The following is a 230686-nucleotide window of genomic DNA, read 5'->3' on the forward strand; positions in this document are numbered from 1 at the left end:
TCGAGTGCGAACCGGCGGCACCGGTGCCGGCCGGCGTCCCGGTGTTCACCGACCACCGGGCGATGCTCGCCGACGTCACGCCGGACGTGGTGGTCATCTGCACCCCACCGCACACCCACCTGCGGATCGCCCGGGACGCGGTGACCGCCGGAGCGGACGTGCTGCTGGAGAAGCCGCCGGTGCTCTCCACCGCCGAGCACGAGGAACTGTCCGGGGCGGTGGCCACCACCGGCCGGATCGTGCAGGTCGGATTCCAGGCGCTCGGTTCGGCGGCGCTGACCGCGCTGACGGACGCGGTGTCGACCGGGCGGATGGGCGCGGTCAGCGGCATCGCCACGGTGGCCGCCTGGCAACGCCCGGACGCCTACTACGCCCGCGCGCCCTGGGCCGGGCGTCGGCTGCTCGACGGGCGGCCGGTGCTCGACGGTGCGCTGGCCAATCCGCTCGCGCACGCGGTCATGCAGTGCCTTGCCGTCGCCGAGGTGATCGGCGGCGGGCCGGTGGAGCCGGTCAGCATCGAGGTGGAGCGCTACCGGGTGCGGCCGATCGAGGTGGACGACACGGCAGCGCTACGGGTGCGGCAGCGGCACGGTCCGCCGATCGTGGCCGCGGTGACCCTGGCCGGCGAGGACTTCATCGCCGGCGAGGTGATCGTCACCGGCGACGCCGGACGGGCGGTGCTGGAGTACCCGACCGATCGACTGCTGCTGCCCGGGGAACCCACCGCCCGTGCGGTGCCCGGCCGGTGCGGGCTGCTGGAGAACCTGCTGGACCACCGGGCCGATCCACGGGTACCGCTGATCGCGCCGCTGGCCCGGACCGCGCCGTTCACCGCCGTCCTGACCGCCCTGCAGGCGGCACCCGACCCGGCGCTGCTCGATGGTGCGCTGGTGGACACCGTCGGCGCCGGCGCGCAGCGGGTGCTGCGGGTGCGCGGCGTCAACGAGGTGCTACGTCGGGTGGCCGACGAGGGCCGACTACCGTCGGAGCTCGGCGTGCCCTGGGCGATTACGCCTTGGCGAACCGAACCGATCTATCAAGAATAGGAGGCATCACCGCAACAAACTGCAAATCTCCGGTCCAGACAGGATCGAAGACGCAGCGATGAACAGCGGTTTCCCGACCAGCACACGTCGGGACGATGCCACTCGACACAATTAGCTGCAACAAATCTGCACATCATTAATATTGACCCTCGTAAAAACATGAACGTAACCTTCGTCATTGATAAGAAAAAACGACGAAGGAAACGGAACGAGCCGATGCGCAGACTTGCCGCCGCCGCGGCATCGACAATTATCGCCCTGACCGCCCTCCCCGCCGCCGCTTCGGCGCAGCCGTCGAACGACGCGGGGGTCGGCAGCCACCACGAGCGGGACGACCGCACCGCACTCTCACCGTTGGCCCGACAGCTCGGCCGGCAGGCCCTCCCGGCCGGTGACGGCTGGGCCGCCGCCGGTCCCGGCACCACCGGAGGCTCCGCCGCCTCGGCCGATCAGATCCACGTGGTGAGCAGCCGCGCCGAGCTGGTCGCCGCGCTCGGCGGAGACAACGCCACGAACGCAACGAACGCCACCCCCAAGATCGTGTACGTCAAGGGCGGTATCGACGGCTTCGAGGACGCCGACGGTCGGCTGCTCGACTGCGCCGACCTGGCTGATCCCGGGTACTCGCTGGAGGGGTTCCTGGCCGCGTACGACCCGGCGGTGTGGGGCCGGGTGACGCCGAGCGGGCCGCTGGAGGAGGCCCGGCGGCGCTCGGTGACCAACCAGACCCAGCAGACCCAGATCAACGTCGGCCCGAACACCACGATCATCGGGCTGCGGGGAGCACGGCTGACCGGGCTGACCCTGATGATCGACCGCGCGTCGAACGTGATCGTCCGCAACATCACCTTCGACGACGCCCGGGACTGCTTCCCCGCCTGGTCCCCCACCGACGGTGAGACCGGCAACTGGAACTCGCAGTACGACCTGGTCTCGGTGCGCCGCAGCGAGAACGTCTGGATCGACCACAACACCTTCACCGACGGCGACAACCCGGACAGCGCCCAGCCCGTCTACTTCGGACGGCCCTACCAGGTGCACGACGGCGCGTTGGACATCACCCACACCGCCAGCCTGGTCACCGCATCCTGGAACCGCTTCGTGGGACGCGACAAGCTGATGCTGATCGGCTCCTCCAACACCGTCGGCCCGGATGTCGGCCGGCTCAACGTCACCCTGCACCACAACCTGTTCGACGGCGCGCTCCAGCGGTTGCCGCGGGTCCGCTTCGGCCAGGTGGACGTCTACAACAACGCCTACCGGCTCGGCGGTGACGGCTTCCAGTACGCCATCGGCGTCGGTGTCCAGTCCGCCGTGCACGCCGAAAACAACCACTTCACCCTCGATGCCGGCGTCGACGCCGCCGACCTGCTCTACGACTGGGGCGGCACCGCGATCACCACACGGGGCAACTGGGTCAAGTCAGCCGGCGCGCCGTCCCGCCCGGTGGACCTGGTCGCCGCGTACAACGCCGCACACGACCCCGACCTGAGTCCCGACGCCGGCTGGACGCCGACGCTGCGGCACGGACCGGTACTGCCGGCCCCGCTGGTGCCGCTGGTGGTCGGCCCACTCGCCGGCGCCGGACGCCTACCGCTGTAACCCCCCACTCCACCACCACCAACCAGGAAAGGTGAGACGAGGATGAGACGACCAGTCGCACTCCGACTCCTCGCAGGACTGGCCGCCACCGCCACGGGAGCCGCGGTCTGCGTGGCCCTGGCGACGCCGCAGGCGTCAGCCGCGGTCGGCAGCGCCACCGGCTTCGCGACCGGCAACGGTGGCACCACCGGCGGCGCGGGCGGACAGACCGTGCGCGCCACCAGCGGCACGCAGATCCACGCGGCCCTGTGCAATCGGGCCAGCAGCAGCACCCCGATCACCATTCAGGTCGAGGGGACCATCAACCACGGCAACACCACGAAGGTGTCCGGTTCGAGCTGCAACACGGCCGACGACGTGATCGAACTCAAGCAGATCAGCAATGTCACGATCCTCGGGGTCGGCAACGGCGCCGTCTTCGACCAGATCGGCATCCACATCCGCGAGGCCAGCAACATCATCATCCAGAACGTCACCGTCCGGAACGTCAAGAAGTCCGGCTCGCCCACCTCCAACGGCGGCGACGCCATCGGCATGGAGTCCGATGTCCGTAACGTCTGGGTCGACCACGTCACCCTGGAAGCCTCCGGCGGGGAGTCGGAGGGCTTCGACGGGCTGTTCGACATGAAGAACAACACCCAGTACGTGACGCTGTCCTACAGCATCCTGCGCAACTCCGGTCGGGGTGGCCTGATCGGATCCAGCGAGAGCGACCGGTCCAACGGCTACGTCACGTTCCACCACAACCTCTACGAGAACATCGACTCCCGTACGCCGCTGCTGCGCGGCGGCATCGCCCACATCTACAACAACCACTACGTACGCCTCAACGAGTCCGGCATCAACTCCCGGGCCGGGGCACGCGCCAAGGTGGACAACAACTACTTCCAGAACTCCAAGGACGTGCTGGGCACCTTCTACACCGACGAGGCCGGCTACTGGCAGGTCAGTGGCAACATCTTCGACAACGTGACCTGGTCCCCGCGTGGTGGCGACACCAACCCGGCCGGCCCCAACCCGACCTCCAACACAAGCGTCAGCATCCCGTACTCGTACCGGCTCGATGCGGCCAGTTGCGTGCCGAGCATCGTCAGCCAGACCGCCGGCGCGAACAAGGGCATTCGTACCTCCAACGGCAACTGCACGCCGCAGAGCCCGACCGCCGGGCCGACCAGCCCGACGCCCGGTCCGACCACCACCACCCCACCCCCGACCAGCAACCCGACCCCGACGCCGAGCCAGCCCAGCGGCACCAACCTGAGCATCGGCGCCGGCTCCGACGGCTCCAGCAAGGCCAGCGGCACCAGCTACGGCGACGTGCGCGACGGCAACATGAACACCGCCTGGTCGCCGAACGGCACCACCGGCCAGATCTCGATCAAGTGGGGCTCCGCCACCACGGTATCGAAGATCAACATTCGGGAAGCGTCCGGCTCCGCCGGCACCATCCGTAACTGGCGGGTCCTGAACCACGACACCGGCGCGGTGCTGGCCTCCGGAACCGGCGCGGGCGTCATCAGCTTCGGGTCGACGTCACTGCGCAAGATCACCTTCGACATCACCAGCTCGACCGGCACCCCGCGGGTCGCCGAGTTCGAGACGTACGCCAGCTAGCACCTGCACCGACACGGTGGGAGCCGTCGACACCCGACGGCTCCCACCACTGTCCTCCCCGCCCCCTTTGCTCTGCTTCAACCCACGCACAGGTTCCCGGGTGAATCCGTTGCGCCAGTTGAAGCAGAGCAAAGGGGGCACACCAGTAACTCCGGCCCGACGCACGATCTGGCCAGGGGCCGCCGCGCGACGGCCCCGGGCGCCGGTGCGCGGCCGTGGCCACCGACCGGAGCACGACCGTGACCGCGTACGGCAGAATCTGCGGGCGATGCACGCGGCGACCATCCTCACCGCGCTCGCCGACCTGGCCCCGGCCGGTGCCGAGCGGATCCTCGACGTGGCCGGGACCGGCCGGCCGCTGGTCTGGCTGCCGGAACCGCACCGGGGCCCCCGCGGCGCGCGGCTGGACCGGCTCGCCGCGCTGGACGCCCTGCACCGCGACGAACGGATCCTCCGCCTCGGGCTGGCCTTTCTCGTCGGCACCGCCGACCTGGACGGCGCGCGGCGACGAATCCGACTTCCGCTGCTGGCCCAGCCGGTACGCCTGCACCGCGGCCGACGCGACTACCGGGTCGTGCCGGCCGGCGACCTCGAACTGACCCCGCTCATTGAGGACCGGGAACTCGCGGCCCGGCTGGAGGCCGCACCGGGGCTGGCCGGGCCCGGCTGGCTGACGGCCCCCGGCACCACCGCCTGGATCACTGCGGCGGCCGCGGCTGCCGGCGTGAAGGTGACCACGGTCCGGCCGCGACCACCGCGCGGCAACGACGACGACGTCACCGGGGTCGCCGCGGCAGCGCTCTTCGTGACCCGTGACGTGTTCGCCGGTCGCCTCCGCGACACCCTGTTGAGCTGGGCGAGCCGTCCCGGGCTGGCGGACTCCGCCCTGAGCCGGCTCTATCTCGGCACCGACGGCGACGCCGATCCGGTCGCAGACGGCGGCCCCAGCGACGAGGGCGAGGTGCTGTCGCCCCTGCCGCTCAACGAGGCGCAGCGCGACGTGATCCGGCGGACGCGGACGGCAGCCGTGGTGGTGGTCTCCGGCGCGCCGGGCAACGGCAAGAGCCACGCCCTGGTCGCCGCCGCGCTGGACACCGTGGCTCGCGGTGGGTCGGTACTGGTGGCCACCCAGTCGACCCACGCCGCCGAGGTGCTGGGGGAACTGTTGCGCCGGCATCCGGGTCCGCCGCCGGTGCTCTTCGGCGACGCCGAGCGGCGCGGAACCATCGCCACCGAACTCGCCGGTGGCGTCGCCGTCGGCGTGGACGACGCACAACTGCGCCACGACACCAGCGCCGTGTCGGCCGCCCGAGACCGGGCCGACGGGGTCCGCGCCGGCATCGCCGCCGCGCTGGAGCAGGAACGCCTCGCCGCCACCCTGCCCGACTGGCAACCACTGCTGCCCGCCCTGAGCCACGACGCCCCGGCGGTGTTCGAGCCGGACACCGACCTCGACGCGATCCATGCCGCCCTGCACGCCGCGAGCCGGAGTGGCGACGGCTGGTGGTCCCGGTGGCGCCGGTCCCGCGCCGCCCATCGACTCCACCGGCTCACCGGCGCCGGCCCGGCCGTACCCGTGTCCCAGCTGCGGGCGGCCGTGGACGCCGCACACGCCGTACGTGCCGCCGCCCGGCTGTCCGCCAACGGCGGCACCGACCTGGCCGCCGCCTGGCGGGTGTTGGCCGAGGCGGACGTCGCGCTCGCCCAGGCGGTCGGCACGGCGCTGCGGAACCAGACCGCCAGCGCGCGACGCTGGACCGCGGACGCCCGGCGCGCCGCCAGCGGTCTGGGTACCGCCCTGCGGGCCGGACGCAACCGCCGCCGGGAACTGCTCGCCACGCTGGACGCCGAGGCGCTGGTCCGGGCGCTGCCCCTGTGGGTGGGCACGGTGGCCGACGTCGAGGATCTGCTGCCACCGGCAGCCGGCATGTTCGACCTGGTGGTGCTCGACGAGGCCGCGCACATCGATCAACTGCGAGCCGCTCCGGTGCTGGCCCGAGCCCGCCGGGCGCTGGTCGCCGGCGACCCACGGCAGCTACGGTTCGTCTCCTTCGTCGCGGACGCCGACGTGACCGCGACGCTGCACCGGCACGGCCTGGACCGCTACGCCGACCGGCTCGACGTACGCCGGGCCAGCGCCTTCGACGTGGCGGCCGGAGCCGCACCCGTGACCTGGCTCGGTGAACACCACCGCTGCGCGCCGCACCTGATCGGCTTCTCCGCCCGCCGGTTCTACGACGACCGGCTGGAACTGGTCACCCGGCACCCCGGCAACGAACGGGCCGACGCGATCGACGTGGTGCCGGTCGCCGGTGCCGCCGTCGTCGACGGCGTCAACCAGGCCGAGGTGGCGACCGTGCTCGACCTGGTCGCCACCCTCGCGGCCCGCCCCCCGCAGGGCGGCGTCGCGGTGATCAGCCCGTTCCGGGCGCAGGCCGACGCGGTGGAGGCGGCGCTGCTGTCGGCGTACGACGTCGACGAGATCGAACGGTTGGGCCTGCGTACCGGGACGGTGCACGCGTTCCAGGGCAGCGAGGCGGACGTGGTGATCGCCACGCTCGGGCTGGTCGACGACGACCCGCCGGCACGGCACCGGTTCGTCGCCGAACCGAACCTGTTCAATGTCCTGGTCACCCGGGCCAGGAAGCAGCTCACGGTGGTCACGTCGCTCCGAGCCCCGGAGGGCATCATCGGCGACTACCTCCGGTACGCCGAACAACCACTGGACGCCGCCTACCTTGGGCCGCCGGACACGACCCACGCCGGGCCGCCGGGCACGACCGGGGCGGGAGCCGCCGAGCCGGCCCCGTGGATCCGGGCGCTCGCCGTCGAACTCGCCCGGATCGGACTGACCGTACGGCCCGACTACCCCGTCGGCCGCTGGCGGGTCGACCTGTGCGTCGGCGACGACGGCCCGGTCGGTTTGTTGTGCGGCGTGCACCCGGACGGCGTAGCCGCGCACGTGGAGCGGCAACGCACCCTGACCCGGGCTGGCTGGCGACTGTACGACGCTTTCGCCAGCCACTGGACCGACGACCCGATCCGCGCTGCCCTCGATCTCGCCACCCGCATCCACGCCGACGCTCACCGATAGCCGAACCTGACCGGCTCCTTGAGGACGGCCACCGCAGAGTCCACGTCGGCGAGCCGTGCGGCAAGCGTGGCGGTCGCCAGATGCGGTGGCAGGGCGGCACTGAACTTGAGCCCCGCCAGGGCCTTCTCGGTCACCTCCGGCAAACAGACCCGGTTCGACGCGTCGACCGTCGCAGTCCGCCACATGTCGCGCTCCAGATCCGGGCGCAGTCGAATGGCAGCGTCGTCAAAGCGCTGGTTCGGATCGGCGAGGCCGTCAAGAGTTGCGATCAAGGTGGCGTTGGCCCGATAACCCGCCCAGGTCCACCAGCGGATCTCCCCCTCGCGGTCCCGGACGATCGTCGTGCCGCCCGGGTGAACGCGGGATTCCGCTTCCTCCCGCAACTGCACCAACCGGTTATTGGCTCGCTGGGTCAGCCGGACCGAAGGGTCGGCTCCGAGCAGCACGTCTCGCATGGCCCGAACCATGTCGTACGACAGGCCCTGCGGCGGTCCACCGCTCATCCAGAGCGCCTTCCCGCCGCCTTCGGCTGGCTCGACGAAACAGCGGCGCCGTTTCCAGTCGATGTATGTGACCCGCCAGCTGCGGCCGCCCAGTAGAAGCAGCCGAGGGCCCTCGACCCGCGCGGTCAGCAACGCTGGATCGGTACGGCCGATCTCGGTGCGACCGGAGAGCACCGTGAACTGCGGTGGCGCGGTGAAGACCGCCAGCATGTCCATGAAGTGCCGCCGACCGAATCGCAACTCGGCCTGCGGCCCGATGAACAGCATTCCAGAATCTGAATCAAGGTAGCCGTGTTCGACCAGGTGCCGAACGATGAGGTCGGCGCTCTCGTCGAATGGTGCAAGTCCGTTCCACTCCTCAGCCCACAGTTTGTCGCCGATCCGGTGACGTTGCAGGGCCAGCGCGAGAACCTGCTGCGCGATTATGTGTCGCGGTTCGACTGGCGGAACAACCGCTTCCACCCAACCTTGTCGCCAGAGCAGCAACAGCGCGCAGGCGTGCAGGAGCCCCTCGCTGTCCAGGGCCAGAAAAAGACAGTTGCGGGTGCTGCCGGGCCGTCGCCCGGTCCGGCCGATGCGCTGGAGGAAGGCGGCGACACTGCGCGGTGCGCCGATCTGAATGACACGGTCGAGGTCTCCGACATCGATGCCCAGTTCGAGGGTGCTCGTCGCGACGATGACGCAGTCCCGCTCCTGAGCGAACGCCTCCTCCGCCCGCCGCCTCTCCTCAACGGCGAGTGAGGCGTGGGAAAGGAACGTCCTGACTCCCAGGGCACGCAGCCGCTGTCCGAGATCCTCCACCAGCGCCCTGGAGTCGCAAAACACCAACCGCTTCTCACCGCGATGGAGTGCGGCGATGACCCGGGCCGCATTGTGCACCGAGCCGACGTAATCCAGCTCGACGTCATCCGGCACCGCCGCGTTGACCGTGGCAGCGAGGTGCGGAGCGACCACCCGGGCAGGCTGATTATCCCGGCCGGAGCCCTGCAACCAGCGCAGCAGATCATCAGGGTTGCCCACCGTGGCCGAGAGGCCGATCCGCTGAATCGGACGACCGGCAACCCGACCGAGCCGCTCCAGGACGGCCAGTAGGTGCCAACCACGGTCGTCCCCCGCGAAGGCATGCACCTCGTCGACCACGATCGCCCGTACGCCGCGAAAGAACTCTTCGTGGTCCACGGCCCCGCTCACCAGCATCGACTCGATCGACTCAGGGGTGGTGAGCAGGATATCGGGCCGCTCCCGCAGGATCGTACGGCGTCGCCCCATGGTCACGTCGCCATGCCACAACGCCGCCCGTCGCCCCAACCACCCGGCATAACGCTCGACCCGGGGCAGCAAATTGTTGAGCAGTGCCTTCAGTGGGCATACGTAGAGCACACTCGTCCCGGACCAGTTCTCCTGCGCCATCCGGGACAGCAGGGGAAACATCGCCGCCTCAGTCTTGCCGCCAGCGGTCGGCGCAAGCAGCAGCGCGTCGTACCCATCGAGCAGCGGCTGCACGGCAGCCTCCTGTAACGGCCGGAGCGCCGGCCACTGCAGCGAGTTCACCACATGGTGCAGGACGACCGGATGTAGCCGTTCGGCGGTCATCTAGAGGTCCAGGGCGACGGCATCGGCACTGGTGGCGTTGCGTTCCACGTCGGTCATCTCGGCAGCGGTCAGGGTGAGTGCGTAATGCTGCCGAGGGTCGAAATCGGTGAACTGGTCGACTCGGTCGAGCACCTCCCCCACCAGCTTTTTGACGAACAGTCGAGGCGCCACCCCTACCTTGCCGCCGAGCCTGCCGGCGACGGCCTGTGCCAGCTCCCGAAGGTAGTCATCGTCGACGACGGCCCGGACCCGATGCGGTACTGCCGACCCGTCGGCGTACAGGTCCCGTACCCGGCCGCCCAGTTCGACGAGGGAGTCCACGGTGAAGCCGGCGAGCCGGATCTGCACCGCGCGTGGGTTGTCGAACCGCGCGTCGGTGGTGAAGTCCACCGCGAGCCGCTGGGCCAGCGGGGCGAGCCGCTGCGCCCCCTGCGGCCCTTCGTAGAAAGCAGGGGTTCCGGTGATGACCAGGTACAGCCCAGGAAAGCGGCCGGAGTACACCTCGTCGATCAACTGTCGCAGTGCGTTGAGGGCCTTGTCACGGGCGTCGGAGCGAACCCGTTGGAGCGTTTCGACCTCGTCGAGCACCAGCAACAGACCGGGATGACCGCTGTCACGCAACACCGCGAGCAGACCCTGTAGAAAGCTGAGCGCCGCGAAGTGGTCGAGGTCGCCGCGCACGCCGGCCACCCGTCGGGCGGAGGCTGCGACATGTGGCTGGCCGCCGAGCCAGGCCAGCACCGCGTCAGCGGTGGCCGGATCGCCTCCGAGTGCGGCGGCACGATAGCCGCGGAGCGCGGCGGCGAAGGCGGGGGCGCTACGGCTGACCGTGGCCAACCGTTGGTCCAGCAGAGCATCCACGGCCTTGTCGAGGGCGCCAGCGTCCTCCGCCGCGACCGCACCGGCAGCGAGGACATCCTCTTCCAGGGCGTAGAACCACCCGTCGACCACCGCCCGCAACGCACTCGGCGGAAACGTGGCGGTGCTGAGCCGCTCGGTCAACCGTCGGTAGACGGTCTCCAGTTTGTGCAGCGGCGTCTCGTTCTCCGAGATCTGCACCTCGGCGGTGGCCAGGTTGGCCCGTTTCGCCTGCTCCGCGATCCAGCGGGTGAAGAAGGTCTTGCCGGAGCCGTAGTCACCGCGGATCGCCTTGAACACCGAGCCGCCAGCGGCGACAACGCTCAGGTCCTCCCCCACCGCGGTCACGAACCGGTCCAACCCGACCGCCAGGAGGTCAAGGCCGGCTGCGGGAACGGCACCACGACGCAGCGCGTCGATGACCTGCCGCCGCCGTACCGGACTGACGTCGCTCACGCGGCACCTGCCGGAAGGCCGAACTGGGTACGCAACAGCGCGATGTCCAGCCGGACGCTGCGCCCGTCGTCGATCTGCGACAGCACCGGATAGTTGTCCACGTTGAAGATACGCTGCAGGGTGATGACGAAGCCGCCTGCCCGAGCCGGTAGTTCACCGGCCCGCTGCGCCAGGACCGCCGTCGACAGCACACCCTTGGCCTCGACCAGTGCCCGGACCGCCGCCTCGATCTTTCCCGGATCGACGCGGCGTGGGGTCAGCGCATGCTGTGCCTGGAACAGCTCGGTGGCGAGCAACGCCGCAACCAGGTCGACGGCAGCCGGGCTCGCGGTAGAGGCCGGCGTCTGCTGCGGCACGTCGAACAACGCATCACCGACGACGACCGGGGGCTTCCTGCGGGGCCTGGATGCTGGCGGTGGGACCGACACCGCGTCGGCAGGAGTCTCCGGGAGTTGCGCTTCCCACCACTCGGGGGGACGCTCCTGCACCGGTGCCCATCCCCTCGGCACGTCTGCGACGTTCGGCACCAGATAGGCCAGCAGCGGGATGGTGACTTCCGCGAGCGCGGCACCACCGTGGTAGCCGGCCCTGCTGGGCCGGTAGCGCAACGACGGATCCCAGAGAGCGACGATCCGCTGCCCGTCGGCGACCACTCGCGGCCCCCTCAGTTCCACCTCTCCTGACCCGGCCGGGCTCGGGCCGGTGCGGTGCCGGGCCGAGGCCGCGTCGTCCGTCTTCACGTGCTCGCCGCCGTGTTCGAGGACATGCCCGTGGTCGCTGGTGATGAGGACCGCGCGGCCGGATGACCGGGCAAGATCGAGCAGGCTGCGCAGAAAGCCAAGATCGCTGAGTTGCCAGCCGGCCTCGTCACCTTCGCGGCCATTGGCCAGCGACTCGTCCACTGTGTTGATCACGACGGCGACCAGGCGTCCCGGGTCGGCCATCGCCTCGGCGAGCTCACCGGCGAAAACCTCCCCGGCCCCGCCACGGGAGGGTCCCTTGTGGAAGACGCATGCTCCGGGGCCCCACCGTCCCTGCGCGAACATCTGCCGCTCGGTGGCCTGCGTGCCGGCACGCAAGGCTCCGGCGAACAGGGAGGTACGGGACACCGCCGTCAGGGTGGGCAGCGCCGCGACCAGCGCACGGCGTTGCCCGGTGCCCGCGCCGGCGAGCGGGTCGTACTCGACCCAGTGCTGGGACAGCTCCTCGGCCAACTCCACGGCCACGGCGGCGCTCATCCCGTCGAGCACCACGAGCAGTACCGGCCGCTCGGCACGGATCAGCGGGTCGACGACCCGTGGGAGCAGGTTTTCCACGGTCAGCAGGTCACCGTCGTTGCCGGGGCCGGCGGCGGCCCACGCGGCGAGCCGATTGGCGAAAGCACGGTCGAGCTCTCGTCGTCGTTGCTGCGCTCGGTCGAACACCGTCCGGAAGGCGCGCTGAAGCTCCGGGTGCGCATCCTCACCCGCCCAGACGTGGTTCAGTGCCCGGTCGACCCAGCCCCATTGGCCGATCTGCCGCCGCAGCCCGTCGGCGACGCTCGCCGGGGCCTCGACCTCGGTTCCGAGCCACCGGACGAGTCGCTGCGCCATCCTGACCCGGAGTACCCGCTCCGCCTCCACCTGCGCCAAGCGGTGTTCGGCAAGCTCGTCAACGGCCACGTTCAAGGCGGTGCCCGAACGGCCTACTGTCAGTGCCTGTGCCGCCGTTGTGAGCCGCCGGGTGAAGCCGGTCCGCAGGATCGGGCTGTGATCGACGCTACCTGCCGCGTTGAACTGGACGACCAGTTGCTCGGCCCGATCGAGCAGCGCGTGGCCCTGCCGCCGGACCCCGTTGTCCCGGTCGGTCAGCATCGCGCCGACCATTTGCACCGCCGCTTGGGCAAGTCCGCGGATCGCGGCGTCGTCCTGTAGACCGCCGAAGTACTGGTCGACACGCCCCTGTGCCCGTACCGCCTCGGGCATCTGATTGCTCCAGAGCGCTTCGCAGAGCAGGCCCAGTGGCAGCGCGTCGCTGCCACGGCCGGCGTCGACGAGCGCGAAGAGCGCACGGGCCGGCCCGCCGAACCTCTCGACCAGCCAGGACGCGAGGCCGGTGCGCTCCTCCGCCCGGAGCAGAGTAAACGCTTCGACCGCACCCGGCTCGGCGCTCCACCGCAGCAGCGTGGTCACGTCGAGGTCGTCGGGCCCGTGTCCTCGTCGGTCGAGACCGAGACGAACAGCGGCAAGGTGCCGCAGCGCCACCTCGCGGGTGAGGACGGTGGTGGCCAGTCGCGGCCAGCCAGCCGGCGGCATCGCGTCCAGCAGCGCCGGCCCGGCCCACCGTTCCGATTCGAGTGCGGCATCGGGCACCTGCGCGCCGAAGGCGTCAACAACCAGGTCCCATGGTTCGACAGTGATGACACGTTGACGGAAAACGCGACTGCGCACCCCGTGTCCCAGGCTTGTTTCCGGGATGTCCGTGAGTAGCACCAGCACCTCATCACCACGGTCGGCGACGAGGTGATCCCAGATAGCGAGTAGCGAGACGCACGGCACGACCCGAGCTTGTCGTCCATCCGGCAGAGCCAACACCGGATCGTGGGTCCAGGTGGGTTCCGCGGCAACGACCATGGCCGGGTACGCGTCACCGTTGCCGTGCCGGTCGAGTTGCTGCGCCACCTTCTGGCCTAGCGCGACAGGATTGATCCGCAACGCGTGAGTGGGCGCGGATGCCGACGTCACGACACCACTCTCCAGCTCACCTCGATCGTGGCGTCGCCATGGGCCTCGGCGAACCTGCGCAGGTCAGTCACCACCTCGTCGATTCCGTCCACTCCCGTACGCCGGCTACCCCCGGCGGTCCTCGGCGTGCCCACCGTCGAAGTGCCAGAGCCGCCGCCTGTACTGACACCTGCTCCGCTACCCGCGCCGGTGCCTGCCCCGCTACTCGCGACAACGCTGGTGGCCTCGCGGAGCAACGCCGTGGCATCGCTCTGCGCCCGTTTCAGGGCCGGCACCAGCGGTGTGGTCAGTTCGTCGGCCTGCGCGACGCGACGGAGTTCGGTCAGAATCGCCGCACCCCGGGCTGCGAAGGGAACGGGCAGGCTGGCGATGATCTCGAAAGTGTCCCAGGGCGCGGCGGCGAGTGCGGCGGTCACCTGAGCGGCGCTGCTGATGCTCCTGCCGGTACGGTCGGCAGGCCCGGCGAGTTCGGCCTGCGCCAGCCGTTCGACCGTCTCCTTTGCTGAGCGTCCGGTAGTCAGTGCGTCGAGCAGGTCGGCGGCGGCGCGCGCGGTGGCGAGGCGACCGGTTTCCCGGTCGAGCCGCAGTTGGTCGGCGTGCGCGTCGAGCCGGCTGGCGAGTTGGTGGGCGGCGACGCGGTGCCGGTTCGCCTCGCTGACCAGGTCCCGGCCGAAGATCGCGACGAGGCGACCTCGACGCAGGTCCAGTGGCCGGAGACCGAAGATCGCCACGGCGCGAGCGTGGGCGGACTTCCAGTCCTCCTCGCTGGGCAGGCTCTCCTCCCGCAACGTGTACTCGGAGGTGATCCGGCCCGGCTCGGGTGCCGGGGTGACCTGGCTGCCATGCAGGTGGAAGGCCCGGTCGGTCTGCTCGGCGAAGGTCGCCACGACGAGTTGAGCGACGATCGGGTCGAGGCCACGCGGCTTCGGCTCGTCGATCCAGCGCAGCAGGTCGGCGACCCGCAGCTCACCGGTGATGCCCTCGCTGGCCGCCTTCTGCTGAAAGTGCTGGACCCACTCCCCCTCGGCGACGAAGGCCGCCTCGTGCATCGTGCCGAGCCGCAGCGGGTTGGCGATCCGGCGCATCGTGAACCGGTGTGCCCGGTCGACCTCCACCCGCCCTTCGGGCGACTCGACCGCCCGCTGGACGTACCCGAAGACGGTCTTGACGTCCGGCGGTCGCACCGGGTCGCCCTTACGGTCCGGGTCGAAGTCGGGATGGGCCGGATACTGGTGGGTGAGCATCTGGTCGCCGATGCTGCGCAGCGCATCGTTGAAGGTGGCGCCCATCGGCAGTTTCGGCTCCAACGCCCGGGTCAACGACTGCAGGTGATCGTCGAAGCCGAGTTGCACGTCCGTCGGCTGCTTCGCGGCCAGCCCGTACGCCTGGCGCAGCACCCCGTGCATCTTGGCCAGCAACGCGCTGCGCTGATTGGTCAGGGCGGCGTGCGCCCGCCGCCGGTCGTCCGGGTTGAGATGTTCAGCGTGGCTGTCGAAGCGCTGCCCCTCGAGCAGCTTGTCGATGATGACGAGCTTGCCCAACTCGTTCCGGCGTTCCACGGTCAATGCCGCGGGGATCCAGCAGACGGTCTGGGCGTGCATGCGGGAGGTCAGGTCCTGCACCCGTTGCCGGTCATCGGCCGGCCCGTGACTGCCGTCGTCGAACGGGTAGTCGACGATCATCCGCCAGCCGTCCCGGGCACTCGGATGGAACGCCTCGTCGCGGATGTCGTTCGGGTCGCGGACGTTGCCGTAGACCAGCTCGATCGCGCGACGGCTGCCTCGCCAGGTCAACCCGGCCTCGGCAAAGAACGAGTCGGTCCAGGCCACGCCGAGTTGCTGCCACAGCAGCCGTTGGACAAGGTGTTTGCGGGCGCCTTCGTTGTCGTAGTGCTTGGCGGTGGCGAGCACGCTGTCGACATCCACGCCGACCAGTTCCAGCGACACCACCGGATCGTCACCCTCACCGATGCGGATCTCGGCGAACTGGCCGGCCCAGTCGGCGACCTTACGCGCTACCTGAGCCACCTCACCGCCGGGAATAGGGCTGGTGATGGTGCCGTGGTTGAGCGCGGAGAGTCGACGTGCGGTGAGGTTACGCAGCGCCGGCACGCTGGGGGCCAGGGCGGCGAGCAGCAGCGTCTTGATCAGCCGGTCGTCGCCGGTGAAGGCACGAAGCCGCCCGGCCGCGTCGCCGGCCGGTTGATCACCCCGTCGGACCGCGTCGAGGTCGTCCTCGGTGAGCCCGTACCGGCTGAGCAGGTACGGGCGCAGCTTGAGGTCGTACAGCTTCTGCGCCATCTCGAACTCGGCCTTGAGTTTCTCGGTGAAGGGCTGGTCTCCGCCCCCACTGATCACGTCGTAGAGATCCCCGAGCGGGACGAGTTGCCCGAGACGCAAGGTGTCGCGCCGGTCGACCAGGAGCTGTCGCATCAGCTTCAGCGCGGTCCGGGAGCGTTGCAAGGCGCTGGAGACATGCACCAGCGTCGAGAGAAACGCGGGGCTGAACGGGTACGTTGACCGGAAGGCGTCGATGTCGGCACCGCTGCCCGAGTCGGTGCCGAGCAGGGTGTCGAAGACCTCCCGGCGCACCTTCGTGGTGGCGTCGAAGGCCCGCGAAATCGCCTCGCCGGCCTCGGTGGTACGCGGCTTGAGCAGACGGCGGCGGGCGATCTCCGGAAGGTTGCGGTCCTCCAGCTTGATCACGTCGAACCGGCCGCTGGCCAGGTTGAGGGTGTCCTGGTAGCTCAGCTCGTTGGCGCCGACGACCTCCTCGCCGACCAGCTCGCGCAGGTCACGCTGGCGGGCGATGAAGCTGATCACCGGGATGGGACGGCGGGTGTCACCACCCTCGACGAAGTTGGTGATCTTCTGGATCTCTCGGGACACGAACTGCTGATCACCGATGGAGTTGGCCAGCCAGAGAATCAACTCGTCGAGGAAGAGGATCAAGCCGTGGTAGCCGAGTTCCTTGGCGTGCCGACTGATCTCGGTCAGGCCACGGTCGAGCGAGACGAACGCCTCGGCGTCCTCCCGAGCGTTGCTGAAGAAGCCCTTGTTCCAGCTGGTCAACAGGTCGTTGACCAACTTGCGGCGCAGCTCGTCGGAGTACGCACCGGCGAACGCCTCGTCCAACCGTTCCGGCGTCCAGAACCTCTCGCTCTCACCCCACTCGTCCTCGACGTCGCCACCGGGCAGCCCGGCGATGAACTGGCCATCGCCGATCTTCTCGCGCAGTGAGGCAGCCTGCTCCAGCAGCGCGTCGGTGCGGTGCACCGCCGGGATGGGCGCCTCCGGATGCAGCGCGCGCACCCGGTCGACGTAACCACCGAGCACCCGCTGCTCCAGCGAGCGAGCGTCGAGCAGGTGGTACGGAATGAGCAGGAATCGCCGGCCGTCCAGCCAGACGCTGTGCTTGGCGACTAGCGGAGCCAGCTCGTCCCGGCCCCGGGCGGCGGGTTCGCCGCGCAGCAACGCGTGCAGCACCGCCATGAAGTGCGACTTGCCGGAACCGAAGGAACCGTGCAGGTACGCGGCCTTGGAGGCCTGCCCCTCGACCGCGGAGCGGATCAGCCCGAGCGCTTCGTCGAAGTTCCCCAGCAGTCGATCCGTGATGACATAGTCACGCAAGGTCGCATCGGCGTCGGCGACGCTGTCGGCGAGCTTGAGCACGAAGTCGCTTGTGCTCGTGCGTTCAGGAATGTCGATGACGTCGCGAAGCAGCGGAGCGGAGGCGGGCGAGGACATGCCGCTACCGTACCGACGAACGACCGCGGCCTTGCCGCAGGCACGCGACCTTGTGAGGCAGATAGACCCTTGGCTCGCTTGGTTTAACCGAGAAATGGAATCCCGTCGGCCGCAGGAGGACACGGAACGGCCGATCATGGGGTGGACATGCGATTACCTGACACGGTAGGGCATCATGCGACCGCTGGTCGCCGACTTGGACCGCAGCAGGGTGGGCTGCCTTAACGTGGCCGGTTCGGTCGGTTGAGACAGCTACCTGCCAGCCGCACGAGAGCGACGACGATCGTGCCGACAGCGGCAACGGCGGCCGTCGCCGCCGCCTCGCCACCGATCAGGGCGAGCACGACCAAGGCGACGAGCGCAATCACGCCGGTGACAAGCGTACGATTGATGACCGCCTCGGCCAACTCATTCCCCTTGGCCTTATCCACCCTGCCCATCAGCATCTCCCGACCCTCACCGCTACGACCAGAACAGCAGACGAGGGGCACCAGGGGCTCCAGTTCATGCACCAAACGAAAGATGTTTGCGTGAGGCGGTATTCACGGCGGACATTCGACGGTGAGGATGTGGCGGGGGGATGCCATGGGCGGCGAACTCCAGTGGTCGGCGCTTCCAGAGGCCAGACAGGCAGCTGCCGTGGGCGACTTCGGCACACTGCTGCGTGTCGCTCGTACCGCGGCGCGGTTGACCCTGGCTGAGGCCGGTCAGCGGTGTGGCTACTCGGCGGCGACGTTGTCCCGGATCGAGCGGGGCCGGCAGCGGCTGACCGACGTCACAGTCCTGCGACGACTGGCAGCGATCTTCGACATTCCACCCGAACTCTTCGGGCTCACGGACATGAACGGCCCCGCAATCCACCAATCCGCCCCGCCGATCGATAAGGTGCGCGGTAAAGCAGCGCGGCGCGAGGTGGGAGAGGATTCGGTGCGACGGCGTGAGGTGCTCGGCGGACTGGCCGGCCTGGTCGGCTCGACGCTCGCCGGAAGCACGCCTGCCCCGACCCCGCCTGACCGGGTAGTTGCCAGCCTGGAGGACATCCTCCTCGGTCACTGCCCGCCACCGACCCGCCCGATCGACCCTGACTGGCTGCGGACCATGCTCACCCATGCCTGGTCCGATTTCCGCGCATGTCGCTACACCAGGCTCTCAGCTCGGCTGCCACAGTTGGTTTCGGCCGCAACCGCCAGCCACTCGTTGACGACCGAGGGACAACGCCCAAGCGCCGCCGCCACCCTCGCCCGGACGTATCACCTGACCACTCAGGTGCTGATCAAGCTGCACGAGGACGGAATGGCCTGGTCAGCGATGGACCGCGCCAGGCATGCGGCCCGGGAGGCCGACGATCCGCTGCTGTACGCCGAGACGGCGCGCATGACCGCGATCGTGCTGCGACGCACCCGTCACGGGCAACGGGCCCAGCAAACACTTGTCGACGCGGCGCAAGACCTCGACGAATCGACCCGGCTCAGATCTGCTCAACAGGTTGCTGCATACGGCCGGCTGTTGGCGACGGCCGCCTACACGGCCGCGCTCACGGATCGTCGAGATATCGCACGGGAGTTGCTGCAGGAGGCCGACGAGGCGGGGCGTCGCAATGGCGACCGCGGCGAGTTCGCTGACGTCGACGTGATGCTTTACCGGATCAGTGTCGCCCGGGTGCTCAACGACTTCGGAGCAGCTGTGCAGTACGCCCGCGAACTGCGCCCCGGTCAGCTGGGCACCGTCGAGCGACGCGCCCGCTACTGGGAGGACTATGCCCTGGCGTTGCACGGGCGTGGGGCGTACACGGAGTCGTTCCGAGCGCTGCTGGCCGCCGAGCGGATCGCGCCGCAGGAAGTCCGGTACCGCCCATGGGCGCAGCACCTCACCGTGGCCCTGCTCAACGCAGATCGCCGGCAGGTGCTACCCGACCTGAGGAACTTCGCTGTTCGCATCGGCACACCGCTGTAGAGCTCAGCCTTTACGCTCCGCAATTCGGAACGGACGTGATCCGACGACTGTCACTGGTCAAGAGCGGCAGGGAAATCTCACTCTCGGCCGTCGAACAGCGGCTGTAGGCAGTCGAGCAGCATGGCGGTGTCCACGTTTCGCGGCAGGTCCAGGCGAATGTCGATGCCCGGCCCCTTGGCCGTCAACACGACCACTTGCCGCTCGTCGCGCAGCCGCCAGTTTCTGATCGCGGTGACCAGCGCGCCCAACTGCGGCTGCACGGAAGCCAGGGTGGCGAGATTGGCCATCACGGCAACCCCCTCCACTGCCAGCGTGATGACGACGCCTACCCCACGAATGCCCTCGTACGGCAGGTCGACCTCGTCCAGCACGTCGGGTGGCAGTAGCAGTTTGACGACGCTCATAGTTCTCCCTTGACCCGCGAGGCGATCTGTTCCTGCATGTCCCCGTCCAGCGGATGCAGGCTGGCACTGGCCACCGCGCCGCAGAAGTATCCCTGCACGTGGTGAATGCCGAGGTCCCAGATCTGTCGCAGGCTGACCGGTGCCTCGTCGTCGTAGCCCTCAACCACGACGGCACGCGGGTGGGGCGCGTCCCCCTGGTCTCTGGCATAGCGCGCCACCTGCGTCACCAGCCGCAACTCGTCGACAGCCAGCGGGTGGTGCAGCACGGCCCGGTCCACCTTGATCTGGGTGAGCCGCAGCTCGGCCATCCGCGCCAGAGATGCGTGTCCCACTCCGAAGTCGTCGACGGCGAAGTTGATGTGCAGCTTCCTGGCCAGTGCGGTGAGCCTGCGGTGGAAGTAGTCCAGCGGCTTCTGCGGCCAGTCCTCGCCCGGCCCCGGCTCGATGGGATCCTGCTCAGAGATTTCCAGGGTGAGCGTCCCGGGGTTGACGTCCGCTTCGGCGAGCGCCTTGCTCACCTGCTGGAGATAGGCGTCGTACAGCAGCGAGCGGACCGCGACGTTCACCGACAGTGGTTTGATCCCCTGCCAGCCGGCGGCACCGGCGGCTTCGGCGTACGAACGGATGGCGTTCGACACGAGCAGCGCATCACGTTCGATGATGAAACGGTCGCCCCAGTCGTACGCCATGCGCAGCGCCGCCAGCGGTGCGCTGACTTCCCGCTCGTTGCGGCGGGCCAGCGCCTCGAAGCTGTGCACGCCGACCCCGGCGGGTTGCCTGCTCAGCTCCACCACCGGCTGGAACACCATGGTCATGGAGTCGATGAGCTTCTGGTAGATGGTGAACGCGTACTCGTACACCGGTGTGGGCAGGCGCCCGAACGCCGTACGCAGCGCGGTCATCACCGCCATCTCCGACTCGACGGGATCGTCGACCGGGTCGGAGTCCCACACTGCGCGCAGGATCACCGCGAGCGGCTCCCCCATCTCCAGTTGCGCGGGAGCCGGGTCGATCACGGCGAGGGCAACGACCCGCCCGTCCACGTATTTGACGGGCACGCATAGCATGCGTCGCCGAGCGCCGTCGGAGACCACGTGACCCGGCATCGAGGTGCGGTGCTGCGCGGCTTCGTCCGCCGCGAGTTCCAGCATCGGCCGGAACAGATCCCGGTCGAACCGGGCCGTCTTGTCCATCACCCGGAATTCGTCGCCGATGAACTCCACCACCGCCACCGAATCCGCATCAACGGCGTACCGGATGAGTTCCACCCGTTCGGCGGGTCCGCCCTGCTGGGCGTGGTACCGCGGCCGATGCAGGCCACGAAACATCCGGCCGAGCAACTGCATGATCGAGTTGCCGTGGTCCTCGAGCGGGTTCTTGCAGGGGCGGATGATGCCGGGGTTCGCTGGCGTGTTGAGCGCCTGCCGGTCGTGCCGGGACACCGGCGGCTGTGTCAGCGGCGTGGCGGGACCGTAGGTCTTCACCCACTGCGCGGGCGGCGGATCGATCCCCTGTTCCGCCACGAAGGCCGCCATCCGGGCGAAGGACACCCGGCGCCCTTCGTCCGCCGCCTCGCCGCGCAGCGCCCGCAGCACGTGATGGGTCAGCACACCGTGCCCGTACTCCATAGTCTCTCGGGCTACACCCCCGCTGGGGCAGGCGAGCAGGGCGCTGTGCCGGTCGACCTGGGTCCGGTACGTGTGCATCGCCGCGGCGTGTCGCCGGTCGGCGTCGGCGTAGATGCCTGCCTGGCAGCAGTCGAGCACCAGGAACGACGTGCCGGTGAACGCCTCGAACACGTCCTGCTTGAGAAACGACATCCGCAGCCCGTTGTCCGGTTCTCGGGGTAGCACCTCTGGGTCCAGGTCGGCGGTCACCAGGTACGCGTCGAGTTGGTCGTTCCACTCCGGCACCAGTGCGTGGCCGGCGAAGTAGACCAGGAGCACATCCGACGGTCCGGACCCGACAACGATCTCCCGCAGGTACGCCTTGATCTCCCGCCAGGTGGCCTTCGGCCCGATGAACATCTTGACGTCGCCGTCATGAAATGTGCCGTAGTCCTGGTCGAGCAGCACGGCCCGCAGATCCTGCGCGTCACTCTCGGCGAAGCGCAGAGCGGGAAGCTGCACGTCGTAGCCGCAGTGGTTGACTCCGATCAGGACGGCTTGTCGCTTGCTCGGCGCCATCGCACACCCCCGAGGCGAACCGTCGCGCGGTCACAATATGAATCCTTGTCAACGCCGTAGGTGACCTTATCGGGTCTCACCCACGAGACAGCGCAGCGTCGGATTTCCGTCAAATGACCACTGAGGTGTCTCAGCGCCTCGCAGCCGCCCGCCGCGCGATCAGAGGCGAGGATGCGCGTCCTCGATGCGCTCAGCCTTGACGTACGCGAGAAGGTCGGCTTGGTCGGTTGCCGGCAGGACGGCGAACGCCGCGTAGTTCAGGCGGATTGCTCCAGGCAACGACGCCCCTCACGACTCGTTTGTCGGCGCTTCAGCTTCCCAGGTTGTGCCGAGGAGCAAGGCCAGACGACGTCCAAGCAGGTGGTAGCGCCGCTCACACCAGTCGAGGTAGTCGTCGAGGGATATTGGTAGGTCGGGGAGCGCGTTCAACTCCAGATAGTTCTGATAGCCGGCTGCACTGAATGTCGCCTCAGCCCAGGCCCGAGGAAGCTTGTCTTTCTTGGCGATGTTCTCCGGCCCTTCCAGCAACTGCAGGTTGGCCAGGCTGTCCCGGTACCACAAGGCAAGGTCAAGTTGATCTTCGCTGTACTTCCCGTACTTCTTCAACCTCGCTCGGGTCAGCAACGAGCGCGGGAAGACGTGGTCGATATGGTGAAGATTCCGGGTGTTGACATGCGGAAACAGCAAAGCGAGGACCGAGAAGACACCGGCACTGCCGTACGTCCAACCTTCCATCAGATCCTCGACCTCGGCGGGTGCGAAGGTAAGCGTTTTACCTCGAGCTCTCATCCGCTCTTCGATCTGCTCTACCGGGAAGCTCTCCGCACCGTGCTTGTCGATCACCTCGCGTAGCTCACGGAGAAGCGTGTCGAGACCAGAACCCCACACGCCCTGCTTAAGCAGACTGCGGATCACCCAGGATCGGACCGCCGCCCGATCCTCCCGATCAGCCGGCCGGTCACGATAGTGTTCATCAAGGCCACGCCGATGCACGTAGTAGGCGACCGGGATGAGCACGCTGTTGGCGGTCAAGGTTGCCGAGGAGAGTCCGAAGTCTCCGAGCAGTCCGGCTGCAACAGTCAGCGCGTTGGTTACCTCGTCCCACCGCTCTTCCAGCCGCAACATGTTGTTCCGGTTGAAGTTCCGCACCTTGAATCCAACGTCGGCCACTCCGGTAAGCATGAGTCCACTCTTGAGGACGACGTCCTTGCTGAACCAGAAACGCTGGTCGGGTCCGTTCAACGCATCGACCAGTGCCTGGATCTCCTTCCGGGCGTCGCGCTTGCCCCACTGCGCGGTGGCGATGCTGAGCAGCAGGTCACTCTGCGAGAGCACGGTCCCGGCCGAGTTGACCCGGATGAAGATGTCGAGCACCTTGTCGATATCCTGGTCAGCCTCTTCATAAAAGTGCAAGATTGGCTTGCTGTGGAGGAGGTTGAACAACGTGCCAATGAGCTTCGTCGCATAGGGATTGTTACCCAGACCATGGCCAGCGAGCATCGCCATCAACTCGCCGAGATCAGACGTGGCGAAGAGTTCGTATACGGGAAACCAGTAGGCGGTTCCGTCTGTGGGCTGTGTCACCGGCTCGGCCAGCAGACGAAAATCGTGGCGGACGCCCCGATCGTTCTCCGGCGCCTCACCCAACACGTTGAGATACAGCCGCCGCGGCGGATACGACTTGGGCTGGTTCTTGTGACCGTACCGGATCCGGCTCGCATGGTAGCCGCGTAGCGCCACGTTCAGTGAGGTCAACCGTTGCTGTCCATCCAGCACGGCAACAACCGCCTGACCATGTGGAACGTCGAGTTCCTTGCTGTAGCGATTGTCCTTCTCGTGGTACTCCCGCATGAACTCATAGAACTTAAACTGGCCCGAGGTCTCGGAACGAACATGCCACGACAGGAAGGAACCGATGGGGTAACCCCGCAGGATGCTGTCGAACAGCCGGGTGATCTGGTCGTCATTCCATACAAAAGCCCGCTGGATCGCTGGCAGCACCAGCTCCCGTCGCTGGATCTTGGTGATGGCGTCGGCGATGGTGATGGCCGGTTGAAAGCCCACATCAGCTCCTTGCAATGGCGAACGGTGAGGGGTTGGTGATCGGCCGGGAGCAGTTCCGTCGTGGGACTAGACCCTCGCCTTGCGGCCTCGGGTGGTCTTGGGTGGGCGCCACGACGTCAGCGCCTCGTCGGTGAGGTGGAGGCGGTTGGTGGTCTCGGCGAGGAAGCCGGCGTAGATGTCGGCCGGCGAGGCACCCCACTCCGCGTCGAACTCGCCGTGCCACTGGCGTACCCAGGGGAGGATCTCGCGCAGCCCTGCGACCAGTGGCAGCAGCCGGTCGGTGGCCCAGCCGTCCTCCTGCTCACGGGCGACGATCAGGGTGGCCAGGGCCTGGGCCTGCTCGCGGTGGTCCCAGCCGGCCCAGCCGACCAGCAGCGACGGATCACCGTCGCGGCTGGCACCCGGGTACGACACGAAGCGTTCCTTGGGCACGTCGAGCTTGCCCCGATGCTTCCAGTAGCTGGCCTTGACGAAGTCCGCCGACGTGTACTTCGGCGGCACCGGGATCTGCTTGCGGAACTCCCGCTTCGCCGCCTCGTCGGGCAGCGCGTCCTCGGCCCGTTGCAGGTCCCACACCTGCTCCCAGTCGGCGCGCTTGCTCAGGCCGGAGTCCTTGTAGCGCAGCGCCGCCAGGTGCGGCACGTGCTCGTCGGCGACCAGGTCGGCGATCACCTTGCCGAGATCCTGACCGGGCGCGTACAGCTCGGCGACGGCGAGCACATCACGGTCGCGGCGCAGCTCGTCGGCGAGCTGCGCGGTGGTCAGCGGACGCGGCTGCTCCAGGCCGTCAACGTGGTGATACCACAGCTCACGCGCCTCGCACCGGTCCAGCAGCCAGTCCCGCAGCGCCTTGGCCTGCATCTTGTCCCAGCCCTCGGTGGCCCACCGCCGCTTGCACTCCGGCCGCTCGATCAGCCCGATGTTGCGATTGTTCTCGATCAGCTCGATCCGCCGCTGCACGACCGCCTTGTACTCGTCCGACCAGCCCGCCGGCAGCTCCGTGATCGGCGTCGAGCCGTGCCGCGCGAACCACTGCGTCTCCAGCCCCTCGTCGCGCATCTTCCGGGCGAGCACGATCTCGAACGCCCGCTGCCCCAGCGACAACATCGGCGGCCGGATGCTCTCCGGCGCGGTCAGGTCCTCGTCCAGCAGCCCGTAGAGCGAGTAGACCTGCCAGTCCAACTCCTCCTGCAAGCAGATCATCTGCCCCCGGGTGGCGTGCCACTCGTAGGCGGCGGCATCCAGCCGCTCCCGCGTCGGCACCCCAGACCCCGCCACCGCCGCCGGACTCACCGTGGCGAGCCGCTGCGCCAGCCCATCAATTTCCCGAGCAAATTCCAAAGGGTACGCCGAAGGCAGCGGAAACTCCTGCAACTTGGTACCTGTGAACTCGTATCGGTGCTCCCACATCTCATCGGAAATACCGCCACCGATACCACCGTTGCCCTTGCTCTGACAAACCTGCTTGAGCCAGAAGCAGGCGGTCGAACTATTGAGCACCCCGAGCAGCCTCAGATGATCGTCCTCCGACGCCCCCTCCCTCAACTTGATCACTGGCGAGTGTCGATTAAAGATGTTTCCGCCGCGATCCAGCACAAAATGGTTATGGGTTGCGACGAAGGCAAAGGCTATCGACAGATCAGTCGCATAGGCGCTGGAGGTATGCTGCATGAAATCCCACCAGCGGAGGCCGGCATCAGCCATGTTTCCTTGGAAGGTGCGCCGCTCCTGCAGCAACCTTCTCCAAGGCCAGAGCTCAAGAGCGAGTCCAGACGCAGACAACTGGGTGGCATGGGGATACCAAATTCGATCTTCCGCGTAGGAACTCCAATCCCGCCGACTGTCACCAGTCATCAATGGTCGTAACGCGGCGGGATCAGCGATTGTCCTAAGCGCCCGATTCGATGGTCGCATGAATGCTTCATCCGCGCCAACCCGGACAGCGCGTCCAACCGGCGGCTCAATCTCTTGAGTCAGCACCTCACCAGTCGCAGCTTGGATGACTTCTGCTAGGCCTGCAGCCCCGCCGCCACCAAGGCTCCACGGATGTCTAGCGAGACGGAAACGGGTGATGTCGTCGACGCTAACCCAGTCACTCTCAGATCCAGGCTGGTTCACCTGGCCGACAATCGCTTGCCAAACCAAGCCCTGGCTCGGGTCGTTTGGCGCGCCAGGCTCACCTCTAATACCCATGACAACACGAACCGTTTCGGCTCGCTGCCGCGCTCGCCGTCTACCGACCAAGATTAAGGTGGGCGTACCGTGACCGGGGATGTAAGCACCTGATGTATCGACTACCTGGGTCAGATCAACTTCATGTGCAAAGAGCTCTTCAATCAACCTTCTACCGAACTCACGTTTTGCAAAGGAGTTGGCCGTGATTTGGCCTACGTGGCCAGCACCTCTGCCGTCTTCGTCGGCAGCCGTAGCCAGCTCGAAGAAGCGCTGTGCGAATGGTACCGAAAGAGCGTACGTGCCTGTGCAAACGCTATAGATCTCACGGTAAAGCTCGTTGAGGGCCTTGTCCTTGACAGTGATATACGGTGGGTTACCCACGACCACGTGATACCGGCTGTCTTCCAGGATGCCACGGTGCTCCTGCAGGTCCTCAGTGCTGTACTGAAGATCAGCCAACTCGTCGCCGAACAGCAGAAGCTGTCGATCCTTGATAAGCGAATCACCGACCGCAAGGTGCATCGGGAAGGTGTAGCCGGACGAGTCGGCGAGGGTTTTGACGTGGCTGGCGCGGAGGGCGGCTGCCAGGAGGCGGAAGCGGGCGATGGCTACGGCGAAGGGGTTGATGTCGACGCCGTGGACAGCGTCGAGGGCGAGGCGTACTCGCTCGTGGGGGTCGCGGTTGGGGGCGTGACGTTCCCACTCCTTCAGTAACCGCTCGAATGCGCCGAGGACGAAGTGGCCGGAGCCGCAGGTGGGGTCGATCATCTTGACCACGTCGTGGCCGAACTCTTCGATCGCTGGGGTGAGCGTCAGGTCGAGGATGAACTCTTCGACGAACTCCGGAGTCTGGAGCAGGGCGTAGGTCTTACGGGCGGCTTCGGAGAGGTCCTGGTAGAGGTCGCCGAGGAAGCGGGTGTCCCACTCGGGGTCGGTGAAGTCGTGCACCAGGCCGCCAGCTTCGCCGCGTCGACGCCAGAAGGCGATCAGGTTCTTCGCCTCGTCGTGGGAGAGCGGGATCTGGTAGAGCGGGTTGTGTCGCTTGTCGAAGAGTGACCTCCCCGCCTGGGTGCTGGCGATGGCGTCGAAGCCCTGGTGCAGCCAGCCACGCAGAGTCTGGTCGGGGTGGTCGCGGAAGAACTGTGCCTCGGCTTCCTCGGCCAGGACCAGCCTGTCCCCCGGGCCGGCCAGGTAGGGGTCGGGTAGCAGGCCGTTGTCCTCGCAGAAGCGGACGAAGACGGTGCCGAGCACCCAGGCGACCGCGACCTGTGTCACCCGCTCGTCGCGCCAGGCTGTCCAGGTGGCGGCGGTACGCCCGACCTTGAAGGCGTGGTCGTATTCACCACGCAGTCGGGAGCGCACCTCCCCGACCGTCTCGGCCTGCTCCCGCAGGTCTATCTCCAGGTTCTTGACCTGCTTCTGCAGGTCCGACAAGAGCAGCTTCCGGTCGACCACGCGACGACTCTAGTCGTCCCGTTCACGGGACGGAGCACCCGTAAGGCCCGTTTCCGTCGCCGAGCCGCTACCTACGGCTCCCGCATCCAGAGCTTGGGATCGGTCACGAAGACACCCTTGCCCTGGTGCCGCCAGATCACCCGAAGGGCTTCCAGCCGCACATAGACCTGCTTGACCGTTGACGGACTGACCTTGTACTTCGCCGCAAGCTGCGCAATCGAGGGCAGCCTGTCCCCCGGCGTGAGCCGCTTGGCTCTGATATCGGCAACGATCTCGTCGGCGATCCGGATGTAGTCGGCGGTGATCGGCATGACCTTCCCCTTGCGTGGCACGCCAATTCGATCACGCAACGACACTCCACAACAACTCACCGTTTGACTCGGATGACTGGGACAGCTAAGTTGAATCACGCCTCTCCCCTTGCGTGGCAACGAGGAGCAGAGGCGTTCCCCCTGGTCGGGGCGGGTGCGCGTGCCCGTCCCGACCCTGTGAGCTGCTCTGTCGTCGTACCGCCGAATGGGCTGCGGCGGCCGAGCGGGCGGGCCGTGCGGACGCCGGCCACGCACGGCCCGCCCTTCCACGCACCACCGCACCGACCCTCCGCGCTCCCGCCTGCCCCGGAAAGGACCGTCGTGGCCCAGGTGTATCGAGGTGGCCAGCCCTACGGGACCGGCCACCCGGCCCGGTTGACCCCGCACGAGGTACGCACCCGCACGTTCGCCCCGCGCCGCCGTGGCGTCGACCCCGATCAGGTACGCGAGTTCCAGGCCAGGGTCGCCGACGAGTTGGCCGACCTGCACCGGCAGTTCCGTACGGTCGCCCAGGAGAACGAGAGGCTCAAGCGGGCCCTGCGCGACTGGCAGTCGATGCACGCCCGGCACTGCCGACCACCGAACCAGGGCCGCTGGTGACCGCCCGCCCGGCCCCCGGCGACCTGCTCCGGATCGACGGTCGCGCCTCGGTGCAGTTCGCCGGTGGCCGAGCGCTGACCCTGCGGGTCGTCTCGGTCAGCGACCGGCACGCCTACGACGGCTGGATCTGGTTGACCGGGTATGTCATCGACCGGCGCGGCAACGCCACCGCCAAACGCGAGCTCTACGTCCGACTCGCCGGCCTTCGGCCGCCGGTCAACCTGCCCCCGCCTGGACCGGCCGCCCCGGACACGACCAGGGCTGTGACCGGCGTCCGCAGCCGCGGCCTCGCCGCACCGGGTCGTCACTGAGTGGCATCGTGCCTCATCTCGCGGAAGGGATCAGACGACGACACTGGTAGGTACGCCACAGTGGCGAATAGCCCACCTTCGACCAGAACGCCATCGCTGCTGTGTTGTAGTAGCTGTAGTAGAGGTAGATGCCGCGTACGTCGAAGTGGGACAGCGCACGTTCGACGGCGTCGGCGAGGAAGCGGCCCGCCCCGCCGCCCCGCCGCTCCGGCAGCACACCGAAGGTGTTCACGTAGCCGTATAAGCCATCCGGCAGCAGCATGTCCAGTGCGATGTCGTGCCGTCTGACGAAACACTCCGACATGCCGACGATCTGCCCCTGGTCCTCCGCCACCACCACGAGCGGTGCCCCATCGGCCGGTGTCCGGCCGGCCCACATCTCTGCCAGCCGATCATGAAAGCGGGCGCGGACCGCCGGGACCCGTCGAGCGAACGGGCTGTCCGGTATGTGCGCTGCGAGAACAGCCTCCTGGAGGCGGAGCAGCATCGGCTCATCGTCGGGCACCGCGAGCCGGGCGCTCAGCGACCGCCTGCGGCCGGTGGCCTCCGGGCGCGGCTCCGCCATCGGCTTGACGGCGATGCAGGCGTCCTTGGCGAAGCCGTGCGCCGCAAGAGGCTGGTCAATGCTCATCTCGCGACATGGCCAGACCAGATTGGCCCCGGTCGCCCCGGCCGCCCGCCAGTCCTGCTCGATCTGTGTCAGCAGGGCGTTGAGCGCGGCAAGGCACGGGCCGCCGGTCTGCCGGACAGTCAATCCGAAAGTGGTGCCGGTGTCACGCTCGTAGTAGGCGAGTTTGTCGCTGTCCGGGTCGTAGTGCTCGACCGCCGGCCACGCCAGCGCGATCACCCCGTCGGCGTCACAAATGGCGCGGACGGCCGACGTCGTCGGCGTTGCGGCCGACGCCAGCAGGGCGGCCACCTTCGCCCGGTCGAGGCTTGGTAACCGCTCGTCCAGCCTGGACCGACGCCGGTGCTGCTCGACGATCGCATCCAGCACGTCCATGCCGGTCACCCCAACTCGACTGTGATGGGCGTCATTATTCTATGCCCGGTGGCGTCGATCCTGAGTCTCATACCGGACCGCCGTGCACCGGTACGTAGTCTGCGGAGATGTTGCGCCGACTTCACCCCGCACTGCTGGATTCCTGCCACCGGTTGCTCGGGCCCCGACCGGTCTACTTCATCGGTTCGACGCGTCGCGACGGCACGCCCCATCTCTGTGCCGCGACAAATGTCACCGCAATCAGCTCAAGTCCGACGCTGGTGACGGTGGCGCTGTGGCCGGAATGGGAGACGCGCGACAACATCCTTCGGCACCGGCGACTGAGTATCAGCCTCGCCACCAGTGACCAGGTGCCGGCGGTGATGGTGGCCGGTCACCGCTACACCGGCCGCTCGCTGCCACCGCAATCGGACAAGTTCTCCGCAGCCGGGCTCACTCCGTTGTTGACCGAGCCCGACTATCCAGCTGGCGTCGCCGACTGCATCGCCGTGCTGCTCTGCGATGTCCTGAAGGTGCTTGACGACCTGGGTGACCACGACGTGCTGGTGACGCGGGTGAGATCGGCATGGGCGGACAGCACCTGCTTTTCCCAGGACCTCGTCCTGGACGTCAATCGCCGGAACCCTCTCCTACAGATCACCGGGCAGCGATTCGCCGCCGCGCAACCGACAACCTAGGTCGGGTGCACGGCGACCCGCGTCAGGAGATCAGTCAAGGCTGGAGCCGATGACCTTCGGGCGCCGTCGTTGCTCGGCGCAACCCGCTTCGTAGTCGTCCAGCACGCTGCGCCAATCCTCGATCCGATCGACGGTGCCGTCCGGATGGAAGTACGTGATGGAGCCGAGGATGGAGAAGATGACGTCCGCTGGTTCTGTCCCGTGCACAGCCAAGGAATGCACCGTCCCCGCTTCCTCCACCAGATAGTCGCCGACCCCGCACCGGACGTCGAGTTCCGGATAGCCCCACTGGCCGGCAAGGGTCACCGCGCTGACCGACCCGCTGTGCAGATGTTGCGGCACCACCGTCCCCGCAGCGAATCGGCTACGCACCACCCAGAGCCCCGACAGCCGGTCGACGTGCAGCAGCATGAAACTGCCGCCCGTCGCCGGATCCTCCACCCAGGGTTGGGTCCCGCACTGCACTGCTGCGACGGACGAGGATCGACGCCGATCCGAGAGATCGATGCCGTACATCCGCACCTCCACTCGATCAGGGCGGCTCAGGCTCCCAGCGACCGCCGCAGACGGTCGAGGTCGACCTGAACCCGGGTGTCGACCTGGGTTTCCACAAAGGCTTCGAGATCGATCAGGTAGACCTCGGTCAGGTCGAGGCGATAGAAGCGCCACGTGCCGTCGCCATGGAACGCCTCCGGCGGGCGATACCACCAGTCCCGTTCCTCGGGATCGGTGAAGTTCGTCCTGAAATAGTGCTCGGACACGTCCGCCAACTCTGACGCGGCCACCTCGGCGCACCGGGCCACGAACTGCATGCCGTCCACGTCGTCGCCGACCGCCGTGGAGTCGAACACCGCACCGGCGACGGTCGGCATCGCCGCGATGTGACGCGAGTGCCGAGCGGTCGGCGTGGAATAGAAATGCAAGACCGGTCCCGGCCCGAGGACGTAGTTGATCGGAGCTGCCCATGGCACGCCGTCCGCGCAGGTCGCGAGGGTGAAGTATCGGTTGCTCCGCAACAGTTTCACAGCCCGCTGGACCAGCCCGTCATCGGTCACCTGACACTCCCTGCTCTTTGCGTCGAATAATCAGCCCCGGCTGGCCTGGTAAAACCAGCGAGCACACTCCAGGCCACCAGTGCCGATGACCGGTAAAGCACCTGAGAAGCCGTCATGCCGGCGCTGTTCGCGGAGCGCTCCGGAATCGGGCCCGGCAGGAGCATATCGGTGAGGGCGGCCAGATCCAAGTGCGTCGGACACCAGTCCGGCGGTGGCTCCGGATAACCACGCAGCTCACTTTTCAGCAGCGCCACCAGAATCGACCGCGAACCCGTCAGATGCGGTACGGAGCCTGGATAATGGGCAGCCAGCCCGAAGTCGGGCTCCACAAGTCGTTCCAGCAGATCGTCCAGTCGCACCGGGACGATGAATTCGGGGCACGGGCCGGCGCTCGAATCGACGACCGCGGACAGGTCGAGCGCGGCTCCCGCGGTCGCCTGCCCGCATCCGGCGCACTCGGCGACGTCGATCTCCGCACCCGACGCCTCGAAGCGGCACTGCACGCGGGTGCGGACGTGGCATCTCGAACAGACCCGCCAGATGCCTTCCCGCACGAGGTCGGGGCGGGCCAGTGCGATGAAGCTCAGCATCCGCTGGCGTGCCTGCGCCTGGTTGAGCAGCGTCTCAACGCCACTCGCCACCGACACGTCAACCCCGAAGATCTGCCGAATCATCCACGCGTTGTGTTCGGCGAGGGCGTCGGGCAGCCGAGCCCGGCTACCGAGTAGATGCCGCAACGCCGCGAACCCCTCGGCGACCCTGCTGCGACACGTGCGCCGGCCGGTCACCGCCCAACCTTGCCTCGCCAGATGGTGCCGCAGCGCAAGCGCGCTATGGACGGCCTCCTGCTCCACCTCGGCCAAGCGGAACCTCATCGCCCCGGCCGGAATGCTCGCCGCAAGCCGTTTGCCCATCCGACGCCGGTTCAACACCGGCGACATCCGGGTGCTGAGGCCGGGGCGGCAGCGGGGCAACCGTACCCGCAGCAGCTGTTCGTCGTCCGCCCCGTCGTAGTCGACGGACATCCAGGTCACCAGGCACTTCACCGGATCTTGGCGGCGGAGCCCGGTCAGCGCCGCCGCGGCACACGCGGAAAGGACCGCGAGGCTGGCGAGCGCGTTGGGCTGATGGGAGTAACGCACCCGTAGCACCCCACGTCGGGCCGCCAGAAGCGCCTCCAACGCCGGGAGACTGCGGTGCATTCCGGCTGCGTACCGCCCCTGCGGCTCGGTCATCGGTCGCTCCGGCCGCGCCCGGCATACTCTTCGGCGAAGGTGTGCACCGAGGAGCGCCACACCACGTAGATCGCCACGAAGAAGAGCAGGGTGGCGACGACCGTCAGGCCTTCCTGGGCGTAGAGCACCAGCCGGCAGGGGAAGTGTCGACCCACGATCCCGACCACGACAGCGGCCGAGAAGAGTGCGCTGGCGAACGCCAGAGCGTGCAGCCCACGCAGCACCCTTCGGGCAGCGGCGTACTCGGAAAATCCAGGCGCACCCCGCATCCGGATGATGCCGTGGAACGTGGGCAGCACGATGAAGATCGCCACCGAGACGGCCGCGAGGCTGGCTGCGAGCGCAGTGCCATCCTTGATCGGCTCGGCGAGGCCGGGATCCTGATCGAGCAGGCTCGTCAGCAGATTCGAGATCGTCACCAGTGCTCCAGATCGACCTTGTCGAGTTCGGCTCGGAGTTTCACGTCCCGGCCCGCCAGCGCGCGGTACACGGTCAGCGCGGACGCGTTGTCGGTGGCGTCCGCCAACCCCTCCATCAGCTCCAGAAACCGGCGGGTACGGGACCGGACGTCGGGGTCACCGAGGATCGCGGAATGGATCTCGAAGATGGTGTCGTGACCCAACTCTCGGATGTTCGGCCAAATATTGATCATTTGCAGATCGCCTTCGGCCACCCGGAACGCCCCCGGGATCCGTTTGCCGGGCAGTTGTAGTGGCTGGGCGAGGGCTCTGACCGCATCGCTCCAGTTGATGTCGAAGCACTCGGCACCTGTGGTGCCGGTGTGCACCGCGTCCGCCCCAGCCAACCGGCTGAGCTTGGAAATGACCTGCTCATCCACACCGACCCGATGCACTCCGCCGGTCGACGGGCGCGACACCATGCCGGAGCCCATGTTGGTGGCGATCAGGCACGCCCCGAATCGGTGTGAGCTGAGATCCTCCAGCGTGCCCAGCCCTTGGCTGAACCCGTTGACGACGAACCCTTTGGCGCCATTCGCCGCCGCCCACTCGGCCTTACGCATGATCTGGCTCGGCGTCCCCGCGAGACAGGTTACGTACGCCTTCTGCCGGCCACTCTCCTCTGCCGCGCGGCGACAGACCGCGACCAGGTGTGGCAGCCGGTACTGGAGGGCCAGCGTAGGCGACGGAGGATCACCCAGCAGCATGTCGTCGACCAGGAGATCCGCCCCGGCGACGAGCACCTTTCGGTACTGGTCGAGCACGGACTGGTCGAGCGTCTCGATCCGGCACCCGGTCTCCAACGCCAGCAGCGGACGCCGTTGCACACCGAGCATCGAACGAATGCCATCGATGCCCAGTTGTGGCCCCGGAAGTGCGGTGAGGAAGGGCCTGGGAAGATCCACCCGCTGGAGCCACACCCCGTCGGCGTAGCTGTACTCGGCCGCACTTGTCAACAACTGGAACAGGTGAGACAACCCCTCGCTCGGGGCGGCGTGCACGAGCGGCAGCGCCAGGGTCACGTCTGTCCAGGTGGAAACCGGCCCCACGTGAATGACCGCTCCGGTGAACTGTGGATCATGAGAGGAATACCGGAGCCCGAGCCGCTGCGAGCGTTGGGTGAGTATTCGAAGCATCTGGACTGCGGCCTGACGGACATCGGCACCGGCGGGAACGGCGAAACTGTACGTGGCCCTGACGAAGGCGTCGAGATCCAACGAGTCCGGGTCCAGGATCTGGTCCCGCCAATTCATATGATCACAACTTCGGCTCGGTAGAAGGACACGCCTGGGCCGGCGCAGATTCACTGCCGTCAGAAGGTTGCTACGTGAAGGCTGATCGTCTTGCGCGACGTAGTATCACACAGGATCCACGCCACGGAATGAGTCCCATATCTGACAGGAGTCGAGCCGAGTTCTGCAGTTATGGGGTCGCGGCGCCGATGTGCCTACTGCGGTGGGCATTTGTGGTCCATGCGTCTGGCAGAGGAATCCACTCGCTGTCGGCAACGGGGACCACCGCACTGTCCAGCTTGGGCAGCACCCCCGGGTCGTCCATCGGGCAGAGCAACCAGACATCGCCCTCCCCGCTGCGTGCGGCCTCGGCCAGCTCGTGGAGTCGCCCCATCGCCCGGTACCGCGCCAGCACCGCCGCGTCGTGCAGCAGCACCGGCCCGGCGTCGACGCGCAGGTGCGCCCGCAACGAGGGCATCGCCAGCTGCCAAGCCTGCTCGACGTACTCGCCGAGCTTGATGGCTGCCCGGGAGCCCGGTTCGGCGATGTCCGCGCCCAGCACCGTCTCCCACGTGGGCTTCGGGCGGGTGTCGACGAGACCGCGTAGCTCACGCAGGAACACCGCCGCCACGTTGACCGGCCGGGCGTCGAAGCGTCGGGTCAGTTCCTCGCGCGCCAGGGTGTAGCGGTTGAGGCGTACGGTAAGCGCGCGGAAACCCCCGGCGGACCTGGCACCGGTCAGCCGTTCCTCGGCCCGCACCGCCGCAGCAAGTTCCGGTGAATCGGCCTCCCACCGGCTCGGCGCGTTCGTGGCCGACGGGCGACGCTGGACGATCGACATCGAGGACGAGCCGGCGCGCGGTGGTGGGGGAAGGTACCGGTCGCGATCCCAGCGCAGGTCGAAACCGGCCTCGGCCAGCAGCTTGTCGAGCTTCGGGTGTGACGGCAGCGGGGCCGTCAGCTCGGGGAAACGGGCGGCCACCCGCTGGATGACGTGCTCCGGGGTGAGGCCGCGCCGCCCCTCGGGCGTGGTCACCGGCGGCACCACGCCGGCCTGGGCGAGTCGCAGCGCGCGGACCGGGTCGAGGTTGCGCGGATACAGCTCCAGCCGGGCGGTCGCGGCGGCCTGGTCGGAGGCCACGGCGGCGAGCACCACGCGCCGCCGGTCGTCGACAGCGTCGGCAGCACCGCCGGGCGGGGTTACGGCCGCGAGGGTACGCAGCACCGTCGCCGCGCTGGGCAGCACCTCGCTGGCAGCGAGTTCGTCGGCGGCCTTGCCGAGCGCGTCGGCGTAGTCGAGCAGCGCCGGCGCGGCCGGGGCGTCCGGACCGTCGTCCTCCCCCGCCTCAAGAGCCACCAGCAGCCGGTCGCCACGCGGATTCGGTTTGCCGTCGATGTCGCCGCGAGCGTGCCGCCGCAGCAGCAGGCGCGGCTCCTCCTCGATGGCGTCGACCTCGACGGCCGCCCGTACGGCGGCGACCGCCACCGTGAGCCGCAGGTCGTCTCCGGTACGCACCGACCCGCGGCTGATGAGCAGGGCCTCGGCCAACTCGGCGACCCCCATCACCCGTCCACCGTCACGCAGCATCTCGATGATCTGGGTACGCACGCTGCCCACCACCGGCATGCCCTGCCAGCGCTTGCGCTGCTTGCCGAGGATCTGGGCGATCCGGCCGGACGTGACGCCGACAGCGGCGGCGACCTGTGGCTGCTGCGGCCACAGCGGCAGTCCGGGCAGCGTGCCGGTGGCGTCGGGCAGGTTCAACAGCAGCCGGGTGGCTTCGACCTCGGCGGCGTTGCGGCCGTTCTTGGCCGGCACGAGCAGCGCGGCGACGGCGTCGAGACCGACGCGTACCAGATCGGTGTCGCCGCCGGCATTTGTCGTCTCGGTGGCGACCTCGGCGGTGGCCGCCTTACGGGCAGCGGCGGAGGTGGGGATGGTTTCCCGCTCCCCCAGTCGAGTGCGCCACTGCTTCACCCGGCGCTGCAACTCCCTGCGTGTCCGGGCGCCCAGACCGGGCAGCGTGGCGAAGGTGTTGTTACCGACGGCGAGCAGCTCACCGACGGTGGTGGCCTCCACCCGGTGCGCGGCGGACACCGCCCGTGGGGTGAGCCCGGCGGCCTCCAGCGAGGTGGCGCGGGTGGCCTTGGCGGCGGCCTCCTCGCGAGCCTTCTCGGCGGCCTTCTCGTCGGGCTCCTCGGCCTCGATCTCCGGATGCTCGCTACCGACCGGGGCACTCGCGTCGGAGCGGCGGAACACCTGCTGCCAGGCGTCACGCATCTCCTTCAGCGAAGTGAACCGGCGACGGTGGTCGCGGTGCAGGGCCCGCTGGAAGAACTCCACCAGGCCGTCGCGGATCGCCGCGTCGAACGCCTCCGCAGCCAGCACCGGCGGTCCCTCGGTGAGCTGCGGCTCGGTGCCGCCGTCACCCCACAGCGGCAGTTCGCCAGAGGCCATCTCGTGCAGCGTGACACCCAGGGCGTACCACTCTGCGTGCTTGTCGTAGACCTGCCGGGCGGCGGTGCCGAGGAACGGGTCGAGGTAGCGCGGGGTGCCGGCGGCGAGTTCCTTGACCGAGACGCCGGCCAGGGAGAAGTCGAAGAGCACCAGTTGGCGGGTGCGGTTCGGGCGGATGCGGATGGCGATGTTGTCCGGCTTGATGTCGCGGTGGTAGACGCCCTCGCCCTCCAGGTAGTCCAGGGCGCCGAACAGGTAGTCGCTGTAGGTTTCCAGCTCGTCGATGGTGAGCCGGCCGTCGTCACGCAGCTTCCGGGCCAGGGTGTGGTCGCCGGCGTGCTCCAGCACCACGACGGTGCGGGTGCCGAGTTGCAGTGGCTCCGGCCGGGCCAGGCGGATCACCCGGGAGTCGGTGAGCGGGCCGAGCACCCGGGCCTCGTGGGCCAGGCGGGCTGCCTTCTCGTCGGAGAGGGCCACCTTGAGCACCTCGTTGCGGCGGGTGCGCTCGTTGAAGGCCAGGAACGCCCGGCAGGTCGAGCCGGTGCCGAGGCTACGGACGATCTTCCACTCGCCGACCAGGTCGCCACCGCGCGCCTCCAGCGGATCGACCTGCTCCGGTGCGGATTCGGGCGGGTGGGTCGAGGTGGGTGGCGGGGCGGTCAGCTCGTCCTCGACCTCCTGGAGCATCTCGACGAACTCGGCGACCGTGGTGAGTCGCTGGATGGGCACCGGGGCCGTTGCCGCCTGGATCATCTCGTCGGCGAAGGTGCTGATCGCGTCGGCGATCGATGCCGCGCGCAGCCCGTTGTCGCGGGCGAGCCGGGTGAGCAGTTCGGGGCGCTTGGCCGCCGGAGGTTGCCCGGTGAGGATCAGGTACGCCAACGCGCCGAGGCCGAAGACGTCCATCGCGACCGCGTCCGGGTTCGGCGCGCTCAGCTCCGGTGCGAGATACGCCTCCGCCGAACGCTCGATGTGGTCCGTGGCGTGTGAGGAGGGGGTGATCGGCTCGCCGCTGCCGCTGCCGCTGGTGTCGGTGCCACGGGTGGCCGCCTGCCAGTCACTTACCAGCAGTCGGGGCGTCAGCCACGCCTCGTCCTCGCTGCCGCCGCGCCGCCGTGGTCCGGGAGCGACCAACACGCTGCGGGCGGACAGGGCGCGATGGTGCAGCTTACGGCGGTGCGCGTACGCCACCGTCTCGGCGAGCTGGCGGATCATGGCGAGTCGGGTGAGCACGTCGAGGCGCTCGCCGTACTGCGACATGTAATGGTCGAGACGGATCGTCCGTGGGTCATGGCGGAAGATCAGCGCCGGCCCGGCCTCGTGCTGCTCCATCGAGTCGGCCTGGACGATGCCGGGATGGCTGATGCCGTGCAGCACCGACATCTCGCGCCGGGCGGCCCGTTCGATGCTGGCCCGCGTGGCCTGGGCGGCGTTGCGCTCGACCAGGTAGATCCGTACCCGGCGGTGCTCCCGCTCCAGGTCACGGTGCCGGGCCCGGTGGTCCTGCCAGGTCGGCCCGACGTCGAAGGGCCGGGTCTCCAGCTCCCACGCGCCGACCTGGTAGTGCCTCCGGCTACGAGCGATGCCGACATCCGCGAGCAGATCCGGCAGAGCCGCCGACACCTCCCGGGTGACCCTTCGCCGCTCGTCGTCCGGCTGCCGCAGCAGCAGCGAAGTGATCGGATCCAGCTTGCCTTCACGGCCCGCAACGGGCTCGGGGCCGTAGACGCCGTGCAGGTGATGCTCCGACAGCTCGATCGTCAGCCCCGGCTTGGACAGGAAGACCGCCGCCTGGACGAACGGAATCCGCACCGGCTGGCCCCGGCGGCGGCTTGCGGCGACCTGGAGCAGCGACTTGAGCTTCTTGGCCTTCGCATCGGCCAGATGCAACGGGTTGTCGAAGGTGCGGGTGCCGTTGGGGCCGTGCAGCAGCCAGTTCGAACCGCTGGAGGTCAGCCGCCCGGACCAGCTCTTGATCTCGACGAGATAGAGGCCGCCGGGGGCGGCGACGAGCAGATCGACCTCGTACGGATGCCCGGTCTGTGCGGTGAAGGTGAAGTTCGACCAGGCGCGGTAGGGCTCGGTGTCGGGGAGCAGCGTCTGGACGTAGGCCAGTGCCTCCCGCTCGTGCGTGAACTGCGACGGGGTGATCGTCGTCCACCGGCCCTCCTGCATGGGCAGATCCTATGCTCAGCGGGCGACAGCGGCGGGCGTCGCCGGTCCACCGAAAGGTGGGGGTGATCCGATATAAGGGACGGATGGACTTGCCGCCGTATCTGGCCACCATGCCGATGCACGCGATCACCGAGATGCACGGCGAGGCCGGGCTGCGGGAGCGGTTCCGGCTGGAGATCGAGGAGTTCGGCGACGAGGAGCGTGGCCGGCTCGACGAGGCGTTGGAGCTGGCCGGGTGGCTCCATCGCGATGATCGGCGGTCCCGGGAGCCGTACGTCAACCATCTGCTCCGGGTGGCGATCCGGATGCTGCACCACTACCAGGTACGCGACGTCGACGTGATCGTCGCCGGTCTGTTGCACGACGCGGTCGAGGACCATCCGGCCGAGCTGGCCGACGCCGGGGATCCCAGGAGCGGCGGGGAGCCCGGGAGCGGCGGGGAGCCGAACAGCGGCGGGAGGCTGGGCGTCGGTGGGGACGACGTTGGGGATCCGACCGACGCGGCGTTGGCGGTGCTGGCCGAGCGGTTCGGGGCACGGGTGGCGCGGCTGGTCGCGGCGGTGACCAACCCGCCGTGGGAGCCCGGACGCGATCGCTACGAGCAGTACCGGGAGCATGTCGCGGCCAGTCTCGAACGGGAACCGTGGGCGCGGGTCATCAAGGTCTCCGACTTCACGGACAACGGCGTCGGGGTGATCCATTCTGTCGGCCCGAAGGTCGAGTCGTCGGCCCGCAAGTACCGCCCCCTGGTGCCGGTGTACCGCGACCTCGTCACCCGTGCCGACACGCCCCTGTCCGAGCCGGTGAAGCAACACATCCTGGGTCAGCTCGACCTGGCCGAGCAGCGCTTCAGCGCGATCCTCGACCAGCCCGCCCACCCCGCCTGAGCCGGTCGGTCACCGCTCCGCGGGCGCTGCGGGTTGCGGGTCGGTTCGGAGGTTGAGCCTGCTCACCAGCAGTTCGGCCTGGGCCACCGATCCGCCGCCGACCCCGAGCCCACCACGGGCGGCATGGTAGAACGCGTCGCGTGCCTCGTTGGCCCGGTGCAGCAACATGGGCCGGTCGGCGTCGGCCTGCCCGTCGCGCGCCAGCCGCTCGACCTCCCAGACGCTGTCCCGCCAGGCCCGCGCCGCCGTCACCGTCGGCGCGTCGCCGAGCAGCAGCACGTTCTCCCAGGCCAGGGTGTGCCGGAAATCTGCCTCCGCGAGCGCGGCGAGCGCCGTGTCCCGGTCGACGTAACCGCCGGTCAGTCGGCTGGCGATGGTGTGTGTCTCCTTCAACGCCCGGGCGAACTCGACGTACGCGTCGAGCCGGCGCTCGTCCCAGCGCACCGTCTGGTTGCGTCGCCACCGCGACCGGTCTGCCAGCGAGGTGGCGACGATCGTGCCGATGGTGCCGACCAGCACACCGAGTAGTGCCGGTAGCTGCGCAGCGAGACTGTCCATGGCCGCACAGCCTGGCAGCAGCCGGCAACCGCCGTCCATACGTCGAGACTGGATCTGTTCTGGATACGATGGTGATCTAGGCCCTTCCCAGAGGACGACCACTTCGATAGGAGCCCAGCATGGCCAGCCCGGTGGCCCGCGAGGCTCGATCGCCCGTGCCGATGGCGAATCCGCTGACTCAGCTGTCCCTGGCCGAACTGCGACGACGCACCAGCGTCAAGTGGCGCCAGTACGCCGATGACGTGCTGCCCCTCTGGGTGGCCGAGATGGACGTGCCGTTGGCCGCGCCGGTCGCCGAGGCGCTGCACGACGCGGTCGGGCGTGGTGACACCGGATACGCCTACGGCACGGGGTACGCCGAGGCGCTCGCCGACTTCGCGGCCCGCCGGTGGGGGTGGTCCGATCTGGCGGTCGACCGCACCGCCCTGGTCCCGGACGTGATGCTCGGCATCGTCGAGGTGCTCCGACTGCTGACCGCTCCCGGCGACGCGGTGGTGGTCTGCGCACCGGTCTACCCGCCGTTCTACGCCTTCGTCAGCCATGCTGACCGGCGGGTGATCGAGGCGCCGCTCGGTGCGGACCAGCGGATTGACGTGTCGGCGCTGGGCGAGGCGTTCCGCCGGGCCCGTGCGGACGGCCGCCGAGCGGTGTTCCTGCTGTGCAACCCGCACAACCCGACGGGTGTGGTGCACCGCCGGGATGAACTCGAAGCGGTCGCCGACCTTGCCGGTCGGTACGGGGTACGGGTGGTCTCCGACGAGATCCACGCTCCGCTGGTGCTGCCCGGGGCGCGGTTCACGCCGTACCTCACGGTGCCCGGCGCCGAGGACGCGTTCGCCGTGCTGTCCGCCTCCAAGGCGTGGAACCTGGCCGGGCTGAAGTCGGCGCTGGTGGTGGCCGGCCCGCACGCGGTCGCCGACCTGCGGCGGATGCCGGAGGAGGTCGGCCACGGGCCGAGCCACCTCGGCGTCATCGCGCACACCGCCGCCTTCCGCGACGGCGGCGAGTGGCTGGACCGCCTGCTGGCCGGTCTCGACCACAACCGCGAGCTGCTGGGGGTGTTGCTGGCCCGGCATGCGCCGACTCTCCGGTACCACCGCCCCGAGGGCACCTACCTCGCCTGGTTGGACTGCACCGCACTCCGCATCGACAGCGGCCCGGTCGGTGACGAGCCGGGCGTGGTGACCGACATCGCCGGGCCGGCACGGCTGTTCCTCGACCGTGCACGGGTCGCCCTCAGCTCCGGGCATGTCTTCGGCACCGGCGGCGCTGGCTTCGTACGCCTCAACTTCGCCACCTCGCCGGAGATCCTGACCGAGGCGGTGACCCGGATGGGACGCGCCGTCGCCGAGCACCACGCGTCGCACGGCTGACCGACCCCGCGACGGGTCAGGCGAAGAAGCCTTCACGCAGGTTGATGCCGTGTTCCAGCCACGCCTTCATACAGCAGAGCATCTGGGTCCAGCCCTGGCAGTTGCCGTACGAGGCTGCCTGGCCTTCGGGGGTGGGCCGCCACCCGTGTTCGGCGATGGTGACCAGGGTCCGATCGTCACCGAGTGACTCGAACTCCATGGTGACGGTGGTGGAGTAGGACGCGCCGGTGACCGGTGCGTCGTTTGTGGACTGGGCACCATCGGCCGCCTCCCAACGCAGCACGATCCGCCGGTCCTGTTCCACCTCGACCACCTCGACCGGGAAGGCGCCGGGGAAGTCGGCGAAATCCCAGGTGACGGTGGCGCCGGTGACCAGCCGGCCCTTCGCGCCACCGGTGGTGAAGTACCGGGAGAGCTGGTCGGGATCGACCACCGCCTCGAACACCTCGTGAACCGGACGGCTGATCCGCCCGGCGATCTTGAATCGCAGGTCCATGGCGGCCCTCTCTCGCGTCGTCGACATGTTATAGCTTTATAACATGTCGAGTCGTCGTGGCGAGCGCGTCAGCCCGGAACAGGTCGACGAGGACCGGGTTTTCAAGGCGCTGGCGTCGTCGACCCGGCGGCAGCTCCTCGACGCGCTCAAGGACCAGGCCCGGACCACCGGCGACCTCTGCGAACGGTTCCCGCACCTGGACCGCTGCACGGTGATGCAGCACCTGCGGGTGCTGGAGGCGGCCGGGCTGGTCATCGCCCAGCGCAAGGGACGCGAGCGGTGGAACCATCTCGACCCGCTACCGATCAAGCACATCCATGACCGGTGGATCGGCGACTACGCCAGCGCCGCGGTGGGCATGCTGGCCACCCTCAAGAGCGACCTGGAAAGTCGTACGCCGTAGTCGCGGCAGCGGTTGGCGACACGGAGCCGCCGATCCCTCCGGGCAATTCGGCAGCGTGCGGCAAGATGGGTACGGTGACCGTCGTACGTGGCCTTGACTTCGATGTGTCCCGGGCCCTCGGGGCCGTCACGGCGCTCCTGACCGGACCGATACCGTCCGCCGGCAGCCCCACCTCGATCGAATCCGACCCGCACACCGGCGAATGGGTGGCCACCCGCGCCGCCGGCTTCGTGCTCCTGCCGCTGTGGGAGGGACCGGATCTCACCGGCCTGCGCGACCCCGAGTGGACCGAGCAGTTGGAGGCCGGCGACCGGCATCTGGCCACGCTGACCCGAGCGTTGGACGAGCAGTGGGGCCCGCACCGCGTGCGTAGCGTCGATTACCTCCTGCGGAACCCGCAGGCGGACCGTCCGGCGGTCCACGACGCGCTGCTTCGTCAGGATCTCTACGGCGACCTGCGCGTCTGGGCACCCGACGAGGCACCGGCCCGGCAGCTCGCCCTCGTCCTCGGGCACAGCGACGGCGACCAACCCCTCACGCTCGCCGGGCTGGTCACCGCCGGCCCGATCCCCGAACTACCCGACTGAACAGCGTCAGCGGGTCGCCTCAGCGGTCAGCCGGGACTCATGCGAGCCGTCGGCGATGGGTGTGTGGCACCGCTCGACCGGCCACCGTTGGCGATCAGTGGCTCGGCCAACAGGACGGCGAGCGCCGCGACGGCCAGCAGACCGCCGACCAGGGCCGTGCTGCGCACGCCGAACTCGGGCAGGAGAAGGGCACCAAGCAGGGATCCCCCGGCGATGCCGACGTTGAAGGCGGCGGAGTTTCCCGCCGCCGCCAGGTCGGAACGTCCCGGCGCCACTTCGAGTACCCGGTTCTGCAGCGCCGGCGTGAGCGCACCCATGGCGAACCCGGTCAGGGCCAGCAGCACTCCGGTCGCCGGTGTCGAATCGGCGAGGACGAACATCCCGAGCAGGGCGACCGCGAGCAGCAGCACCGACACCAGCATCGCCACGCGCTGGTTGCGGTCGCTCGCGATTCCGCCGACGCTGATGCCGGCGAAGTCCGCGAGCCCTCGGACGAGCAGAAGAAGACCGACGGCCGCGGGAGCGAACCCGGTGACGTCGGTCAGGAACACAGCCGTGTAGGTGAACGCCGTGAACAACCCGCCCACCGACAACGCGGTGGCGAGCACCACGGTGGCGTAGCGGCGGGTGTCCGGGCTGGTGCCGGTGAACGCATGGGTGGCCATCATCGTCGTCGACGGCATCAGCGTCACGATCGCCACGAACGCGGCCAGCGCCAGACCAGCCAGGGCCAGAAACGCCGCACGCCATCCGAGTTGCTGTCCGAGCCAGGTACCGGCCGGCACGCCGAGCATCGGGCCGAGGGAGGCCCCGGCGAACACGACAGCGGTGACCTTTCCGCGTACCCTGAGCGGGAACATGCCTGCGGCGGCGGGCGCCACCACCGCCCAGAACAGCGCCTGGGTGAGCGCTACGACCACGCGCGCCCAGAGCAGCACCTGGTAGTCGCGGGCGGCGGCCGAGACCAGAGTGGCGATGACCAGTACGCCCAGCAGGACGGTCAGCAGGCGACGACGCGGCACCCACTGGGTGACGTACGTCAGCGGAACGGAGACGATCGCGACGGTGACCGCGTACCCGGTGACGAGCAGGCCGGTGTGGGACACCGACACGTTCAGATCGGCGGCGATGAGCGACAGGATCCCGATCGGCAGCGTCTCCATGGCGACGTAACAGAACGCCGAGGTCGAGAGCGCGATCAGTGCCCCGACCGCCCGTGGCGATGCGGCCGTCACCGGCTCCGGTGGCCCCTTCACGACCGTGTCCTGAGGCGGTTCCGGTAGTCGGAGGCCGGTATCCCGCGCCGCGGCGTGATCGATGCGACTGCTGCCGCACCGAGGATCAGGGCCGGAATCACGAAGTAGACGCCGTCGCCGAGGCCGAGAAGCAGCCCCCAGGCCAGCATCACGATCGCCGCCAGCGTCATCGCGACCACCTCGTAGCCCGCCTCGTCGGTTGCGGTCAGCGCCGGGCCGGTGCCCACCACGTCAGATTCGCGGCAACCTGGGCGACCGGCTCGATGATCTCCCACCCTTCGGCGACCAGCCCGTCGTCGATCCGCCAGATGTCGACGACCGCGATCTCTGGTCCCGCGTCCGGAAGCCAGCGTCGCGAGTACACCACGACGTGATCGCCGTCGGCCAGCACCTGATGAATCTCGACCCGCATATCGGCGAGCGACACCAGCGCGGCGCGGACGGCGGCGAGCCACTCCCTCTTGGTCGATGTGATCGAACCCGGCCGGTGGTGCACGAAGTCGTCTTTCAGCAGTTGGGCGAGCGCGTCGACGTCACCTGTCTCGATCAGCCCTGCCAGCGCCCGTTGGACGATCGTCTTGTTCTCCGCGGTCATGGACGCAGTGTTTCCCGCACCCGCGACGCCTGTCGATGACATCGGATGTCATGGCGTCCGGCTCCTCGATGAGTACGCTCCATGACCGTGTACACGGTCGGGGAACTCCTACGACAGTGGCGACACCGCCGAGGGCTCAGCCAACTCGATCTCGCCATCGCCGCGGACGTCTCGGCCCGGCACGTCAGCCTGGTCGAGACGGGCAGATCCAAACCGAGCGCCGACATGATCCTCCGGCTCGCCGCTCAACTTCATGTGCCGCTACGCGATCGCAATCGGCTCCTGCTCGCCGGTGGCTTCGCACCCCGCTACACCGAGCGTCCACTCGACGACGATGCACTGACGGCTGCCCACGACGCGATCCGCCGGGTGCTCCGCGCGCACGAGCCCTATCCTGCGGTGGTCTTCGACCGCCGATGGAACATCGTGATGACCAACCGGGCCGTCGAACCGTTCTTCGCACAGGTGGCTCCCGACCTGCTGCGGCCACCGGTCAACCTGGTACGGCTGGGACTGCACCCACGCGGGCTCGCCCGCCTGGTCGTCAACCTGGCCGACGTACGCGCGGTGTTCCGCACCCGGATCTCACGCCAACTCGCCACCGCTCCCGACCCTTACCTCACCGCGCTCTACGAGGAACTCCTGGCGCCCGGGCAGGACGAGGCGCCAGGTCAACGGCACGACGTCGACGTCGTGATCCCGATGATCCTCAACGTCGACGGGCGGGAACTGCGACTGTTCTCGACCATCACCACGTTCGGCACCCCGATGGACATCACCATCGACGAGATCGCGATCGAGTCCTACTACCCGGCAGACGCGGCGAGTGCCTCCTACTTCACCGAATAACGTGCCTCCGGTCCGGCCACGGACCGCAGCGGTCCGGTCAGGGAACTGAGCCGACACGCGGTCCCGTGCTGTTGCCGGGAGTACGGCTACGCGGTCGCCGAGTCCGTCTTGCGGACCAACATGTAGCCGTACGGTGGCTCGCCTTTCTCGAACGGAGTGCTGCCCTGGAAAACCAGCGCGAGCCCGGCGGCGGCGAAGCGGTCCATCATCTCCCGGGCTGAAAGCCAGTAGCGATCGAAGTCGATGCCGAAACTGGCGATGCGGCTGCCGGGACCGTTACGGTGCGCGGTGCCGTCGCCGTGCTTGAAGGCCGCCACCAGGTAGCCGCCCGGCCGCACGACCCGGGCGAGTTCGGCGAACGCGTGGGCCCGGGCCTCGGGCGGAAGGTAGATCAACGAGAACCAGCACACCACCCCGGCCAGCGACGCATCCTCGAACGGCAGCTCGCGCAGGTCGGCGACCTCGTACGCGAAGCCCGGGTTGTCCCGCCGCGCCACCTCGATCATTCCCGGCGAGAGGTCCACCCCGCGCGGCGACAGACCCCGGTCGGCGAGGTACGGCAGAAGTCGCCCGGTGCCGCAACCCACATCCGCGACCTCCGGCCCCACCGCCAGGGTCAGCTCGGCGAACAGGTCGAGCATCGCCCGCTCGATCGGCATCCGCTCAAGCGCCTCGGCCACGTTCTTCGCGTACCACTCCGCCAGCACGTCGTGCGCGTGTCGCAGCTCCTCGGTCCTGCCGTCCATTCCCGGTTGCCCTTTCGTCGACCGCCGTCGTGGCGGCGAATCTACCGCCGGCCCAGGACAGGCACGGAAGGCGGAGATCGCAGCCGACTGCCTAGCGGAGGCGCAGTCCTTCAGTGAGGAGTCCGACCAGGCGACGCGCGTCGTAGCGGGGGTTGTCATCCGCGCCGATACAGAGATTGCCGACGCCACGCAGCAGTTCGTAGGCATCCATGTCGGGGCGGATCTCGCCCGCTGCGGCAGCTGCGTCGAGGAGTTGGGCACACACGGGGACGAGGCGGTCGATGAAATAGGCGTGCAGAGTCTCGAAGGCAGCATCGTCGGACTGCAATGCCTCGGCAAGGCCGTGCTTGGTGACCAGGAAGTCGACGAAGAGGTCGATCCAACGCACCAGGGCGGCGTGCGGTGTACTGCTGCTCGCCAGCAGTGCCGGACCGGCCTCAGCGCATGCCTCGACCTGGTGCCGGTAGACCGCGACGATGAGATCGGCCCGCGTCGGAAAGTGGCGGTAGATCGTGCCGATGCCGACGCCGGCCCTGGCGGCGATGTCGCGCACGGGCACATCGACGCCGGAGGTGACGAAAGCCGCGGCGGCGGCGTCCAGCAGTGTCTCCTCGTTACGTCGGGCGTCCGCACGCTTTCGCCTGGCTGACGCCCCTGATCCGTTGTCGGTGCTGACCACTGCGCGTTACCTCCGCCACGTCCCTTGCTATGCGGAACCTTGTTCCGTATGTTGGCTAACGGAACACGGTTCCGCTCAGTCAGCATACTGAACCGGCGAGCCAAGACCCAAGCCGCGCTTCGCAAACCACTTCACGTCGCAAAGGAGACAAGTCATGCAGTACCGCACTTTGGGCCGCACCGGTGTGCAGGTCAGCAGCCTCGTGCTCGGCGCGATGAACTTTGGGAAGATCGGCAACACCACGCAGGAGGAAGCGACCGCCATCGTCGATGCGGCCCTCGATGCGGGGATCAACCTCATCGACACCGCTGACGTGTACAGCGGCGGCCAGTCCGAGGAGATGATCGGCAAGGCCATCGCCGGTCGCCGCGACGACGTCGTGCTGGCCACCAAGGCGAGCTTGCCGATGGGCGACGAGCGCAACCATCGGGGCAGTTCGCGCCGATGGTTGGTCACCGCGTTGGACAACAGCCTGCGTCGCCTCGGTGCCGACCACGTGGATCTTTATCAGATCCACAGGTGGGACCCGAGCACCAGCGACGAGGAGACGCTGTCAGTGCTTACCGATCTCCAGCGGGCGGGAAAGATCCGGTACTTCGGCTCGTCGACCTTCCCCGCCTACCGCATCGTTCAGGCGCAGTGGGCCGCCCGGGAGAACCATCTGGGCCGGTATGTCACCGAACAGCCCAACTATTCGATCCTGCAGCGTGGGGTCGAGACCCACGTGCTGCCGGTGACCGAGGAGTACGGCATGGGTGTGCTCGCCTGGAGCCCACTGGCGTCGGGATGGCTGTCTGGTGCGATCCGTGCCGGCCAGGAAATCAGCACCAACCGCTCGGGCTTCATGCAGCAGCGCTACGACATCAGCATCCCCGCCAACCGCGCCAAGCTCGACGCCGTCGAGAAGCTCGCCACGGTTGCCGACGAGGCCGGCCTCAGCATGATCCAGCTCGCGCTCGGATTCGTCACCGCGCACCCCGCCGTGACCAGCGCGATCATCGGCCCTCGCACGATGGACCACCTGCATGCGCAGCTCGCCGCCGCGGACACCGTGCTCTCCGCCGACGTCCTCGACGCGATCGACGCGATCGTCGATCCCGGCGTCGACCTCGCCGCACACGAGAAGAACGACACACCGCCCGCCCTGCTCGACTCGGCGCAGCGACGTCGCTGATCGCTCTCACGTCAGGCACGCACCGAGCAGCAGGCGTACCCCTGCTGCTCGGTGCGTCGCAGGGTGGCCCTTAAGGAAGGACGACCGACCCATGCCGCAGACACCCCTGCCTCGATTCGGGATCATGACCGCCCCGTCGCAGGTCGACTACCACGACGTCCTGCGGGTCTGGCGCGAGGCAGACACCATCCCGGAAATCGAGCACGCGTGGCTGTTCGACCACCTCATGCCGATCGGCGGCGACCCGAACGGGCCGACCTACGAAGGCTGGACACTGCTCTCGGCCCTCGCCGCACAGACCCGACGACTGCGCCTCGGCCTGCTCGTGACCAGCAACCGCATCCGCCCGCCCGCGATGCTGGCCAAGATCGCCGCGACCGTCGACATCGTCTCCGACGGACGGCTCGACTTCGGTATCGGCGCGGGTTCACGACCCAGCCACCCCCTGGCCCGGCGCGAGTACGAAGCACACGGCCTGCCCTTCCACGACACGGCACACGCGGTGGGAAGCCTCGCCGAGGCATGCACCGTCATTCGGCGTCTGTGGACCGAGACCGACCCGTTCGACTTCCACGGGACCTACCACCGGCTCACCGGAGCATTCGGCAACCCCAAACCCGTCCAGCGCCCCCACCCACCGATCCTCGTCGGCGGACGCTCGGCCGCCGTGCTGCGGGTGGCAGCCGAGCACGCCGACCTGTGGAACATCCCCGGCGGCGACATCGACGACGCCGCCCGCCGCAGCGCACTGCTGGACCGCTACTGCACCGAGATCGGGCGCGACCCCGCCTCGATCACCCGATCGATCGTCCTGCAGGTCTCCTACGACCAGCCCAGCATCACCCAGGAGGCAATCGGCAGAGCGATCGACGCCGGCTTCCCGCACATCGTCCTCGGACTGCCCGCGCCCTACCCCGCCAACGTCGCCCAGTGGGTTGCCGACGAACTCATCACCACGCCCGCCCGGTAACCCCAGCCGCAGCGCGAACCTTCGCATCGCGCTTACGCGGCCGTTGCCGTGCGAGTCGTTTCGCGAACGGTCGTGGTGCAGGTGACGGCGGTCAGCTCGGTGCGGCCCGGAGTGTGTCCACGACCGAGCCCCGGGTGGCAACCATTGCGGGGATCGCGGTGAGCGCGGCGATGGCGAGTAGGACTCCGAGTGCCGTGGCGAGCAGCCAGGCGGTGGGCGGGTACTGGGTCCCGGCACGGCTGACGAACGTAAGGAGCCCGATGCCGGACGGGATCCCCGCCACGACGCCGGGTACGGCGGGAAGCAGTTGCGCTACCGCCAGGCCCAGGCCGGCCTGGGCGGGCGTGGCGCCGAGCGTCCGCGCGACGGCCAGTGGCTGCCGGGCGTCGAGGACCGCGGTCCAGGTGCTCACGACGGCGTTGATGAGCGCAAGGATGCAGAGCACGACGATGACGACGAGCAGGGCCTGGTCCATTCGCTCGCTGCGGGGGTTGGCCAGCTCTGTATAGCCGAGGTCGAAGTACTCCACCCGGGTGTTGATTACGAGTACGGCGACGAGTGCGGTCGTGGTGATCAGGGCGTTCACGGTGACCAGCCGGGCACGGCGCGGCCGGCGGGCGTTGATCCGCACCCCGATCAGCAGGGGGGTGGGCAACTGCCGCGACAGCCAGATCCGCCATTGCCGGCGCTGCGGTGGGGTCGCGGCGTCGGCCAGTGCGTGGACGGTGCTGGTGGTGGCGGCGCGTATCACCGGTACCAGGGTGGCCGCCACGGCGATCGTGAGGGCGAGGACCGTGGCGGCGATCACCGTACGCAGCGCGGGCGGCTGGGCGTTGACCGAGCCGATGAGTCCGACGCTGGGGCGGATCAGCACGGGTGCGGCGGACCAGCCCACGGCCACGCCCGTCGCGGCGGCGGTGAGCCCGATGACGAGGTACTCGGCGAAATGGACGGCAGCGATCACGGCCGGTCCGGCACCGACGGCCTTGAGCAGTCCCACCCGGCGACGCTGGCCGATGATCCGGCCCGCGACGATGCCGGCGACGCCGGTCAGCGCGAGGCCGCTGAGCAGCCAGCTACCGACGAGCAGCGCCATCTGCGCGTCCTGGTACAGCCGGCCGTTGAGCTCGCCGATCCACTGCCAGGTGGCCACGTGGGGGCCAACGCCGTAGCTGGCGCTGTCCGCCGGGTCGGTGAGTTTGAGGTTCAGGGTGTACGACAGCGGCTCGCCGCCCGCGAGCGTGGCGATGTCGCCGCGCTCGACCCAGACCAGGCCGCCGCGCTCGACCAGGACGCTGCCGGAGTAGTGCCACCCGGCGTACGGATACGTCGGTCTCGCGGCGGTGACCGCGGTTCCGGTCACGCGTAGCGGATGGCCCTCGATGTCGACGGTGTCGCCGACGCGGATGCCGAGGGCGTCGGCGAAGGCGCTCTCGACGACCACACCGCCCGGGCGTACCCAGGTGCCGTCGGTCATCGCCGGCCGGTTGATCGAGTCCGGTGCGATGTCCCGGCCCTCGACAACGGCGTGGGCGGAACTGCCGGCGGCCGTCATGGTCAGGTAGGCGATCGGGAAGGGACCGCTGTGGCCGGTGACGCCGGGCGCGCTGGTCAGTGGTGCGAGTTCGTCCAACGCGGCCTGACCGGTGGCAAGGGGTGTCATGATCACGTCCGGTCCGGCGGTGGCGGTCCGGGTCTGCTGGTACGGCCGGTCGGCGATCTCGTTGAGGTTGAGGCCGAGGGTCAGCGTGGCGGTGGCGGCGGTGATGGCGACCAGGAGCAGGAGGGTCTCGGTCCGGCGGCGGCGCAGGTCCCGAATCAGCAGCCGGCAGACGAGCAGAAGGCGGCCGGACATGTCAGCGCCGCCCGCCGTAGACGTTTCCCCTGGTAGCAACGGCGAATCGGTTGTCGTCGGCGAATGCCCCGTCACGCATCGAGATCACCCGGTCGGAGACGGCGGCGATGCGGGCGTCGTGGGTAACCACCACGAGGGTCTGCCCGGCGGTGTGCAATTCCTCGAACAGCCGCAGTACCTCCAGGGTGGCCGCACTGTCCAGGTTGCCGGTGGGTTCGTCGGCGAGTACGACCAGCGGCTCGTTACTCAAGGCGCGGGCGATGGCAACCCGCTGGCGCTGCCCGCCGGAGAGCGCCGAGGGCAGGTGGGCGGCGCGGTCGGCCAACCCGACCCGGTCCAGCAGGTACATCGCCCGCCTGCGGGCCCGCCCTGGTGAGCGGCCGGCCAGTAGCGCCGCCAGCTCGACGTTCTCGACCGCGGTGAGCTCGTCCATGAGGTGGAACGACTGGAAGACGAAGCTGACGCGGTCCCGCCGCAGCCGGGCCAGCGCCCGTTCAGTTAGCGTGTCGATCCGGTTCCCGGCCAGCCACACCTGCCCACTGGTCGGGCGTTGCAGCCCGCCGAGCAGGTGCAGCAGCGTGGACTTGCCGCATCCGCTCGGGCCCATTACCGCCAACGTCTGCCCGGCGGGCACGTCCAGGTCGACCTCGTCGACCGCCCGTACAAGCGTGTTGTTCGAGCCGTACCATTTGGTCAACCCACGTGCCCGCAACGCCATCGAACCGGTCACGCCTCCGCCTTCCGCTCCGTCCGATCACGATCGGTCCACATTCGCTCGCATGCCTCCAGCCACTCCAGGTCGGCCCGCAGCCGTAGCACCACACCCTCCAGCAGCAGCCCGGCGACCGGATCCACCGACCTGTCCAATGCGGCGAGCTGCGTGTCGCGCAGCCGGCGCAGTACCTCGCGCCGCTGTGCGTCGACAAGTGCCACGGGATCGGCCAGCCGGCCAGCCGCGGCGGCCACCAGCTTCAAATGGAACTCCGTAAGGTCCGGCTTCGGCCAGCTCACCTCGGCCAGCCAGCCGGCGACCCGTTGTTGTCCGGCCGGGGTCAGCGCGTAGACCCGGCGGTCGGGCCGGTCCGGCAGGCCGTCGGCCCGCTCCGAGGTCACCAGTCCGGCCTTGCCCAGCCGGGCCAGCGTCACGTAGATCTGCCCAGCGTTCATCGCGTCGCCCAGCGGGCCGAGTGCGTCACGCATCCGGCCACGCAGTTCGTACCCGTGCGCTGGCTCCTTTGCCAGCATGGCCAGCACCACGTCCTGCACCCAGGCACATCCCTTCGTTCTGGACCGCCAATAGATAGCCGTTAGCTATGGTGTTGTCAAATCCGGCGGCGGGCGCACGGACCCAGCCGCTACCAACCTGAGCGGCTGTTCTACCTCTGCACGCGCAGGTGTACCGAGACTCCGCGCTGATCCCGATTCGGCGACCACCAAGACGACGCCGCGTCGATCCGCCACATCACGAGCACAGAGTGCCAGTCAGCACGCAGAGAACGCCGCTGTTCCTGCTGGACGAGGAGACGGTGCAGCGCATGGCGCGCATGAACCCCAGTGAGCGCGCCTCGGCACCGGAGGACGCCGCAGAGGTGGTGTCCTTCCTGGCCGGTCCCGGCGCTGGGTCAACGGCCAGATCGGCTACGCCAACAGCGAGGCCGCCTGAGCCCCGGCGAAGACGGCGATCCGCGTGCCGCGGATTCGCTCAGCCCTCGGGCGCGAGGGCGGACAGCCAGTCCTCGGTCGGGGTGAGCGGGACAGGTGCGGGACGTTCGACGGCCGTCGTCAGCTCGATCCGCCGGCCCTCGGCGGCCGACCGGAGCAGGCTGGTCATGATGTCGAGTACGTGCAGCCCGACCTCGCCGCTGGCCCGTGGCGGACGCGTATCGTCGGCCCGGACCAGGTCGATCAGACCGACCCCCCGGGCGGCGGCGACGTACCCGGCCCGCGGTTCGACTGTGCGCCATCCGGGGCCGTCGAGCGCGAGGTGGCGGACCTCGCCGTCGAAGTTGTTCGGATCGGGTACGGCGAGGGTGCCCTCCTCCCCCTGCACCTCGATCGGCACGGCCGTCGTCGCGACACCGTCGAAGGTGGTCGTGAGAGTGCTCAGGGCACCACCCTCGTGTTCCAGCACACCGCTCACGTGGGTCGGCACCTCGACCGGGATCCGCTGCCCGAGCCGGGGGCCCGAGCCGATGACCCGGCTGTCACGCAGGCGGCTGGCCGCTCCGATCACCGCCCGGACCGGCCCGAGCAGGTGGACCAGCGCGGAGATGTAGTACGGCCCCATGTCCATGAGTGGGCCGCCGCCCGGGGCGTAGTAGAAGTCGGGGTTGGGGTGCCAGCGCTCGTGTCCCGGGGTGACCATGACGGCCGATGCGGAGAACGGGCGGCCGATCAGTCCACCGTCGATCGCCGCGCGGGCGGTCTGCGTACCGGTGCCCAGAACGGTGTCCGGCGCGCATCCGACGCGGACGCCGGCCGACGCCGCCCGGCTCATGAGCGACCGGGCCTCCGGGAGCGTGACGGTGAGCGGCTTCTCGACGTAGACGTGCCGGCCGGCGTCGATCGACGCGATCGAGATCTCGGCGTGCGCCGCCGGGATGGTCAGGTTGAGCACCGTTTCCACGTCGGGGTGGTGGAGCAGTCGCTCGACACTGACCGCCTCGGCGCCGGGAATCGTGGCGGCGGCCGCGTCGGCCCGGGCCGCGTCCAGGTCGGCCAGCGCGACGACGCGCACGGTCGGATGGTCGGCCAGCGTGTTCAGGTACGCGCGGGAGATGAACCCGAGACCTACGACGCCGACGCCGTGCGGGTCGCCCACACCATTCCCCTCTCGATGACGGTACGGACACTCGGATGCTCCAGCACGTCAAGGCTGTGCCCCGGAGTCGTCACCACGATCCGCCCGGCGCCCCAGTGTCGGGTCCAGATCGCCGGTGAGGTGACCGGCCGGTGCCACGGGTGCCACTCCCGGGTCGGGTGGGTGGTGGTGGCCAGGACGTCGATCAGGTCGTCGTGCAGGACCCAGTACTGTTCGGTGACCAGGTCGAAGTTCTCGATCCCGGCGGTGATCGGATGCTCCCGGCCGAGGTCGGTGATGGTGACCGAGTGAGGCAGGAAGTTGTCTGCCTCGCCGCCGCTACGGTCGCACGGCTGGACGCCCGGATGGGTGGCGAACTGGCCGCCCACCAGGTGCAGGTAATCCGACGAGGCGCGGAACGAATCGACGATGCCACCGTGCCAGCCGGTGAAACCCGTACCGGCGACGACCGCCGCAGCCAGACCCGCCACCTGCTCCGCGGTGATCTGCGACATCGTCATGCACTGCACGATGAGGTCGGTGTCGGCCAGTTCGGCGGCGTCGGTGTAAACCTCCGTCGACCCCTCCACCCGTACCGCGTATCCGCTGCGTTCGAGGAACGGGATGAACAACTCTGTCGCCTCGACCGGCCGGTGGCCCTCCCACCCGCCTCGGACCACAAGGGCTCTCCGCTGCGTCACACCCACTCCTCCCCCGGTCCCGCCTGGGCCCGCCGTGCGTCGGCCAGGGACTCGACACAGGGCCTAACCGTACCCGGGCCGCCCTCCTGGCTCAGCCCCTCACCCGAGGCGCCGAGATCCGGGCCCGCCTGCCATGCGCAGGAGTAATGGTCGGTGCTGGGCCTCCGGTCGCCAGTTCCGAGCGCTGACAACGCACAGCGTACGGTCTAAGCGGAAACCACGGATATAAGCTGCATGCATGATTGACTCGTGGACCTTGCGGGTGCTCCTGGAGGTCGCCAGCCGGGGTTCGTTCTCCGCCGCAGCCGAGGCGCTGTCCATGACACAACCAGCCGTCTCACGGCAGATCAGCGGATTGGAACGGCGGGTCGGCGTGCCGTTGTTCCGTCGGCTTCCGCGCGGCGTACGGCTCACCCAGGCCGGGCAGACCGCCGTCGAGCTCGCCCGCGACATCCTGGTGCGGACCGACGCCCTGGAAGCCCGGTTGCGCGCCTTCACCAGCCTGACCGGCGGGCAGCTCAACGTGTCGGCCTTCCCGAGCGCCAACGCCCGACTGACTCCGGAAGCCATTCGGTGCTTCGCCGAGTCCCATCCGGGCGTCGCGGTGAACCTTGTCCGACCGGACGAGGCGGGGCCGCTGGCGGCCATCAGGGACGGCCGGATCGACGTGGCCCTGCTGACCTCGTGGCAGTTGTTCGTCGACCCGGCCAGCGCGAAGTACGACCCGTCCGCGTCGCGGGTCACCGACGAAGCGCTGGACGGTCTCGACCTGGTGCCGCTCTGCGACGAACGGCTACACGTCGCCCTGCCGGCCGATCATCCGTTGGCGCAGCGCAATCGAGTGCCGTTGCGGAAACTGAAGGACGAGCGGTGGATCGAGGGCGCCTATCCGGACTGCCTCGGTCCGATCCCGCCGATCGCCGAGGCGTTGGGCGGTCCCCCGCAGATCGCCTTCTTCTGCGACGACTGGAACGGCAAGCAGGCCCTGGTCGCCGCGCGGGCCGGTGTCATGCTCGTGCCGACGCTGACCCAGGCCGCGCTACGGCCGGACATCGTCCTGCGCCCCACCGTTCCGGTCCTGCCGACCCGCCGGTTGTATGCCGCAGCGGCCGCTCCGCCGTTCCGGTCGCCGGCGGCGACCGCGATGATCGAGATCCTCACGGCAATCTGCCGGCAGCCCGTCGAGGCGTGACGACAGTCCGCCGGGGCGCCCGGAGGATCGAGAGGCGCCTCGGCGGAAACCCTGATCAACGTGCGCCGCTGTCCACCGCCGGTCGCCGGTCGTTCCCGCTCGTCGGCGGCTTCCGGGACCAGGCGGGCGCCACCGCCAGCACCACCGCGGTGACCAGGGTCAGCACCCCGGTGCCCTGGAACAACACGTCGTCCGAGATGCGCGCATCGCCGTCAACGGGATAGAGGTCGTTGATGAGGGTCTGAGCGTCCAGCAGCCGCAGCACGACGAACAGGGCGTGATTGAACCCACCCTCGAAAAGGCCGACCGCCGCCACCCAGAAGGCGTAGACCAGGGACCAGAAGATCGGGCGAGCCCACCGCATCGTCGATCCGAGCCGATATGCCAGATACGTGACGGCGAAGACGGCGCTGAACACCCCAGCCAGGATGGTCCGCTGTGGGCTGTCGAACCGGAGCCCCCCGTACACGTGATGGATGAACGTCACCAGGAAGACCACTGTGGTCCAGGCGATGGCGGTTCCGCACCGGTCCGCTGAAGCTCGTTGCATCAATGCTCACATCCTTCGGACGTGGCCGGGATCCGGCCTGTCGCCAGCTCGATCGGGAACGACGGTTTGCTCGTGCACGGTCAGGTCATGCCGCCGAATCGTTTTCAGGAACTCGCCCGCCTCGACGATCTGGTCGATGTGATGCACCCCGGGCGGATAGCGGCGAGCCATCAGGCCGAGGGCGATCTCCGCTGCCACCACGCCTGTCGCATGACCCTCCTGACGGCCCGTCACCGCCGACCACACCTGCCTCCCGCCCCTGTCGGTGGCCGAAGCGTGCACCACGAACCGGTCCCCGCCGAGCCGCAGTCGGCTCGACGCGCCGGTCAGCAGGCGAGCCCCGCCCAGCCGATCCGCCAGCCGGAAGGCACCGACCCCACGCAGCCCGAACAACGCCGCTGTCACCGCACCGGAGTCGAAACAGAGACGAGTGGTCACCGGGACGCCGAGCGTGCGGGTCAACGTGTACTGATCCGAGAAGGGAAACGGGTACGCGGTGCGTACACCGAACCCGGGCAGGTCCACCCGGGCCCGTTCCGGCCGTCGAGCCCGGTCGGGCGGAGCCGTCAGTCCCGCCACCGTCCAGCGGACCGAGTCGGGCCCGTGGTCACCCGCCGTACCCAGCAGGATCGTCACGTCGACGGAGGTCGCGGACGGCAGGCGTTCGGTGCAGCGTCGCGCCAGCACGTTTGTCAGCCCGGGTGCCAGCCCGACGCTGAGCACGGCGGCCGTCCCGGTCCGCTTCGCGGTGGCATCGAGCCGTTCGATGCCGGCCAGCACGTCGGCTGACGCGCTGATGTCGACGACGGCAACGCCACGGTCCAGGCATGCGCGCGCCACCGCCTCGTTGCGATGCTCCACACACATGACCACCACGGCGGCGTCGGCCAACACCCCGTCGAGACCCCGCGGGTCGTCGAGGTCGAACCGGCGCGGGGTCAGCCCGCCCGGGCCGGTCCGGGCCAGGGCCTCAGCACGCGCCAGATCACGACCAGCGACAACGACCTCGTTCGCGGCATCCCGGGCCAGTGTGGTGGCCACCACCCGACCCACTGCGCCGTAGCCGCCGATCACGACGGCCACCCCGTGGCCGGTCATTGCCACCTCGCCGTGACGCCCCAGTGCCTACCGCTGAGGTGGACACCGGCCCCGAGGTCGTACCTGCTGATCACCACGTCGTGCCGGCCGCGGGGGAATGGGTACACCGGCGCATCGCCCTGGTGGAACCGGGCGTTCGTCAGCCCCTCCCGGACCGCGTCGGCCCGGGCCCGGTCGAGCATCGGCGCGGACAGGTCGACTCCGGCCGCCCAACCCCGGGCACATTGTCGTGCCGCTCTCCGGGTGGTGCGCCCCGTGCCGCACCCGATGTCGAGCACCACGTCGGTGGGGCCGATGTCGGCCAACCGGAACAGGCGGTCGAGCAACGCATCGTCGAGGTCCCCCCGCCGATCGTGGTGCTCGACCCAGTGGGCCCCCTCCGGACCATTCCAGGCCATCGCCTGGTCAGCCTTCGCCACCCGCATCTGATCACCTCTTCGGACGCTGTCCACGGAAGTGAGTCTGTACGGGCCCAGCTATGAGCACCACTGCAACTTGTTTGGGTAATCCATGCCGTCAGCGCATGGCACGGATCCGCCCCCGCGCCGTGTCACATTTTCTTGGCGACGGTCAGCAGCACCACGGAGTCCTGCAGCGCCTCGAGACTGTGCCGGGCGTCGGGGACCAGCAACAGGTCGCCGCCGGTGCCGTCGCAGCTGGCCGTGTCGGTGGCGAGTCGGACGAGGCCGTGCAGCACGTGCACGGTCGCCTCTCCCGGGTTCTCGTGTTCGTCCAGCCGTTGACCGGCGACGAGGGCGATGACGGTTTGCCGCAATGTCTTGGTGTGGCCGCCGTGCACGGTCTGGGCGCTACGCCCGCTGGACGCGCCCCGCGCCGCGGTCAGCAGCTGGTCGGTCAGGTCGGTCAGCGACGACTTCTGCATGATCTCCCTCTGCTGGTCGATATCTGTCATCAGATCAGGCATGGATGCTCCGGCGGGGCGCTGTGTCCGCTACGAGGTTTGATTTCTTGTCGACCCGGCTCATCTTGACGGCGGTGTAGACGGCGGCGGCGAGGGCGACGTCGGACAACAGCATCAAACCGATGGTGTACGAGCCTTCGATGCCGTACACCCAGCCCATGATCAGCGGCGGGACGAACCCGCCCAGGCCGCCCGCCGCCCCGACCACGCCGGTCACCGTGCCGACCTTGTCGGCCGGGGCGACCCTGCCGACGAGGGCGAAGACGGCACCGCTGGCGGCACCCAACAGAGCCGCCATGGCGAGGAGAGCGATCGTGGCGACCGGCATCAGGGGCGGCTGGAACGCCTGAACGATGGCGAACACGGCCGTGCCGCCGAAGCACCATACGAGTACCGGCACCGGGTGGAGACGGTCGGAAAGCCAGCCGCCGACTGGGCGGGCGGCCACAGCCAGGACGACGAAGCCGGCGGTTCGCAGCGCCGCGTCGTTGGCGCTCAACTCGTAGGCGGTGCGCAGGTACGCGGGCAGGTAGACGCTGAAGGCGACGAACCCGCCGAAGCCGACCGCGTACAGGAAGCACAGCTGCCAGGTGACGGTCAGCCGGCTTACCTCGGCGGTGCGGGCGAGCGCGGACCCGGCCGGAGCGGTACGGCCGGGTGGATCGCGCAGCAGCAGGAACGCCAGCACGGCATAGCCAGCAAGAATGGCCGCCACCAGCAGGAAGGGCGTGTTCTCGCCGTAGGTGTCGGCAAGGCGCACGGTGGTGAAATTGGCGATGGCGGTACCACCGGTGCCGATGCCGAACACGCCGAGCGCGAACCCTCTTCGGGCGGGTGGGTACCAGCCGGAGATCAGCGGCACGCCGATGGCGAAGGTCGTACCGCCCAGGCCGAGGAAGAAACCCGTGGCGATCAGCGCCGGGTAGCTGTCCACGACGGTCAGGGTCAGCACCGGCACGATGGTGGCGAGGCTGAGCAGGGGAAACATGATGCGCGCGCCGTACCGGTCGGTGAGCGCGCCGACCGGGACACGGCCCAGCGAGCCGACGATCACCGGCACCGCGACCAGCAGCGACTGGGCAGCGAAGCTGAGCCCGAGGCGCTCCTTGACGCCCGGGCCGAGCGGGCCGAGCAGCGCCCAGGCCCAGAAGTTGACGGTGAAGCCGATGGTGGCTACCACCAGGTTGCGCATCGCGCCGGGACGTGGCACGGCACCGGCCGAGTTCGCGCTCGACGCTTTGCCGGTTGTGGTCATCTCGTACCTCGTACCTCGTAGCAGGTCGGTCGACGGCGGTGAGCGCGTCAGCGGCGGGTGCGGCGGGGTTTGTGCTGCGCGCTCGGTGCCGTGGGCGGCCCTTCCCATCCGGGACGCGCCGGCCGTAGGCCGGGTCGGGTGTCGCGGCTGCGGTAGGGCACGTAGGGGCGGGTGAGGTAACCGACCGGCGCGCTGAAGGCGTGCACGAGCCGGGTGAACGGCCAGAACGCGAACAGCGCGAACGCCGAGACGATGTGGATCTGGAAACCGACCGGGACGCCGGCCATGATCTCCGGATCCGGGCTGAGGTAGAACAGCGACCGGAACCAGGGCGAGATGGTCTCGCGGTAGTCGTAGCCGTCGCCGACCACGTTGGCCCGCAGGGTGGACCAAAGGCCGATCACGATGACGGCGGCGAGCACGGCGTACATCGCCTTGTCGTTCTTGGTGGTGGCGGCGAAGACCGGCCCGGTGAGGCGGCGGCGGGCGATGAGGATCGCCATGCCGATCAGCGTGCAGAAGCCGGCGACGGTGCCGATGAACACGGCCATCAGGTGATAGGTGTGCTCGGTGATGCCGACGGCCTCGGTCCACGACTTGGGCACCAGCAGCCCGCCGACGTGCCCGATCAGGACCATCAGGATGCCGAAGTGGAACATCGGGCTGCCCCAGCGCAGCACCGCCGACTCGTACAGCTGCGACGAGCGGGTCGTCCAGCCGAACTTGTCGTAGCGGTAACGCCAGATCAACCCACCCACCATGATCGCGATGGCGAGGTAGGGGTAGACCACCCACAGCAGGACGTTCACCGGCGACCTCCGGTGGTGTCGACGAGTCCGAACGGTTCGAGGCCCACCTGTTCGGTGGGCGGGCCCGTGCGGGCGAGCTGGGCGGCGGCTCTCACCTCCGCCGGTCCGGCGGCGGGCAGCACCGCGCGCACCGCCTCCACCGCATGCCGGTAGACCGACTTCTCCCTGGCCAGCGACTCGGTGAGCAGGTCCAGGCCGACCCGGTTGTCACGCAGCAGCCGCCACCCTGCGCCGTCGACGGCGGCCAGATCGAGCACCGCGGGCAGGTAGTCGGGCAGTTCGCCGTCGATCACCTCCACGCCCGCAGCCTTGTAGGCGGCGGTGAATCCCACCAGGGCCTCACCGCGCTTGCGGGTGTCGCCGCAGGTGTAGTAGGTCAGGTGCAGCGCGCACCGGCGGCGGAAGTCGAACAGTTCCACATACTCCGCGGCGAGCCGGGTGGGGTCACCGTCGCGGCGGTGCACGGCTACCGGACGCAGGTGCCGGGCCACGGTGTCGGGCAGTTCGTCGAGGGCCGCGAGCAGCGTCGGCAGCACGTCGAGGGTGTCGGTGTCGGGATAGCGCAACAGCAGCGAGGCGGCCCGGGCCGCGGCGGCCCGCCAGAGGGGTGTGGTGGTCATCGTGCGCTCCCGTCGGTGTCGATCACACCGGGCTCGTCGATGCCCGCGCCACCGGTCGACGTGTCCCGGCGGGGCGGGAAGAGACCGGCGGGCCGCCCCTTGCCGTCCCAGTTGAGCAGGTTGACCCGGCGCGGTTCGTCGCCCGGGTCGGTGAAGCTGTCCGAGGTCTGGCGTTCCCGCAGCATGTGGAAGGTCTCGACCTGGATCGGCGCGGGGGTGCCGGACGACTCACCGAAGGGGCCTTGCCCGTACGGGCCACCGCCACCCATCCCGGGCCCACCCTCGTAGTCGAGGCTGCACTCGGTGCCGAGCTGTTCCAGACGGTGCGCGTCCTCGGCGTGGGCGGCCGGAATGACGTAACGCTCGTCGTACTTGGCGATGGCCAGTAGACGGTACATGTCGTCCATCTGCGCACCGGTCATGCCGACGGCGGCGGCGATGGACTCGTCGCGCGGCTCCCCGAGGTTGATCCGGCGCTGGTAGGCGCGCATGGCGGCGAGGCGGTTGAGCACCGCCCGCACCGGGGCGGTGTCGCCGGCGGTGAACAGCCCGGCCAGGTACTCCAGCGGGATGCGCAGCGCGTCGACGGCGCCGAACAGGTTACCCATGTCCTCGCCGTCGTGGCCGGTGTCGCGCAGCACGTCGACGACCGGGGACAGCGGCGGGATGTACCAGACCATCGGCATGGTCCGGTACTCCGGGTGCAGCGGCAGGGCCACCTCGTAGCGCATGATCAGATCCCAGATCGGGGATCGTTGCGCCGCCTCGATCCAGTCGTCGGGGATGTCCGCCTGCCGGGCGGCGGCCACGACGGCGGGGTCGTGCGGGTCGAGGAAGACCGAGCGTTGGGCGGCGTACAGGTCGTGTTCGTCCTTGACCGCTGCGGCGGCCGCCACGGCATCGGCGTCGTAGAGCATCAGGCCGAGGTAGCGCAGCCGCCCCACGCACGTCTCGGAGCAGATGGTGGGCTGGCCGATCTCGATACGCGGGAAGCAGAACGTGCACTTCTCCGCCTTGCCGGTGCGGTGGTTGAAGTACACCTTCTTGTAGGGGCAGCCGGTGACGCACATCCGCCAGCCCCGGCACCGGTCCTGGTCGACCAGGACGATGCCGTCCTCGCTGCGTTTGTAGATCGCCCCGGACGGGCAGGACGCGGCGCAGGACGGGTTGAGGCAGTGCTCGCAGATGCGCGGCAGGAAGAACAGGAAGGCGTTCTCGTACTCTTCGCGGACCCGGTCGGACACCTGCCGCAGCACCGGGTCACCTGCGGCGATCTCGTTGCCGCCCGCGAGGGAGTCGTCCCAGTTCGCACTCCACCTGATCTTCGTGTCCGCGCCGGTCAACAGCGACTTCGGTCGGGCCACCGGGATGTCGTCGCCGGCCGGCGCGGTCAGCAGGTGCTCGTAGTCGTACGTCCAGGGCTCGTAGTAGTCCTGCATCGACGGCAGCTTCGGGTTGGCGAAGATGCTGAACAGCTTCTTCACCCGTCCGCCGGATCGGGGCTTGAGCCGCCCGGAGCGGGTCCGCACCCACCCGCCCTGCCACTGCTGCTGATCCTCGTAGGTACGCGGATAGCCCTGCCCGGGCCGGGACTCGACGTTGTTGAACCAGACGTACTCCACCCCCGACCGGTTCGTCCACGCCTGCTTGCACGTCACCGAGCAGGTGTGGCAGCCGATGCACTTGTCGAGGTTCATCACCATCGCCATCTGCGCCATCACCCGCATCAGTACTGCACCTCCTGGGAACGGCGGCGGATCACGGTGACCTCGTCGCGCTGGTTGCCGGTGGGACCGAGGTAGTTGAACGCGAACGACAGCTGGGCGTACCCGCCGATCAGGTGGGTGGGTTTGACAAGCAGTCGGGTCAGCGAGTTGTGAATGCCCCCGCGGCGACCGGTCCGCTCGGTCTTCGGCACGTCGATGACCCGCTCCTGGGCGTGGTACATGTACACCGTGCCCTCGGGCATCTTGTGCGTCACCACGGCGCGGCAGACGACCACACCGTTGCGGTTGACCGCCTCGATCCAGTCGTTGTCGCGTACGCCGATCTTCGCCGCGTCGGCCTCGCTCATCCACATCGTCGGACCGCCCCGCGACAGCGTCAGCATGAGCAGGTTGTCTTGGTACTCGGAGTGGATGGACCACTTCGAGTGCGGGGTCAGGTACCGCAGGGTGATCTCCAGCTCGCCGTGCGGGCCGAGCCGCGGCTCGCCGAACAGCCGGTGCATGTCCAGCGGCGGCCGGAAGATCGGCAGGGACTCACCGGCCTCGTGCATCCAGTCGTGGTCGAGGAAGAAGTGCTGCCGGCCGGTGAGCGTGTGCCACGGCTTGCGCCGCTCGGTGTTGATGGTGAACGGCGAGTACCGCCGACCGCCGTGCTCACTGCCGGACCACTCCGGGCTGGTGATCACCGGCACCGGCCGCGACTGGGTGTCGGCGAAGGTGATCTGCTTGCCCTCGTGCTCGGCGGCCAGGTCGGCCAACACCACGCCGGTGCGCTTCTCCACGTCGCGGAATCCGGCCGTGGCCACCCGGCCGTTCGTAGTGCCGGACAACGCGAGGATCGCCTCGCACGCGTGCACGTCCCGGGCCAGCGACGGACGACCGTCGGCGACACCGCCGCGCACCGTGCCGTTCTTGCGACGCAGGTACTCGATCTCCGGTGTCACGTCGGTGTGCACGCCCTTGCCGGTGGTGCCGAGCGTGTCCAGCAGCGGACCCAGGGCGGCGAGCTTGTCGGCGACGGCGGCGTAGTCGCGTTCGACGACCACGAGCTTCGGCATGCTGCGGCCGGGCACCGGCATCTCACCGGTACGGGCCCAGTCCCGCACCACCCCGTGCGGGGTGGCCATGGCGTCCGGGGTGTCGTGCAGCAGCGGCGCCGCCACGATGTCCTTGCGTACGCCCAGGTGGGGACCGGCCATGGCGGAGAAGGCGCGGGCGATGCCGTGGAAGGCGTCGAAGTCGGTACGGGTCTGCCAGGGCGGGTTGATCGCCGGGGTGAACGCGTGCACGAACGGGTGCATGTCGGTGCTGTTGAGGTCGTGCTTCTCGTACCAGGTCGCCGCCGGCAGGACCACGTCGGAGAAGAGCGTCGTGGACGTCATCCGGAAGTCCAGGCTCAGCAGCAGGTCCAGTTTCCCCTCCGGCGCCTCGTCCGGCCAGACCACGTCCTGCGGCCGCAGGCCCGGCTCGGCCTCGGAGGCGCGCAGGTTGGAGTCGGTGCCGAGCAGGTGGCGCAGGAAGTACTCGTTGCCCTTCGCCGAGGAGCCGAGCAGGTTCGCCCGCCACACCGTCAGCACCCGCGGCCAGTTCTGCGGCGCGTCCGGATCGGTGCAGGCGAACTTGAGCCGCCCCTCGTGCAGGGACCTCGCGACGTACCCGGCCGGGTCGTCGGGTTGCGCGGCCAACGCCTCGTCGGCCAGGTCGAGCGGGCTGCGGTCGAACGTCGGCATCGACGGCATCCAACCCAGCCGCGCCGACTGGGCCAACAGGTCCATCGTGTGCTTGCCGTCGAACAGGCCGGTGCCGGTCGGCGAGGACACCGTGTCGGCGGAGTAGGTGTCGTAACGCCACTGGTCGGTGTGGACGTACCAGAAGGCGGTACCGATCATCTGCCGCGGCGGGCGCACCCAGTCCAGCCCGAACGCCAGGTTGGCCCAGCCGGTCACCGGGCGGCACTTCTCCTGCCCCACGTAGTGCGCCCAGCCACCACCGTTCACCCCCTGACAGCCGGTGAGCGTCACCAGCGCGAGGATCGCCCGGTAGGTGGTGTCCGAGTGGAACCAGTGGTTCGTGCCCGCACCGAGCAGGATCATCGACCGGCCGCCGGAACGCTCGGCGTTGTCGGCGAACTCCCGCGCCACCCGGGCCACCTGCGCCGCCGGCACGCCGGTGATCGGCTCCTGCCACGCCGGGGTGTACGGCACCTCGGCGTCGTCGTAGCCGGCCGGCCACTGCCCCGGCAGACCGTCACGGGCCACCCCGTACTGCGCCAGCAGGAGGTCGTAGACGCTTGTGACGAGCTTGCCCGCCACCGTGCGGGTGGGCACCCCGCGACGCAGCACCTGTGGCGTGTCGGTGTCGAAGCGCGGCAGCGCCACTTCCACCGCGTCGCCCGCCCCCAGGCAGGTCAACGCAGGTTGCAGGTCACCCAGGTCGAGATTCCACTGGCCGGCCTGCTCCTGCCAGCGGTGCCCCAGCGAGCCGCGCGGCACCGCGACCTCGTCGGTCACCGAGTCCCACAGCACCGGCTTGAACGCGTCCTCCGTGCCCTGCCCGCCGAGGTCGGCCGCGGTGAGGAACTTCCCCGGCCGGTACGACCCGTCGGCGGCCTGTTCGAGCGTGATGAGGAACGGCAGGTCGGTGAAGGTGCGGACGTAGTCGACGAAGCGGGGGGTGCGCCGGTCGACGAAGAACTCCTTGAGCATCACGTGGCCCATCGCCATGGCTAGCGCGCCGTCGGTGCCCGGCTGGGCGGGCATCCACTCGTCGGCGAACTTGACGTTGTCGGCGAAGTCCGGGCTGACCACGATCACCTTCTGGCCGCGGTAGCGGGCCTCGGCCATCCAGTGGGCGTCCGGCGTACGGGTGACCGGGACGTTGGAGCCCCACATGACGAAGTAGGAGGCGTCCCACCAGTCGCCGGACTCGGGCACGTCGGTCTGGTCGCCGAACACCTGCGGCGAGGCGACCGGCAGGTCGGCGTACCAGTCGTAGAACGACAGCATGGAACCGCCGAGCAGCGACAGGAACCGCGCGCCGGTCGCGTGGGACACCATCGACATGGCCGGGATCGGCGAGAAACCGGCGACCCGGTCCGGGCCGTACCGCTTGATCGTGTGCACGTGCGCGGCGGCGATCATCTCCTGGGCCTCGTCCCAGGTGACCCGGACCAGGCCACCCTTGCCGCGGGCCCGCTGGTACCGGCGGCGCCGCTCGGGGTCACCCTGGATGTCGGCCCACGCCGCGACCGGGTCACCGAGCCGCTGCTTGGCCTCGCGGTACATCTCCACCAGCACACCGCGCGCGTACGGATAACGCACCCGGGTCGGCGAGTACGTGTACCAGGAGAACGCGGCGCCGCGCGGGCAGCCACGCGGCTCGTACTCCGGCCGGTCCGGCCCCACGCTGGGATAGTCGACCTGCTGTTGCTCCCAGGTGATGATGCCGTCCTTGACGTACACCTTCCAGGAACACGAGCCGGTGCAGTTGACGCCGTGGGTGGAGCGCACCACCTTGTCGTACGACCAGCGGTCGCGGTAGAACGCGTCCGCTTCACGACCGCCGATCTGATACAGGGCTCGGCGGTCCGGCGACACCTCCGCCCGGCGGACCAGCCCTCCGACTGCCAACAGTGCCCGGCTCGCATGCTCCCCAGTGCCCGCCATGCGCCTCATTCCCTCGGTCGTGACCTTGATCCCACGTTCGTGCCTCTGCTGCTTCGCCGCAACCCCGAACCTGGACCGCGGCCCATCACATCGTGATGTCGGCGTCCGCCGCCCGGGCCAAAGGTCCCGATGCGGCAGGGTCGACCGGATTCGCCGCACCGACGCACGGCGAGTGGCGAGGATCGTCCACATTCGACGGTCGCAGCTTGGTGGTGGGCGGCGTCACCAACCCGACCATGTCGTCTTCCACCGCTCGGCTACCTGCCGGTGACGCGGTCCCACGCCGGAATCGGCAGGGCGATGACCGCGGCCGGAAACAGGCCGTGCTCCTCGTTGTCGATGTGCCGACGCAGCCGGTCCAGGGCGGCCAGCACCGTCGGCCAGTCCGGTGCCTTGCGGTCGAGGGCACCGAGAACGCCGTGGATGTCGTCGTGCTCGTCGCACAACCGGTCCACGGCTTCGGTGAGACTGCCCTCGGCGCGCAGCTCGACGAACAGACCGCGCTCCTCGATGTCGGTGTGCGGCATCAGCAGTGCGAGCAGCTCGTCGAGGAGGGCGACGGCGTCAGTCCCACCGGAGGTGATCGCCGTCCGGAGTCGCCCCGCAGCGTTTGCGATCGCCTCGTGCTCGGCGCTCAGTTGACCGATCAGCGGAAACTCCCGGCAACCGCAGTAGTTGCACATGATCGATCTCCTGACGGTGATGTGGTGATACATCCAGCTTGCCCCGGTAGAAACTCGGGCGAGTAGGGCCGTTGGGCCCGTGCCGGGGCGGTACAGTGCCCCACCCCGACGTCGGCCGTCGACACGCTCAGGCCGCGACGGACAACCGGTGCAGGCGGATCTGCCAGACGTCCGGACCGTCCTGCAACCACTCGGCGGTCACCTGCCCGGCGAAGTGGGAATCGATCTCGGTCAGCAGGGGCCGGGGCGCGTGCGGGGCGACCAGAACCAGCGCCGCATCGGCGGGCAGGGCGTCGATGGCGGCGAGAACTCGGGCGTGGCGCTCCCCGTGAGGCAGATCCCGCACGTCGAGCCGGGGATCGATGCTCAGCAGCGGAGCATCCACCTCCGCGCTGGCGGCATCGCCGCCGCAGCCGCAGCCGCCACGACCGCCGCCGCAGCCACCCGCCGAGGAGCCGGTCTCGGCGCCGACGATGTCGTGCATGCCGTCGAGCAGCTCGGCCAGCGACACCGCTTCGGCGTCAACCAGCAGCGGCACGACCAGGTCGTTCTCCTTGGCCAGGTGAGTGGCAAACACCGCCTGCAACGCGCGGGCCGTCGCCGCCGCCGTCGTCGGGGAGGCGGTCGCCGTCAGCTCGGTGACCAGCGCCGTGATGGCGCGATGCTCGCCGAGCATCCCCTGCACCAGCAGCTCACCCGCCGGTAGCTCGGCAGCGGCCGGATACAGGCCCGCCTCCTCGGCGTACGCGTGCGGCAGCAGCTCGCCGTGCAACCAGGCCACCAACTCGTCGCGGCGCAACCACACCTGCTCGGTGACACCGGCATCGACGGCATCGACCAGGCGCGTCACGTGGTTGGTCAGCGCTGCGGACAGCTCGCTGTGGTGACGGACCACCGCACGCGCGGCCCGCTCGTCGGCGACACGATCCAGCTGTGACATGAGACCCTCCGAGGGTTTCTACGTCGTTTGACGTTGTAACGTTATGCATCGTGGAAACTCCGCGTAAAGGCCCCAGCGGGGAGACGATCGACACTCCTCGTCACCGTGCTCTGGGTTCGACCAGCCGGGTGTCGATCCTGCGGCTGGTACGGGCCGCCGAGGGCGGTGTCACCGCCGCCGAGGTGGCCGCCCGCACCGGGCAGCACCTGTCCACCACCCGCGCCCACCTGGACCGGCTCACCAAGGCCGGGCTTCTGGTCAAGGCCCGCGCCAGCGGCGGCCTGCCGGGTCGTCCGGCGTGGCGGTACCGGGCGGCGGCGGCCGATCCCGCCCCGGCCACCTACCGGGACCTGGCGGCTGCCCTGCTGGGACACCTGTCCCGCAGCGGCGGCGACGTCAAGGCCACCGCAGCCCAGGTGGGCCAAGACTGGGGCCGACAGTTGGCCGCCGCGGCACCGCCTGGCGACGACCCGGTGGACACCGTCCTGGCGGTCCTGAACGGCCTGGGTTTCAGCCCGCGACGCCAGCCCACCACCGACGACGGTGCCGGAACGGAAGTGCACCTGCTGACCTGCCCGTTCCTGGAACTGGTGGGCCAGAACCCCGACGCGATGTGCGGCCTGCACCTCGGCGTCGTCCGGGGAGCCCTGCGGCACGACGACGCGCCGGACACACCGGTGGTGCTGGAACCCTTCGGCGCCCCCGCGGCATGCGTCGTGAGACTGCCCACGACGAGGCGAACGGCCGGGTAACGGTCGTGAGCCTCCCCGCCTCGATGCCCGTCCGGTGGCGGCTACCCGCCCTCGCCACCGCCGCCGTCGCGCTGCTGTCCGGCCTGTACGCGGGCCTGCTGCTGCTCGGCACGCCGGTTCCCACCCCGCCGGTCGCGGTGGACCAGGTGCACGGACCGCTGATGGTCCTCGGTTTCGTCGGCACGCTGATCGCGCTGGAACGCGCGGTCGCACTCGGCGCGCGCTGGGCGCTGCTCGCCCCCACCTGTTCCGGGCTCGGCGGTCTCGCGCTGGTCGCCACCGGACCGAGCCTGGCCGGCAAGGCGCTGCTCATGTCCGCGTCGGCGGTCCTGCTCGGGATCTACCGGGCGCTGTGGCGCCGCCAACCCAGCGCCGCTCTGCTCGCCCAGACCACCGGCGCGTTCGCCTGGTACGCGGCCACACTGCTGTGGCTGGCCGGCTACCCGGTCGCCGAGACCGTGCCGTGGCTGGCCACCTTCGTCGTGGCCACCATCGCCGGCGAACGCCTTGAGCTGGCGCACGTCGCACTGCACCACCCGTACGCCGAGCGGTGGTTCCTCACCGCGCTGGCCGCCCTGCTGGCCGGAGCCACGGCGACCACGCTGTGGCCGATGACCGGCCCCCATCTGCTGGGTGCGGGCGTCCTCGCCGTCACGGCCTGGCTCGCCGTCTTCGACGTCGCCCGCCACACCATCCGGGCGCGGGCCCTCCCCCGCTACGTCGCCGTGGGTCTGCTGTCCGGTTACGGGTGGCTGGCCCTGGCCGGCGTGCTGTGGGCCGGTGCCGGACCGGCGACCGACGGCCCCCGGTACGACGCCACGCTGCACGCGGTCTTCCTCGGCTTCGTCATGTCCATGATCTTCGTACACGCGCCGGTGATCCTGCCCGCGGTGCTGCGCCGGCCCCTGCCGTACCACCGGGTGCTCTATCCGCCCCTCGCCGTGCTGCACGCCTCGCTGCTGGTACGCGTCGGCCTCGGCGACGCCGCCGGCATGGCGCAGGTGTGGCGCTGGGCCGGAGTCGCCAACGTGGCCGCCGTGCTCGGCTTCGCCGGCTGCGCCGTCACCCTGTCACTACGACACCGAAGGTTGTCGCCGACGCCGACGCCGGTCCGGCACCGCATCCCGGCGGGTGTGTCGTGAGCACCATCGTGGCCGGCGATCAGGCTCCGCCCAGCGGCAGCGGCCCCACCGGCCGCGCGACCTGGCACCGCCGCGTCGGCATGCTGCCCCTGGCGTACCTGGTCGCACTCGTCGCCGTCGCGCTCACCCACCCGGTCCTGCCTGCCTGGCGGTGGCTCGGCATGCACCTGCTGCTGCTCGGTGTCGCCACCAACGCCATCGTGATCTGGAGCGCCCACTTCACCAGCGCCGTGCTGCGCTGCCCACCACCGGCCAGCCGCCACGGCGACGGCATCCGGCTCACCGTGCTCAACCTCGGCGTGGCCGGGGTGCTCGCCAGCGGTGTCGTCGACCAGCCGTGGATCGGCGTCGTCGGCGCCGGCATGGTGTTCGCCGCGGTCGCGGCACACCTGGTGTGGCTGGTCGCGCGGCTGCGCGCGGCGCTGCCCGCCCGCTTCGCCGTCACGGTGCACCACTACCTGGCCGCCACCGGCGCCCTGCTGGTCGGGATCCCGGTCGGCGCCTGGATGCTCGTCGTCGACGACGTCAGCCGGTCGCGACTGCTGCTGTTCCACGCGCACGTCAACCTGCTGGGCTGGGTAACGTTGACCGTGCTGGGCACCCTGCTCACCCTGTGGCCCACCGTGCTGCGTACCCGCATGGCCGACGGTGCCGCCACCGCGGCCCGGCGAGGGTTGCCGGTCGCGGTCGCCGGACTCACGGCTGTCAGCACCGGCGTGTTGGCCTGGTGGCCGCTGCTGGCCGTCGGTGGGCTGGCGCTGACCGCCACGGCCGTCCTGCTCACCGCGGTGCCGGCCGCACAGGCCGCCCGGCGCAAGACCCCGGCCTCATTCCCGAGTTGGTCCATCACGGCCGCCGCCGGTTGGCTGGTCGTCGCGCTCGGCGTCGACGCCTGGACACTGCTGTCCGCGTCCGACCCGGCCGTGGCGGCGGACCGCTTTTCCGCCGTGCTCGTGCCGTTCCTCATCGGCTTCGTCGGCCAGGTAATCCTCGGTGCCCTGGCGTACCTGCTGCCCGTGGCGCTCGGTGGCGGACCGGCCCTGGTACGCGAGCGCACCGAACGGCTCGACCGTCACTGGCCGCAGCGCGTCGCCACGACCAACGCCGCCCTGGCCGTCTTCGTCCTGGCGGTACCCCCCTACGTACGGATCACCACCTCGCTGCTCCTGCTCGCCGCCCTGCTGCAGTTCCTCGTGCCCGCTGTGCACGTTTTGCTCGCCTCCCGGAGACAACCGTGACACCACCTGTCGCCACACCCCCACCGGCGCGCCCGCTCGGCGGCGTGGCGGTCGGGCTCGCTCTGGTCCTGCTGGCCGTCCTGGTCGGCGTGGCCGCCGAACGCGCCACCGCACCAGCCACCAACACCGCTGCGGCGGCCGGCGTGACCCCCACCGGGCGGACCACCACCGTGGCCGTCACCGCCGACGGCATGCGTTTCCAACCCGACCGCATCACCGTTCCCGCCGGGGACCGGCTGGTCATCGAGCTGACCAACAACGACCAACGCCGCCACGATCTCGTCCTGGCGACCGGCGCCAAGACCGCCATCCTCGCCCGCAACGGCACCACCCGCCTGGATGCCGGCATCATCGGCGCCACCGTCGAGGGATGGTGCTCGCTGCCCGGGCACCGCCGGGCCGGCATGACCCTGACCATCACCACCACGGCGACATCGATCGGGACCGACAGCCACACCGGGCACGCCGCACCGACCACGGAGCCGGCTCCCGCACCGGTCATCGACGCGATGGCGGAGCCCACGGCCGGGTTCACCGCCCACGACGCCACCGCCCCGCCCGTCCCGACCGGCCGGGTCCACCACGTCGAACTGCGCGTGCGGGAGGTCGTGCGGGAGGTCGCACCCGGCGTCCGGCAGCAACTGTGGACGTTCAACGGAACGTCGCCCGGGCCGGTGCTGCGCGGTCGCGTCGGCGACACCTTCGACGTCACCCTCATCAACGACGGCACCATCGACCACGGCGTCGACTTCCACGCCGGTGCCCTCGCCCCCGACCGACCCATGCGGCCGATCGACCCCGGCGAGCGGCTCACCTACCGGTTCACCGCCACCAAGGCCGGCATCTGGATGTACCACTGCTCGACGATGCCGATGCTGCACCACATCGGCAACGGCATGTACGGCGCGGTCATCATCGACCCACCCGACCTGCCCGCCGTCGACCACGAATACGTGCTCGTGCAGTCCGAGTTCCATCTCGGCCCCGACAGCGAACCCGGCGACCTGGCCAAGATGCAGGCCGAACGACCGGACGCGGTGGTCTTCAACGGCTACGTCTCCCAGTACGCGCACCGGCCGTTGACCGCCGGGGCCGGCGACCGGATCCGCATCTGGCTGCTCAACGCCGGCCCGAACCGCTCCAGCGCCCTCCACGTCGTCGGCGCCCAGTTCGACACCGTCTACGCCGAGGGCGGCTGGCGACTGCGGCCGGACGACCCCGGGGCGGCCCAGGTGCTGGACCTCGCGCCCGCCGCCGGCGGCTTCGTCGAGACCGTCCTGCCCGAACCGGGACGGTTTCCCTTCGTCACCCATTCCATGGTCGACGCCGAACGCGGCGCCCGCGGCGTGATCGAGGTGCGGTGACCAGGCCCATGACCACTCCCGTACGCCGCACCGCCAGGTCCACCGCCGTCCGGCCGCGGCCCCGCAGGCTCCGACAGTTCGTTCCGCCTCAGCACGGTGCCTGGGCGATGCTGCTCGTACCGTGGCTCGCCGCGGTCCTCACCGTCGGACTTCACTGGCCGCACCTGCCCCTGCTCGGTGCCTGGCTCACCGGCTACCTGCTCAGCTACTACCTGCTGCAAGCCGTCAAGACGCGCCGGCCCGGCCGGGTACGCGCCCAGCTGTGGACCTACGGCATCCCGACCGCACTGCTGGGCGGCCTCGTCCTGCTGCTCCGCCCGGAACTGCTCTGGTACGCCCCCGCCTACACCGCCCTGCTGGCCGTCAACGTCGTGCAGGCGCGACGGCGGGCCGAACGTGCCCTCGGCAACGACATCGCCTCCGTCGCGCAGAGCTGCCTCATGGTCTTCGTCGTCGCCACCGCCGCCGGTCAGCCTCTCGACACGGTCGTCACCGCGTTCCTCGCCGTCGCCGCCTACTTCACCGGCACCGTGCTGTACGTCAAGACGATGATCCGCGAACGCGGCAACACCACCTACCACCGAGCCTCGGTCGGCTATCACATCGGCGCGGTCGTCCTGGCCGCCTGGCTGAGTCTCCCCCTGCTCGGCGTGTTCCTGCTTCTCCTCGTCCGCGCCGCCGTCCTACCCCGACGCCGGCTCACCCCGAAACACGTCGGCCTCATCGAGATCCTCGCCAGCATCCTCGTGCTGATCGCCAGCACGAGCTGAACCGACGATCATGCCGGCATCCGGCGGTGACTTTCCGCCCGACCGCCGTACCGCCGGCAACCCCGCACACCCGGCGTGACACAGTCGATGCGGAGAGACAGATCCACACCGGATCGCCTACACTGCCGATGCACTGCGAATCGTCGATCGTTGCCAGCGGGTGTGCCGAAAGACATCCCAGGAGCTTGAATGCCAAGCAGCAGTCTTCAGGGACTGACCGGGCCAGGCGGAAACCTCGGCCGACGACCGGCTCTCTCCTCGACCAACGGTGAAAGAATCTTGCGACCACACCTCGGCCGGCCCGCGTCACCGTGGCTGGTCAAGATGACACCCGCTGCCGCGGATCCCCGGGCGAGCCTGGTCATCTACCCGCACGCGGGCGGATCGGCCGCCGCCTACCTCAAGCTCGTCCGGGCGTACCCGTCGTGGCTGGCGACGATGGTCGTCCAGTATCCGGGGCGGGCGCACCGGATCCAGGAGCCTTACGCCCGCTCGATCGGCGAGCTTGCGGCGAACACGGCGGCGGCGATCCTGACCTGTGTCGACGGTCCGGTCGTGCTTCTCGGTCACAGCCTGGGTTCCCTCGTCGCCCTGGAGACCGCCCGCATCCTGGCGGCGGAAGGGCGAGAACCTGTGGCGCTCTACCTGTCGGGGCGGGGTGACCCGTCGGCGCCGCCCAAAGGCGGACAGCACCTGCTGGACGACACACAGTTGATCGAGCACATCTGCGCCCTCGGTGGCACGGACCGCCGGATCTTCGACGACGCGGCGATGCGCGCGCTCGCGTTAGAGGTGATCCGGGCCGACTACCGTGTCCTGTCCGCGTACCGGTACCACCGGGGTCGGCTGCTCCACTGCCCGGTGACCGTGCTCAACGGCGCGGAGGATCCGGCGGTGCCGGTAGGTTCAGCCAAGGCGTGGGCCGAGGTCACCCATGGCGCCTTCGCGCAACACGTGTTCCCAGGTGGACACTTCTTCATCCTGGACCACGTCGAGGCAGTCGCGGATCTGATGTCGTCCGGTCTGCTGTCGCAGCTACCGCCGGACCCAGCCGGCCGGGTCGCTCCGGTCAAGGAAACGGCACTGTGACCTCGCGATCGAAACGGAGGACGCCACCGACGATCCCCCGGGGGCATGTCGATGACACCGCGACGGCGTGGGCCCTTTGGACGGTGTTGCTGTCGGGATAGCGGGAATCGCCTTGCCGAGGCGCACCCGGCGGGACAAGCTGCCGCCATGCTGGAACAGCAGCGCGGCAAGCTGTGGCTGGTGGTGGCAGCCGCCGGCTACGGCAAGACCACCGCGCTGCGCCGGCTGTTCCCCGGCCCGACCGTCCGGTGGCAACGGGAGTGCGACGTCGATGCGTTGCTCCGCGGCGAGCTGGCGGAGCTGGCCACCGGCGCGACGCAGCTCGTCCTCGACGGACTGCCCGCCATGTCGGAACGGACCGAGCAGGCGTTGCTGCACGCGATCGCCGGCCTGCCGGACGGCGTACGGCTGGCCCTGTCGTCGCGATGGCCGGTGGGCTGTGCCGCGTCGTCGTGGTTGACCCGGATGGTGCCCGCGCAGCTCCGCCCGGCCGAGCTGAGCCTGACCACCGATCAGGTCGACGAGGTGCTGCACACCGAGTACGGGCTGACCGCCCCCGCCCTGGCGCAGCGCGTGCACGAGATCACCGCAGGGTGGCCCGCGCTGGTCCGGCTGGTCGCCGAGACCCTGGTCGCCGAGGGCGTACCCGCCGGGCAGCTCCTGCCGGCGGTGACCGAGCCCGGCGGTCTGGTGACGGGCTACCTGGCCGAGGAGGTGCTCGGCCCGCTGCCGGAGGACGCCCGGCGGCTACTGCACGAGGTGGCCGACCTCGCGCCGGTGACGGCGGGCGTCTGCGCGGTCGCCGGACACCCGGCAGCCGGGCCGCACCTCGGCCGGCTGCTGCGCACCGGGCTACTGACCAGGGTCGGCACCGATCCCGACACCGGGCCCCGGGTGGTACCGGTGATCGCCGCAGTCGCCGGCCACGACCGGCCGCCGGTGACGCGCGGGACGCTGCTGCGGGCGGCGACCTGGTACCGCGACCATGGCCCGGCCCGCGCCGCCGCGTTCACCTTCCGGCTCGGCGGCGACGATGCGGCGCTGGCCGCGGTGCTCGACGAGCACGGCGACCGGATGATCGCGGCCGGCCGGCCCGGCGCGATAGCCGAACTGGTCACCACCCTGCCGGCGCCGCTGCGCACCCGCAGGCTACGGCTGCTCGCCGGCGACGCGCTGCGTACCGCTGGCGACGTGGCCGCGGCGGCCCGCGCGTATCAGGAGGTGGCGGCAGCCGAGCCGAGGTGGCAGCCGGGCATCGCCTGGCGGATGGGCTTGATCCACTACCTGCGCGGCGACCAGCCCCGGGCCCTGGCCGACTTCGCCCGGGGCGACGAGGCCCCGGGTTGCCCCACCGATCAGGCGATGCTGCTGGCGTGGACGGCGGCGGCCACCGCTCGCAGCGGTGACGCGGCGGCCGGGGTGGAACACGCCTGGCGGGCCTACCACCGCGCGGCCGAGACCGGCCGGGACAGTGCGCTGGCCACCGCACACGTCAGCCTCGCCCTCTGCCTCGGACTCACCGGTGACCAGGTCGGCGGCGAGGAGCACTACCGGCTGGCGCTGGGCATCGCCGAACGCACCGGCGACCTGGTGCTGCTCGCCCGGATCCTGGTCAACCAGAGCTACCACCTCGTCGAGCAGGCCCGCTATCCGGCAGCGCTGGCCGCCGCCCAACAGGCGGCCGGGCACGCCGAGGCTGCCGGCCACGCCAACCTGTACGCGATGGCCGCCGGGACCGAGGCCGACATGCTGGCGATGCTCGGCCGGTACGACGACGCGGCGGCGCGGTACGCCCAGGTGCTCGCCCGCCATCAGCGGATGGGCTCGCGCCGCTGCGCCGACACGTACCTGGGTCTGGCCGAGCTGCATCTGATGCGCGGCTGGCGGGAACAGGCCCGGGCCGCGTTCGTCGAAGCGGTCCGGTTGGCCGACGACAGTGACAGCCGGAAGCTGGCGGTGCGGGCGCACGCCGGGCTGGCCCGGGTGCTGCTGCCCGACGACACGGTGGCGGCGGCCCGGCACGCCGCCGAGGCAACCCGGCTGGCCAGTGACGACCTCCGGGTTCCGGCACTGCTCGCGCAGGGCTGGGTGGCGCTGGCCGGCGGCGACGCCGCGCACACCGCACGGCTCGCCGGCGAGGCGCTAGACCTGGCCCGGTCCGGTGGGTTGCGGGCCGGCCTGGCCCGGGCGCTGGAGCTGCGGGCCGCCGCGGAGATCGACCCGGGTCGGGCCCGCGCCGCCCTGCGCGAGGCGTACGCGATCTGGGCCGACGCATCGGCGGTCGGCGACGCGGCCCGTACCGCGCTGGCGTTGAGCCGGCTGCCGGGCGCCACCGCCGACGACCGGTTCGCCGCGCTGCTGGCCACCGAGCGCCTCGCCGCCGGGGGCGGCTCGATCGACCAGGAGGAGACGCCGCCGGACCAGCCAGCCGACGGCCAACCGTCACATGGCGTGGGTCGCGTCGGCGTCCTGGTCCGCGCCCTCGGCCGGTTCGAGGTACGGGTGGCCGGGGCTGCGGTACCGCCGTCGGCCTGGCAGTCGCGGCGGGCGCGGGACCTGCTGCGGATCCTGGTGGTACGCCGGGGCCGGCCGGTGCCCCGGGGCGAACTGTGCGAACTGCTCTGGCCCGACGACGATCCGAGCAGGACCGGGCACCGACTGTCGGTGTTGCTGTCGATCGTGCGCGGGGTGCTCGACCCGGACCGGGTCTTCGCCTCGGACCACTACCTGGTGACCGACGCGGCCAGCGTCGCGCTGGACGTCACCCACCTGCGGGTCGACGTGATGGAGTTCCTCGGTGCGGTGACCCACGGTCGTCGGTTGCTCGATCGGGGTGCCCAGGCGGAAGCACGCACCATCCTCACGGCGGCCGTGCGGGACTACCGGGCGGACGTGTTCTCCGACGAGCCGTACGCCGACTGGGCCTCGGCGCTGCGCGAGCAGGCGCGGGCCGCGTACGTCGGGGCGCTGCGGATGCTGGCCGACGCGCACCGGTCGGCGCGAAACAGCGACGCCGCCGTGGACTGCCTGCTCCGACTGCTGGAGAAGGATCCGTACGACGAGCCGGCCCACCGGATGCTGGTGCGCACCCTCGTGGCGGGCGGGCAGCACGGCGAGGCACGGCGGGCGTTCACCCGCTACCGCGCGGCGATGCGCGCGATCGGAGTACGGCCGCCGGACGAGATCATCCTGACGCCACGGGGCGGGGTACGGCCGTCGGTGACGGTCGTACCCCCACCACGGTGAAGGTTCGGGCAGCGCCGGCACGGCATTCGGCGCTCAGTAGATGTCGTGGTCGGTGCTGTACCCCGTGACCATCCACTTCGGATCATCGGTCAGGTACCGGGGAACCGGCCGCAGCTCGTCGTCCGCGGCCGACGGCCCGGCAGGTGTGCCGCCGCGGACGGACCGGCCCGTCTCGGTGCCGGCCCGCTGGACCGCCGCGACGGTCACCCGCGTCCCGTCGTCGTTGGGCATCATCGCGTCGATGAAGAGGTCCGTCCTGGAGATCGGGAACGGATCGGCGGGGTCGGGCAGCACGGTGATCTCACCGCCGACACCGGACATGGACGGGAATTCCCACTCCCACTCGCGCTGCACGGTCACGGTCCTCGGCGAGGACGTACCGACCGGGCTGGTCGTGGTGAACCGCTTGTAGCGCAGTCCGTCCTCCGGCCACGAGGCACGGATGCCTTCCACACAGACCGCGTAGGCGACCGGGCTGGCGCCGATCCGGTGGAAGGCCGTGCGAACGGTCACGCTCGCGCCGTCGGCGTCGGGGACCAGTCCGGCCAGCGGCACGCCGGCGGGCAGGTCGAACCCGGTGCCGCTGAGCACCAGGTCGGCGGGACAACTCGCGGTTTGCGAACCGGCCGGGGAGACCTCGACGACCCGCGCCGTGCCGTCGTCGGACTCGCAGACGGCGGCGGCGATCACCGACCAGGGTTCCGCGTGGTCCGGGTACGCCTCGCCGCGTACCTCGACCGAGGTCGCGCCCGGCACGATCGCGGCCAGGCGGACTCCCCCGTTGCCGTTCCTGATCCGGCCACCGGCGCCGATCAGCACCTCGTCCGCCCCGCACGTCGCGGTCACGCTCTTGGGCGACGTGGTGTCGTAGCCGCTCTCCGCCCGATGCCGGTACGCGGCGTGCGCCGCCCCGGGTAGGACGAGCGTCGCGGCGACCGCGACGACCGCTGCGGCCGCCGCGACAGCGCACCGCGACCGATTGCTTGTGCCGAGTGTCGTGCCCCTGCTCATGACCACTGTCCTTTCCTGCTGACGCTGCCGCGAACGGTTCGCGCGGCGCTGCCCGGAATCATCGGCGAGGCCCGTCACGGTGGCGTCATAGTGGCGCACGGCAGGCTCCGGAAAGCGCCCGCGCCTGGTCACGCCGACCGACGTGACCAGGCGCTGCGCCCGCTGACGGTACGGGCCCACGAGCTGTTACGGGCCCCAGCAGATGACGTGGCTCTCCAGGTCCCACGGGGGCAGGTAGACCCCGTCCTCGACGGCGATCGCCTGGGCGTTGTTCTGGGCGACGTTCGCCATCACCCGGGTGAGCAGGACGTTTCCGGTGGCGGTGGCGGCGACCGTGGCGCCGACGCCGGTGGCGAGCGCGCCGGCCGGGCAACCCGCGGACACCTGACCCTTGGGGCTGACGCTGTTGGCCGCCCCGGTCAGGCTGACCAGCGTGCCGGTGAGGTTCGCCGGCAGGGTGGCGCAGATGGCGTACCCGACGAGTTCCCACGGCCCGGCGAACCCGCCGGCCGCGCCCGCGGTGACCACCCCGGCGGTGAGCGCCGCGTTCGGCTCGATCCGCTGGTAGAACGCTTCCCCGTTGGCGGTGCGCAGCTCCGCGCCGAGCCCGAGCAGGTCGGTGCCGGCCGGGCAGGCGGCCACCTGGTTCTTGATCGGGTCGACGTTGCTGCCGCTCGCCGAGATGACGCGCTGGTAGTTGGCCGGGGGCGCGCCCGGCACGCAGATCGCCTGCGCCACGAGGGTGTACGCCCCCGCCACACCGCCCGGGTTGGTGTGCGCCCAGACCGTCACCGACTGGGTGGCCAGGTTCGGAATGATGTCGGTCAACGTGACGTCGCCGCCACCACCGTCCACCGAGCCACCACCACCGGCGAGAAATTCGCCGGCCGGACAGGTGGCCACGGCGGACTGATTGGGAAAGGCGCCCGCCACACTGACGTTCACCACTGTCGCCTGCGCCGGCCCCGCGCCGGTGGCGACGGCCACGGCGGTGCTGGCCAGCAGCAGGCCCGCAGCGGCCGCGAGCCGGGCGAGCCTGGATCGAGTACGCATCGTGCACTCCACTTCGTACCTGCCGCGAAACGATTACGCCCCGGCGGGGCGACGCGGCAGGTAACCCACGATCCGTGCCGGCCTCACGGCGGCCTCAGTGCCGTGTCAGCGTGGACGCCCCCGGGGCAGCGTCGACGCGGAGGGGCTCCGCGTCGACGCTCGTTCGTGGCTGACGCGGCGCACAATGAGACGATGGAGACGACCCGGGTCATCCTCTACCGTTTCCGGCTTCCGCTGCCACGCGGCGACATGATCGTCCACCGGGTGGGCAGGACGACGAGCATCCGCTGGGACGACGAGCCGGTCGCGGTGTTGACCGTGGTGTGGGTCGAAGACGATTCCCGGCACCGCTACTTCATCGACCGTGATCTGGCCGATCGGTTCGACCTACGCCCCGCCGAGCGGGAGTGGCAGTTCGTGTCGGTGGACCTCGACCCGGCGACGGCCACGCAGTGGCGGGTCGCGGCGGAGAGCTACCTGACCGCGATCCAGGCCGCCGAGCGCGCCCGGCACGCGGCCCGGGATCATCCGCCGTGGTTCCGACGCAAGGCCGCCGCCGAGCGTGCCCGGTCCCGGCACCGCGCGGCGCTCGACGCCGCCGACAACGCCTACGCGCCGGTGCGGGAGGCCGCCTCGCGATTGGTCGACGAGGTGTACGCCCCGATCGCGACACGGGAGAGAGCCATCGCGGCGATCATCGGCAAGCCGCTCTGGAGGTACGTGCGCAGGGGCGACATCGCTCTTGTGCACGCGGCCACCTCTGGCGGGTCGACCGCCGAACAGCTCATCTCGGCCATCAGTCGGCAGAAGGGGATCACCGCGTTCCGGTGGGAGCCCGATGCCGTGGCGAAGGCCGTGGAGTTGCTCGGGGAAGACGGATTCGAGGTGTGGTGGCACCGGTTCGCCGGGAATTGGCAGTACCGGCTTCAACAGAACGAGAGAGCACGGCGGGCCGGCGGCACCGGCCTCGCCGGCACCGGCGGCTTCGGAATCTGAGCGCGGGTGTCGAGTCAGCCCACCCGGGTCTGCCCGCAAGGCCCGCCGTGATCGCAGTACGGCTGCCGTTGGCTCCGCCCGCACCCGCACAGGACCGCCCTGGTCTCCGCGCGCACGCCCTGCGGCGTGTCCACTCTCAACTCACCGCGCACGATCAACTGTCCGGTGGAGTCGCGCCTGATCTGCGTCGGCCGGTCCGGGGACTCCGCACCACCGTCTGCGAATTCGTACCGCAACGCTCCGGAGGGACACCGCCGCACCACCTCGGCCAGGCGCTCAGCCTCGGCGCCGTCGGGCCGGATCCACGGGCGCTGACCCGGGTCGAAGACCGCCGGCAGGCCGCGTACGCACTCGGCGGCGTGCAGGCAACGCCGGGCCTCGAAGGTCACGGTGATCGACCGGCCCTCGTACGCCTTCGTCGCCGTTTCGCTGCTCATGCCGACCTCCGTCGCTGTCCTACCCGGCTGTTCAGTCGCTGACCCTGCTGCGGGACTGGTACACCAGGTCCTGATACTCGGGGTGCCGGGCGATCCAGCCCGCGAAGAACGGACAGGTGGGCAGGACCAGCAGATTCGCGGCGCGGGCCGCGTCGAGGCCGGCGCGGGCCAGGGCGGCGCCCACTCCCTTGCCCTCGTACGCCGGCAAGACCTCGGTGTGCACGAACGCCACGAGTTCCGCAGTGCGGATGTACTGCGCGAAACCCGCGACCGTCGATTCTCCCTCGACCCGAGCCTCGTACCGATTGGCCTCGGGGGCATCGCTCACATTCACTACCATGTGTCCTCCAGCTCGCCGTGCTGCGCATCGAAACCCGATGCCCGTCATGAGCCGGGTACGCGGCCACGCGCACGACGCCCCACCCCGGTTGGTTGATGTGTCACCCAGATTAGCCACCGATAGTTGATGCGTCAACCGGCCCCCGGGCTCGCCAGCCTTGACCGAATCCGCGCAGGAAGTCCGGCAGCCACATGCCGTCGACGTTGTCGTTACGCTCCCCGCATGGACCCAACGCCCCGCTGGCTCACCTCGCAACAGCAGGTCGCCTGGGACAGTTTCATCCGCATGCAGGAGAAGCTCATCGGACGGCTCGCCCGCCGAATCCAGGCCGACTCCGGCATGTCCGCCGCCGACTACATCGTGTTGGTCAAACTCACCGAGACCAGCGGCGGACGGATGCGCCTGACGGACCTGGCTAAGCAGGTGGAGTGGGAAAAAAGCCGCATGTCACACCAGATACGGCGAATGGCCGAGCGCGGACTGGTGGCCAAGGAGGAATGCCCCGACGACGGACGCGGAGCGTTCATCGCGGCCACCCCAGCCGGCTGCAAGGCGATCGAGGACGCGGCACCCCTGCATGTCGAACATGTCCGCCGGCTGTTCATCGACGCACTCAGTCAGGAAGAACTCGACATGCTCGCCAGCATCTCCGATCGCGTCCGTGCCCACCTGGAGAGTCAGCCCGACTGAGGCCGAGCGACACCGAGGAGTCGCCGCGCCTCGCCGCTGACCCCGGGGGAAGCGATCGGAGCCCAGGCAGCGAACAGCGAGCGGAAGTACTCGCCGTACCTGTCCGCGGTAGCAGCATCCTGCTCGACGACATCCAGTTCGTTGACGATGCTGAGATCCACGAACGGTTGCCTCTGCTCGGGTTCCAAGTGCCAGGTTTGGCTGGTGAACCGGTTGACGACCACACCGGTCTCCGCCAGCTGTCGCCAGGTCCGCCTTCGGTCGCAGGCCCCGTACAGGTAGACAAGTGCCTCGGCGTCATCACCGATGAGGTTGCGCAGTGTCGCTCGATCGGCCCAGTCGAGCAGCGTCACATCGAAGCCGTCCGTGCCGTAGACGGCATGCGCGAGACCGGCCAGCTGCGCGTCGACCGCACATCCCAGGTCACCAAGGCGGTCGTGAACCCGGCACAGGTGGGCGTAGAGAGTGCCGCCGGGATGCGGAATGGTCTCGGCTCCACGCTGCCGCAGCCAGTGCCGCACCTCGGAATCCACGCTCATGTGCCCGACCTTACGTAAGCCGCGTCCGACCGGCGGCCCGTCAACGAGGGCGGTTCGTCACACCGGCGTACCGAGCAGCTCGGTCGTTCGCTCCCACAGGCGGGTGGCCAACTTGTCGTCCGTGGCCTGCCGGTGGACCGGCCCGTTCGGTGTGAGGCGGTGGAAGTAGCCGCCGTTCACCGCCTCCGGATCAGGCATCGTGGCCAGGTGAACCAGCGGCTCGGCACCCTCGGCGAGAGTGGACAGACCACCCAGCAGGCGGTACCGGACCAGCGCCGCGACCAGCGGGGCTTCCCGGTTGATGTCGGTGGCGGCGATCACCCCCGGGTGGAACGCCATCGCGGTCAGCCCGCTGCCCCGGGTACGCCGGGCCAACTCGCGGGTGAACAGGATGTTCTGCAGCTTCGTCATCCCGTACCGCAGCAGCTCGGACCGTTTGCCGGCACCTTCGAGATCGTCGAGATCGATGCTGCCGAACCGGTGGCCATTGCTGGAGGTGGTGATGACGCGCGCCCGCCCGACGGTGGTCAACCGGTCCAACAGGAGATTGGTGAGCAGGAACGGGGCCAGGTAGTTGACCTGGAACATCACATCATGACCGTCCTCGGTACGGCTCCGCCTGGTCAGCACGACGCCGGCATTGTTGGCCAGCACGTCGATACAGGGGTAACGAACCAGGAGGGTGTCGGCGAGCCGGCGTACGTCCGACAGCCGGGTGAAGTCGGCCACCAGCGGCTCGCCGCCCACCTGGCGCGCGACGGCTGCGGTCTTCTCGGGCGACCGGCCCACCACCACCACTGACGCGCCCAGACACGCCAGCCGGCGGGCAGCCTCGGCGCCGATACCCGCACTGGCCCCGGTGATCACGACGGTCTTGCCTGCCAAGATCCGGTCACCCATGGCATCCATCTCCCTGAATGGGACGATGGCCCATCGTAGAAAACCAACAGCACGAACGCCACCGCCGGTGGTGGTCGGGCCGAGCAGCCGGTGCAGCCCGGCCGTGATGCCGGCGGTCAGCAACGCATGGTCGGTGCTCAGCGCGGTAGCGATCTGCATGAGCAGCCACATGGTGGCGGAAGCCGCCGACGGTCGAACATGCCCGCCAGCACCACCCCGACGTGGCGGTGCTGGACATTCGCATCGCCGTCGAGGCTGGCCTCGTCGACCATCCGTCCAAGGAATGATCAGGCCGACCCTGTCGAAAGCCAGGGTCGGAACCCTGGTGAATCTCAGGGATGGTGACTGCCTTTCGGGCACGGCGGCGGACCGCTCCCGGCTCATACCGTCGAGACATGATCGACCTGCTGGAAACCGCGATTACCTCGCCCTGGGTTTACCTTGCGTTGTTCGCGATCGCGACCCTCGACGGGTTCTTCCCGGTCGTGCCGTCGGAAACCATGGTGATCACCGCTGGCGTGTTCGCGGCGAGTGGCGAGCCGAACCTGACGCTGGTCGTCGTCGCCGCCGCACTCGGCGCATTCTGCGGTGACCACGTCTCCTACCAGATCGGGCGTACGGCAGGCAGTGGTTTCATCGACCGGCTGCCATCCGCCAGCCGGCGCCGGACGGCATTCCGGTGGGCCGCGGGCACTCTCGCCAGCCGCGGTGGGCTGCTGCTCGTGGTCGCCAGATACATCCCCGGTGGCCGGACGGCTGCGACCATGACCATGGGCGCCGTACGCTACCCAAGGACCAGGTTCGCGCTCTTCGACGCCGTGGCGGCCACATCCTGGGCCGTGTATTCGGCCGCCGTCGGATACATCGGCGGCGAGGCATTCGGAGACAACAAGCTCCACGGTCTCATGCTCGGCCTCGGTATCGCCGCCGGCACCACGATCATCGTCGAGGTGGCCCGGCACATCCGCCACCGTACGAGCGCGCACTCACCGTCGCCTGGCACAGTCGGTGACCCGCCCCGAGGGCCGCTACGTCTCCGGCCGGATCCCCGCCCGACGACAGGGCAGTCCCCGCACCGAGCGGGCAAACCGCGATGACCTCGCCGGGCGCGAGGCTGCCAGTTGATCGATCTTGACGGGCGGTACCGACCACGAGCCGTGTGGTCGGTACCGCCCGGCCCGGTGCGGTCAGCCCCCGCGCACCTCGGCGGCGGCGGCGACCAGGTGCCGCAGGGACGCCTCGACCTCCGGATAGCCGCGCGTCTTGAGGCCGCAGTCCGGATTGACCCACAACCGGCGGGCCGGCACGGCCGCGACCGCCCGGCGCAGTGCCTCGATCACCTCGTCGCGCGGCGGCACCCGGGGGGAATGGATGTCCCACACCCCGGGTCCGACACCCCGGCCGTAGCCGATCGCGGCCAGATCGTCGAGCACCTCCATGTTGGACCGCGATGCCTCGATGCTTGTGACGTCGGCGTCGAGGGCGTCGATGGCGTGGATCACCTCGCCGAACTCCGAGTAGCACAGGTGGGTGTGGATCTGGGTGTCGTCGGCGACGCCGCCGGTGGTCAGCCGAAACGCTCCGACGGCCCAGTCCAGGTACGCCTTCTGGTTGGCCTTGCGCAGCGGCAGCGTCTCGCGTAGTGCCGGTTCGTCGACCTGGATGACCCGGATGCCGGCGGACTCCAGGTCGCGGCACTCGTCGCGCAGCGCCAGCGCGACCTGGTCGGCGGTGTCCGCGAGGGGCTGGTCGGTACGGACGAACGACCAGGCCAGGATGGTGACCGGGCCGGTGAGCATGCCCTTGACCGGTTTGCTGGTGAGCGACTGCGCGTAGGTGGACCACTCGACGGTCATCGGTGCCTTGCGGGACACGTCACCGTAGATGATCGGTGGGCGTACGCAGCGGGAGCCGTACGACTGCACCCAGCCGTGCTGCGTGGCGGCGAAACCGTCGAGCTGCTCGCCGAAGTACTGCACCATGTCGTTGCGTTCCGGTTCCCCGTGCACGAGCACGTCCAGACCCAGCTGTTCCTGCAACCGGATGACCTGCGCCACCTCCGCGCGCATCCGCGCCACGTAGCCGGCGTCGTCAAGGCTGCCGGCCCGGTGCGCGGCGCGGGCCCTGCGCAGTTCGGCGGTCTGCGGGAACGACCCGATCGTGGTGGTCGGCAGCTCCGGCAGGCCCAGTCGTTCCTGCTGGCGGGCGGCCCGGTTGCGGTATTCACCGCGCTGCCGGTCGGTGGGACGCAGCGCGGCCAGGCGGCCGCGGACGTCGTCGTGACGCCAGGCCGCCGGGGTGGGCGGCAGTGGCGCCGGTAGCGCGGTGGTGCCGTCGCGCAGCGCACGGCCGAGCACGACGATCTCGTCGACCTTCTGCCGGGCGAACGCCAACCGCGCGGACAACCGGGGGTCGAGGTGCGTCTCCGCGGACACGTCGACCGGCACGTGCAGCAGCGAGCAGGACGAGGAGACGGCGACGTGATCGGCGAGCCCGGCGACCGTCGCGCCGGCCGTCACGGCGGCCCGCAGGTCGGTACGCCAGATGTTGCGGCCGTCGACCAGGCCGGCGACGATGGTCTTGCCGCCCAGCGGGCCGGCGGCGGCGAGCCGGTGCAGGTTGCCCGGTCCGGCGACCAGGTCCACGCCGACGGCTTCGACCGGGGTGTCCAGCAGGGCCGGAAGCGCGTCCCCAAGGTCACCGAAGTAGGTCGCCACGAAGATCCGCGGTCGGTGTGCGAGTTCACCGAGTCGGGTGTAGGCGCGACGGAGGGCATCGATCTCGGCGGGGCTGCGGTCGGCGGCGTAGGCGGGTTCGTCCAGCTGCACCCAGCCGACACCCGCGTCCGCCAGGGTGGCGAGAATCCGGGCGTACGTCCGGACCAGGTCGTCGAGCCGGGCGAACGGATCGTCTCCCTTGGCCAGCAGCAGGAACGTGGCCGGGCCGACGAACACCGGTCGGGTGGTGACACCCAGGTTGCGGGCCTCGGCGTACTCGTCCAGCGCCTTCGCCGGGTTGGCCGTGAAGACGGTGTCCGGGGCGATCTCCGGCACCAGGTAGTGGTAGTTGGTGTCGAACCACTTCGTCAGCTCCAGCGCCGGCTCGGCGTCGACGCCGCGGGCCATGGCGAAGTAGGTGTCCAGCGCGGACAGACCCAGCCGGGCGAACCGGTTCGGGACCGCGCCGACAGCGACGGCTGTGTCGAGCATCTGGTCGTAGTAGGAGAAGGTGTTCGACGGGATCGCGTCGAGACGGGCATCGCGCAGCGTCCGCCACACCTGCGCTCGGAGACCGGCAGCGGTGTTGGCCAGCGCCTCGGCGTCGATGGTGCCGGCCCAGTACGCCTCGACAGCCTTCTTCAGCTCACGGTTGACGCCGATGCGTGGATAGCCGAGCACGGTGCTCTGCCCGAATGCGGTACTCACCAAGGGGGTCCTTCCCTCGAAGTGTCCGGCGGACACGGAAGGGGAAGACGGGTACACCTCGGGTACCGGCTTCCGCCCTGGCCCTCCCGAGCGGCCGCCGGCGGCGCACACCGGCGGCGTGCGCAGCACTGGCAGGTCTTCGGACTCGCGGGCATGACACCAGGTCGCCTACTGGCCGTCGCTTCCCAGACCTCACGGTCCAGTGCTTTGTTGACGGCGGTCGTTCCCACTCACCGCTGCGGGGCAGTCCCGGATTCACACCGGGTTCCCTCTTACGACGCCCCACCCACCCGGACGGGACGAACCAGCACCACCGCCATCGTACGGGCCACGCCGCCGGCTGGGCCCGTAGTGCCCGACCTACGGGACTACGGGACGACCGCACGCACCACGCACTGGACCGTGCGGTCTGGAAGCTCTCCGCATGGCCTCACCCGGCCCGCTCGTCAGGACTGCTCAATCTCCGAGAACAACCCCTTGAACGCGACCTGCGTCCCCACGAGCGTGCCGAGGACGTCAGCGGCAGCGGGCGTCGTGACTGCGTCGGAGGCGTCTTCGTAGCTGTCGAAGTAGAGGTCGAGGGTCCGGTAGGCGGGGGTAGCGGTCCCGTCCTCCTTCGGCCACACCTTCGCAGACTCAAGTCGTCGCAGCTTCGGCAGCTTCGCCGCGGTCGCCTGCACGTCCGAGTAGGCACGCTCGAAGTCGTCGGGGTCCGCTGGGTTGTCGATGATGAAAGTGATCTTGGTGGACATGGAAGCCTCCATTTGTCGTTCGTTCTGGGGGCAACGGCTCGGGCTCGCGTTGGCGATACCCGAGCCGCTTCGATCCGGCGTGTACCGCTACGGAGGAGCGCTCGGCTCCCCGTCAGCGGCCGTACGTCTCCAGCAGTCGCAACCAGACCTCGCTGACCGTCGGGTACGCCGGCACCGCGTGCCACAGTCGGTCCAGCGGGACCTCTCCGACGATGGCGATCGTCGCAGCGTGGATCAGTTCCGCGACGTCCGGACCGGCGAGGGTGAAGCCGACGACCACCTTTCGGTCCTCGTCGACGACCATGCGGGCATGTCCCTTGTAGCCGTCGGCCTGCAGGCTGGCTCCGGCGACGGTTCCCAGGTCGTAGTCCACGACCCGAATCCGCAGTCCGGCCGTCTCGGCCGCAGCCGCGGTCAGCCCCACCGACGCGATCTCCGGGTCGCTGAACACCACCTGCGGCACCGCACGCTCATCGGCGGTCGCGGCGTGCCGCCCCCACCTGCCGTCCTCGACCTTCTCCCCCTTCGCCCGGGCCACGATCGCGTCGCCCACCGCGCGCGCCTGATACTTGCCCTGATGGGTCAGCAGCACCCGCCGGTTCACATCACCCGCGGCATACAGCCACCCGCCTCCGCCGACCACACGCAGCGTGTCGTCGACCGCCAGCCAGGCACCCGGCACCAGTCCCACGCGGTCGAGGCCGATGTCCTGAGTGTTGGGCGTCCGGCCGATCGCCACCAGCACCTCGTCCGCCTCGACCCGCTCGCCGTCGACAGTTGCGATGTGGACGATTCCGCGGTCGTCGCGGTTTACGGAAGCGGCCTCCACGCCGAGGCGTACCGACACACCGGCCTCGCGCAACGACTCCGTGACCAACTCGCTGGCGAACGGCTCCGCCGACGGCAGCACACCGTCACGGGCAAGCACCTCCACCGACGACCCCAGAGCGGCGAAGGCGGTCGCCATCTCGGTCGCCACCACGCCGCCACCGATGATGGCGAGCCGACGGGGAACCGACCCGGCCGAGGCAGCCTCGCGGCTGGACCACGGCGCCGCCGCGCGCAGACCCGGAATGTCCGGCAACAGCGCGCTGCTGCCGGTCGCGACGACCACCGCATGCCGCGCGGTCAGCCTGGTCGTGACACCGTCCACGCCGGTCACCTCGACAACGCGGGCGGAAGCGATCCGCCCCTGGCCACGGTGCAGGGCGATACCGGCCGACTCCAGCCAGGAAACCTGCCCGTCGTCCCGCCAATGGGATGCGAAGGAGTCGCGCCGGCCGAGCACCGCAGCCGCATCCAGGTTGCCCGTCACAGCCTCCCGAGCACCCGGCAGTTGGCGAGCCGCCCGCAACGCGGACGCGCTGCGCAGCAACGCCTTGGTGGGCATACACGCCCAGTACGAGCACTCCCCACCGACCAGTTCCCGCTCGACGATGGCGGCGGTCAGCCCGCCCCGCACGACCCGGTCGGCAACGTTCTCCCCGACCGGACCGGCACCGATCACGACGACGTCGTACTCAAGTGAGGTCATGTCAGTTTCCCTTCGCGGCACGGCCGAGACGGACGGCCGCGATCAGGAAGAAGACGGCGCCGGGAATGGCGTAGCCAGCCGCGTTGATCAGCGACGGGTGATCCGCGGCGGCTGCGACGATGAAGGAGCCACCAGCCAGCACCGAGATGCCGCCGCTGATGATCATTGGCCACTGGCCGCCCATCCGCCGACGGGTGACACCTACGATCAACTGGACCAGACCGGCGACGATCGCCCAGGCACCCCAGACCCGCAGGACCGCGGGAACGCCGGACGCCCCGGCGACGCCCACTCCTACCGCCGCGACGAGGCTCACCGCGATGTTCACATAGAGCAGGGCCGGCGAGCCGGTGGCCCTTGACGAACGAAGGTCGTAGCTGGCGGCACCGACGTCGAACAACGGATAGAGCACGAACAGCGCCACCGCGAGCGGACCGATCTCCTTGGCGGTGGCGATCGTCACCCCGGCCCACACGATGGCGAACGCGAAGCGGATGAAGTACAGCCGCCGCAGCGCGGAGGCAGCCTCGGAGATACCGGGCGAAGCAGCAATGGTGGTCACGGGTGACCCTTTCAACGGAGAGGTGGTAGACCGAACGTTCTGTCTCTATAAGCATGCCAGGGGCGGCCGGCACCGTCAAGACCGAACGTTCTATCCGCCACCTCGGTATCGCGCGACCACCGCGCGCCACGGCTCTCGCCGGAGGCCCGCCCCCTTCGTCGCCGCATCGGGCCACGCGTCGTCATCGACGTGGCGCTGTTGGCCCCTGAGGTCGCTCGCTTCCCTCAGACCGAACGTTCTGTTCGCTAAGGTTGAGGGCATGACACGTGGCAAACCCGACAATCGGCCCTCCGAGGCGCGCCTCCGGCTGCTCGCCACGGCAACCAGGATCTTCTACTCGGAGGGCATCCACTCCGTCGGTGTCGACCGGATCATCGCCGAGGCGAAGGTGACCCGGGCGACCTTCTACCGGCACTTCCCGAGCAAAGACGACCTCATTCTCGCCTACCTACGCGAAGTCCATGAGATGGAGCGCGGCACGGTCGACGCGGCCATCGCCAACGATTCATCACCCGTCGACCCGCTCCTGGCCATTGCCGATTCCATAGCTCAGAACATCCAGTCCCCCGGCTTCCGTGGCTGCGCCTTCCTGAACGCCGCGGCGGAGTATCCCGACATGGAACACCCCGTGCGCCAGGAGATAATCGCCCACCGGCAATGGTTCCTGGACACGCTCAGCAAGCTGATGGCGCAGGTTCACCCGGAAACGGCGGACCCGGCCGCACGCCGTTTCGTCATGCTCCGCGACGGCGCCATGGCAGCCGGATGCCTCTTCGACCCCGCGTTGGTGTCCGAGACATTCCTGCACGGCGTCGAAGACCTTCTTCAGCCGAGCGCCGATCGACCGTCGACCGAATCCATCGGCTGACCGGGCCGCACCGGGTCCAGACGACGACCGGCGGCGTTGGATCGCCGATTGGCCCTCGCCGCGACACCGCCAACGTTCCCTGGAAATCGCACTAGCGTAGATGCCGGGCGAAGAACTCGGCCGCGCCTTCCCCTGCGTACCAGGGAACACCAGTGTGTCCGCCCATGTTGGCGTGCAGCGTCTTCTCCTTCGAGCCGAAGGCGTCGAACAGCTTGAGGGCCGCCTGTCGGTCGTTCCCCTCGTCGTCCCACTGCAACAGCACGTGCAGCGGAATGGTGACCTTCCGGGCCTGCTCGAACATGATGCGCGGCACAAAACTCCCGGCGAAGAAGCCGGCGGCCACGATGCGCGGCTCCACCGCCGCAAGCCGGATGCCGACGGAGATCACTCCCCCCGAGTACGCGACCGGGCCGCCGATCTCGGGCAGCGACAGGAAGGCATCCAGGGCGGCCTGAAATTCCGGTACCGCCTTGTCGACGAGCGGGAGGATGAGGGCATCGATGATCTCGTCGTTGACCGGCTCGCCGGCCTCCAGCGCCCGGCGCAGGTCGACGCGGGCCTGTTCGATCGCGTCCCAGCGGGGCCGATCACCGCTGCCGGGCAGCTCGATCGCGGCTGCGGCGAACCCATCCGCCACGGTACGCCGAGCCCGCGCCACCAGACGTGGGTACATCCTGCCCAGCCCGAGTGGCGGGTGGCCGAGCAGCACCAGCGGGACCGGCGGCGTCGCGGATGCGGATGTCCACAGGATGCCGGGGATCTCGCCGAGAGTGAACTCGCGTTCGACGACGCCGTCATCGAGGTGTCGTGCAGAGGTGAATCGCATGGTCGTGCCTTTCGGGAGTGCTCGTGGACGGCGCTCCCGGACGACCTATCGCCCGACCGTGACTGCGGGGAGAGCACCCATGTCGAAAACTTTCACGGGTATCACCTCCTCGGTCTCTGGCACGGCCTCCGGCAAAATAGCAGCGGGCCGCTACGGTCCGCCGCGCATTTCTGCGCCGCACCGCGCTCACCGGATGCTGCGGATACCTAGCATCAGCAGCCCGGATGCCACCGCGCACAGGGATCCGAAGACGAACAGCGCCGGATAACCGCCGAACCAGGTGATCAGCGCACCGGCCACCGCTCCGGCCAGCAGCTGGGGCAAGCCGGTGGCCACCTGCAGGATGCCCAGGTCACGGCCCTCGCTGTCGGCATCGGGCAGGACCAGGGACATGACTGCCAGGTCGACCGCGAAGTAGGTGCCGATCGAGGCGCCCAGACAGGCAGCGTAGATCAGCATTCCGGTCCAGGTGGGCATCGCCAGGGGAATGGTCATCGACGCGGCGACGCCGAGGGCGCTCACTCCGACGACCATCTTCCGACGATCCACCTTGTCCGCGATCCAGCCCGTGAGGCCAGCCACGACCACCCACACCAGGATGCTCAGTGTCAGCATGGTGGTCACCGCAGCGGCCACATCGCCGCCGGGCACGTTCTCGGAGCCGATGTAGTCCTGCAAGGTGTAGAAGAGGTAGCCGCTGACCACGTAGTAGGACGCGAAGAGCATGAACCGGCTGGCGAATGCCAACCGGAAGTCGCGGGCGGCGAAGGCGGCGAAGAACGAACGCAGCCGCTCCCCGAGACGCCAGCGCTCACGCACAGGGAGCGGCAGGCCCCGCGCCGACCCTTCCCGGGCCCCGACCAACAGCAGCACGGTGGTGACCAGCAGCACCCCGGCGATGACGGCATAGGCGGTCAGTTGGCTCACCCGGCTGGCGATCTGAACGCCCAGCACGACGCCGGCCGGGGTGCCCATCCCGATGACTCCCGCAGCCAGGCCACGGCGGTCATCGGGAACCCGGTCGGGCAGGATCGCGGTGATCGCGCCGGAGTAGAGGTTCGCCGCGAACCACAACACCATTGTGGTCGCGATCAGCCCCGGCAGGCTGTCGGCCAAGCCCATGAGGATGCAGGCGACAGCCGAGACCACCGCGGCCCCGGCGATCCACGGCGTCCTGCGGCCGAACCGGGAACGCGTGCGGTCAGACAGCGCACCACCGACGGGAATCGCGACCATCGTCGCGACGGCGGCAAGCGTGTTGAGCAAGGCGAGGTTGCCGACCTTCGACGCCGGGTCCACCGCCTCGACCTGCGCCGGGAGGATGACCGCCGAGATGCCGTTGAAAAGCGCGTACATGGCCGCCGTGGCCGGAAAGAGCAGAATCAGCAGGCGGCCGACACGCGGCCGTGACGCCGGTGCGTGCGGGGGGCGGCGCAAGTCAGTCACGAGGTCTCCGACCGGTCGAGCGGAGTAAGGATCATGCCATCAGTCGCGCGTCGGGCTCAGACCGGCGTGGGTGGTATCGTCCGCCCGTGGAAGGAGCTCCGTACCGTTTCGACGGGTTCGAGCTTGACACCTCCCGCTACGAACTCCGGCTCACGGGCAAGCGCGTCCCGCTGGAGCCGAGGGCCTTCGACGTGCTGCTGCACCTGATCCGGCATCGAGACCGAGTCGTCTCCAAGGAAGAGCTCCTCGACTCGGTGTGGGGCGACCGCTTCGTGACCGACGCCGCAGTCACCACCGTGCTCCGCGCCATCCGGCTGGCCATCGGCGACGCCGGCAAGGAACACCGGCTGATCCGTACCGTCTATCGCCGCGGTTACCAGTTCATCGGGCCCGTCACGCAGACACCGGCCGGTACGGAGGCAGGACACGACCGGGCCCTACCCGCTCGGTTGGCGATGTCGTCAGGTCTCGGCTTCACCGGCCGGCAGCACGAACGCGCGACGCTCGCGGACGCGTGGAAGGAGGTGCTCGCCTCGCGGCAGCGTCGGATGGTGCTGGTGAGCGGAGAGGCGGGCATTGGCAAGACGACGCTGTGTTCGGTGTTCGCGACCTCGGTGCAGCACGAGGCGGTGGTGCTTTACGGGCGTTGCGACGAGGAGTTGTCGATTCCCTATCAGCCCTGGCGGGAGGTGCTGACGGATCTCGACCGCGACGCCCACGATGTCGTCGACAGCCGCCGCGACGCGCTCGCACCGCTGCTGGGTGGCGCGAGCGCGGTGAGCCTGGAATCGGATTCGGCCCGGTTCGCGCTCTACAACTCGGTCCTCGACATACTCGATGCCGTCTCGACACGCAGTGGACCGGTGCTCGTCGTGCTCGACGATCTGCACTGGGCGGACATGCAGACACTCGCTCTGCTGCGGCACCTCGCCGAGCGGGCTCTGACGACGCCGGTCCTGGTGATCGCCACTTTCCGCGATTCCGACTTCGACGCCTCGCATCCGCTGAACATGTTGCTGGCCGCCACCCATCGCGAGCCGGGGACGACCCGGCTGGCCCTGCACGGTCTCGACAACAGCGAAATGCTCGGCCTGCTGGAGACGATCGCCGGCCACGAGATGGACCACAACGGGCTCACGCTGCGGGATCTGCTGCGCGCCGAGACCGAGGGCAACCCGTTCTTCGTCACCGAGATTCTGCGTCATCTCGCCGAGACCGGGGCGATCAGCCGCCAGCAGGACGGCCGCTGGGCGACTCCGACCCGGCTGCTGACCCGGGGCCTGCCGGTAAGCGTCCGAGAGGTCGTGGGCCGCCGTGTCCAGCGCCTCGGATCCGAAACGCGTCGAGCGTTGGACACCGCGTCGGTGCTCGGCCGGGACTTCGAGCTCGATCTGCTCTCCGAACTGCTCGGCGAAGCTCCGCTGCAGACGTTCGAACGGCTGGCGCCGGCGGTCGACAACGCTCTCGTCACCGACGCCGTCGGGCGATTCGCGTTCACCCACGCCATCGTCGCCCACACGCTGTACGCGGAGTTGAAACCCACCGCGCGGGCGTTCATCCATCAGGCGGTCGCGATGGCGATGGAGCGTCGGGTCGGCGATGACGCGGGCGAGCAGGCGGCCGAGATCGCCCACCACTGGATCCATGCCGTCGCACCTACGAACCGCGCCAAGGCAGCGGAATACTCGCAGCAGGCGGGTGCCTACGCGCTGACTCACGTGGCACCCGACGAGGCGGTCGTCTGGTATCGCCACGCCCTTGAGCTGATGCCCGCCGGTCCCACGGTGCGACGCTGTGAATGCCTCGTCGGTCTCGGCACCGCGCAGCGTCAATCCGGTGACCCCGCGCACCGTGAGACGCTGCTCGAAGCCGGTCGCCTCGCGATCGAACTCCACCACGACGAGCTTCTCGTCCGTGCCGCACTCGCCAACAACCGTGGCGACGTCAGCGGATTCGGGACGACAGACGACGAACGGGTCCAGATCCTGCGCCGTGCGATCGCCGCGCAGCCCAACCCGGCAGACGGTGCGCTGCTCCACGCGATTCTCGCCATCGAGATCCATGCCACCGCCGCCGAGGACCTGGAAGAGGCCGCCGCCCGTGCGGTGTCGCTCGCCCACGAGGCCGGCGACGACCACGTCCTCGCGCACGTCGTACGGCTCACCGAAAGCGCCCTGCGCACGCTGGACGCCCTTGATCGTCGTGAGCAGTTGTTGCAGGCGGGCATCACGGCCGCGGAGCGAACCGGTGACGCGCGGTTGCGCGGCATCCTCTCGATGTCCCACCACGAGATCGCGCTTGAGCGCGGCGACCGTGAGGTGATGAACCGGGAGAAGGACATCCGCAACGCGTTCGCCCAGCGCAGTCCGGAACCCTTCGTCCGCTGGACCAACGCGCAGACGTCGTCGATGCATCATTTCCTGGACGGTGACCTGGCGGAGGCCGAAGCCGCCGCGAACGCCGCCCTCGAACTCGGCGTGGCAACCGGCCAGCCCGAGGCGTTCTTCGGTTACGCGGGCCAGCTCTTCCAGATCCGCCGGGCCCAGGACCGACTGGCAGACGTGGCCGAGGCCATGGGGCAGGTCGTCGACCAGAACCCGACGCTGCAGGTCTTCCGGGCGGGCATGGCCTACGTGTGGTGCGAGCTCGGCCGGGCAGCCGACGCCCGGGCACTCACCGACTCCCTCGACGTCTCCGCCGGCGGCGCACCCCAGTTCTGGTCGACCTCCCTGATGCTGTGGGCCGAGGTCTGCCACCGGCTCGTCCTTCCCATCCCCGCCTCCCGGCTCGTGCCACTGCTCGACGGCTGGCGCGACCGGGTCGCCAGCACCGGCGCGACCACCGAGGGTTCGATCGCCTACGGGCTCGGCCTCGCACTGGCCACCGTCGGCCACCGCGAGGAGGCGGCGGCCGCCTACGACCTCGCCCTGACCGTGAACCGGCGGCTGCGCTCCCCGCTGCTCGTCGCCCGAACCCAGATCGCCTATGCCGATCTGCTCGCCGGGACCGAACCCGACCGGGCGCGATCTCTCGTCACCGACGCGCAAGCAGCCGCCAGGCGCTTCGGTCTCGCATTTGTCGACCGTCGTGCCCGGCAACTGCTCGATCGTCTCCGCTGAGATTCACACCCCCAACCGGAACGCCTCGACATGCCGCTGGCGGGCCGGGACCCGCAGCGCGCGGAGGCTGCGCTGCACGGTGGTGGCCATCGCCGCGGGACCGCACAGGTAGACGTCCCGTTCGGCGATGTCGGGAACCAGGCCGCGCAGGCTCTCCGGGCTGAACGGCTGGCTGCCGTCGGCGGTGCGACCGGTCAGCAGATGCAGGCGGGCACCCCGGGCCTGTACAAGATTGCGCAGCTCACCGATCAGCACCGCGTCGGCGGGGGTGCGGGCCCGGTAGAGCACCACGACGTCTCCGGTCAGCTCCGGGTCCTCCAGCAGCGCCCGGATCGGGGTGATGCCGATGCCGCCGGCGATCAGCAGGGTGTTCTCCCGGGTACGGCCGGCGGTGGTGAGGGCGCCGTACGGTCCCTCGGCGTAGACCCGGGTGCCCACCGGCAACTGCCGCAGCCCGGCGCTGGTGGAGCCGATCGCCTTCGCGGTCAGCCGCAGCGTGCGGCCGTCGGGTGCCGCGGACAGCGACCACGGGTTGACCTGCCACCAGGAGTTGTGCCCAGGGAAGCGCCACCAGAAGAACTGGCCGGGACGGGCGCGCAGCCGGTCCAGGCGGTTGCCGGCAATGTAGACGGAGACGGCGTTGTCGGTCTCCGGCACCACCGCGACGACCCGCAGCCGGTGCCGGACGTTGCGCACCAGCGGCACGAACAGGCGGTTGGTCAGCAACGAACCGACCGCGAAGGCCCACAACCCCCACCAGTACGCCTTGGTGACGTCGCTGTTGGCGAACGAGGCGCCCTCGTAGATCTGGTGGATCACCGAGAGCACGATCACCACGTACACCACCAGGTGGATGGCGTGCCAGGTCTCGTACGACATGCGGCGGCGGGCCATCCGTACCGAGGTGAACGCCATGACGCCGATCAGGACTGCGGCGATCATGCCGAGTAGTACCGGCATCTGCTTGGCCAGGTTCGGAATCTCGGCGAAGAACGAGATCCGGTCGAGCTGTGCGTAGCCGAGCATCACGAAGGTCGGATGCAGCACGACCAGCCAGAAGATCGCGAACCCGGTCCAGCGGTGCCAGTTTGTGAGTTTGTCCATGCCGATCCGCCGTTCCAGGAACGGCACCCGGCCGATCAGCAGCAGTTGCAGTGCCATCACGAAACCCAGATGCAGGCCGAGGAAACGGCCGATCCCGGTCAGGGTGTTGGGCACCGGCCGGCTCGGATGGGCGAACATGGCCTGGAGGATCACCAGGTTGACCAGGAGAAAGGCCCAGAGCAGCAGGTACGCGACCCGGGCCTGGCCGAGGCGGCGCACCGGTGCTGCCGGGGCGGCGGTGAATGTGGTCGTGGACATCGCGAGCCTTCCTGAAGCGGTCCTGTTCGGACCGGCGTGAGATTCCGTCGACGGCCTAGCGGGACGGCGCGGTCGCCGTCACACCGATCTCCGGCAGGCGGACCTTTCCGTCCGCCTCAGCGTGCCAGCGCCAGCGTGCGCCCGGAAGATCGCCGAGCACGATCGCGACCTGCCCGGTGCCGGGCCCGCAGGCGGCGAGCAGATGCGCCGCCTCGTCGGCCGAGGGCGTCTCGGCGATCACCGCCAGGGCGGTGAGCGAACGACGGCGGGCGGCGAGGCGCACCATCCCGTCGTCGGTCTCCGGCCCAGAGTCGTTTATCCGCAGCTCAGTGACGGATCCCAGGCGTAGCGCGGACTGTGGCAGGCCGGGTGGCTGGCCGCCGAGTCCCGGCACCGACAGCACCGGCAGATCCGGACGGAAGCGGCTCAGGTCGGCCATGAGGTTGGCCAGGACGTCGATGGCGACCCCGGCCGATCCGCCGATCGCCAGCACGCCGTCGAGCCAGGTGAGATCCACGAACAGGGTTCCGTTGTCGTCTCCGCCGACCCGCACCAGGCACGGCGTGACCGCGTCACCCCGGGTGGGCCGTCCGGCGGCGTCGGCGGGGCGCGTCCACACACCATCGGCCTCGGCCAGCCAGGGCGGTCGGGGGGTGTGGTCGGCGGTCACCCAGGCGGTCACCGCCCGAATGTCCACGCGCAGAGCGTACGCCTCGACCTGATCGGCGGTCAGTTCGGCGGACGCCTGCCAGGCCAGCGCGGGACGTTTCTGGTCGGCGGCGAACTCGGCGGACAACTGCGCGCGCGTACGCATCCGTTCCTGGATCTGGCGGTGCCAGCGGGCGTTGTCGGCGTAGGCGCGGCGACGTCGGCGAAGCCGGGCGACGAGCCGGCGGCGGAAGATCACCAGGAGGCTGAGCAGGGCCAGGATCACCGCGCCGAGCAGCGCGGCGGCGACCTTCCAGGTGAGCAACGGCGTACTGTCGGCGGCCGCGGTGGAGCCGATCCGGCCGAGCCGGACGTCAGGCCCCGTCGCATCGGCCGGCAGCAGCAGAACCCATCCAGGGCGTACCTCACCGGAGTCGGTGAGGGCACCGCCGTCGCTCTGCGGGCGGGACCGGTTCAGGTCGAGAATCTCGGCGGCGCGGGCCGGGTCGCCGAGCGTTCGCTGGGCGATCTGTGCCAGGGAGTCGGTGCGCCCGCCGTTCTGTTCGGGGCTTCGCACCACGGCGACCTTGACCACCTTGTCGGGAGCGGCCGAGACGGCCGCCGGTGCGGCCAGGACGGCGGTGAGCGCCGCGAGCAGCAGCAGGACGGCACGGCGGATCATCGGGCCGCCGTCCAGCCCTGGGTGGCGGCGCTGGTGATGATCGTGTCGGTGCTCTTGTCGGCGACGTTGCGGTAGAGCGGCGATCCGTCCAACGTCACCTGTTTGGTCCCATCCTTGCGGCTCAGCCACCAGACCCGGTCGCCGTCGATGCCCTTGAGCTTGACCCTGCCGCCGTTCCTGGCGACCACGGGCTGCCACAGTGCGGCGCACGCGTCCGTGCAGTTGCTGGCCGGCGGGTCGGTGTCGTCCCCGTCGAAGCGGTAGATCGTCGCGCCGTCGTCGTCGACGACGATCGGGCCGTCCTTGCCGTCCTTCGCGGTCAGCGTGCTGGTGCGATCCGGCTTCGCGGCCTTCAGCTCCGCCGTGGTGATCAGTGCGTCGAGGGCCTTTCCATCGGGCCCGAACGCGAACCACACGTTGTCGACGCCCTGTCCATTAAGGTCGCCAGGCACCGTGTCGCCGCCGAACCGGTAGGCCGGCCGGCCAGCGATGGTGACCTGCACGCCACCATCGGGCCGCCGGATCGCACCGATGTCGTCCGTCTGCAATCCGTCGACGAATACCCGGCCCCCGGCCTGGATCAGTACCGGTGGCCAGCTCTCGGCGCACGTGCCGGTGCAGGCCGAGGCGGGCGGCTCGGCCGGGTCCCGGGCGAAGCTGTAGAGGGTGAACCCGGTTACGTCCGTCACCGTTTCCCCGATGGTGGCCTTGTTGGTGGAGAGTTGGACCCACTTGGCCGGGGCCTGCGGGCTGGGCGCCGTCGGGTCGGGCGCCGGAGGCGTCGTGCTGGCCGCCGCCGGAGATGCTGGGCTGGCTGCAACGGCATTGTCGCCGCGACCGTCGCCGGTCAGGCCGGCGCTGGACGCCGGTGCGTCCACCAGCTTGATCTCACCACCGGCGAGAACGGGCGCCGCCGCCGGATCGGCGGCTTCGTTCCCGGCGCAGCCCGCCAGGAGCAGGGCCGCGGCAAGTGGGGCGGCCAGAGCGCGGACCGGGGTGCGGGACACGATGACACCTCCGTTTCGATCGGGCTCGACAGGTGCGGTCTTCACGACCGGGCCACCGATCCGGTTCGAGGCTTGTGTTCCAGGTCACATTCGCCGAACCGTTGCGGGATGTCCGACGTGACGGGCTCATGGCCAGATCAGACATCGTCATCCCGGGCGAAGATCTTCAACAGGCAGCCGACGCGATGCGGCAGGTGCTGCGGACCATCAGCGTCAAGCGCAGCTCGGCGGACTTCAACCGGACCGTCGGACCTCCGGTTCGGGACGCGGCGGAGAACTTCGAGGACCGTTGGGACGCCGGCCGCAAGCAGCTGCGCAACGAGTGCGACGACATCGTCGAGGCGATCGACGTGATTCTCAACGCCTTCACCGCCGTCGATGACCACAGTGGCGACAGCCTCGGCGGTGGCCGGTGAGCGCCCCCGTACCGACCTCTGGATCATTTACCTTCGAGGTGCCGGAGGGTTGGCTCGACTACGACCTGGCGGGGCAGGACTTCAGCCGGCAACAACGCGAGCTACGGGCTGCGGTGTCCACCGCCGAACAGCGCAGCGCGGTCGACGACGCGCTGCGCCAGGCACGCCGCCTGCTGCGGGCGGCTCGTCAGCAGGGCGCCGCGGCCGCGGCCGGCATGATCGCTCGCGACGACGACGGCGGGCTGCTGATGGCGTTCGTGGCGGCCTTCGGGATCACCGTCCCGGACGGTACGCAACCATCGGTGGCCGACATCGCCCAGCAACTGACTCGCCCCGCCGGAATCAACGGCCACGGGGATCGCACCGTCACCTCGGCCACCCTCCCCACGATCGGCACCGTCGCCCGGATCACCGGAACCGAGGTCGTCGAGCTGACCGAGAGCACGTCCGCGGTGATGGTCGCCATGCACACGATCATTCCCGTGCCGGGACAGCCCGGCTCGTACCTCGTGGTCACCGGAATGAGTCCGAACCTGCCGCTCGCCGACGCTCTGTACGACGTCTTCGACGCGATCACCGGCACGCTGCGCTTCACCTGACCGGCCGTCCGGGCACCACGGGATCCGGCGACGCCGAGCCGGCGTCACCGGATCCCATGCTTTCAGTCCGCCTTCGGCACCTGCACCGCCGTCAGCACCCCGTCGCCCAGATGCAGGTAGGCACGCCCTGGCCGGGCGGCCTGCCCGACGATCCCCCGTGGGATCCGCATCCCGATCAGCTCCCCGTCGGTGATGCTCTGCGGTGCGATCAACAGTCCAGCCCGGTTGCGTTTGAGCTGGGTCAGCCAGCCGGCCAGGCCGAGACTGAGCGCCTCGGCATTGCCCGCGACCACCAGGCCCCACCCATTGCCTGCCGCACCCCGGGCCAGGGTGTTGAGGTCTCCGTCGACGTCCGACTGGGCGAGCAGTTCGGCGTCGTCGATGACCACTGTCCCGGTGTCCTCCGGAATGCTCTTGAGCAGGTCCCGGAAGTCCATCGCGGCGATGCCCGCGTCGGTCACCACCGCGGCCACCCCGGGCTGCCCGGCCAGGTCACGCAGTGGCGAGCGCCGCGGCGCCACCACGAGCAGCCCGGTGCCGTTGGCCAGCAGAGTCCGCGCCACCGACAGCAGCGCGGTGCTCCGGCCGGAACGCGGTGGCCCGCCGATCGCAAAGGTCGGAATGTCGGCGAGGTCCGGGCCGAGCGGGACTACCTCGTCGCCGCCGACCCCGACGATCGCCGTCAGGGCGCGGCCCGGCTCCGACAGCATCCGGCGCACCTCGGCGTACCCGATCAGGTCGGGCAACGCCGCGAACCGGCGCGGCCGGGCGGTCCCCGGGACCGTGGCGTCCCGCACGGTGAGCTGTCTGGCGATGTCGGTCAGTGCTGCTGCCTGTCCCTGCCCACTGAGGTCCGGACCGAGGACCGCGATCTGCGCCTCCGCGTGGTCGGCCAGCCGGATCGCCCGGCCCGGTGCCTGCTCCGGGGGTACGTCGCGCAGGTTGAGACCCAGCAGGGAGTAGTCGCTGCGGTCGTTCAGGCGCAACACCAACTTCTCCTCGGTGGCGCCGGCGAACCGGCCCGAACCGAGCACCTTGTCGCCGGCCAGCACGACGTGGACACCGACGCCGGCACCGTCACGCAGCAGCCGGGTCAGCCGTTCCAGATAGCTGCCGTTGTCGTACGTCGCGAAGTCCCGCTCGAACACCTCGAAACGATCGACGAGCAGCACCACGTGTGGCAGTCGCCGATCGGCGGCGGCGTTGCGCCGCTGCTCCGCCAGATCCGCGACGCCCTGTTCACCGAACCAGGCCTGCCGTCTGGTCAACTCACTGTTCAACCAGGTCAGCAGGCGATCGAGGCGCTCGGTCTGTAGCCGGTCCACCACCGCGCCGCAGTGCGGCAACCCGACCAGCGGCAGCAGCGCACCGTTGCCGCAGTCGACGGCGTACAGGTGCAGGTCGGCGCTGGAGTGCCGGGCGGTCAGCGCGACCGCCAGGGTACGCAGCGCCTGCGAACGGCCGCTGCGGCCGGATCCGATGAAGAACACGTGCCCGGTACGGTCGGTGTCGAACAGCAACGGCTCGCGGCTCTGCGAAGCGGGCAGATCGACGATGCCGTAGGCGACCGCGCCCAGGTCGCCCGGGATCGTGGCCGGGGGCGGCTGAGGGAGATCCGCCCACTGTGCCACCTCGGTGAGCGCCGGCAGCCACGGGCTCGGCTGCCGCGGCACCCCGAGCCTGTCGGTCGCCGCGACGACAGCCGCGACGAGTTCCCGCAGGTCGGTGTCGGCCGGGCCACCAGACGTGGCAGTCGACGAGCGGCGGGCCGGAACCGGGTCGCCCAGCCGTGACCAGTTCACGTGGGTGACCTCGACGCGCACCTCGTCGGCCCGGTCCCCCAGCACCGGTCGTCTGCCGCCGATGCGGCCAGCCTGGAACGGCAGCAGCGCGGCGTACCCCAGCCGGGCGTACGCCCGACCAGGCGTGCGCGGCGACAGTTCACCCGCGTCGGGTGCGTCGATGATGTCCCGGCTCTCGCCCTGGTCGGTGGTGCGCAGGGCGATCCGCAGGTTCGTGTTCGCCCGGATGTCCGGGGTCACCGCTCCGGACGGCCGCTGGGTGGCCAGGACCAGGTGAATCCCCAGAGATCTGCCGCGCTGCGCGATGTTGACCAGCCCGGTGACGAAGTCCGGCAGCTCGCGCACCATCGACGCGAACTCGTCGATCACCAGCACCAACCGCGGCATCGCGGGCATGCTCGCGTCCCGGGCTCGGCGTTCCTGGTAGCGGATGATGTCGGAGGCGCCGGCCGCGGCCAGCACGTGCTCGCGACGGCGCAATTCCGCGCCGAGCGAGGTGAGCGCCCGCTCGACCAGGTGGGTGTCCAGGTCGGTCACCATGCCGACGGTGTGCGGCAGCTGTTCACACTCGGCGAAGGCACTACCGCCCTTGTAGTCGACCAGCACGAAGGTCATCTCGTCCGGCCGGTTCGCCACCGCCAGCGTGGCCACCAGGGTCTGCAACAACTCCGACTTGCCGGCTCCGGTGGTCCCCGCGATCAGGGCGTGCGGGCCGTCGCGTACCAGGTCGATCGCGAACCGGCCGTCCAACCCGACGCCGAGCACCGCCTCGGTGCTGGCCGGCCGGACCGCCCAACCCGCCGCGATCCTGTCCGGCGTCGGCGGCTCCAGGTCGAGGACGTCGAGCAGCCGTGCCGACGGCGGCAGCACCGCCTCGTCGCCGTCGCCGGACACCCCCAACGGCGCCATCCGCCGGGCCGCCCGCTCGTACCATCCGGCGTCCGGTTCGTCGGCGCGGATGCCGGCGACCAGCGCCGTCTTGGCGGTCCGCAGCGACGCGCCGTCCGCGCCGGACACCACCACCGCCCGGCACTCCTCGGGCAGCAGCCGTTCCTCCGGCTCCAGGCACATCACGTAGACGCCGACCGCGGGACCGTCCCGCAACAGCGGGACCGCGCCGGGCATCGACCGCAACCGCCGCGCACCGTCGAACACCACCAGGATGTCCGGATCGCCGGCTGCACCGCCCCGTTCCGGCCCGCTCGCCTGGTCACCGGCCGACCGCGCCGCGATCACCCGGTTGAGCTCGGCGATGCGCCGCGACACCGACTCGGCGCTGGTGCCGATCCGGACGTACGCCTCTTCGCCGTCGGCCCGGGTATGGGGAAGCCAGCGCAGCCACGACCAGCGCTGCTCACCGGCGGCGTCGGTGAGCACACAGATACGCAGATCGTCGGGGCTGTGCAGCACGGCCGCCTGCGCCACCAGCCAGGGAGCCAGCCGGGCCAGGCGGTCCCCGGCCACCCCGACCACACCGCTGTCGCGAACGTCCACGGCCACCGGCACCTGGCCCAGCTCGGGCGCGGTGATTCGGCGGTGCTCGTCCAGCGCCGGATCCTCCACCCGCACCCCCGACGGCATCGAACAGGTACCGACCCGCAGGGCGAGGAAATCGTCGTCACGCCAGCGCCGCTCCCACAGTCGTTCACCCGGCAGGGTCGCGATCCGGCCGGTCAACGCCGGGTCCGGGTAGGCGTACCGGCGGGCCCGCTGCTCCTCCAGCACCGCCTCGTCGATGTCGGCACGGACCCGGAGAAGTTTCTCCTCGTACTCCTGCATCCGCTCGGCGTGGCTCTGCCTACCGCGCCGCTTGGCACCGAACTGGGTCAGCAGCGCAGCGAGCGGAGAGACCAGCGCGAGGAAGATGAACCGCCAGTTGCCCGTCGCGAGAATGCCCACCAGCGCGCCGATCGCCGGGGCCAGCAGCAACGTCACCAGGCCGATCGGGCTCTTGTCGGATTCGGTCGGTGCGGCGGGCAGCCGGAACTGTCCGCCCATGATCTTCGGGAAGAACCGCGGCGGACGGTTGAACTCCCAGGTGAAGCCGTCCGCCGTACGGGTCAGCGGGGCGCGTACCGGCACGCCGGTGGCCAGTTCCAGCAGGACGCCGCCGACCGCCAGTTGACGGCCAGCCGGCCACTCGGCGGTGCCGTCCAGGGCAACGCCATCCAACTCGACAGCCGTTACCGCGGTCACCGCCACCGTACGGTCCACGGTGACCAGCAGCCGAGCGGCGACCGGCGGCACATCACCGGCAAGGCGTACCCGGCACGTGGGCGCGCTGCCCACCTCGTACTCCCCGGGGGGAAGGAGCACGATCCCACCGGCTCCCGGGCCGCCCACCAGGCGCACCTCCACCGCACCCGCCCGACCGGCCGTTGGCCGGGCCGGACGATTCAGGCCCAACTCGGCACCGGCGCCCAGCCGCGCTGCGGCAAGCGAGAGTCCCGGGTCCAGGGGTTGGGCACCGTGGAACAGCGTGCCGGGACGGCCGCCGACGGCGTCGGCCAGCTCCGCGGCGAACGTCCCCACCGAGGTCCCCGGCTCCGCCTCTACGACCAGCGGCTCCGCCGCAGGTGAGGCGTCGGAGACCAGACTGACGTTGAGCCGCATCTCGACCCTCCTCCTTTCCTCTCAAGCGGACACGCCCAGCGCTTGCGCACGCCGGGCGTGTCCGATTCGTTTGAAACGGCGGTCAGCCGAGACGCGAGCCGAGGTCCTGGTCGGTGGAGGCGAATGCCTCACCGACCGAACGGACGTAGTTGCCGATGCCCTGTAGGCCCTGGTTCACCTGGTCGAATCCCTTGGCGAACTCGTCGAAGAACGGCTGGAACTTCTGCTGGGCGGCCGGGGTGCGGTAGCCCTGCGCGAGCAGGTTCTGCACCTTTCCGCGTACCTCGACCAGCTTGTCCTGTAGCTGGGAGAAGTCGTTCAGCAGCGCCGCCGAGGTCTGGGCGGTCTCTTCACTGTTGACCGCGAAATCGGGCATGGTGACACTCCTTGATCTCTTGAACAGCCACCGGCAGGCCGCCGGCCGGTTCTTACCTGCGGAACTTCCTGGTGATGCCGGTGTCGTGCTCGGACGTTGACGCGCCCGTGGCGGCGTCAGCTGCGCCCAACACGAATCCCGCCTGCACAGCCGCCTCGACCACCGCGTCGGTCGGCGGATCCTCGGCTTCCTCGTTCTCGATGGCGGCCGATGCCGCGTCGCTTGCACCGCTGGAGACGATCCCCGTCACCGCCTCGCCCGCACGCTCCTCGACGGACTTCTCACCGGCCGGCTCCTCGTCGACCTTGCGGGCGTCCGGTGCGTCCTCGCCGTTCGGGGGCGCGTCCGGCTGCACCGGGCGGGCGCCTACCGGCTCAGCCGCCGGTTCAGCCGCAGGTTTGGCCGCCGGCTCGGCCGCCGGTTCAGCCGCCGGTTTGGCCGCCGGCTCAGCCGCCGGTTTGGCCGCCGGTTCGGTGACCGCCGCGGGCTGATCCGATCCTGGCGGTCGCGTCGGCGCAGGAGCAGCGGTGGCCGGATCGGCACCGCCCGTCCCACCGCCGGCAGCGGGTGCGCCGCTGGTCACCGGTGCTGGAGCCGGCTGCGGTGGCGCAGCAGCAGTCGGTGCCGAGACGTTGCCGGCAGAGCCGTCGCCGCCGGAAGCAGACGACGGTGCCGGGCTACTGGCCGGCGGGTCGATGGAGGTGGATGCACCCGGCGGCCCGCCACCCGCGGAGTCGGGTTCGGTGGCCGATGCGCGGTCCCCGCTGGGAATGTCACCGGCGGGCGCACCGTCACCGCCACGTGCGGTGTTCGCCCCCGACAAGCCCTCGGTGCCACCACCAGGAGGGAGATCGAAATCCGGATCGCCGGTGAAGCCCTTCCGGAAGCCGTCGGCGAGACCTCCGGCGGCGGCACCCGCCGCCGCACCGCCGAAAATCGAGGCGGCGTTGAAGTCTGCGTCGTTGGCCTTCCCGAGCTTGTTGAGGCCGATGGTCGCGGCCTCCTCCACCACGCCCTTACCGAAATCGGTCACCACCTGGTTGCCGAAGCCACCACCGCGGCCACCGAACCGGAGCAGGCCACTGATGACGGTGTTGTTCCGGCCGAACTGGCCGAATGCCGCGGCTCCGCTGCCGGCCGTCTTCACCAGGCCAGGCGCTACCGCTTTCGCACCTCGCACGAACGGACCGAAAAGCTTCGCTCCGGGCACGAGAGCCACCAGGCCCACCACGAGCGTGCCCAACTCGAAGTTTCCGTTCGCAGCCTGAACCGCCACCGTCACCACGAGGGCTACCGCGGCGAGCACGATGCCGACCACCGGCAGCAGCACCCCGACGACGGCGATCGCGACATCGATGATCAAGCGGAGGATTGGGTTGTTCCGGAAGAAGTCGCCGATGCGCTGGAAGAAGTTGCGCCGCGGCGGTGGCTTGATGGCCTTCGAGGCGGCGTCGTCGAGCGCCCGATTGCATCGCGCGGACGCGGCCTCCCGCAGTCGGCGGGCGTCGGCGGCCAGTCGTTGCGCGGCCGAGAGCTGGTCCCGTGCGCCGTCGATCTCGTTGGCCGCCGACCGCGCCGCCGCCTCCTGCCCCGGTGTGGCGTCGACGGCCACTCGCGGCACGGCGAGCCGTACCACCTGCACGGCCTCGGTCGCCTGATCCATCGCGGTGTCGATGCGGGTCTGCTGCTCGCGCAGCGCCCGGCTGTAGATGCGGTACGCCTGTGCCGCCGTGTCGAAGGAGTCGACCGCCTGCTGCAGCTTGCGTGGCAGGCTGTCGAGCATGTCCCGCAGCTTCTCCATCGATTCGCCGCGCGCTCTCGACAATGATCCGCCCCGCCCGAGGACCCGCACACCGGTCTGGGCGTCGTCCCGGATCTCCTCGTAGAAGCGGGCCAGCTGATCGATCTGATCCGGGTCCCCGGGGGTCGGATCCCGGTCCATGCCGAGGATGCTGAATCCGGAGGTGTGCCGCCGGCTCATGAAGGGCTGCCCGGACCGGACGAAGCCGCGGACGCCAGCTCGGCCCGCAATGCCCGGACGGCATAGTGAGCCCGGGATTTGACGGTTCCCGGCGGTATGCCGATGGATCTCGCGGCCTCGGTCACCGTACTGCGGCGGTAGTAGAGCTCGAAGATCACGTCACGGTGCTCCGCGGTCAGCCGGCGTAGGGCCGGCATGAGGGCGGCACTGGCCACGACCGCATCGGCATGGTCCGGAACGGGCTGCTGGATGCTGTCCCAGACCTCACTCCCCACCGGTTGCGACCGTCGTCCACGCAGCTGGTCCACGGCGGCGTTGTGCGCGACCGTGTACAGCCAACTCCTGATCGAGCCCTCCCGGCCGACCAGCCTCTGCCGGTGACGCCACGCCCGCAGCAGGGTCTCCTGATAGACGTCCTCGGCGATGCTCTGGTTGCGGGTCAGACGGAGCAGGTACGCGCGAACGGAGGCGCCATTCTGTGCCACCAGGTCGGAATAGAACTGCTCGGCCGTCGCTGACTGGGCCGGGGCACGCATCACACCAGGTGACCGTCGTCCGACCCGGCCCGCCGTGTCACAGCTGTTCCGGATGGTCTCTCCGGATCTCTTTTTCCAGGCTCGCCGGCCCTGTCCCTGCAGACCGCCCTGACCCATGCCAACGGCATCGGCGGTGCTATGACCCGTGGTCACCGCGGAAGCTCTCCCTCTGCTCCGGGGCCGCCGGTGCGGACCCGGTTCAGAGCCTGCGGGAACAGCCGGGCCAAACCTTTTCGATTGTCTGAGGACTTTCTGAGGACACCGGAAGGATGCCCCGACGGGTCCGCGAGGTCGCCCCAGCGCCAACAGGTCGCCCACGTGCCGCGGCAGGGGTCACCACACGAGCCGTGGCGGTTCTTCACGGGTTTCGCTCGACCTGCGGGGCCGGGGAACGCGCAGGGGCATGGTCAACGGAGCCGCCGATTGCGAAACTGCTTCAATCTGTGTCAGCACGACCATCAGGGCTCCCGACGGATCAGGTAACCATGCGTGCCGGCCAGGCGACAACACGTGCCCGGCTGGTGGGCCGGACCACTACCCGAGGCAGGCTCGACATCGGCACGACCCGGACGGAGGACGGATTGTCCAGCACACCGCTGTCCCTGCCGAAGCCGTCCGCGCGGGCGCCCGAGTTCGGCCGGGACGCGCTCATCGTCTGCGAGAACCTGGTGCGGATCTACCAGACCGGTTCGATTGAGGTGCAGGCACTACAGGGACTGGACCTGACCGTGGAGAGCGGCGAGCTGGTCGCCGTCGTCGGTGCCTCCGGGTCGGGCAAGTCGACGCTGCTCTCCATCCTGGCCGGCGTCGACGCTCCCACCGCCGGGCGGGTCCGGGTCGACAGGTGGAATCTGCTGGCGATGTCCCGAGCGGACCGGGTGAACTACCGGCGGCACACCGTCGGGTTCGTCCGGCAGCAGACGGCGAGCAATCTGATCCCCTACCTGACCGCGCGGGAGATGGTGGACCTGCCGATGACGGCGGCGCGTACCGCGAAGGAGGAGCGCCGGGAGCGCGCCGCCGAGCTGCTGGACAGCCTCGGTGTCGCCGACTGCGCCGATCGGCGTCCCGGGCAACTCTCCGGAGGGCAGCAGATGCGGGTCGCGATCGCCGTGGCGCTGGCCAACCAGCCGCGGGTTCTGCTCGCCGACGAGCCGACCGGCGAGCTGGACGCCGCCACGTCCGCGGAGGTCTTCGCTGTGCTGCGGGAGGTCAACCGGCGCTACGGCGTCACCGTTGTCGTGGTCACCCACGATCCGGAGGTCAGCGGCCAGGTCGAACGGACCGTCGCGATCCGGGACGGGCGCACCAGCAGCGAGGTGCTGCGCCGCACCACCACCGACGCGCGCGGCGACACGCACACGATCGCCGAGGAGTACGCGGTGATGGACCGGGCCGGGCGGGTGCAGGTGCCCCGCGACTTCCGCCAGGCGCTGGCGCTGACCCGACGGGTCCGGCTGGCCCTGGAACCGGACCACATCACGATCCGCCCCGACGCGGGGAACGGCGAATGAGACACCCTTTGTCAACCTCCGGGTCAAGCAGCGAGTTTCGAGGGCTGGTTGACCCGGCCGAGTGCGCGGTTGCGGTTGGCGACGTGGACGTTCTCGTCGTAGGGGGTGTTCTTGGTCAGGCAGTGCCACAGGACCTCCAGCCAGCGGTTGCCCAGCGCTCGCAGTGCGGCGTGGTGCTTTCTTCCTCGACTACGTTGCGTGTCGTAGAACTCCCGGGCCCAGCCGGAGGTGCGCAGGCTGGTGAAGGCCCACTGCTGTACGGCGTCGGCGAGGTAGCGGTTGCAGGCCAGCCGGGACGCGACGACGAGCTCGCTCTTGCCGGAGCGGCGGGTGACCGGGGCCTTGCCGGCGTAGCATTGCAGCGCGTTCGGTGTGTCGAACTGTCCGATCGCGTCGCCGATTTCACCGGCGATCCTGGTGGCGAGTCGATCTCCGAGCCCTGGAAAGCTGAGGTAGATCTCGCCGCCAGGAACCGCCGGCCCCCGGTTATCACCGGGCTGTTTGGCGCGTCCTCGACGCCGGTCGCCCAGCAGCAGTTCGCCCATGCGTCGGTGCCAGCTGCGGCGTTGCTCGCGCAGCAGCAACAACTGGGCGCAGGCCAGCCGGATGGTGTCGGCCTTGGCGCGGATGAGGTAGTCGCGGGGCTGGAAGTGATCACCGGTCAGGGCCTGGGTGACCCGGTCGGCGAGCCGGTGCGGCCAACCATGCTTGGCCGCCCGGGCGAGGGCCTCGACCTCGTCGTGGCTGGCGGCGGCCAACTCGTCGGCGGTGGGCCAGCGTTGCAGCAGCTTGAGCACCACCGGGCTCCCCAGATCGTCACCGGCGATGGCCAGCGCGGCCGGAAACACCGCGGCCAGGTCGGCGCGCAGCCGGTTGAGCAACCTGCGTTCGTCACGGCAGGCCCGGATGTCGTCGCGGGCGATAGCGCGCAGTTCTCCGGCCAGTTCCCCGTGCGGGATCAAGGCCCGCAGATCGCTGTACTGGTCCAACGCGAGCAGGCAGGCGATCCGCGCATCCTCGGCGTCGTCCTTCTTACGCGCCGGCCCACGCCGGCGGGCCACCAGGTCCGGGTTGACCGGCAACACCGTGTACCCGGCGTCGACCAGGGCCTCGACCAGCAGCCCATGCCGGGTCTCGATGACCACCCGCACCTCGGCCGGGTCCGGCTCCAACCCGGCGATCCGCGCCACCAGCGCCGCCACCGCAGCCGGAGTGTGTTCCACCCGGGCCACCTCGACCACACCCTCACCCGGACGGCCCACCGCGACCAGATGGAACTCCTCCGCCCAGTCGATACCGACCCCCAGCATCGCACCACCCCTTCACATCGTGACTGTGCGTACAGACCGAAGGCGCGGCGCCGTGCTGATGGACCAGTCCTCGCGGGACGACACCCTTGTGGGCGTCGGGCCTCCAAGGCCACCCTCCCGGGACGCCGTCTCATATCAGTCCTCAAGGGACAAGCGGCCAAAGCGTTCCCGGAAGGGGACCTCTGATGAACGAAGGTAATGCCATCAGCGGCGAGCCGCTGCTGCGTGTGCGTGGCGTGCACCGGCGCTTCCGTACCGGGCCGACCGTCGTACACGCCCTGCGCGGCGTGTCGTTCGACGTGGCCGCCGGTTCCATGGTGGCGCTCGTCGGGCGGTCCGGGTCGGGCAAGACCACCCTGCTCAACACCATCGGTGGCCTGGATCGCCCGGACGCCGGCACCGTGCACGTCGACGGCACCGACGTGACCGCGCTCGACGAGGACGGCCTGTCGCGGCTGCGGCGCGAGAAGGTGTCGTACGTCTTCCAGAGCTTCGGGTTGATCCCGGTGCTGTCGGCTGCGGAGAACGTCGCCGCCCCGTTGCGGCTGGCCCGCGTCGCCCCGGCCGAGCGCGAGCGGCGGGTCGAGTTGCTGCTGGAACTGGTCGGCCTGGCCGACCACTCCCGGCAGCGGCCGGCCGAGCTGTCCGGTGGCCAGCAGCAGCGGGTGGCGATCGCCCGCGCGCTGGCCGCCTCGCCCCGGCTCCTGATCGCCGACGAGCCCACCGGGCAACTGGACGCTGAGACCGGGCTGTCGGTGATGGCTCTGCTGCGCGGGGTGGTCGAGTCCGAAGGCGTCACCGCACTCGTGTCCACCCACGATCCGGTGATGATGGCACTGGCCGACCGGGTTATCCGCATCCACGACGGGCACCTCGACGAGGGGACAGCCGGGCGACCTGACGAGCCCGTGTCGGATGCCAGGTGACGCGACGATGCTGAGGCTGGTCACCCGGCGCGCCCGCGTGCAGTGGCCGTTGCTGGCGGCCCTTATCGGGGTCGTCACGGTCGGCGCGACCCTGCTGGGCACCTGCACCCTGCTGAGCACCCGCACCGCCGAGCGGGCGCTGGAGGTCGCCATGGCCCGTGCCGCTCCCGCCGCCGTCGACGTGACCGTCTACACCGGCACCGTCGAGGGCCCCGACGCGCTCTCCGTCGCCGCCGACACCCGCACCGTGGTGGCTGCCGCGCTGGCACCGTTCCCGGTGACCACAACCGCGCGGGCGTCGACAGTGCTGCGGGCGCTGCCGCCCACGATCGCCCCGGGCACCACCGTCCCGCCCCAGGCGTACCTGTCGGGACTGGACGACCTGTCGACCCGAGCCGAGCTGGTCACCGGGGGCTGGCCGCACGAGCGTGGTGAGGCTGTGGTGTTGGAGTCCACCGCCCAGTTGCTCGGCCTCGCTCCCGGTAGCCGGGTACGCCTCGGCGCCGAGCTGGCCCACGCACCCGTCCCGGCCATCGACCTGACCGTCGTCGGTGTGGTCCGCCCGTTGCCGGGGCGCGGCTGGGACCGCGACCCGCTGGCCGCGACCGGCTCCGCCATCGGGCACCAGGACGGCCGCTTCCGGCAGCCGGTCAACGCCTACGGCCCGTTCCTCGTCGACCTCGCCGATCTGGTCGCCACCGGTGCCACAGTCGACCGGATGGAGGTCACCGCTCATCCGGACCTGTCCCAAGCCAACCGTCGCGACCTGGCGGCCGTGGCCAGGGCCGTCCGCAGTGCCGACCGCCGGCTGGCCGCCACCCTCGGCGACCGCGTCCGGCTCGCCCGGGTCGCCTCCGACCTGCCGCTGACCCTGCGGTCCGCCGACGACCAACGGCACGTCACCGCCGCCGTCGTGTTCGCCATCGCCGTTCTCGGCGGTGTCCTGGCCGGGACGGCACTCGTCCTCGCGGGCCGGCTGACCGCACGGGTACGCGCCGACGAGACCGCCCTGCGGTCCGCCATCGGCACCAGTAGCCGCCAACTCGCCGCCACCGCGATGCTCGAAGCCGGGCTCGTCGCCGCCGTCGCCGCCGCGCTCGCGATACCAGCCTCGTCGGCCCTGCACGCCGGCCTGACCCGGCTGCCGCCGCTGGACGGTGCCGGCCTGACCGTCCGGCCGGACATCACCGGTACCCAGGTCCTCGCGGTGACTGGCGGCGCGCTGGTACTCGCCGCCGTACTCACCGTCCTGGCGGTCCGGCCCGGTCCGGCAGCCGGCGACCGACGCACCCGCCGTGAGCTGCTGGCCCGGTCCGGCGCCGATCTGATGCTCACGGTGTTCGCCGCCGCCGCCTGGTGGCAGCTGTACGCGCAGCCCACCGCCGCCGACCCACGCGTCGACGCGGTCCGGGTACTCGCGCCGGCGCTGCTGCTCACCGCAGGCGCCGCCCTGGCGTTGCGGGTGGTACTGCCCGCCCTGCGCGGTGCCGACCGGCTGGCATACCGCGTCCGTGGGCTGGCGCTTCCGCTGGCGGTCGCCGAGGCCGCCCGTCGACAGCAGGCGGTCGCCGTCGGACTGCTCGTCGGGCTGGCCTGCGCGGCCGGAACCTTCGGCCTCGCCTTCGACGCCACGTGGCACCAGTCGCAGCGTGATCAGGCCGCGCTTTCCGTCGGCACCGACCTGGCACTCACCCTTGGTACGGCGCCGGTGGCCGGAGAGGGCGCGGTCGTCGGCGCGGCCACCGAAGGGACGGTCAGTCCGGCCCTCGACCGTGGTACCGCCGTCGGTCAGTGGCTCGGCACCGCCGGCGATGCGCCGCGCCTGGTCGCCGTCGACACCACCCGCGCCGACGCGCTGCTGCGCGGACGGCTCGACCGCGACCGTACGTGGTCGGACGTGGCGGCGAGGCTCGCCCCACCGACCCGGGTCACCGGCGTCCCCGTTCCGGTTGATGCCCCGCTCGTGATGAGCGGAACCGCGACCGGCGAGACCTCGCTCGTCGTGACGCCACGGCTGCTGCTGCAGGACGCCACCGGCCTGCGTACACCCTGCACCGGTCCCCCCGTGCCGCTCGACGGCCGGAAGCACCGGCTGCCCGGGTGCGCGAGCGCCGACGGACTGCGCCTCGTCGCGGTGTCCCTGCCGGTCGAGGCCGGGCCGGATGCCGGGTTCCCGGTCGGCGGTCGCACCACCATCGACGTCACCCTGACCGTGCCGCGACTCGGATCGGCTGACGGATCGGACTGGACCGCCACGTCCGTGCAGACGGTCCCGAGCACGTTGCGCGACCCGACCGTGGGACTTTCCGCCACGCCGACGGGAGCGGCGCTCCGGATGGCGGCCTCCGTCGACCTCGGGAGCATCGCCTACACCGCGCCAAACCTCGTCGCCACCGCCTTCCCGGACCCCGGACCGGTGCCGGTCGCCGTCTCCGCCCGCTTCGCCAGCGAGGTCGGTGCCAGCAGCGGCAGCCGGCTCAGCGTCACGGTCGGCACCACGCCCGTGCCGATCGTCGTCGCCGAGATCGTGCCGACCGTGCCGTCCGCTCCCGGCGCCGTCGCCGTCCTGGCCGACCTGGACATGCTCTCCAGGGCCCGCGCCGTCGCCGGCGACCTGACGTTCCCGGTCGACGCCTGGTGGGTCGGCCACCCAGCCGGTCCCGGTGCCGCCGAGCGGGCCACCGCCCTGCACCTGGGCACCGTCACGACCCGCGAGGCGGAGACCGCCCGGCTCACCGGCGGTCCGCTGCACGCGGGGCTGCCGGCCGCGCTCCGGCTCGTCGTCCCGGCTGCGGCCCTGCTGCTGCTCGCCGGCATCGTCCTGCACGTCACCTGTGATCTCCAGGTCCGCGCCGTCGAGGTGGCGCGGCTGCGCGGTCTCGGAATGTCCCGGCGCGACATCCGGGCCGTGCTGCTCGGCCAGCATGCCGGAGTGCTGCTGCCGCTGCTCGCAGCGGGCGCGGCCGTCGGCGCGCTCGCCACCCGCGTCGTCGCTCCCCTGCTCGTACGCTCCGACACCGGCGCCGCGCCAGTCCCGGCCGTCCAGCCACACTGGCCATGGCCGGCCGAGGCCGCGCTGCTCGCCGCACTGCTGGCCGGATGCCTGCTGGCGGTCGCCACCGTGGTCGTCGTCCAGGTCCGCCGGGCCGACGCCGCGCACCTGCGGGTGACGCCGTGAACGGTTGGTTGACCCGGCGGTGGCCGGCGCCGCACTGGCCCAGCGTCCGTGGGCGTGGCCGTGCCGACGCCGGACCGCTGCTGCTCACCGCCGCGGTCATCGCGGCCGTCGCGCTGCTCGCCGGGGCCGTGCCGGCGCTGCTGCGTGCCGCCGCCGACGACGCCGTCCAGGACACGGTCCGCCGCGCCAGCCACGCCTCGAACGTGCTCGTGCACGCCAATTGGGAACGCGACGACGGCCCGACCGGCGGGCGGATCCGGATATCCCGCCTCGCCGAGGACGTCGACGACTTCCGCGCCCGGGCAGCGTACGCCCTCGGGCCCGACCTGGACGCCGCGCTGCTCCCGCCGACCGCCGTTGTCAGCGGCCCGATCCTGCGCATCACCGGTGGCAGCGTGCCGCGTACCTTCCAACTCACCTACCTGGCCGACGACGTCGGCGGCCCGGAGGTGACCTGGATCGCCGGCAGCGCGCCCGGCCCCGCCATCCCCGAACCGTCCATCGAGGTTCCCTACAACGGACCGCCCTGGCCGGTGCAGGTCGGCCTCTCCGAGGCCGACGCCGCCGCCCTCGACCTCGGCCCCGGCGATCGAATTTCGGTGCAGGACGGACAGGGGCGCGACAAGGACGTCCGGATCAGTGGGATCTACCGACCCGCGGACGGCAGCGACCCCGCCTGGCGACTCGCCCCGGCGCTTCTGCGCCCCGTGCCCGGCGCCGACGGCGTGGGCACGACCCGGTTCGCAGGTCTGCTGTCGCGTGAGTCGCTGCCGGACGCCCGGCTCGCCTTCGACGAGGACGAACTGCGGCGCAGCGTCCACTTCGCCCCCGAACCCGACGCGCTCACCTGGGACGCCTCCGCGGCGCTGGCCAGCCAGATGGTCAGGCTCAAGGCGGCGTCGGGCTCATCAGGCGTCCGTGACCAGTCCCTGAAGTGGGAATCACAGCTCGACACCGTCCTGCGCGACGCCCGCACCCAGATCAGCGCCGCTTACGCACAGGCCGCCGTCCTGCTCGCCGGAGTCCTGACCGCCACGGTGCTGGTCCTGCTGCTCGCCGCCGATCTGCTGGTCCGCCGCCGTACTCCGGCGCTGACCGCCGCCCGGCAGCGTGGGGCGGCGCTGCCCGACCTCGGTGCGGAACTGATCATCGAGTCCACCGTGGTGTCCCTGTCGGCCGCCGCCGTCGGGCTCGCGCTCGCCCGTGTGGCCGCTCCGGGCGTCTCCTGGACCTGGACCGTTCCCGTGGTGCTGGCCGGTGCCGTCGCCGGGCCGACGTTCGGCACCCTCGCCGCCGCCCGCGCCAGCCGCGACCGGCGCCAACCCGCCAACCCGGCCGCCCGGCGCTGGATCCTGGCCACCGGTCAGCTGCGCCGCGCCGCCGTGGAGGCCGCCGTGCTGATCGCCGCGGTCGCCGCCTTCGTCACCCTGCACCAGCGCGGGCTGCGGCCTGTCGCCGCCGACGGCGACTCCGGCGAGCTGACCGGCGACCTGGTCCTACCGGTCAGCGCCGTCGCTCTGGGCGTGCTCACCGGCGCGCTCGTCCTGCTACGGCTGCTGCCTGTCGGAGCACGGCTCGTGCTCCGACAGGCCCTGCGCTCGCGCCGCCCGCTGGCTGTGTTCGGTGCCGCCCGGGCGGCCACGACGGCCGGACGCGCGCTACCGCTGCTGGTTCTGGTCAGCGCCACGGCGCTCGCCTCGTTCGCGCTTGTCGTCGGCGGGACCGTCGCCCGCGGCCTGGCCGACGGCGCGTGGAACACCGTCGGCGCCGACGCCCGCCTCGACGTCGACGCTGAGGCCGCGGCGCCCACCGTCGCCGAGCGCATCGCCGCCGCACCCGACGTGGGACAGGTCGTCGTCGCACAGGTGACCGATTCGGCGCGCATCTTCACCGAGTCGACACTGCTCACCCCGCGCCTGGTAATCGTGGACGCCGCCGCGTTCCAGCGTTTGCTGGCCACCACCCCGCTGCCCGACGCGCCGGCGCTCGCCCGGCTCACGGCACCCGGTCCTGGCCCCGAAGACGTCCCGGCGCTGGTCCTGTCGAGCGACGGCGAGCTGCCGACCGGCACGCGGCTGCAGCTGACCCGGGAGGACGCCCCGGCGATCCGGCTCGCGGTGGTCGGTACCGCTCCCTCCGTCGGCGGTGCCAGCGACGTCGTCATCGTGGACGCCACTGCCCTGGCCGAGGCGGGGTTGCCCGCCGTTCCCAACACCGTCTGGGTCACCGGCCCCGGCGCGGCGCAGGCCGTGTCGAACAGCGATACCGCCGCCGACGTCGTGCTGCGCGCGGACGTCCAGCGGGCGCAGCTAGTGGCTCCGCTGACCGCAGGGATACTGCGGCTGGCGTGGACGGCCGCCGCGGTGTTGCTGGCGCTGGGGTTGCTCGGCCTCACGCTCGCCGCCGCCGCGGGTGCGTCGGAGCGGTGGCAGACCCTGACCCGGCTGCGAACCCTCGGGCTACGGCCACGCGACGCCCGCTGGGTCGCCGCCGGAGAGCTGCTACCGCCGGTCGTGGTCACCGCGATCTGCGGCCCGCTGTTCGGCGCCCTGCTCGCCCGCCTGACGCTCGGTCCGCTTGAGCTGCGGCTGCTCACCGGTCAAGCCACCGACCCGGCTGCGGTGTTGCCGTGGTGGCTGCTCGGTCTGATGAGCGTGACGCTGCTGGCGGCGGTCGCGGCGGTCGTACCTGTCGAGTCGGCGCTGCGGCGACGCGACCGGCTGAGCGAGGTACTCCGCGCCGGCGAGTAACCGGCACAGCCGGAGCGGAACCGCGGCTATGTAGCGTGGCGATCGGAAGAGTGGCATGCGTTGAGCGACAGCCCGGCCGGCGGTCAGCCGTTGAGGAACTGCTCCAGCCCGTCAAGCATGCGGTCGAGCCCGAACCGGAACGTTCGCTCCGGATCGTCGATCGCGTTGTACTCCTCGCCGGCCACCCGCCCGACCCGGCCGGAGATCGGATAGGCGTCGGCGGGCATCACCCGCTCGAGAACCGGCGCGTTGATCTCCCACCATTCGGCGTCGGAGATGCCGGACCGCTCCGCCGTACGCCGTGCGTCCACCGATGCCCGCGCCATCCCGGCGGTGAACCCGCTCAGCAGCGTGACCACCTGGTCCATCTGGAGATCGGTGAAACCGGCACCTTCGATGGCCGCGAGCTGCCACTCGTACCGGTCGGAGACGTTCGGACCGATCCACGGCCGGCTGTTCTCCACCTGAAGCAGCCAGGGATGCCGGTGGAACTCGTCCCACAGCTGCTCGGCGATCCGGGTCATCCGCTGCCGCAGCGGGCCCTCGTGCGGCGGGAGTTTCTGCTCGCCCGCGACCTCGTCCACCATCAGGCCGATCAGCTCGGAGCGGCCGGGGACGTAGGTGTAGATGGACATCAGCTTCAGCCCGAGCCGATCGGCGACCTTGCGCATCGAGAAGGCGGGCAGGCCCTCCTCGTCGGCCACCGCGATCGCGGCCCGGACCACCTCGTCGATGGTGGCCCGCTGCTTCGGTCCCCGTGAGCCCTGCGGCGTGCCGAGGGTGCGCCGCCACAGCAGTTCGAGCGTGCGGTCGACGTCCTGACTTTCCATGTGCGGAGATTACCCCGTGAGGTGTACGGTGTACCACGCACCATTTCCGTAAGGCATACGGAGTTAGGAGCGGCGTTGACGAACCACACCCTGACCGCCGACGGACTACGCAAGAGGTACGGCGACGTGCACGCGCTGGACGGCTTCGACCTGAGCGTGCCCCCCGGTGTCATCCACGGGCTGCTCGGCCCCAACGGCGCCGGCAAGACCACCGCGGTCAGGGCGCTGGCCACCCTGATCGACGTGGACGGCGGCAGCGCCAGCGTCGCCGGGTTCGACGTGCGCACCCAGGCCCGCCAGGTCCGGCGCAGCATCGGACTGGTCGGGCAGAACGCCGCCGTCGACGAGATCCTCGGCGGCCGGCAGAACCTGGTGATGTTCGGCCGACTCTACGGCCTGAACTCCGCCGACGCCCGGGTGCGCGCCGACCAGTTGCTCGACACCTTCGACCTGACGGACGCGGCGACCCGGGCCGTCTCGACCTACAGCGGCGGGATGCGCCGCCGGCTCGACATCGCCGCCGGCCTCATCCTGACCCCGGCGGTGCTGTTTCTCGACGAACCGACCACCGGCCTCGATCCCCGCGCCCGCAACGAGGTATGGGCCGCCGTGCGCGAGATCGCCGTCCGCGGCACCACGGTCCTGCTGACCACGCAGTACCTCGATGAGGCCGACCAGTTGGCCGACCGGATCTCCGTCATGAACCACGGCAGGATCATTGCCAGTGGTACGCCGGACGCCCTCAAACGTCAGGTCGGCGGAGACCGCGTGAGCGTCACGGTGCCGCTGCGCGAGCCACTGGCATCCATCGCGCAGCGGATGGCGGCTGCCGTCGGGGCACCGCCCGCGATCGACACCGACACCCGCACCATCACCTTCGAAGTCGGCACCGGCGTGGTCGCGATCGCCGAGATCGTCCGCGCCCTGGACGAACTAGGCGTCACCCCGGAGGACCTGATGCTGCGCCGCCCCACCCTCGACGAGGTGTTCCTGACCCTGACCGACAAGGAGGTCGCGCGATGACCACCCTGCGCGCCGGCTGGGTCATCACCCAGCGGGATCTGGCCCACTGGGTACGCCAGCCGTGGGCACCCGTATTCGGCCTGCTCTTCTCGATCATGCTGCTGCTGGTCTTCGGCTTCCTGTTCGGCGGGGCGATCAGCGTCCCGGGCGGCGGCGACTACATCAGCTTCCTGCTGCCCGGCATGCTGGCGTTGAGCATGATGTTCGGGGTGGAGGCCACTGCGACCGCGATGGCCAACGACGCCCGCAGGGGCATCACCGACCGGTTCCGCTCGATGCCGATCGGCAGTGCGTCGGTGGCGCTGGGCCGCGTCGGCGCCGACATGGCCAACTCGGCTGTCGAACTGCTGGTCCTGATCATCGGTGGCCTGCTCATCGGTTGGCGGATCTCGTCGGATCCAGCGTCGGCGATCCTGGCTGTGCTGCTCCTGCTCCTGCTGCGGTTCGCCGTCCTGTGGATCGGCATCTTCCTGGGGCTGACCTTCCGCGGCGAGGGCGCGACGATGGCGGTACAGGTGCTGGTCTGGCCCATCGGCTTCCTCTCCACCGCGATCGTGTCCGCCGAGACGATGCCCGGCTGGCTCGGCGACCTCGCGGCCTGGAACCCGTTGTCCGCGACCGCGACCGCCGCCCGTCAGCTGTTCGGCAACCCGACCGGCATCACCGAGGGGCCGCTGGTCGGCGGGGCGGTGTGGCTGGCGGTCGGCTGGCCGCTCCTGCTGACCGCCGTCTTCGTACCGCTGTCGGCGCGGGCGTACCGCAGACTGCGCCACTGAATCCGGCCGGACCGCAGCTCGAGCGCTTTCGCCCATGGTCCGTGTACCACAACCCACCAGGAGAGCAGATGAGCTTGATCGACCAACTACACCGCCTGCTCGACGCCGGACTCGCCGACGTCACCGGCAGCAGCCCGGCAGAACTCGCCGCCTGCGTCGCCGCGCTGCCAGACGAACCCCAGTGCGTGCTGGCCGTGCACCCCGAGCTGGCCACCGCGCGTCAACTGGCACCGCTGCTGCGCCGTGACGACAAGCCCGGCTTCGTCGTCGACGACATGGTCGACCTCGAGCAGTTCGTACCCATTGAGGGCCTCGCCCTACCCGACCGCCCGCTCTATCTCGTCCGCGAACCCGACCGCGGCGACGACATGCGCAACTGGAGTCCCAACGAAGCGCTACCGGCCATCCTCGAACGCGGACGAACACCGCTCACCATCCACGAGGGGATCAGCTGGCTGCTACAGGAACCGAAGGTGCTCGAACCCAATCACTGCTTCATGACCATCGGCTCCCGCAAGCCCACCGGCGACACCCTCGACGCCCGGACCCCTGCAATTTGGATCAGCGGCGGAACCGGACGCGACGGCACCGCCCGACGCAGAGCGCCGAAGATCGGATGGTGCTGGGCGGGCAACCGGCATACCTGGCTCGGTTTCGCCTCCGCGCGCCACCGCAGTCCTGTCAATTGATCACGGCAGCGTCGCGGAAACGGAAAGGGCAGTTGGCTCCAGCCTGACCAGCTCCATCCCGTTGTGCACAGGCGGCGATCCGCCTTGCCGGATCGCCGCCTGAACCTAGCCGCGCCACCGCCAACGCTCCTGGACACCGCACTAGGATCGTCGGCCATGACTCGCACCACGCCGCCGCGGCCGCTGGACGTCACGGAGCTCTTCCCTGAGTTGAGGAACCACCCGGCGAGCCTGAGGAATCCGCACGGCAGTCGGCAAACTGCGAGAACACGCTCGATGTCGGGTCGCCGAGAATTCAGCCATGACTGCCACGGAGCGCACCGGCCTGGATACTGTCCCGTCGACATCGCCGACCCGACGGGGTCGCGTGATCCTGATCGCCGTCGGAGTCGGTGTACTGCTGTCGGTGCTGTGGTCGTACGAGTTCGTCGACCACACCATCGGCGATTCGATGGCCAACGCCATCCTCGGCCGGGACGCGAAGGCGACCGCGATCGGCGGTACCGTCGCCGCCCTGGTCTTCGCGTTCGTCTCTGGTCTGGCCGGTACCTTCACCGCCTGCAACATCGCCATGGCCGCGTCGATCGGACCGATGAGCCAGGCGAACGCGGGTGCGGCGGCCCGTGCCGGGCTGCGTAGCCTGGTGCGGCCGGTCGGCTGGCTGACCCTCGGAATGGTGGCGGTCTCCGCCAGCTACGGGTTCATCGGCGTGCTGCTCGGTGAGCGGCTGCCGCAACTGTCCACCGCCACCGTCGGGACGCTCCCGGTCCGCCTGATCCAGTCGATGATCGTGTTCGGGGTGATCGGGCTCGCTTTCGTCTACCTCGGCCTGGCTTCGCTCGGCGTGGTGCGGGATCCCTTCGCGCACCGGCCGGTGGCTCGTGTGGTGGTGCTCGGCGCGCTGGTCGGTGGCTTCCTGATCGGCCGGCCGTACCCGCTTTTCAACAAGCTGTTCCACTGGGCGGTGGAGAACGGTAACCCGTGGTACGGCGCAGGGGCCTTTGTCCTCCAGTCACTCGGCAACATCGCCATCGTCACGGTGCTGTTCGTCCTGCTCGTGCTGGTGACGCGGGGCGGCTTCATTCGCTTTCTGGCGGCCAGCCCGGCCCGCACCGCCGCGTTGACCGGCGGGATGCTGATCGCGTTGGGCGTGTTCATGGTCGTCTACTGGAACGTGCGACTGCCGGCGATGTTCGACTACGGCTGGTTCCCCACGATGCCCTACAACCAGTGAAAGTCGACGGATGATCCGCGCCTGAGCATCTGCTGATGCCCGGGCCGCCACCTGCCCGGAACTATCGGCCGATCACCGTGCCGACGGCACAGGAAGGAAGGTCTGCTCGTGTCGGCTGCCTACCACGGCGCAGATCCAGCGGACGGCGATGTCGCCGGGACGGGAAAGGACGACATCGCGAATCGACCCCTCGGGCCGAACCGCACGGCGGGGCGACAATCGGCGCGGCATCCGGTGGTCGGGCAGCGGTCGACAGCGGACAGCCACTTCTGGTGGCGCTGGGGCTACGAGGCCGCCGAGGCTGGTCCCGTGCCGACAATCGGCGAGGAGTTGTCGGGCGGACCGGGCCCGATGCCGTGACATCACGTGGGGTGAACAGCACGTTGCGGAATGTCACCTTACCGGCACCTTTTCGGTATTCAGTATGGTATCTTTACGCTCCTCTTTCGAATAGCACACTGCCGTGACGAACGTGATGTCGACATGCGCCCACCGAGAAGGCCCTACGTAGCGGCGACCTCGCTACCGTGCTCCGCCTACGTGGCCCCCACCGACCGTCGGCACCACCTGCGGTCGTACGCCAGTCGCGGCCCGATCCCCCCGGTTGATATGACCTTCGGTGAACTGCACGGGCTACCCCTGAAAGCCCTGGCGACGCGGCCGGTCACAGAGCAGTTCCCGGATCTCAACTCAGGTGTCGTCCATCTCGATGCGCCCGCCGGAACGCTGGCCCACGCCGCCGTCCTCGACGTACTCGAAAACTATCGGAAAAATAGCGTGGGCGTCCCCTGGCACCGCTCCCAGGTGGCGCTCAACTGGGCCGCCAACCGATTCCGGGCGCTTATCGGCGCACCCGGCGGCGCCGTCTCGTTCGGGCCCGACATGACGAGCCTGACCCAGGCCTTCGTCCGCTCGATCGAGCCGGCTCTCCTGCCGGGCGACGAGGTCGTCTGCACCACGTTGGATCATCGTTCCAATGTGGATCCCTGGCGGCAGGCCGCCCACCGCCGCGGGGCCGCGGTACGGATGGCAGAGGTGTCCCCGGACGGCCGGTTGACGGTGGACGCCGTCGCCACCCAACTCGGCCCGCGTACCCGTTGGATCGCGGTGACCGCCGGATCCAACGCGCTGGGCACCGCGCCCGACCTCGTCGGTATCTGCGCCGCCGCTCGGCTTGCGGGTGCCCAGGTCTTCGTTGACGGCGCACAGGCGCCGGCGCACCTGCCGGTCGACGTCGCCGCCTGGGGCTGCGACGTCTTCGTCACCTCGGCCGCCACGTGGTACGGCCCCGGATGCGGCATCCTGTGGCGGCGCGGCGGTAGAATCTCCGCCACGCTGCTGCGCGGTGCCGCGCCGACCGGCGGGCCAGGCATCGAAGCGATCCTGGCCACCGGTGTCGCTGCCGAGGTGCTGATGCACTGGGACCGCGCATCGGTCTTCCGGCACGGCGAGCGGCTGGCGAACCTGCTGGCCCGAAGTCTCCGCATGATCGATGGGGTACGCGTGCTCGGTCGGTCGGGCGACGCGGCACGCCTGCCGATTGTCGCGTTCCAGGTCGCCGACCGTCCGGCCGCCGAGGTCGCGGCTCAGCTCGCCGACGGTGGCGTCGTCGTCGGACACGGCACGTTCGGGTCGGAGCCGGCGCTGCGGGCCGTGACACCGGAGACCCCGGAGGCGCTGCGCGCCGGCATGGCCCGTTACACCTCCCGGGCCGACGTGCGTGCCCTCATCGCCATGCTCGCGGGGATCGCGGCGACCCGCGACTGACCGGCCACTCTCAGCTTGCGCGGTCCCCACCAATCGACCGCGAGGTCTCGAACGCCCGGCGTCGGCGTGCCACGATGGGCTCGACGTGCAGGCGCAGGCCCAACCCGACAAGGAGGGCCGGTGGAACGACCCGGGGCACCAGACGGCCGGCCACTGCTCCTCGACGGCGCGCTCGGCACCGAGTTGCAGCGGCACGGTCGTTCCGTCAGCGCTCCCTGGTGGACCGCGGACTGTCTGCTCGACGCCGCCGGCCGACGGCTGGTCACCCAGGTGCACGCCGCATACGTCGCCGCTGGTGTGGACGTACTCACCGCGGACACCTTCCGCACCACCCCGCGTACCGCCCACCGGGCCGGCACCGGCCCCGACACCGCCGCTCGCCTGGCGCACGTCGCGGTGTCGCTGGCCCGCGAGGCAGCCGCCACCGTGGCCCGCCCCGTCGCCGTCGCCGGATCGATCGCGCCGATCGAGGACTGTTACCGGCCCGAGCTGGTGCCCGACGAAGCGGTGTTGCGCAACGAGCATGCCTGGCTGGCCGACCAGCTCGCCCGCGCCGGCGTCGACCTGGTCCTGGTGGAGACGATGAACACGATCCGCGAGGCGGTCGCCGCCGTACGCGCCGCCCGCGCGCACGGGCTCACCACCTGGGCCAGCTTCGTGTGCGCGCCGGGTGGTGACCTGCTCAGCGGCGAGGACGTGGTGGCAGCCGCCACTGCGGTACGCGCCGCCGGGGCGAGCGCGGTGCTGGTCAACTGCACCGATCCGGCCGGTACGGAACGGGCGCTGGCCCGGCTGGGACGGGCCGGCGCCGGGCGGCTCGGCGCGTATCCGAATCTGGAGGACCGCACCGGTCTGCCGCCCGCGACACCTGTCGACCGGTACCTGCCGCCGGCAGTGTCGCCGGCCGCGTTCGCCGGTCTTCCGGACACGGATCCATGGCGCGGCCTCGACATCGTCGGGGGCTGCTGCGGGGCCGGCCCGGAGCACATCGGCGCGTTGCGGGCACGCTGGCCGCGGGACGCCGACGAGGGTCAGCCGGCAGCGGCCACGGACCGCGTCACCCCGGGCGGGTAGGTCGGGACGATGCCCAGCTCGGCCAGGTCCGCCCGTACGCCCTCACGAAGCCTCATCCGCGCGGAGTCGGGCAGCAGCGCGGCCTCGACGGCGGTCATGGTCATCCCGGCGAGCTCGGCCACCGTGAAACCGTGCCAGCGCGCCGCGAGCCGGTGCTCGGCGACCAGGTCGGTGTGGAACATCGACGGATCGTCGGTGTTGAGGGTGATCTGGACGCCGGCCTCCCAGAGCCGTCGCAGCGGGTGCGCCTGCAGCGTCGACACCACGCCGGTCCGCAGGTTGCTGGTGAGGCAGACGTCGAGGACGACTCCCCGGTCCCGGAGCACCTTCATCAGCGCCGGGTCCTCGACCGCGCGGATGCCGTGCGCGATCCGGGGTGGGTGGAATGTCAGACAGTCCCAGACGCCCTCCGGTCCCACCGCCTCACCCGCGTGCGGCACGAACGGCACACCACGTGCCGCCGCCCACCGGATCGGCTCGGCGAACAGCGAGGCCGGCCGTCCCGGCTCGAAGCCACCGAGCCCGAGCCCCACCACCCCGCCGGGTCCACCCGCCACGGCCCACTCCGCGATCTGCTGGCACTCCTCGACCGACTCGCCACGGACATGGTCCACGACGAACCGCATGCTCACCCCGAACCGCCGCCACGCCTGCTCAGCGCCCCTGCGCACCGCGTCGAGCTGCTCGTCGAACGGAATGCCGCGCCCGCGCCAGTGCGTGCCGGGGCTGAACGTCACCTCCAGGTGCCGGACGTTCTGCCGGTGCGTCGACTCGGCCAGTTCCTCGGCCAACAGTTGGAGATCGGCCGGCTCACGTAGCGCGGCACAGCACTGTTCGTACAGTTCGGTGAAGTGCCGGAAGCTGCGGAAGCGGAACAGGTCGGTGATCCGCCCCTCGTCGAGCCGACCGAGGTCGAGCCCGTGGCGGCGGGCGATCCGAAGCAGCGTTCCAGGTCGGACCGAACCCTCCAGGTGCACATGGGTCTCGACCTTGGGCAGCCGCTGGATCATCTCGTCGCGGGCCGTCCCGAGCGGTTCGGCGGTGCTCACCGTGCCGATTCTAGGTTCGTCACGACCGGACGGGCCGGTTCCGGCAACGGTCGATCGGGTCCAGCGGGTAGGAGGGCAATCTCGAAGAGGCCGCCGTGTACTATGTCTAAGTAAAGGGGCGTTGCCTGGGCCCACACTGCGGCATGGAGGAGCGCCGTGAAAGAGCAACGAGACCGTCGGACCTACGGCCAGCAGTGCGGCCTGGCCTTCGCGCTGGATGTGGTGGGCGAGCGGTGGACCCTGCTCATCATCCGTGAGCTACTGGTCCGACCGCGCCGCTACCGGGATCTCCTGGACGCCCTGCCGGGCATCGGCACCAACCTCCTGGCCGACCGGCTGGCCTTCCTGACCGAGGTGGGCATCACCCAGCCGCTGGACGCCGAGCGGCGGACCGCCGGCTACGCGCTCACCGAGTTGGGTGAGAAGCTACGCGAACCGGTCCTGGTGCTGGCCCGCTTCGGGCTGACACTGCTCGCCCAGCAGCCGGGTCAGGTCCAGGCGCCGGTCACCCGGGCGTCGTGGGCGGCGCTGGCGATCGAGTCCATGGTCGACCCCGCACGGGCGCTGGTCGACGAGGTCTACGAGTTCGACATCGAGGGCGAGGTCTTCCACGTCCGGGTCAGCGACGGCGAGGTGCGGACGATCAGCGGTACCGCCGGTCCCGACGCGACCCTCCGGGTAGCCACCGACGCCCGCACCTTCTTCGACCTCGGCAGCGGCGCGATCGAGCCGGTCGAGGCGGTGGTCAGCGGGGTGGTTTCGGTGACCGGGCCGGCGGCGGCCATGCCACGCTGCCTCTACCTGCTGGGCCTGGGTGGCCGCCCGGGTGTCGAGCGGATGTTGTCGACGGCCGGCGGCGCGAGGCGCTGACGCTCACCGACCGGGACGGGCGGCCGGTCGGGCCACGCCACGTTGGAAGGCGCCACCGCCGACAGCTCGGGCACGGCGAGGCTGAAGCCGAGCCGGCCGCGTAACGCATGCTGACTGTCGATCGCCATCAGCAGCTCCGCCAGCGACTCCAACGCCGGGGCCCGATCAATCCCGCCGACATCAACCGGCACGAATCCGAGTCCACACAGCAGCGCGGCACACTCGATCTTGGCCGAGGGGTGGTCCCCGGCCAGTGGCACCGTGACCGGCCGGCCGTCCAGCACGGGCTCACCGAGCATGCCGGCGGGCACTGTGTTGAGGGCTTTGACCACCCGCCATTGTGGTAGCAGTTCCGCAAGCAGTCGGCCGCTCCGCCGACCACCTCCGACGCTCGACGGCGGGTTGGTCGTATCGACGACCGTACGCCCGCGTCCGTCATCGAGCAACCCGTCGCGGGCCAGGTCCACCGCGGCGTCGAATGGCAGCGCGAGCACGAGCAGATCGGACCGGGCGACCACGACCGGTGCCGGCACACAGTGGATCTCGGGATACGAAGCCAGCCCGACCGGTCGCGTGCCATCGCGCGTACGGCCGGCAATGAGCACCCGTTTGCCCTGCACAGCAAGGTTCCGGGCCAGCGCAGAGCCCATCCGTCCGCGGCCGAGGACGCCGATCATCGGGTGCACCGCACGCCGCGGCGGCGACAGCAGGCAGGCGGTCGTACGGACACACGCATCTTCTGACTCCGGGGTCGGTGGTCAGATTCTCCGCCGAACGCGGCCCGAGAGCTCGGGTCGGGTCGGGTCGTCGGACAGTGTCGCCCAGTCACCTTGACGGCGACTTGAACTCTCCCGGCATGCGGTTGACGCCGCGCGGCTCGACACGACTACTTTAAGTATGGAAGTTCTTCACTTAAGGTGGAGGAGAACCGAGCCAGCACCAGAACAGCTTGGGGGACCCGTGAAACGGACCGAGGTCGAACTCCAGATTCAGATTCTCGGTTCCGTGCGAGCAACGATCCACGGCCAGGAGGTCGACCTGGGCCCCCCGAAGCAGCGGGCGGTTCTGGCCCTGCTGGCGCTGCGGGCCGATGGGCACGTGCCGCTGGACGACCTGATCACCGTCCTCTGGTCGGGACGGCCTCCGGTTCGGGCCGCGAGTCTGGTGCACACCTATGTCGCGCGGTTACGGCACACACTGGAGCCCGACACGCCACGACGTCAGCGCACCAACGTCATCGCCTCGGCGCCCGGCGGCTATCGACTCACCGTGGCCGACAACCAGCTTGACCTGCTCCAGTTCCGGGCCGGCATCCGCGAGGCGGCGGCCTGGCACGCGGCCGGCGAGCACGAGATCGCCTTCACCACGTACCGGGAGACCCTTGAGCGCTGGCGGGATCCGCAGCTCACCGACCTGACCACGTTGCTTGTCGAACAGGACGACATCGGCCCGCTACGGCAGGAGTTCCTGGCTGCCGCACTCGACTACATCGGGCTCGGCCTGGAGTCTGGGCGGCCCGAGGTGGTCCTGCCACTGGCCGAACGGCTCGCCCAGGCCGAGCCCCTCAACGAGCGGGTCCAGGCGCGGGTACTACGGGCCCTGGCGCGCATCGGGCAACGCGCCTGGGCGATCGAGCGGTACGCCGACGTCCGCGCTCGCCTCAAGCTCGACCTGGGTGTCGATCCGGGGGCCGAACTGACCGAGGCGTACCGAGAAGTACTGGACGCCGATCCGCCGCGACCTGACGGTGCGACCCTCAGTGCAGACCATCAGCCGCCCTGGCGGGGACCGGCAGCCGTGGTGGACGAACTGGTCGGGCGGACGGCCGACCTCGCGGCGGTCTGCGACCTGCTCGGCGATTACCGCATGGTGAGCCTCACCGGCCCGGCCGGGGTCGGCAAGTCGGCGCTCGGCATGGCCGTGGCGTTGGAGCTGCGGGAACGATTCGCCGACGGGGTCGCGGTGGTGGATCTGGCGAACGCGCGCACCGGCCGGGAACTGGTCCAGGCGACGGCGGCGGTCGTCGACGAGCCGGGGTCCTGGCACGCCAAGGGCTGCCTACCGTTGACGCATCGGCTGCACGACCGCAAGCTCCTGCTCGTCCTCGACAACGCCGAACTCGTCACCGACGAGGCCGCCGACCTCGTCGACGACGTGCTCCGCGGCTGTCCGCAGGTCCACGTCCTGCTCACCTCGCGGGAGCTGCTCGGTCTGCCGTACGAGGCGGTGTACCCGGTGCGGCCGCTGGCGGTCGAGAAGGAGCACGGCTCCGCAACGGCACCCGCACTTGCGCTGTTCGCCCAGCGGGCGGTGCAGGTCCAACCGGCGTTCCGACTCACCGAGAGCAACCTTGAGGCGGTGCGGTCGGTGTGCCGGGCGCTGGACGGGCTACCCCTCGCCATCGAGCTGGCCGCCGCATGCCTGCGTACCCAGCGGCTGGAGGCGCTGGTCAACGTCGTGGACGACCCACTTCGCCGGATCCGTCCGCGCCGCCGGGGGTTGCCAAGTCACCACCGTTCACTGCGCGCCGCAGTAAACCGCAGCATGGAACTGCTGGGGCCGGCGGAACAGCGGTGCTTCGCCGCGCTGGGCGCGGTTCCGGCGGAGTTCGGCCTGGAGGCCGCGGCGGTGGCCGGCCGGGCGATCGGCGGTGAACCCGAGACACTGCAAATGCTGCTCGATCGGCTGGTGGACAAGTCGGTGCTGGAGGTCCTGCACGGCGCGTCGGGCCGCCGCTACCGAATGCTCGGCACGGTCCACGCGCTGGCGCGGCAGATGCTGCGCGAGCACGGCGTGGACAGCTCGGCCCCCGCAAGCCGCTGCGGCTGCGGCTGCCACACCGGCCATTGAGGCGAGACATTCACCGATCACTGCTATATGATTCTTTAGTAGATGTTGGCGGTCGACGAGCAGGAGATCTCGTATGGACCAACGCCACCTGCTCATGCACCAGGCAATGCTCGGTGACCGTAGACGCGTCGAGTCCTACGACCGGGCACTGGCCACGGTCATCGACGAGAACGCCGTGGTCGCCGACGTCGGCGCCGGCACGCTGGCGCTTACCGCGTTGGCGCTACGACACGGCGCCGCACACGTGTACGCCGTGGAGGCTGATCCTCAGATCGCCGCCGTCGCGGACCGGATCATCAAGGCCAACGGCTGGCAGGACCGGGTCACCCTGATCGCTGGGGACGCCCGGCTCGTTCGTCTGCCCCAACAGGTGGACGTGACGGTCTGCGAGCTGATGGGCAACCTCGGGCCGGAAGAGGACATGGCCCGTATCCTGCGGGTGTTCAACCGCCGTAACCTGCGACCCGACGGCGTCGTGGTGCCCGAGCGGGTTGTCACCTGGCTGGCGCCGGTGCAGTTCGGCACCGAAGGTTGGGGCATCTGGTCCCCGGACTTCTTCGGCATGCGGCTCGACGTGGTGCAGGAACTGGTCGACCCCACCGCCCACCTGCACTTCCTCACCCAGGAGCCGACCCTGCTCGGCGAACCGGTCGCGCTTGTCGACACCGGCCGCGGCGACACGGGACTACGCAACGCCCGCCCGCTGGCCCTACCGCTGCACACAGCCGGAACGCTGCACGCCGTGCTCGGCTACTTCACCGCCACGCTCGCCCCGGGGATCGAGCTGTCCAACATGCCGTCGTACCCGGGCTGCAACTGGGCGGTCTTCGTCTGGCCGCTCCGGCACACCGCCGTCGCGGCAGGCGACACCGTACACGTGCGTCCCCGACGTCCCGATGGTTCCGCCGCGCGGGACGTGACCCAGTGGCGCCTCGACTGTCGTCTCGACCGGGTGAGCAAACAATGATCATTTACACCGCTGCCTCCGTCCGTGACCACTCCGTCGACGCCGACCGGATCTCGGGCCTCACCTGGTCCGGCCACACCCTCTGGTACGCCGACGCCGGACGCGGGCGGGCGGTTTGCCTTGACCCGCGTACCGGGGTGCCCGGCGCCGAACTGGCCTGTCCCGGTCTGGTCACCGGGCTGACCACTCTCGGCGGGTGCCTCCTCTACGCCACGTCGACCACCCTGCGGCTGACCGAACCGCAGAGCGGGGATGTGCTGCGTGAGGTGGCCAGCCCTCGGCCGGATACGCAGGTCTGCGGCATGGAGGCGGGCAAGGACGGCATCTGGCTCGGCTGGCCGGACGCCCTGGAGTTGCGGGACGCCTCCAACCTGCGGCTGCTCGCGGCCATACCCGCGCCACTCGGTGTCGCCGGCATCACGGTCACCGACCGGTACGTCGCGCACACCGATCTGCTCGGCGAGGCCATCACGGTCTTCGACCTCCAGACCGGACGCAACGTGTTGCAGATCCAGGTCGACGGTCGACCCGCCACCAGCCTGACCTGGGACGGGCTCCGCCTGTGGTACGCCGACGCCGGCAACATGCGCCTGCGGGCGCTGGACGTCCCCGGGCTGTCCACCGCGCGGGGCTGATCAGGACCCGGTTGACCCCCGGCAGAAAGGCGCCTGATGCTACCGCTCAAGTATCTCCTCAGCCTCTCCCCCATCGGCGCGCCGTCACTTGAGTCATCCCGTTCGCCCGCCCCCGAACGTCTCCAGCTGACCGGGCGCGCGCTCGTCATCGGTTCGGTGGCCGCCGCCTCGATGGCAGCGGGTGTCGTCGGCGCCTCGGCCACTGCGGTACGGCACGGCAGACCGGCCGGTCGGCGGCGGCTCGCCCGGGAGATCGCCCGGACCGTCGCCCGCCTCGGCCCCACCTTCATCAAGGCTGCCCAGGTCCTCGGTACCCGCCGAGACGTCGTGCCGGCCTGGCTCTGCGACGAGTTGTCGATGCTCCAGGACGATGTGCCGCCAATGACCGCGACGCAGGGACGCACCGCGCTGCGCGAGGCGTACGGCGACGAACTGGACGAGGTGTTCGTCACCGTCGAGAAGGCTCCGACAGCCAGCGGCAGCATCGCCTGTGTCTACCGGGCCACCCTGCTCGACGGCGGTACCGTCGCGCTCAAACTGCGCCGTCCCGGAATCGGTCCCCGGATGGCTGCCGACCTCGCGTTGCTGCGCCGGGGAGCGGCGCTCGTCGCCCGGTTGCCGATGTTCCGAGGGGTGCCGGTGCGTGAGGTCATCGACAACCTCTGTGAGTCGGTGCTCGGGCAGATCGATCTCGGCCGTGAAGGGCGGGACCTCGGCCGCCTGCGGGAGGATCTGGGCTCGGTGCCGCGGGTCCTGGTGCCGCGGGTGCATCCGGAGGCGAGTCGCCCGGCCGCCATCGTCATGGACTTCGTCCCGGATCTGGCCGTCGACACCGCGGACCGGTGTCCCCCGGCGTTGCGCCGAAGGTTCGCGGCCTCCGCGCTGACCGTGGTCTACCAGATGCTGTTCATCAACGGATTCGTCCACTGTGACCTGCACCCGGGCAACCTCTACTTCACCCGGGGTGGCCAGGTGGTGGTGCTGGACGCCGGGTTCAGCGTCCAACTGTCCGAGCGGATGCGGGACCTGTTCGCCAACTTCTTCCTCAACATGTCGATCGGCCGGGGCGAGCGCTGCGCGGCGATCGTGCTGGAGAGCGCCATCGGGGTGTCCGACGACGCGGACGTGGGGGCGTTCACCGAGGGTGTCACAGACCTGGTGGCCCGCAGCTACAAGCTGTCCGCCAAGGAGTTCAGCCTGATCGCGTTCGCGGGGGAACTGTTCGACCTGCAACGCCGGTACGGCGTCGCGGCGTCGCCGGAGCTGGTGTTTCCGTTGCTGTCGCTGCTCGTGGTCGAGGGCACCGTACGGTCGCTCGATCCGGACATCGACTTCCAGGAGACGGCCAAGCCGATCCTGAACCGCGCGTTGTTCGGCATCCGCTGAACCACCCGATCGATGAGCGGGGGGACCGATCAATCGGTCCCCCCGCTCGGGATCGTCAACGTCCCGCTGCGGTCACCACCTGGCGACTCCGGTGGCCACGGCGTTGGCCCGGGTACGCGGCCAGTCGGCCACGATCAGGGGCACCAGACGCAGGTCGGCCGTGGCCATCCGGTCGAAGCGGCGCCACAGCGTGGTGGCCGTTGCCGGGTCGAGCGTCCGCAACGCCTCGGTTGCGACGCCGGCCGGGTCGCCGGAACCGCCGTCAGCCGGCCAGATCCGGTGCAGCAGGTCCCGGTTGGCGTTACCGGCCCAGCGCGGCGTCCACTCGTGCAAGGTGAGATCGGCACCCGGCTCACCCGCCGACACTGTGACGACGTCGACTCCGTACCGGATGAAGACACCGGCCACGGCCGCCGCCACGACCGCCGGCCGTGACCCGACCGGCACCGCCAGGACCAGCCTGCTTCCCGGCGTCAGTCCGGCGTCAGCGAGCAGGTGCCGGCCCCGTGTCAGGTCACCGTTATCGGGCGCGGCGTCGGTGTCGGGCGCGGCACCCGGGTCCCCGGGTTGCAGGACACCGTGCTGCGCGGCGGCACCTACGGCACCGGCAGCGCGTGCCGCCTCGGCGAGGGCAGCCCGGTCGACCGCCCAGGTCAGCGCGCGGCGGGCCGCGAGTGACCACGCCGCCCCGCCGGGCGTCGCGGACAGGTAGTAGCTGCAACCGGTGCCGCCGAAGCGGGCTGGCGACGCCGGCAGATCCCAGGAGCGAACCCCGAAGTCGGTAGCGTCGTCCAGCGGCTGGTCGCCCGAAGAGGCCACGACGTCGATGCGGGACGCGGTCCGCCGGCGGATCGGGTCGGTGGCCGGGTCCCATCGGGGGTTGGGCTCCAGGACGAAGTCACCACCCGGGGTCAACTGCCGGGCGATCCGGTACGGCCCGCAGGCCGGGTTGCAGCGGTACAACTCGGGGCTGTCCGGCACGTAGTAGTCGTACTCTCGTGGGGCCAGGGCGGCGTACCCGGTGGCCAGCAGGTCGATCAGGTCGCTGGCCGGTTCGGTGAGCCGCAACACTACTGTGTCGCCCTCGACCCGTAGCCCCGGAACCGGGGTGAGGTGGGAGAACTGGGCGAGCGCGGGGGCGTGCGCCGTCCAGTGCCCGAACTCCTCGTCGTATCGCCGGTAGTAGTCGGCCAGCCCTTCGATCAGCGCGCCGAAGTACGGCCGCATCGGCCGGGCCAGCGGATGGGCCGTGCGCTTGAGGCCCCGCACGGCGTCGGTGGCGCCTACCTCCCGGGCACGCTGCGCGTCCCAGTACACGCCCGAGCGGACTCGAACACGCCAGGTTCGGCCGTCAGCGCTGATCCCAGCGTTTGCGACGGTGGGCACCTCCCGCGCGACGTCGGGCACCGGTCGCCCAACCGGGTCGTCGGTCACGGGGACGGCGAACAGCTGTCGGGTGATGAGCCGGAGCACCTGCCCGGTCCCGATCCTGCCGGGCTCCCCCTCGCCAGGCAGTCCGTCGGCGGGCCGCAGAAACCGAAGCTGGCTGCGGTCGGTCGGGGCAGCGGTGGATGTCCGCTCGCGTACGCCGGTCATGCGGGCACCGTCCCCACGTCCGGGAGGGTGCCGGTCGTCGGTTGCCCGGAGCCACGGAAGACGAGCTTGGACTTGTCGATGTCGTTCGGGTCGCCCTCGCAGTCCACCACCACGATCTGTCCTGGGGTGAGTTCGTTGAACAGGATCCGTTCGGAGAGGTTGTCCTCGATGTCGCGTTGGATGGTGCGGCGTAGCGGGCGGGCGCCGAGTACCGGGTCGAAGCCCTTCGCCGCGAGGTACTTCTTGGCGTTGTCGGTCAGTTCCAGACCCATGTCCTTGTTGCGCAGCTGCGTCTCGATGCGGGAGATCATGATGTCGACGATCGAGAGGATCTCGTTCTGCCGCAGCTGGTGGAAGACGATGGTGTCGTCGATGCGGTTGAGGAACTCGGGCCGGAAGTGCTGCTTGAGTTCGTCGTTGACCTTCTGCTTCATCCGGTCGTAGTTCGACTCGGAGTCCTCCGAGGCCTGGAAGCCCAGCGACACGGCCTTGGCGACGTCGCGGGTGCCGAGGTTGGTGGTCAGGATGATGACCGTGTTCTTGAAGTCCACGATCCGGCCCTGACCGTCGGTGAGCCTGCCGTCCTCCAGGATCTGCAACAGCGTGTTGAACACGTCCGGGTGGGCCTTCTCGATCTCGTCGAACAGCACCACGCTGAACGGCCGGCGACGCACCTTCTCGGTCAGCTGCCCACCCTCGTCGTAGCCGACGTAGCCGGGAGGGGCACCGACGAGCCGGGACACCGTGTACCGGTCGTGGAACTCCGACATGTCCAGCTGGATCAGCGCGTCCTCGGACCCGAACAGGAACTCCGCGAGCGCCTTGGACAGCTCGGTCTTACCCACACCCGACGGCCCGGCGAAGATGAACGAACCCGACGGACGCTTCGGGTCCTTCAACCCCGCCCTCGTGCGGCGGATCGCCTTCGACACCGCCTTGACCGCGTCCTCCTGCCCGATGACGCGCTTGTGCAGCTCGTCCTCCATGCGCAGCAGACGCGAGGTCTCCTCCTCGGTCAACTTGTAGACCGGAATACCGGTCCAGTTGCCCAGCACCTCAGCGATCTGCTCGTCATCGACCTCCGAGACGACGTCCAGGTCGCCGGCCTTCCACTCCTTCTCCCGCTGCGCCTTCTGACCCAGCAGCTGCTTCTCGGTGTCCCGCAACTGCGCGGCCCGCTCGAAGTCCTGCGCGTCGATCGCGGACTCCTTGTCCCGACGCACCTGCGCGATCCGCTCATCGAAGTCCCGCAGGTCCGGCGGCGCCGTCATCCGACGGATCCGCATCCGCGCACCCGCCTCATCGATCAGGTCGATCGCCTTGTCCGGCAGGAACCGATCGGAGATGTACCGATCGGCAAGCGTCGCCGCCGCGACCAGGGCGGCGTCGGTGATGGAGACGCGGTGGTGCGCCTCGTACCGGTCCCGCAGACCCTTCAAAATCTCGATGGTGTGCGCCAGCGACGGCTCACCCACCTGGATCGGCTGGAACCGCCGCTCCAACGCGGCGTCCTTCTCCAGGTGCTTGCGGTACTCGTCGAGGGTGGTCGCGCCGATGGTCTGCAACTCACCCCGCGCCAGCATCGGCTTCAAAATGCTCGCCGCGTCGATCGCACCCTCCGCGGCGCCCGCACCCACGAGGGTGTGGATCTCGTCGATGAACAGGATGATGTCGCCCCGGGTGCGGATCTCCTTGAGCACCTTCTTCAGACGCTCCTCGAAATCACCGCGGTACCGGGAACCCGCCACCAACGCACCCAGGTCGAGCGTGTAGAGCTGCTTGTCCTTCAGCGTCTCCGGCACCTCACCCTTGATGATCTTCTGGGACAGGCCCTCGACCACGGCGGTCTTACCGACGCCGGGCTCGCCGATCAGGACCGGGTTGTTCTTGGTGCGGCGGGACAGCACCTGCATGACCCGCTCGATCTCCTTCTCGCGCCCGATCACCGGGTCGAGCTTGCCCTCCCGAGCCGCCTGAGTCAGGTTCCGGCCGAACTGGTCCAACACCAGACTCGTCGACGGCGCGGCCTCACCCGGGGCGGCACCAGCAGCGGCCGGCTCCTTACCCTGATAGCCCGACAGCAGCTGGATGACCTGCTGACGCACCCGGTTCAAATCCGCGCCCAGCTTCACCAGCACCTGCGCGGCGACGCCCTCACCCTCACGGATCAGCCCGAGCAGGATGTGCTCCGTGCCGATGTAGTTGTGCCCGAGCTGCAACGCCTCCCGCAACGACAGCTCCAACACCTTCTTGGCCCGCGGCGTGAACGGAATATGCCCGCTCGGCGCCTGCTGACCCTGACCGATGATCTCCTCCACCTGCTGACGCACGCCCTCCAGAGAGATCCCCAGACTCTCCAAAGCCTTCGCCGCGACACCCTCACCCTCATGGATCAGGCCCAACAGGATGTGTTCCGTACCGATGTAGTTGTGATTGAGCATCCGGGCCTCTTCCTGGGCCAGGACGACAACCCGTCGCGCTCGGTCGGTGAACCGCTCGAACATAACCGCCACCCTTGAAGAGTGACGTCGCCCCGGGTGACGCAAGGGCACCCGGGACGACGTCTGCTACCGGACTAAACCAGCCGTCACGCGCTGACGTAGGCCTCGGAGCCCACCAGTGCGTCGGCCAGCTTCATCTGCACGCCGGTCAGGCGCGCCCGGACGTCGCCGCCGGAAGTGCGCAGCGCGGCGTCCGCGTGGTCGGCCGTCAGCACCGTGCCGGTCGGCTCGAGGTCCTTCAGCCGCCCAGCCAGGTGCACCGGCGCCGCCGCGTACAGCGTCGCCGACGGGGTGACCAGCTCGAAGTGAGCGTCGAAGTGCAGCTCACCCGGGTAGCGCAGGGTGCTCAGGCTGTCCTCCGTACCCTCACCGAGCTGGCCGCCCGAGACGGTGAAGAAGCTGGCCCGCAGCATGACCTTGCCACCCAGAGCCGGGCTGTTGCCCACCAGCGCCACCCGCGCAAGCTGGGCCAACACGCCGGAACCCTGGTCGTGCTTCTCCGGGCCGAAGAGGAGGATCTCGGCGCCGGCGGCCAAGGGGTAGTCGCCGGAGAGTTCGATCTCCTCGGTACGGCCGTTGACCTCGACCTTGATCTTCGCCTCGGTCGACGCCTGGATGATGATCGACGGGTCGACCAGCATCGAGACGCACGGGCCGATGCTCGACGCGAAGAAGGCGCTCGGCGTGTTGCCGACGGCCTCGTTCTCGTCGTTCGACGGGTACCACGCGGCCGGCAGGTTGGTGCCCCGGACCACGTTGTGCGCCGGCATGACCTCGCCCTGGTCACCGTAGGGGCGACCGAGGAACGGCGAGGTGAGCGGGGTCTTGTACGGCGGCAGGCCGTCAACGATCCCCTTGACGTCGATGACACCCCGGTGGGCCAGCCGCATGGTGCTGGTCTCCAGGATGCCGAACCGACGGATGTAGAACTCCGCGGGGAAGTTCTTGCCGGGCACGATCTGCTTGATGTGACCGGTGTTCGGCAGGTAGGGGTTCGACAGGATCTGGATCCGGTCGTTGAGCGTGTAGCTGAACCCCTTGATGCCGACCTCGGGAGCGCTGATGAGCTCCAGGTCGAAGCTCGCCGTGCCGTCCTCGTCGACGGTGTGCTTGAACCCCTGCATCGGCCACTTGTTCATCTGCACGAACCCGGACAGGTTGATCGTCTCCCGGCGACCACCGTAGTAGTCGTCGCCGAAGACGACCGTCGCCGCCGCCAGGATGTGCGGCCGCAGCGGCTTCGGCTCGATGTTGAGTGACTCGTAGGTCTCTCTCGCCGTGTCAGTCACGGCTCCACCTCCCTGTATGCCCCGGATGCGGTGACGCCTCTGTGACGCCTCTCCACCGGAGGACCACTACTCGGGACGCTATCGATTTTTAAAGTGCTCGTCAATCGGCCTCGATTGATCCTTAGCGAAATAATGTCCCAATTCGCGCATGGTTGAAGCCTGTGTGCGTCACAGAGGGCAAACGGGTCCACACAAGAGGAAGGCAGGAGCGCTACCGGTTTCCCTATCGGAGAGTCCGATCCGGCGAACCGGTCAGACCGCGCCCGTCGCGGCGGTCAGCGGGAAGTCCGGCACCCGCAGCATCGGCATGGCCACGTGTGCCACCGCATCGCCCCAGTCCCGCGCGCGGGTCGGCACGGTCCGTCCGACCTCGGTGGCCCGCATGACCATCGCCAGCGGGCTGTCGTTGAAGCGGAAGTTGTGCACCGCACCGACGACCTCGCCGTCCTCGACCAGATAGACGCCGTCCCGGGTCACCCCGGTCAGCGCCATCGTCGCCAGGTCCACCTCGCGGATGTACCACAGGCTGGTCAGCAGCAGGCCACGGCGGGTACGGGCGACCAGGTCCGCCTCGGCACCGCCGCCCGGCGGCCCTTCGAGGATCAGGTTCTCCACCAGCGGGGTCAGCGGCATGCCCAGTTCCTCGGCGCTGTGCCGGGTGTGCACCAGCGAGCGCAGGCGTCCCTGTTCCCACCAGCGGGTCGGGCCCAGCGCCAGGCCATTGTCGAAGACCGACCGGGCCCCGCTCGACGCGGCCGCCACCAGGAACGGCGCACACCGCAACCCCTCGGCCGTCGGATCGCTGCGCAGGGTCAGCGGTATCCCGGCGATCGTCTCTCCGATCCGGGTACGGCCGCCGGCCCGGCTGTAGGCCGTCCGGCCCTGCGCCGCCGCCGCGGCACCCGCCGTGGTGTACGCGTAGTTCATCAGGTCGGCGACCGCGCTCGGCGGTACGAGGCACTCGTACCGGCCGGGTGGCAGGTCGACCCGTCGTCGCTCCCACCGCAGCCGCCGGTCGAGACTGTCCTGAAGCCCGGCTACCGACACGTCAGTGAAGTCGTCGGTGACGGCGCTGGTCCACACCGGAGCACCGCGCCCGTCACGCGCGGTCAACTCCAGGTGTCCGGCGGATCCGTCGTGCCGCAGCCGCGCGCCGGCGGAGGTGCCGAGAAACGTGGTCCGGGACCCGTGTTCGGCGTACCCGTGCAGCACCTGGCCGTGCCCGGCGGCCCGCGCGAACCCGGTAGAGAGCTGCTCGACCAGGCCGGCGAGCACGCCGGGCGCTGGCGGTCGGACCGGGTCGTCCCAGCACGGCGACGCCGCACCAGGCTCCGGCAACGGTCGGGCGTCCGGTGCCGGCGGCGCCTGTCGGGCCACCGCCTCCGCGCCGTCCACCGCATCGACGATCTCGGCCCGGCCCACCCGGCCGGACACGGACACCGCGCCTACCCGTCCGCCGACGACCGAGACCACCGACAGCCGATACTCGTCCGCGTCGCCGGCCGCCACCAGCGTGCTGTCGGCCCACCGCAGGTAGCGGTCGACGCCGGACTCCACAATCACCACGGTGGCGTCGCCGCGGGCGGCGGCGAGGGCCAGTTCGATGGTCTCCTGCGGCCCCGGTGTGTTCATCCCGTCGCCCCCGTCCGCGTGTCCGTGACAGGCACCGCCCGGAACAGCGCCGACGGGCAGCCGTGCCCCGCCGCGGCGATCTGGAGCGGCTGGGCCTTGCCGCACTGGCCGGCACCGGACAGCAGCCAGGTCTGCGGGCCGCCGACCGCCTCCAGCGACCGCCAGAAGTCGAGCGTGGTGCCCGTGTACGCGATGTCGCGCACCTGGCCGACCAGTCGCCCGTTGTGGATCCGGTGGAACCGCTGGGCGGTGAACTGGAAGTTCACTCGGGCCATGTCGATGGAGAAGCTGTTGTCACCGACGACGTAGAGGCCGTCGCGGACCCGACCGATCAGCTCGTCGGTGTCCGGGCCGTCCGGCGCCGGGCACAACGAGACGTTCGGCATCCGGGGCACCGGCAGATGCCGGTAGGACTCGGCGTACGCGCAGCCGGTGGAGCGGTCCAGCCCGGCGGCACCCGCGGTCTGCCTGTCGTGCTGCACCCCCACCAGCAGGCCCTCGGTGACCAGCGGCCAGGAGCCGGCGGCCACCCCGTCGTCGTCGTAGCCCACGGTGGCCAGCGCGTGCGGGGTCGTCCGGTCGGCCACCACCGTCATCTGCGGTGAGCCGTAGCGCAGGACACCGACGTCCTGTGGCCGGACGAAGGAGCTGCCCGCGAATGCCGCCTCCCGACCGCGCATCCGGTCCAGTTCGGTGGCGTGACCGACCGTTTCGTGGATCGTCAGCCACAGGTTGGTCGGGTCGATCACCAGGTCGTACCGTCCCGGCTCGATCCTCGGGGCCGCGGCCTTCTCGGCCAGCAGTTCGGGCATCCGGGCCAGTTCGCCGGCCCAGTCCCAGCCGGTGCCGGTCAGGTACTCCCACCCCCGGGCGGCCGGCGGGCCGAGCGTCCGCATCGCCTCGAACGTCCCGTCACCGGCGTCGATCCGGAAGCCGAACACCATCGGATGCAGCCAGGTACGTCGTTGCCGGATCCGCCGGCCCTCGCTGTCGTGGTACACCGTCGACTCACGGAAGACCTGTAGGTACGCCTCGGCCAGGTGCGCGCCGCCGTCGCGGAGCAGCCCACACCAACCGGCCAGCAACGCGGTGCGTTCGGCGGTCGGAACCCCGAACGGATCCACCTCGTACGGCGACTGCCAGTCCACAGGTGCGGGCACCGGCTCGGCGGTGAGACGCACCGGCTCGCCGCGCAACGGTCGCACCGTACGGGCCAGCGCGCAGGCGCGGGCCGCCAGCGCGCCGACCCCGCGCGGGGACAGCTCGACCCCGGCGGCGAAACCCCAGGTGCCGTCCACCAGCACCCGCACCCCGACGCCGGTCTCCACGCTCTCCTGGCTACTCTCCGGACGGCCGTCGCGGACCCGCTCGCGCAGGGCACGGACCCGCCGCAGCCGGACGTCGGCGTACGTCGCGCCAGCACGGCGAGCCTGCCGCAGCGCCGCGTCGGCCAGGTCGTCGACCGGCAGCGTGTCGAATCCCGGCTCGACGGCCGGGGCAGGAGTGGTCACCGGAACCGGACGCCAGGGTGGTGCGTCGTCCACTCCCCTGCCCGCACGGTGCGCAACGCGGCCACCACCCGGTCGATCTCGGCGACCGTGCTGTAGACCGCGAAGGAGATCCGTACGGTTCCGACCAACCCCAGGTCGTCGAGGAAGGTGCTGGCACAGTGCACGCCGGAACGGACGGCGATGCCGTGCTGGTCCAGGTGACCGCCGACATCGTAGGGATGCAGGCCGTCCACGGCGATCGAGACGATGCCCGCGGGGTCGGTCGCCGGGTCGCCGATGACCCGCACCCGGTCGATCTCGCCCAGCGCCTGCACGGCGTACCGGACCAGATGCGCGTCGTGCGCCCGTACCGCCTCCCGGCCGAGGCCCTCCAGCCAGGTCAACGCCGTGGCCAGCGCCACCGCCGCGGGGATGTCCGGGGTACCTGCCTCCAGTCGGGCCGGTACCGGCACGTACGACACCGGGGCATCGTGGGAGACGCCCTTCACCGTCCCGCCACCGACCTGGTACGGCGGCAGGTCAACGAGCAGGTCGCGGCGGCCGTAGAGCACGCCCGAGCCCATCGGGCCGTACACCTTGTGACCGGAGAAGCAGTAGAAGTCGGCCCCGATCTCCCGTACGTCGACGGGCAGGTGTGGCACCGCCTGTGCGCCGTCGACGACCACCGGCACGCCGCGCTCGTGGGCGACGCGGACGAGATCCCGCACCGGGTTGACGGTGCCGAGCACGTTGGAGACGTGGGTGACCGCGACGAGGCGGGTCCGGGGACTCAGCTCGGCCGCCAGGGCTTCCGGTTGGACGGGCCGGCCGGCGGCCGTCGGCACCACCCGGAGGGTGGCGCCCTGCCGCTCGCACAGCCGCCGCCAGGGCAGCAGGTTCGAGTTGTGTTCCATGCCGCTGATCACGACGTCGTCACCCGGACCGACGATCCGTGCGGCGAAGGTCTCGGCGAGCAGGTTCGTCGCGTCCGTGGTGCCCCGGGTGAAGACGATCTCATCGTCATGGGCGGCGTTGAGGATGCGACGCACCGTCGCCCGGGCCTGCTCGTAGTGGCCGGTGGCCCGGCGGCTCAACTCGTAGAAGCCGCGGCCGACGTTGCTGTTGGCGGTGACGTACTGGTCGACCAGCGAGTCGAGCACACATCGGGGCTTCTGCGTGGTGGCCGCGTTGTCCAGGTATGCCAGCTGCGGGCGCTTGTCGGCGTGGTCGAGGAACGGGAACTCGGCCCGTACCGATTCCAGGGGATGGGCAGCCGTGTCGGTCATCCTGACTCCTCCGTGAAGCTCGCGATGAAGCGGTCGAGGAAACCCGGTGGGCAGGGAAACAACTTCTGCTCCGGGTAGGGCCGCTCCGCCGGCGGAATCCAGCCGGGCGCGCCGCGGCGGGGCCACCGACCGGTCCGGTCCGCCAGGTGCGGCCCGTGGAAGAACCAGCAGATCTGGCTGACCTGCTCGGTGAAGACGACCGGGTGCACCAGTGGCGAGTACATCGCCAGGTGGCCGTAGGCGGCCCGGAACTCACCGGCAACCCCCATCGTCGCGCCGTGCAGAATGTGCCCGAACACGTCGTGCACGACCCGGAAGATGTCGTTGTGCAGCAGCTCGACGCCGTCGACTGTGACGCCCGACGGCGCACAGAGCGGATGGTCCGGTGCCGGTCCGTGGGGACCGTGTCCTGCGCTGGTGAGGTAGACGTACAGCACACCCGTGCGGTCCACGGAATCGATCAGCTCGGCCGCGCCATGGTACGGCTGCCCAGGTCCCTGCCACGGCACGACCCGCAGCCCGGCCGGTTCGAGCAACGCGAAGTGGCGCCGGGTCTCCTCGGTGAAGCGGTTGTACCGGGCGACGAGGTCGGCGTCGAGGGCCCGCCGGGGCGCGCGGTCGAAGTGCCGGGCCACCTCGCGGCAGAACTTCGGATCGACGCGGACCCGGGTGCGGGACAGCCGGGACAGGTCCCGGTGGGGTAGTTCGTTCCGTGCGGCTGCGGCGTCCACGTACGCCTGGGCGACCGTCAGCAGGCGGTCGTGCCGTGCCGACGTTCGGACCCGGTCGGCGGGGCTACCGGCTCTGGTCGTCATCCGGTCCTCCCCGGCGTCGCCCCGTCGGGTGCGGCGCGCGCCCGCAGGCACAGCGCCGAGCCGGGCAGGCACACGATGCCCTCGCCACCGGCGTACCCGGCCGCCGCCTCGGCGAGTCGGTCCCATCCGGCGCGTTCGCCGTCGCCGCCGAGGTGCTGCCGCACCGCACGCAGCAGGCCGGGCGGTGTCACGTCCCGGGCGTACTGGAGGTACTCGGCGACCGAGGCGAACCGCATCGAGACCGGAACGGACTCGATGGTGATCTCGACGAAGCCGGCGGCCGCCAGTTCCTCGTGGGTACGCGCGACGTCGCACATGCTGAACGGACCGGGTCGCGGCGGTGGCGGGCCGGGCAGTTCGGCACCGAGGGCGCGGAAGGCCAGCGAGGTCATCGGATTGGCCGCCGGGGTGTCCCAGACCGCCGCGGCCAGCACGCCGCCGGGAACCAGCAGGCGACACAGGCTGGAGAGCATGCGGTGCCGGTCGACGGCGAACATCAGGCCCCAGCGGCTGAGCACCACGTCCATCGAGCGCAGCGGCAGGTCCAGTGACTCCACGTCGGACTCGACGAAGTCGATCGGATGGTCGAGACCTGCGGCGGCCATCCGGGCGCGGCGTACCATCTCCGGAGCGAGGTCGATGCCGAGCACCCGGCCGGTCGTGCCGACCAGGCGTCCGGCGCTGATCGCCGGCTCGCCCGTGCCGCAGCCGACGTCGAGCACCCGGTGGCCGGGGCGCACTCCGGCCGCGCGCAGCAGCCAGTCGGTCACCGGCGCGGCGGCGCGTTCGTACCGGTCCCGCCAGAACTCCCACCCGCCGCTGACCGCGTTCCAGGTGTCGCGTTGCTCGGCCTTGAAACCTGCCGGGTCGAACTGTACGACCGTCATGCTGTCTCCTCGCCGGCGAAAATCGGCCTCCGCCAACTATATGATTCACAAGTATCTTGGGCAACGTCGGCTCTTGCGGGCTGAAGACTCACCAACGACAACGTCTTCTTAAAGCGTCTTGCGCCTCGGCGCGGTGTCCACCCTCGCGCTCCCACGGGTAGCCTTCGCCGAAGCGCCGAAGCGCCGGAACGTCCGAAGGGGAGCCGACATGAGCCAGGCCGACCCAGCCACCGCACCACCGAGCTGGCCGGTCGGTGCCGACGAGGCGTACGCGGCGGCGCGGCGCGGACTCGCCGACGCCGAGCAGGAACTGCGCGACCAGGTCGAACGGGTGGCCGCCGCCCGCCGTGCCCTGCCGCCCGGCCCGCTGCTGGACGACTATCGGTTTGCCGAGGGCCCCACCGACCTGGACCGCGCCGAGCCGATCCGCGAGGTGCGGCTGCGTGAGCTGTTCGACGGGCACCCGACACTCTTCCTCTACCACCTGATGTTCGCTCCGGACGCCACCGAGGCCTGCCCGATGTGCTCGATGTGGGTCGACGGCTTCCACGGCGTCCTGCCGCATCTGCTGCGGCACACCGCTGTCGCGGTGGTGGCGAAGGCGCCGCTGCCCAGGCTGCGGGCGTGGGCCCGCAGTCGTGGCTGGGCCGGCCTGCGGATCGTCTCCAGCCACGGCACCTCGTTCAACGCCGACGTCCGGGCCGAGTACCCGGACGGCACGCAACGCCCGATGGTCAGCGTGCTGCGGGCCGAGGGCGAGCGGGTACGCCATCTCTACTCCGCCCCGGCGAGCTTCCCGGACGGCGGTGAGCGCGGCATCGACCTGCTCAGCCCGGTCTGGAACGTGCTGGACCTGTTGCCCACCGGACGCGGCGACTGGTACGCCGGCAACGACTACGTCGCCGAGCCCGGCGCGGGCCGGTCCGCGCCGCGCTGACCGACCCGCTCGCCCAGGAACGCCTCGGTGGCCAGCAGATCCGGCAGCCGTACCGCCGCCAGCCGGCGACCCGCGAAGTCGGCGTACCAGACCAACGCGCCGTCCCAGGTCAGGCCGACCGGCCGACCGTCGACGAGCGCCTCCCCGAGCAGCCTGCCGTCCCGGCCGTCCACCGCCCGCAGCAGCGCGGCCTCGAAGTCGGCGTAGATCACCACGTCGCCCGCCACGGTCAGGCCGGAGGGCGTACCCGGCACCGGGAACTCCCGGCGCACGGTCATCGTCTCGACATCGCGCAGTTGCACCACCGACGGGCCGCGCAGGCCCATCCACATCATCACGCCGCTGGTCTCGACACCACAGAGCCGGCCACTCGGTGGCCGGACCTCCCGCTCGTCGAGGACCTCTCCGCTGGTCGGGTCGATCAGCAGGATGCGCTTCGGACGTCCACCGACCTGGCACAGCGCCCCGCCACCCACCGTCAGGTCCGCCCGGACCCGGCGGCAGGACAGCGTCCGTACCACCGCGCCCGTGGCCGGGTCGAGCGCGTAGATCTCTCCGGCCGCCTGATCGGAGTGCCAGAAGAACTCACCGTCATGGGTGAGGCCACAGAGGTAACTGCCGGGGGCGGGCAGCTCCCGGGCAATGGGCAACGTCGTGTCGACACCGGGAATGGTCATCGGGTACCCCTTCTCGTCTCGGTGAAGCGGTGAACCGGTCAGATGCCGTCGGCAAGCGCCCGGGACACGTCCTCGACCAGGTCACGGCCGTCCTCGATACCGGCCGAGAGACGGATGAGTGCGTCACCGATGCCCCGGCGGGCGCGGACCTCGGCGGGCACCGGCCGGTGCGTCATCAGCGCCGGACACTCCACGAGGGAGTGCACGCCTCCCAGGCTGACGCCGCAGGAGAACAACGCGAACCGGTCCAGCAGCCGCGCAGCCGGGCCCCCCAGATACTCGAAGGACACCATCGAGCCGGGCTCGGTCATCTGGGCCTTGGCCACCGCGTGCTGCGGATGCTCGGCAAGCCCCGGGTAGTGGACGCGTCCGACGACCGGGCTGGCCCGGAGCCGCTCGACCAGCGCCCACGCGTTCGCCACCTGCCGACTCACCCGCAGCGAAAGCGTGTGCAGGCCCCGCCGGACCAGAAAGCAGTCAAGCGCGCCCGGCACGTTGCCGGCCGCCGTTCGGTACGACCGGTACGCCGCGTGCAGTTCCTCGTCCGCGTAGACCAGAGCGCCACCCAGCACGTCGGCGTGCCCGGCGATCGACTTGGTCGTGCTGTAGAGGGAGACGTCCGCGCCGAGGTCCAGTGGGCGCTGGAGCGCCGGACTGGCGAAGGTGTTGTCCACCACCAGCCGGGCACCGCGCTCGTGCGCCCGGCCAGCGACCTCGGCGATGTCCACCACGCTCAGCAACGGATTGGTGGGCGTCTCGACCCAGACCAGCGCGACGCCGGGGACGTCCAGCGCGCTGTCGATCCCCTCCGGCGTGGTCAGGTCGGCGTAGCGCACCCGGACGCCCTGCCGGGCTGCCAGCTCGAACAACGCGTCGGTGCCGGAGTACACGTCGTCGGTGCTCACCACGCACTGTCCCGGGCGCAGCTGGGCGAGCACGGTCGCCGCGGCGGCCTGCCCGGAGGACAGGACGGTGGCGAACCGTGCCCCCTCCAGATCGGCAAGACACTCCTCCAGTTGCTCCCGGGTCGGGTTCTCACCCCGCCCGTAGAAGTAGCGGAGGTCGTCCTGCGCCCGCCGCTCGTACGTCGTCGAGAGGTGGATCGGCGGCACCACGTCTCCGGTGCCGGGCGTTGCCCGACGACCCCCGTGCACCAGGCGCGTGTCGAACCGCATTGGTCACCCCACCCCGACGCCGGCACCGCGGAACGGTGACAGTGCCCGGACCAGGCCGGCCGGTACGCGGGCCGGCTCGGTACGTCCGTTCGGCCCACGCATGCAGGCGATCCGTTGCCGCCCCCGGGCCACCAGCAGGTCGTCGTCGGCGATCCGCAGGTAGTCGAAGGCCAGCTCCATCTGCGTCTGGGTCAACTCGGCCAGCCGCATGCGTACCGCCAGCCGATCGAACGGAGCCAGCTCGGCGAAGAACTCGCAGTCGACCTTCAGGGTGAACAGTTTCAGGTCGCCTCGCAGCTCGTCGAGCACCTCGGGCGCGTGCTCGTGCAGGAACATCTCCCGGCACCGACCCTGCCACCGCAGGTAGTTGACGTAGTAGACGTTGCCGACGAGATTGGTCTCCTCGAAACCGATGGTGTGGTGGTACTCGTAGTAGCGCGACACTGTCACCCCTCCGTCCCGTTGAGGACCGCCACCACGACCTGCTCCGCGGCGCCCGCCACAGTGCACACCCGGGTGGCGATCCGCACGCCACCGGAGTCCAGCACCACCCACCCGTCCGGCGCGGCGCCGGACACCAGGGTCAACGGACCGCCGGTGCGCCCCGCCTTCTGCAGGCACTCGGTCGCGCACCACACCCGGGTCGCCGCGAGGTCCGGCGTGTCACCGACCTCGGCGACGAGCAGCGCCGCCAGCGGCCCGTGCCGACCGATCAGGTCGCGCCGGGCGTCCGCCGACCGGACGGTCACCGGCTCCACGTCGCAGGCCAGCGGGGCGCCACCGACCACCGCGAGGCGCAGTGGCGCGGAGTACGCCACCGACACCTCACCCAGGCCGTCGGCCTCGGGTCGCCCGTCCGGTCGGTGGCGTACCACCACCGGCCGGCCAGCCGCCCGGGACAGCAGTGTCTCGGCGTCGCGCGGCCCACCGCCCGGCGCGGCTGCCACCGCGACGTCCCCGGTGAACACCTCCGCCAGACGCCGCTGCAACAGCGGCCCGAGCAGCACCGCCGGCCAACCCGAGGCCGGTGCGTGTGGACGCACCGCGCGCAGTCGAAGCCCTGTCCAGCTCTCGATCACCGTGCCGGTCGCGTCACGGACCACCGCGTCGTAGACGTAGCCCGTGCCGTGCTGTTCGCGTTCCCAGGCGGTGATGGTCACCGTCTCGGCCGCGGAGAGCTTCGGACCGGCGGACCAGATCCGGTCGATGCCCTCCGGCAGCAGCGTCGCATCCGGCACGCAAACCTGGATGCCATGCATGAACGCATCCCGGGCACCGGGGTCGCCCAGCACGAGACGGCCCGGTAGGAAGCGGCTGAACCATTCACCCGCGTCGCTGGTGGTCACCTCCGCCTCGACGAGCCGCGCCGCCACCTGCCGGTAGCTGTTCAGCCGCTGGAACCGACCGGCCTGGAACAGCAGGTCACCGTAGAGGTCCCGGGCCGGTTCCAGGGGAAGGGCCGGCAGCTCCGTCTGCTCCGGCGCAGCGGTGTCCTCCGGGTACGACCCGTCCGGCGCGAACCGCATGCGGGCCCGGAAGTGGTCCGCCGCGAAGCCGGTCTCGGCGCTGCGGATCACGACGTCGATCACCTGTCCCGACCGGACCAACGCGGCCACCCGGATCGTGACACCGCTCTGCGGGTCGACCACCACCGGCCGGTCGAACCGGACGTCCTCGATGACCGGCACTCCCGGGTGGCGGGCCAGCGCGGTGGCGACCTGGGCCATGGCCTCCAGCCCGAGCACCGCGGGAAAGATCAGGTCACCGTCGAGCTGGTGATCGGCCAGGTACGGGTCGGTGGTGGGCGCGAGATCCACCTCGCAGACGAGTTCCACGCCGTCGTAGCGGATGAGAGGTCGTTCGGTGAACCGCAACAATGGCAGCTCCGGCCGGTGGTACCGCAGGGTCTCCAGCCCACCGGTACGCCCGGTGACCACCACCACCGGCGGCAACGTGTCGTCGGAGAGCACCTCGCGCAACACCCGCAGCCCGTCCTCCGGGCCGATCGGGGTGACGCCACGGCCGCTGAGCGCCTCGACCACCGACAGCCGTTCCCCCATGCCGACGCCGGACCACACCGACCACTCCAGACAGACCGCGCGGCACTTCGGGTAGGTCGCCGCGACATCCCGGGTCAGCTCCGCGAGTGCCTCGTTGGCGGCGGCGTAGTGCGCCTCACCATGCAGCCCGGCCCGCCCGATGATGCTGCCGAACGTCACGAGCAGCCGCAGCTGCGCAGGGTCGATCGCGGCGAGCACCGCGCGCAGGCCGCCCACCTTCGGCGCGAACACCTGGCGGACCGCGGCCTCGTCGAGGTCGCCGAGCGCGGTGGGGGTGTTCAGCCCGGCGCCGTGCAGCACGGCGGTCACCGGGCCCCAGTCGGCGGTGAGGTCGGCGACGGCGGCGGCGACGGCGGCGGAGTCGGTGACGTCCACCCGCAGGTAACGCAGGTCGCTGGCGGAGTCACGCAACCGGGACAGGTTCGCGGACAGCACCTCGTCGGTGGCCGGGTCGGAACGACCGACCACCGCCAGCCGGCCACCGCTCTCCCGGGCCAGCAGCGCGGCCGCCTCGGCGGTGATGCCCTTGCCGCCACCGGTCACCAGCAGCACGTCCGCCGGTCCCAGGGGCAGCGCACCCGGCCGGGGATCGACCGGAGTAGGCCGCAGCACCGGCACCCGGCGGATGCCCGCCGCGTCGTACGTCACCTCGGTGAAGTCGACGGTGCCGGCCACCTCGGTCACCACCCGGTCCACGGTGTCCGGTCCGAGCGGAGTCGTCACCACCGTCGTCCGCAGCCGGTCACCCTCCAGTCGGGCGGTCTTCGCCAGCGCCCCGCCCCGTGCCGCCGGTTGCACCAGCACCAGCCGGCCACCGGCGGGTTGCCGCAGCGCGGCCTGGGCACCACGTACCGCGGCCTCCAGGTACGCCTCGTCGGGGTCGTCCGGCAGGCAGACCAGGACGCCAGAGCCGAGCCCGGCCTCCTCCAGCGCGCGCCGCAGCGGTTCGGCGAGCCGATGGCCGGGACTGGCGTAGACGTCCCACCGACCCCCGGCGCCCGCCGGCTCGCCCGCCGGCGCCGGCTCGTCGACCAGGTCGACGACGAAGCTTCGTACCCAGGGCGCGACCCCGGCGACGACATCGGCTGGTCCGGCGGTGTCCTCACGCCCCCGCGCATGCAGCGCTTCGGCCATCTCCCGCACGGTCGCGGTGGCGAAGTTGGTCGGCACGGACACCGCCGACAGCCCCATCGCCCGCGCCGCCTCGTTGACGATCTGCCCAACGGTGATCGAGCTCATGTGCAGGTCGTCGAGGAGGCGACTGTCCTCGTGGAGCACCTCCACCGGCAACTCCGCCCGCTGCGCCACCAACTGGCGGACCAGCTCCAACGCCCCGTCGCCGGCGGGAAGCGCGACCTCGGCGGTCGGCGCTGGCGACGCGGCGGTGGCCGGCACCGCCACCTGGGGAGCCGACTCGCAGGGGTTGGCGAAGAAGGTGCTCGGCCGGTCCAGGTCCAACGGCCGGGTGAACCTGTCCTCGAACAACGCCGGATAGCTGGCCGGACCACCCAGCACGTACACCGCACCGACGGCGGTGAGCAGGCCGACGAGAGACTCGGCGTCGGTGTCCAGCGCCAGCGCTGGAAGGTCCGGCATCTGGTCCCGGGCCAGCCGACTGAGCACCTGCCCCGGCCCCACCTCGACGAACAGGTCGACCTCGACCGCGGCACGGGCCAGCGCCACGGTGAAGCGCACCGGCGCCTGGATCTGCCGGTGCAACAGCTCGACCAGATCGGTGTCCGGTGGCAGCACGATCCCGGTCACCGTCGAGGCCACCCGCCGCAACGGTGGGCCGAACCGGCACGACCGCAGCCGTTCGCCGAAGGCTTCGGCCGCAGGCGCCATCAGCGGCGAGTGGAAGGCGTGCGAGACATTCAGTCGGGTGCAGGCCAGACCGGCCAGCGACGCCCGCCGGGCCACCTCGCCGACGGCGTCGTCAGTGCCGGCCACCACCGTCTGTCGGGGGCCGTTGTAGCCGGCCACCACCGCGCCCGTGCCGTCGAGCAGGGCGGCGGTCTCCGCCGGGTCGCCGATGACACCGGCCATCGCACCGGGCCGGGCCAGGCTCGCCATGAGGTGCCCCCGCGCCGCGACCAGATCCCGCAGCTCACCCTCGTCCAGGCAGCCCGCCCAGTGCAGAGCGGTCAACTCGCCGAGGCTGTGCCCGACAGCGACAGTGGCGTCGATGTCGAGCGCGTCGAGCACCCGCAACGCGCCGATCGACCCGGTGACGATGCGGGGTTGGGCGGCAGCGGTCCCGACGCTTTCGGCACGGTCACCGCCGGGGACGTCGCCGGCGGTCCGCCAGACCTCGTCCACCTCGGTGAATCTCCGGCGCAGTGCGCCGCCACCCCAACCCTGACCGGAGCCCTGGCCGGGAAAGAGGAAGCCGACGCGGACCGGACGGGTGACCCGTCCGACGAAGACACCCAGCCCCGGGTCGACCAGCCTGCCCGGGGCCCCGGGCGCCAGCGCGGCAGCTGCCGCCTCCACCGCCCGCTCGGCCTCCCGGGGGGTACGGGCCACGACGGCGGCCCGGTAGGCCCGCCCTCGTTGCTGCCGGTGCAGCGTCGCCGCCAGGTCGGCCAGGTCGGCGAAGGCGAGCCCGGCCACCGTCGGCCGTAGCTGCTCCAGCCGTTCCCGCAGCGCGTCCGGGCCGTCGGCGTCCACCAGGAGCAGCTCGGCGTCCTGCGCCGACCGGGCCAGCTGCCGGGTACGCCGGTCCAGCTGCCGGCGACGCGGACGGACCGGCCCGTCGATCACCAGGTGGGTGTTGATGCCGCCGAACCCCATCGCGGTGATCCCGGCCCGCTGCGGGGCGTCGTCCGGCCAGGACTCAGCCTGGCGGACCACTCGCAGCGCCGGCCGGTCACCGACGAGTTCGGCGTGCGGATCGGTGCAACCCACGGTCGGCGGGATGACCTGATGGTGCACCGCGAGTACGGCCTTGATCAGCCCGGCCACGCCGGCCGCCGCCTTGGTGTGACCGATCATGCCCTTGATGGAGCCGATCGCCGCCGGTGCGACCTGCGGATCCGCCGACCGCCGTTCCGCGCCGAGTGCCCTCAGTTCGGTGGCGTCGCCCACCGCGGTCCCGGTGCCGTGTCCCTCGAACAGCGGCACGCTCTCCACGCCGAAGCCGGCCCGTTGGTACGCGCGGCGCAGCGCCAACCGGTAGCCGTCGGCCTCGGGTCGGGTCATGCCGCCACGTCCGTCGGAGGAGACGCCCCAGCCGGCGACCGTGGCGTAGATGCGGCGGCCCTGCGCGAGCGCGTCCCGCTCCCGCATCAGCACGACCATGCCGCAGCCCTCACCAGGCCAGAATCCGTTGGACCGACGGTCGTAGACGTACATCTCCTCCCGGGCCAGGGCGCCGGTGCGGGCGAAACCGACCATCTCGAACGGATCGATCGACAGGTCCACCCCACCGGCGATCGCCACGTCGACGTCCTGATCGGACAGGTTGCGACAGGCGGTGAGCACGGACAACAGCGAGGAGGCGCAGGCGCCGTCCACGGTGTAGCCGCCGCCGTGCAGGTCGAAGTAGTTGCAGATGCGACCGGCGATGGTGTTGGACAGGCCACCGGCGAGGCTGTCCTCGGTCACCTCCGGGAACGGCGACTTGTAGGAGGACTCCAGGCCGGCGAGGAAGTCCGCCACCCGCTCGTCGTCCCAGCCCTGCGCGCCCAACGCGGCGCCCACCACCCGCCGCACGTACGGCCAGCGCAGCCGCATCGTCCCCGCCCGGGTGAACTCGCCGGTCAGCGTGTTGCCGACGACGACGGCCGTACGCTCGCGGGGCAGGCCGTCGCCCTCGGCGAACCCGGCATCGGCCAGCGCCTGCGCGGCCATGTCCAGTGCCAGCCAGTGGGTCAGGTCGGTGGAGCGGTAGGTGCTGCCGCTGACCTTGAAGCCGACCCGGTCGAACTCGTACCCCTCGATCACCGCGGCGTTGGCCGCGTAGTAGCGGTCAGCCGCGGTCGGGTCCGCCGACCAGTAGTCCTCGGCGCGCATCCGCTCGTCGGGCAGCCGGCGGAACGCCCGCCGCCCGGCGAGGACGTTCTCCCAGAGTTGACCAGGTCCGGCGGCGTCGGGAAACCGGCAGGCCAGGCCGACCACGGCTATCCGACTCATGCCCGCACCATCTCGCGTGTCACGCTGGCCGACACCTTGCCGTCCAGAGCGCCGGCATCGGTGGGCCCCGGCTGCGCGGCGAGGCGGACCGCGTGCAGCGACCACAGGAAGCCGCCACGGATCAGGCAGACGATCGCGGTGGCGAAGAACAGCCCGTACACGACGGATGCGCCGGTGAGCACGCCGTAGACCAGCGCGACACCGCCACCGAAGGCGAACTGCGACCAGGGCTTCGACGGTGTCGTCCCCGGATCCGTGATCATGTAGTTGGTGAACAGCACGAACGCAACGCCGGTCATGGTGGCCAGCGCGCCGACGATGGAGGTGTCGAGCACCAGGCCACGGAACACCGACTGGAGGACGAACACCCCAAGCCAGCCGGCGATCAGCCACATTCGGCCGGTGAGCTTGGCGTTTAGCAGCGTCCCGAAAATCACGATCACCGCCGGGACGATCCAGTCGCCGACGCCGGTGAGGTGCTCGGTGAACTGGTACGGCGGTGCGATGGAGATCCACGGAAACAGCAGCAGCGCGATCGCGATGCCGAAGTTCGACGGGTTCATGTAGTGCCGGAGCCGGCCGTTGACCGGCGCTCGGAACAGCCACTTGCCGCTGATCGCGACCATCACCGCGAAGAGCATGACCGGCACCTGGTCGTTGACGTACAGCAGCATGTTCACGGCGAGGCTGGTGATGTGCGCCGGGTAGAGGAACTCGACGAATCCGCGTACGCCGCCGCCGAGGTAACGCGCGCGGCGCTCCTCGGCCCAGGCGCCGATCGTCTCCAGCAGGATCTCGACGCTGTACCCCACCGCCAGTGCGAGCAGTGGCCACGCCCAGGCCTGCTCGAACCCGAGCACGGTGTACCCGAAGATGTTCAGGGCCGTGATGGAGATGGCGAACCTGCGCAGCGCGGTGACGATCCGCGGGTCCTTGTGTTGGGTACGCTGCTGACTCATCGCGAAGCCTCCCGTGCCTGGGTACCGAGGGCGAGGGTGTGCCGCCCGGGGGTGAGCCGCAGTTCCTGCTCCCGGGGGGTGCCCTCACGGTCGCGCCAACTCAGCTGCACGGTGACCGGACCAGCCACCTCACCGAGGCCGACCGAAACTTCGTTGCTGCGCCGGCCGGAATGGCCGCTACCGCCGTCGACGCGATCGATCAGCACTCGCCCGTCCGGGGTGGTCACCCGGACCTGCGCGCCGATCACCGGTGAGCCGGCGCCAGCGAGCGGGCCGGCGGCCTGCGGCTGGTCGTGCAGCAGCCGCAGCGTCAGGTTGGCCCCGGTCGTCGGGCTGTCGTTGTGGTACACGACGGGGGCGTCCCACTGCCGGGCCACGGCGAAATCGAGCCGGCCGTCGCCGTCCATGTCACCGACCGCGACACCCCGAGTGGGCACCCGCTCGGCCAACCCGAGTTCGACACTCAGGTCCTCGTACCGGCCGTCGTCGCCGGCCACGTGGAAGACCAGGTGCTGGCCGCCGGCGATGTCGTCGCCCTGCTCCACCCGGGGCCACCAGCGCGGATCGGCCAGCAGCTCGTCGTTGGCCGTGGCCAACTCCTGCAACTGCGCCCAGCGGTTGACCTCTCCCTTGACGAAGCCCGCCGTCTGCACGATGTCCGGCCGGCCCCGGTTGGTGAAGTCGGCGAGCTTCACGTCCCAGCTCCAGCCGCTCCAGGCCAGGCCCAGCTCGGCGCTGCGGTCCTGCCACGGCGCCTTGCCCTCGCGCAGCGTGGCGCGCAGCTCGTCGGTGTCGGCGGCGGTGTTGACGAAGGCGAAGTTGCTCTCCTGGATACCGAACGACGTGGTGATGTTGCCGACGTACAGGTCGAACATGCCGTCGCCGTCGAAGTCGCCGAAGTCGACGCCCATACCCTTGAACGAGTCGTGGCCGACCCGCTTCGACTTGGGCGTCAACCCGGGAAGCCCGCTGCTCTCCACCAGGGCGAAGGCGATCCGGCCCGGCTCCGACCGGTTGTGCAGCAACCGGTCGGGGCCGAAGTCGTTGGCGATGTACAGCTCCGGCAGCAGGTCGCCGTCGACGTCGTTGGCGGCGACCGCCAGCGTCCAGCCCCGCGACACGTCGGTGGCGAAGACGTCCGGCACCTCGGCGTACGAGACGTCGGGCTCCGGGCCGGCGCTGCCGCCGGTGAACCGCAGCACGTGGTCGTCGCCACCGTTGAGCGCGTTGGACATCGACCGGTTCATCGCCACCCCGCCGTGCTGGCCGGGGTCGAGTACCGGGCTGTCGGGAAAGTAGTTGCCGATGTAGACGTCGAGGTTGCCGTCACCGTCGAAGTCGGCCAGCGTCGCGGCGTTGGTGTTCCACTGCGGACCGGTGTAGGTGCCACCGGCCGGCACCCGGTCGGGCAGCAACTCGACCGCCACATAGGCGTCGCGGGACAGGGCTGTCGCGTCGGCCCGCGCCAGGAACGCCACAGGCGTGCGTCCCCAGTAGTAGACCAGCAGGTCGGTACGGCCGTCTCCGTTGAGGTCGCCGGGCAGGCAGCCCATCGGTGCGATGTGCGGGTTGGTGGGCAGCGGCGCCAGGTCCAGCACGAAGGGCTGGTAGCGGTCCGCGCCCGGGGTCGGTGCCGGCGACACCACGACCCGGTCGATGCGCGGGTCGGTGACGCAGAGGTCATTGGCAAGCCCGTCGCCGTCCAGGTCGTTCACCGCGATGCCCGCCCCGACCGAGGAGATCCAGGCCGCGATGTGCCGGTACGCGCCGTTCACCTGGCGGATCGACTGCTGCGGCAGCCCACCGGGCATGGTCAGCGACAGGGGCGTGAACCGGTAGGACTGCGCCATCACCCGCCGCTCGTCGGCGCTCGCCTCCGGCAACCGGACGGCCACAAAGGTGCCGACGAGCAGCACCAGCGCCACCACCCCGGCCAATTGCCGACGGAGCATCCTTCTGATTGCCAACACGGGTCAGCACCTCCCCAAGGTCACGAACTGCTGGGCGATCCGCTGCCGCCAGACCAGGAACGCCGGCACCGGCCCGTCGTGGTCGAGGCCGTCCAACGCGTGCTCGGTCACCTCGGCGGCCTGCGCTGCGGGCGTACCGCAGAACACCTCGGTGGCGACGCCGGTGTGTTCGCTGGTCAGGCCGGCACGGCGACGGGCCTGCGCGGCGAACGCGCTGCCCTGCGCCATGGCCGGTGCGTACGCCGCGCCCCGTTCAGCCAGCCGGAGCAGCAGTTCGCGGCGGGCGCCGCCGGCGTAGGTGGCGGCGAGCGCGGTCCCGCTGTACAGGTCCTCGCGCCGCTCGACGGGGAACTTGTCGATCGTGTCGGCGACCCGGTCGGGGTCGGCGCCCGCCACGAACCACAACGCCCGCCCGACGCCCTGGTCGATGACCTGACCGGTCCACCGCCCGGCGGGATCCCCCGGCCACGAGCCGATCCGGTCCCGGTGGCGTTCCCGCACGTATCGCTGAGTGTGGAAGTACGCCTGGTGGAAGCCGTACCCGTCGAGGGCCAACCAGCCCAGCAGGCGGTCGGTCGGTTGGACGGCCCGCCAGCGCCAGCGGGGCAGCCGGGCCATCGCCCACCCCAGCCCGACATGGACCATGTAGACGTGCCGATCGGCGGGACCGGCGAGGAAACGGGCCAGCCGGCGGCCACCGGTCAACCCGTCCAGCACGGCGAAACCCATCGCGGCACCCTCGTACGCGAAGCCCCGCAGGTCGGGCTCGACCGTCTCCAGCCGCGCCGCGGCCTCGACCGGGCCCCGCTCACCCACCGCGTACCGGAAGCCGGTGAGGAAGTGGACGCCGACGGACTCCAGCAGCTCGCGGCTGGCCTCGTCGCGGGCGACAAACCCACGAGTGGCAAAGCTGGCCTCGGTTGTTTTCGGGGTCAGAAGGTTCTGACGAATGGTTCGCCAGTTGACGGGCATGGATTACTCCTGACGCGCGTCATCCGCAATAAGGCCGACATGATTCGGCAAATTGGACCCCGCTGATTAATCAGCCCCATACGGGACCAGTGTCGCCGTGTCGGTACCCGAACCATGTTTCACGGCGATCATCGGAGTTACTTCTCTCAACTTGCTCGGCTGGCCCATCAATTGCCGGCCGGCCCTCCCGGCCAGCAATCAAGAAAACGTCAAGCACAGCCGCGCACAATCCACAACGGTGCCCGATCGACTCGCAGGGAGTGCACGTGAAAACGACGTCAGGCATGACGCGGAGCACGGTCGACCACTCCCGTGCTGCCGCTGCGGCACGGGCGATCGAATACATGCGTGGTCATCTCGCGGAGCCGCTGCAGCTTGCCGACCTGGCCCGGGTGGTTCCCTTCAGCCCGTTCCACTTCCATCGGCTCTTCCGGGACGTGACCTCGATGACCCCGGCCCGGTTCCTCGCCGCGCTGCGCATGGCGGAGGCCCGCCGGCTGCTGCTGCACACCGGCCTGACGGTGACCGCGATCAGCGGCTACGTCGGCTATACCAGTGCCGGCACGTTCACCACCCAGTTCACCCGTCTCGTCGGCACCTCGCCCGGACACTTCCGCCAGTTGGCCCGGCTGCTGGCCGGACGGCCCTGCTACGTCCTGGCCGAGGCGCTGCGCCGGGCGCGCACCGAGGTGGTCCGCCCCCGGCTGACGCTGCACCTGCCCGACAGCACCCCCGACGACCTCGTCCTGGTCGGCCTGCGCACGGCGGGTGAGTCCAGTGACGCGTCAACTGCGTGGGCGGTCTCGGCCGGTGGCACGGGCGTGCCGGTGGTGGCCCGTCCCGGCACGTACCACACCCGGGTCGTGCTGGTCCGAGGTCACAGCACGGTCGCCCAGGCCCTTGTGGACGAGGAGCCGACCAGCTATCTGGTGGGCGCCTCGGACCTGCTGCTGCCCCAGGACGGCCGGGCCCGTGCCCGCATCGCGATCCAGCCTCCCCGCCCCACCGACCCGCCCGCGCTGGCGATCGGGCCGGTGTGCCGACTGGTCGAGACGCTCATCGGCCGGGTCGCACCGGGACGCTGGTCAGGACCGGCCCGGCCGGTCGGCCGTCACGCGCCCGCCACCCCGGCCATCGCGTGATGGCGGCGGCCTGGCGGGTTCGCCCGACGGTGACCGGCCCGCGACGCCGTGAACAGGAAGGCGGTTCCGGACAACCATGCCAATCGATCCCGTTTCCGGACGCGTGTCCGCACTGAAGGCCGCCGTCATCGGCGCCGGTTACGTCGGCACCTGCCTCGCGGTGGCGCTCGCCGAACGCGGCGCCGAGGTGGTGGCGATCGACAGCGACGAGTCCCTGGTGGCCGACCTGCGGGCCGGCCGGTGTCGGCTGCCCGAGCCCGGCCTCGCCGCCGCCGTGGCCGAGCTGAGCGCCACCGGACGGCTCACCGCGAGCAGTTCGTACGCGGTGGTGGCCGGCGTCGACGTGGTGCTGGTGACCGTCGGCACGCCTACCGACCCGCGAGGTGAGATGGTCGCCGACCAGTTGGTGGCGGCCTGCGAACAGCTCTCCGGGTACCTGCGCGCCGGGCAGTTGGTGATCGTCAAGTCGACGGTCTCCCCCGGCACCACCCGCACCCTCGTCGCGCCATTGCTGGAGCGCGGTGGGCTGGTCCGCGAATGCGACTTCTGGCTCGCCTTCTGCCCGGAGCGGCTGGCGGAGGGTGCCGCCCTGGCCCAGGTTCGCAGCCTGCCGGTCGTGGTGGGCGGGGTCGGTCCCCGCTCGGCCGCGGCGGCCGAGCGCTTCTGGCGCTCCAACCTCGGCGTCGAGGTCCATCAGGTGCCGTCCGCCGAGGCGGCCGAGGTGGTCAAGCTGGCCACCAACTGGTGGATCGACGCGAACGTGGCGGTTGCCAACGAGCTGGCACGGTACTGCTCGGCGCTCGATGTGGACGTCCTGGACGTGACCGGCGCGGCGAACACCCTGCCCAAGGGCAGCAGCATGGTCAACCTGCTGATGCCCGGGGTGGGGGTCGGTGGCTCGTGCCTCACAAAGGACCCGTGGATGGCCTGGCGGGACGGTCGCAGCCGAGGCGTCCCGCTACGCACGGTGGAGACCGCCCGGGCGGTCAACGACGACATGCCCCGCTACACCGCCTCGCTGATCGCCGACGAACTGCTCAAGCTCGGCCTGGACCGGTCGGACACCACGGTCGCCGTGCTCGGCGCGGCCTTCAAGAGCGACACCGGCGACGTCCGCAACACCCCGGTGCTGGGCGTGGTGGCGGCGCTGCGCGAGGCCGGGTTCCAGGTCCGGATCTTCGACCCGCTCGCCGACCCGGAGCAGATCGAGGCCCGGTTCGGCTTCGCACCGGCGGCGAGCCTGGCCGAGGCGGTCGCCGGGGCCGGCTGTCTCGCCTTCCTCGCCGGACACCGCCAGTTCCACGACCTCGACCTCAGCACCCTGGTCACTCAGGTGCACCGCCCCTGCCTGTTCTTCGACGGGCGCATGCACCTGACGCCGACGCGCATCCGCGAGGTGCTTCGGCTCGGCTTCGCCTATCGCGGTATCGGGAGGTGACATCGTGCCGAGGTCCTTGGTGACCGGCGGCTTCGGCTTCGTCGGCAGTCACGTGGTGCAACGCCTGCTCGACCGGGGTGACGAGGTGGTGGTCTACGATCCCGCCGACCCGCCGCCGGACCTGGCCGGGGCAGCCGGCGACGTCCGGCACGTGCGAGGCGACGTCCGTGACGCGACCGCGCTGACCGCTGCCGCCACCGGCGTGGACGAGATCTACCACCTCGCCGCTGTCGTCGGCGTCGACAGGTATCTCAGCCGGCCGCTGGATGTCGTCGAGGTCAACGTGGATGGCACCCGCAACGCCCTGCGGGCCGGCCTGCGCTGTGGCGCCCGGGTGCTGGTCTCCAGCACCAGCGAGGTGTACGGACGCAATCCCCGGGTGCCGTGGCGGGAAGAGGACGACCGGGTGCTCGGCAGCACCGCGACCGACCGCTGGTCGTACGCGACGAGCAAGGCCGCCGCCGAGCACCTCACCTTCGCCTACCACCGGCAGGAGGGACTACCGGTGGTCGTGCTGCGCTACTTCAACGTCTACGGCCCGCGCCAGCGGCCCGCGTACGTGCTCAGCCGCACGATCGCCCGGCTGCTCCGTGGTGATCCACCGGTGGTGTACGACGACGGCCGGCAGACCCGCTGCTTCACCTGGGTACCCGAGGCGGCCGAGGCGACCCTGCTCGCGGCGGCGCACCCGCGAGCGGTCGGCGAGTGTTTCAACATCGGCAACACCGTCGAGACGCCGGTGGCCGAGGCGATCCGGCTGGCCGCCGAGGTGGCCGGGGTGACGGTGTCGGCCCGGACGGCGGACACCGGTGCCGGCCTCGGAGCCCGTTACCAGGACATCCCCCGGCGCGTGCCGGACTGTGGCAAGGCCGCCAGCCTGCTCGGCTGGCGCGCCGAGACTCCCTTGGCGACCGGCCTGCGCCACACCGTCGAGTGGGCCCGGCGCAACCCTTGGTGGACAGCGCAGGCCGACGACGGGTTGGTCGCCCGGTAGCCGGAGCACCACAGCGCCGCTCGGGTGGTCGGGGGTGGGCAACACGTGCGGTCAGGCCTGTCCGGGCACGACGGTGGCTGGGCGGATCTGCCCGCCGAGGCTGGGCCGGTCACCGGTGACCCGGGCTCGCGCGTACCGGCGACGGAGCGGTTCCTCCACCCAGCGGTGCAGACCGAGCGCGACGGCGATCGACACCAGCAGCATTGCGCCGGCGACCAGGAAACCCACCCCGGCGCCGAACCGCTGGTCCGCACCGACCAGGTGCCGCATGATCAGCATGATCGGAAAATGGATGATGTACAGCGCGTACGACGCGTTGCCCAGGGCGACCAACGGCCGGGATCGCAGCACCCGACCGCGACCTTCCAGGTCCGCGTGGGCGAGGTTCGCCACCAACGCGAACAGGGGCAGGAACAGCGCCGCGCTGAAGATGAAGGTGAACGGCAGCATCGGGGTCAGCAGGAACGCCAGGATCGTCGAGACCACCAGCTTCCACCGGGCGACCCGCCGCCAGCGACCGGTCTGCACGATGCGCGCCAGCACCATGCCGAGCAGGAAATTCAGCAGCCGGACCGGAGGGAAGGTGTAGACGAACCAGTACTCGGTGAGGTTGAACGGCAACCAGTCCAGTTGGGCAACGCCGGGTAGCAGCGGGCTCAGTGCCGAGATCAGCAGGATGCCCCCGATGATCGCGAAGCACCAGCGCCACAGCCGCTCGGCCGGGATACGCAGCACCAACGGCAGCAGCAACGGGAACAACAGGTAGAAGAAGGCCTCGGTCGAGATCGACCAGGCCGGGGCGTTCAGGTAGGACAGGTAGTCCCAGGACGGCACCCAACCCTGCACCAGCAGCAGGCTCGCCACCGCCGGGCCGGCCCGTAGGTCGGTGGAGAATCCGCTGACCGGCGACGGCGCGCTGGCGAGCAGGACGAACGCCACCGCGACACCCCAGGCGAGCACGTGTAGCGGCACGATCTTCCAGAACCGGCGACGCCAGAACCGGACGGCCCGGTCCATCGCTGGCGCCGACCAGGTCAGCACGAAACCGCTGAGAGTGAAGAAGGTGGCCAGGGCGGCCGAGGCCAACGGCGTGGTCAGGCCCATCCCGAGTTGCAGCGCCTCGTTGGCGAAGAGCTGCGACGTGGAGAGCAGGTGCACCGCCGCCACGGTGAGCGCGAGGAAGAAGCGATAACCGGTGAGTGCCGGCAGCCGGTGTGGTCGTGCGTCGGTGTGTGTCACGTCGCTCCTCGGATGGGCCGGGCCACGCCCTGAGCCGTCGGATGCCGCGCGTCCACCGGTGCCATCGGCGGGTGCCGGCACTCGGGCTGAATCTTTCGTCGTATCTGCCGACGAAATAGGATCAGTCCGTCTGGCAGACAAACGTCCGTCGTCCCGCTGATTGGTTGCGGTGAATGCGACGATGACACGCGCACGGGCGCTGACGCACCGTACTATTGGACGGATCGTCGATCCGTAGAGCGAGGTTGCGACGCCGAGGAGACGGTCCGGTCTATCCGTTTCCCGGGTTACTCATCCGCCGGACCACCACAACCTTCCCGGCTCCCACATCGTAGGATTGGTCCGTCGAGGTTGGCCCGCGTCAGATCTATTCAGTTCGACGGCGGCTCGCCGGTACGGGTGGCCACGAAAAGTCCTCGTCCGGTTAACCAGCCGGTCACATATGACCCTTCGCACCCGGCGGCGGCGAACGCGTCCAAATACTCGTCACGAGTGAACATCGCCAGCAGGCCGACCTGGGTGAACTCGCGTATGCCGTGGGCGTCACCCACCAGCCAACGCTCCTCCATCCGGGTGAGCCGCCCCTGCTGGGTCGAGCGTGAGATCCGAGCCACCACCCGGTCCGGCTCCCGGACCAGGTCGCCGCCGAGGTGACCGTCGATGAACCGCTCCGGAAACCACCAGGGCTCCACCACCAGCACGCCGCCGGGCGCGAGATGCCTGGCCATCGTGGCGATGGCGGCCCGCATCTCCGCCACCGTGCCGAGGAAGTTGATCGCGGTGAAGAGGCAGGTCACCGCGTCGAAGGTGGCACCCAGCCGGAAATCGCGCATGTCACCGGCGTGCAGCGTCACCCCGGGCAGCCGGCGGCGGGCCACGTCCAGCATGGCCGGCGCGAATTCCACGCCCTCGACATGGGCGAACCGGCCGGCGAACGATTCCAGGTGGGCTCCGGTGCCGCAGCCGACGTCGAGCAACCGGGTCGCAGCCGGACGGACGGCCAGTATCCGGTCGGCCACGTCGGTGGCCTCTGCCTGCCAACTCTTGCCCCGGCTACGGTAGGTCGCCTCGTACACCGCGGCGTGCTGTGGCCCGAACATTCCTACCCCTCCCGGCACCACCGGTCGTCGACCAGGTGGCGAGCTGGATCGGCGGTGCCGGGACGATCGCCGACCTGCCGCCTTTATAACCACGGTCTGATATTGTCGTGCCGTGCACGCGTTCGACGTCCTGGGCGACCCCGTCCGCCGCCGCATCATCGAGCTGCTGGCCGACGGCGAGATGTCGGCTGGCGAGGTCGGCGCGATCGTGCAACGCGAGTTCGGGATCTCCCAGCCCGGTGTCTCCCAGCACCTTCGGGTGTTGCGGGAGAACGGCTTCACCACGGTGCGTCCGCAGGGCACCCGCCGCCTGTACGCCGTCGATCCGGCACCGCTTCAGGAGCTGGACCACTGGCTGGAGCGCTATCGCAGCTTCTGGAGCCAGCGCCTCGACGCGCTGAGCACAGAGATCGCGCGGGGTCGGTCCCGCCGCCGGTCCGGCAGCGGCGAGTCGCCGGCCGACCACCAGACCCGCCGTCAGTCCGGCGGCACGGACGGCTAGGGCGCGTCTTCCGGATCTTCGCCGGCCTGCGACGGACCCAGAAGGCACCCGGCGGCGCTGGTGGTTCGTCCGGATACCACACCGGCATCCGGACGAACCAACGCCTTGCCGAATCGCCGCCTGGGCCCCGTCTCGGCTCGACCGGATCCGACAGCCCGATTCGGGCCCATCGCTCGGACGCGATCAGGCGGCCCGCCCCGCGGCGAAGTCGGGCAGCCGGCGGGCGACCTCGTCGGGGGCCGGCATCGCGGCGATCTCGGCGGCGACCGCCTTCGCCGCCGTCCGGTAGCTCTCGTCCGCGATCAGCCGCTTCGCGGCGTCCGCCACCGCCTCGGCGTTGACACCGCCGGGCGGCAGGTGCTCACCGGCCTTGGCCAGGGCCACGGCTTGGGCGTTCGCGAACGAGTCACCAGCCCACGGGAAGGAGAGCTGCGGCACACCGGCGTCGAACGCGCCGATGGTGGTCCCGCTGCCACCGTGATGGACCACGAGGTCGACGTGGGGAAGCAGCGCCGCCTGCGAGACCCACGACTCCAGCCGCACGTTGGTCGGCACCTCGCCGAGTTGGTTGAGATCGAGCGAAGGGCCGCCCGCGACGAGGACATCGACGTCCAGGGCGGCCAGGCCGTCGATCGCGGCCCGCAGCACCTCGACGGTGCCGCCACTGGAGGTGCCCAGGGTCAGGTACACCAGGGGCCGGGACCCGGTCCGCGCGAGTACCCAGTCCGGCACGTCCGGTCGCTCGGTGAACGGCACCGGGCGCAGCTCATGGCGCTCGGGGCGGGCCCGGAACGCGGGCTCCTGCAACGACGGCGGATAGATGTCGAGGAACGGGTTGCCGAAGGCGTCGATGCGCCCGGGCGGCAGATCGATGCCGAGCTGAGCGGCGAGCCGGGCCACCTCGTCCTCAATGGAACGGGTCAGCTCGTCCGGGGTGTCTCGGCCGACCCCGTGGCAGATGGTCGGGATGCCGGCCTTGGTGGCGGCCAGTCCTGCGCCGTAGTTGCTGATCTCCTGCACGACGAGGTCCGGTCGCACCCGGTCGAGCACCGGCTGGAGTTGGTCGAAGATGCGCTGTGGCATCACCTGCCCGAACACGATCTGGGGAAGCTCGCTGAGCTGCTCGGGCGTCAGCCCGTCGGGGCTGTCGGTGTCGAAGCGGATCCGTAGCGCCGCCAGGAAGCCGTCGAAGACCGGCATCCCGGTGGCGACCGGGTCGAAGCCCTGCCCACGCAACACCTCGGCGAAGCCCTCACCGGTGGCGAAGGTGATCTCGTGGCCGGCATCCCGAGCGGCGGCGGCCAACGGCAGTAGCGGGTAGGTGTGGCCGTGTGTTCCGAGACTGGCGAACAGCACACGCACGTCGATCACTCGCCTTTCGAAGGGAGAACAATCCACTTTATTCATATCTAGCACAGGCCTTACGGATCTACAGTGTCCCGGCTTGCGCAACTCGTACGGCAAGCAACCTTGCCGTGTTGTGCCATCCGACGCTCCTGCTCTACGCTTGAAAATATAAAGTGATCTACGTCTGGGAGGCCTCTATGGGCAGCGGTGACGGTCAGGACCTGCGTGCCTTCGTGCACGACTCGGCCGAGGAGACGGACACGACTCAGCGCCTGACGAAGCTCTTGACCAACTCCCCCATCCCGACCGAGGAACTGGTCAACAACCTTCCCCTCTTCCTACGCCGGCACCAGCTGACCGACCTGCTCTCCATGGACCACCTCTACCGCGAGGTCCTGGACGTACCCGGCGTGATCATGGAGTTCGGTGTCCGGTACGGCCGCCACCTCGCCACCTTCACCGCGCTGCGCGGCCTCTACGAGCCCTACAACCCGCTGCGCCGCATCGTCGGCTTCGACACCTTCACCGGATTTCCGGACGTCAACGAGGTCGACAAGGTCGGTCCGACCGCGTACGAAGGCCGGTTCGCGACCCCCGGGGGCTACCCGGCGTACCTGCGGGAGGTCCTCGACGCCCACGAGTGCAGCGAGTTCTTCGGCCACGTGACCCAGCGCAGCGTCCTCGTGGAGGGGGACGTACGCGAGACGGTGCCGCGCTACCTGGCGGAGAACCCGCAGACGGTCATCGCGCTGGCCTACTTCGACCTCGACCTCTACGAACCGTCCAAGGCGGTGCTCGAGGCCATCCGTCCACACCTCACCAAGGGCAGCATCGTCGCCTTCGACGAGTTGGACAACCCCAAGTGGCCGGGGGAGAACATCGCGATGCGGGAGACCCTTGGCCTGGACCACGCCACGCTGCGCCTGATCCCCGGCCGACCGGCCCCCGCCTACCTGCGGTGGGGCTCCTGAACCCCGCGTGTCCACCGCGCATCAAGCAAGCCGGGCGGGGTACGTATAAACTCTGACTTACGTTTGCGTCGACTTATGGAGAGGTGGGCGAGCCGCGGGCCGTCCACCTCCCGCACAGCGACAGTGAGGACGGAGACATGCCACAGGAGAAGACCGCGTCCGCCACCCGCACGGCGACCAAGAGCACCACCGCCCGGAAGCCGAAACCGCCGAACTACGATCCGTTCGTCCGGCACAGTGTCACGGTCGCGGCCGACCGCAAGACCGCCTTCAAGGTGTTCCTGGAGGACTTCCCGCAGTGGTGGCCGGAGAACTTCCGCACCACAAAGGTCGGCGCGCCCCTGGGCGTCGACCCCAAGAAGGGCGGCCGCCTCTACGAGATCGACGAGCAGGGCGAGGAACACACCTTCGGCCTGATCCGCACGGTGGACGCACCGGACACCCTGGCCGTCGGCTGGCGACTCAACGGTTTCGGCCGCATCGACCCGGACAACGCCAGTGAGTTCACGGTGACGTTCGTGCCCGACGGTCAGAAGAAGACCCGGGTCGAGGTCGAGCACACGCACTTCGACCGGATGGGCACCAAGCACGCCAAGCGGGTGCGCAACGGCATGGACAAGGGCTGGCCCACGATCCTCGCCTCCTTCGAAAAGAGGATCAAGGAGGTGACGGCGAAGTGAGCGAACTCAACAACCCGGTGGCCTCCGGCCAGCCGACCGAGCGACTCATCGGCCGGCGTTCGATCCCCGCCGGCGACGCCCGCAGCGTCATCATCCGGCAGCGATACGACGCGCCGGTCGAGGAGGTCTGGAGCGCCTGCACCGACCCGAACCGGATCAACCGCTGGTTCATCGAGCCGAAGGGGGAGCTACGCCAGGGCGGCACCTTCGACCTGCCGGGCAACGCGCACGGTGACATCCTGCGTTGCGAGCCGCCGCGGCTGCTCACCCTCAGCTGGATCTACGGCGACAAGCCCGACAGCGAGGTGGAGCTGCGGCTGAGCGAAGACGGCTCCGGCACGCTGCTCGAACTGGAGCACGCCACGGTCTCCGACCTGATGCTCATCGAGGTGGCCGTGGGCTGGGAGATGGCCCTCGACTTCCTGAGCATGTTCCTGCGCGGCGACCTGCCCGGCGCCCCCGTACCGGAGGACGCCGCCGAGGAGTTCGAGCCGAGTCCCGAGATGATGCGGATCGCCCAGGAACGCGGCCAGACCTGGGCCGCCCTGGTCAATGCCGAATCCTGACCGCCAGACGAAGCCGGCCCCGGTTCCCTCGTGGGAACCGGGGCCGGCTTCGTCTGGGGTCAGCGCTGCTTGCGGTTGTAGAGCAGGGCGGTCGGCGTCGCGAACACCACAATGAGCGCCGCGCAGGCGAGCAGACCCGCCGTGAGGTCACCGCCAGACAGATCACCGTGCATCAGGCCACGCGTGGTGGTCGCGGCATGGGTGACCGGGTTCAGCTTCACCACCGCCTCGAGCCAGCCCGGCATGGTCTGGGAGGGGGCCAGGATGTTGCTGCCGAACAGCAGGATGAACTGAAGCAGGTTGACCACACCGGCCGCGGCCGTGGGCTGCGGAATCAACACCGCGAAGAACATCCACAACCAGCTCACGCTGAAGGTGAACAGCTGCAGGTAGAGCAGCGCGAGCACCACACCGGCGAAGCCGCCGTCCGGGCGGAAGCCCAGCAGCAGACCCAACGCCAGCGGCACCACCGAGGTCAGCGCGTACCGCAGGACGTCGCCGCCCATCGTGCCGACCAGGACCGCCGGCTGCCAGATGGGCGTGGAGCGGACCCGATCGAACATCCCGGTCGCGATGTCGCGGTTGAGCGTCAGGGCACTCATCATGCTCGACGCCACAAGCGACAGAACGATCACACCGGGCAGGAAGAACTGCAGATAGTCCCCAGGCGTACCGGCGATCGCGCCACCGAGCAGATACGTGAAGACCAGGGTGAGGATCACCGGGAACACCACGGCGGTACCGAGGTGGTCCTGCACGTACTTCAGCTTGATCAACGTCCGCCAGGCGAACGTACGGCAGGCGAAGAGGGCGCCCGGAGCGGGCGGCCGTTGCATGCCGGGCACCGACCGACCGGGGAACTCGGCCGCCGGCCGAGCCTGGGTGCTGGATGATGTCATGCCCGAACCTCCGCTTCCTCTTCTCGGGTGTCGTCCAGCGTGGAGTGGCCGGTGAGCGCGAGGAACACCGTGTCCAGCGACGGCTGCCCCAGGGTGAAGTCCTCGACGCTGATTCCCGCGCGGGCCAACTCGCCGAGGGCGCGCGCGGCCTGGTCGGCGTCGGGAATCTTCACCAGCAGCCGGGACGGGTCGGACTCGGCGTCCACGCCCGCGCCGATCGCGCGGGCGAGCAGCGTGCCCGCCTCGGCGCGGCGGGACGGATCGGTCAGCAGCACCTCCAGCACGCCGTCGGCGCGGCTGGTCTTCAGCTCGGCTGGCGTCCCGCGGGCCACCACCTGCCCGTGGTCGATCAGGGTCAGGTCGTCGGCCATCTGGTCGGCCTCGTCGAGATACTGGGTGGTGAGCAGGACGGTGCCGCCGTCCTGGACGAGCACCCGGATCATCTGCCAGACCTCGCTGCGGCTGCGCGGGTCGAGGCCGGTGGTCGGCTCGTCGAGAAAGAGCAACTCGTGCGTCACCACCATGCTGGCGGCCACGTCGATGCGCCGTTTCTGACCACCGGAGTAGGTCTTCACCAGCCGATTACCGACCTCGGTGAGCTCGAACGCCTCCAGCAGCTGCTCGGCGCGGGCGGTGGCCGGGCGGTGCCGCAGGCCCTGGAGGCGGCCGGCGAGGATCAGGTTCTGCAGGCCGGTCATGTCCTCGTCGAGCGCCATGGTCTGCCCGGTCAGGCCGATCCGGCGGCGTACCGCCGCCGCCTCGCGCACCACGTCGTGACCGAGCACCTGGGCATTGCCGGAGGTGGGCCGCAGCAGGGTCGCCAGAATCTTCATGGCGGTCGTCTTGCCGGCGCCGTTGGGCCCCAGTACACCGTGGATCGTCCCGGTGCGCACGGTGAGGTCCAGCCCGTCCAGGGCACGCGTCTCTCCGTAGACCTTCACCAGCTCATGGGTCTCAATGGCCAGCGCTGGATTGCCTGTCATGCTCTCTCCCGTCGCGTCACAGCGAACTCGGGCAGCCGAATCACGAGATCTTGCCCGGACCAAGCTACAGAAGCTACTTATATCATTCAAGCCTGCTATTAGTCGCGACGACAATAACGCCGGATCAATCCGGCGGGTCAAGCCACAGGTTGGCCGCGTCGTACCAGCGGTCGACGTGCGGGAGGGGAATCGCGTCGCGTACCCGCGCGCTGGTCAGGTGCTCGATGGTCGGTTCGCAGACCAGGATCGGCACGATCGCCACGTCGGTGAGGACCTGCCGGTCGACCTGGTGCCACAGCGCCGCCGCCGAATCCTCGGTAGGCGCGGAGAGCGCGCGGTCGATCAGGTCGTCGACCAACGGATTGTGGTAGCCGCCGTAGTTCGCCGTGCCGACGGCTGTGTTGCTCTGGAACATCGGCTGTACGTAGGACCGGCCGTTGTTGCCGAACCAGTCGGGCATGAAGGCAGCCGGGGTGATGTCCCACTCCCCCGCTGCCGCCCGTTTCGGATCCTGGAGGATGCGGTAGTACTCGTCGGTCTGGTCGATCTCCACCAGTCGACAGTCGATCCCACCCGCGGCCAGGTCCTCGGCGATCGCCTTCGCCACCTGACCGTGCACCGCGTCGATCCGGTAGATCATCGTCAGGGTGAGCCCGTCCGGATAACCCGACTCGGCCAGCAGTTGGCGACACCGCGCACGGTCACCTTCGTCCCCCGGGGTCGGGTACGGGTCGTAGTCACGGTGGCCGACGTTGCCAGGCGGGATGACGCCGTGCGCGGGACGGGTCACCGTGCCGATTCCCATGTCGTCGAAGAACCGGACCAGCCGCGCCTTGTCGATCGCGTACGCGATGGCCAGCCGGACCTCCCGCCGCCGCAACGCGCCCGCCGCACGCGGACTGTGCAGGTTGAACACCAGGTAGGGGTTGAGCGCCCAGCCGAGGTTGCGGTCCGCTTCGGTGCGTCGGCGTGGCCGCCCCACGGCGGCGCCCCAGGACAGGTCCGCCCGTCCGCTGGTGATCTCGTCGCGGACCCGCTCGTCGCTCACCCGGGCCATCCGGACGTCGATCCGGTCCACGTACCGGCGACGGATCGGGTCGGCGTCGGGCCGCCAGGCCGGGTTGTGCGCCATGGTGAGGTGGCTGCCCGGAACGTAGGAGGTGATCCGGTACGGACCGTTGGAGCGGACCTGGCGGATGAACTCCGGGCTGTCCGGGACGAGCTGGTCGTACTCGTGCGGGGCTGCCGAGGCGAACGGCATCGCCAGCAGGTTGAGCAGATCGTTTGCCGGTCTGACCAGGTCGATGACCAACGTCCGGTCGTCGACCGCCCGCAGGCCGGCGATGTCGTGGCTATTCTGGTAGTCGGCAAGCTCCGCAGCGGTGGGAGTGCGGCCGGCGAAGCGAGCCCGGTAGCCCGCGACGAACTGCCCCATCCCGGCGATGGTGCTGGTGTAGTAGGCGAGGGCCCCCGCGCCCGCCACCGGATTCGCCATCCGCTTGAAGCCACGGACGAAGTCGGCGGCGGTGACCGCCCGCTGCGGGCTGGTGTCCCAGTACACCCCGTCCCGCAACCGCAGCGTGTAGCTCCGACCGTCAGCGCTGCGTCCTCCGTTGGCGAAAGTGGGCAGTTCGGCGGCGACATCCGGCACCGGCACCAGTGCCCGGGCATCCTCCGTGGTCGGATAGCTGAACAGCTGCCGGGCGAACAGCCGGATCACCTGGTGGGAGAAGGCGTAGTAGGCGGCGGCGGGGTCGAGGTGGTCAAGTCCGCCGGGGCCGTAGAAGCGCAACGTGCCGCCGGGGCGGGGACGTGGGTGGGGATCCGGCACGGTCGACGACCTCCCTGCTCAGGCCGGCACGCCGACCGCTACGGACATCACCGACCGGGTGGCCACCACCTGCTCCAGTCGGAGGCCGGCGGCGATGAACAACGGTTCGAGTTCGGCGGCCGTACGCTCCTGTCCGGTGCGTGCGGCCAGCATCATGAAGTCCATCTCCTTGCTCTGGTGCGGGTCGTTGCCCTCCGGAACGACCGCGTCGACCACCAGTACCCGGCCGTGCGCCGGCATCGCGCGACGGCAGTTGGTCAGGATCCGTACGCTCCGCTCGTCATCCCAGTTGTGCAGGATCCGCTTGAGCACGTGCACGTCGGCGTGAGGCGCCTCGTCGAGGAAGTCGCCGGCCACGACCTTCCAGCGCCCGGCGACGTCCGGCTCGTCGAGCCGATGGCGGGCGACCACCTCGGCGCGGTCCAGCAGGATGCCTTGGAGGCCGGGGTGTTCGCGCAGCACGGTGAGCAGGAAGCCGCCTCGCCCGCCGCCGACGTCGGCGACCGTGCCGGTGTCGGGAAAGAGGCCGGTGCGGGCGAGAATCAGGTGCTCGGCGGCGCTGACCGTCTCCATGCCCTCGTAGTAGAGCGCTTCGACCTCGGCGTCGTTGTCGAAGTAGTCGTTGAGCGAGCGCCCGAAGATCTCGTCGAACCCGGGTCGGCGCGCCCCCATCGCGTCGGTCACCCGGTGGCTCATCGTCCAGAACATCGTGTCGGTGAACATGAGGATGCCGGCCCGCGCCGGCACCGGGGAGTCCGACCGCAGCGCGGCGCCCTTGTCGGTGAGGGCGAACCGGCCGTCGTGCTCGTGCACCACGTCCCGCGCGGCGAGCAGTCGCAGCACCCGGCGCAATCCGTCGACGTCGGTGCCGGTGGCGGCGGCCAACTCGGTGGCGGTGCGCGGCCCGTCGGCCAGATGGTCGGCGACGTTCACCGTCGCTGCCGCCCGCAGCGCCGCCGCGTAGGTGTAGCCCATCGCCTCCTGGTAGAGGGCCAGCGCCGACTGCAACCTGTCCATGTTTCCTCCGGGCCCGATCGCTACTGCCGCACACGCTTGCTCGGATGCTATACCGGAATGAAGTGGATGGCAGCGCTAGCCTCTCTTCACCGCAACTTGCGCGATAGCCTCGCCGCTTTTCACTTGAGAAAGTGATTGTTCTGAGCGTCGGCCCGGACCGCCTCTGCGGCCTCCGGACCCGCCGTCGGCTACGAAGGGATCACCGTGAGCCATACCGTGGAGTCCCCCGGCTCGGCCACCGTCCCGGCGTCGGTGCCACCGAGCCCGTTGCGCACCGCGTCGTGGAGCCGCATCCGGGAACTGTTCGCCCTGGACCCGACGACAGTGCATCTCAACACCGGAACCGTCGGGGCCATGCCGTACGAGGTCCTCGACACCGTCGACCGGGTCACCCGGCAGTGGACGGGTGGACTTCTGGACGTCTACCGGCCGGCCATGTTCACCGAGTACCGGGCCTTCATCGGCAAGACGTTCGGGGTGGACGAGGACGAGATCGTCATCTGCCACAACGCGACCGAGGGCGTCGCCCGGGTCATCCACGGGCTGGACCTGCGCGCGGGTGACGAGGTGGTGACCACCACCCACGAGTGCTACTCGGTGTTGTCCAACTTCAACCTGCTGCGCAACCGGCACGGCATCGTGATGCGCACCGTCACCCCGCCGTCGGGCCACGACGTACGGGCCGAGGAGATCGTCGACCTGGTCGAGTCGGCGATCACACCGCGTACCAGGGTGCTGTCGTTCGCGGCGATCACCCTCTTCACCGGCACCATGTTTCCCGTCCGGCAGCTGTGCGAGCTGGCACACCGGTACGGCCTGACCACAGTCATCGACGGCGCCCTGATCCCCGGCATGCTCGACGTGAACCTGCGCGACTACGGCGCCGACTTCATCACCTGCTCCGGCTCGAAGTTCCAGTGCGGACCGCTCGGCACCGGCCTGATCTACGTCCGCAACAAGGTCGTCCCCGAGTCCAACCCGCTGCCGTTGCCCACCTTCTGGCCGCTCATCTCGACCTGGTACCCGATGATGGGCAGCCCGCCGCCGCGTACCACAAACGAGGTCGCCAGCTACAACATGGGCGACTACCTGCAAAGCGCCGGCAGCGCCAACCTGGCGCGCGGCGCCGCGCTGACCCGCGCCTTCGAACTGTGGGACGACATCGGGCGGCACCGCATCGAGCGGTACGTCATGGAGCTCGCCGAGTACGCGCGCGGCCGACTGATCGAGGCTTTCGGCGAGGAGGCCATGTACTCCCCCGGCGTCGATCCCCGGCTGCGCTCACCGCTGATCGCGTTCAACCCGTTCCGCCGCCCCGAGGACGCCTGGAACATCAAGAAGTTCATCACCTTCGTCAAACGACTTGAGACCGAGCACCGGATCTGGACCCGTTGGACCGAGTTCGACGTCCCCGGATCGCCGCACCAGCACTACGCGGCACGCATCACCACGCATCTGTTCAACACGCGTGAGGAGATCGACCACAGCGTCCGGACGATGGTCCGCCTTGCCGAGGAGATGTCCTGAGGTGACCCAGGCACGCAGCACCACGATCAGCACACCCGGCACCCGGCACCGGAACATCCTGCGGTTGCTCGGTACCACCGCCGTCCACCAGGCCGACCCGGCCGCCGCCTGGTCCCCGGCCGAGCGCCAACTGCTGCGGCTGACCACGCGGCAACTGGTCAGCTACCGCGGGGCGGCTGACCCGACCGACTGGCGGGCCCTCGGCCCGGTCGGTGACCTGGCCGTCGACGTGCCGTCCACCTACAACGCCGGGCTCGGCGCCAGTCACCGCTCGTATGTGGCACACCTGCGCCCGGACGTGTGGTGGGACACCCCGCAGCCGAGGCGGATCACCGCTCACGACGTCGTACGCGGCTTCAAGCGGCTCGCCAACCCCGTGACCCGCCATCCCGCGCTGCCCTATTTCCGCAGCACGATACGAGGCATGGACCGGTACTGCGCGGAGTACGCCGCCGCCGTCGCCGGTCAGCCGGTCTCCGCGGCACTGCTGGCCGGCTTCGCCAACGCGCACGATCTGCCCGGCGTGTTCGCCCTCGACGACGAGACGGTCGTCATCGAACTTGTCCGCCCGGCGTTGGACTTTCCCGACATGCTCGCCCTGTCCTGCGCCTCCCCGGCCCCCGCCGAGTACGACGCGTACCTGCCGGGCAGCCCCGAACTGCACGCGCATCTCGTCGCCAGCGGGCCGTACCGGGTCGCCGCATGGCAGCCCGGGGAGACCATCCGGTTGGAACCGAACCCCACCTGGCGTCCGGAGAGCGACCCGGTGCGGCGCCAGCGTTTCGACGCGGTGGAGTTCCGGGTCTCCGACGACGGTCCGCGCCGGCTGGCCGACCAGCTCGCCGCCGACGTGGCCGACCTGCCGTGGGGGGTGCCCGTCGGCGAGGTGAGCGGGTATCGGGCTGACCCGTTCCTGGTGTTCAACCTGCGCGACCCGGCCAACCCGGCGGTGGCCACGGCAGCCGTGCGGCGGGTCATCGCCGACGCGATCGACCGGTCCGCGCTGGCCCGGATCGCCCGCGCCGACGACCCGTGGTCGGCGATTCGCGAGGCGTACACCGTGGTGCCGCCGGGCAACGACGGACACCTGCCGCCGGACCCACCGGCCGACCCACCGGCGCACGGCACCCCCCGCGAGCGGCTCACCGCCGCCGGCCATCCGGACGGACTCGTCCTGACCGCGGTGTGCCCCGACCGGACCGAGGAGGTGGCCCTGGCCCGCGCCTGGGCCGCCGACCTGGCCACGGCCGGCATCGAGGTACGGCTGGTGGCATTGGACGAGGCGACGCACCGGGCGCTGCTCACCGGCGCCGCAGACGCACCGGCGCAAAGCTGGGACGTCAGCACCACGTCGTGGACGGCACCGTGGGGGTACGGCAACGCGCGGGTGTTCCTCCAGCCGCTGGTGGATGGCGCACGGCCCAGCGGCCACCGCGACGAGGAGATCGACCGGATGGTCGAGGAGGCGGTCGACGCCGCCGATCCCCGGGAGGCCGTGGCGTGCTGGCAGCGGGTGCAGCGACGGCTGCTGGCCGACGCTGCGGTCGTACCCCTGCTGTTCCGACGCCCCACCGGCGCGGCGCCGCGCGGGCCACGGGTGCACGGCGCCGATGCCCTGCCCTCGCTCGGTGGCCTGGCCGACCTCGGCGACGTCCGCCTGAGGAACGAGCGGTGAGCACCGCCGAGGAGGTCGTCGCCGACTACCTCACGCTCGGGCTGCGGATGGGTCGGTTGGTCGACGGCTACGTCGACTGTTGGTTCGGCGATCCGGCGCTGGCCGCCCGGGTCGCCGCCGAGCCGGTCCCCGACCCGGCGACGTTGGCCGGGCAGGCCGGTGAGCTGCTGGCTCGGCTGTCCGACGCGGACCTGCACACCGACCGCCGGCGGTTCCTCACCGCCCAGGTGCGGGCCGTGCACTGCGCCGCCCGGCGGGCCGCCGGTGAGCCGATCGGCTTCCTCGACGAGGTACGAACCTATTTCGGCGTCGAGATCGGGCTCGGCGACCCGGAGCGGTACGCGGCGGTGCATGACGCGATCGGCGCGCTGCTGCCCGGCAGCGGCACGCTGATGGAGCGGGTGGAGCAGTTCTACGCCCGCAACGTGGTGCCGCCGGATCGGCTGGGTCCGGCGGTACGGGCCGTCACCGACGCGCTGCGTGAGCGTGCCCGGCCGCTGCTGGGGCTGCCCACCGCCGAGCAGGTGGAGATCGAGGTGGTCCGCGACCGGCCGTGGAACGCGTTCAACCGCTACCACGGCGGGTTTCGCTCCACAGTGACCCTGAACGAGACGGCGGGCCGCACGATCGCGGTGCTGCCGTTGATGGCGACGCACGAGGCGTACCCCGGTCACCACGCCGAGCACTGTCTCAAGGAAGCCGGCCTGGTCCGGCAGCGGGGCTGGGACGAGCACCGGATCGCCCTGGTCAACACGCCACAGTGCCTGATGGCCGAGGGAACCGCCGAGCACGGTGCGACCGCCCTGCTCGGCCCCGGTTGGGGCCGGTGGACCAGCGAACTGCTGACCGACCAGGGCGTCACCGTCGAAGGTGAGCTGGTCGAACGGCTGGTCGCACTGGTCAACCAGCTCATGCCGGCCCGCCAGGACGCGGCGATCCTGCTGCATGACCGGGGCGTACCGCCCGACGACGTCGTGGCCTACCTGCACCGGTGGCTGCTGCTGCCCCGGGACCGGGCCGAGCAGATCGTCACCTTCCTGGTCGATCCGTTGTGGCGGGCGTACTCCACCACCTACGTCGAGGGTGCCCGGCTGGTCGGCTCGTGGTTGGCCGCCCGGCCGACCGAGGTGCCGCTGATCGAGCGGTATCGCACCCTGTTGACCGAGCAGGCGCTGCCCGGTCAACTGCACGACGACATCGTCGCGGAGGCGGCCGCTCCGGTCCCCACGGCCAGCTGATCCGGCCGGCGTCAGCGGCGCCGGGACAGATACGCCTCGGTCGCGTCGGCGGCGCGTACCGCGCCGCCGGCCTGCCGCACCTGCTCCCGCATCGCCGCCACCCGCTGCGCCAGCGCAGGGTCGCCGGCCACCCGCTCGACCGCGGCGAGCAGTTCCTGCCCGTCGGCCTTCTCCCCCGGCAGGAGCACACCGAGACCGAGCTGGTCGACCCGGCGGGCCATCGGCTGCACGTCGAAGGAGTGCGGTACGACAACCAGTGGGCGTCCCCAGTGCAGCGCCTCCATCAGGGTGCCCATGCCACCGTGCGTGACGCAGACGCTCGCCCGTTCCAGCACCTCCACATGCGGCACCCACGGGTGCGCCTCCACGTTCGGCGGCAGTTCGCCGAGCTGCGCCGGGTCGACCTGGTCGCCGAGGGTCATCACCACGTGCCAGGGCTGATCGGCGAACGCGCGGGCACAGTCGCGGAAGAACTCCGGCCGGTCGTTGAAGGTGGTGCCCAGCGACACCAGCACGACCGGTAGGTCGTCGACGGGCGGTGTCCACCGCCCGAGAAAACGTCGTTGCCCGAAACAGGGCCCCACGAACTCGAACCGCTCGTCGAAGCTCTCCCCGGCGATCTGGAACGCCTTCGGCACGAACACCAGGTTGAACTGCTCGACGTGCTGCCAGCACGCGACCACCGACCGGGTCAGACCGTGCTCGGCGAGCAACGCCGCCAGGGTGTCCCGGAACGCCGGGAGGTCCAGCGGGTCGATCGTGCCGGCCAACTCGATCATGTCCCGGGAGAAGGAGTAGTGCTCGTTGGAGGCGAAGGCGGCGCTGAGCCGGCCGGCCGGCCGATCCCAGCGGGCGGCCAGCAGCTGACCGGCGATGAACGGGAAGTCGTCGTAGAGGATCAGGTCCGGGACGTCGTCGTCGAGTGCGGCAGCGGTGGCCCGCAGCACCGACACGTTCTCCCGCAGATACATCAGGTGCGGTCGGACACCGAGGTCGTCGGCGCCGAAGACCTCGGCGGCGTCGGCGTCGATGATCTCCGATGCGTACGGCACCACGGTCGCGCCGGCCGCCGCGACCGGCGCGGCGAACCCGCCTGCGGTGACGTAGCTGACCCGGTGTCCACGCCGGACCAGCTCGGTGACCACCGCCAGGGTGGGCAGGACCAGGCCGTGGCTGGCCACGTTGACGAAGAGCAGATGGGCCAACGGTCGACTCCGTCCGTGGTCGCGTCCCGCACCGGTGCGGCACGGGTTCAGGTCAGGACATCCAGGCGTCCGGTGCCGGACCGCCGCGCCCCGGCGGCGGGAACAGCTCGTCCAACCGGGCCAGTACGTCGGCCGCCAGTGGCTGCTCCAACGCCCGCAGGGCACCGTCGAGGTGCTCCGGCGTACGGGGACCGACCACGGCCGCGGTCACTCCCGGCCGGTGCAGCACCCAGGCCATGCCGACCTCGGCCGGGTCCCGTCCGAGATCGGCGCAGAAGCGCTCGTACGTCTCCAGCGCCGCGCGGTGCCGGGCCAGCCCCTCCGCGGCCCGCCCCTGGGCGGACTTCACCGCCGTGCCCTCCGCCCGCTTGCGCAGCACACCGCTGAGCAGGCCACCGTGCAGCGGCGACCAGACCAGCACGCCGATGCCCTCGGCTGCGGCGGCCGGTAGCACCTCCAACTCGACGTACCGGCTGACCAGGTTGTAGACGCACTGCTCGCTGGCGAGACCGAGCAGCCGGTGTCGGCGGGCGGCCTCCTGTGCGCTGACCAGGTCCCAGCCGGCGAAGTTGGAGGATCCCACGTAGCGGACCTTGCCCTGGCGCACCAGTTGCTCCATGGCCTGCCAGATCTCGTCCCAGCCGACCTCCCGGTCGACCTGGTGCATCTGATAGAGGTCGATGGTGTCGGTCTGCAACCGACGCAGCGACGCCTCGCAGGCGGCGACGACATGCCGGGCGGACAGGCCCCGGTCGTTGGGGTTGTCACTCATCGGATTGCCCACCTTGGTGGCCAGCACCACCGAGTCGCGGCGGGACGGGTCCTTGGCCAGCCAGCGGCCGATCATCTCCTCGGTCCAGCCACGGTGTACGCGCCATCCGTAGATGTCCGCGGTGTCGACCAGGTTGACCCCGCGGTTCCACGCGTGGTCGAGCAGCCGGTGGGCGTCGGACTCGTCGACCCGACCGCCGAAGTTGACGGTCCCGATCGCGACCCGGCTCACCCGCAGGCCGGTCCGGCCGAGCCGGACATGCAGCGACGCCACCCGTACCTCCTGTGCCGGGCCGGATCCACCATCCGGCAACCACCCTTACACGATATAGATTTATGAAGCATGCGACGTGGGACGATATGAGGTCCGCAATCAGGAAGAACGGTTAGCACCCCTGGACGCCCTTCCGCCCTTGACCACCCTCATTAATCACTTGAGAATCATGTGGCACCTATCGAGGGGGGCGCGATGATCCCGTTGTCCAAGGTCGCCATGTCACCGGACGTCGGCCGACGCGTCTCCGCCGTGCTGCACAGCGGGCGTCTGGAGCACGGGCCGACCGTGGCCGAGTACGAGGCGGCGGTCGGCGAACGCATCGGCAACCCCCGCGTCGTGTCGGTCAACTGCGGCACCGCCGGACTGCACCTGGCCCTCAGCCTCGCCGCCCGCCCCGGGCCCGGGCAGGCCGCTCAGGCCGATCCGGGTGAGGTGCTGAGCACCCCGCTGACCTTCGAGGGCACCAACTGGCCGGCCCTCGCCAACGGGCTGCGGGTGCGCTGGGTCGATGTCGACCCGGCGACGCTCAACGTCGACCTGGACGATCTGGCGGCCAAGATCTCACCGGCCACCCGGGCCATAGTGGTCGTGCACTGGCTCGGATACCCGGTGGACCTCAACCGGCTCTCCGCCATAGTGGATCAGGCCGCGGCCAGGTACGGTCACCGGCCACTGATCATCGAGGACTGCGCTCAGGCGTGGGGTGCCACCTACCGGGGCACCCCGCTGGGCACGCACGGCAACGTCTGCGTGTTCAGCACCGGGGCGATCAAGACCCTCACCACCGGCAGCGGCGGACTGGTCGTGCTGCCCGACGACGACCTGCACGAGCGGCTGCGGCTGCGCCGGTGGCTGGGCATCGAGCGAGCCTCGGACCGGATCACCGGCGACTACGACGTGGCCGAATGGGGTTACCGTTTCGTCCTCAACGAGATCGGCGGTGCCATCGGCCTGTCCAACCTGGAACACGTCGACGAACTGCTGCGCCGGCACCGGGAGAACGCCGCCTACTACGACAAGGAGTTGACCGGTCTCGACGGCGTCGAACACACCGAACGCGCCGACGACCGGGAGCCCTCGTTCTGGGTGTATCCCCTGAAGGTGCGCGACCGTGCCGCGTTCATGCGCCGGCTGCACGAGGCCGGCATCGCCAGCAGTGTCATCTCCCGCCGCAACGACGCGCACAGCTGCATGGCGTCGTCACGAGCCCACCTGTCCGGCCTGGACTCGGTGGCCGACCGGGTGGTCTACATCCCGGTGGGCTGGTGGCTCACCGCGGAGGACCGCTCCCACGTCGTCGAAACGATCAGATCCGGCTGGTGAACCACGCCAGCCGTCACCTCGACCCGAAGGGCACCGACATGCGCGTCCTGTTCGTCTCCTCCCCCGGTATCGGTCACCTCTTCCCCCTGGTCCAGCTCGCCTGGAGTTTCCGCACCGCCGGCCACGACGTGGTCATCGCGCTGGCCGAACACACCCAGAAGGCCGCGGCCGCCGGCCTGGAGGTGGTGGACGTGGCCCCGGACTACAGCGCGGTAAAGGTCTTCGAGCAGGTGGCCAAGGACAACCCGCGGTTCGCCGAGACGGTCGCCACCCGCCCCGCCATCGACCTGGAGGAGTGGGGGGTGCAGATCGCCGCCGTCAACCGGCCGCTGGTGGACCGCACCATCGCTCTCGCCGACGACTTCAAGCCGGACCTGGTCGTCTACGAGCAGGGCGCGACCGTCGGGCTGCTCGCCGCCGCACGTGCCGGGGTACCCGCCATCCAGCGCAACCAGAGCGCCTGGCGCACCCGGGGCATGCACGCCTCCATCGCCTCATTCCTGACCGACCTGATGGAGAAGCACCAGGTCACCCTGCCCAAGCCGAGCGTGACGATCGAGTCGTTCCCGCCGAGCCTGCTGCTGGAGGCAGAGCCGGAGGGATGGTTCATGCGCTGGGTGCCGTACGGCGGCGGGGCGGTCCTCGGCGACCGGCTGCCGGCGTCCCCGCCCCGCCCGGAGGTGGCCATCACGATGGGCACCATCGAGCTCCAGGCGTTCGGCATCGGCGCGGTGGCGCCCATCATCGCCGCCGCCGCCGAGGTGGACGCAGACTTCGTGCTGGCGCTCGGCGACCTCGACATCACCCCGTTGGGCGAGCTGCCGCCGAACATGCGCGCGGTCGGCTGGACCCCGCTGCACACCCTGCTGCGGACCTGCACCGCAGTGGTGCACCACGGCGGTGGCGGCACCGTGATGACCGCGATCGACGCGGGCCTGCCGCAGTTGCTCGCACCCGACCCCCGCGACCAGTTCCAGCACACCGCACGGGAGGCGGTCAGCCGGCGTGGCATCGGCCTGGTGAGCACCGCCGACAAGGTCGACGCCGACCTGCTGCGGCGGCTGATCGAGGACGAGTCGATGCGCACGGCGGCGCGGGAGGTACGCGAGGAGATGCGCGCGCTGCCCACCCCGGCGGAGACGGTACGACGCCTCGTGGAGCACATCGCCAACTGAGCCGGCTCACGCTGTCCGCCGGCCCGTCCGGCGGACGGCGTGACCAGCCACCGGAGGGAGAACCTCGTGTTGGCCGATGCCGTGACCGCGTTCGATCCGACCGCCGTCGACGTCCGGCGCGACCCGTACCCGTCGTACCACTGGCTGCTCCGCCACGATCCGGTGCACCGCGGCGCCCACCAGGTCTGGTACGTCTCGCGTTTCGCCGACGTCCGCACGGTGCTCGGCGACGAACGGTTCGCCCGGACGGGCATCCGTCGATTCTGGACCGACCTGGTCGGGCCCGGCCTGCTCAGCCGGATCGTCGGCGACATCATCCTGTTTCAAGACGAGCCGGACCACGGCCGCCTGCGTGGGGTGGTCGGCCCCGCCTTCTCGCCGTCGGCGTTGCGCCGCCTGGAGCCGATGATCGAGGCCACCGTCGACGACCTGCTGCGCCCGGCGCGGGCCGTCGGCACGATGGACGTCGTGGCCGATCTGGCCTACCCGCTGGCACTGCGCGCGGTGCTCGGGCTACTCGGCCTGCCGGCCGGCGACGCCGACGCGGTCGGTCGCTGGTCGCGTGCGGTGGGCCGGACGCTGGACCGGGGTGCCACCGCCGAGGACATGCGGCGCGGGCACGCGGCCATCGCCGAGTTCGCCGACTACGTGGAGCGGGCGCTGGCCGAGCGGCGCGACGACGGTACGGACCTGCTGGCCCTGATGCTCGCCGCCCACCGGAGCCGGCGGATGAGCCGCAACGAGATCGTCAGCACCGTGGTCACCTTCATCTTCACCGGCCACGAGACAGTGGCCAGCCAACTCGGCAACGGCCTGCTCAGCCTCCTCGACCATCCGGAGCAGTTGGATTCGGTGCGCCGACAGCCGGACCTGGTGCCCCAGGCGGTCGAGGAATGTCTGCGCTTCGACCCGGCGGTGCAGTCGAACACCCGGCAGTTGACCGCCGACGTCGAGTTGCACGGCCGGCGGCTGCGCCGCGACGACGTCGTGGTGGTCCTCGCCGGTGCGGCCAACCGGGACCCCGGGCGGTACGACCGACCCGACGAGTTCGACGTCCGCCGCGAACCCGTGCCGTCGATGTCCTTCGGAGCGGGCATGCGCTACTGCCTCGGGTCGTACCTGGCCCGGCTTCAGCTGCGTACCGCCCTCGGCGCCATGGCCGCGCTGCCGGACCTGCGCCTGGCTGTCAGCCCGAACGAACTGGTCTACCAGCCTCGAACGATGTTCCGCGGTCTCACGAGGCTGCCGGTCGCGTTCACGCCGGCCGGCTGAGCCCCGCCGGTGGTCCGACGTACGCGAGCAGGAGGAGCAGGTGCCATGAGACAACCCGGTGCCGAGTACGACGTCATAGTCGTCGGGGGCGGTCCCGCGGGGGCGTGCACCGCCGGTCTTCTCGCGCTGGAGGGGCACCGGATCCTGTTGCTGGAGCGTGAGAAGTTTCCCCGCTACCACGTCGGCGAGTCGCTGATCACCGGCATCGTCCCGACGCTTACCGCGTTGGGACTGCTCGACCGCATGGCCGAGCTGCGGTTCCAGGTCAAGTACGGCGGCAGTCTGCTGTGGGGCGAGAACCAGACGGAGCCCTGGTCGTTCCGCTTCCGAGAGGTCCGGGGTGGCCGCTACGAGTACGCCTGGCAGGTCCGGCGCGCCGAGTTCGACGCGATGCTGCTGGACCGGGCGCGGGAGCTCGGTGTGCACGTCATCGAGGGGGCAACCGTACGGGACGCGCTCACCGACGGCGACCGGGTCACCGGCGTGCGCTATCAGTTCAAGGGCGAGTCGGACTCCGTGTCGGCGCGGGCGACGATTGTGGTCGACGCCGCGGGCCAGCATCGCTGGTTGGGTCGTCGGTTCGGGCTTGTCGACTGGTACGACGACCTGCGCAACGTGGCCGTGTGGAGCTACTGGCAGGGCGCCCTGCGCTACCCGGGTGAGCACGAGGGGGACCTGCTGACCGAGAGCTGCCGGCAGGGCTGGCTCTGGTACGCGCCGCTGAGTCCGGAGCTGACCAGCATCGGCTACGTCACGACAAGCGATCGGCTGGTGGCCTCAGGGCTGTCGCCGGAGCAGCTGCTGGAAAAACAGATCGCGGAGTCGTCCGAGGTCTCCTGGCTCACCTCGGGCGCGAAGCGGGTGGATATCTATCGCGCGGCGCGCGACTGGTCGTACACCTGCCAGCAGTTCTCCGGCCCGGGCTGGGTCCTTGTCGGCGACGCCGCCGCGTTCATCGACCCGCTGCTCTCCTCCGGGGTGACCCTGGCCATGCGCGGAGCGAGCAGCGTGGCGAAGGCGGTCCACGAGACGCTCACCGCACCGGACAAGGAACGGCACGTCATGAAGGACTACGAGGACCGGTACCGGGACTTCCTCGGCCAGTTGCTGGAGCTGGTCCGGTTCTTCTACGACGGCGCGCACGGCAAGGAGGAACTGCACCTGCGGGCTCAGGCCATCGTGGATCCCGACCGCAGCCTGCCGCCCAAGCTCTCGTTCGTGTCGCTGCTCTCCGGGCTGGTCCGCGGGGACGAGAGCCTTGCCCCCGGCGCAATCGACGAGCATTGACCCCCACATCTGACGCTATATATTGTTAAAGTAAAGATCCTAAGATCATTCGCCCCGAGGAGTGAACTCGATGCGCACCGCCGGAACGTACATTCGTGGGATCGGGGCCTACCTTCCTGAGACCGTGACCGTCGAACACGCCGTCGCCCAGGGCTGGTATCCCGAGGAGGACATCGAGACCCACGAGCTCGGAGGCGCCGCCGTCGCCGGGGACCTGCCCGCGCCGGAGATGGCCCTCCGCGCCGCACAGGACGCCCTGAAGACCAGCGAGCTGAATCGCGGCGACATCGACCTGCTGCTCTACGCGGCCGCCTGGCACCAGGGCCCCGAAGGCTGGATCGCCCACGCGTACCTTCAGCACTACCTGCTCGGCGGCGTGCCCCGGGCGAGCGAGATCCGGCAGGGCTGCAACGGCATGTTCACCATGCTGGAACTGGCCGCGAGCTACCTCAAGGCCGAGCCGGAACGCACGGCCGCGATGCTGGTCGCCGCCGACAACTACGGGACCCCGCTGTTGGACCGCTGGCGGACCAACCTCGGGTTCATCCTCGGCGACGCCGCCTCGGCGGTGGTGCTGAGCACCGAGAGCGGCTTCGCCGAGCTGCTGTCGGTCTGCTCGATCACCGTGCCGGAGGCTGAGGAGGTCCACCGCGGCGGCGAGCCGATGTTCCCGCCCGGCGCGACCCTCGGCAAGGATCTCGACTTCGGCGCGCGGCTCTTCTACCACATCACCGAACAGACGCCCGTGCTCGCCGTGCTGGGCGAGGCACAGGAGACCATGACGACCGTGGCCGAGCAGGCGCTCGCCGAAGCCGGCATCGACACCACCGACCTGACCCGGGTCTCCTTCATGAACTACTCCCGCGAGGTGGTGGAGCAGCGCTGCATGGCGCCACTCGGCCTCGGCATGGAGAAGTCCACATTCGACTTCGGCCGCATGATCGGCCACTGCGGCGCCAGCGACCACCTGCTCGCCCTGCACCACCTGCTGCGTACCGGTGAGCTGACGGCCGGTGACCACGTGCTCTGGCTCGCGATGGGCCCCGGCGTCGAGTTCACCGCAGCCGTGCTGCGCATCCTGCACACCCCCGACGGCCTCTGACCGGCCCGGAAGCCGCCACCGACCACGGAGGTACGACGATGACCCGGGATGACCCAGCCGGCCGCCCCTTCCAGGTGGCCGTCATCGGTGTCGGCTGCCGGCTGCCCGGCGACGTCGACAGCCCCGACGCCCTCTGGGAACTACTGCTCAAGGGGGGACAGACCAACGCGGAGATCCCCACCCAGCGGTGGCGGGCGTACCGCGAGCGAGGCCCGGAGTACGAGGCGGTCCTGCGGGAGACGGTGACCGCCGGCAGCTATCTCGACGACATCGCCGGATTCGACGCCGAGTTCTTCGGCCTGACCCCACGCGAGGCCGCCGAGATGGACCCGCAGCAGCGGATCCTGCTGGAGGTCGGCTGGGAAGCGCTGGAACACGCCGGCCTGCCACCGACCGGTCTGGCCGGCAGCGACACCGGCGTCTTCGTCGGAGTCAGTACCACCGACTACGGCGACCGGCTGCTGGAGGACCTGCCCACCGTCGAGGCATGGACCGGCATCGGCGCGGCCACCTGCGCACTGGCCAACCGCATCTCGTACGCCCTGGACCTGCGCGGACCGAGTGTCGCCGTCGACACCGCCTGTTCGGCGTCGCTGGTCGCGGTCCACCTGGCCTGCCAGAGCCTGCTGCTCGGTGAGAGCACCGTCGCCCTGGCCGGCGGCGTCAACCTGGTGCTCGCGCCCGGGCAGAACGTGTCGCTGAACGCCGCGGGCACGCTCGCGCCCGACGGGGTCAGCAAGTCCTTCGACCGCGACGCCGACGGCTACGGCCGAGGCGAGGGTTGCGGTGTGCTGGTACTCAAGCGACTCGACGACGCGGTCCGGGACGGCGACCGGGTGCTGGCAGTGATCATCGGTAGCGCGGTCAACCAGGACGGACGCACCGACGGCATCATGGCCCCCTCCGGAGAGGCCCAGCAGCACGTCGTCCGCCGCGCCTGCGCCCGCGCCGGCGTCACTCCGGACAGCGTCGACTACGTGGAGGCACACGGCACCGGCACCCGACTGGGCGACCCGGTCGAGGCCGGCGCGCTCGCCGCGGTCTACGGCGCCGGCCGACCGCCGGAGCGGCCCTGTCTGATCGGGTCCATCAAGTCGAACATCGGTCACCTGGAAGGCGCGGCTGGCGTCGCCGGACTGATGAAGGCGATCCTCGCGCTGCATCGGGACCGGATTCCCGGCACCCCGCTGCGCGGCCGGTCGATCCCCGCCGTCGACGGCGACGGCACCGGGTTGCGACTGGTCACCAGCCCGCTGCCGTGGCCACGTCGCGACGGGCCCCGCCGGGCCGCCGTCTCCGGCTTCGGGTACGGCGGCACCATCGCCCACGTGATCCTGGAACAAGCCCCGACGCTGCCGTCCACCGACACCGCGGACGACGACGCAGGCCAACCCATGGTGCCACTGTCCGCCCGCTCCGCCGCCGCCCTTCGCGCGCAGGCCGGCCGACTCGCCGACCGGCTCGCCGCCGACGACCGGACCAACCTGGCCGACCTCCGACACACCCTGGCACACCGACGCGCCCACCTGAGCCACCGTGCCGTGGTCACCGGCACCGACCGCAGCGGACTGGCCGCCGCGCTGCGCCAACTCGCCGACGATCAGGCGGACGCCGGCACCGTGTCCGGGGTCGCACCGGGCGGCCGCTCCGTACGCCCGGTGTGGGTGTTCTCCGGGCACGGGTCGCACTGGGCCGGAATGGGCCGCGACCTGCTCAGTCACGAGCCGGCGTTCGCCGCCGCGATCGACGAGATCGAGCCGGTGGTCGCCGAGGAGGCGGGCTTCTCGCTCCGCACCGCCCTCGGCGCCGCGGAACTCGGCGGCGTCGACCGGATCCAGATCCTGACCTTCGCCATGCATCTCGGTCTCGCCGCCGTGTGGCGGGCGTACGGAGTGCGACCGGCGGCGGTGATCGGCCACTCCGTCGGTGAGGTGGCCGCCGCCGTCACCGCCGGCGTACTGAGCCCGGTCGACGGCGCCCGACTGATCTGCCGCCGCTCCGCCCTGCTACGCCGTGCCGCCGGGCGCGGCGCGATGGCCATGGTGACCCTGCCCTTCGCCGACGTCGCCGAACGGCTGGCCGGCCGCGCCAACCTGGTCGCGGCCATCGCCTCCGCCCCCGCCGCCACGGTGGTCTCCGGCGACATCGCCGCCGTGGACGAGATCATCGAGCAGTGGCCGGCCGATCGGATCGCCGTTCGCCGGGTGCAGTCCGATGTGGCCTTCCACAGCCCGCACATGGACCCGCTCGTCGACGAGTTGCGCGCCGCGGTGCTCGACCTGGACCGTTCACCGGCCGTGGTACCGATGTACTCGACGGTGCTCGACGACCCGCGCGCGACGCCCAGCTGCGACGGTGACTACTGGGCGGCCAACCTGCGGCGCCCGGTACGCCTGGTCCATGCGGTCGAGGCGGCCCTGGCCGACGGACATCGCGCCTTCCTGGAGATCTCCGCGCACCCGGTGGTCGCCCATTCGCTGCGGGAGACCGCCGACCACGCCGACATCGCCGACGTGTACATCGGAACGACCTTACGGCGGCACGCCCCCGGCCACCGCACCATGGTGGCGGCAGTCGCCGGAGCGTACTGCCACGGCGTCGAGCTCGACTGGACGCGCCACTCCCCGCAGGGCCGGCTCGTCGAGCTGCCCCACTACGCCTGGCAGCACCGCGAGCACTGGCGTGAGCCCGAGCCGCCGGGCACCGCAGGTGGGCACGACATCGGGTCGCACACGCTGCTCGGCACGCCGACCAGTGTGGCCGGCAGCGAGCTGCGCCTCTGGCACACCGTGCTCACCGACGCCACCCGCCCGTACCCGGGCAGCCACCAGGTGCAGGGCGCGGAACTCGTGCCGGCGGCGGTGCTCGTCGCCACGTTCCTCGCCGCCGCTGCCCGCGACGGTGCTCCGGTGGCGTTGCGGGAGCTGTCGATGCGGGTCCCGCTCGCCACCCACGTGCGCCAGGAGATCCAGGTGGTCGACGACGAGGGCCAGCTGCGGCTCGCCTCCCGACCGGCCAACGGCGACCCGGCGCCGTGGCTGACCCACGCCACCGCCCGGGCCGTGCCGGCGAACGACCCGCTTGCCGGCACGGTGGCCACACCGCCGGCCGGCGGTGTGGTCGCCGACGTCGGGCTGGTCGCCGCCCACCTGACCGCCGTGGGAGTGCCGGCCACCGCCTTCCCCTGGACGGTGGACCGTCTGATCACCGCCGAAGGCGGCCTGCGGGCACGGGTCCGCTTCCCGGAGTCGGCCGGCGGCTGGGCGGCGATCGTCGACGCGGCCGTTTCCATCGCACCTGTCGTCTTCCCCGGCCCGCCCCGACTGCGCCTGGTAGACGGCGCCGAGTGGGTCGAGATGGCCGGCGCGCCGCCGACGGTGGCGGTGATCGACGTGATCCGCGACGCCTCCCGGGAGGACACCGCCTCGGTCCTGGTCAGCGCGCCCGACGGCACGATCGTCGCGCAGTTCGCCGGCTTGCGGTACCCGGTGGTGCCGGACGCGCCGGACGGGCCGGCCGACCAGTCCGGAGCGGCCGGCGGGTCGCTGGCCGGGATGGATCCGGACGAACTGCGCGAACGCCTGATCGACGAGGTGCGCGCCGCGATCGCCGCGGAGATGAAGCTCCCCGCCGAGTCACTGGACCCGCGGCTGCCCCTCGTGCAGCAGGGCTTGGACTCGGTGATGACCGTCATCGTGCGGCGACGGCTGGAGAAGACGTACCGCCAGGTGCTGCCGGCCTCGCTGTTCTGGCAGCAACCGACAGTCGTGGCGATCGCGGCCGAGCTGACCGAGTTGATCGCCGCCCCGCCGCAGCCGGCCGGAGCGGCCGCCCGCTGACCCACCGGACGCGCCCCACCGGAGGACCGCATGGCACCGACCACGAGCATCACCCAGCCCGGGCTGCGGCACCGGATGCAACACCTGATCTACGGCTTCTTCACCGCCCAGACGCTGCACGTCGCCGCCCGACTCCGGATACCGGACCTGCTCGCCGACGGTAAGGCCGACGTCGCCGCGCTGGCCGAGGCCACCGACACGCACGCGCCGTCACTGCGGCGGCTCCTGCGCGCGCTGGTGTTCCTGGAGGTGCTGGAGGAGCCGGAGACCGGGATCTTCGTCCTCACCGAACAGGGCGAGCTGCTGCGGTCGGACGCCATCGGGTCGATGCGGGAACTGGTGCTGCTGCTCTCCGGGCCGGAGAGCTGGGCCGCCTGGGGGCAGCTCGAACACGGCGTCCGCACCGGCGAGGTGGCCTGGGAGCATGCGCACGGGCAGAGCTGCTTCGCCTACCTCGCCGCGAACCCCCAGCGGCAGGCGGCGTTCAACGCGGCAATGGCGGAGGGTTCCCGGGCGTTCGTGCCGACGCTGATGTCCGCGTACGACTTCTCCGACCTGGAAACCGTGGTGGACGTGGGCGGTGGCAGCGGGGACCTGCTCGCCGGGCTGCTCACCGCGTACCCACGGCTGCGGGGCACGGTCTTCGACACCCCCGACGGCGTGGCCGACACCGCGCGCACGCTCACCGCGCGGGGCGTGGCCGACCGGTGTGAGGTCCGGTCCGGGGACTTCTTCCGGTCGGTGCCGTCGGGCGCGGACGCCTACCTGCTCAAGAGCGTCCTGCACGACTGGGACGACGACGAGTGCGTGGCGGTGCTGCGGACCGTCCACCGAGCGACCCGCCCGGACAGCCGGATCCTGCTCGTGGAGTCCGTCATGCCACCGACCGTCAGCACCAGCCCGAGCGTTGCTCAGGTGGTCATGAACGACCTGAACATGATGGTGTGCCACGGCGGCCGGGAACGCACCGTGGCCGAGTTCCGGGAGCTGTTGCGCGCGGCGGGTTTCCAGCTGGATTCCGTCGCGCCCTGCCCGGCGCCGAGCGTGATGTGCGTACTCGAGGCGACGCCGGTGACGGACGGAACGCAGCCATGACCAGCCTGGGTGACCTGCACACCACCGGGCCAACCGCCCCACCGGCCCGGGCCACGATGGTCCGCGTTCCCGGTGGCACGTTCCTCCAGGGTTCCCCGGAGCGGACGTTGGACTGGCTGGAGGCCGAGGGGCAGGCCTTCCCCCGGGACTGGTTCACCGACGAGACGCCGCAGCGACCGGTGACCCTGCGCGACTACCTCATCGACCGGTACCCGGTGACTGTCACCGAGTTCGCCGACTTCGTCGCCCGCACCGGGTACGTGACCTCGGCGGAGCGGGCCGGCGGCAGCATGGTCTACAGCGACTACTGGGAGATCCGCGAGGGCGCGTGTTGGCACCGTCCGGCCGGCTACGGCAGTGGCGTCCGCAACCGCGGCGACCACCCGGTCGTGCACATCTCGTATCCGGACGCCGAGGCATATGCGACGTGGGCGGGCAAACGGCTACCGACCGAGTCGGAGTGGGAACGGGCGGCGACCGGGCGGGCGTACCGGCTCTGGCCCTGGGGCGACACCTGGGACCCGACCCGGGCCAACACCGCCGAGTGGACCGGCGGCAGCCTCCGCGGGCTCGATGAGTGGCGGAAGTGGTGGTCGGGGATCCACAACGCCCAGGGCCCGGTGCCGCAGACCACACCGGTGGGCGCGTTCTCACCGCACGGCGACAGCCCCGAGGGCTGCGCCGACATGACGGGCAACGTGTACGAGTGGACCTCCACCACCGCCCACCTGTACGCGCCCGAGACCCGCTGCGACCCCACCATCCACCTGGTGATGGGCCGGTTCCGGGCGATCCGGGGCGGCTCCTGGATGAATTTCCGCTACCAGGTCCGATGCGCGGAGCGGCTCTACGGAGACCCCACCGGCTGGTCCAACTTCGCTCTCGGCTTCCGCTGCGCCGACGACGCGCCCGAGTCCGGCGCCGAACACCACGGGAGGTAGCAAATGGTCACGGTGCTGCTGTCGGCGGGCTGGGCCCACCGTGGGCAGAAGACGTTCGCGTGTCACGAAGGCACCGTCCGCGACGTCATCCGGGAGTTCGTCGAGTCCTACCCGCACTACCGGCGGCGGCTGCTCGACGACGACGGTGAGCCCCTGACCTACTACAACGTCTACCTCGACGGTGACCTCGTCGAGGCCACCGACCGATCCCGGGTGGCCGCCCCCGCCGACAGCACGGTGGCCATCGTTCCGCCCCTGGCCGGTGGGTGACCCTTCGGCCGGTCGGGTCGCCGCCACCCACCAGGGTCAACCTTTGGAGTAGTCATGGTCCTGCCGCACACAGAAGCCCGACCTCGTCCGGGGCACGCCGACCGGGACCACCTCGCCGCCCGGCTGGCCCGGTCGGCACGACACCGCCCGCGTCCGGTCGATGACCTGGAGGCGTGGCTGGACGCGCGGGCCCGGGCCAACCCCTTCGAGATCACCGAGGTGCCGTTCGCCGAGCTGACCGGGTGGTCGTTCGCGCCGCACAGCGGTGACCTGGTGCATGACAGCGGCCGGTTCTTCAGCGTCGAGGGCCTGCACGTCCGCACCGACGGTGGGCCGGTCGACGAGTGGTGGCAGCCGATCATCCACCAGCCGGACCGGGCCATCCTCGGCATCCTGGCCCGTGAGATCGACGGTGTGCTGCACTTCCTCCTCCAGGCCAAGATGGAGCCGGGCAACGTCAACGGCATCCAGTTCTCCCCCACCGTGCAGTCCACCCCCAGCAACTACCTGCGGACACACCGGGGCGCACGGTCCCGGTACGTGGAGTACTTCCTGGAACCCGGGCGTGGACGAGTGCTGGTCGACGTGCTCCAGTCGGAGCAGGGTTCGTGGTTCCGCGGCAAACGTAACCGCAACATCGTCGTCGAGGTGACCGACGACATCGAACCGCACCCGGACTTCGTGTGGCTCACCCTCGGCCAGATCCACGACCTGCTGCACCGGCCGAACCTCGTCAACATGGACGCCCGTACCGTGCTCTCCTGCCTGCCCGGCCACGCGGTCGCGGCCGACCCCGCCGCCGCCCCGGGCATCGCCGCCGCCGTCGCGCGGTCCTCGCTGGCTGACGACGATGCGGCGTGGCAGCCGTTGCTCCAGGTCCGCAACTGGTTGACCGCCAACAAGGCCGGCCGGACCCTGGTGGCTCACCAGGTGCCGCTGCGGCAGGTACGCGACTGGCACCGAGGCGACGCCGACATCCGCCACCGCTCCGGCCGGTTCTTTCGAATCGTCGGGCGTGCCGTGCGGGCCAGCAACCGGGAGGTGGCCCAGTGGCGGCAGCCGCTCCTGGCCCCCTGCGGCACCGGTCTGGTCGCCTTCGTCGTCCGGCGTCTCGGCGGCGTCCTGCACGTGCTCGCCCACGCCGACCTACGACCCGGCTACCGGGACATCGTGGAGCTTGGCCCGACCGTGCAGTGCACTCCGGACAACTTCACCGGCGCGCACCGTCCCACCTACCTGGATCTGGTCTGTTCCGACCGGGTCCAGGTGCATTACGACGTCCTCCAGTCCGAGGAGGGTGGCCGGTTCCACCACGCGGTGACGCGGCATCTGGTGGTGGAGGTGGGCCCGGAGTTCCCGGCCGTGACCCCACCGGACTACACCTGGGTGACCCTGCGCCAGCTCACCGCGATGACCGCGTTCAGCTACCAGGTCAACATAGAGGCGCGCAGCCTGCTGCTCTGTCTGCGGGCGCTGACATGACCGGGTACCAGAGCCCGCCGACCGGCGACCAGCCCGGCGCTGCGGTGCCGTCAGGGTCGACCGATCCGGGCATCGACGCGTTTCCGCTGCCTCGGCGCTGCCCCTTCAGCCCTCCTGCCGAGTACGCGCGACTACGCGCCGAGCACCCGGTCGTCCGGCTGCCGATGCTCGGCGGTGACACGGCCTGGGTGGTCTCCCGGCACGCCGACGTCCGGCAGGTGCTCAGCGACCCCCGGATGAGCGCGGACCGACGTCGGCCCGGTTTCCCGAAGTTCGCCCCGACCACGGAAAGCCAGCGGCAGGCGTCGTTCGCGAACTTCCGCCCACCCTTGAACTGGCTGGACCCGCCCGAGCACGCCATCGTCCGGCGACAGATCGTCGACGAGTTCTCCGTACGCCGGGTCCGGCAGTTACGGGCGCTTGTCGAACGGGTGGTCGACACCCACCTCGACGCGTTGGTCGCTGCCGCGCCCGGCGCCGACCTGGTGTCGACGTTCGCCTACCCGGTGCCGTCACAGGTGATCTGTGAGGTGCTCGGCGTGCCCTACGGCGAGCACGAGTTCTTCGAGCGCCGTTCGACGCTGATGTTCCGCCGGAGCGCGCCGGCTGACGAACGCGCCCGCTGTGCCCGGGAGATCCGCGACTTTCTCGACGTGGTGGTCAGCGACAAGGCACGCCGTCCCGGCGACGACGTGCTCAGCCGGCTGCTCCAGCAGCAGCGCAGCGCCGGTGACGTGGACCACGAGGCCGTGGTGAGCATGGCGTTCGTGCTGCTGGTCGCCGGGCACGTCACCACGTCCAACATGATCGCGTTGAGTGTGCTGGCCCTGCTCAATCATCCGGCACGGCTGGCCCGGCTACGCGCCGAGCCCGAGCGGTTCCCGGCCGCCGTGGAGGAACTGCTGCGGTACTTCACCGTGGTCGAGGCGGCGACGGCCCGCACCGCCACCGCAGAGGTCACGATTGGCGGGGTGACCATCGGGGCGGGCGAGGGGGTGGTGGCGCTGGGGCAGGCAGCTAACCGTGATCCGGCGGTGTTCGAGCACCCCGACGAGTTCGACCCGGACCGGGACGCCCGCGCGCACCTCGCCTTCGGCTACGGCCGGCACGTCTGCCCGGGTCAGCATCTTGCTCGGTTGGAGCTGGAGGTCGCGCTCAGTCGCCTGTTCCGGCGGCTGCCCGGTCTGAGACTCACGACGGAGGTTGCCGACCTTCCGCTCAAGGAGGACGGCAACATCTTCGGGTTGTACGCCCTACCGGTCGCCTGGTGATCCGAGCGGGTGTCGGGCGAGCCCCGCGACGTCGAGCTGGCCAGTCCGCGTCCCGGTCGCTTTCCCGCCGCGACCCCGGCGGCGTACTCCGGCATCGGACCGGCCCTGGTCACGGCCGTTCGGTGATCAGCTTCTCCCACGCGCCGCCGATCCGGTCGGCGGTCGCCGTGGCCGCCGCCACCTGCTCCGGCCCGGCGGTGGCGATCCAGTCGACCGCCCGCCCCTCGGGCAGGTCGCCGGCCAGATAGTCACCCAACGCCAGCAGGCCCATCTCCCAGCCCGCGCCCAGCCCCCAGAGGCCGGGACCGGCGTTCGGCACGATGTCCGCCGGCACCGGCGCGTGCTCCAGTTCCAGGACTGTGGACTCGCCGTCCGGGGTGAGTCGTAGCTGAACCTCGCTGCTGCCACCGCCCGACTCCCAGGTCAGGCCGATCAGGCTGGGCCGCTCGCACCGGCGGATCTCACCGCTGGCGTTGCCCTCCAACTGGAAGCGTCCACCGGCCCGGAGCTCACCGGCGACGGGCAGGAACCAGCGCACCAGGCGCTGCGGATCGGTGATGGCGTCCCACACCTCTTCCGGGGAGGCGTCGTAGCTGCGCCGGAGCACCAGGATGCTCATGCCGTCCGGGTGTTCCCGCAACTCGCGGTCGGTGTCCTGGAGCCCGTCGAAGATCCTGTTCATTGCCCTCGTGGCCTTCCTGCGGGTGCACCCTCACACCGGACTCGATCCGGCGGCACCCGAGGACTTTAGCAGCCAGAACTCGCGCAATGTCCCATTCTGGACCGGGGCGACGGCCACGAGTCGCGCCGGCCCGCGCCGCCTGACGGCGTCGGTTCTGCCCAGGCGCATGGCGGGCGGCGGACGGTCAGGCGGCGCCACGCGTGGGGCGGCGCAGGAGCAGGATCACCACGGCGAGCAGCACGAGGCCGTCCAGCGCCAGCAGGGCGGCGCCCATCGGGTCCACCCCGTGGGCGTGCGCCCCGTCGTCGGTCGCGTCCGCCGGACCGGCGGGCGCCGCAGCGTTCGGAGAGCCGACGGTGAGGCGGGCGATGCCCGAGGCGGTACGCCCGTCGACGGTCACCACGTGGTAAGCCACCGCGAGTTGACCGGGCCGGGTCACGGCGACCTGCTGCCGCAGACCGTCGTCGCCGTCGGGCACGGCCGGCCCGGTGTTCAACCGGATCCGATCGGCGTCGTAGACCACGATGTGCGAACGACCGGGGTCAGGCTCACCGGCGACCCGGATGCGTACCGTGGTCGGCAGGTCCGGCAGGACCGCCCCGTCGGCCGGTTCCATCGAGAGCACCTCGACCGCCCGCCCCGCTTCCGATTCGGTGCCGGCCCGGCCGACCAGCGCCAGCACGGCCACCAGCGCCGCCAGGCAGATGGCGGAGCCGACGTAGATGCGACCGGTGGTGGACATCCCGCCCGATCAGCGTCCGGCCACTGCGGCCGGCTGACGCGGGTTGACCAGGCGACCGGCGCACGAACAGCGCATGGCCGCCCGCTCGGTCTCGTTGGGGCGCAGGTGCAGGTACATCGCGAACAGCATCGGGATGAAGACGACCGAGTTGTAGAACAGGTGCAGTTCCACCCGGGGCACCACCAGTTGCAGGATGCTGACCGGGCCTTCCTCGCCGGCGATCCGGAAACTGCTGTGCGCCTGGATCAGCAGCAGCGCGTGCTCGATGTGGTGCCAGAACTGTAGGGCGAGGGCCACCGTCCACCACGCCTTCGCGCGGCCGGTGAAGCCCGGCAGCAGCAGAAAAAGCCCGACCAACATCACGATGGCGTACCCGTAGTGCAGCCACTCGGAGCTGACCAGCCAGGGGAACGGCATCCCCAGCACGCCGCGTGCCTCCGGGCGTGCCCAACCGAGAACCCAGATCTGGTACGCCTGCACGAGGTGTTCCGCCCAGTGAGCCACCACCACAGCCATATAAATCGCAAGCGCTAGCCGGTGGTGCCGGCCGTTCAGGGAGGAGATCAGGCCGGACCATCTGGTTCTCGCGGCAGGTGTCACGGATCCTCCATTCCCCAGCGAAAGCCGTCTACAGACACCTTAGGAAGCTCGTCGTCGCCGCATGTCTCTGAGCTTGCCGTCTATGCGCGGGAGCGACCCGAGGGCTAGCCCGCCCGACAGCGCAGCTATATACATTGAAAGCTCACCGGATCGCGGGAGTGAGCAGATGCACCAACGGCGGCACATTCTCTTCGCCAACGTCCAGGGACACGGACACGTCTACCCCTCGCTCGGCCTGGTGAGCGAGCTGGTTCGGCGTGGCCACCGGATCAGCTACGTCACCACCCCGCTCTTCGCCGACGTGGTGACCGCGGCCGGCGCCACCGTGGTGCCGTACAAGTCCGAGTTCGACACCTTCCACGTGCCCGACGTCATCACCAAGGCGGACGCGGAAACCCAGTTGCACCTGGTGTACGTCCGGGAGAACGAGGCCATCCTGCGCGCCGCCGAGGACGGGCTCGCCGACGACATCCCGGATCTTGTGGTCTACGACGTCTTCCCGTTCATCGCCGGCCGGTTGCTGGCTACCCGGTGGCGTCGTCCGGCCGTCCGCCTCAGCGCCGGTTTCACCGCCAACGAGCACTACTCGTTCTTCGAGGAGCTGTGGAAGAGCCACGGTCAGCGCCACCCCGCGGACGTGCCGGAGGTCAACGACGTGATCGTCGATCTGCTCGCCCGCTACGGGTTGCGCAGCCCGGTCCGACAATTCTGGAACGAGATCGAGGACCTCAACATCACGTTCCTGCCGAAGTCCTTCCAGCCCTTCTCGGAAACCTTCGACGACGACCGTTTCGCCTTCGTCGGACCGACGCTTACCGACCGGCCGGTACGCACCGGCTGGCAGCCGCCCACTCCGGACACTCCGGTGATCCTGGTGTCGCTCGGCAACCAGTTCAACGAGCATCCCGAGTTCTTCCGGACCTGCGCCGAGGCGTTCGCCGGTACCCGGTGGCAGACCGTGCTGGCGATCGGCACCTTCCTCGACCCCACCGTGCTGGAGCCACTGCCGCCGAACGCGGAGGCCCACCCGTGGATCCCGTTCCACGAGGTCCTGCCGCACGCGGAGGCCTGCGTCACCCACGGTACGACCGGCGCCGTGCTGGAATCCCTGGCAGCCGGCGTACCGCTGGTCCTGGTGCCGCACTTCGCGACCGAGGCCGCACCGTCGGCGCGCCGCGTCGTCGAGCTGGGGCTCGGCTACGAACTGACGCCGGAGCAGGTCGAGCCGGCAACGATCCGGGCCACCGTGCAACGGCTCCACGACGACCCGGCGCTGGGCGAGCGGGTCGATCGGATGCGACGCGAGATCCTGACGGCCGGCGGCCCGTCGGCGGCCGCCGACCGGATCGAGAGGTACCTGGACCGGTCCCGGGGGTGATCAGGCCCACCGGCCCGGGCGGTATGGGTGTGCAACTTCGGCGAAAGCGCGGCCTGCCGGGAGCGGGAGGCCGCGCTTTCGCCGACGTTGTCGACCGGGGTCTCCAGCAGCGGCACGATGCCCGATCCGGGCCCGGCCGTCAGCGGCGGGCGGCGTGGGTCACCGTACGCTTCACCGTGCCGTCGGGGTTGAAGGTCGTCCACTCGCCGACCTTCTTGTTGCTGGCGTAGTCACCCCGGTCGATCAGCTCACCGGCGGCGTTCCACCTCGTCCACGTGCCGTGCTTGCGTCCGTGGTCGAATCCACCTCGCTGCATGATCCCGCCGGACGAGCGATACCACACCCACTCCCCGTGCACGGTCCCGTTGTCGAAGCCGCCCTCCGCACGCAACCTGCCGTCGGCGAAGAAGTGCTTCCAGGTGCCCTGCCGCTCGCCCTCGACATACTCGCCGACCATCACACCGCCGTGCGGATCCGGGTCGGTCCAGAGGCCCGTCTTGCGGCCCTGCGCGTCCTTCTCGTCCGGAGTCGGTGGGGTACTCACGTGCGTTCTCCTATTCGCTCAGTGGCCACCGCTCGATGATCGAGCGCAGTGGTGCGGTGTCGAGATGATGGACCTTGGTGCGGCCGACCCGTTCGGACCAGACCAGGCCGGCCTCTTCCAGTACGGCCAGATGCTGGGAGATCGCCTGTCGGGTCGAGGTGGTGCCATGCTCCGCGAACAAGCGGCTATGGATCTCGAACAGGCTCAGACCGTCGGCGAGAGCGAGCTCGTCCATGATCCGCCGCCGCGTCAGGTCGGCCAGCGCCCGGTAGAGCACCTGCACCCGTCAACCATAGGTAATCCGGCGCTTGCCTATCAAGGCTTCGTCTTCTCGCATCATGCGCCATCGCAGGCATGCTCTGTCGAATGCCCATCAGCCCAGCGGCCGTACCGAATCGAGGTCGCAGTTGCTGCCGCCGATCGGTGACAGGCGCGGAACCACCGACCATCCGCCGTCGCGGGCGGCGATGATCGGCGGCTCCGTCGCCACCGCCTACGGCTTGCGGGCGAGTAGTCCGACGAAGGTGTGGTAGGTGTCGGTCTGTTTCGGCGCGGGCGCGCCGGGATCGGGACGCCACTCGGCCAGTGGCACCAGCCCCGGCTCCAGCAGCGTCAGCCCGTCGGCGAAGGAGAGGATCTCCTCGTCGGTACGCCAGCGGCCGGTGCCCAGCGACTTGTTGAAGACCCGTTCGACCTCACGTGCCTTACGGGAGCCCTCCGGGTCCCGCTCGCCCGGATCACGGAAGTGCGAGATCGCCACGTAACTGCCGGACGGCAGCGCTTCGATCAACTCGGCCGACACCGCTCGCGGCTCCTCGTCGTCGCCGAGGTGGTGCAGGATCGCGAAGAGCAGCAACCCGATCGGCCGGTCGAGGTCGAGGAACTGGCGGACGTCCGGATGGTTGAGGATCTCCTGCGGTCGCCGGACGTCGGCCTGGATCACCGTCGCCGTGCCGTCGGCGGCGAGCAGGGCCCGCCCGTGCGTCAGGACGATCGGGTCGTTGTCCACGTACACCACCCGGGCGCTCGGGTTGTGTTCGGCGGCGACCTCGTGCACGTTGCCCTGAGTGGGCAGCCCCGAACCGATGTCGAGGAACTGATCGATGCCGGCCTCGGCGACGAGGAACCGGATCACCCGGCGCAGGAAGGCCCGGTTCGCCTGGCCGGCGGCCGGCCCGTCCGGAGTGATCCGCAGGGCGTGCTCGGCGACCTTCCGGTCGACCTCGAAGTTGTCCTTACCGCCCAGGAAGTAGTCGTAGACCCGCGCCACGCTGGGGACGGTGAGGTCGATTCCGGGGGGTGCGGCCTCGTCGCGGGTCAATGGCATCTCCATCCGATTCTGATCAGCGCCGGGTGCTGCGCGCGGCCCCGGACCTTGTCCGGGAGTGTACCGATCGGACGGTGTAGATCGTCGCCCCGATGGTATCGCTCCCAGCGGATCGGCACCGCGAGCAGGCCCGTCTTCATCGCGACGTCAAGGGCAGGACCGTTCCCTCGGGTCGGGTTTGCTGCGAAGCCAGTGCCCGAAGAGCCAGTTTGATCATGGCGGCATCGCCGCTGGCCTCGTCCTTCGTCAGCAGTTCCTGCAGACCTTTCTCGTCGAACCAGCGTCCCTCGGTGAATTTGCCGGCTTCCAGGCGGGGCTGGCCAAGGTCGCCATCGGCGGTCGCCAGGACGTCGACTTCCCTGCGCCGTTGTCCGTCAGCACCGGTCCAATCGAATACGTGAACCACATCGGTGATCCGGTCGAGCCGCCAGCCGGTCTCCTCGGTGACCTCGCGAGCCAATGCAGCGGGTAACGTCTCCCCCGGTTCCACGTGGCCGCCGACGATGTCCCAGCAACCCGGAAAGAGACGGACGTGAGGCGCGCGGCGTTGCAGGTACACCCGCCCGTCTGGATCGCGGATGACCGCGCCGACGACACAGGTCAGGCCGTCTCGCTCAGCAGTTCTGCCCAGTTGGTCAAGGCTGGTCAGGATCGCGTCCACTGGCGTTGTTCCGCCTCTCGTCCGGTCTGCTGATGGGCGTAGTAACTGGCGTACAAGTCGGTGAAGTGGCCACCCGCGGCAAGTAGCGTGTCGAAATCACCCTCCTCGACCACCCGCCCGTGGTCGAGCACCAGTAGCCGGTCCACGTGACGGATGGTGGCGAGCCGGTGCGCGATCACCAGGACCGTCCGGTCGGCCATGAGCCGCGTCAGCGCCTGCTGGATTCCAGCCTCGGTGAGCGGATCGATGCTCGCGGTCGGCTCGTCGAGCAGCAGGATTGCCGGTTGTTTGAGGAAGATGCGGGCCAGCGCGATGAGCTGGCGCTGGCCGGTGGAGAGCTCCCGTCCGAGGCTGGCCATCTGATCGTCCAGCGCGAAGGGTATGCAGCGGGCCCAGACTTCACCGAGTTGGTCAACCGCCCGTTGCACGTCGGCCCGGTCGGCGCCGGGCCGAGCGTAGGCGATGTTCTCGGCGAGGGTGCCGGCGAAGATGAACGGGAGTTGTGGCACCACGCCAAGCCGGTGCCGGTATTCGGCCAGGTCCAGTCGGCGGATGTCGCGGCCGTCGATGAGCAACGCGCCCTGCTGAAACTCGTACCCGCGAAGGACCAGTTTGGAGAGGGTCGACTTGCCCGCGCCGGTACGTCCCACGACGGCCACTGTCTCGCCTGCGGCTATCCGCAGGTTGAGCCGGTCGAAAACGGGCGCCCCGGAACCGTACCCGAATCGCAGATCACGGATCTCGATCTCGCCGCGCAGGTCGGCGACTGGCTCGGCGGCGGCCTGCCGAACGCTGTCCTCGCTGTCGATGAGTGCGAAGACCCGTTCGCTGGCGGCCAGCCCCTGCTGGAACAGGCTCCAGAACGAGGCGGCCTGGGTGAGCGGCAGCCACAACAGCCCGAGCGCGTGCAGCGCGAAGTACCAGTCCCCGGCGGAGAGGCTCCCATCGATGGCAAGGCTGCCGCCGCCGACGAGTAGCGCGGCAGTGCCCAGCACAGAGATCATGGTCAGCACCGGCAGGATGACCGTGTAGATCAGGCCCTGCCGGACGTAGACCAGATAGGACAGTCGGTTCACTCGCCGGAAGTCCTGGTAGAGGCTCTCCTCCCGGCCGAAGCTCTTGGCTATCAGGATGCCCACCATCGACTCGTGCACGGTCGAGTTGACCTGGGCCATGACCTGCCGGGTGCGCAGGGCGGCGACGCGGGCGATTCGGCGGAACAGCAACGCGACGCCTACCAGGAGGGGCGTCACGACCAGCAGGATCAGGCCGAGACGAGGGTCGACGGCGAACACCACCGACCCGAGTACCACTACCAGAACCATCTGGCTGAAGAAATTCAGCGTCAGCGTCATGACCGCGCTGAAGGACTCGGTGTCGCCGGTCACCCGGCTCAGCACCTTGCCCACTGGATGCCGGTCGTGGAAAGAGGCGTCCCGAGCCAGTGCCGCCTCTGCCACCTCCCGTTGCAATCGCAGCACGAGGTCGCCGACCAGCCAGGCGATGAGCCGCTGCCGGCCCCAGTTCATGGCCCATGCCGCCGCCGCGGCGACGATGACGAACGCGCTGATCGTCCAGGTGAGATGGCTGCCATCACGCACCTGGTCGATCATCCGGGCGATGGCCACCGGAACCGCTGAAGTCAGTATCGAAGCACCCACTGTCAGGACCACGGCGAGCGCGATACGCCGGGTACCCGGGCGCAGCCGGTGGCCGATCCGGGCGATCAACTCGCGGTTACGGTAGACCCGGTCGTAGTCGTCAGGATGCAACCCGGCGAAGAGGTCGCTCATCGGTATATCTCCTGATACAACGCGCAGTGATCGATCAGCTCGGCGTGGCTGCCAAGGCCGGCCACCTCTCCCCGGTCGAGCACCAGGATCAGGTCGGCCCGCCGGATCTGGTCAGGGCGGTGCGACACGAGGATGGTGGTCCGTCCGGTGGTCAGGGCGTCGATCGCGTCGGTGATCTCTTGGGCGGTCCGCGCGTCGATCGCGCTGGTCGCGTCGTCAAGCGTGAGGATGGGTGGGTCGGCGATCAAAGCCCGGCTGATCACCAGACGTTGCCGCTGGCCACCGGAAAGGGTGCTGCCGCCCTCGTTGAGTACGGTGTCGTAGCCCTGCGGCAGTTGGCGGATGAATCCGTCCGCGCGGGCAAGTTGAGCGACCTTGGACACCTCGTCGGAGCTGACTGGTCGGTGGACACCGAAGGCGACGTTGTCGAACACGCTCTTGGAGAACAGGAACGCGTCCTGGTGCACGTTTCCGATCTGCCGCCGCAGCGCGCCCGGCTGCCAGTCCGAGATGTCTCGCCCGTCGATGAGAACCCGCCCGCCGGTGACGTCGTAGGTGCGGTTGACGAGCTTCGTGAGCATGGTCTTTCCGCTGCCCGTCGGGCCGACCACGGCGAGTGTCCGGCCGGCAGGCAGGTGGAAGGACACGTCCCGCAGGATCACCCGGCCCTGGTAGGTGAAGCTCACTCGGTCGAAGGTCACGCTTCCGGTCACCATCGCGGTGGTGCCGCCGGTTTGTTCACGCTGGTCGGAGTCGGCATCGGTCAACTCGTGCATCCGGGCGCAGGCCACGTATCCCTCCTGGATCACCGGGACGGACTGCTCCGACATCGAGATAGGCACCGCGAACAGACCCAGCCAACCGAGGTAGGTGATCACTTGGGCAAGGGCCAGCTCACCGGCGGAGAAGAGTGCCAGCGAGTGCACCGCCCCTGCCGCCATACCCAGCCCGAAACCCAAGGCCGGCAGGTACACGGCCTGTGCGTGACCGCGCCGGACATAGGCGTCCCGGTACGCCGTGGCTGCGGTGTCGAACTTTGCGAGCTCGTTCCGCTCCTGGCCGGATGCCTGCACCGTGGCCATACCGGTCAGAGTTTCGGAGAACTGTTCGTTGAGATCGGTGAACCTGCGTCGCAGCCTGCGGGTCAACGGATGCAACCGGCGCACGTGCCGCCAAAGCGCGAAGGTGAACACGGTGACGAGCAGCGCTGGTGCCAGCAGCAGCTCCGCGCGCATCGTGGCGATGAATATGATCGGGATAGCGAGCGCGATCACTCCGTTGAAGGCGGTCGCGACGCCGGGACTAATCAGGTAGTCGACGAGCCGGGCGTCGTTGATGGTGCGGGCCAGGATGTCCCCGATCCGCTGCCGGTCGTGGAATGCCTGACCCTTGTCCAGCAGGCTGCGGAAGAGCTGGTCGCGGGCATCCCGCTTGACCCGCTGCGCGACGATCTCCATCGATCCGGCGGAGAGCAGGTCCGCCAGGAACCGTCCGACGCCCAGCGCGGCGATCACCAACGCAGCGTTCACCACCACTGTGAGGGCCGGGTCTTGACGAGTCAGCTCGTCGAAGGCACGGCCCACGTACAGCGGTATCAGGGTGGCGAGCAGGTGCGCGGCCACCGTGGCGACGGTGAAGAGCAACAGCAGCCAGCCCTGCGGCCGAAGATGGACCGACAGCCAGCCCAGAGTGCCAGCCCTGCCGGTCCGGTCGGCCATGCTAGCGCACCTCCACACGATCGGCTCGGCGGCTCTTTCCGTTTCCGCCTGCCGGAGCAGTCAGGTGTGGTGCTGAACCGAGCTGAGCCAGGGCCTGGTCGATGAGTATCGAAGCACCGAGCGCGTCACCGATGATCGGCGCGGGCTTGTCCGCCGGCGCCTTACCGCGGCAGTGGTCGAGGAACGCGGCGAGTTCCGGCCCGAAGCCGCTGCGCGCCCAGCCGTCGTCGAGGTTGCGTGTGCTGTGCAGCAACGTTCCGGAAGGACGTCCGGCATCGACGTCGAGCCGGATCTGCTCCAGCGATCCGGCAGTGAACCGGCTGCCGTCGACCGTGTGCACACTGAGCCCCACGAGGAAACTCTTGGTGTGATTGCCCATCCGCAAGGTGGTCAGCGAACCGTCCTCGTGTCGCAGGGTGACGTTGATGAGGAAGCGATGTTCACCGTTGCGGATCGCGTGCGCGTCCACCCGCCGTACCTGCGCGGGCGAGAACCAGCGAGCCAGGTCGAAAGCGTGCACCCCGTTTTGCCGGAGCCAGGATTCCAGGGTCGTGTCGCACCCCCACTGAGGCGCGGACGGATGCCGACTGTAGAAGTCGATGGTCGTCTCGACCGGCGCGCGCCGCGCCGCAGCGGTGAGCGCGTGCAGATGCTGCAGGGTTTCGGCATACCGGAAGTTGAAACCCACCTGGACGTGCAGACCGGAACCTTGGATCACCTCGTCGAGCTGCCTCAGGGCAGGGGTCGACGGAGCCGCCGGCTTCTCAACGAAGCAGTGGACGCCCCGCCGCACGAGGTAGTCGGTGATCTGGAAGGACGGTATCGGGGGGACCGCGATCAGGGCGGCGTCGATGGTGCTCAGATCGAGTTCCTCGACCGCACCGGCCAACACGGTCGCCCGGGTGACGGCGCCCATCGACGCAACCAGGTCAGGATCGGGGTCGACGCAGGCCACCGTCTGGTGGGCGGGCAGGCGATGCAGGAACGGTTGAAGGTTCTGGCGCATCTGGCGGCCGCAGCCGACCAGCGCGAGACGCAGCGGGTCACTCATCATCTGCCTCGCCATCAGTCGACCACAGGCGCAGCGCACGAGTGGCTCGGTCCTCGAGGTCGGCCCAGTCGGTCTGGCCGTGGGCGAGGCAGACGAAGGACGGATGCCCCTCCAGCAGCAGGATTCCGTTGGCCGCGAATGCGGCGAGCAGGTTCTCCCGGCGGGTCTTGTCCCCGAGAACGTCGTCGGAATAGACCAACTCGAACATGCCTCCACCGAGCACCGGCTGGGCCCACACCGAACCGGCCACGCCCGCCGACTTGGCCGCCTGGGAGAACGTCTCCGCAACTCTGGTGCCGATTCGTCCCAGTTCGGCCCAGCCGTTCGGCGAATCGCCGATCGGCTGTTCCAGGATGTCCCGGGTGGCCAGGGCGGCATAGGCTGCGAGCATCTCCTTGGAGAAGGTGCCACTGAGCCGGGCGCGTTCAGCGTGGATCAGTAGTTCGGGCCGTCCGATCAGGACGCTGATCGGCGCTCCGTTCGCCAGCGCCTTGCCGATGACGATGAGGTCTGTTTCCAGCCCGAGATCGTGCGCGTAGCCAAGAGGGGAGATCCGGCCACCGGTCTTGGTCTCGTCGAAGACAGTGAGCAGTCCCGCTTCGTGGCACATCGCGAGTGCCTGGGCAAGCACAGCGGGAGTCGTGAACGACGCCAGGTAGGCATCGAAGACGAAGCAGCCCAGCCGGTCCCGGTGAGTGTCGATGATCTCGGCGAGGGATTCCAGTCGCAGGTCGACCCAGTTGTGCACGGCCTCGTCACCAGTGACTCCGCGCATCCCGTCGACATAGCGGAGCTTCTGACGAAACGGTGAATGCAGCGGCTCATGCCACTTGAGCGAATTCGCGACCTGTGAGTCGTGCCAGCCTATGTACCCACTGCGGATGACACCGAGTCGACCGGTTTCCATCGCGGCGATACGCAGTGCGCCCGTTATCGCCTCCGAAGCGGTCTTGAAAAAGGCTCCCCGCGCACCCGGCCGTGGCGCGAGCAGTCGATCCAGATATTCTTCATGAAAGCGCGAGTACCCGGGCATCATGACGCCGTTGCTCAGGTAGCGGCTGAACCGCTCGGTGAATTCTGGTGTCGCGTGGCCGAGAATCACTGGCCCGTAGCCCATGACGAAGTCAAGGTAGGTCGCTCCATCGACAGCCTCGACCTCGCCCCCCTTTCCCTTGGAGAACAAGAGCTGCTTGTTGTTGGACCGAAATTTCTTGGTGATCTTCGAATGGGCAATTCGCTGGCTCACGACTGTGCGACTCCTCAGCAAGAGAAACGATCCACGCTTCAATCGAGGTATCGGTGGACTCAAGATCGTTACGCGGCCACGACACCGAAACAGGTTAACGTACGGTTACTGGGGCGTGACGCTAGTGGAATCATCGCCTGATGTCAACGTTCGAAAATGGTTGTGGATCGACACCATACGGGTGGTTTTTATCGTATTTGAACTATGCGGCAGTGGTTCCTGGCCGCAGCCTGGGCTGCCACAGGGTTCGTTGATGCGCATAAGTGGGGCTTGGGCGAATCGGCGTGATTCGCCTTGATTTTTCTTGCCTTATCGAAAACGTAGGCGATCATTGATCTCAGCGCCGGTCTCCGATATTTTATCTGGCAAGGAGTGTGATATGTTTCGGTATCCCCGGTATGCGCACGAGCTGACCGATGAAAACCTGACGATGACAGCCGAAGAGCTGGCAAAGGTCTCCCGCTACCCGCTGACAATCCACCGAGACACGGCCGACCTGTATGAGCGGCTCGCCCGAGACATGGCGGATGAGCTACGCACCAACAATGATCGCGGTGCACCCACCCGGTGGATACTGCCGGTCGGCCCGAAAGCGCAATACCCCATCTTGGCGAACATCTGCAATGCCGAGGGCATCAGCTGGGCCAACGTTTTCGCGTTCCACATGGACGAGTTCCTGGACTGGCAGGGCCGGCCACTGCCGTCCACCCATCCGTTCAGCTTCCGTGGCTTCTGCGACCGCAATCTGTACGACCTGCTCCGACCGGACCTGCGGCCGAATCCCGACCAGATCGTCTTCCCGGACGTGTTCGCCCCAGATCAGTTCGCCGCCCGGCTGGCAGAGGTCGGCGGCGCTGACACGTGCTTCGCCGGCTTCGGATACCGGGGTCACCTGGCCTTCAACGAGCCGCCGTCGAGCCGCTGGCACCACTACAGCGTGGACGAGTTCGCCGAGTCCACCACCCGCGTGGTCACCTTGCTGGAGGACACGATCGTCGCGCACTCACACCGCACCACCGGTGGCTACACACAGGCCATCCCCCGGATGGCGGTGACCGTGGGGATGGCCGAGATCCTGTCCGCGCGACGGCTGCACCTGATCACCGATGGCGGCGCCTGGAAGCGCTACATCGTACGAGTGCTGCTCCTGACCACTGAACCTGACGTGTCGATGCCGGTCACGCTCGCCCACCGACATCCCCACGTCGAGGTCACGGTCGACGCGAGCAGCATCGCACCGTGTGCACTGGGAATCACGCCATGAGCGGGCCCCTACCGTGACAGTCCTCGCGGTCGGCGCCTACACCGTCGACTTCTACATTTTCGGTGATCGACTGCCGTCGGTGGGCGAGACTGTGGCGGCGACCGGCACCGCGTCCGCGCACGGAGGCAAGGCTGCCAACGTAGCGGTGGCCGCGGCACGGCTCGGCGGGCGAGCACGCTTCATCGGCGCGGTGGGCGGAGACCAGGAAGGTGCCGAGGCGCTGGCCACGCTGGCGCGCGACGGGGTGGACGTATCCGCTTGCCCACGCACAGATCCGCCCACCGCACGCAGCTTCATCTGCCTGGATTCCCGTGGGCAGCAGTACATCATGACCTGGGCTGGTGCGGCGGACGGTCTCACAGCTGACGTGGCCGCCGCAGGAGCCGCGCTGTTGCGGCCGGGTGCGGTCCTGGTGCTACAGGGCGAGATTCCGGTGGCGGTGTCGGCGGCAGCAGCCGCCGCTGCGGTGCCCGGCGTCACCGTGGTGCTCAATCCGAGCCCGGTCGAGCCGTTCACCCAGCCGAGGTCCGATCCGGACGCCGCTCGTCTGCTGGCTCGCGCGGATCTGGTGGTGCTGAACGCCGCCGAGTGTCGACGGTTGATCGGCGAGCGCGCCGATAGCACGCGCAGCGGCCTCTCCGCCGAAGCCGCGCAGTTGCGCCGACAGATCAGGACCGCGACCGTGGTGGTGACCGTGGGCGCTCAGGGAGCGCTTGTCATCCGCGAAGGCAGCGAGATGCACGTGCCAGCGCCTGAGGTGAAGGTGGTCGATACGACAGGCGCTGGCGACGGCTTCGTCGGCGCGCTGGCCGCCGGCATTGCGGCGGGCATGCCGCTTGCGGAAGCGGTGCTGCTGGCCTGCCGCGCCGCCGCGGTGTCGGTGACGCGGCAATTCTGCATACCGAGCTATCCCCGTGCGAGCGAGTTGAGCCATGCCCCACTGAGTCCGCGACAGCGCTAGCCCTGTGTCGAAGTCCCTGGCCGGCCTACGTCGGGCCCAGACGACGGCCGGCCGCGTTCGGGCCTGGCGACGCGTTTCACCTGCGAACGGTATTCGGCATTGGCATGTCATCTGAATCGGAGGACCTTTGTGACTGAGACCCGGACACCCGCCCGCACCGTGATCATGGATCACGACGGCTCCCTCGACGATCTGCTGTCGTTACTGCTGCTGACCCGCTACGACGTGGACCTGCAGGGGGTCGCCGTCACGCCGGCCGACTGTCTGCTGGCGCCCGCGTTGTCAGTCACTCACCGGATTCTCGACCTGGCCGACCTTCCGCACGTGCAGGTAGCGCCCGGCAGTCTCGCCGGCCCCCACCCGTTTCCGATGGCATGGCGAACAGACGCGCTGCGGGTGGAGGCGCTGCCCGTGCTCAACCGCTTTCCGCCGCGGGAGCGTACGCCCGGACCGGTCCTCCCGGCGCACGAACAACTCGTGAAGTGGATCGAACAGGCGGCCACCCCGTTGACCATTCTCGTCACCGGGCCGCTCACCAACCTCGCCTGGTGTTTGGACAAGCACCCATGGCTTGAACAGGCGATCGGCGAAATCGTCTTCATGGGAGGCGCGTTCGACGTGGCGGGCAACGTGGAAGAACCGGGCCACGACGGTTCCGCAGAATGGAACGTCTACTGCGACCCGAAGGCGGCCCAGCGAGTCTTCGCCACCCAGATACCTATCACCCTCTTCCCGCTCGACGTGACAAACCAGGTACCGGTCACCGATGAATTCGTCCGCGCGTTCGGGGCGCACTACGGCAATCCGGCTAGCGATCTGGCAGGTTCGTTGCTCGCCATGACCTTTGGCACCGTCGAGACGGTTGGCTCGCCGTACTGCTGTTGGGACAGCCTGGCCACGTCGTATCTCGCCGCACCTGAGCTGTTCACCTTCGACCAGGTGCGGTGCACTGTCGTGGTGGATGGCGCAAGCGAGGGGCGCACGGTACGTGCCGACGACGGACGCGTCGTGCGATGTGCGATCACGGTAAAGCAGGAGGACTTCTACCGGCATTGTCTCCAGCTGCTGACCTGAAGCTCGGGCCCGACTGGTGCGTTTGCTCCGCAAGTCCGACGGCGCGGGAGAGCGATTGCCTCCACGATGCGCTTGCCGGCTTCGGGCCCGCCGGGCGGGGCCACGACAACGACGGCTGATCGGCGACCTTGGATCGACAATGAATCGACGGGCGTCTGTCTCTTTCTCGACATCGGCAACCCAACGGTGTCCAACCTGGTTCAGGATGGCCGCATGACCAGCCGTTCAGGACCAAAACTTGAGATCGACCGGGGCGATCCCCGGCATCTCACACGACCCGGGAAGAGGGATGTTCGATGGGAGCAAGAACAATCGGTGGTCGGCGCCTAAGTTACCCCATCCTGGCCCTGGCCTTGGCCCTGCCGCTGTTGACCGTCGGTCAGCCGGCGCAGGCGGCTCCGCACGCCGACGGTGACAGCATCCGTCAGGTGGGCACGGCCGTCAGCGCCGAGGCGTGGGCGGCCGGCAGGCAGCGGTACGGCGCGCAGGTGACTGCCGACTCGGCGATCGAGGCGTACTGGACGCCCGAGCGGATGCGCAATGCCAGGCCCGTCGAGGAGTCTCCCTCGTACAAGGCCGCGGCACGGCGTTTCGCCCAGAGTGGCGGGACATCGTCCGCCGCGCCGACCAACCGGTCCAGGCCGGTGGATGTGCCTCCGCTGGCAGGCCTGATGGGCACCCCGGGCATGTCCACGCAGGCCATCAACCCGAACCTCGGCTCCAACCACCCGACCGCCCGGTCCAACGGCAAGGTTTTCTTCAACATGGACGGCGGATCGTGGGTCTGCTCCGGCGCGGTCATCAACTCGGTCGGCTTCAACACCGTGTGGACGGCTGGCCACTGCATCCACGGCGGCCCCGGCAGCAGTCTCGCCACCAACTGGTCGTTCGTCCCGGCGTACGACGATGACCTGGCCAACCCTCGGCCGCACGGCACCTGGACGGCCCGCGAGCTGTGGACCTGGAGCAGTTGGATCGACAGCTCCAACTGGGAGGCCGACATGGCCGTGGCCATCATGAACACCCGGAACGGCGTCCGCATCGTAAACCAGTTCGGGGGCCACGGCTTCCGTACGCACCAGGGCTTCACGGTCGGCATCAACAACTTCGGCTACCCGAGCGGCGCGCCGTTCGACGGCGGCAACCTGTTGAGGTGCAGCGGCAACTCGACCCAGTCCGGGGCGCGGATCCGCATCAACTGCGACCTGACCGCAGGCGCCAGCGGCGGCCCGTGGTTGATCAACTGGGATGGGAACTGGGGCTATCTCAACGGGGTCAACAGCACCCTCAACTCGTACGCGGCACCGACCCTGTGGTGGTCACCCTATTTCGACGACACCGCGTCGGAGTTGTACAACTTCACCGCCCCTCGCTGACCGATGTCCGGTGACAGATATCTCGTCCCGGTAGTGCGCCCTTGACCTGAGCGGGACTCCTCCAATGGCAAATGATCGAGCGACTGGTCGCCGTTGGAGCTGGCCCGCGGCGCGAGTGGAGCGGGTGGGACCGCATCGGTGATCATGGAGTTCGCTACGCTTCACGACGCCCCGAGGATCTCACCCGCCGGTGCCCTCAAGCCCGATCACCGCACTGTCCGTGGCCGCCGGCTACCCCGACGCGTCACCACCCGCCGTCACCGAGGATGAGGCGTCAGGACTGCTACGCGCCTTGTCGCGCGTACCGGATCCCCGCGACCATCGCGGGCTGCGGTACCCGATGACAGGTCTCCTCGCGGTCACGGTGTGCGCGGTCCTGGCTGGCGCATCGTCGTTCGCCGGGGCGACAGACCCCGTCCGTTCCTGAGATGCTGCCGGAGGGTCTTGCAGGAGTCGGAGCCCGTGGCCGTCCGGCCGGCATCCACCCCCGTGGCCGGTGAACGCTCGGCAGGCGCAAGGCTCTGGCGGGCAACGTCGACGGAGGCGGGGTTGGCAGTGGTGCTGCGAGTGAGTGGCCGCAATGCTCGGTTCCAGCAGTGGGAAGCTCTCCTCGGCAACCGGACCAAGCGGCAGCGACGCGGCGAGTTCATCGTGCAGGGCGTGCGCCCGATCACCATGGCCATCGCACACGGTTGGCAGGTCCGGGAGCTGCTCTACGACGCCAACGCTCACCTGTCCGGCTGGGCACGCCAGACCCTGGACACAGTCCGGGCCGAGACGTTCGCCGTCTCGCGTGACCTGATGCACGACCTCGGCGGTAAGGCAGACACAGTGCCAGAGCTGCTGGCCGTGGTCGCGCTGCCGGAGGACGACCTCCGCCGGATCCCGGTTTCTCCGACCATGCTCACCGTCGTATTCGATCGGCCGACCAGCCCGGGCAATATCGGGACCCTCGTTCGGTCGGCGGACGCCTTCGGCGCCGGCGGCGTCATCGTCACCGGCCACGCCGCCGACGTGTACGACCCGAAGGCGGTCCGGGCGAGCACCGGCTCACTGTTCGCCCTGCCCGTGGTCCGGGTTCCCTCCCACCAGGCCGTTCTTTCCTGGGTCGCGGACATCCGTGCCGACGGCATCGGCATGAGCATCATGGGCACCGATGAGCGCGGCGTCCTTGACGCCGCCGAGTACGACTTCACACAACCCACCCTGGCGTTGATCGGCAACGAGACCACCGGTCTCAGCTCCGGTTGGCGCGAAGCCTGCGACCAACTCGTCCGGATCCCCATGTTCGGGTCCGCCAGCTCGCTGAACGCGGCGACCGCCGCGACCGTCGTGCTGTACGAATCGGCACGCCAGCGGGCCGCCGCCGCCCGGCGATAGCGCACCGATCGCAGGCCTCCGCCGGCAGCTGACCACCGAGGCCGACGACCAGGACCTGATCCGGCAACTGCGCCGCACGTTCCACTGGGCTCCCCAGCGCCGGTCAGGACGCTTCGGCTTTGGACGCTCGGTCCTTGGTGGAGAGCCTTCGTGGACGCTGCTGGAGGAAACAACCGCCCGACCCGGGCCTGGTGACGCGGACGGCGGTAGGGGTTCACGCCACGACGTCGACGGGCGACCGCGCGGGTTGGTGGCGTAGTGACCGCCAGGTCGGCAGCGCGCTCGCCAGCACCGCCAGCAGCAGGCAGAGGCCCACCACCCCGCCGACCACCGACCATGGCACCACCAGGTCGACCGGTACACCGGCCTGCTCGGCGAGTCCGGCACGGATGCTCAGCAGACCGACGAACGCCACAGCGCCTCCGAGCAGCGCCCCGATCAGCACCACCAGGGCGGACTCGGCCGCGACCAGCCAGATGACCTGCCGGCGGGTCGCTCCGGCCAGCCGGATCAGCCGCAGGTCTGGCAGCCGGCCGGCAGCGGCCATCAGCAGCGTGTTCGCCACCGCGACAGCCCCGTAGCCGGCCGAGACACCGATCAGCAGCAGCGTGGCGAGCCAGACGAGGCGATCCTCCGCACGATCCGCCTCGGCCGCCCACCCTTCGACGTCGAGGATCCGCGCTCCGGCCGGCGGATCGATCAGCTCCTGGACGTACACCGCGGACGAGAGCGCCGACGGGTCGTGCTCCCGCACCACGGACCGGGGCAGGAGCAGATCGCCCGGGATCGAGTCGTCGGCGACGACAGCGACGACTCGCAGCGACACCAGCTCCCCGTCGGCGAAGACCAGCGCGTACCGATCGGTTGGCTGGCGGTTCGCCGATGCGGTGACAACGACCGTGTCACCGCCGCTGAGGTCGCTGAGGGAGCCGGCGATGACGGTGAGCGCGCGGTTCGCGGCGGAGAAGCCCGCCGGGTCCACGCCGAGCGCGGTCAGTGGCCGGTTCACCGGCGGCCTGGCCGGGTCGCTCACAAACACCGTCGTCGGTAGCAGGGCGGTGCCCCCGGTCGCCGCGACGGCCTGGTCCGACAGGCCAGGTGTGCGGTCGGGCACGACGATCCAGCCGGCGTTTACGTTGTCGGCCCGGCCCGCCGCGTAGGCGGCCGTCGTGGTGCGCACCATGCCGGAGACCAGCACCGCGAACGCCACCGTGAGCAGCACCGGGGCGGCGATCGAGGCTGTCCGCCGGGTCGCGGTCAACGCCCCGGCCCGGACCAGCATCCCGATCGCACCGCCCGGTCGACGCACCGGCAGACGCAGCATCCGCACCACCGGGCCGACGACCGTCGGTGCCAGCACCGCGACACCGGCCACCAGGGCCATCACCGCGTAGAGGGCGAACGTGGCGGCGCTGCGGGCGTCGTCGGACGTCGCGGTACCGAGGCTGAGAGCGACCCCCACCGCGACGAGGAGCGCCCCGGTGGCGGTTCGTAGCCGTCCGATCGGCCGTTGCTCCACGGCCGCCTCACGCAACGCCTCCAGTGGGCGAACACGTGCTGCTCGGCGCGACGCCGACCAGACGGCCAGCAGCGCGATCACCGGCCCGGCGGCGAGCGACACCGCGACCGGCCAGTGCTCGTAGCGGACCCGGAAGGTCGCCGGCTGGAATCCGACGTCGACAAGCAGTCGACCCAGCACCGGAGCGAGCGCCGCGCCGACCAGAAGCCCGGCGATCCCCGCCGTGACACCGACGACGAGCGCCTCGACGTACACCATGCGGCGGATCTGACCACTCGTCGCGCCGACGGCGCGCAACAAACCCAACTCGCGGCGGCGCTGCGCGACCCTGAACGCGAAGGCGGAGGCGACCACGAAGACCGTGACGAAGCCGGCGAGAGCCGCCGTGGCGGTGAGCACCTGCATGCCGATCCAGCGGGTACGGGCGTCGCCCCGAGGCTCCAACGCTCCGCGTCCGTCGCCGGTCAGCGCCCGTCCGTCGCCGCCGACGACGCCGCGGGCCGCCGCGGCGACGTCCTCGGCATCGGCACCCGCCGCGACAAGCAGACCGATGGCCCGGACGCCGGGCGCGAGCGCGGCGGCGACCTCGTCCGCGACGTAGACACCGGGCGCATCGACCAGACCGGTGACGGTGTACGACTGCGGCCCTGCCGCCGTGAGCAGGGTGATCGGCCTGCCCGGACGCAGCCCCAGCGCACGGTCGACGACCACCTCGCCGGCCTGCCGGGGCGCCTCGCCGGCGGTGAGACGGAATCCACCCAGCCGGGTGCTCGACCAGCCGTGTCCCTGGTGGGCGTCCTCTCGCTGGCCGTCGGTGGCCGGGGGCCGGCCGTCGACCAGCGCCTGGGCGTAGAAGGTCCGGTCCGGCACCGCGGCCGTGACCCCCGGCACCTCGGTCAGCCTGCTGGTGAGTTCCGCCGCCCTGGCAGCCGACCAGGGCCGGGTCGGCGCGAACGAGTCGGCCGAGGCACCGGCCTCGGGGCTCTGGACGACAACTGCCGCGTACGCCAGCCGGTCGGGCACCTGCGGGCGTCCGGAGGCGAGCAGCAGGGTGGTCGCCGCTACCAGTGCCACGCCGGCGGCGACGACCACGAACGCGCTCACCGACCTTCGGAGGCTCAGCACGACCGCTCCCCGGCGATCTCCGCCGGTGCCGTCTCCTGCTCGGCGATCCGCGCGGCCACGACCGCAGCGGTGATCCCGCCGGTCATGTCATCGACGATGCGGCCATCGGCGAGCAGCAGGACCCGATCGGCGTACGCGGCGGCGATCGGATCGTGGGTCACCATCACGACGGTCTGCCGGTGGTCGTCGACGAGTGCGCGCAGCAGCCGAAGGATCTGCCGAGACGCCGCGCTGTCCAGCGCCCCGGTCGGTTCGTCGGCGAAGACCACCGCGGGACGGGTGATCAACGCCCGCGCCACGGCGACGCGTTGCTGCTCGCCGCCGGACAGTTCGCTCGGCCGGTGGCCAGCCCGATCGACCAGCCCCACGGCGTCGAGCGCGGCAGTGACGTCACGGGCCGGGGGGCGGCGCCCGGCCAGGCGCAGCGGCAGCTCGACGTTCTGTGCCGCGGTCAGCGTGGACACCAGGTTGACGGCCTGGAAGACGAAGCCGATCCGCTCGCGACGCAGCCGAGTCAACTCGTCCTCGCCCAGCTCGTTGAGGCGACTGCCGCCGATGATCACGGTCCCCTCGGTCGGCCTGTCCAACCCGGCCGCGCAGTGCAACAGGGTGGACTTGCCCGAGCCCGACGGACCCATCACCGCGGTGAACGTGCCGCTGACGAAGCTGGTCGTCACGTCGTCGAGCGCCGTCACCCGCCGCGCTCCGGCGCCGTACACCGCCCGTAGCCCGGTCAGGATCACCGTCTGTGTGGTCATGTCCGCCAGCGTGCCGGCTCCGGCAGGTGTCGGGCGTCGTGCCGGTGCAGACACTTTCCGGTCCGCCCCTGAATGGACCCGGGGTGCCGGAACGCGGCAGAAGTCCTGCCTGAGGATGACCACCCACAGGTGGACGCGCCGGGTCCGGCCAGCCGATACGCTCGGGCAGGTGACCGCCTTCCTGCTGACCCGGCGGCTGCGGCCGGTGGAACTGGCCACCGTGGACGCCGTGCTCGCCGTGTCGGTCGGTGGGCTGCTCGGCCCGTACGCGGCGCTGGAATCGCCGCTACGTGGTGGTGTGCACGAACCGCTGTGGGTGTCGGTGCTCGTCGGGATGGCCCTCGGGTTGCCGCTGGCCGTCCGGCGACGGTGGCCGGTCACAGTCGCCGTCGTGATCAGCTGTGTCGCCGCCGTCGCCCTGATCACCGGCGTGGTTCCCAGCTATGCCGCCGCCGCGCCCGGGCTCGCCGTCGGTCTGTCCGTCTACACGGTGGCCGTGTCGACGAGCATGTACCGGTCGGTGCTCTGCGCCGCCGGTTGTCTCGCGTTGGTGAGCGTCGCCCTGGTGTTCAGCGAGAGTGATCTCTGGTCGCGGACCGGTGCGGTCGGCTACGCCGCCGTCATGATCGTGCCTGCCGGGATGATCGGCTGGCTGGTTCGGGAGCGCCGCGCCCTGGCCGCCCGTCAGGGCGAGCACCTGGTCCGCCAGGCCGCCACCGAGGAGCGGTTACGGGTGGCGCGGGACGTGCATGACGTGGTCGCGCACACGCTGAGCCTCATCGTGGTGAAGGCGGCCGTCGCCAACCACGTCGCCGAGGCCGACCCCCGCGAGGCGGGCGCCGCCCTGCGGGTGATCGAAGAGACCGGTCGCAACGCGTTGACCGACGTCCGCCGGGTGCTCGGCGTGCTGCGCGAGGGCGCCCCGTATGCCCCGGCGCCCGGGCTGGACGAGTTGCCCGCGCTCGCCCGGCAGGCGGCGATCGGCGGTGTCGACGTACGGCTCGACGTACGGCGGGAGGAACCGGCCGCAGCGGTGCCGGAGTCTTTGGGTCTGGCGGTGTACCGGATCGTGCAGGAGGCGGTGACAAACGTGGTGAAGCATGCGGCGCCGGCCATCTGCCGGGCAACGGTGACCGTCACGCCCGGCAAGGTCAGGGTCGAGGTGACCGACGACGGCCGCCGGCCGGTCTCCACCGCCGGGGAGGGACACGGGATCATCGGGATGCGGGAACGGGTGGCGCTGCACGGTGGCGAGTTCCACGCCGGTCCACGCCCCGGCGGCGGCTTCGTCGTCACGGCCAGCCTGCCCTACCGGGCGGCCGCGTGATCCGGGTGTTGATCGCCGACGACCAGGCGCTGCTGCGTGGCAGTTTTCGGCTGTTGGTCGATTCGACACCGGATCTCACCACCGTCGCCGAGGCGGGCACCGGCGCGGCGGCCGTGGCGTTGTCAGCCGAGCACCGGCCGGACGTGGTGCTGATGGACGTGCGGATGCCGGAGATGGACGGCATCGAGGCGACCCGACGGATCTGCGCCGACCCGACGGGCGTCGGCACCCGGGTCGTCATCCTGACCACCTTCGACCTGGACGAGTACGTCTACGGGGCGCTGCGCGCCGGGGCCAGCGGGTTCCTGCTCAAGGACACCCCGCCGGCGGACCTGCTGGCCGGCATCCGGGTGGTGGCCGCCGGCGAAGGGCTGCTCGCGCCGACGGTGACCCGCCGGCTGATCGACGAGTTCGCGCGTCGGCCCGAGCCGGCCCGGCCGCTGCCGCGACGGCTGGCGGCGGTGACCGAGCGGGAACGGGAAGTGCTCACGCTGATCGCCCGCGGCCTGTCCAACACGGAACTGGCCATGCACCTCAATCTCAGCCCGACCACCGTCAAGACGCACGTCGGACGATTGTTGACCAAGCTGGCGGTCCGTGATCGGGCGCAACTGGTAATCGTTGCCTACGAAACGGGCCTGGTTCAGCCGGGCGGCCCACGCTGAGCGGCTTGCCGCACCGACGGGAGCCATGAGTCGGTACGTCGCCCGACTGCGCAACGACTGCATCCTGGTTGCCGACCTCACGGCCATTTCCGGAATGTTTCCGGAAGTTGTTGACAGTGCGGCAGGCCGGTATCGAGACTGGCCGTTCCGGGGGCATGCATACACGTCGATTGATGACGTCCAGCACCAAGGGAGGGCCCGTGAACAGCGACCTGAAGCAGCGTAGGAAGGTTGCTCGAACAGCTTTACCGACGGCGGTGTTGTTGCTGATAAGCAGCGCTGTCGCGGTCCAGTCGAGCGCCCCGGCCGCGGCGGCCGAGACCACGCTGCGGGCCGCAGCCGCCAACGCCGGGCTGTTCTTCGGCGTCGCAGCCTCACCCAACCGGCTCTACCCGATCGTCGGGCAGGAGTTCAGCCAACTGACGCCCGAGAACGACATGAAGCCGGACAGGATCGCCACCTCCAGCGGCGGGCTGCAGAACACCAGCGGTGCGGACACCCTGGTCAACCACGCCCAGAGCAACAACATGCTGGTCCGCGGCCACACCCTGGTCTGGCACTCCCAGGCCGGCGCGTTGCAGGGCGCCAGCCAGGCGACGCTGAACACCTTCATCGGCAACGCCATCAACCGCTGGGGCAGCAGGATCGCGTACTGGGACGTCGTCAACGAAGCGCTGGAGGACAACAACACCGGCCGGCGACGCAACCAGTGGCCGCACTCCATGAACCGGGACGCCAACGGCGACGGCGACTTCTTCGACGCCGGCGACACCGACGTCATCCGGGACTCGTTCATCCGGGCCAAGCAGGTCGTGCAGGCCGGCGGGCTGACCACCAAGCTCTGCATCAACGACTACGACGTCGACGGCCTCACGGTCCAGGGCGGCACCCCGAACCGCAAAGCCAACGCGCTGTACGACATCGTCCGCAACTACCGGCAGTACATCGACTGCGTCGGGTTCCAGGCGCACTTCAACGACAACCCGAACAGCGTCATCACCGACGACATCCAGGCCAACATCCAACGCTTCGCCGACCTCGGCGTCGAGGTACACATCACCGAGCTGGACATCGACGACGACCTGAGCAACAACGACATCGGCGCAGGCCAGGCGGAGAACTACCGCAAGGTCGTACGGGCCTGCCTCAACGTCGCACAGTGCACCGGCATCACCGTCTGGGGCATCTCCGACAGCGAGTCGTGGCGCTCCTCGGAGCGGGGCCTGCTGTTCACCGGCGGCAATGGCAGCTACCAGAAGAAGGCCGCCTACCACGCGGTTCTCGACGAGCTGAACAAGGGCCGCAACTCCACCCCGCCGCCGACCACACCGCCGGTGACGCCGTCCGTCCCGCCGACCACGCCACCTGTCGATCCGACCACCCCACCGCCACCGACCACGCCGCCGACCACCGGTTGCTCCGCGACGGTCTCGCTGAACTCCTGGACCGGTGGGTTCGTCGCCACCGTCAGGGTCACCGCCGGCACCGCGCCGATCAGTGGCTGGAGCGTCCAACTCACCCTGCCCTCCGGGGCCACCGTCACCAACGCGTGGAACGCCAACCGCAGCGGAAGCAGCGGCACCGTGCAGTTCAGCAACGTCAGCTACAACGGCTCAGTGAACGCCGGCCAGTCCACCGAGTTCGGCTTCCAGGGCACCGGGACCGCCACCGGCCTGACCCCGGTGTGCACCGCCACCTGAACACCATCTGTCCTGGTCGGCCGGCAGACCGGCCGACCAGGACAGGCACCACGGCGACGACACGAGCCGAGGCGGGTCAACACGACCGCAGCCGGGCTCGCCATGGATGATCCGGGTGGACCAGGCCGAGCGTCGCGTCCAACCAGCCGCGTTCCGCGCGAGACAGCAGCGGCAGCACGCCGGTGAAGTCGGCCTCGTCCTTGTCGCGCGGGTGCTTTGCCTTGAACAGCAGTACGGCCTCGACAGCCAGGTACGGGATCCCGCCGTCGCTGCGCCGGATGATCTCCCGATACGGCCGCCGGATCCGCTGTTCGTCGCGGCGGCAGATCCAGACCTCCCCGTCGTGTGGCTCACGGAAGACGTCGAAGCGCCACCTGCCTGCCGCCGGATCCCAGGCCCAGGTCTGATGCGAGTCGCCGGCCAAGGCGTCGGCCGTCGACGGCACCAGCGCGCCCCCGCCCGCCGGCACCCAGAAGTCGAGCTCGGGAAAGAGCGGCGGCAGCAGCGCGAAATGCGCCGCAGGCACGGCGATCTCAAGGTCCCCGTGGGCCCGGGTCGGCTCGCCGCGGAACAGATCCACCGCCCAGCCAGCCGCGACGTACCAGGGGACCGGCAGGTCGCGAAGGCGTTCGGCCATCTGGACCGGGTGCCAGGCCTCCCACGCATCGACATCGGGATGGTTCACGACGCGAGCGTACGGCGCAGGAGAGCGCCGGTCGCATCAGCGCCGCCGTCGTGGTTGCGTGACGTACCCGCTTGGCAGTGACTCCACGTCACACGCGATCGTGACACTGCGTCACTTACGTCTCCGGCGCGTCCGCGCTGTGATGGGACACGCTCGTCGTGGACCAGCAGACCACCGGCGTGCCACGTCGCGAGCGTACGGCTGCCAGCCCAACGGTCCGGACCGCCCTGTCCTGACCGCGACGCGGCCGTGCTCGGACGGTCGTCTCACGATGGGGAAGGCTGGGCTATAGCGTTGAGCTGGGTGTGCCATCGCGGCCAGCGGGGGGAGACATGGAACTTTTCGGACGGCACGCCGAGACCGCGGTACTGGACCGGCTGCTGAATCGTGCGGCGGATCGCGCCGGCTCCGGGCTGGTGCTGTGGGGTGAGCCGGGCATCGGCAAGACCGCTCTGCTCGATTACGCCGTCGAGGCGGCGTCCGACGCGACGGTGTTGCGGTGTCGGGGCACCCGGATGGAGACCGGGCTCGCGTTCGCCGCGCTGCACGAGTTGCTGTGGCCGGTGTTGGACCGGCTGGAGACGCTCCCCGCCCCGCAGGCTGCGGCGTTGCGGGGTGCGTTGGGAATGAGCCGAGACCCGGCCAACCGCTTCCTCATCGGCGCGGCAGTGCTGTCGCTGCTCTCGGGTCTCGCGCGGGAGCGGCAGGTGCTGGTCGTGGTGGACGACGCTAAGTGGGTCGATGAGGCGAGCGCGCTGTGCCTGGGGTTCGTCGCCCGGCGAGTGGCGACGGAGCGGATCGCGGTGCTGCTGACCGGACACGAGGATCCCGCCTCGGGGCCGTGGGAGGGTTTGCCGGCCCTGGCGGTCGGAGGTCTGGCCGACGAGGACGCGCGCCAGCTCCTGACCGCTGTCGTGCCCGGGATCGACGCGGCGCTGGCCGATCGGACGGTGCAGGCGGCGGGTGGCAACCCGTTGGCGCTGCACGAGCTGCCCACCCTCGATCGCGAGACCGACGGCGAGGCGACCCTCCCGCACGCCGGCAACCCGGTGCCGGTGGGGCCACGGTTGCGACGGGCGTTCTGCGCACGGGCCGAGGCCCTGAAACCGTCGACCCGGGCGTTACTGCTGCTGGCCGCCGCCGAGGGCCGGGGCGACCGGCACGTCGTGCACCGTGCCGGTGCCGCCTGGGGCATCGACACCTCCGCCTGGGACGAGGCCCTGCGTTCGGGCCTGCTCCATGCCTCGGGAAGCCGCCTGGAGTTCCGGCACCCACTGATTCCGGCAGCCATCTACGACGGTTCCCCCTTCGCGGAGCGGCAAGCTGTGCATCAGGCGCTGGCGGCGGCCCTGCCGCAGGACGCCACCATGGAGCGGGCCTGGCACCTGGCAGCCGCTGCCGACGGGCCGGACGAGGACGTCGCCACACTGCTGGAGCACGCCGCCGAGGAGTGCCTGCGACGCAGTGCGGGTCCGATGGCGGCTCGCACCCTGGGTCGGGCCGCTGAGCTGTCCCCGAAGCCAGCGGACGCCACGCGCCGGCTGGCCGCCGCCGCCCGCGCCGCGTGGCACGCCGGCAATGCCGAGGCGGCGCGGCAGTTGCTCGAAGAGGCTGAACGCCTGAGCGGTGTGCTTCCCGTCGTCCGGCAGAGCGGCGGGCTGCGCGGGATCCTCGAATTCGCGTACGGCATGCCCGAACGCGCCCACCATTACCTGACGAGCGACATGGCCGCGGTACCCGAGACCCGCGGTGCCGTGGAGCTGGGCACAGTCGCGGTCCGCGCCGCCTGGTCGGCCGGGCGGTCCGACCTTCAACAGGAGGCGCTACGACGCGTGCGGGCCGTGGACACCGCCGCTGACTCCGCGGTGTCAGAGCTGATGCCCGTGTTGGAAAACTGGTGGTCCTGCTACGACGTGACCGGCGAGGCCATCCCGACGACCCGGGATCTGGCCAGCGACGTCGTCGGTCGGCTCGGTACGGTCGCATGGGAGTTGCTGCCGCCCGTGCCGTTGGTCCAGTCCTGGGGCATCGACGGTGGACTGCTCGACGTGCTGCGCATGCAGGCCGTGCAGCTGCGGCGACGGCACGAGCTCACCGCGCTGGCGCTGGTGCTGGCCCAGATCGCGGTCCTCGACACCGCCGCGGGCCGGTGGGGCGCCGCCGAGCAGGCGGCGACCGAGGGCCTGCGACTCGCCGAGGAGATCAAGGCGGATCACGTCGCCACGCAGAGCCGCGCCTGCCTCGCCTTGTTGGCTGCCGCCCGCGGCGAGCATCGCGCCGTCGAGGAGCAGACCAATCGGATGTTGCAGGTCTCGGTGCCACGCGGAGTACGAGCGCTCAGCGCATCGGCGTACTGGATCCGTGGACGAGCGGCGCTGTTCGACGGTCGTCCGCAGGAGGCGCTGAGCGACCTGCTGTGCCTCGTCGAACCCGGCCACGAGGCCGCCCACACCACCTTCGCGCTGCTCGCCGCCCCGGACACCGTCGAAGCGGCGGTGCAGGTCGGCAACAACGACGTCGTCGGGTTTCAGCTCGCCATGGTGCAGGAGTGGGCGCAGCGTACCGACGCGACCTGGGCCCGCACGGCCGGCCATCGGCTCACGGCACTCGCCGACGGTGGATCGGCGGCCGAGGCGTCGTTCCGAGCCGCCCTGGACGTCGCGGGAGCGGGGACGCAGCCGTTCGAGTACGCCCGCACTCGGCTGCTGTACGGGGAATGGCTGCGGCGGGCGCGCCGCCGGGCCGACGCCAGTGCCCAGCTGGCCGCGGCAGCCGAGACCTTCGACCGCCTGGGCGCGGGCCCACTGCGCGTGCGGGCGCTGCGCGAGCAGGCCCTGACCGACCGACGGGCCGCACCTCGCGGGACCGATCCGCCGACCGTCGCCGGGCTGACCGCACAGGAGCTGCGGGTCGCGCGGTTGGCTGCGGATCGTCTGACGAACCGGGAGATCGCGGCACAGCTGTTGATCAGCCCCCGCACGGTCGGCCACCACCTGGCAAACGTCTACCCCAAGCTGGGCATCACCTCCCGTGCCGAACTGGCCAGGATCAACTTCGATGGAGACCTGCGGCTCAGCTAGCGCGGTGTCCAGCGGACGACGACCGGTCCGACCGTGCGCCGTGGACCGGTCGAGCACCGGTTGGCGCCCGCCCCATTGGCGATCCTCACCGAGCAGTGTTCTGCTGCCACCGCAACGGGTCGTCCTCCAGCGCGGCGCGATCCCAGTGCCCGAGGTCCGCAGCGGCTTCGTAGGTGGTCTGAAGGAACTCGGCGACCGCACGGTCCGGGTCCGGAGCGGTGCGGGCGACCTCGTACGGCAGCAGGAACTGCTTGAACTCGGAACTGAAGTACGCGCCTTCGGGGCGGACCTGCTGCTCGGCGAACCCCTCGGGTTCGGGATAGGCGTAGGAGTAGAAGGCGCCTTCCTCGCCGCCGCCGGGCCAGAACCCGCAGCTGGACAGTTCCCGGGAGTAGCCCTCGACCATCACCCAGTCCCCGCAGTTGGGCACGCCGCCCGGGTGCGGCGGGGCCGACCGGCCGGAGAAGCGGGTGCAGGCGAGGTCCATGCCGCCCCAGAAGAAGTGCACCGGGCTCACCTTGCCCACGAAGTGCGACCGGAACTCGCCGATCACCCGATTCGCCTGCAGCAGCTGTCGCCAGAACAGGGCGGCCGCCTCGCCGTCGTAGGAGGCGTGTTCGTGGTCTTCCGCGAAGGGGATCGCCGGATCGACCTCGTTGGGGTGCGGCCGGATCGGTGCCTCGACATCCAGTTCGTCGAGCATGGCCATGACCCGCGAGTAGAACTCGGCGACCGGCATCGGCCGGAGCGGGAGGCTCCGCGCGCCGCCGTTGCTGCTGCGGACGTCGAGCCGATGGCCGATGAAGTCGAACTCGATCTCGAAGGCCCCCGTGCCGTACGGGATGGCGGACGTCGTCAACCCGCGAGGGCTCACGTACAGGGGCACCTGCCACCAGTGGTTGAGCAGCGGAGCATGCGCCATACGGATCTTGCCCACGATCTGGGTCCACATGTGCAGGGTCTCGCGGGTGGGGGTCCAGTCCGAGACCCGCAGGCTCGGCCAGCTCGTCGGTGCCGGGCTTGTCATCGCTACTCACATCCTTGGCGCTGTCACGGAAGGGTGACGGTCGTCGTGGTCGGATCCTCGGTACGGCTGGCCGACGCGTCAGCGGTACTCGGGGTTTGCGGCATCCGGATGGACCCCTGCGTCCCAGGCAGTGCGCTGGTTGCCGTACGCCGGGAACCCGCCGGCACGACGCATCATCGACGCGAGGTGGAGCAGGTTGTAGGTCATGAACGCGGTGTTGCGGTTGGTGAAGTCGTTCTCCGGCCCGCCGGAACCCTCGTCAAGGTAGGACGGCCCGGGCCCGACCTCACCGAGCCAACCCGCGTCGGCCTGCGGCGGAACAGTGAAGCCGATGTGCTGCAAGCTGTAGAGGATGCTCATCGCGCAGTGCTTCAGGCCGTCCTCGTTGCCGGTGAGCAGGCAGCCACCGACCCGCCCGTAGTAGGCGTACTGGCCCTGCTCGTTGAGCACGCCGGAGTAGCCGTAGAGCCGCTCGATCACCCGCCGGGTCACCGAACTGTTGTCGCCGAGCCAGATCGGTCCGGCGATGACCAGGATGTCGGCTGCCAGCACCCGGGCCAGCAGCGCGGGCCATTCGTCGGTGTCCCACCCGTACTCGGTCATATCGGGGCGAACCCCGGTGGCGATGTCGTGGTCGACGGCGCGAATCTGGTCCACGCTGACCCCGTTCGCCTCCATGATCGCCACACTGCGGTCGATCACCCCCTGGGTGTGGCTACGGCCCGGGGAACGGTTGAGGGTGCAGTTGATGTAGGTCGCGCGCAGCCCGGTGAAGTCGGGCTTCTCGATCCCCGTCGCGGTCATGGGGTCCTTTCCTGGTATCGGTCGTGCCGTCGGCCCGTCGGCCCCGCCGGGTCCACGTGACGAGTGTCGGACGCTGCGGCCCTCGCCGGATCGGCCGGTCAATCGGTCGGTCCTGCCCGGTCAGCGCGGTCAAGCAGAAAGGCGCGATCACACGCCATCAACCACGTCGATGACCGTGAGTCGGCCGCCGTCGCCGGGATCCGGGTCCGGGATCATCGTCTCCGGATCCACGAGATAGACCTCGTGACCGTCGAGCGTGAGCCGACGCGCGACCTCCAGGAGCATCCGTCGGGCCACATCGTCGATGGAGTGCACAAGCGAGACGTCGAGAACCACGCGGGGCTCCGCAGGTGCGCTCTCCACGAGCTCGCGAACGATCCGCTCGGCTCCCGCGAAGCGGATTCCGCCCTGCAACCGGAGAACCCGGGTCGCGTCCGCTCCACCGCCTCGTACTCGATTGGAACGCACGACCGCGCGCGCTGCGGGAGGGACCTCCATCACATGCAACCCCATGTCGTACGAGAACCGCTCGAACAGCGACACTCCGCGCACGCTGTTGCCGTGCCGGTCCAGTCGCGGCGAGAAGGTGGCGATGCCGAGCTGACCGGGGAGGGCACCGATCAGTCCCCCGGCCACACCGCTTTTCGCCGGAATGCCGACCTGCGTGGCCCAGTCGCCGGCGGCGTCGTACATTCCGCAGGTGGCCATGACGCTCAGGACCTGGCGCACCACCGCCCCGTCCACCACCTGCTCGTTCGAGAGGGGATTCGCCCCGCGGTTGGCCAGCGTCGCCGCCATCATCGCCAGATCTCGGGTGGTCACGAGCACCGAGCACTGACGGATGTAGCCGTCGACGACGGTCCTGGGATCCTCGGTGAGGATGTCGTGGCTGCGGAGCATGTGCGCGATGGCGAGGTTGCGGTGCGCGTTCTCCATCTCGGATGCGCATACCGTCTCATCGACGGTCAGCTGACGGCCCGCAAACGCCGAAAGCCCCTGAACGACGCGGTCGACCCGCTCGACGGGCTTCAGGTTCTCCGGTCCGGCGAGTGAGTGAGCGGTGATCGCGCCAGCGTTGATCATCGGATTGCGGGGACGCCCCGTGTCGCTTTCGAGGGATATCTCGTTGAACGCCTCCCCAGACGGCTCGACCCCGACCTTGGCGAGCACTCGATCGAAGCCGCGATCGGAGAGTGCCATCGCGTACACGAAGGGCTTCGAGATCGACTGGATCGTGAACGCGGCATCGACGTCGCCGGCACCGTGGACCGTGCCGTCGACCATGGCGAAGACCGCTGCGAGACGGTCGGGATCAGCTGTCGCGAGTTCGGGAATGTACCCCGCCGGCGCCCCGGAGATGTCCGATTCGACATCTCCAAGTACCTCAGCCAGATAGTCGGGAACGACTGACCGCATCCGTCCTCCTCAGGTCCTCGCGGAGGCTGCCAATGCGGGGCCTCGCGCACCAGCAGCCTGGCAGGCCGCGGTGCGGGTTCGCAGCTCGACCGCCTCGACACTCTCCATCCAGCGGCGACGCCGACAGGTGCCGCAGCCCGCCGGCCCGGTCGGTGAGCATGCGGCCCGAATCAGGTCGATCCACTTGGCGAGCGCGAGCACCTCGTCGAACCGATAGCGGAGGAGGCCGCGGGTCTCCGGCGTCGAGAGGTGGCGCAGCGCCGGTATGCCGGAGCCCGGTGCGACACACGTTCTTCGCCTACTGACACCCGGCGCCTCTCTGGGGCCGATGCCTGGACGCAGAGAGGCGCCGTCCGGGTGGCAGGGCACGGAGAGCATCGGCTGCGTGCAGCCCTCATGCCCTCCGCACGCTGCGCTAGTAACCGTAGATCATCTTGTAGGCCACCTCGGGCAGGAACTGCCCGGCGCTGGATCCGCCGCCGACTCCGCAGTTGCCGTCGGACTCACCCGGCGTCTTGAGCCAGAGCAGCATTTCCGCGCCGCCGCCCATCCGGCTGGGGGTGCCGATCCTGCGGCCGCCGGGGTTGCACCATTGACCGTTGGAGCCGTTGCCGTTGCGACTGGTGTCGATCACGTACGGCTTGCTGTATCCGAATCTCCACAGCGCGGAAGCGACCTGATTGCCGTAGTTGGTGTTCTCGCCGGTGGTGAAGTAATTCGAGACGTTGAGCGCGAAGCCGCGTGCATTGCCCACGCCGGCCATGTTGAGCCGCTGCGCCATCGTCTGGGCATCCACCCAGCGGGGATTTCCGGCGTCGATGTAGGCCCAGGTGTTGGGTGCCTTGGACCGGAACTGGCCGACGGCGCGGGAGAGCATACCCACTCGGTCGTTGATCTGCGCCTGGCTCATGCAGTTGAAGTCGCCCAGGGAGTCGGGTTCGAGGACCACTACGGCAGGACGGCTGCCGATGGCGGAGGCGAAGGAGGCGATCCATGAGTCGTAGGCGGCGACGCTGCCGGCGCCGCCACCGGAGTGGCCGCCGCACGCGTCCCGGCCCGGAAGGTTGTAGGCCACCAGCAGCGGAAGCTTGTCAACCGCATCTGCGGCGCCCACATAGCCCCGGACCGCGCTCCCGATGTCGCCGCTCCAGTTGCCGAACCATCTGGCCATCGGCTTCTGCGCGATCTCGGTACGGATGGCGGCGGCGCGTCCGTCGCCCGGGTTTGCGGCCGCCCACCTCGCCGGGCTCGAGTTGGGGTCGACGTAGAAGCCGCTGGTCTGGCTGACCGGATCCGCGTGCGCGGCTGGTGCCCCGAGCAGGATCGCGGGAACCGCCAACGCCAGGGCGGCGGCAATTCCCCAGGGGCGGGTGAAGCGTTTCATGGATAGCTCTCCTCTGGGTAAAACTGGAAGCGCTTCCAGCGATGTTCATCCATGCATTGCCGTCCGATGTTCGGTAAATTTCAGGCAGATGTCAAGAGAGGCCATCCCCGCGACAGGATCTGGATCACAGATTTCTGGGACCGCTTCCAGGCTGACGACGACAGCGAGCCACCTCGACGCCGTCGATGCCGGCCGATACGATCGGTGAGCGGTAACGGCACCGGCCGGCGGTAGCGGCTGCCCCGACGTCGGACAGGAAGGACTCGGCATCGCGATGGCAGCGCAGCGGCCCCGGCGGCAACCAACCCTGGACGAGGTCGCCGAACGCGCCGGCGTGTCACGTTCCGCCGCGTCCCGGGTCATCAACAAGGCGCCGCATGTCAGCCGCGCCACGCGCGAAGCCGTGGAGCGCGCCATCAAGGAGATGGGCTATCTGCCCAACCGCACCGCCCGTGCCCTGGCCACCCGACAGACGGGGATCGTCGCGCTCGCGGTCTCCCATGACGATCCCGAGCTGTTCGCCGACCCGTTCTTCGCCCAGGTCATCGTCGGCGTGTCCGCAGCGCTGGAGGAGACCGACCTTCACCTGCTGCTGTGCCTGGCCAGCTCCGGCCGGGGCCGGTCCCGGCTGACCAACCTGCTGCACACGCGCGGCGTCGACGGCATCATGCTGATGGCGCTGCACGGCGACGATCCGCTGACTCACATCGTGCGTCGGGCCGGGCTGCCCGCGGTGTACGGCGGGCGGCCGTTGAATTTCGAGCCACAGTGGTACGTCGACTCCGACAACCTCGGCGGCGCGCGACTCGCCACCGAATACCTCATCGGGCTCGGCCGAACCCGGATCGTCACCATCACCGGTCCCATGTCCACCGACGTCGGCCGCGCTCGCCACCGCGGCTACCGCGAGGCGATGATCATGGCTGGGCTGACCCCGTACGCGACGGCAGAAGGCGACTTCACCGAGACCGGCGGTGCCGCAGCGATGAAATCACTGCTGGACAGCCACCCCGACCTCGACGCCATCTTCGCCGCCAGCGACGACACGGCGGCGGGGGCCCTCCGCGTCCTCATCGACGCCGGCCGGTCCGTGCCGGCCGACGTGGCAGTGGTGGGCTTCGACGACCTCGGCATGGCCGAACGAACCGATCCGCCGTTGACCACCGTTCACCAGTCGGTCCAAGCCCTGGGCAGAGAAATGACCCGGATGCTCGTCGACCTCATCGCGGGGCACGAACCCTCGTCCATCATCCTGCCCACGAAGTTGGTGCTACGCGACTCGGCATGATCCGTGACCCGGGCAAGCTGGCCGGGAGGTGGCGTCGCTCGCGTGTGGTGGGCCGGCCACCCGGATCGCTGAAGACACCGGTTACCGGACTTGCCACGCTCCCCTCGGGTCGAGTGCCCAGCACCGTGTGCCGCTCGACTGCGTCGCGCCTCCTATGCCTGAACAAGGTCCCGGCGGAGGAAGCAGGACAGCAGTTGGCTGAACTCGTGCGGGTGCTCGATCGCCGGGACGTGCCCACATCGGCCGAGCACGTGCAGCCGGACGTCGGCCAGGTGCTCAAGCAGGGGTTGGGTTGCGGTCCTGAGCGGGGTGACCCGGTCCTGGGCGCCGTGCACGAGCAGCACCGGCGCGCGGATCGCTGCCAGCGTTTGCGCCGAGAGGGTGAGCTCGTCGACCCATCGTGCCCTCGGTGGCGGGAACAATGACGCGTATGCGGCTGCCCCCGCTCGCATCGCCTCGGCACGGGCGTCGACGGCCGAATCGGTCACGAGCGCCTGGTCGTGGACGAGGCGGCTCAGCATGTCTCGTGCGCCCAGGGGACCGGCGGGGGCGGCCCAGAGCGCGTCGAGATCGGCGGAGAGCGGCGCCCCGGGGGCGCCCATCGTCGCGACCGCCACGACCCGGGTGACCTGGTGGGGGCGTGCGGCCGCCAATGCCAACGCCACCGCACCGCCCATCGAGTGACCCACCACGGCGTAGCGGTCGACACCGAGGGCGGCCATCAGGCCGGCGGCCTGCTCCGTCCACAGCCGGAGCCCACCCCGGGCACCCGCCGGGACAGGTGTACGGCCGAACCCCGCCTGGTCGGGAGCCACCAGGTGCCAGGACGTGCCCAGCGCCTGCGCCGTCGTTGCCCAGGCGCCGGACCCGGTCGTGCCGGGTCCGGAGCCGTGCAGCATCAGCACCGCGGGCCCGGTGCCGCCCTCAAGGACGTGGACGGGAGAGCCGTCGACTGTGACGGTCCGACGTGTCGTCACCGGGACGGGCCAGGCGTGCTCATGCCGATGCGGGGTCGACGGACTTCGAGAAGAGCTCCATCATCGCCCTGCCGAACTGCGGCATGTCGGGCCACCCCCGGCAGGAGACGAGGTTGCCGTCCACCACGTCGGGAGCGTCGATGACGGTGGCGCCCGCATTTTCCATGTCACCGGTGATGGGTGGGAAGCACGCGGTCTTTCGACCCTTCAGTAGCCCGTACACCGCCGGCACCTGCGCCCCGTGGCACACCAGGGCTACGGGCAGGTTGCGCGCGAAGAAGTGCTCGGTGATGCGCCTGACGTCGGCGTCGACCCGGATCCACTCGGGGGCACGTCCCCCGGGGATGATGAGGGCGTCGTAGCGCTCGACGTCGACCTCGGCCCAGGGCACGTCGACCGGCAGCTTCCGGCCGTTCTTCTCCACGTAGGCGTCGGAGTTGGGGTCGAACTCGTGGATGACCAGTTGCACGTCACGCCTCGTCCGTGACGAGACGTCGACGTCCCAGCCGCCCTCCTGCACGCGATAGTAGGGATACATGGTGTCGAGTTCCTCGGCGGCGTCGCCGGTCAGGAGCAGCGCTCTGGGCACCTGCTTCTCCTCGCATCCTGGGGGCGGGTGGGGTAGATCCAATCCGATCCGATTCGGTTAGCATTCCCCGGCCCGGCCCGCCCGTCAACCCTCCGCCGCCACTGCGTCCGCGTCCTTGGCCTCGTCGAACAATCGTCGGAAACGCTCGCCGGAGCGCAGGATGTGCCGACGCATCGCGTAGGCGGCGGCGTCGGGGTCGCGCGCGGCGATCGCGGCCACGATCTCCTCGTGCTCGGCCATGGCCAGGTGAGTGACCTGGGTGTCGTGGTGCAGCCGAAAGAGGTGCACGTGGCTGTGCAGACGAGCGAGCGCTTCCCGGATGACCTGGTTCTCCGCGCTCAGGGCGACGAGGTCGTGAAAGGCGGCGTCGCGTAGACCGA

General features: G+C 70.1%; 186 protein-coding genes, 1 pseudogene and 1 riboswitch (2 of these 188 cut by a window edge). Of the genes and pseudogenes, 79 read left to right on the top strand and 108 right to left on the bottom strand.

Annotated features, from left to right (window positions below; all coding sequences use genetic code 11):
* From O7624_RS03705 to O7624_RS03720, 4 genes are all read left to right on the top strand, one after another.
* Window positions 1–1046: the 3' portion of a Gfo/Idh/MocA family oxidoreductase gene (locus O7624_RS03705; protein WP_282238924.1), read on the top strand. It extends 124 nt beyond the left edge of the window; only the last 1046 of its 1170 coding nucleotides appear in the window; the start codon falls outside the window, past its left edge; it ends in the stop codon at window positions 1044–1046.
* A gap of 216 nt (window positions 1047–1262) precedes the next feature.
* On the top strand, window positions 1263–2648 hold the full coding sequence (locus O7624_RS03710; RefSeq protein ID WP_282238925.1) for a pectate lyase: 1386 nt from the start codon (window positions 1263–1265) through the stop codon (window positions 2646–2648).
* A 42-nt stretch (window positions 2649–2690) separates the two neighbouring features.
* Window positions 2691–4262, top strand: coding sequence for a pectate lyase (locus O7624_RS03715; RefSeq protein ID WP_282238926.1), 1572 nt, complete (start codon window positions 2691–2693; stop codon window positions 4260–4262).
* Between the two features lie 268 nt (window positions 4263–4530).
* Window positions 4531–7356 (top strand): AAA domain-containing protein, encoded by a 2826-nt coding sequence (locus tag O7624_RS03720; RefSeq protein WP_282238927.1) that lies wholly within the window; start codon window positions 4531–4533, stop codon window positions 7354–7356.
* Here the strand turns inward: O7624_RS03720 and O7624_RS03725 are convergent.
* From O7624_RS03725 to O7624_RS03745, 5 genes are all read right to left on the bottom strand, one after another.
* The gene (locus tag O7624_RS03725; protein ID WP_282238928.1) at window positions 7347–9452 is read right to left on the bottom strand and encodes a DEAD/DEAH box helicase; all 2106 of its coding nucleotides are present in this window, start codon (window positions 9450–9452) and stop codon (window positions 7347–7349) included. The two genes, O7624_RS03720 and O7624_RS03725, sit on opposite strands and share 10 nt — an antisense overlap.
* Window positions 9453–10766 (bottom strand): BREX system ATP-binding protein BrxD, encoded by a 1314-nt coding sequence (gene brxD / locus O7624_RS03730; RefSeq protein ID WP_282238929.1) that lies wholly within the window; start codon window positions 10764–10766, stop codon window positions 9453–9455. It lies immediately after the preceding gene.
* Entirely contained in the window at window positions 10763–13489 is a 2727-nt protein-coding gene (gene pglZ / locus O7624_RS03735) for a BREX-2 system phosphatase PglZ (protein ID WP_282238930.1), read from the bottom strand. Before pglZ ends, brxD begins: the two co-directional genes overlap by 4 nt.
* A complete protein-coding gene (locus O7624_RS03740) occupies window positions 13486–17235 on the bottom strand; it encodes a hypothetical protein (protein ID WP_282238931.1) in 3750 nt (1249 codons plus the stop codon). Before O7624_RS03740 ends, pglZ begins: the two co-directional genes overlap by 4 nt.
* A 221-nt stretch (window positions 17236–17456) precedes the next feature.
* Window positions 17457–17675 carry a hypothetical protein gene (locus O7624_RS03745; RefSeq protein WP_282238932.1) on the bottom strand — a complete coding sequence of 73 codons (219 nt, stop codon included), beginning with the start codon at window positions 17673–17675 and terminating at the stop codon, window positions 17457–17459.
* Window positions 17676–17874: 199 nt separating this feature from the next.
* Between O7624_RS03745 and O7624_RS03750 the strand changes: the two genes are divergently transcribed.
* Window positions 17875–19188 carry a helix-turn-helix transcriptional regulator gene (locus tag O7624_RS03750; RefSeq protein ID WP_282238933.1) on the top strand — a complete coding sequence of 438 codons (1314 nt, stop codon included), beginning with the start codon at window positions 17875–17877 and terminating at the stop codon, window positions 19186–19188.
* Between the two features lie 77 nt (window positions 19189–19265).
* Here the strand turns inward: O7624_RS03750 and O7624_RS03755 are convergent, their stop codons facing one another.
* The 5 genes from O7624_RS03755 to O7624_RS03775 all read right to left on the bottom strand — a co-directional run bounded on the left by O7624_RS03755 (window position 19266) and on the right by O7624_RS03775 (window position 27783).
* Entirely contained in the window at window positions 19266–19592 is a 327-nt protein-coding gene (locus O7624_RS03755; RefSeq protein WP_282238934.1) for a hypothetical protein, read from the bottom strand.
* Window positions 19589–21778: an EAL domain-containing protein gene (locus O7624_RS03760; protein ID WP_282238935.1), complete on the bottom strand. Its 2190-nt coding sequence runs from the start codon at window positions 21776–21778 to the stop codon at window positions 19589–19591. The genes O7624_RS03755 and O7624_RS03760 overlap by 4 nt, the downstream gene beginning before the upstream one ends.
* 288 nt (window positions 21779–22066) lie before the next feature.
* Window positions 22067–23842 carry a DUF262 domain-containing protein gene (locus O7624_RS03765; protein WP_282238936.1) on the bottom strand — a complete coding sequence of 592 codons (1776 nt, stop codon included), beginning with the start codon at window positions 23840–23842 and terminating at the stop codon, window positions 22067–22069.
* 66 nt (window positions 23843–23908) lie between these two features.
* Window positions 23909–27472: a BREX-2 system adenine-specific DNA-methyltransferase PglX gene (pglX, locus tag O7624_RS03770; RefSeq protein WP_282238937.1), complete on the bottom strand. Its 3564-nt coding sequence runs from the start codon at window positions 27470–27472 to the stop codon at window positions 23909–23911.
* Window positions 27473–27543: 71 nt separating this feature from the next.
* Window positions 27544–27783, bottom strand: coding sequence for a winged helix-turn-helix domain-containing protein (locus tag O7624_RS03775; RefSeq protein ID WP_282238938.1), 240 nt, complete (start codon window positions 27781–27783; stop codon window positions 27544–27546).
* Window positions 27784–28104: 321 nt separating this feature from the next.
* Here O7624_RS03775 and O7624_RS03780 point away from each other — a divergent pair, with 321 nt between their 5' ends.
* On the top strand, window positions 28105–28383 hold the full coding sequence (locus O7624_RS03780; protein ID WP_282238939.1) for a DivIVA domain-containing protein: 279 nt from the start codon (window positions 28105–28107) through the stop codon (window positions 28381–28383).
* Window positions 28380–28694, top strand: a complete 315-nt coding sequence (locus tag O7624_RS03785) for a hypothetical protein (RefSeq protein WP_282238940.1) — start codon at window positions 28380–28382, stop codon at window positions 28692–28694. Before O7624_RS03780 ends, O7624_RS03785 begins: the two co-directional genes overlap by 4 nt.
* Before the next feature lie 13 nt (window positions 28695–28707).
* On the opposite strand, the gene O7624_RS03790 is transcribed toward O7624_RS03785, so the two are convergent.
* Window positions 28708–29697 (bottom strand): GNAT family N-acetyltransferase, encoded by a 990-nt coding sequence (locus O7624_RS03790; RefSeq protein ID WP_282238941.1) that lies wholly within the window; start codon window positions 29695–29697, stop codon window positions 28708–28710.
* 107 nt (window positions 29698–29804) lie between these two features.
* On the opposite strand from O7624_RS03790, the gene O7624_RS03795 reads away from it, so the two are divergent.
* Window positions 29805–30374, top strand: a complete 570-nt coding sequence (locus O7624_RS03795) for a flavin reductase family protein (RefSeq protein WP_282238942.1) — start codon at window positions 29805–29807, stop codon at window positions 30372–30374.
* 30 nt (window positions 30375–30404) lie between these two features.
* Here the strand turns inward: O7624_RS03795 and O7624_RS03800 are convergent, their stop codons facing one another.
* The 6 genes from O7624_RS03800 to pglW all read right to left on the bottom strand — a co-directional run bounded on the left by O7624_RS03800 (window position 30405) and on the right by pglW (window position 38987).
* Window positions 30405–30815 (bottom strand): 2,4'-dihydroxyacetophenone dioxygenase family protein, encoded by a 411-nt coding sequence (locus O7624_RS03800; protein ID WP_282238943.1) that lies wholly within the window; start codon window positions 30813–30815, stop codon window positions 30405–30407.
* Window positions 30816–30916: 101 nt separating this feature from the next.
* Window positions 30917–31429: a pyridoxamine 5'-phosphate oxidase family protein gene (locus O7624_RS03805; protein ID WP_282238944.1), complete on the bottom strand. Its 513-nt coding sequence runs from the start codon at window positions 31427–31429 to the stop codon at window positions 30917–30919.
* Window positions 31426–32664, bottom strand: a complete 1239-nt coding sequence (locus tag O7624_RS03810) for a hypothetical protein (protein WP_282238945.1) — start codon at window positions 32662–32664, stop codon at window positions 31426–31428. The genes O7624_RS03805 and O7624_RS03810 overlap by 4 nt, the downstream gene beginning before the upstream one ends.
* On the bottom strand, window positions 32661–33083 hold the full coding sequence (locus O7624_RS03815) for a hypothetical protein (protein ID WP_093402582.1): 423 nt from the start codon (window positions 33081–33083) through the stop codon (window positions 32661–32663). The genes O7624_RS03810 and O7624_RS03815 overlap by 4 nt, the downstream gene beginning before the upstream one ends.
* The gene (locus tag O7624_RS03820) at window positions 33080–34375 is read right to left on the bottom strand and encodes a RuBisCO large subunit C-terminal-like domain-containing protein (RefSeq protein WP_282238946.1); all 1296 of its coding nucleotides are present in this window, start codon (window positions 34373–34375) and stop codon (window positions 33080–33082) included. The genes O7624_RS03815 and O7624_RS03820 overlap by 4 nt, the downstream gene beginning before the upstream one ends.
* A 169-nt stretch (window positions 34376–34544) precedes the next feature.
* On the bottom strand, window positions 34545–38987 hold the full coding sequence (gene pglW / locus O7624_RS03825; protein WP_282238947.1) for a BREX system serine/threonine kinase PglW: 4443 nt from the start codon (window positions 38985–38987) through the stop codon (window positions 34545–34547).
* An 83-nt stretch (window positions 38988–39070) separates the two neighbouring features.
* Here pglW and O7624_RS03830 point away from each other — a divergent pair, with 83 nt between their 5' ends.
* Window positions 39071–39874, top strand: coding sequence for a phosphohydrolase (locus O7624_RS03830; RefSeq protein ID WP_282238948.1), 804 nt, complete (start codon window positions 39071–39073; stop codon window positions 39872–39874).
* Between the two features lie 9 nt (window positions 39875–39883).
* Here O7624_RS03830 and O7624_RS03835 read toward each other — a convergent pair whose 3' ends face one another.
* Window positions 39884–40432 (bottom strand): hypothetical protein, encoded by a 549-nt coding sequence (locus O7624_RS03835; protein ID WP_093402810.1) that lies wholly within the window; start codon window positions 40430–40432, stop codon window positions 39884–39886.
* Between the two features lie 119 nt (window positions 40433–40551).
* Between O7624_RS03835 and O7624_RS03840 the strand changes: the two genes are divergently transcribed.
* On the top strand, window positions 40552–41805 hold the full coding sequence (locus O7624_RS03840) for a MalY/PatB family protein (RefSeq protein WP_282238949.1): 1254 nt from the start codon (window positions 40552–40554) through the stop codon (window positions 41803–41805).
* Window positions 41806–41821: 16 nt separating this feature from the next.
* Here the strand turns inward: O7624_RS03840 and O7624_RS03845 are convergent, their stop codons facing one another.
* On the bottom strand, window positions 41822–42301 hold the full coding sequence (locus O7624_RS03845; RefSeq protein WP_282238950.1) for an SRPBCC family protein: 480 nt from the start codon (window positions 42299–42301) through the stop codon (window positions 41822–41824).
* Between the two features lie 43 nt (window positions 42302–42344).
* Here O7624_RS03845 and O7624_RS03850 point away from each other — a divergent pair, with 43 nt between their 5' ends.
* Both O7624_RS03850 and O7624_RS03855 read left to right on the top strand, forming a co-directional pair.
* Entirely contained in the window at window positions 42345–42704 is a 360-nt protein-coding gene (locus tag O7624_RS03850) for a metalloregulator ArsR/SmtB family transcription factor (RefSeq protein ID WP_282238951.1), read from the top strand.
* Between the two features lie 74 nt (window positions 42705–42778).
* Window positions 42779–43291, top strand: coding sequence for a hypothetical protein (locus O7624_RS03855; protein WP_282238952.1), 513 nt, complete (start codon window positions 42779–42781; stop codon window positions 43289–43291).
* Window positions 43292–43317: 26 nt separating this feature from the next.
* Here O7624_RS03855 and O7624_RS03860 read toward each other — a convergent pair whose 3' ends face one another.
* Genes O7624_RS03860 through O7624_RS03870 form a run of 3 tightly spaced genes read right to left on the bottom strand, consistent with a single transcriptional unit; the run spans window position 43318 to window position 45142 of the window.
* On the bottom strand, window positions 43318–44547 hold the full coding sequence (locus O7624_RS03860) for an MFS transporter (protein ID WP_282238953.1): 1230 nt from the start codon (window positions 44545–44547) through the stop codon (window positions 43318–43320).
* On the bottom strand, window positions 44544–44774 hold the full coding sequence (locus O7624_RS03865; protein WP_282238954.1) for a hypothetical protein: 231 nt from the start codon (window positions 44772–44774) through the stop codon (window positions 44544–44546). The genes O7624_RS03860 and O7624_RS03865 overlap by 4 nt, the downstream gene beginning before the upstream one ends.
* Window positions 44753–45142, bottom strand: coding sequence for a nuclear transport factor 2 family protein (locus O7624_RS03870; RefSeq protein ID WP_282238955.1), 390 nt, complete (start codon window positions 45140–45142; stop codon window positions 44753–44755). Before O7624_RS03870 ends, O7624_RS03865 begins: the two co-directional genes overlap by 22 nt.
* An 81-nt stretch (window positions 45143–45223) precedes the next feature.
* On the opposite strand from O7624_RS03870, the gene O7624_RS03875 reads away from it, so the two are divergent.
* Window positions 45224–45991, top strand: coding sequence for a helix-turn-helix transcriptional regulator (locus O7624_RS03875; protein ID WP_282238956.1), 768 nt, complete (start codon window positions 45224–45226; stop codon window positions 45989–45991).
* Between the two features lie 86 nt (window positions 45992–46077).
* Here O7624_RS03875 and O7624_RS03880 read toward each other — a convergent pair whose 3' ends face one another.
* Together O7624_RS03880 and O7624_RS03885 are read right to left on the bottom strand one after the other, a co-directional pair.
* Window positions 46078–46737, bottom strand: coding sequence for a class I SAM-dependent methyltransferase (locus O7624_RS03880; RefSeq protein WP_282238957.1), 660 nt, complete (start codon window positions 46735–46737; stop codon window positions 46078–46080).
* A gap of 91 nt (window positions 46738–46828) precedes the next feature.
* Window positions 46829–47416: a TetR/AcrR family transcriptional regulator gene (locus O7624_RS03885; protein ID WP_282238958.1), complete on the bottom strand. Its 588-nt coding sequence runs from the start codon at window positions 47414–47416 to the stop codon at window positions 46829–46831.
* 154 nt (window positions 47417–47570) lie between these two features.
* Here O7624_RS03885 and O7624_RS03890 point away from each other — a divergent pair, with 154 nt between their 5' ends.
* Together O7624_RS03890 and O7624_RS03895 are read left to right on the top strand one after the other, a co-directional pair.
* Complete coding sequence (locus O7624_RS03890) at window positions 47571–48590, top strand: aldo/keto reductase (RefSeq protein ID WP_282238959.1); 1020 nt, start codon at window positions 47571–47573, stop codon at window positions 48588–48590.
* A gap of 91 nt (window positions 48591–48681) precedes the next feature.
* On the top strand, window positions 48682–49560 hold the full coding sequence (locus tag O7624_RS03895; RefSeq protein WP_282238960.1) for an LLM class flavin-dependent oxidoreductase: 879 nt from the start codon (window positions 48682–48684) through the stop codon (window positions 49558–49560).
* A gap of 91 nt (window positions 49561–49651) precedes the next feature.
* Here the strand turns inward: O7624_RS03895 and O7624_RS03900 are convergent, their stop codons facing one another.
* The 5 genes from O7624_RS03900 to O7624_RS03920 form a co-directional block, all read right to left on the bottom strand.
* Window positions 49652–51415 (bottom strand): FtsX-like permease family protein, encoded by a 1764-nt coding sequence (locus O7624_RS03900; protein WP_282238961.1) that lies wholly within the window; start codon window positions 51413–51415, stop codon window positions 49652–49654.
* A 1-nt stretch (window position 51416) separates the two neighbouring features.
* Window positions 51417–52145 (bottom strand): ABC transporter ATP-binding protein, encoded by a 729-nt coding sequence (locus tag O7624_RS03905; protein WP_282238962.1) that lies wholly within the window; start codon window positions 52143–52145, stop codon window positions 51417–51419.
* Window positions 52142–52681 (bottom strand): PadR family transcriptional regulator, encoded by a 540-nt coding sequence (locus O7624_RS03910; RefSeq protein WP_282238963.1) that lies wholly within the window; start codon window positions 52679–52681, stop codon window positions 52142–52144. The genes O7624_RS03905 and O7624_RS03910 overlap by 4 nt, the downstream gene beginning before the upstream one ends.
* A gap of 436 nt (window positions 52682–53117) precedes the next feature.
* Window positions 53118–54236: a Gfo/Idh/MocA family oxidoreductase gene (locus O7624_RS03915; RefSeq protein WP_282238964.1), complete on the bottom strand. Its 1119-nt coding sequence runs from the start codon at window positions 54234–54236 to the stop codon at window positions 53118–53120.
* Entirely contained in the window at window positions 54206–54916 is a 711-nt protein-coding gene (locus O7624_RS03920) for a ThuA domain-containing protein (protein ID WP_093402804.1), read from the bottom strand. Before O7624_RS03920 ends, O7624_RS03915 begins: the two co-directional genes overlap by 31 nt.
* Before the next feature lie 238 nt (window positions 54917–55154).
* Between O7624_RS03920 and O7624_RS03925 the strand changes: the two genes are divergently transcribed.
* Entirely contained in the window at window positions 55155–56108 is a 954-nt protein-coding gene (locus O7624_RS03925) for a LysR family transcriptional regulator (RefSeq protein ID WP_282238965.1), read from the top strand.
* A 55-nt stretch (window positions 56109–56163) separates the two neighbouring features.
* On the opposite strand, the gene O7624_RS03930 is transcribed toward O7624_RS03925, so the two are convergent.
* The 11 genes from O7624_RS03930 to O7624_RS03980 all read right to left on the bottom strand — a co-directional run bounded on the left by O7624_RS03930 (window position 56164) and on the right by O7624_RS03980 (window position 68377).
* Entirely contained in the window at window positions 56164–56658 is a 495-nt protein-coding gene (locus O7624_RS03930; protein ID WP_282238966.1) for a hypothetical protein, read from the bottom strand.
* Between the two features lie 6 nt (window positions 56659–56664).
* Complete coding sequence (locus O7624_RS03935; RefSeq protein ID WP_282238967.1) at window positions 56665–57756, bottom strand: saccharopine dehydrogenase NADP-binding domain-containing protein; 1092 nt, start codon at window positions 57754–57756, stop codon at window positions 56665–56667.
* Window positions 57753–58181, bottom strand: coding sequence for a class I SAM-dependent methyltransferase (locus O7624_RS03940; protein WP_282238968.1), 429 nt, complete (start codon window positions 58179–58181; stop codon window positions 57753–57755). Before O7624_RS03940 ends, O7624_RS03935 begins: the two co-directional genes overlap by 4 nt.
* Before the next feature lie 125 nt (window positions 58182–58306).
* A complete protein-coding gene (locus O7624_RS03945) occupies window positions 58307–58681 on the bottom strand; it encodes a cupin domain-containing protein (RefSeq protein ID WP_282238969.1) in 375 nt (124 codons plus the stop codon).
* A complete protein-coding gene (locus tag O7624_RS03950) occupies window positions 58674–59933 on the bottom strand; it encodes an MFS transporter (protein ID WP_282238970.1) in 1260 nt (419 codons plus the stop codon). Before O7624_RS03950 ends, O7624_RS03945 begins: the two co-directional genes overlap by 8 nt.
* 47 nt (window positions 59934–59980) lie before the next feature.
* Entirely contained in the window at window positions 59981–60742 is a 762-nt protein-coding gene (gene narI, locus O7624_RS03955; protein WP_093402562.1) for a respiratory nitrate reductase subunit gamma, read from the bottom strand.
* Window positions 60739–61362: a nitrate reductase molybdenum cofactor assembly chaperone gene (gene narJ / locus O7624_RS03960; RefSeq protein WP_282238971.1), complete on the bottom strand. Its 624-nt coding sequence runs from the start codon at window positions 61360–61362 to the stop codon at window positions 60739–60741. The genes narI and narJ overlap by 4 nt, the downstream gene beginning before the upstream one ends.
* Window positions 61359–63089, bottom strand: coding sequence for a nitrate reductase subunit beta (gene narH, locus O7624_RS03965; protein ID WP_282238972.1), 1731 nt, complete (start codon window positions 63087–63089; stop codon window positions 61359–61361). The genes narJ and narH overlap by 4 nt, the downstream gene beginning before the upstream one ends.
* Window positions 63089–66754: a nitrate reductase subunit alpha gene (locus O7624_RS03970; protein WP_282238973.1), complete on the bottom strand. Its 3666-nt coding sequence runs from the start codon at window positions 66752–66754 to the stop codon at window positions 63089–63091. Before O7624_RS03970 ends, narH begins: the two co-directional genes overlap by 1 nt.
* Before the next feature lie 257 nt (window positions 66755–67011).
* Complete coding sequence (locus O7624_RS03975) at window positions 67012–67437, bottom strand: hemerythrin domain-containing protein (RefSeq protein WP_093402558.1); 426 nt, start codon at window positions 67435–67437, stop codon at window positions 67012–67014.
* 127 nt (window positions 67438–67564) lie between these two features.
* Window positions 67565–68377 (bottom strand): DUF2249 domain-containing protein, encoded by an 813-nt coding sequence (locus O7624_RS03980; protein WP_282238974.1) that lies wholly within the window; start codon window positions 68375–68377, stop codon window positions 67565–67567.
* 50 nt (window positions 68378–68427) lie between these two features.
* Here O7624_RS03980 and O7624_RS03985 point away from each other — a divergent pair, with 50 nt between their 5' ends.
* From O7624_RS03985 to O7624_RS04015, 7 genes are all read left to right on the top strand, one after another.
* Complete coding sequence (locus tag O7624_RS03985) at window positions 68428–69129, top strand: helix-turn-helix domain-containing protein (RefSeq protein WP_093402556.1); 702 nt, start codon at window positions 68428–68430, stop codon at window positions 69127–69129.
* A 5-nt stretch (window positions 69130–69134) separates the two neighbouring features.
* Window positions 69135–70271 (top strand): hypothetical protein, encoded by a 1137-nt coding sequence (locus O7624_RS03990; RefSeq protein WP_282238975.1) that lies wholly within the window; start codon window positions 69135–69137, stop codon window positions 70269–70271.
* On the top strand, window positions 70268–71509 hold the full coding sequence (locus tag O7624_RS03995; RefSeq protein WP_170863349.1) for a hypothetical protein: 1242 nt from the start codon (window positions 70268–70270) through the stop codon (window positions 71507–71509). Before O7624_RS03990 ends, O7624_RS03995 begins: the two co-directional genes overlap by 4 nt.
* Entirely contained in the window at window positions 71506–72873 is a 1368-nt protein-coding gene (locus tag O7624_RS04000; RefSeq protein ID WP_282238976.1) for a multicopper oxidase domain-containing protein, read from the top strand. Before O7624_RS03995 ends, O7624_RS04000 begins: the two co-directional genes overlap by 4 nt.
* An 8-nt stretch (window positions 72874–72881) precedes the next feature.
* Complete coding sequence (locus O7624_RS04005; RefSeq protein ID WP_282240529.1) at window positions 72882–73643, top strand: YwiC-like family protein; 762 nt, start codon at window positions 72882–72884, stop codon at window positions 73641–73643.
* 324 nt (window positions 73644–73967) lie between these two features.
* Window positions 73968–74732: an alpha/beta fold hydrolase gene (locus O7624_RS04010; RefSeq protein ID WP_282238977.1), complete on the top strand. Its 765-nt coding sequence runs from the start codon at window positions 73968–73970 to the stop codon at window positions 74730–74732.
* 147 nt (window positions 74733–74879) lie between these two features.
* On the top strand, window positions 74880–77978 hold the full coding sequence (locus O7624_RS04015) for a BTAD domain-containing putative transcriptional regulator (protein WP_282238978.1): 3099 nt from the start codon (window positions 74880–74882) through the stop codon (window positions 77976–77978).
* A 33-nt stretch (window positions 77979–78011) separates the two neighbouring features.
* Here the strand turns inward: O7624_RS04015 and O7624_RS04020 are convergent, their stop codons facing one another.
* Both O7624_RS04020 and O7624_RS04025 read right to left on the bottom strand, forming a co-directional pair.
* The gene (locus O7624_RS04020; protein WP_282238979.1) at window positions 78012–78989 is read right to left on the bottom strand and encodes a hypothetical protein; all 978 of its coding nucleotides are present in this window, start codon (window positions 78987–78989) and stop codon (window positions 78012–78014) included.
* A 186-nt stretch (window positions 78990–79175) separates the two neighbouring features.
* Window positions 79176–80042: a hypothetical protein gene (locus O7624_RS04025; protein ID WP_282238980.1), complete on the bottom strand. Its 867-nt coding sequence runs from the start codon at window positions 80040–80042 to the stop codon at window positions 79176–79178.
* 192 nt (window positions 80043–80234) lie between these two features.
* Between O7624_RS04025 and O7624_RS04030 the strand changes: the two genes are divergently transcribed.
* A complete protein-coding gene (locus O7624_RS04030; protein ID WP_282238981.1) occupies window positions 80235–81038 on the top strand; it encodes a hypothetical protein in 804 nt (267 codons plus the stop codon).
* 14 nt (window positions 81039–81052) lie between these two features.
* Here the strand turns inward: O7624_RS04030 and O7624_RS04035 are convergent, their stop codons facing one another.
* Together O7624_RS04035 and O7624_RS04040 are read right to left on the bottom strand one after the other, a co-directional pair.
* The gene (locus O7624_RS04035) at window positions 81053–81475 is read right to left on the bottom strand and encodes a (4Fe-4S)-binding protein (protein ID WP_282238982.1); all 423 of its coding nucleotides are present in this window, start codon (window positions 81473–81475) and stop codon (window positions 81053–81055) included.
* A 31-nt stretch (window positions 81476–81506) separates the two neighbouring features.
* On the bottom strand, window positions 81507–81803 hold the full coding sequence (locus O7624_RS04040) for a GNAT family N-acetyltransferase (protein WP_282238983.1): 297 nt from the start codon (window positions 81801–81803) through the stop codon (window positions 81507–81509).
* A gap of 234 nt (window positions 81804–82037) precedes the next feature.
* Here O7624_RS04040 and O7624_RS04045 point away from each other — a divergent pair, with 234 nt between their 5' ends.
* Complete coding sequence (locus O7624_RS04045) at window positions 82038–82505, top strand: MarR family winged helix-turn-helix transcriptional regulator (protein WP_282238984.1); 468 nt, start codon at window positions 82038–82040, stop codon at window positions 82503–82505.
* Here O7624_RS04045 and O7624_RS04050 read toward each other — a convergent pair.
* Entirely contained in the window at window positions 82493–83044 is a 552-nt protein-coding gene (locus tag O7624_RS04050) for a DUF6817 domain-containing protein (RefSeq protein ID WP_282238985.1), read from the bottom strand. The genes O7624_RS04045 and O7624_RS04050 overlap by 13 nt on opposite strands.
* Window positions 83045–83101: 57 nt before the next feature.
* Window positions 83102–84103: an SDR family NAD(P)-dependent oxidoreductase gene (locus O7624_RS04055; protein ID WP_282238986.1), complete on the bottom strand. Its 1002-nt coding sequence runs from the start codon at window positions 84101–84103 to the stop codon at window positions 83102–83104.
* A gap of 236 nt (window positions 84104–84339) precedes the next feature.
* Here O7624_RS04055 and O7624_RS04060 point away from each other — a divergent pair, with 236 nt between their 5' ends.
* On the top strand, window positions 84340–85041 hold the full coding sequence (locus O7624_RS04060; RefSeq protein WP_282238987.1) for a DedA family protein: 702 nt from the start codon (window positions 84340–84342) through the stop codon (window positions 85039–85041).
* Window positions 85042–85131: 90 nt separating this feature from the next.
* Here O7624_RS04060 and metE read toward each other — a convergent pair whose 3' ends face one another.
* From metE to O7624_RS04080, 4 genes are all read right to left on the bottom strand, one after another.
* The gene (metE, locus tag O7624_RS04065) at window positions 85132–87369 is read right to left on the bottom strand and encodes a 5-methyltetrahydropteroyltriglutamate--homocysteine S-methyltransferase (RefSeq protein ID WP_282238988.1); all 2238 of its coding nucleotides are present in this window, start codon (window positions 87367–87369) and stop codon (window positions 85132–85134) included.
* A gap of 112 nt (window positions 87370–87481) precedes the next feature.
* Window positions 87482–87693, bottom strand: a riboswitch (cobalamin riboswitch).
* Between the two features lie 122 nt (window positions 87694–87815).
* A complete protein-coding gene (locus tag O7624_RS04070; protein ID WP_282238989.1) occupies window positions 87816–88121 on the bottom strand; it encodes an EthD family reductase in 306 nt (101 codons plus the stop codon).
* A gap of 112 nt (window positions 88122–88233) precedes the next feature.
* On the bottom strand, window positions 88234–89655 hold the full coding sequence (locus tag O7624_RS04075; protein WP_093402542.1) for an NAD(P)/FAD-dependent oxidoreductase: 1422 nt from the start codon (window positions 89653–89655) through the stop codon (window positions 88234–88236).
* 1 nt (window position 89656) lies between these two features.
* The gene (locus tag O7624_RS04080) at window positions 89657–90217 is read right to left on the bottom strand and encodes a hypothetical protein (protein ID WP_093402541.1); all 561 of its coding nucleotides are present in this window, start codon (window positions 90215–90217) and stop codon (window positions 89657–89659) included.
* A gap of 259 nt (window positions 90218–90476) precedes the next feature.
* Here O7624_RS04080 and O7624_RS04085 point away from each other — a divergent pair, with 259 nt between their 5' ends.
* The gene (locus tag O7624_RS04085) at window positions 90477–91085 is read left to right on the top strand and encodes a TetR/AcrR family transcriptional regulator (protein ID WP_282238990.1); all 609 of its coding nucleotides are present in this window, start codon (window positions 90477–90479) and stop codon (window positions 91083–91085) included.
* A gap of 91 nt (window positions 91086–91176) precedes the next feature.
* On the opposite strand, the gene O7624_RS04090 is transcribed toward O7624_RS04085, so the two are convergent.
* On the bottom strand, window positions 91177–91911 hold the full coding sequence (locus O7624_RS04090) for an alpha/beta hydrolase (protein WP_282238991.1): 735 nt from the start codon (window positions 91909–91911) through the stop codon (window positions 91177–91179).
* Between the two features lie 186 nt (window positions 91912–92097).
* Window positions 92098–93357, bottom strand: coding sequence for an MFS transporter (locus tag O7624_RS04095; protein WP_282238992.1), 1260 nt, complete (start codon window positions 93355–93357; stop codon window positions 92098–92100).
* Between the two features lie 86 nt (window positions 93358–93443).
* Here O7624_RS04095 and O7624_RS04100 point away from each other — a divergent pair, with 86 nt between their 5' ends.
* Complete coding sequence (locus tag O7624_RS04100; RefSeq protein ID WP_282238993.1) at window positions 93444–96476, top strand: AAA family ATPase; 3033 nt, start codon at window positions 93444–93446, stop codon at window positions 96474–96476.
* Between the two features lie 3 nt (window positions 96477–96479).
* Here O7624_RS04100 and O7624_RS04105 read toward each other — a convergent pair whose 3' ends face one another.
* The 3 genes from O7624_RS04105 to O7624_RS04115 are packed head-to-tail and all read right to left on the bottom strand — an operon-like array spanning window position 96480 to window position 100175.
* Entirely contained in the window at window positions 96480–97838 is a 1359-nt protein-coding gene (locus O7624_RS04105; protein WP_282238994.1) for a ferredoxin reductase family protein, read from the bottom strand.
* Window positions 97839–97893: 55 nt separating this feature from the next.
* Window positions 97894–99168: a hypothetical protein gene (locus tag O7624_RS04110; protein WP_282238995.1), complete on the bottom strand. Its 1275-nt coding sequence runs from the start codon at window positions 99166–99168 to the stop codon at window positions 97894–97896.
* Window positions 99165–100175, bottom strand: a complete 1011-nt coding sequence (locus tag O7624_RS04115; protein ID WP_282238996.1) for a hypothetical protein — start codon at window positions 100173–100175, stop codon at window positions 99165–99167. The genes O7624_RS04110 and O7624_RS04115 overlap by 4 nt, the downstream gene beginning before the upstream one ends.
* A gap of 128 nt (window positions 100176–100303) precedes the next feature.
* Between O7624_RS04115 and O7624_RS04120 the strand changes: the two genes are divergently transcribed.
* Together O7624_RS04120 and O7624_RS04125 are read left to right on the top strand one after the other, a co-directional pair.
* Window positions 100304–100591: a hypothetical protein gene (locus O7624_RS04120; RefSeq protein WP_282238997.1), complete on the top strand. Its 288-nt coding sequence runs from the start codon at window positions 100304–100306 to the stop codon at window positions 100589–100591.
* A complete protein-coding gene (locus tag O7624_RS04125; protein ID WP_282238998.1) occupies window positions 100588–101190 on the top strand; it encodes a hypothetical protein in 603 nt (200 codons plus the stop codon). Before O7624_RS04120 ends, O7624_RS04125 begins: the two co-directional genes overlap by 4 nt.
* A 62-nt stretch (window positions 101191–101252) precedes the next feature.
* On the opposite strand, the gene O7624_RS04130 is transcribed toward O7624_RS04125, so the two are convergent.
* The 4 genes from O7624_RS04130 to O7624_RS04145 all read right to left on the bottom strand — a co-directional run bounded on the left by O7624_RS04130 (window position 101253) and on the right by O7624_RS04145 (window position 108498).
* Window positions 101253–105605 (bottom strand): FtsK/SpoIIIE domain-containing protein, encoded by a 4353-nt coding sequence (locus O7624_RS04130; RefSeq protein ID WP_282238999.1) that lies wholly within the window; start codon window positions 105603–105605, stop codon window positions 101253–101255.
* A gap of 82 nt (window positions 105606–105687) precedes the next feature.
* Window positions 105688–105981, bottom strand: a complete 294-nt coding sequence (locus O7624_RS04135) for a WXG100 family type VII secretion target (RefSeq protein ID WP_093402533.1) — start codon at window positions 105979–105981, stop codon at window positions 105688–105690.
* Window positions 105982–106033: 52 nt separating this feature from the next.
* Window positions 106034–107962 carry a hypothetical protein gene (locus tag O7624_RS04140; RefSeq protein ID WP_282239000.1) on the bottom strand — a complete coding sequence of 643 codons (1929 nt, stop codon included), beginning with the start codon at window positions 107960–107962 and terminating at the stop codon, window positions 106034–106036.
* On the bottom strand, window positions 107959–108498 hold the full coding sequence (locus O7624_RS04145; RefSeq protein ID WP_282239001.1) for a sigma-70 family RNA polymerase sigma factor: 540 nt from the start codon (window positions 108496–108498) through the stop codon (window positions 107959–107961). Before O7624_RS04145 ends, O7624_RS04140 begins: the two co-directional genes overlap by 4 nt.
* A gap of 581 nt (window positions 108499–109079) precedes the next feature.
* On the opposite strand from O7624_RS04145, the gene O7624_RS04150 reads away from it, so the two are divergent.
* Window positions 109080–110012, top strand: a complete 933-nt coding sequence (locus tag O7624_RS04150) for an ABC transporter ATP-binding protein (RefSeq protein ID WP_282239002.1) — start codon at window positions 109080–109082, stop codon at window positions 110010–110012.
* 23 nt (window positions 110013–110035) lie between these two features.
* Here O7624_RS04150 and O7624_RS04155 read toward each other — a convergent pair whose 3' ends face one another.
* Window positions 110036–111322: a transposase gene (locus tag O7624_RS04155; protein WP_282237774.1), complete on the bottom strand. Its 1287-nt coding sequence runs from the start codon at window positions 111320–111322 to the stop codon at window positions 110036–110038.
* Window positions 111323–111507: 185 nt separating this feature from the next.
* Here O7624_RS04155 and O7624_RS04160 point away from each other — a divergent pair, with 185 nt between their 5' ends.
* From O7624_RS04160 to O7624_RS04170, 3 genes are read left to right on the top strand one after another with little or no spacing between them, the layout of a single operon-like run.
* Entirely contained in the window at window positions 111508–112248 is a 741-nt protein-coding gene (locus O7624_RS04160) for an ABC transporter ATP-binding protein (protein ID WP_282239003.1), read from the top strand.
* A 7-nt stretch (window positions 112249–112255) separates the two neighbouring features.
* Window positions 112256–115426 (top strand): FtsX-like permease family protein, encoded by a 3171-nt coding sequence (locus tag O7624_RS04165; RefSeq protein WP_282239004.1) that lies wholly within the window; start codon window positions 112256–112258, stop codon window positions 115424–115426.
* Window positions 115423–118176 carry an FtsX-like permease family protein gene (locus O7624_RS04170; RefSeq protein WP_282239005.1) on the top strand — a complete coding sequence of 918 codons (2754 nt, stop codon included), beginning with the start codon at window positions 115423–115425 and terminating at the stop codon, window positions 118174–118176. Before O7624_RS04165 ends, O7624_RS04170 begins: the two co-directional genes overlap by 4 nt.
* A gap of 83 nt (window positions 118177–118259) precedes the next feature.
* On the opposite strand, the gene O7624_RS04175 is transcribed toward O7624_RS04170, so the two are convergent.
* Complete coding sequence (locus tag O7624_RS04175) at window positions 118260–119006, bottom strand: TetR/AcrR family transcriptional regulator C-terminal domain-containing protein (RefSeq protein ID WP_282239006.1); 747 nt, start codon at window positions 119004–119006, stop codon at window positions 118260–118262.
* 75 nt (window positions 119007–119081) lie between these two features.
* Here O7624_RS04175 and O7624_RS04180 point away from each other — a divergent pair, with 75 nt between their 5' ends.
* The 6 genes from O7624_RS04180 (at window position 119082) to O7624_RS04205 (ending at window position 125569) form a co-directional block, all read left to right on the top strand.
* The gene (locus O7624_RS04180; protein WP_282239007.1) at window positions 119082–120029 is read left to right on the top strand and encodes an ATP-binding cassette domain-containing protein; all 948 of its coding nucleotides are present in this window, start codon (window positions 119082–119084) and stop codon (window positions 120027–120029) included.
* On the top strand, window positions 120026–120805 hold the full coding sequence (locus O7624_RS04185; protein WP_282239008.1) for an ABC transporter permease: 780 nt from the start codon (window positions 120026–120028) through the stop codon (window positions 120803–120805). Before O7624_RS04180 ends, O7624_RS04185 begins: the two co-directional genes overlap by 4 nt.
* Before the next feature lie 68 nt (window positions 120806–120873).
* Window positions 120874–121494, top strand: coding sequence for a DUF5701 family protein (locus O7624_RS04190; protein WP_282239009.1), 621 nt, complete (start codon window positions 120874–120876; stop codon window positions 121492–121494).
* A 301-nt stretch (window positions 121495–121795) separates the two neighbouring features.
* Entirely contained in the window at window positions 121796–122728 is a 933-nt protein-coding gene (locus tag O7624_RS04195) for a hypothetical protein (RefSeq protein ID WP_282239010.1), read from the top strand.
* Window positions 122729–123337: 609 nt separating this feature from the next.
* Entirely contained in the window at window positions 123338–124495 is a 1158-nt protein-coding gene (locus O7624_RS04200) for an aminotransferase class V-fold PLP-dependent enzyme (protein WP_282239011.1), read from the top strand.
* Between the two features lie 120 nt (window positions 124496–124615).
* Window positions 124616–125569, top strand: a complete 954-nt coding sequence (locus O7624_RS04205; protein WP_282239012.1) for a homocysteine S-methyltransferase family protein — start codon at window positions 124616–124618, stop codon at window positions 125567–125569.
* On the opposite strand, the gene add is transcribed toward O7624_RS04205, so the two are convergent.
* A complete protein-coding gene (gene add, locus O7624_RS04210) occupies window positions 125527–126618 on the bottom strand; it encodes an adenosine deaminase (RefSeq protein ID WP_282239013.1) in 1092 nt (363 codons plus the stop codon). The two genes, O7624_RS04205 and add, sit on opposite strands and share 43 nt — an antisense overlap.
* Window positions 126619–126774: 156 nt before the next feature.
* Here add and O7624_RS04215 point away from each other — a divergent pair, with 156 nt between their 5' ends.
* A complete protein-coding gene (locus O7624_RS04215; protein WP_093402508.1) occupies window positions 126775–127488 on the top strand; it encodes a helix-turn-helix domain-containing protein in 714 nt (237 codons plus the stop codon).
* On the opposite strand, the gene O7624_RS04220 is transcribed toward O7624_RS04215, so the two are convergent.
* Window positions 127416–128198 (bottom strand): NAD(P)-binding domain-containing protein, encoded by a 783-nt coding sequence (locus O7624_RS04220; protein WP_348774985.1) that lies wholly within the window; start codon window positions 128196–128198, stop codon window positions 127416–127418. The two genes, O7624_RS04215 and O7624_RS04220, sit on opposite strands and share 73 nt — an antisense overlap.
* A 250-nt stretch (window positions 128199–128448) precedes the next feature.
* Between O7624_RS04220 and O7624_RS04225 the strand changes: the two genes are divergently transcribed.
* From O7624_RS04225 to O7624_RS04240, 4 genes are all read left to right on the top strand, one after another.
* Entirely contained in the window at window positions 128449–130338 is a 1890-nt protein-coding gene (locus O7624_RS04225) for a BTAD domain-containing putative transcriptional regulator (protein WP_282239014.1), read from the top strand.
* Window positions 130339–130411: 73 nt separating this feature from the next.
* A complete protein-coding gene (locus tag O7624_RS04230) occupies window positions 130412–131305 on the top strand; it encodes a methyltransferase domain-containing protein (protein WP_093402506.1) in 894 nt (297 codons plus the stop codon).
* Window positions 131302–131940: a hypothetical protein gene (locus O7624_RS04235; protein ID WP_093402505.1), complete on the top strand. Its 639-nt coding sequence runs from the start codon at window positions 131302–131304 to the stop codon at window positions 131938–131940. The genes O7624_RS04230 and O7624_RS04235 overlap by 4 nt, the downstream gene beginning before the upstream one ends.
* A 36-nt stretch (window positions 131941–131976) precedes the next feature.
* The gene (locus O7624_RS04240; RefSeq protein WP_282239015.1) at window positions 131977–133326 is read left to right on the top strand and encodes an AarF/UbiB family protein; all 1350 of its coding nucleotides are present in this window, start codon (window positions 131977–131979) and stop codon (window positions 133324–133326) included.
* Window positions 133327–133398: 72 nt separating this feature from the next.
* On the opposite strand, the gene O7624_RS04245 is transcribed toward O7624_RS04240, so the two are convergent.
* The 8 genes from O7624_RS04245 to O7624_RS04280 all read right to left on the bottom strand — a co-directional run bounded on the left by O7624_RS04245 (window position 133399) and on the right by O7624_RS04280 (window position 144822).
* Complete coding sequence (locus O7624_RS04245; protein WP_282239016.1) at window positions 133399–134922, bottom strand: ABC transporter substrate-binding protein; 1524 nt, start codon at window positions 134920–134922, stop codon at window positions 133399–133401.
* On the bottom strand, window positions 134919–137426 hold the full coding sequence (locus O7624_RS04250) for an ATP-dependent Clp protease ATP-binding subunit (RefSeq protein ID WP_282240531.1): 2508 nt from the start codon (window positions 137424–137426) through the stop codon (window positions 134919–134921). Before O7624_RS04250 ends, O7624_RS04245 begins: the two co-directional genes overlap by 4 nt.
* Window positions 137427–137509: 83 nt before the next feature.
* Window positions 137510–138712, bottom strand: a complete 1203-nt coding sequence (locus O7624_RS04255; protein ID WP_093409478.1) for a DUF6004 family protein — start codon at window positions 138710–138712, stop codon at window positions 137510–137512.
* Window positions 138713–138964: 252 nt separating this feature from the next.
* Window positions 138965–140317 (bottom strand): metallopeptidase TldD-related protein, encoded by a 1353-nt coding sequence (locus tag O7624_RS04260; RefSeq protein ID WP_348774986.1) that lies wholly within the window; start codon window positions 140315–140317, stop codon window positions 138965–138967.
* A gap of 23 nt (window positions 140318–140340) precedes the next feature.
* Window positions 140341–141888: a TldD/PmbA family protein gene (locus tag O7624_RS04265; protein WP_282239018.1), complete on the bottom strand. Its 1548-nt coding sequence runs from the start codon at window positions 141886–141888 to the stop codon at window positions 140341–140343.
* Window positions 141852–143120 (bottom strand): cysteine desulfurase, encoded by a 1269-nt coding sequence (locus O7624_RS04270; RefSeq protein WP_282239019.1) that lies wholly within the window; start codon window positions 143118–143120, stop codon window positions 141852–141854. Before O7624_RS04270 ends, O7624_RS04265 begins: the two co-directional genes overlap by 37 nt.
* Window positions 143117–143935 (bottom strand): crotonobetainyl-CoA--carnitine CoA-transferase, encoded by an 819-nt coding sequence (locus tag O7624_RS04275; protein WP_282239020.1) that lies wholly within the window; start codon window positions 143933–143935, stop codon window positions 143117–143119. The genes O7624_RS04270 and O7624_RS04275 overlap by 4 nt, the downstream gene beginning before the upstream one ends.
* The gene (locus tag O7624_RS04280) at window positions 143932–144822 is read right to left on the bottom strand and encodes a class I SAM-dependent methyltransferase (RefSeq protein WP_282239021.1); all 891 of its coding nucleotides are present in this window, start codon (window positions 144820–144822) and stop codon (window positions 143932–143934) included. Before O7624_RS04280 ends, O7624_RS04275 begins: the two co-directional genes overlap by 4 nt.
* Window positions 144823–145030: 208 nt before the next feature.
* Here O7624_RS04280 and O7624_RS04285 point away from each other — a divergent pair, with 208 nt between their 5' ends.
* The gene (locus tag O7624_RS04285) at window positions 145031–145759 is read left to right on the top strand and encodes a DUF899 family protein (RefSeq protein ID WP_282239022.1); all 729 of its coding nucleotides are present in this window, start codon (window positions 145031–145033) and stop codon (window positions 145757–145759) included.
* Here the strand turns inward: O7624_RS04285 and O7624_RS04290 are convergent.
* The 7 genes from O7624_RS04290 to O7624_RS04320 are packed head-to-tail and all read right to left on the bottom strand — an operon-like array spanning window position 145717 to window position 157706.
* The gene (locus O7624_RS04290) at window positions 145717–146436 is read right to left on the bottom strand and encodes a hypothetical protein (protein ID WP_282239023.1); all 720 of its coding nucleotides are present in this window, start codon (window positions 146434–146436) and stop codon (window positions 145717–145719) included. The two genes, O7624_RS04285 and O7624_RS04290, sit on opposite strands and share 43 nt — an antisense overlap.
* 38 nt (window positions 146437–146474) lie before the next feature.
* Entirely contained in the window at window positions 146475–147611 is a 1137-nt protein-coding gene (locus O7624_RS04295) for a PLP-dependent aspartate aminotransferase family protein (protein ID WP_282239024.1), read from the bottom strand.
* Between the two features lie 3 nt (window positions 147612–147614).
* Entirely contained in the window at window positions 147615–148061 is a 447-nt protein-coding gene (locus O7624_RS04300; RefSeq protein ID WP_210937056.1) for an acyl-CoA thioesterase, read from the bottom strand.
* Window positions 148058–153805: a type I polyketide synthase gene (locus O7624_RS04305; protein ID WP_282239025.1), complete on the bottom strand. Its 5748-nt coding sequence runs from the start codon at window positions 153803–153805 to the stop codon at window positions 148058–148060. Before O7624_RS04305 ends, O7624_RS04300 begins: the two co-directional genes overlap by 4 nt.
* Window positions 153802–154764, bottom strand: coding sequence for an enediyne biosynthesis protein (locus O7624_RS04310; protein WP_282239026.1), 963 nt, complete (start codon window positions 154762–154764; stop codon window positions 153802–153804). Before O7624_RS04310 ends, O7624_RS04305 begins: the two co-directional genes overlap by 4 nt.
* Entirely contained in the window at window positions 154761–156734 is a 1974-nt protein-coding gene (locus tag O7624_RS04315; RefSeq protein ID WP_282239027.1) for a CRTAC1 family protein, read from the bottom strand. Before O7624_RS04315 ends, O7624_RS04310 begins: the two co-directional genes overlap by 4 nt.
* 3 nt (window positions 156735–156737) lie before the next feature.
* Complete coding sequence (locus O7624_RS04320) at window positions 156738–157706, bottom strand: DUF1702 family protein (protein WP_282239028.1); 969 nt, start codon at window positions 157704–157706, stop codon at window positions 156738–156740.
* A gap of 284 nt (window positions 157707–157990) precedes the next feature.
* Between O7624_RS04320 and O7624_RS04325 the strand changes: the two genes are divergently transcribed.
* The 3 genes from O7624_RS04325 to O7624_RS04335 all read left to right on the top strand — a co-directional run bounded on the left by O7624_RS04325 (window position 157991) and on the right by O7624_RS04335 (window position 161280).
* Entirely contained in the window at window positions 157991–158848 is an 858-nt protein-coding gene (locus O7624_RS04325) for an AraC family transcriptional regulator (protein WP_093409507.1), read from the top strand.
* A gap of 103 nt (window positions 158849–158951) precedes the next feature.
* Window positions 158952–160286 (top strand): nucleotide sugar dehydrogenase, encoded by a 1335-nt coding sequence (locus tag O7624_RS04330; RefSeq protein WP_282239029.1) that lies wholly within the window; start codon window positions 158952–158954, stop codon window positions 160284–160286.
* Window positions 160287–160290: 4 nt separating this feature from the next.
* Window positions 160291–161280, top strand: coding sequence for an NAD-dependent epimerase/dehydratase family protein (locus O7624_RS04335; protein ID WP_282239030.1), 990 nt, complete (start codon window positions 160291–160293; stop codon window positions 161278–161280).
* Between the two features lie 51 nt (window positions 161281–161331).
* Here the strand turns inward: O7624_RS04335 and O7624_RS04340 are convergent, their stop codons facing one another.
* A complete protein-coding gene (locus O7624_RS04340) occupies window positions 161332–162519 on the bottom strand; it encodes an acyltransferase (RefSeq protein WP_170863592.1) in 1188 nt (395 codons plus the stop codon).
* 371 nt (window positions 162520–162890) lie between these two features.
* Window positions 162891–163619, bottom strand: a complete 729-nt coding sequence (locus O7624_RS04345) for a class I SAM-dependent methyltransferase (RefSeq protein WP_282239031.1) — start codon at window positions 163617–163619, stop codon at window positions 162891–162893.
* Window positions 163620–163731: 112 nt separating this feature from the next.
* Between O7624_RS04345 and O7624_RS04350 the strand changes: the two genes are divergently transcribed.
* Complete coding sequence (locus O7624_RS04350) at window positions 163732–164121, top strand: metalloregulator ArsR/SmtB family transcription factor (protein ID WP_282239032.1); 390 nt, start codon at window positions 163732–163734, stop codon at window positions 164119–164121.
* Between the two features lie 183 nt (window positions 164122–164304).
* Here the strand turns inward: O7624_RS04350 and O7624_RS04355 are convergent, their stop codons facing one another.
* Window positions 164305–165492 carry a glycosyltransferase gene (locus tag O7624_RS04355; RefSeq protein WP_282239033.1) on the bottom strand — a complete coding sequence of 396 codons (1188 nt, stop codon included), beginning with the start codon at window positions 165490–165492 and terminating at the stop codon, window positions 164305–164307.
* A gap of 173 nt (window positions 165493–165665) precedes the next feature.
* Between O7624_RS04355 and O7624_RS04360 the strand changes: the two genes are divergently transcribed.
* The 3 genes from O7624_RS04360 (at window position 165666) to O7624_RS04370 (ending at window position 167685) form a co-directional block, all read left to right on the top strand.
* Window positions 165666–166439: a class I SAM-dependent methyltransferase gene (locus tag O7624_RS04360; RefSeq protein WP_093409775.1), complete on the top strand. Its 774-nt coding sequence runs from the start codon at window positions 165666–165668 to the stop codon at window positions 166437–166439.
* Window positions 166440–166576: 137 nt separating this feature from the next.
* The gene (locus O7624_RS04365; protein ID WP_093409777.1) at window positions 166577–167119 is read left to right on the top strand and encodes an SRPBCC family protein; all 543 of its coding nucleotides are present in this window, start codon (window positions 166577–166579) and stop codon (window positions 167117–167119) included.
* Window positions 167116–167685 (top strand): SRPBCC family protein, encoded by a 570-nt coding sequence (locus O7624_RS04370; RefSeq protein ID WP_139233227.1) that lies wholly within the window; start codon window positions 167116–167118, stop codon window positions 167683–167685. Before O7624_RS04365 ends, O7624_RS04370 begins: the two co-directional genes overlap by 4 nt.
* Window positions 167686–167744: 59 nt before the next feature.
* Here O7624_RS04370 and O7624_RS04375 read toward each other — a convergent pair whose 3' ends face one another.
* The 4 genes from O7624_RS04375 to O7624_RS04390 all read right to left on the bottom strand — a co-directional run bounded on the left by O7624_RS04375 (window position 167745) and on the right by O7624_RS04390 (window position 172415).
* Window positions 167745–168584: an ABC transporter permease gene (locus O7624_RS04375; protein WP_093409524.1), complete on the bottom strand. Its 840-nt coding sequence runs from the start codon at window positions 168582–168584 to the stop codon at window positions 167745–167747.
* Window positions 168581–169567: an ATP-binding cassette domain-containing protein gene (locus O7624_RS04380; protein WP_093409527.1), complete on the bottom strand. Its 987-nt coding sequence runs from the start codon at window positions 169565–169567 to the stop codon at window positions 168581–168583. Before O7624_RS04380 ends, O7624_RS04375 begins: the two co-directional genes overlap by 4 nt.
* 124 nt (window positions 169568–169691) lie before the next feature.
* A complete protein-coding gene (locus O7624_RS04385) occupies window positions 169692–171398 on the bottom strand; it encodes an ABC transporter substrate-binding protein (RefSeq protein WP_282239034.1) in 1707 nt (568 codons plus the stop codon).
* 18 nt (window positions 171399–171416) lie between these two features.
* A complete protein-coding gene (locus O7624_RS04390) occupies window positions 171417–172415 on the bottom strand; it encodes a methyltransferase (RefSeq protein ID WP_282239035.1) in 999 nt (332 codons plus the stop codon).
* Window positions 172416–172613: 198 nt separating this feature from the next.
* On the opposite strand from O7624_RS04390, the gene O7624_RS04395 reads away from it, so the two are divergent.
* From O7624_RS04395 to O7624_RS04405, 3 genes are read left to right on the top strand one after another with little or no spacing between them, the layout of a single operon-like run.
* The gene (locus O7624_RS04395) at window positions 172614–173942 is read left to right on the top strand and encodes an aminotransferase class V-fold PLP-dependent enzyme (RefSeq protein WP_282240532.1); all 1329 of its coding nucleotides are present in this window, start codon (window positions 172614–172616) and stop codon (window positions 173940–173942) included.
* Window position 173943: 1 nt separating this feature from the next.
* The gene (locus O7624_RS04400; RefSeq protein ID WP_282239036.1) at window positions 173944–175617 is read left to right on the top strand and encodes an ABC transporter substrate-binding protein; all 1674 of its coding nucleotides are present in this window, start codon (window positions 173944–173946) and stop codon (window positions 175615–175617) included.
* Complete coding sequence (locus tag O7624_RS04405) at window positions 175614–176855, top strand: DUF885 domain-containing protein (RefSeq protein ID WP_282239037.1); 1242 nt, start codon at window positions 175614–175616, stop codon at window positions 176853–176855. The genes O7624_RS04400 and O7624_RS04405 overlap by 4 nt, the downstream gene beginning before the upstream one ends.
* 11 nt (window positions 176856–176866) lie before the next feature.
* On the opposite strand, the gene O7624_RS04410 is transcribed toward O7624_RS04405, so the two are convergent.
* Together O7624_RS04410 and O7624_RS04415 are read right to left on the bottom strand one after the other, a co-directional pair.
* Window positions 176867–178060, bottom strand: a complete 1194-nt coding sequence (locus O7624_RS04410) for a macrolide family glycosyltransferase (RefSeq protein ID WP_282239038.1) — start codon at window positions 178058–178060, stop codon at window positions 176867–176869.
* Window positions 178061–178112: 52 nt separating this feature from the next.
* Window positions 178113–179144, bottom strand: coding sequence for an aldo/keto reductase (locus O7624_RS04415; protein ID WP_282239039.1), 1032 nt, complete (start codon window positions 179142–179144; stop codon window positions 178113–178115).
* 156 nt (window positions 179145–179300) lie between these two features.
* On the opposite strand from O7624_RS04415, the gene O7624_RS04420 reads away from it, so the two are divergent.
* The 11 genes and pseudogenes from O7624_RS04420 (at window position 179301) to O7624_RS04470 (ending at window position 194165) form a co-directional block, all read left to right on the top strand.
* Window positions 179301–180431, top strand: coding sequence for a DegT/DnrJ/EryC1/StrS family aminotransferase (locus tag O7624_RS04420; protein WP_093409549.1), 1131 nt, complete (start codon window positions 179301–179303; stop codon window positions 180429–180431).
* 38 nt (window positions 180432–180469) lie between these two features.
* Window positions 180470–181606: a nucleotide disphospho-sugar-binding domain-containing protein gene (locus O7624_RS04425; protein WP_093409782.1), complete on the top strand. Its 1137-nt coding sequence runs from the start codon at window positions 180470–180472 to the stop codon at window positions 181604–181606.
* Window positions 181596–182878: pseudogene (locus O7624_RS04430) on the top strand (cytochrome P450); the annotation flags it as partial. The gene O7624_RS04425 and the pseudogene O7624_RS04430, both read left to right, overlap by 11 nt.
* Window positions 182879–182923: 45 nt before the next feature.
* Window positions 182924–184165, top strand: coding sequence for an NAD(P)/FAD-dependent oxidoreductase (locus tag O7624_RS04435; RefSeq protein ID WP_282239041.1), 1242 nt, complete (start codon window positions 182924–182926; stop codon window positions 184163–184165).
* A 70-nt stretch (window positions 184166–184235) separates the two neighbouring features.
* Window positions 184236–185267, top strand: coding sequence for a ketoacyl-ACP synthase III family protein (locus O7624_RS04440; RefSeq protein ID WP_093409788.1), 1032 nt, complete (start codon window positions 184236–184238; stop codon window positions 185265–185267).
* Window positions 185268–185305: 38 nt separating this feature from the next.
* On the top strand, window positions 185306–189106 hold the full coding sequence (locus O7624_RS04445) for a beta-ketoacyl synthase N-terminal-like domain-containing protein (protein ID WP_282239042.1): 3801 nt from the start codon (window positions 185306–185308) through the stop codon (window positions 189104–189106).
* Between the two features lie 30 nt (window positions 189107–189136).
* Complete coding sequence (locus O7624_RS04450) at window positions 189137–190201, top strand: methyltransferase (RefSeq protein ID WP_282239043.1); 1065 nt, start codon at window positions 189137–189139, stop codon at window positions 190199–190201.
* On the top strand, window positions 190198–191142 hold the full coding sequence (locus tag O7624_RS04455) for an SUMF1/EgtB/PvdO family nonheme iron enzyme (protein WP_282239044.1): 945 nt from the start codon (window positions 190198–190200) through the stop codon (window positions 191140–191142). Before O7624_RS04450 ends, O7624_RS04455 begins: the two co-directional genes overlap by 4 nt.
* Window positions 191143–191145: 3 nt before the next feature.
* On the top strand, window positions 191146–191412 hold the full coding sequence (locus tag O7624_RS04460; RefSeq protein ID WP_093409562.1) for a MoaD/ThiS family protein: 267 nt from the start codon (window positions 191146–191148) through the stop codon (window positions 191410–191412).
* Between the two features lie 54 nt (window positions 191413–191466).
* A complete protein-coding gene (locus O7624_RS04465; protein WP_282239045.1) occupies window positions 191467–192894 on the top strand; it encodes an NDP-hexose 2,3-dehydratase family protein in 1428 nt (475 codons plus the stop codon).
* A complete protein-coding gene (locus tag O7624_RS04470; RefSeq protein WP_282239046.1) occupies window positions 192891–194165 on the top strand; it encodes a cytochrome P450 in 1275 nt (424 codons plus the stop codon). The genes O7624_RS04465 and O7624_RS04470 overlap by 4 nt, the downstream gene beginning before the upstream one ends.
* A 109-nt stretch (window positions 194166–194274) precedes the next feature.
* Here the strand turns inward: O7624_RS04470 and O7624_RS04475 are convergent, their stop codons facing one another.
* The 3 genes from O7624_RS04475 to O7624_RS04485 all read right to left on the bottom strand — a co-directional run bounded on the left by O7624_RS04475 (window position 194275) and on the right by O7624_RS04485 (window position 196105).
* The gene (locus tag O7624_RS04475; RefSeq protein WP_282239047.1) at window positions 194275–194847 is read right to left on the bottom strand and encodes an SRPBCC family protein; all 573 of its coding nucleotides are present in this window, start codon (window positions 194845–194847) and stop codon (window positions 194275–194277) included.
* A gap of 184 nt (window positions 194848–195031) precedes the next feature.
* Window positions 195032–195589 carry a copper resistance protein CopC gene (locus O7624_RS04480; RefSeq protein WP_093409571.1) on the bottom strand — a complete coding sequence of 186 codons (558 nt, stop codon included), beginning with the start codon at window positions 195587–195589 and terminating at the stop codon, window positions 195032–195034.
* Window positions 195590–195598: 9 nt separating this feature from the next.
* A complete protein-coding gene (locus O7624_RS04485; protein ID WP_282240533.1) occupies window positions 195599–196105 on the bottom strand; it encodes a hypothetical protein in 507 nt (168 codons plus the stop codon).
* Between the two features lie 250 nt (window positions 196106–196355).
* Between O7624_RS04485 and O7624_RS04490 the strand changes: the two genes are divergently transcribed.
* Window positions 196356–197567 (top strand): macrolide family glycosyltransferase, encoded by a 1212-nt coding sequence (locus O7624_RS04490; protein ID WP_282239048.1) that lies wholly within the window; start codon window positions 196356–196358, stop codon window positions 197565–197567.
* 139 nt (window positions 197568–197706) lie between these two features.
* Here the strand turns inward: O7624_RS04490 and O7624_RS04495 are convergent, their stop codons facing one another.
* The 8 genes from O7624_RS04495 to O7624_RS04530 all read right to left on the bottom strand — a co-directional run bounded on the left by O7624_RS04495 (window position 197707) and on the right by O7624_RS04530 (window position 205907).
* Window positions 197707–198111: a hypothetical protein gene (locus O7624_RS04495; RefSeq protein ID WP_093409577.1), complete on the bottom strand. Its 405-nt coding sequence runs from the start codon at window positions 198109–198111 to the stop codon at window positions 197707–197709.
* Window positions 198112–198121: 10 nt separating this feature from the next.
* The gene (locus O7624_RS04500; protein ID WP_093409579.1) at window positions 198122–198394 is read right to left on the bottom strand and encodes a helix-turn-helix domain-containing protein; all 273 of its coding nucleotides are present in this window, start codon (window positions 198392–198394) and stop codon (window positions 198122–198124) included.
* Between the two features lie 210 nt (window positions 198395–198604).
* The gene (locus tag O7624_RS04505; RefSeq protein ID WP_282239049.1) at window positions 198605–199444 is read right to left on the bottom strand and encodes an SAM-dependent methyltransferase; all 840 of its coding nucleotides are present in this window, start codon (window positions 199442–199444) and stop codon (window positions 198605–198607) included.
* Window positions 199445–199574: 130 nt separating this feature from the next.
* Window positions 199575–200099, bottom strand: coding sequence for an NUDIX domain-containing protein (locus tag O7624_RS04510; protein WP_282239050.1), 525 nt, complete (start codon window positions 200097–200099; stop codon window positions 199575–199577).
* The gene (locus O7624_RS04515; protein WP_282239051.1) at window positions 200084–201892 is read right to left on the bottom strand and encodes an ABC transporter ATP-binding protein; all 1809 of its coding nucleotides are present in this window, start codon (window positions 201890–201892) and stop codon (window positions 200084–200086) included. The genes O7624_RS04510 and O7624_RS04515 overlap by 16 nt, the downstream gene beginning before the upstream one ends.
* Window positions 201889–203610: an ABC transporter ATP-binding protein gene (locus tag O7624_RS04520; protein ID WP_093409585.1), complete on the bottom strand. Its 1722-nt coding sequence runs from the start codon at window positions 203608–203610 to the stop codon at window positions 201889–201891. The genes O7624_RS04515 and O7624_RS04520 overlap by 4 nt, the downstream gene beginning before the upstream one ends.
* 1 nt (window position 203611) lies before the next feature.
* The gene (locus O7624_RS04525) at window positions 203612–204676 is read right to left on the bottom strand and encodes a Gfo/Idh/MocA family oxidoreductase (RefSeq protein WP_282239052.1); all 1065 of its coding nucleotides are present in this window, start codon (window positions 204674–204676) and stop codon (window positions 203612–203614) included.
* Window positions 204654–205907 (bottom strand): aminotransferase class III-fold pyridoxal phosphate-dependent enzyme, encoded by a 1254-nt coding sequence (locus O7624_RS04530; RefSeq protein WP_282239053.1) that lies wholly within the window; start codon window positions 205905–205907, stop codon window positions 204654–204656. Before O7624_RS04530 ends, O7624_RS04525 begins: the two co-directional genes overlap by 23 nt.
* Window positions 205908–206286: 379 nt before the next feature.
* Between O7624_RS04530 and O7624_RS04535 the strand changes: the two genes are divergently transcribed.
* From O7624_RS04535 to O7624_RS04560, 6 genes are all read left to right on the top strand, one after another.
* Window positions 206287–207171: a hypothetical protein gene (locus tag O7624_RS04535; protein WP_282239054.1), complete on the top strand. Its 885-nt coding sequence runs from the start codon at window positions 206287–206289 to the stop codon at window positions 207169–207171.
* Between the two features lie 13 nt (window positions 207172–207184).
* Entirely contained in the window at window positions 207185–208132 is a 948-nt protein-coding gene (locus O7624_RS04540; protein ID WP_282239055.1) for a PfkB family carbohydrate kinase, read from the top strand.
* A gap of 129 nt (window positions 208133–208261) precedes the next feature.
* Window positions 208262–209206 carry a nucleoside hydrolase gene (locus tag O7624_RS04545; RefSeq protein WP_282239056.1) on the top strand — a complete coding sequence of 315 codons (945 nt, stop codon included), beginning with the start codon at window positions 208262–208264 and terminating at the stop codon, window positions 209204–209206.
* A gap of 296 nt (window positions 209207–209502) precedes the next feature.
* Window positions 209503–210582 (top strand): hypothetical protein, encoded by a 1080-nt coding sequence (locus O7624_RS04550; RefSeq protein WP_282239057.1) that lies wholly within the window; start codon window positions 209503–209505, stop codon window positions 210580–210582.
* 220 nt (window positions 210583–210802) lie between these two features.
* A complete protein-coding gene (locus O7624_RS04555; protein WP_282240534.1) occupies window positions 210803–211009 on the top strand; it encodes a transposase family protein in 207 nt (68 codons plus the stop codon).
* A 122-nt stretch (window positions 211010–211131) separates the two neighbouring features.
* Window positions 211132–211962, top strand: a complete 831-nt coding sequence (locus O7624_RS04560; protein WP_282239058.1) for a TrmH family RNA methyltransferase — start codon at window positions 211132–211134, stop codon at window positions 211960–211962.
* Window positions 211963–212176: 214 nt separating this feature from the next.
* Here O7624_RS04560 and O7624_RS04565 read toward each other — a convergent pair whose 3' ends face one another.
* Entirely contained in the window at window positions 212177–214606 is a 2430-nt protein-coding gene (locus O7624_RS04565) for an ABC transporter permease (RefSeq protein WP_282239059.1), read from the bottom strand.
* Window positions 214600–215364 carry an ABC transporter ATP-binding protein gene (locus O7624_RS04570; protein WP_282239060.1) on the bottom strand — a complete coding sequence of 255 codons (765 nt, stop codon included), beginning with the start codon at window positions 215362–215364 and terminating at the stop codon, window positions 214600–214602. Before O7624_RS04570 ends, O7624_RS04565 begins: the two co-directional genes overlap by 7 nt.
* A 169-nt stretch (window positions 215365–215533) precedes the next feature.
* Between O7624_RS04570 and O7624_RS04575 the strand changes: the two genes are divergently transcribed.
* From O7624_RS04575 to O7624_RS04585, 3 genes are all read left to right on the top strand, one after another.
* Window positions 215534–216691, top strand: a complete 1158-nt coding sequence (locus O7624_RS04575; protein WP_282239061.1) for a sensor histidine kinase — start codon at window positions 215534–215536, stop codon at window positions 216689–216691.
* Window positions 216688–217356, top strand: coding sequence for a response regulator transcription factor (locus tag O7624_RS04580; RefSeq protein ID WP_282239062.1), 669 nt, complete (start codon window positions 216688–216690; stop codon window positions 217354–217356). Before O7624_RS04575 ends, O7624_RS04580 begins: the two co-directional genes overlap by 4 nt.
* Before the next feature lie 257 nt (window positions 217357–217613).
* A complete protein-coding gene (locus O7624_RS04585) occupies window positions 217614–219056 on the top strand; it encodes an endo-1,4-beta-xylanase (RefSeq protein ID WP_348774975.1) in 1443 nt (480 codons plus the stop codon).
* A 76-nt stretch (window positions 219057–219132) separates the two neighbouring features.
* On the opposite strand, the gene O7624_RS04590 is transcribed toward O7624_RS04585, so the two are convergent.
* Window positions 219133–219741, bottom strand: a complete 609-nt coding sequence (locus O7624_RS04590) for a hypothetical protein (RefSeq protein ID WP_282239064.1) — start codon at window positions 219739–219741, stop codon at window positions 219133–219135.
* 332 nt (window positions 219742–220073) lie between these two features.
* Here O7624_RS04590 and O7624_RS04595 point away from each other — a divergent pair, with 332 nt between their 5' ends.
* Entirely contained in the window at window positions 220074–222821 is a 2748-nt protein-coding gene (locus tag O7624_RS04595; RefSeq protein ID WP_282239065.1) for a LuxR family transcriptional regulator, read from the top strand.
* A gap of 85 nt (window positions 222822–222906) precedes the next feature.
* On the opposite strand, the gene O7624_RS04600 is transcribed toward O7624_RS04595, so the two are convergent.
* The 4 genes from O7624_RS04600 to O7624_RS04615 form a co-directional block, all read right to left on the bottom strand.
* Window positions 222907–223848: a DUF5996 family protein gene (locus O7624_RS04600; RefSeq protein ID WP_282239066.1), complete on the bottom strand. Its 942-nt coding sequence runs from the start codon at window positions 223846–223848 to the stop codon at window positions 222907–222909.
* A 78-nt stretch (window positions 223849–223926) separates the two neighbouring features.
* Entirely contained in the window at window positions 223927–224652 is a 726-nt protein-coding gene (locus O7624_RS04605; RefSeq protein WP_093409612.1) for a flavodoxin family protein, read from the bottom strand.
* A 147-nt stretch (window positions 224653–224799) separates the two neighbouring features.
* On the bottom strand, window positions 224800–226068 hold the full coding sequence (locus O7624_RS04610) for a glutaminase (RefSeq protein WP_282239067.1): 1269 nt from the start codon (window positions 226066–226068) through the stop codon (window positions 224800–224802).
* Window positions 226069–226483: 415 nt separating this feature from the next.
* Window positions 226484–227452 carry a glycoside hydrolase family 6 protein gene (locus O7624_RS04615; protein ID WP_282239068.1) on the bottom strand — a complete coding sequence of 323 codons (969 nt, stop codon included), beginning with the start codon at window positions 227450–227452 and terminating at the stop codon, window positions 226484–226486.
* A 274-nt stretch (window positions 227453–227726) separates the two neighbouring features.
* Between O7624_RS04615 and O7624_RS04620 the strand changes: the two genes are divergently transcribed.
* On the top strand, window positions 227727–228740 hold the full coding sequence (locus O7624_RS04620; protein ID WP_170863595.1) for a LacI family DNA-binding transcriptional regulator: 1014 nt from the start codon (window positions 227727–227729) through the stop codon (window positions 228738–228740).
* 152 nt (window positions 228741–228892) lie between these two features.
* Here O7624_RS04620 and O7624_RS04625 read toward each other — a convergent pair whose 3' ends face one another.
* From O7624_RS04625 to O7624_RS04635, 3 genes are all read right to left on the bottom strand, one after another.
* A complete protein-coding gene (locus tag O7624_RS04625; protein ID WP_282239069.1) occupies window positions 228893–229717 on the bottom strand; it encodes an alpha/beta hydrolase in 825 nt (274 codons plus the stop codon).
* A gap of 19 nt (window positions 229718–229736) precedes the next feature.
* The gene (locus O7624_RS04630; protein ID WP_093409622.1) at window positions 229737–230306 is read right to left on the bottom strand and encodes a DJ-1/PfpI family protein; all 570 of its coding nucleotides are present in this window, start codon (window positions 230304–230306) and stop codon (window positions 229737–229739) included.
* An 84-nt stretch (window positions 230307–230390) separates the two neighbouring features.
* On the bottom strand, window positions 230391–230686 hold the 3' end of the coding sequence (locus O7624_RS04635) for a GntR family transcriptional regulator (protein ID WP_282239070.1). Its footprint extends 448 nt past the window's final position; 296 of the gene's 744 nt are visible here — the last part of the coding sequence; the start codon falls outside the window, past its right edge — the gene reads right to left on this strand; the stop codon is at window positions 230391–230393.

This window comes from Verrucosispora sp. WMMD1129, from assembly GCF_029581255.1.
Taxonomy (GTDB): Bacteria; Actinomycetota; Actinomycetes; order Mycobacteriales; family Micromonosporaceae; genus Micromonospora; species Micromonospora sediminimaris.

Excerpts from the sequence above, each read along its gene's own strand:
- O7624_RS03710 (WP_282238925.1), top strand. The coding sequence starts at position 1,263 with ATGCGCAGACTTGCCGCCGCCGCGGCATCGACAATTATCGCCCTGACC.
- O7624_RS03715 (WP_282238926.1), top strand. The coding sequence starts at position 2,691 with ATGAGACGACCAGTCGCACTCCGACTCCTCGCAGGACTGGCCGCCACC.
- O7624_RS03720 (WP_282238927.1), top strand. The coding sequence starts at position 4,531 with ATGCACGCGGCGACCATCCTCACCGCGCTCGCCGACCTGGCCCCGGCC.
- O7624_RS03725 (WP_282238928.1), bottom strand. The coding sequence starts at position 9,452 with ATGACCGCCGAACGGCTACATCCGGTCGTCCTGCACCATGTGGTGAAC.
- O7624_RS03740 (WP_282238931.1), bottom strand. The coding sequence starts at position 17,235 with ATGTCCTCGCCCGCCTCCGCTCCGCTGCTTCGCGACGTCATCGACATT.
- O7624_RS03745 (WP_282238932.1), bottom strand. The coding sequence starts at position 17,675 with ATGGGCAGGGTGGATAAGGCCAAGGGGAATGAGTTGGCCGAGGCGGTC.
- O7624_RS03755 (WP_282238934.1), bottom strand. The coding sequence starts at position 19,592 with ATGAGCGTCGTCAAACTGCTACTGCCACCCGACGTGCTGGACGAGGTC.
- O7624_RS03760 (WP_282238935.1), bottom strand. The coding sequence starts at position 21,778 with ATGGCGCCGAGCAAGCGACAAGCCGTCCTGATCGGAGTCAACCACTGC.
- O7624_RS03775 (WP_282238938.1), bottom strand. The coding sequence starts at position 27,783 with ATGCCGATCACCGCCGACTACATCCGGATCGCCGACGAGATCGTTGCC.
- O7624_RS03790 (WP_282238941.1), bottom strand. The coding sequence starts at position 29,697 with ATGGACGTGCTGGATGCGATCGTCGAGCAGCACCGGCGTCGGTCCAGG.
- O7624_RS03795 (WP_282238942.1), top strand. The coding sequence starts at position 29,805 with ATGTTGCGCCGACTTCACCCCGCACTGCTGGATTCCTGCCACCGGTTG.
- O7624_RS03810 (WP_282238945.1), bottom strand. The coding sequence starts at position 32,664 with ATGACCGAGCCGCAGGGGCGGTACGCAGCCGGAATGCACCGCAGTCTC.
- O7624_RS03820 (WP_282238946.1), bottom strand. The coding sequence starts at position 34,375 with ATGAATTGGCGGGACCAGATCCTGGACCCGGACTCGTTGGATCTCGAC.
- pglW (WP_282238947.1), bottom strand. The coding sequence starts at position 38,987 with ATGCAGGAGGGCCGGTGGACGACGATCACCCCGTCGCAGTTCACGCAC.
- O7624_RS03830 (WP_282238948.1), top strand. The coding sequence starts at position 39,071 with ATGGACTTGCCGCCGTATCTGGCCACCATGCCGATGCACGCGATCACC.
- O7624_RS03835 (WP_093402810.1), bottom strand. The coding sequence starts at position 40,432 with ATGGACAGTCTCGCTGCGCAGCTACCGGCACTACTCGGTGTGCTGGTC.
- O7624_RS03840 (WP_282238949.1), top strand. The coding sequence starts at position 40,552 with ATGGCCAGCCCGGTGGCCCGCGAGGCTCGATCGCCCGTGCCGATGGCG.
- O7624_RS03845 (WP_282238950.1), bottom strand. The coding sequence starts at position 42,301 with ATGGACCTGCGATTCAAGATCGCCGGGCGGATCAGCCGTCCGGTTCAC.
- O7624_RS03850 (WP_282238951.1), top strand. The coding sequence starts at position 42,345 with ATGTCGAGTCGTCGTGGCGAGCGCGTCAGCCCGGAACAGGTCGACGAG.
- O7624_RS03870 (WP_282238955.1), bottom strand. The coding sequence starts at position 45,142 with ATGACCGCGGAGAACAAGACGATCGTCCAACGGGCGCTGGCAGGGCTG.
- O7624_RS03875 (WP_282238956.1), top strand. The coding sequence starts at position 45,224 with ATGACCGTGTACACGGTCGGGGAACTCCTACGACAGTGGCGACACCGC.
- O7624_RS03880 (WP_282238957.1), bottom strand. The coding sequence starts at position 46,737 with ATGGACGGCAGGACCGAGGAGCTGCGACACGCGCACGACGTGCTGGCG.
- O7624_RS03890 (WP_282238959.1), top strand. The coding sequence starts at position 47,571 with ATGCAGTACCGCACTTTGGGCCGCACCGGTGTGCAGGTCAGCAGCCTC.
- O7624_RS03895 (WP_282238960.1), top strand. The coding sequence starts at position 48,682 with ATGCCGCAGACACCCCTGCCTCGATTCGGGATCATGACCGCCCCGTCG.
- O7624_RS03900 (WP_282238961.1), bottom strand. The coding sequence starts at position 51,415 with ATGTCCGGCCGCCTTCTGCTCGTCTGCCGGCTGCTGATTCGGGACCTG.
- O7624_RS03925 (WP_282238965.1), top strand. The coding sequence starts at position 55,155 with ATGATTGACTCGTGGACCTTGCGGGTGCTCCTGGAGGTCGCCAGCCGG.
- O7624_RS03930 (WP_282238966.1), bottom strand. The coding sequence starts at position 56,658 with ATGCAACGAGCTTCAGCGGACCGGTGCGGAACCGCCATCGCCTGGACC.
- O7624_RS03935 (WP_282238967.1), bottom strand. The coding sequence starts at position 57,756 with ATGACCGGCCACGGGGTGGCCGTCGTGATCGGCGGCTACGGCGCAGTG.
- O7624_RS03940 (WP_282238968.1), bottom strand. The coding sequence starts at position 58,181 with ATGCGGGTGGCGAAGGCTGACCAGGCGATGGCCTGGAATGGTCCGGAG.
- O7624_RS03945 (WP_282238969.1), bottom strand. The coding sequence starts at position 58,681 with ATGCCTGATCTGATGACAGATATCGACCAGCAGAGGGAGATCATGCAG.
- O7624_RS03950 (WP_282238970.1), bottom strand. The coding sequence starts at position 59,933 with ATGACCACAACCGGCAAAGCGTCGAGCGCGAACTCGGCCGGTGCCGTG.
- narJ (WP_282238971.1), bottom strand. The coding sequence starts at position 61,362 with ATGACCACCACACCCCTCTGGCGGGCCGCCGCGGCCCGGGCCGCCTCG.
- narH (WP_282238972.1), bottom strand. The coding sequence starts at position 63,089 with ATGCGGGTGATGGCGCAGATGGCGATGGTGATGAACCTCGACAAGTGC.
- O7624_RS03970 (WP_282238973.1), bottom strand. The coding sequence starts at position 66,754 with ATGGCGGGCACTGGGGAGCATGCGAGCCGGGCACTGTTGGCAGTCGGA.
- O7624_RS03975 (WP_093402558.1), bottom strand. The coding sequence starts at position 67,437 with ATGTGCAACTACTGCGGTTGCCGGGAGTTTCCGCTGATCGGTCAACTG.
- O7624_RS03980 (WP_282238974.1), bottom strand. The coding sequence starts at position 68,377 with ATGTCACAGCTGGATCGTGTCGCCGACGAGCGGGCCGCGCGTGCGGTG.
- O7624_RS04005 (WP_282240529.1), top strand. The coding sequence starts at position 72,882 with ATGACCACTCCCGTACGCCGCACCGCCAGGTCCACCGCCGTCCGGCCG.
- O7624_RS04010 (WP_282238977.1), top strand. The coding sequence starts at position 73,968 with ATGACACCCGCTGCCGCGGATCCCCGGGCGAGCCTGGTCATCTACCCG.
- O7624_RS04015 (WP_282238978.1), top strand. The coding sequence starts at position 74,880 with ATGCTGGAACAGCAGCGCGGCAAGCTGTGGCTGGTGGTGGCAGCCGCC.
- O7624_RS04020 (WP_282238979.1), bottom strand. The coding sequence starts at position 78,989 with ATGAGCAGGGGCACGACACTCGGCACAAGCAATCGGTCGCGGTGCGCT.
- O7624_RS04025 (WP_282238980.1), bottom strand. The coding sequence starts at position 80,042 with ATGCGTACTCGATCCAGGCTCGCCCGGCTCGCGGCCGCTGCGGGCCTG.
- O7624_RS04030 (WP_282238981.1), top strand. The coding sequence starts at position 80,235 with ATGGAGACGACCCGGGTCATCCTCTACCGTTTCCGGCTTCCGCTGCCA.
- O7624_RS04035 (WP_282238982.1), bottom strand. The coding sequence starts at position 81,475 with ATGAGCAGCGAAACGGCGACGAAGGCGTACGAGGGCCGGTCGATCACC.
- O7624_RS04045 (WP_282238984.1), top strand. The coding sequence starts at position 82,038 with ATGGACCCAACGCCCCGCTGGCTCACCTCGCAACAGCAGGTCGCCTGG.
- O7624_RS04050 (WP_282238985.1), bottom strand. The coding sequence starts at position 83,044 with ATGAGCGTGGATTCCGAGGTGCGGCACTGGCTGCGGCAGCGTGGAGCC.
- O7624_RS04055 (WP_282238986.1), bottom strand. The coding sequence starts at position 84,103 with ATGCAGATCGCTACCGCGCTGAGCACCGACCATGCGTTGCTGACCGCC.
- O7624_RS04060 (WP_282238987.1), top strand. The coding sequence starts at position 84,340 with ATGATCGACCTGCTGGAAACCGCGATTACCTCGCCCTGGGTTTACCTT.
- O7624_RS04070 (WP_282238989.1), bottom strand. The coding sequence starts at position 88,121 with ATGTCCACCAAGATCACTTTCATCATCGACAACCCAGCGGACCCCGAC.
- O7624_RS04075 (WP_093402542.1), bottom strand. The coding sequence starts at position 89,655 with ATGACCTCACTTGAGTACGACGTCGTCGTGATCGGTGCCGGTCCGGTC.
- O7624_RS04085 (WP_282238990.1), top strand. The coding sequence starts at position 90,477 with ATGACACGTGGCAAACCCGACAATCGGCCCTCCGAGGCGCGCCTCCGG.
- O7624_RS04090 (WP_282238991.1), bottom strand. The coding sequence starts at position 91,911 with ATGCGATTCACCTCTGCACGACACCTCGATGACGGCGTCGTCGAACGC.
- O7624_RS04105 (WP_282238994.1), bottom strand. The coding sequence starts at position 97,838 with ATGTCCACGACCACATTCACCGCCGCCCCGGCAGCACCGGTGCGCCGC.
- O7624_RS04110 (WP_282238995.1), bottom strand. The coding sequence starts at position 99,168 with ATGATCCGCCGTGCCGTCCTGCTGCTGCTCGCGGCGCTCACCGCCGTC.
- O7624_RS04120 (WP_282238997.1), top strand. The coding sequence starts at position 100,304 with ATGGCCAGATCAGACATCGTCATCCCGGGCGAAGATCTTCAACAGGCA.
- O7624_RS04130 (WP_282238999.1), bottom strand. The coding sequence starts at position 105,605 with ATGCGGCTCAACGTCAGTCTGGTCTCCGACGCCTCACCTGCGGCGGAG.
- O7624_RS04135 (WP_093402533.1), bottom strand. The coding sequence starts at position 105,981 with ATGCCCGATTTCGCGGTCAACAGTGAAGAGACCGCCCAGACCTCGGCG.
- O7624_RS04140 (WP_282239000.1), bottom strand. The coding sequence starts at position 107,962 with ATGAGCCGGCGGCACACCTCCGGATTCAGCATCCTCGGCATGGACCGG.
- O7624_RS04145 (WP_282239001.1), bottom strand. The coding sequence starts at position 108,498 with ATGCGTGCCCCGGCCCAGTCAGCGACGGCCGAGCAGTTCTATTCCGAC.
- O7624_RS04155 (WP_282237774.1), bottom strand. The coding sequence starts at position 111,322 with ATGCTGGGGGTCGGTATCGACTGGGCGGAGGAGTTCCATCTGGTCGCG.
- O7624_RS04160 (WP_282239003.1), top strand. The coding sequence starts at position 111,508 with ATGAACGAAGGTAATGCCATCAGCGGCGAGCCGCTGCTGCGTGTGCGT.
- O7624_RS04165 (WP_282239004.1), top strand. The coding sequence starts at position 112,256 with ATGCTGAGGCTGGTCACCCGGCGCGCCCGCGTGCAGTGGCCGTTGCTG.
- O7624_RS04175 (WP_282239006.1), bottom strand. The coding sequence starts at position 119,006 with ATGGAAAGTCAGGACGTCGACCGCACGCTCGAACTGCTGTGGCGGCGC.
- O7624_RS04185 (WP_282239008.1), top strand. The coding sequence starts at position 120,026 with ATGACCACCCTGCGCGCCGGCTGGGTCATCACCCAGCGGGATCTGGCC.
- O7624_RS04190 (WP_282239009.1), top strand. The coding sequence starts at position 120,874 with ATGAGCTTGATCGACCAACTACACCGCCTGCTCGACGCCGGACTCGCC.
- O7624_RS04195 (WP_282239010.1), top strand. The coding sequence starts at position 121,796 with ATGACTGCCACGGAGCGCACCGGCCTGGATACTGTCCCGTCGACATCG.
- O7624_RS04200 (WP_282239011.1), top strand. The coding sequence starts at position 123,338 with ATGACCTTCGGTGAACTGCACGGGCTACCCCTGAAAGCCCTGGCGACG.
- O7624_RS04230 (WP_093402506.1), top strand. The coding sequence starts at position 130,412 with ATGGACCAACGCCACCTGCTCATGCACCAGGCAATGCTCGGTGACCGT.
- O7624_RS04235 (WP_093402505.1), top strand. The coding sequence starts at position 131,302 with ATGATCATTTACACCGCTGCCTCCGTCCGTGACCACTCCGTCGACGCC.
- O7624_RS04240 (WP_282239015.1), top strand. The coding sequence starts at position 131,977 with ATGCTACCGCTCAAGTATCTCCTCAGCCTCTCCCCCATCGGCGCGCCG.
- O7624_RS04245 (WP_282239016.1), bottom strand. The coding sequence starts at position 134,922 with ATGACCGGCGTACGCGAGCGGACATCCACCGCTGCCCCGACCGACCGC.
- O7624_RS04250 (WP_282240531.1), bottom strand. The coding sequence starts at position 137,426 with ATGTTCGAGCGGTTCACCGACCGAGCGCGACGGGTTGTCGTCCTGGCC.
- O7624_RS04270 (WP_282239019.1), bottom strand. The coding sequence starts at position 143,120 with ATGACCGACACGGCTGCCCATCCCCTGGAATCGGTACGGGCCGAGTTC.
- O7624_RS04275 (WP_282239020.1), bottom strand. The coding sequence starts at position 143,935 with ATGACGACCAGAGCCGGTAGCCCCGCCGACCGGGTCCGAACGTCGGCA.
- O7624_RS04280 (WP_282239021.1), bottom strand. The coding sequence starts at position 144,822 with ATGACGGTCGTACAGTTCGACCCGGCAGGTTTCAAGGCCGAGCAACGC.
- O7624_RS04285 (WP_282239022.1), top strand. The coding sequence starts at position 145,031 with ATGAGCCAGGCCGACCCAGCCACCGCACCACCGAGCTGGCCGGTCGGT.
- O7624_RS04290 (WP_282239023.1), bottom strand. The coding sequence starts at position 146,436 with ATGACCATTCCCGGTGTCGACACGACGTTGCCCATTGCCCGGGAGCTG.
- O7624_RS04295 (WP_282239024.1), bottom strand. The coding sequence starts at position 147,611 with ATGCGGTTCGACACGCGCCTGGTGCACGGGGGTCGTCGGGCAACGCCC.
- O7624_RS04305 (WP_282239025.1), bottom strand. The coding sequence starts at position 153,805 with ATGAGTCGGATAGCCGTGGTCGGCCTGGCCTGCCGGTTTCCCGACGCC.
- O7624_RS04310 (WP_282239026.1), bottom strand. The coding sequence starts at position 154,764 with ATGAGTCAGCAGCGTACCCAACACAAGGACCCGCGGATCGTCACCGCG.
- O7624_RS04320 (WP_282239028.1), bottom strand. The coding sequence starts at position 157,706 with ATGCCCGTCAACTGGCGAACCATTCGTCAGAACCTTCTGACCCCGAAA.
- O7624_RS04325 (WP_093409507.1), top strand. The coding sequence starts at position 157,991 with ATGACGCGGAGCACGGTCGACCACTCCCGTGCTGCCGCTGCGGCACGG.
- O7624_RS04345 (WP_282239031.1), bottom strand. The coding sequence starts at position 163,619 with ATGTTCGGGCCACAGCACGCCGCGGTGTACGAGGCGACCTACCGTAGC.
- O7624_RS04360 (WP_093409775.1), top strand. The coding sequence starts at position 165,666 with ATGGGCAGCGGTGACGGTCAGGACCTGCGTGCCTTCGTGCACGACTCG.
- O7624_RS04365 (WP_093409777.1), top strand. The coding sequence starts at position 166,577 with ATGCCACAGGAGAAGACCGCGTCCGCCACCCGCACGGCGACCAAGAGC.
- O7624_RS04375 (WP_093409524.1), bottom strand. The coding sequence starts at position 168,584 with ATGACATCATCCAGCACCCAGGCTCGGCCGGCGGCCGAGTTCCCCGGT.
- O7624_RS04380 (WP_093409527.1), bottom strand. The coding sequence starts at position 169,567 with ATGACAGGCAATCCAGCGCTGGCCATTGAGACCCATGAGCTGGTGAAG.
- O7624_RS04390 (WP_282239035.1), bottom strand. The coding sequence starts at position 172,415 with ATGGACAGGTTGCAGTCGGCGCTGGCCCTCTACCAGGAGGCGATGGGC.
- O7624_RS04420 (WP_093409549.1), top strand. The coding sequence starts at position 179,301 with ATGATCCCGTTGTCCAAGGTCGCCATGTCACCGGACGTCGGCCGACGC.
- O7624_RS04425 (WP_093409782.1), top strand. The coding sequence starts at position 180,470 with ATGCGCGTCCTGTTCGTCTCCTCCCCCGGTATCGGTCACCTCTTCCCC.
- O7624_RS04435 (WP_282239041.1), top strand. The coding sequence starts at position 182,924 with ATGAGACAACCCGGTGCCGAGTACGACGTCATAGTCGTCGGGGGCGGT.
- O7624_RS04440 (WP_093409788.1), top strand. The coding sequence starts at position 184,236 with ATGCGCACCGCCGGAACGTACATTCGTGGGATCGGGGCCTACCTTCCT.
- O7624_RS04445 (WP_282239042.1), top strand. The coding sequence starts at position 185,306 with ATGACCCGGGATGACCCAGCCGGCCGCCCCTTCCAGGTGGCCGTCATC.
- O7624_RS04450 (WP_282239043.1), top strand. The coding sequence starts at position 189,137 with ATGGCACCGACCACGAGCATCACCCAGCCCGGGCTGCGGCACCGGATG.
- O7624_RS04455 (WP_282239044.1), top strand. The coding sequence starts at position 190,198 with ATGACCAGCCTGGGTGACCTGCACACCACCGGGCCAACCGCCCCACCG.
- O7624_RS04460 (WP_093409562.1), top strand. The coding sequence starts at position 191,146 with ATGGTCACGGTGCTGCTGTCGGCGGGCTGGGCCCACCGTGGGCAGAAG.
- O7624_RS04465 (WP_282239045.1), top strand. The coding sequence starts at position 191,467 with ATGGTCCTGCCGCACACAGAAGCCCGACCTCGTCCGGGGCACGCCGAC.
- O7624_RS04470 (WP_282239046.1), top strand. The coding sequence starts at position 192,891 with ATGACCGGGTACCAGAGCCCGCCGACCGGCGACCAGCCCGGCGCTGCG.
- O7624_RS04475 (WP_282239047.1), bottom strand. The coding sequence starts at position 194,847 with ATGAACAGGATCTTCGACGGGCTCCAGGACACCGACCGCGAGTTGCGG.
- O7624_RS04480 (WP_093409571.1), bottom strand. The coding sequence starts at position 195,589 with ATGTCCACCACCGGTCGCATCTACGTCGGCTCCGCCATCTGCCTGGCG.
- O7624_RS04485 (WP_282240533.1), bottom strand. The coding sequence starts at position 196,105 with ATGGCTGTGGTGGTGGCTCACTGGGCGGAACACCTCGTGCAGGCGTAC.
- O7624_RS04490 (WP_282239048.1), top strand. The coding sequence starts at position 196,356 with ATGCACCAACGGCGGCACATTCTCTTCGCCAACGTCCAGGGACACGGA.
- O7624_RS04505 (WP_282239049.1), bottom strand. The coding sequence starts at position 199,444 with ATGGAGATGCCATTGACCCGCGACGAGGCCGCACCCCCCGGAATCGAC.
- O7624_RS04515 (WP_282239051.1), bottom strand. The coding sequence starts at position 201,892 with ATGAGCGACCTCTTCGCCGGGTTGCATCCTGACGACTACGACCGGGTC.
- O7624_RS04520 (WP_093409585.1), bottom strand. The coding sequence starts at position 203,610 with ATGGCCGACCGGACCGGCAGGGCTGGCACTCTGGGCTGGCTGTCGGTC.
- O7624_RS04525 (WP_282239052.1), bottom strand. The coding sequence starts at position 204,676 with ATGGCGAGGCAGATGATGAGTGACCCGCTGCGTCTCGCGCTGGTCGGC.
- O7624_RS04535 (WP_282239054.1), top strand. The coding sequence starts at position 206,287 with ATGTTTCGGTATCCCCGGTATGCGCACGAGCTGACCGATGAAAACCTG.
- O7624_RS04550 (WP_282239057.1), top strand. The coding sequence starts at position 209,503 with ATGGGAGCAAGAACAATCGGTGGTCGGCGCCTAAGTTACCCCATCCTG.
- O7624_RS04570 (WP_282239060.1), bottom strand. The coding sequence starts at position 215,364 with ATGACCACACAGACGGTGATCCTGACCGGGCTACGGGCGGTGTACGGC.
- O7624_RS04595 (WP_282239065.1), top strand. The coding sequence starts at position 220,074 with ATGGAACTTTTCGGACGGCACGCCGAGACCGCGGTACTGGACCGGCTG.
- O7624_RS04600 (WP_282239066.1), bottom strand. The coding sequence starts at position 223,848 with ATGACAAGCCCGGCACCGACGAGCTGGCCGAGCCTGCGGGTCTCGGAC.
- O7624_RS04605 (WP_093409612.1), bottom strand. The coding sequence starts at position 224,652 with ATGACCGCGACGGGGATCGAGAAGCCCGACTTCACCGGGCTGCGCGCG.
- O7624_RS04610 (WP_282239067.1), bottom strand. The coding sequence starts at position 226,068 with ATGCGGTCAGTCGTTCCCGACTATCTGGCTGAGGTACTTGGAGATGTC.
- O7624_RS04615 (WP_282239068.1), bottom strand. The coding sequence starts at position 227,452 with ATGAAACGCTTCACCCGCCCCTGGGGAATTGCCGCCGCCCTGGCGTTG.
- O7624_RS04620 (WP_170863595.1), top strand. The coding sequence starts at position 227,727 with ATGGCAGCGCAGCGGCCCCGGCGGCAACCAACCCTGGACGAGGTCGCC.